Genomic DNA, 230,686 nt, shown 5'->3' on the forward strand with positions numbered 1-230,686 from the left:
TAAGATTTCTGCCAACAATACTCCTGTTCATTCTATTCAAAACCAAGAGCAAGAGCCTTTTACTGGATATGTCATTTCAGTAGATAAGAATTACTTAGTGGTTGCTGCTACGTCTACAAAAGATGAAGCACTTGCGTACCAAAATGATTGGTGGGATCTAGTTTCTCAGAATAAAATTTTACGAGTTCCTGTTTCAGATGGGAAAAATTACACATTAGGTGAAAAATTAGCCTAATAGATAATAGCATCTAATATAAAAAAACAACCGATTCCTTAATTGTATAAGGAATCGGTTGTTTTTTGTCGAAAGTGTGTCTAAACGTAGAATTTTTCTGAAATGATACGGTGAACCAATGTAGTTTTAGAGATTTAAAAAACACATTCACATATACTCTCTTCGAATCCTGGGAGTGTACACAGCCACCTAAAATCTGTTGTTATATCTGTATATTTTGTATCATTAATATATGATTGATATCATGTAATTTCTATGAATAGAAGGGGGTATAATATGTTAACTGAATTGCAAAAAAAATTTTCCTCAAAATTAAAAATTCGGCCAAAAGAAGATGTGAAATTTGAAGATTTACATGCAATTTTTTTACAAATGAGGCACTTAGAAGATGAAATGAGTAAATATTTGATTCCTAAGGCTAGGTATACATATAAGGAGTTTAATGGTGATAAACGAAATTGGTCTTTTAAGTGTGAATGGTACGGTGAGAAAGTATCTAGTAAGACTAATGAGGGTTACTATTCAGCGTATGACTGTAATTTTAAAGGTAATAGTTTTAATAGAGGTTGTTCGGAGGATTGTGCTAAGTTAATTTGGAAAGATGGTTTTAAACATTGGGCACATGAACATGGGGATAGTAAATTCTTTGAGTAAATAAGAAAATCCCCCTACCAATCAATTAAGATCAGTAGGGGAAAGCATGGATATTTATGTTTATTATCATTATTTGGGCAAAAACACCTACTTAAAGTATGATACGATTATAAAAAGAAAGGCATGAAAGCAAAAATTAGAAACGAAAGGCGGATGAAAAAAACGTGGGAGGATTTTTTAGTAAAATATGGGAAGATTTAAAAAGTGGCGAAATTTTTTATTTAGGTAGATTATTTTGTTTGGTCATATTTATTTATTACATTATGAATTCAACCTATCAATTATTATTAAAGTACAAGATTATTTTAAGTAAAACTGGATCTATCCCTCAAAATATTCTAGACATCAATAATAAATTATTAAGCTTACTACATGAATATATGCCGTTAATAATAATTCTTTCAGTCAGCTTATTTATTAGTGGCTTAACACTTAAAATAATTTCTTATACGATTTTCAATCATCATATTAAAAGCGGTTATTCAGGTCAACTAATTGCTTCTTCATTTTGGCTATTCATTACATTATTAATTCACTATGCTTATCAAGAATTGGATACGAATTTTGCATCAGAAATACTAAGTAGTCTAATATGGTTAATAATCATCATATTGATTAGAGCGTTTCTTGAAAAAAAGAATTACTATTTTGACCATTTATAAATCAGAAGATTAAATTTTTTGTTGCAGAATCCTTAATATAAGGATTCTTTTTTTGTATGAAAAATCCACAATTAAAAAGATAAAATCCGGGAACACAATCTTATCTTTAGCGTAAGGAAAAGACAATTGACAGAGACCATCTTAATTTTTATAGTATTATATCTTCTTTTTGGATTTTGACTGTACGTAAAAATTTATTTCTAGCCCCTTTTGTTGATTGAAGTTCATCAAATAACGTAAAAGCACCTTCCCAATCATCTATAGAAAAATATAACTCTACTAATAATGACTTAATGTGATTTTTTGATGAATCAATAAAACCATATTTGTTATTTTCGAGTTCATTGGATTTTAGCGTATCTAACAGTTTTCCCGTTTTTAATCGAATATCATAAAATAAAATAAGTGATCTATAGTAATTCACATCAGAACAAAGCGGTTGTAGTTCTTCTAATACTTCCGCCTTACAAAGCAACGATGACAATAATTATTCAAGAATGTGAGAGGAGAGTAAGTGAATTATGCATTTTAAAAAAGGATTGTTTATTAGAGGACAAAGAAGGAGATTATTTTTTAAAGTACTATCAATGGAAAATGAAAAAGGAGCATGTTGTTCCTATTTCAAAAGAAGTGGTTTTATTAATTAAGGTTTAAGAAAATAAAGTTTCAAAAGATTGTTCTAATAGTGAATATCTATTTCCTGGAAAAGATGGATCACGATTAAAACAAAGTACACTTAGAGCAAATAATAGGTAGCTTAAAGGATTAAGTGATTAATATGGGGAAGAAAGTGCGGAATACCGAGAAAATTGTGTGTTTGGCCAAGCTTAAGGTTACTCAAACTAGAGAGAGTGTAGACAAAGCAATCTCTAAATTATCACTTGAAGGGAGGGTTATAAATTTTAATATTGTAGCTAAAGAAGCAAATGTTTTTAAAGTGACCCAAAAAGGTTCCTGATCTGAAGAAGTATTAATTTAAACTGTAAAAATGAGAATTAAGGAAGTAGAAGAAAATACAAAATTAAAGAATCAAATTCAAAAATTATGTGGAGAGTTGTACAATAAAGAATAGTTAAATATAAATATTGTTTTTGCTAATGAGAAAGTAAGGGGGAACTGTAATGTTACAGGAAAGAATTAATGAATTGGAAAGTGGTATTTTAAATCTTGATGGAGATAGAGTTCATGTAACAGGTTTTAAAAGTGAAAAGATGTTAATGTCTTTTCTAAATAATAATAAAAAAAATTGGAGCTTTAAGGGGATGTATGATATTCATGAAATGAATTTTCATAACATTAAAAATAGCGCTTTAATTATTGTTGTGAAGGATGGAAAAGAAATAGGGAAATATCAATATATCCCAGTGTATAAAAGTTTAATTAAACACGATAACCAAGATGGGAAAAGCACTTCCATGACATTTACTATTAGAAAAAGTGTATATAGTAAGCATTATCACTTTTTAAGTGAAAAAATGTCACGAGTTTTTGAAAGTAAAGAATTGATTACAAATTTCTTAAAAGAAGAATTTGGAGCAAGTATAAATTTTTGAGTAAGGGGGATTAAATCATGGAAAATATGATTTTAGTTGATATTGAAACAGGGGGATTTGATGTAGATTCAGGAATTTTGGAAGTTGCCTTACTTGTTGTGGAGAATAGTAAAATTGTTAAGGAAGTGCATCTAGCTGAAATTGAGGATTTATCTTCTATACATTTGGGTATGGGGAAAGGATACTTGGATATTTCTGAAGATTTAACGAAAAAAGAATCCTTTATTAGTGTATTGGATCAATATAATTATCCAATTGTTGCGCATAACGTATCTTTTGACAGGAAATTTATGGTTTATTATGGGTGGTTAGACGCTGAGTATGAATGTTATGATTCAATAAGAGCTATTAAATATGCAAATCCTAATTTATTTTCTTATTCTTTGGGATACTTAGTATCGTTTTATGAATTAGATCAACCACTGAATCATATTGCTTTAGATGATGTAAAAGCGCTTTTTGAAGTTATTAAAAGAGCAAATCCTACGACTTGGATACCTCTATATAAAGTGAAACCGAAACAGTTAAATCATTTTGTTGAATCTATTGCAAAAATAGAAGGAGTAAGCACTATTTTTGAAGGGAAAACAATTGTTTTCACAGGTGCCAGCCCATTTCCCAGAGCACTTATGAAGGAAATTGCATGGAAGTGCAGGGCAAAGGTAACTGGAAGTGTATCGTCAAAAACAGATTTTTTGATTTGTGGTGAAAATCCTGGAAGTAAATTGGAGAAAGCACGGGAATTAGATATTGAAATTCGGACAGATGTCTGGTTTCTGGATGCTGTCTCGGAAGAAATTAACTTAAATACCGTTTCAATTGAAAGAAATCAAATTCCAGTTCAAAAGAGTTTTATTGAAAGTTCAAATACATCATTTCAGAAGTTGCCAGAGTTTAAAGATACAACTGTTAATATTGCATGTATGCCAGCTAGAATTCAATCTCAAGTAGAACAAATTCTTCTGAATGATATGGAAGTTAGGGGAATAAACAAAGGTGCAAATGGATACAAGGTGGATTTAATTGTTTATGCCGATGAAGGCGACTATGTACTTTTAGAAAAGGCAGAGCAGATGAATATTCAAACAATGCCACTTTCTAAATTTAATAAAATGATTTTGTAAGTTTACATAATCATTTTAAAGTGAACATTGTTAGTAATTTTGCTAACAATGGAGTTGGGGTAAAAAATTGTGTGTAATAATTATAGTTTTAGAATAAAAGTTGATTAAAACTCACTTAGAATCGTCTTATTGAAAGATGTAAATTATCACCGGTTTTTTTACAAATAAATTGTTACAAGGAGAGCGTAGGCATGTTTTGTTTAAAAATATCCTATGTAAAGAAAAAAATAGTCCCAACCTCGAACCGACTTCAGAGCAGCGATTCTTGTACACGATGGAAATTGCTCATATTTGGTTAGAAAAAGAAACTGATTTATCACAAAAAACATAATATTAAGCTATATAATGGATGTTATCCGAAAAGATTTTAAAGCCAGTGTAATAGCTACTATTTTTTATAGAGAGGAACATTTTAAAGATTATAATCGTCGAATGTTTTTTCCGATGTCCTATTACAATGAGAATGGTGAGGAGTTGAAAATTCATGATCCATCGAATAAAGAATCCATAAATATAAACCTTCAAGATGAATGTGTAATACCAATACCATGGAATCGAAAACGTATGAAAGATGCTGTGAAGGAAATATATAAAAGAGATTTTATCTTCGATTCATATAATCATGAATCTACATACTCTACTCCTATAGATGTTTGCCATATTGAAAGCGGAAACCATTCTATCGTAGCTGGAATAGGGCATATGAAAGGGGAAATATTGTCTAAAAAAGTAGACATAAGTAAAGCTTTTCTTCATATATTTTCCGATGGAGCATATTGGTATAATGTACACACAAAGGAAAAGTTATATCCTGTATTTGATTACCGCTTTGCTATTCTATTTGAATTAGCTAAATTAAAGAACACTATCAAATAGGAGCTATCTTTACTGAATTACAATGAAATAGTATTTGTTTTTAATGTTTCACTGAAAAAGGTTTGATAAAAATTGTATTATAAATACGTATTTTACAGCAAAAGAAAAGGGGATTCGTATTAAAATTTGATACTAAATATCTAATTTTAATACATGATTATATATTATTTCTAATACGCAATAATAGCCTGTATCTAGAGAAAGCTAGTCACCTTAGATACAGGCTTAGTATTTTGGGAAAAGGTTCGATAAAATTAAAAAGAGGTATTCTTATAAAACTTTTTTATGTACTTCATAGTTGTCTATATTATCTTTTATATCGTATGCTGACTGAATATTTCCCTCGACATTGTTAATAAAATCCTCCCATTTAACAGAACGAATATAAGATGTAACCTCTAAATCTTGGACGCACTTATACTATATCTCTAAAAAATGTAACCGATATGGAATAGAATAATTTATTCAAATGGAAACATCATCGATTTGATAGAGGGTGCCACCATATAAAAAAGAAAATTGTATGTTTAGATGCATTATGGTAAGTTACCTGTAATTTTCTAGGGAATTCTGTATTGTTCTGAATTAGAAAAATGTTTATAGGTTTACCTTTAATAATATTTAACAATACATATTAACTTAAAAAGTACGTTTAATACATGTGATTTTTGATACTAATATTCTGGGGATTAATAATATTACAAGGATATAGTTTTTAATTTTCAGGAAATTAGGTGGTTTATAATTTAAAAAAAACAACCAAAGGTTCAAAAAAATATTCCAGTAACAGTTGTATTAGCGGCGATGCTAATAACAGCAACAATTTCTTCTTTTGCAGTTGAAATTGATGTGCAAAATAATTGATTTCTTTTTTAAAAGTTTCTAAAAGATGCACAGGCCATCCATCCTATTGAAGAGTTAATTGCTACAAATAGAAGATTATTTTTTTACGGTCCTGATTTAGTTGGTGATGCATGGGTTAATGAATATTTTTATGAAGATATATCAAAACTGAAGGAAAAAAAGAATTTATTTGGTGTACCCAGTATACTTTTTTGGAATAAAAACGAAAGAGTGGGCATCAAAAATATTCAAAGCAAAAATCTTAGGGAATTTATACAGATAATTCGAGATAAAATAACCAGTGAATAAACAGACTCTACAATTTAATTTTTTAGTTCCTTTAAATTGTTTACATAATAATCACAACGTCTAGCGCTCCTGCACCTAATTTACCTATTTTCCTTTTTAACATACTATCATTCTCCCATTCGTATTTTTTTATAATATAAAAAATTGAGATATTATGTATTTCATAGATAGTCTAGTATCCCTTATATTCACCATCCATTAATTGGTATGGTTTTTGGGTTTGAATTATTAAAAAAATTTATATTTTGATAAATCAGGAGAATAGCCAAGAGATTTGTTGAATTAATTGTATTATTTTGTATAATAAATTCAAGCTTTTTACAATTAAGAATTGTTCGTTCTGTGAAGCAAACGCTATAAACAGGCCCTTATGTATATCTATGTAAGAGCTTGTTTGCATGTGTATCTCTCTTTTATGTACAATGAAAGAAAAACACCTTATGTGATGGGGAGAGAAAAAAACATGTCCAATCAACAATTAGTTAATTTACGCATTGATTTTGCTTTCAAACAATTATTTGGCACAAGTGGAAATGAAGATATCCTCGTTGCGTTTTTAAATGCTATGTTACAGGGTTCTTTAGAATCGCCTATTGTTTCCTTACAATTAGAGGATCCACATTTGCATCGAGAGCATGAAGAGGATAAATTATCGATTTTAGATATTTCCGCAACATTAGATACAGGAGCCAAGGTAAATGTGGAAATACAGCTAAATAATAATCATGATATGATTAAGAGGAGTTTATATTATTGGGGAAGGCTCTACACATCCCAACTTCAAAAAGGAATGCCATATAGTTCTCTCCATAAAACAATTACGATTAATTTGTTGAATTTCGTTATGTTTTCTGAATACGAGGCATTCCATACAACAGGAACTCTATGGAATCAACAACAACAGAAGGTATTAAGTGATGACATAGAAATTCATATTGTAGAGATTCCAAAACTCATGCAACAGTGGCGTAATGAACAAGTAAATCCCTGGGAAGATTCCTTTGTGCGTTGGTTATTACTACTACCAGCGAATGAAGATGAGCACTTAACCCAAACATTGGAGGATATTGCGATGAACCAAGACCCTATTTTACAAAAAGCAATGGATAAATGGGAACGTATGAGTCAAGATTCTTCTTTCCGACAAGCATATGAAGCAAGGGAGAAAACGTTGATGGATGAAGCCGCAAAGTTTGCTCATGCTCGTAATGAAGGGAAAAAAGAAGGTATTCAAGAAGGCATCCAAGAAGGGGTTCAGCAAGGCAAAATTCAAATGATTAAAGGTATGAATGAATTTGGTGTACCAATTGAAACGATTGCAAAAGCAAGTAAATTAAGTATAGAAGAAGTTGAACTTATTTTGAAAGAAAATTCATAATAAACGACTAAGAAAGTAAAAGAGCCAAAATCCCCAATGGCTGGGCTTTTGGCTCTTTCTTTTACGATGCAAGAAGAGGACACAAGAGAAAAGATCAGTGACAAGATATTACACATAGAAGAGATTTGTCACTGTTACGTTCTCTGTAAGAGTATAGTATAAAATGATTTTGATAAAGGATAGCAAAACGCAAACTTGTTGCATGATTTATAGTGAATAAATTACAAAAAACCAATTCTTGTAAGGTAGAATTGGTTTTTTGTAACAAACAAAGACCTAAAGGAGATTCGACTCTTTTTCTTATTATATCTCAAATCAAAAGGGAATTCAAAATATCCCTAATCGCAAGTGCCTGTTAAAAATATATTATATATAAATAACATGATGCTATACATAGAGAACTGTACTTATCTCTCGAAAAAGAGAGGATAGCGAAGTAATCTAAATAAGTGCTTTCCTTTTTGATATGTATATGCGACCTATAGGTTGCTCTTCAATTATAATTATATATCCATTCAATGATATTAGATTTTTAACGGAGTTAATTTGTTATTGGTGCCAATTAGTATAAAGTTTCTAATAGTAGTAAAACTCGTTGTGGTAGAAGATAAAATATTGTTTTCAAGTTAGTTGCCCATCCCCCGAAAAGAAGGACATCACAGCGTTAAATAGTTGAATATAGAATTCTAGGTATGGAATAGATGGTTTTCTAAATCCATTGAATTTCAAAATATTTGTCATGCTCCCACGCCTTGCAGTATATGTGAACCATTCATGCGGTATATAAATAAAAACGAAGTTTGTGAATATTCAATATATGAACTATTTTTAACTATGATGCCAAAATATACAAATAGGTGCAATACTTTTTTCATTATGGGTCAGAACCTATGTTGCTGTGCAAAAAATCGAACTTCCTTCCTTGTTTGCGTTTCGCAAGAACCTTTTTTAATGATTTTTAATACATTTTATATGAAATTCTATATAGGGATGGGAGGGATTTATATGATATGAAAGGCTTATAATGTTTAAGTGTCTGTCAATAGTGTTTAACACCATTGATAGAAAAACATCATTTGATGAGTATTTCATGGTTATCCAGTAATTGTACCTATAGGTATCTAAATAAGGCTAAAAAGGAATCCATGAATGAATAATAAATGGACAGCTAAAGAAAGAGGCTACGATGCCGAAAAGCAGGTTTCAGATATTGAAAGATATATTTCTGTATATACCGATAATTTTATTTATAACATTGACAACGGTGGTTATAACGGATCACTTGAGTGCCATCCAAATGTGTCAAATACATGCGGAAGTATTGGAGTACGTGAAAAATATGCTTTTTGATGGTGCATACACCGGCAAACCATTTGCACAAGTAATGAAAGCAACTCTTGATTATTCTGGTTCTGTTGAAGCCATCAAACGCTCTGAGCTTCACAAGTTTGCCGTTTTACCAAAACGCCGGGTTGTTGAACGAACATGTGCTTGAAAATAGTAGACAGAGTTGCTTATTGGTGAGTGTGGGAGATTTTATTGAAAAGATTTTAGACAGGCTCTTAGATTAATTTAAAGATAATAATGGAAAACCATCCTTAAATCATAATAGTGATTATTTTAAATGTTTAGGAGCAATTATGGTTGGAGCAAAAACGTAGATACGGTTACAACTTTTAATAGTACATCTTGTGCTTCTGCCATTATTGCTGGTGCAACGGCTTTAGTATTATAAAGTACTGCAAAAAACATATAGGATAGCGCTTTACACCAGATGACTTAAGAGCCATATTAAGTTCCGATAGAGCTTTTTACATTGGTTTTATGGGCCTGAATTAACCGGATTGCTTTAATTGAAGAAAGCCATATTTGCTTGTGTTAATGTATTAAACGAAACTCATATAAGAATCACTTTGTCCCACCACACCCAATTTTTAATAAATGAATCGAAGAAGCAAAAACGTTGCCGTAGTAGAAATATATTATTATGAGTTAGTTATTTTATTATGAGTAATAGCTGACTTAATTGGAGAGGGAAATCATAATGAAAATATTACAGAAAGTAAGTATATATGTGATTACTAGTATAATCGTAATGTGTAGTTTAAATTTAATTGTCGTACATGCAGATGCTAACAATTTACTAGGTACGGCTAAAGTATATGACTATAAAAATAATGAAATGAAAACGGGTGTGTTATATGGAATTTCACATCGGAATCGTTCTAGTTACTGGTTAACTAGCCCAACGTGTCTCAGTGAAAAACAAGTTGAAGATGATCGGTATGGTTTTTGTGGTGAACAGGGGGATCAGCCCAAAAAACCAATATATGCATGGAAATTTTATGATGATAGTTGGACAGAAGGCAAGGAGATAGATACTGAAAAAACATATTTTTTCCAGCAACACATATGGAATGACGAAAAGAAAGAATATGTACATGCTGAAAATAAGTATGCCAAACTGCAAGGAAGTTCTTCGTTATTGAATACTATTCACTATTTAGTAAGTAAGCCGTATGATAGTGCCAACCCAGGCCCCTATCGCTTTAAATTTTTAAATGCAAAAAATTCTTCTTATGTGAAAATAGCATTCAAAGGTGGGAATGTTGATTATAATCGTTTTTTTATAGCTGGGGAAACGAAAAAAAATGATAGAAATACGACGTTTAACTCGCGAGTAGAGACGGTTAAATATTATTCAGATAGTGATATTAAAAATATTTTTTACGAAGGAGAGCCTGAGCTTGGCCTTCTGAACCCACAAATACGTAAAGAAGCAGAGTGTTTTATTTTGGAACCGATAAGTATAGGGGATGAGAACTTTGATGTACGGGATAGGTAGTTCTGGTGTAAATAAAGGAACAGTTCAAAAAATAATGAGGATTTCTACCAGAAGCCTTTTTTAAGCTTTTAAACTAAATAATTGATAAATGAATTGTTTTTGATTTTGGACAGGCTGATCCCGTATATCAACCTGTTCTTTTTTATTATATGTATGGCTTCTGTTGCAAAGTTCACACACTTTGAAAGGAATCAAGGCGATTCATGCTATTTATAAACAAAGGAGAAGTTACATTCCAGAATACTCTTTTTCGACGTACAAAAAATTACAGGAGTTATTCAAAATCGTTTAAACTATAACTATATTTTGTAAATGAGTTTGTGTATTTTCAAACTTTGTAACAGAACCAAGGAAGATGATATTCTAACCAGGTTAGCACGAGAAGGTTTCTTGGAAGAATAGACTGTTTTTGGTTCTTATTCACTTAGCGCTTTTGGCTCTTTTCTAGGTTGTTGAAAATCATATGTTTGACCTGTAAGATTCATGTCCTAAATAGTCACGTATTTTTTTAGTTCGATATCTTTTCCAATCAAATAATATGCAAATTACTGTTGCATTAGGAATATTAATTGGAGCTTGCATGGCTCTAGTCCTAGTATTTGTCACCTTATCCAGTATAGCCGTTACAGCAGGTGTAAGTATTGGGGCTGTTGCATTAGTGGCAGATTGCTAGAAAGAGAAAGATAATGGTTCTCTGTTTAGAATGTCATAATAATTTACACAATGGAAAACTAGATTAACAAGTAGAAAGCCGTATACCATGAGAGTAGTACGTACGGTTTGGAGGTGGGTTCGGAAACCTATTACCGTAAGGTAATAAGGCGCTGGGTTCCTACCCTACACGTATAATGACGCACCAGCTGAGAATGAAATTGCTTATATGATACCGAAATAATAATGAGGTGTCATTCCACATTGCAGTAGACGATAAAGAAGCTGTACAAGGCTTGCCTTTAGAACGGAATGCATGGGCTTGTGGAGATGGGAATGGTTCAGGTAACAGAAAGTCGATTAGTGTGGAAATCTGTTATTCTTTAAGCGGCGGGGATAGATATTATAAAGCAGAAAATAATGCAGCCATTGTTATAGCTGGGCTCATGAAACAATACAACATTCCGATAAGTAAAGTTCGCACACACCAATCGTTGAGTGGAAAGTATTGCCCGCATCGTATGTTAGCGGAAGGGCGTTGGAATTCTTTTATAGAAAGGATGCAAAACGCATATAACGGTGGTGGTCATACGGCTCCATCTGTACAATTATTTAACAAGGGGATAGGTGTCGTTACTATTACAGCGGATGTATTACGCATTCATACGGGACCAGGGACAAATTATGAAATTGTGAAGAAGGTGTACCGTGGGTAACGATATCAATCTTGGGGCATTGAAAAGGGCTGGTACAATGTTGGTGGAGGTCAATGGGTGTTTGGGGGGAGGGGTAAAGAAAATTAGGGAAGCAAAACGCATCTTGGCGAGGAGCAAGGGAAGGGTTTTCTCTGGTAGTAGTATGATTTTCCAGATAAATTATATAGCTCTTTTTAAGGGATGTCCAAGCCAAGGTGAATGCTTTAGTATGTATTAATAGTGGTTGTGACAAACCAAGATCCTTTCATTAAAAAAATACCCTTTTAATATTAAAAGGGTATTTTTTTAGTTTGTTAGCATAAAAGTATGGCGGATAACTGTAGATTTTAAAATGATTACAAAGAAGTAAGAATCTATCAATATGCTAGTTGATATAAAAATAGTTTTGTTCATTCAGTTAATAAAATAGTGAATGGATAGAAGAGGTACTTTGTAAACTATCTTTATTATATTTAGAATAATTAGAAAAATGTCCAAGCATTATCATATTGATCATCGTAAGATGGTAGTGAGATTTATGATATTTAGTGTAAGGTAAGAAAATATGGATAGGAGGGTATTATGGCTAAGTATTATAAGTTATCTAATAGATATAAAGGAGATGTGAGATAGTGTCACAGCCTAATTTACCAAATATAACGCCGAATATCACGTTAACGCGTGATGATGCATTAAATCTTTTATTGTCTTCAATTGCATTTGAAGAGCTAGGATTAGCGCATATAATAAATGCAGAGGGAGAAAAAATTCAATTTGCATTAGGAACTTTATCGGGAGTAACAGGGCCTGGAGCTTCGTTGCAAGATGTTCTGAATATTAATAGAAGTGTTCAAGATACACTTGGTATGGCAATGAAAAAAGAAATACTTTTGGATTCAAAATTAAGCACGATTTCAGGTATTATTTCTGGAATGACAGGAGGAACTGGAATGGGGGCAACAGGACCGACCGGAGCAACAGGACCCCAGGGACCTCCTGGAACCGGAGGGACAGGCAGTGGAGCGACAGGGTCTACTGGGCCAACGGGAGCAGCAGGTCCACAAGGTCCGGCAGGCATTCAAGGACCAGTAGGTCCGCAAGGTAATGATGGACCAGTAGGCCCCCAAGGAGTGCAAGGTGTTCAAGGACCTCAAGGGATTCCTGGCCCAACAGGTCCACAAGGTCCTCCAGGGACAGGAGCAACAGGAGCAACGGGAGTAACGGGAGCAACGGGAGTAACGGGAGTAACGGGAGTAACGGGAGCAACGGGAGTAACGGGAGCAACGGGAGTAACGGGAGTAACCGGAGTCGGGATAACAGGTCCAACCGGACCTACTGGAATTACTGGATCTGCTGGGGTGGCTCCAGGGTCATTTGCCTATATAAGTCAAGTTTATCCAACGGGTACAGCAGCAGCTACTAGACAGATAAATCCTGGCAGTCTTATTCCTTTTAATATAACAGGGCCTTTATTAAATATAACTTTTAATGGTACCGACACATTAACTGTACAAAATACTGGAACATATGAAATAACTCCAAACGTAATGGGATCAAATGGAATTCCATACTACGGTTTAGAAGTAAATGGTACTATATTGCCACAAAATTCAATAGTTGGATTCAACGGAAATAATCAGAATATACCGATAATAATGACACTTAACTCAGGATCAACATTACGCTTAAGAACTATACTTGGCTCAAATGTTTTTCAATTGACACAACCACAAGATTTTGGTTATCCTGCTTTAGGAACGAATATTTCTGCATCTATTACAATAATTCAATTAATGTAGTATAAGGGGTCACCATATCAAAAAAAGAAAATTGTACGTTTAGACACAATTTGGACACAAATTAACCGATTCCCTGTACGTTAAGGAATCGGTTATTCAATTTATCATTTTTTTATAGAGTTTTTCTCTCGTAATGGTCTTAGGCTATTGAAGCTTGCTTTTTGGTTTAAATTCCAAACATAATCACCTGTCAACGTAATATGTTCCCATCCAAGTGGAGATATATGTTGTAAATATTCTTCTGGAATGTCCACGCCTTTTGCACGTAATGCATCTACTGCACGTGATATATATACCGTATTCCATAATACGATTGCTAAAATAAGAAGTTGCAAACCACTTGCTCTATGTAATTGGTCCTCATAAGACCGATCACGAATTTCTCCTAATCGATTGAAAAATACAGCTCGAGCAAGTGCGTGTTTTGCTTCACCTTTATTTAAACCAACCTGAACACGTCTTCTAAGCTCAGGACTCTGCAACCATTCTAATGTATATAAAGTTCTTTCAATCCTACCTATCTCACGCAACGTTACGGATAAGCTATTTTGCCTTGGATAGGCTGCAAGCTTTTTAAGAATAAGAGAAGCTGTGACTGTTCCATTACGAACAGAGCTAGTTAATCGTAATAAATCATCCCAATTTTCTCTTATTTTCCTTGTATGAATTGTTCCACCAATCATAAACTCTAGATGCGGTTGATTTAAGGGCTTTTCAAACGTATAAATTTTATTTTTGCTAAACGTTTTAATTCTAGGAGCAAATCGAAACCCTAACATATGACACATGGCAAAGACATGATCTACAAATCCTGCCGCATCCGTATAATGTTCTTCGATTTCCAAATCTGTTTCATGATACAATAGGCCATCAATAATATGTGGCGCTTCTTCTGATGAACTAATAACTTGTACATAAAATGGAGCGTATTGATCTGAGATATGGGTATAAAAACTTAATCCTGGATCTCTACCATGCTTTGCATTTACTTGTGCTAACGGACTAGACTGACCACCAGCTCTAAAGAATTGTCCATCAGAAGATGAAGTCGAACCATCTCCCCAATGAGAAGAGAATGGATATTTATGCTGAAAATCCGTGATTGCTCCAAGAGCTTTGGAGTAATTTTCATCCCTTATATACCAATCCGATATCCAAGCTAATTGTGTATAAGATATATTTGGACATGCATCTGCCATTTTTGAGAGACCAAGATTAATTCCATCAGCCAAAATAGCTGCGAATAATACGGATTTATCCTTTGGCTCAGTTTGGGTATGAAGATGAACAAAATGTTTGCTAAAATGGGTCCAGCTATCTACTTCTACCAATAGATCTGTTAATTTAATACGCGGTAATACACTATAAATAAGTCTAGTTAGATCTTCGACCTCATCCGGAATCATTTTCTTTAAAGATGCAATTTGTATTTTATCTGCATAGATTTCAACATCTGGCAATAATTGATTTTGAATCAAATGATTTACCTTAGAGAGTTGCTCTTCCATTAACTCAAATCGTTCCTGTAAATACTGATCTATGTTGGTTGGGATTGTTAGTGGAACTTGTTTTTTTTCCTTTAATTCTTGCCATTTTTCTTGAGGTAAAAGGTATTCCTCAAAATCCTTATATTGTCTACTTCCTACGACCCACATGTCTCCAGAACGAAGATGATTACATAATTCTGAAAAGATACCGAACTCATAGTAATGACGATCAATACCATTTTCTTTAATCACATGCTTGAACCACTTCGATTTGAAAAAATCCATCGGAGCTGTTTCAGGGATTTTTCTTTTTCCTGTTTCGTTTATTTCTTTCAACATCTCTAGGGCCTGAAATAAAGTATGGCTCGCTTTAGAGGCTTTAAATACATACGTTCTTAATAATCTAGGTGCAAACTTCCGAAAATGCCCATAATGATTATCTAGCAGATTTAAATAGTCAAATTCTGCTGGCCTGGCTAGTTCTTCAGCTTGCTCCACTGATTGTACAAATTGTTCCCATGAAATGATAGATTGTAAAGATTCAAATGGGTCTTGTTCTAATTCTTTTGCTTCAATTAACACCTTTCCAACTTTTGCGTATAAACGAACCTTTTCATTAATCGCTTTTCCGTCCTTTTGAAAATGTTCCTTATGTTTCTTTTCCCCACGATTAAACATTCTACCCATTAGTTTCTCAAGCATCTCTATTCCTTGATCTGTTAAAAAAGCATATATATGAATGAGAAAGGCCATAAGAGTTGCATGTCGTTTGAGCTCATGAAACCTGGATAAATGTTGATTGGAATAACGCGATCCTTCACGTGCCATCTGTAGCAATCGATTCTGATGCACTTCTCTGCCGTTATCTAAAGGTAAATTTAATTTTTGAATAAACTCTATTCGATCCATAATCTTGTGAAAATTTTTAACAGAAACAACACCTGAAGGTTGTCGGAGCCATGATAAATACGAAAACTTGTATCCTTTTCCTACACTTAATAACTTGTCTAGTTGCTTACATTGAGAAGGAATAAGGTTTCTTGTCAATTGTTTGAAAATCTTTCTATGTGCTCTTTCACGTACAGCCCATGCTACATGTTCAACTGCATATATGGCTGGTAGAATGATTTTTCTTTTCCTCATTTCTGTAATAAGAGCTTCTACTAAAAGATGTCCTTGATCTGTTTTCATTGCTATAGGAAGAAGCCAACGTGCTAACTCTCGATATTCTTTTAAAGTAAATGTCCGAAATCCTAATGTATTTCTGATTTTACTCAAATGTTCTCGCCTAGTCGCATCACGCCCACGTGCATAGTTCTCTATAGCTGAAGGAATAATCCTTAATTGTTTAGCAATCATATGTACAATAAAATCTGGAACTTTTTCATTTGCAGATAATGGTCTCCCAGGAAAGCGTAAGTAAGCAATTTGTATGGCAAAACCTAATCGATTGGCAGCACCGCGTTGTTTATTTATAATTTGTAATTCTTCATCAGATATTGTGTAATATCGCAGAATTTCTCTCTCGTCCATATGCTCAGGAACTCCATAAAAGTATTCCCTTTGTTCTACAGTAAGAAGCTCTCTCGTTTTCAACTTCCCATTTCCCTTCGTATAGTTGTAGTATTTATTGCAGGTGCGGTTTAATATTTCAGGAATTAAAATTATTCATATTTAAGTAGATAAAATATATATGATAGAATGTGCCTAGTTAACAGTTACATATGCAACTGTCATCGCTCTATGCTAAATTGCGTTTCTATTTCGCCCTCCTTAACATGTATTGAGGTTTTTTCATGAAATTATATGCAAACAAAAAGAAAAGCGAGCTCTTTTATCTCGCTTTTCTTATATACAAGGGATTTAATGACAGATTATTTATAGTATACAATAAATATGAATAACATATAGTCATTTTACTATTTTATCAATACCGGTTTTGATATTATTACATTATATTTATTATTATATATTTATTATGTGTTTTTTAGACTAAAAAATAGGTACTGAAATTTTTATGTTAATTAGACTACATGGTTGTAAGAAAGGATTGTTGGTAGAATGATATTTACAGATTTAGAACGCTCTTTACAACAGGGGTTTCTCACTGATATTCGAGGAATTGTTCGTACGCTTCTTCAGGATATGGACTATGTTGTTGTAGAGGAAGATAAATCTTTTATTACGGATGCGTTTGTTGAGCAAGTAATGGTCTATCTAGAAAAAACACGTTTTTTTCAGAAGTGGATAGAAGTGGATTTTTCTACTGTTGAGCTAACAGAGCTATTGCAACAGATGGAACACTCTATGCGGAGAAGAAAGTCTACCTTAAGACAGCGGAACTATTTTAACAGTTTACTATATGATTTAAGTCTGCGAGAAGATATTCCAAAGGATTATTTATGTATGAAAAAGAGACTATTGCAATTGGAGCATCTGAAGGAACAGCAGAAAAAGGAAAAACTTCAAAATTCGGTCTCTACGAAGCAAATTAAAGTATTAAAAATTTCTTGGAGGAAAACGTTTGGACGCGCATTAGAAATACCAGAGAATATAAAACAGAGTGAAGTAAATGAGTTATTTAGTAAAATACATCGGAAGCAATGTAAGATACAAAGAGGAAATAGGGAGAATTTTGAGGAATAATATAGTTATAAGAATATAGATACTTAGATGAAGCCCTTGCATATATAAAACATTGGCGGAACAAATAGATGATATTAGGATATAAAAAACGTTCATCCAAAAAGGGGAAGAGATTATGCCAAAAGCTTTCTATATGGATATTAAGTATTACGAGAGACCTGCAGATATATTGCGGATGCTTGGACATCCTATGCGTTTGATGATCGTTCGAGAATTAATTTCGAAAGGTCCATTAAATGTATCCGAGTTACAGAAGTTACTACGTGTTCCACAATCTACAATGTCACAGCAGTTAATAAAGTTAAAACAGTTTAAGGTCGTTTCCTATGAGCGAAAAGGAAATGAGGTTTATTATATAGTGAGTGACGAAAAAGTGATTGAGAGCATGAAGAGAATAGAAGGTTTGCAACAGTGGACGTAAGAAGACCTGGAGAATATTTCTACAGATTGAGATAAACTTTTTTATAGTATATATGGTTTTAAAATAATGTAAACGATTACGCGATATGTGGAATATTCTATTTGTAAAAAAGGAGGGCATGCTTATGAAAGCAACAGGTATTGTACGAAAAGTAGATAATTTGGGACGAATTGTAATACCAAAAGAAACAAGAAAAACTTTACAGGTGGAAACAAGCGATACTTTAGAATTTTTTGTAGAGGAAGATGCGATTGTTCTACAAAAATATACACCTCATGGTACGTGTCCTATCACAGGAGAAATATCTTCAAGGAATGTAAAACTAGTAGGTGGAAAGCTGACGTTGAGTCCAGAGGGTCTAAAACAACTGTTAGCTGAACTAGAACAATACAAAGTGACTGTATGAGAAGAATAGGAGGAGAACTCATTGGAAACGAAATTACAATCATTTCAAAAGGATAGAGGTAAGAACATACTCTTTTCACAGGAACACTTATTACAAGAAGCGTTTCAAAAGAAGAAGGATATCACGTTAATCCTGTTAAAAGGACTACATATAAAAGGAATAATAAGAGGATATGATACTTTTTCTATTTTAATAGAATATGAGGGGAAACAACAGCTTGTATATAAACATGCAATTTCCACGATTCGATTCTAAAGCCCATGGACAGGACGTTTACACATTTGCCGGTACCTGACCCCCTTAGAAAAATAACTAAGGGTATAACTTTTATGTTATAATTTAATAATCAGCCAATATTTATACTATACAACGACGTCTAAAATAGTAACTGAAAAACCCAGCCCTATTCTATATAGATATGGGTTTTTCTACTTCTAGTTTATTATATAAAACCCAACATGAAGCGGAGAGAATGGTACTATGTATCCTAAGTTTTTTGATAAAATGGCCTTTTCAAAAGAGCATAAAGATTTATTAATTCAGTTGTATAATAAAGAAATTACAAGAAATGAGTATAATCGTGTATTAAACAATCTATATGAGACAAAGCCTAAGGTAAATGAAAATAAGAACCAAGATAAAGTGCTGGGCTCTGCTGCCAATTTTTTTTAACAGATAAAAACTTGGTATGATTACAGTTTACTCTTTTTTCATAAATATTACTCCGATTTGAAATATGAAAGTAAGACTTCTAAAATGTTAGGTCTTAGAAGTCTTAGATTTTCCATATATGGGTCTTGCAATATTATCTTTCTTGTCCTTCTGTTTGATTCGCTTGGAATTCCATTTTCATCGCAATACTATCTCCCTGGAACATATTCTGATCCATATTATTATCTTCGAAGATAAACTTTATCCAGAACCAATCCATCTTACCCGCCTTTAATCCACCCGTCTCTGCCCATTTTGCAAGGAATACTTTATGAGACGTGACTTCCGGATTTTGTGATTTTAATTCTGCAAGAGTTGTTTCGTATACAGGACTTTTAGCTGGATCCCAATCCCAAAGAAATTGTACTTTAATATGTTTACCGAAATCATCTTCCTGATTATCTCGTTTTAAATCGTTCACGGTATAATCTACTTTCATTAGAACATCTTTAATATCTAACGTACCACTATTTTTTAAATTGAATTTCTTTAAAATTTTATCCCCAGGTTTTAAATTATCTAAATTGAGAGAAGTGGTAGGCTGCATAGCAAGATCTAATGTCCCCGCGGCTAATGTGTTATTCGTCACAACTTGATCACTAAAATACGCATATGTCCCCCCACCAATTAAAGATAAACCAAGAGCGGCTGAAACCACTCCCATACCTAATTTCTTTTTCAAAGACATGTTTTATTCCTCCCTATAGTATTTTTCCCTATTAAATCAAAAACCTTTCCTCATACAGGTGTAACATAAATTTGAATTTTTTTATTGATTATAAGATACACCTATATTGAAAAAATCACAGGAATATTCTTTATGTATTAGGATCACTTGTCCGTCGACATAAGAAACTTTATTTCCCCAATTATCAAAAAATCTTATTCTTTCTAAATAAGTTAAATAGAAAGAGCGAAGAAGTAACCGATAAAAAAGAGACTAAAAAAATATTTCGTAGTCTCCTTTTTGATTTTACTTATTGAACCATAGCAGATACGATTACAGTAAATTCAGAGGTAGCATTCTTAGGGTTAGCAATATAAAGAGATCTTTTTGATATAACACTTGTCCGATTGCCACTTAATACACCAGAGAAATGAGTAGGATCCGTTGCAGCGGACTTATCTTCCATTACATTAAAGCTAATAAAGTCCGGATCTCCGCCTCCTATAACCTCCCATTTCAAATATTTTGTTCCTGCAGGAAGATTCTCAGTACTAAAGTTTCCACTTGAACGATTTTTCTGTCCTGGTTGTGGCTCTTTACCTGATCTTACTCTTGCAATCTCTACTGTCGCTTTTGTTTCCATATCCATTCCCCATTTCATAATAATTGTATATTTTAGTTAGGTTACTACAGCAACCTAACTAAAATATACAATTTGTAGAAAAAAATGGGTATTGAGAAATATTGCGGCGTCTTTATTCATAAATTAAAGCATATATGTTTATTCCAATTAATGATGTAGCATTCCGAACATTATCAATGTAGAGTTCTTTATTTTGTACTACTTCAGTTCGATTTTCGTGTAAAACATCACTAAAAATAAGGTCATCTATGTCCCAGAATTTATCTTCCATTACGTCAAAAAGAATATCATCTAAATCACCGCTACCTGCTAATTCCCATTTCAAAAAACTCGTGCCTTCGGGTAAAGTTGCAGTACTAAATAACTGACCTGGATATATAGTTGCTACCAATTGCCTCTTTTTTATCTTCATGTTCATTAGCCCCTTTTCCAATAAGCATCATTTACTAAAATATATATTTTTTAGAGGTATTTAGGTATTGATAAAATCTACAGAATACTTATTATTGGTGAATGCGAAAACATAAAGATAGTCTAAAAAAATTACTTTATTAGGTTGAGATTTTTTAACCGTTTATAAAGGTATACCTTTATAAACGTATCGACTATATCTATGAAACGTTGAAACATCAAGTTTATAAAGGTGATTCAATTCATTTTATAAACGTTTATTTTTAATTAACACCTTTTTAAACGAAAATGGTATAATTGTGGTAACAAATGCAAGGAGAATACAAGACATGGCAAATATTTATGGATATATACGTGTAAGTACAAAAGATCAAAATGAACAACGTCAATTACATAAGATGATGGAACGAGGGGTGGAAGCTCGCCGTATTTTTGTCGATAAAGCAAGTGGCCGACATTTTGATCGTCCTCAATATCAATTATTACGAAAAATATTAAGTACAGGTGATATTGTTTATATAGATGCTTTGGATCGTATGGGGAGAAATTATGATGAAGTCATTTCAGAGTGGAAATACATAACGAGAGAATTACAAGCTGATATTGTTGTTTTAGAAAATGAAACATTGTTTGATAGCCGAAAGTTTCGTGAAATGGGGGATATGGGAAGATTAATGGAAGATCAATTCTTATCTTTGCTATCCTACGTTGCAGATCAAGAACGTAAAAAAATTCATCAGCGACAAGCGGAAGGAATTGCTGTAGCCAAATCTCAAGGAAAGCATTTAGGGCGTCCTCAGTTTAACCTTTCAACATTAAATCCAAAGCAACTACAAATAATAGAAGAAACTTATCCAAAGTGGAAAAATAGAGAAATAACAGGTGTGCAATTTATGGAGTTACTTGGACTGAAGAAAAATACTTTCTACAAAATATTGAAAGAATACGAAAAACACTTATAAATGATAGAATTCAAATTTGAAGAGTGTATATTTTATTGAAAATATACACTCTTCAAAATAATATCTGTACACTAGATAAAAATAAAAAAAGACGCTTTAAAGCGTCTTTCTTAGGTAGATAAGAAGCTGCTTGCTAATCTAATATGAAATACATAATCATTTTTTATCTTATCATGAGTTAACAATAAATTCGAATACAATAATACATATTGTTGAGTTCAATATGTATTAAACTAACTTTTGATTACTCTTCAGTTTACGCCAAAATCAATTGTGCTTTTTATGTTTACTTTCATTTAATACACCATCAGCTAAAAATTTAATACTTGCTCCTATACTTAAAGCAAACATTACTCCTCCTATTTTAGTCTGATAGAAATTAAATATAAATAATACAACAGAAAGTACAATACTTAAAATAGCAATTATATAATATTTATTCATAGACTGGCTCCTTTTATTGTAATTTCGAAAGAGTTTTATCTCGAATCTCATAGATATAATCACCTAGTTGATTTTTAAACTCTTCAATATGAGTAACAAATATTAAACTATTGCCTCTTTCAAGAAATTTAACTAAAACTTTATATATTTCTTGTTGAGAATTTTTATCAAGTGCTGTAAAAGGTTCATCTAATAATAGAAGATTAATATTACGACTAATCATAGAGATAAGAAAGAGTTTATATTTCATTCCCAACGAATAAGTATGTACTTGATCATTTAAAGATTCATGACTAAGTTCAAATAAATCACAGTACATTTTAACCTCTTGTAGGTAATTATTTTTATCTTTTATTCTCCACAACGAGCATATGTATTGAATATTTTCCCATCCTGTAAGTAAATCAAAAATTGGTGGGTTGTTAGGAATAAAAGCTGTATTTCTTTTGAACTCTAACAAATCAATTTCTTTTCGATTCTTATAAATTTTCGTTTCAGTTCCTGTCATCATATAATTTAACAACGTAGTTTTACCAGAACCATTTGCTCCAGTGATGCAGTATGATTTTCCATCTTCAATGATTAAAGAGGATTCCTGTAATATAATTTTATTTTCAAATTGTAATCTCGGTACTTGAATCTTATATGCCAATGCCTATACCCCCAAATAATTGAACCATGTTTAAACTGATAACTATAATAAATAAAATGGATAAAATAATTTTTGAAAATTTTGTACTAAACCCTACTAATTTCGTAAATCCAACATACATCGCTATACAAACCAATCCAACACTTAGTAATGAGAATACTACAAAAATAAACTGAGGTAAATCTCCTCCAAAATTTATAATGGTTAGAAAGTTTAATGCTTGTGTAATCAAAAAGATTGAAGTTCCTGATAATATTACACTATACATTCTTTTTATGGATAGATCCGGTTTATTCATTAGACCTATCAAAGACCAAAACATTGTAAAAATAAAACATAGTATGAGTATAAATGGTGTTATAATTGCTGATATTAACACCATTATAGTTAACCAATCTTTGAATTCATTAAAGGATTTGAAATTGTAAATAATTGTAGATAATAATGTATTAAAAAATAATAAAGAAACAATATTAAATACAACAACCTTTTTTTTTGTATTAAAAAATGAACTAGAATTCTTTTCGTTTTCTTTCATAGAAATTCTCCTTTTAAAATGAACTATAGTAACCTTCAATTAAAGATGCTAATCCACAACAGAGCGATGCGATTAAAATTACACTTCCTATTTCTAAATAGACTTTTTTCCAAGAAAAAGATACGGTTTTTATTTTTATTAGAATATAAATAGGTAAACAAGTAATAGAAGACATTAAAAATATGGACAGCAATTCGGGTAATGCGTGTGGTAAGAATCCAGTGAATATAGGGGACATCCCTGCACTTTTAAATATAGTATATAAAGTCTCACCAACTATTACACCGTTAAAAACTACAACAAAGAGGGAATAAACACCCCCTGTTAAAGTCCCTATAACTACAATACTGAAAAGCACTAAAATATTATTATTAAAAACTGTAGATGTATCTAACTCTTTTGGTTGTAAATTAATAATTTGATCATTTACAGAGAAGCATCCGTAAATAAACCCACTCAAAAATAATAATAATTGTAACAGGATTAAAAACTTCCAAGGAAAAATTATAAGTTTGGCTTTCATTTTTTCACAACCTTAACCATTTAGAGTCAAATTTTTTAATGTTATTGATAGCATAGTTTTTTGAAACAAATATAAATGCCCCACTTATTAAAATATAAAAGATTACATAGGTAGAAAAAATGTAAAACATCACTTGTACTGGAAGCGGCATAAATAATAAAAAATATAAAAAATATAATAATGGTAGAACTAATATTTTTCGTGGTATAGCTTGAATTTTATTAATAAGTTCCTCTTCTTCTGTGGATCCTACATCCATATAAGTAATATAGTCTGTTTTAATTAGAAATGTAGTAGCCCACATTTGAACGATAGGCACTAATATGAATGTAATACATATTATGATTATCCCGAAGATATATGTAATATCTATAAACATCATATATATAGTAACCATCAACAAACATATTGTAGGAATAATCATTAAAGTATACATTAGTGAAATTTTACTTCTATATAATGGGTATATGCCTGTTCCAGAAAAACGAAATAGTACAATTTTTTCTTTTATTGCACCTAATAAAAATAATTGAGGGTACTCTGTTCTTAATTCAAAACAATGGTTAAACATAATTAACAATACTAATGCCATAAATAGTAAATATTCTAAGGCATTATCATGTGAAGATTGAAATAAGTTCACAAAAAGTCCCATATAAAATAAAGATTCATATGTAAAGAAAATCATTTGGAAGAATTTTGGCGAAATTAAAAACCTTTCTCTTTCCAATAATTTAATTTCAAATTCTAGAATATCATCTTTAAATATTCTTCTATTAAATAATGAATAGAGTTTTGAGAAATAATACAGTAAATCTTTTTTATTTTTTAGTGAAACTATAAACCTATTTAGTAAAGGCTTACTTTTTATAGATAACACAAGTGCTATACATAGCAATAAAATGAAACTCATATACGGTGAAAAAATGACATAATCACAAATTGACTTTAATACGAATAATGTTTTATTCATACTGTCTTGCAAGGGACTAATAATAGAATCAAAAAATTCTTGTGTAACTGTCTCTGCATAATCTTCATCCGTTAAGATCTTAGACGTAATAATACGTTCACGTACTACATAAAATGGTTTTTTTAAAATATCTACTAGCTTGTAACCTAAGAAAAAAAAGAGGCATGAAAATACAGCATAAAATAAAAACCGAATTGCTCCTATTGGTTTTTGAATTTTACTAATGAAATAGGAAGCGGAAATTTTGTTAAATAAAGTGAATATTAATATTAGTAGTAATATACAATTTGCAAGTGAAAGAATTGTATATGTAAATCCTTTTAAATACAGGTTCAATATCAATAATAGAGATAGGCCACTAATATTTCCAAACAACGCCCATAGTAAAGAAGAAAACATGTTTAAATTGTAGACTTTCTCCATGGAAAACAGGCTGTATATGTATATGTCAGACTTTAATATTGCTGTTTCTTTATATGAAGTGATTGATTTTATAAAGCAAGAAATTAAGAGAAAACCAACATTTGCATATAGAATATTCCATATATATTTCTCATTAAATAAAACGGTTGAAATATAGAACATAAAAAGTCCTATGAATATTTTAAATAACATACTACAAAGAATTAAGTTTCTATTGGATATACATTTGATAAAAGAAAATCTATTTAATATTGCAGAATATTGAGTTGTAAATTTTAATTTAAAATCTATTGATAGAAGCTTTAATATATTCACAACTACCTCCATTGTTTCTTTATATTTAATGTAAGAAAGAGACTGAATAGTATTATCCAGTCTCTTTCTTAATTTAAAATAAATTAGTAAGCAATTGCAGCTTTTTTTCCTTTTTCTTTAGCTAAATCCGTAAGGTATTTTCTAACACCTTGTGCTCCAGCTGCAGCAACTAAAGATGCTCCACCTGTTCCAAGAGAACCGATTAAAGCAACAAGGGAAACACCCCAAGAGATATAGTCAAGCCATGCAAAAACTTGTGCAGCTGCTACAGTAGATAAATTGAATTCTTTTACTAAATTCATTTCAGGTAAAATTCCTAATAAGAATGCATATGAAGCCAATAAAGCACCACCTACTGCAAGTAAAGCCCCAAAGTTGATTGCTCTTCCTTTAACTGAGTATGTCATAATATCGCCTCCTTCCAAAAACAATCCTAATATATAAATTTAGATATCTCAATATCTTTTTTTGTCCATAAAATGTACAAAAAAAATCATATGAATTTTTAAAACATAAAACATATAAAAATCCCTTAATTTAGTAATAAAATCAATAAAAATTAAATATGTAGTGTATTTATATGCAAAATTCATAAAATATGAAATATTTCATACTATCTTTATATTAAAGTTGTGCTATATTAAATTGTTAATACATTTAACACCTATCATTACATTAAAAGGAGACATCGTATGCAATCAAATATTATTCCCCATCCAAAACGGAAGAAAAAATGGATTATTATCGGAGTTATTGCACTAATTGTTATTGTGGCAGCAATTAATATTTTTTTAATACAAGGAAAGAAGAAAGAAAATAAAAAAGTAGATGCTGTAAGTTTGGAGAAGGTGACAGAGCGCAAGCTTAATAATACTAAGTTAATTTCTGGTCAGGTGAAGCCAGGGAATATTGAAAGTTTCTATACGGATCCGGCCAAAGGAAAAGTGAAAGATATTGAGGTAAAAGAGGGACAAGAGGTAGAGAAAGGTACGAAGTTATTCTCTTATGATAATGAAGAGATTAATCTTCAAATGAAGCAAGCTGAGCTTGATCAGAAGATGGCAGATATGCGTTATGATCAAGGGAAAAAGAAGATTGATTCGCTCAAGAAAGAAATTAAGAAGGTGAAAGATAGCGGAGCTGGGAAAGAAGTAACAGATCCGATGGAAGAGCAAGTAAACGAGTTAGAGATAGGACAAAAAACACTTGACCTTGAGAAAGAAAAAGGAAAGTTGCAGAAAGAAGAGTTAAGTAAGAAGCAGAAAGAACTTACGATTTACAGTAATTTTGCTGGTGTTGTTCAAAAACTAGATAAAGATGCGGCACAAAGTTCATCTCAAGCGTTAGGTGGTCAAGGAAAAGCGTTTTTACAAGTAGCTTCTAAAGATCCATTCCAAGTTCACGGTACGTTAACTGAGCTTCAGAAGTCACAAATCCAAAAGGATCAAACATTCACTGTAACTGCGAAAGCAAATAATAAGAAGAAGTGGACAGGTAAGATTACAGAGGTAAGTGAGTTCCCTACGAGTGCAGAGATGGCGCAAGCTGGCGGCATGGGTGAAGCAACTCAAAATATGTCTCAGTATACATATAAAGCTAGCCTTGATAGTCAAGATGGTTTATCTCCAGGTTATCACGTTTCTCTGCAAGTAAACTTAGAGAATAAGAAGATGATTGCTGTTCCAAGTAAAAGCATTGTAGAAAAAGGCGATGATGCATTTGTTTATGTTGAGGAGAAAGGAAAGCTTCGTAAACAAAATGTGAAAAAAGGTTCTACTGATGGAGACTGGACAGAGGTTGTAGAAGGCGTAACAGTGGGGCAAAAGGTGGTTAAAAATCCTTCCGACGATGTGTATGACGGAATGGAAGTGAAAGAGAAATGATTACGTTAAATAATATTGCTAAAACGTATTATCAAGGAAAATTGGCGGTGCCGATTTTGCATGGTATTAGTTTAACGATTCAGAGCGGTGAGTTCGTTTCGATTATGGGACCGTCTGGTTCTGGTAAGTCGACGCTTATGAATATTATCGGTTGTTTAGATCGTCCAACAGAAGGCGAATATATGCTGAATGACGTGAATATCTTAACAGCAGACGAGTCAAAGCTTGCTTTAATTCGTAATGAATATATCGGTTTTGTATTTCAGCATTTTAATTTGCTGCCGCGTCTTTCGGCAGTCGAAAATGTTGAGCTTCCGCTCGTATATGGTGGCATAAAGAAAGCAGAGCGTCGCAAGCGTGCTTTAGAGACATTAGGTAAAGTTGGATTAGCAGACCGCGTGCATCATTTACCGAATGAGTTATCAGGTGGACAGAAGCAGCGTGTAGCGATTGCTAGAGCGATTGCGAATAATCCAACGTTCATTATGGCTGATGAGCCGACAGGTGCGCTTGATACGAAGTCTGGTAAGCAAGTTATGGATATTTTCACGAAGCTCAATGCAGAAGGTACGACAATTGTTATGGTTACGCATGAAGAGGAAGTAGCGGCTTATTCGTCTCGCCGCATTGTACTGCGAGACGGGAAAGTTACAGAAGATAGAAGGTGTGCCGTATGAGTTTACTAGACAGTATGAAAATTGCCTTATCGTCTATTTTAGCTCATAAACTACGCTCGGCTTTGACGATGCTTGGGATTATTATTGGTGTAGGCTCTATTATTACCGTCGTTGCGATTGGGCAAGGCGGAGAAGCTGCATTGAAATCACAATTTGTTGGATCGGGGAATCAAACAGTTCCCATTCATTATAGTCCTGATATAAATGATCCTTTTGGTATGGATATGCCTGAAGCACCGAAAATAACAGAAGAAGATATTTTTGAACTCAAGAAGATCCCAGAGATTACACATATCGTAACAACGAATTCCGGTATGGAATCTCTTGATATTGAAGATAAAAAAGACATGGTGAATATTACAGGATTAGACAATGAGTACTTCAAGGTGAATAAAGTGAAAGTACTCAAAGGACGTTCGCTGCAAGAATCAGATGTGGACCAAGGTAATAACGTTGTCATGATTAGTAAACAAATGGAAGAAAAGGTATTTATAGATACCAATCCAGTCGGTAAAATCATTGAAATACAAGGTCAACCGATGCAAATTATTGGTGTCTATCAATCAGATAATGAATTCATGGGAATGGGACCATCAGAAGCACTTGTTCCAATTTCATTATGGCCGACACTATATGGAAAAGATGAAATTCAAAATATTTCTGTTCAAGCAAAAAATGTAGATAATCTAGAAAAAGCAGGTGAAAAAGCTGCTGATGTCTTAAACAGTCGCAAACCAAGCGATGCAACTGGTAAATATGAAGTTATGAATTTAAAAGAGATTCAAGAAGGTATTTCAAAAATGACGGGTATTATGACAATGATTATTGGTGGTATTGCTGGTATTTCATTAGTCGTTGGTGGTATTGGTGTTATGAATATCATGCTCGTATCCGTAACAGAGCGTACACGTGAAATTGGGGTACGTAAAGCACTTGGTGCAACGCGTAGTAAAATTTTATTACAGTTTTTAATTGAAGCAGTTATGTTAACGCTTCTTGGTGGTTTAATTGGTATTGGTCTTGGTTATGGCGGGGCATATATCGTATCGACATTTGCGAAATGGCCACCGCTTGTTTCATGGGAAGTTGTTGTTGGAGGCGTATTATTCTCAATGACACTCGGTATTATTTTCGGATTAATTCCAGCGAATAAAGCTGCAAAATTAGACCCAATTGAAGCACTTCGTTACGAATAGTTTACTAGTGTAGTAGAGATATTTCTCTCTACTACACATACATATTGTTCTAGTGGGCGGTTCGTAGCGTCCTTTAAGAAGATGTGAACTGACCGTTAGAACGAGCTATATAAATAGAAGGAGGCACTATATATGAAAGCAAATATGAATACACTAGATGTAGGTGCAAAAAAGCCATCATTATTTGGAATGATTACATCTCCTGAATTACAGTTTGAAAGAATGAAAACAAGTAAGAAAGTTTGGGGTATGTTCTTCCTAGTAGCACTGTTACAAGGGCTACTAGGTGGTTTAAGTGCGTATGTTATGTATACTTCACCTGAGATGGTTAAAATGAAAAAAGAATTAGGTGAACTTGCTGGACAAAGTTCACTTACATCAGAAGTTATTTCTGGAATTGGATCGAGCTTTGCTAGTGCGATGATCGGAACACTTTTCATAGCAGCTATTTATAAAATATTTATGATGTTCCTTGGTAATGATACGCCTTACAAAACCTTATTGAATACTGTAGTTTATACAAACATTGTCCTTATTATTGGTGGACTTGTTAATACAATTTTAAGTCTAATCTTTGGTACTGGAATGACTCAATATACGAGTTTAGGGTTATTATTTACGGAAGGTACATTTGCATATGGAATTGGTAATACAATTGAAGTATTCTATGTATGGAATTTAGTCTTAATTTGGCTTGGATTACATATTACAGCTGGATTAAGCAAAGTGAAAGCATCGATTCCAATTATTATTCTATTCATTATTAAAGCGTTCTTCTTAGCGGCCATTATTGTATTAATAGCTAAGTTTTTACCAGGTATGCCGATGTAAATAAATTAAGTCATTATAAATAAGTTTAGTACAAGATTTGCAACATTAATAACCGGTTCCTTAACGTACAAGGTACCGGTTATTTTGTGTCTAAAATGTGTCTAAACGTACAATTTTCTTTTTTTGATATGGTGACCCCTATAAGGGGCGTGCAGCCCACTTAAATATAGAGAAACTACTAAGTCAGCCCTCTATGGGGGGCTGTTTGATTTGAATAGGGAAATATATTTATTGTAGAGACGTTTTGTTTGCTAAGTTGAGGGCGTTGAAAAACTCATAAGCATACAAAACTAAATGCATAAACAAACCCGTCATCACTGGGGATAGTTTGAGTTACTATTCCCAGTGATGACGGGTTTATTAGTATAATCGTTAATCATGATTATGAGTTACAACGGTTCTCTCCTACAAGAGTACTCAAGGTTAGATTTGATCTTTTTATAATTCTTTCGTGCGCCCTAGATAGTTAAAACTATTTTTTAATTATCTGTTGGAATATTACTTTTATATTATGAATTCCATCTATTTTTTAAGATTCGAAATAAGGACGTCAGTATTGTAAAATCCTTTGAAATTCATTATGTTTGTCAAAATCACTTTTGCTATGCACAACCTAAATCATTAAGCCTATACTTGATGTGCTACAAATGTTAATAAAATAAATCCAGATTAGAAAGGAAGTATATGTATGAAGTACAAAGATCGAAAACATGCAAAACGCAAATACAAACATGCGCTTCTTGCAACTGTTGCAACTATGACGTTAGGAGTAAGCACATTGGGAAGCACTTCTTCTGCTTTTGCCGCTGAACCAAAGGTATCCGGACAGGCAACATCGAATATCGAGGAAATTGGAAAAAATACCTCAATTCATTCAAATTATTCTGTTTCAGAAAACTCTACCAAAGACATCAAGACAGCTCTCAAGGTATCCATTATTAAAGACCCTAACTCTGATAAACAACGTGCAGTCATTAGTACCGACGGTAGCCGTATAGGTGCTAATAAAACATTAATAAACGGTTGGAGTGATAATCATGCTGCTATAAAGTGGGCATCATCGTATGATATACAAATGGAATTGCCTAATCAAAAACAAAAAGCAACATTTCATGAAATCTCTCCAAAAGATGAAATAAAGGAAAAAACAGTTACAAATTCTGTAGGATATAAAATAGGTGGGGATATACAAACTAGCCCTAGCGGATCCGTGGCTGGAGAGGTTAATTGGTCAACAAATGTATCATACAACCAAGCGGACTATATAACCCGCTTAAAAAAGAGTGACTCTCATACGGTTCAATGGAGCATTCCATTCATGAATGCGATGAATGGAACTTATGGCCCATACGATAGAGAGTCTAGTGATTCTATTTATGGAAATCAACTTTTTATGAAATCTCGAACTAATAACAATGCAGTAGATAATTTTATACCGACTGAACAAATGCCTGCTTTAAGCGCAGAAGGATTTTCACCTGGCGTGATTGCAGTTATTGAAGTACCTAAAGATTCAGAAGAATTAACGGATCTTACAGTAACATATACTAGACATTCAGATCAATATTCATTATCATGGCTGAATATTACCGGCTACTTCTCAAACTGGGTAGGTTTTAATACCCCAAATGTAAGTCACGCTGATTCGTCCCAAAAATATACAATCGATTGGAAAAATTGTAAACTAATCGAGAAAGGACATTCAGAGCATTCAGATAAACCAAACCAGATTGAAGATGGTACTTACCGAATAGTATTCTCTGATGCCCAAGGTATGGTTGTCGATGCTAATAATCCTACATCCGAAAATTTACAATTAAAGACATCTACAGAGGCCGCTCATCAACAATGGGTTTTCAACTATGATTCAGAAAAAAAAGCTTATCAAATCGTCAACAAAGAGCGTCCTGATCAAGTTTTAGCAGGTAATACCTCAAGTGGTCGTACGCATAACGTCCTTATTACAAAAAATGAGCACAAAACTGAGCATTATTGGGAAGTGGAACCAACAACGGATGGATATTTCAAACTAATAAATTCGCAAACCAGATTGGGATTAGCTGTTCATGCAGCAGCAACACACGATGGCGCGCAAATAATAGCTTCTAACTACACTGGAAATAATGAACAAAAATTTAAGTTAGTTAAACTAAACTAGATATTTCATAATAAAAATGCCCTTAGTCTGGTAATATACCGTACTAAGGGCATTTTTATATCTATAAATTACGTTTAAAAACATGGAGTACTATTTTGACATTCAATAACCCGTTTATATTACTGGAGAAGGCTATACACATCCCAATTTCAAAAAGGAATGCCATATAGTTCTCTCCATAAAACAATTACAATTAATTTGTTAAATTTCGTTATGTTTTCTGAATACGAGGCATTCCATACAACGGAAATTCTATGGAATCAACAACAGCAGAAGATATTAAGTAGTGATATTGAAGTTCACATCGTAGAGATTCCAAAACGCATGCCACAGTGGCGTAATGAACAAGTAAATCACTGGGAAGATTCGTTCGTTGGTTATTACTAATAGCATTAGAGAATATCAATGAAGCACCAAGTCTTGGCCGACGTGAAGATTTGGCTGTCATTGAAGATGTGAAATTGGTAACGTTGAACGAAAGGCATACAAAAGAAATCTTTCCACTCAAAAATGATTTTTATATATCACGTCATTGCAGTGTTGATCGCCTTGATTATTTGAATTATAAAGGGATTTCCTATCGTTTAAATACGGTATATCAAATGAAACAAGGAATTTGTACTTGGGAGACGGTTCAAACGCAGTTATTACGTAAAGGAGAAGGATTAAATCCACCAAGGTATACGGAAGATGAAGATGGTTATATTGTATTTTTCCATGCCTTATAAGTAGGCATGGATTTTTTCAAGGAGTGAAAACATGGAGGATTTCATTTATGCAAAGTGGGACCAACAAACAGGAGAATTTGAAACACTACAAAAACACACAAGACGGGTATTAGAAAATTTATATCTACTAAAACACTCGTATGAATCCCTGTTGTCAGAAGAGATTTGGCAACTTGCACATGTAGCTGCCAAATACCATGATGCGGGAAAGATTTATGAGGGATTTCAATAAATTATTAAACTTAATATGGGAATATCTCCTTTAACAAAGCAAGAAATTGAAAAAAGTATCCTAATGTTAAAATGTATGTTTTTTATATAGGTTAAATTTTATAACAAAATCTTTATTTGAATAGAAAAGGGGAGATTATATACTTTGATATTTTGGATAGTAATTGGAATAGTTGTCTATCTAACAATCGGTGTGGGGTTATTAGTCTGGGCGGTTACATCAGATCCTTGGGGCGGAATGATATTAGAATATGCACTTCCTGTAATCTTAATTTGGCCGTTATTCGTATTTCTAGCTATAAAAAATTGTTATTTGAAAGTAAATAAAAAAAAAGCACACATATAAGTGTGCTCCTAGACTAAAAGGTTTGAACGTATGGACTGTGGAGTGCCCTACACAATAATATATGCTTGTCAGATTTAAGGGTGCGAAGTTTTTTACAAATCGTTATTTTGTTAACGGAAAATAGGAGTGCTTGACCAGAGCACTCCATAACGCTAATGACAACATCTATAAGAGTATATGAGTGCTGTAACTAAATATTTTTACTTATTATTCAAGCAAAAAAGAGCACTAGGGAAAGTGCTCTTTGACCAAGAGTTTTATCGAAAAGTGAGAAGTGAAAATGTACAGCAATATATCATATGTATGTTTTGAGTGAAGGTGAAAATTTCAATTAAACAAAAAAAGAGCGCTATAACTCATTATAACAAAAGTGACAAACTCACATTATGTAAAAGGTAGTATTAAAGCATGTAAAAGTATGAAATTGGTGAACGGGTTCAAACAAAATCATTATTTGAATAAAGAGGTTAGGGAGTGAATAAAATTGTTTCAAAACTATTTTTATAATGAAACGCAAATGCGTTCTGTAGGTGGGCAGGGGCCTTCGCAAAGTACAATTCAAGCTGTACATCAGGCTATACAAGCTCAGATGCAAGTACAACAGGAGATACAAGCACAACAAAGCATACAGCCTTATTATCATTCATTGCAATATTATTATCCAATGTATATTACGCAGTATAGAATACCGTTTTCAATGTGGCCATATGAAACTATATATTATTTATAGTAAATAATCACAAAAGTAACTGTTTGATGAAATTTTATTTATTTTAATAAAAATACTATTTCATAGTAAATAAAAAAAGAGCACACATATTAAGTATGCTCCTAGACTAAAAGATTTAAACGTATGGACTGGAGTGCGCCATACAATAATATATGCTTGTCTGATTAAAAGGGGAAAGGTTTTATATAAAAACGATATTTTATTAGTACACAAATTAAAAAGAGCCTGTTGTGTGAGGGGAGGCTCTTTTTAGACAAAGCTAATGTAAAATTGCGTTGAGGTTATTTATATAATACAAAATTAAACACGCTAATTCTATATGTTAAATGTTGAAAAAAATTTTTATGTACTAAAAAATATCACTTGTATACAGTGCCATTTAAAAGGGGGGCTAAGATATAAAAGAATGTCCTGTTAATAATAATAATATATGCGTATCTATTTAAATAGTGACAAACTATTGAATAAGAAATAGCACCTTCGAACAGTGCTATTTCTCGGAGTGAATTTAAATCATATAAGCAGGCCCTATGAGGGTGTATTGAAAATTTGTTCAATACAATGTATGCCATTTTATAAAAAAGGTGATAAAAAATAAAAAAGCAGCTAGCAAAAGCTAACTGCTCGGCCCTCTATTAAAAAATGATGCTAAGTGTAAGGTTGATTCGTGACAAATAGGGCCTATGTCTATTATTAACGAAACATTGAATTTTATTCAAGGAGGAACGGATATGAAATACTTTAAGTTTAATAAGCATGAATACTATGCGTTAATTGCAGTGGATGGAGATGCAGATAAAGCGATTGAAGTATATGTAGAAAATGTTGGAGGTGATAGTGTAGAACAGGTTAAAGAAGAAGGGATTCCTTCAGAAATTACTAGAGAACAAGCTCTCGAGATATTTACAAACGCACTAAATGCAATATGTTCAACTGAGAAAAAACATACATGGGAAGAAGGATTTAATGAATATAAAGATGCGCCGATTATAATTGACGGTTCATTAATGTAAAAAAGCAGCTAGTAAAAGCCAACTGCTCCACCATCATGGAATATGGTTTACAGTATGGACGATATAAGGGGTTTTATTCAGGGAGATACTTAAAGATTTTTGTTTTAGCTTAATCTATATCCCACAAACAAAATAAGTACTAAAAACAAATATCATAAAAACTTCCAGTAATACTATTGATTTCCGATTGTTTATCTTAGAGAATCTTACCAAAATAACAAAAACGTTCCTATTGTTAAGGCTAGTAAAGTAAATAAAAGATGAAAAGATACTGTATTTATAGGTATATTTATTTTGGGTGACCATACTTCAAGGTATAAAAAGAATAAACCGATACAAATGAGTGAAAAAATAAAGTACCGTAGATTTATATTATGCTTCATAGGTTGCTTTTTTGTTATCGAAATATCTTTATTAAATTTTAATGGAAAATATAAGAAAAAACTAGTGTTTATAAATTAGAGTGGATTTTTTAACAAAGTAATCCTTTTGAGGTTAAATAGGTACAATTCACATTCAATCAGTTTTTTGAATGTAATAAGGTATTAAATTAATGAAAACACCCAAAACTGTTTTGTGCGAAGGAGTGAGAGGATTGAATAATTTAAAGAAGAAGAAATTAAAAAAAGCAATTTTTCATCACGCAAAGGCTATACCAAAATATGAGAAAGACAGATTAGATAAAGCATGGATGAATCTTTTTACAAAATAAATACAGTCCGAAAACTAGAGGACACCAATTCACTAAAACAGCAATTTAAGCTGTTTTATGAATAAGTGTCTTTTCTTACGATTAGTCAACCTATATCTTAAAATCTTTTATGAAATAAATATCGTAAAGTACAGGCATCCATTATCATGCATACCATCTATCCCCTAATAGGGATTCGTTTTTTTACTAGGGGATAGATGGTATGATGAGTGAACCTATGATATTAGGCCGATAATCGATAATCATAGTGTATATCATGTGTAATAAGGTAAAAGACAAGCTTTAATAGCTTACTTACACATGCAATGGACGCAACTTTATGACATTTGTTGTAGACTTGAAATAAAGTTGTACTATTTATAAAAAGTCGTACCGTTTTGAAGAAAGTTTAATCGTTTATAAAAAAGATGAACCGAAATATCTTATTAGAGATGAGATTTCGGTTTTTCTTATTGCACTAACGGGATTTGATATTGGGATTGTTGTTTTATAACTAAAAACAACATTGAGAACGTACGTTTGTTTGTTTGGGGTTTTCTGTTATAATTATATTGATTAGGCTTAGAAAAGAGGGAGAAAATTGAGTGAGGTAAAAAACATTATTAGTAATTTTAGTCATTATTCATCTTGGTTAAGCACTTTAGAAGAAATCAATGAAACATTATGGTCATTACCAGCCGAAAAGTTAAAAAATCCATTAACTGCAAACGGTGTAACGCATTGTCCGAATATTGGAAATACTTATTCGCTTATATATGTTGTTAAGGAATTTACAGATCACGATAACCACCACAAAAGACAAATTATACAATTCCTAAAGGAAAACAACTTGGGCTAATTGAATCACGGATTGTGATTATGAATAATTCTCAAACGTTGAAGAGTGCTTAAGAGACATATGAATCATTGAAACAATCAAACTTTTTTATAAAATTTTGTAGTATAGAATAACTAATCCCAATTATTTTGATTAATCTTTCTTCAAAATAATTGGGGTTCTTTTATGCTGAAATCAAATTTTTCAACTAGGTTTTAATTAAACTTTCTTTCAAATCTACATTTGTTATAAGGTTGCGTTTTTAATTTATCATAATACTCGACAATATGATTCTGGCTGTAACGTCGTTGTTTAATCATATTTTGGATGGTAAGAAAAAGGAGCTTTCGTAAATGTTTATTCCCATGCTCATTAATCTTATCTTCAAAAAATATTTTTCCAATAAATACCATCATAAGCGTTTAATTGTTTATAACTTGTAAAACGAGGCATACCAACAATCTCGGCCATTAAACGTACAGCTGTATTTGGTTTAATTCCAGGAAGACTCAGAATGATACCATATTCCGTACGTTGCTTAACTATATCCACCATTACATTAATACATTGTTCTTATTGTCCTAAAAGGATCTGGAAATGTTTGGTATATATTTTGAGCTGTTCGCATAACACATCATCGGAGTCTACAGCTGAATAAGAATGCTTGGAAACTTCTGGGATTTCAATAACTTTTTGTTCAGCTATGCGTGTTGATATGTTCTTTTGACTAATGGTTCGAATCCGGTGCGTAATTATGATTTTAGAAAGATTTTGAATCAAATCGGGATGTGGAAATAGCTGAACAAAGTTTAAAAATAGATCTAATTTTGTTGTGAAAATTGGTTCTAATTCTGGAAATGTGAGCTGAATTACCTTATGCAGTCTATTGTGGATGACGGATAATTCAGCATCCAATTCATTATAGAACCTTGAAAGTGATTTTAATTGGCAAAATAGGTTATTTGTGAAGGTTCGTTCCCTTCAGAAGTCGATTAATGTGGAAATCTGTTATTCTTTAAGTGGCGGGGATAGATACTATAAAGTAGAAAATAATGCAGCTATTGTGGTAGCACAACTTATGAAACAATACAACATTCCAATAAGTAAAGTTCGTACACACCAATCATGGAGTGGAAAGTACTGCCCGCATCGTATGTTAGTGGAAGGGCAGTGGAGTTTTTTATAGAAAGGGTGCAAAACGCATATAACGGTGGTGGTAATGCAGGCTCTACAAAACGATCAAAAAATGGTGTAGGTGTCGTTACGATTAATTATGAAATTGTGAGGAAGGTGTACTGAGGCGTAGGGGATTTTAAAGAGAAAAAGCGAGTCTTTCTAAACGAAGAGAGTTCGCTTTATATAGAATGATTGTTACAATAAATAAAAAGGTTGGATAATTTCGTTGTTTAGTAGCCGTTAGGAGTTGTACATACACCATTAGAATCGAAATCATATTTTTTGTCACCGATTTGTACCGCTTTTTGCTTCCGTATCATTACACCGTAGTAATCGTCGTCGATCTTAGGATTGAAGTAATACCAGTGTTTCTCGCCAGTTTTTTTATCCTCAATTTCGACCCATTTCGTTAGCATCTGTCCTCGAGTAAATAGTTCTCCGGCAGAGTTTTTAATACCTTCTTCTTCCGGACTGAGGTAATAAGATACATTAGTCCCGTTATTGTCTGTAGCGTCAATCCAACCAGTTACCATCTCTCCTTGCTTAAACAGTTCCCCGTCTTTAATACTTTCTTTCGGACTAAACAAATAACGTCTGTCCTTATTATCGGGTGTCAGAGTATCAAACCAACCAGTAACCAATTCTCCCTTAGAGTTATCGTCCTCGCTGAGGTAATACGAAGAATTTCCAATGTTCATCCATCCAGTGACCGTAAATCCGGAAATATTGGTATAATAATGCTTTCCATTTTTCTCTATCCACTTGCCTAATGTTGCTACCGTATTGAATCCGTCGTCATTAACTGTCGTATCGTTCAAATTTGATAAAAAGTTAGTTGCATTTAAAGCGGTTGTCACGGTGTCTAAGGCAGCGGTAGCGTTATTCAGTTCTTTACCATGAGCAGCCCACCCCCTGGAAATACAGTTTTATTATCTGTTATCTCGTCGACTTTATTTTGGGCTTCAGTTTTGAGTTGTTCCAATTTTTGTTTAAGGGTTGCGCGTTTGTCTTGGTCATAAAAATCTATAGCTAGAGTTAAAGAATCGGTACCGATTTCCTTTACTTTCGCTATTTTCTCGATGTTCTTGTTGCTAGCATCGTTATATGTGTCCCTAATATATTTCATATATTTATCACTAATTGCCTGAACACTCGCTCCATGATAAAAATCTTTTAAGGATTGAGAATCAAATTTATATTTAAGTCCCGTTCCATTTTGTTCCAAGTTTTTTAAAAAGCTTATATGAGCAGCGGCCACCTGAGTGTATAAAGGTAAGTCGTCGACTTTGTGTGCCTCTTGTGTAGCAAGCTTTAGAATTTCACCGAAGTCATACTCAATCATTCCAACCCAACTACGCCGCGATTCCTCTATACTCCCCTGACTACTATAGTATGTGTCAACATTCTTACCATTCACTGAGTTTTCGAGCCTGGTTAGATGGTCCTTAAGGTTATCAAAATGTGAATTAAGGTCATTTAAATGTTGTTATGCAATTTTCTTGTCTGTCTCTTTGTTAATCTGATCGTGCAGCTTTTCCAGTTGTTCTTTCAGCCCTCCTTTTTCGGGCCATATATAACCGATTACAGGGGATACAAACATGCCATATGGAACGAAATCACAGCTTGCTAGTACTATCGCCCTTAAAGCATTTTGTGCACTTTCAGGATTACCAGATTTTGCGAAATTAAGAAACGCATTCAATGAAGTTCCTGCAAATTTTTTACCATTCTTGCTATTAAATTCAGCAGTCGCTTTTTTCCAAAATGCTTTTTCTTTTTCTTCCGGGCTTGTCTGGGTCCCGATCTCGTTGAGTGTGTATGCTGAAATCATTGAAATGTTATCTTCTTCAGCAGCAAACGCAGGGGTCGTACCTCCCGCTACACTTAACCCTAACGTCATAGTTGCAACCGTTGCAAGAAGCGTTTGTTTGTATTTGCGCTTTGCATGTTTTCGATTTTTGTACTTCATTCGTAAATCTCCTTTTCTAGTTGAATTATTTTGTTAACATTTGCATCACATCAAGTAGTGGTGATGTGCTCAAGTATAGGCTTAATGATTTAGGTTGTGCATAGCAAAAATAATTTTGGCAAACATAATGAATTTCAAAGGACTGTACAATACCAACGTCCCTGTTATAAACCTAAAAAAATAAATGAAATTCATAATACAAAAGTAATATTTGTTCTGTTGTCATTGCAAGAATTTTTCCATCTTTATTTCTCTTAGCTCCCCGTAAACGAACAGCTCTATTAGTTTTACTATCTCCATATATTATTTGAACTGTTCTTCATTTTTCTCTATCCATAAATTCACGATGTATCTAACACTCTTTAAATTCCAAATTCTCATCGGATTTATGCGTGTTATAATTAAACATTACTTCTTATAATTCCGGAAACCCCAAGCCTTTTTCTCCAAACAAATATACTTAAAATCCCAAAACTCTCTAAAATGATAGATAGGCCCTTTTTGATTTTTCATTATAACTCCCCATCCCATGATTTTTTAAGCCTTATGTATATTTGTTACATGATTAACATTTATATAAGATACATTATAATGTTGACTCATAATTCTTAATTCATTACACATCATGTCGTATTAATGAATATAACCTATTTCAGAATATACTTTGTTCTGTTTTTGATATGAAATACTTACATGCTTATTTTCAGCCATTACATAACACACTATTTCATTTCTATGAGGAATTATATCAGGATTTAGTAGAAGCTAGTAAAAATTATGTTGATGTAAAGTAAGAATAAATTTGAATTTTATTGAAAAACAGGGTGAAAAAATGGTTGTCTGAGATAGCGTTGTTTATGACGAAGATGGTGTAAGGAATGAAGGTGAAATTATTGAGTTTCTGTACGATGGATTGGCTTTAACAATGAAGTTAGATGATGGAAAGTAAAGAGTATAAAAAAGGTTATTTAGAAGGGAAGTTGGATGAAGCGGAAACTGCATATCACAACTTGGCTTCAATCCTTAGCCATATTAATGAAGAACCATCAGATTTTGCTAATGAATATTTGGATGAATTAGCAAAATTTTTAACAAAACATGGTCGGTTGTAATTTAAACAAAAGCGTTAATTTAGCAAAAAGAGTAGCTAACATAAGTTAAATACTCTTTGACTTAAAATAAATTTTTAGATGTATCTCTAATTGAATAGTTCTCACTAAAATCTACAATAGCAGAAATCTTTTGTTCTTTATCGTCAGCAACGTGTCCAGATAGGTAAACTTCATGTGTTCTATAATCTTCCGGAGGCTCAATTTTTTCAATTACAATGTCAAGTTTTTTCTCTTCTTTAAAATAGCCAATTGTAACTAATTCAGCTGTATTTTTAACTGCTGGCCATTCTTCACGGTATTCTTTGGGAATGGATTGAGACGATACAAAATGTATAAAGATAATCGGAATAGTTAGAAATAATATACTTACAATTATGTAGCGTAATAAGTTCTTCCCCAAAATGTGTCACCTACTTATAATATTTCATTAACAGTTTGTATAATAAACTAACGTCAACCAAATTACTATCAATTTAGGTGACAGTAATATTACAAATTTGTAAGGAAAATAGATCGATGAAACTTAACAAAATAGTTATTTTATGATGAATTGAATAAATAAAAGAATCCGTTTGTTATAAACGGATTCTTCCCACGAGGTTTGGAAGAAATTAAAAGTAACTAGATCGGAGCACTTATTGAATTTCTTGTGATAATACTGTATGCAAAAGAATCAATAAGGTTAAAAAAATTTAAACAAAATCCTTGTTTGAAAATTAAAGAGCGCCTTGCGAGAAAGACGCTCTATGATCAAGAAGTGTATTGAAAATGATACTAAACGGCTAATAGTGAGATGCTCATGATTATTGTATGTGCGTTTCTAGTGTATGTGAAGTTTTTATTTAAATAGAAAGGTAGGTTTAAGTATGAGTGGGGGAAGTCACAACTATTTATGTTTTAAAGATGAACAAGACTCACTCGAATACGGAAGAATAGATGATCTTGAGGAAATGGCAAGTCGATTAATCGACTTGGGATATGAAGATGCAGCGAAAGAAGTACTTCATATGAAATACATTATCCAACAATCACTTGTACGAGTTGGCGTAATGAAAGTGAGACTGGATGGTGTAATCAAGGCTGTTGAATGGTACGACAATGGTGATAGCGATATTGAAGCTGTTGAGAAGGTGATAAAGAAATATAGAGGAGAAATTGAATAAAATTCTTATTTTGTTAAAAATGGCAGGTAATTGATCAAATTACCTGCCGTGTCCTTAAACAGTCCGGAGGGGGAAAGCTCCGTTTTGAAAGAGTGTAGCTGACTCGTAGATAGTATGTGTAATGTAAAAAAGATTATTCGTAAAGGAGAATGAAAAAAATACATATCAAATATGCAAACTTGAAAAAAGGAGAACCCTATGAGTGTTAGTACATCATATGTTTGTCCAGCTAAAAGGTGGAAATTTGAATCAAATCTTTATCTTGTATGGAAGTGAGGTAATGAAGTTAGTTTTATGGATAATTATCAGTATTTTGTTTGGGCACATCATTTTTATAAAGATAAGTTTACAAAACCTGAAAAAACGAATGGATAACTATAAAGAAATAATGAATATACAAAATCAAAAAATAGATGATGTTTGGGATTATGTTAAAAAACTTTAACAAGAACGCTATTTGAGTAGAAAAGAGGTGCTATAATATGTCTTACACTGAATGTTATGAAAACAAGTATGGTGATAAGTGGACGGACAATCATGCTGTTTTAATGAGTTTAATAGATGGATATGAAGTGTACTGTAACGAAAATAATATAAATCCGATATGGAACGGCTAAGGAAATCAGAATATTATATGCGAGTCCAGTTAATTGAGTGCTTCTTACAAATAAAGAGAAGCTAGCAAAAGCTAACTGCTCAATAAAGGAAAACAGAGTAAAGATAACCATGTATCTATATTATTGACGGAATATTGAGTTTTATTCAGAGAGAAATGGATTTTAACGAATTTCCCGAAAGAATTCTCCTTCCTCAAGCGTGTGAAGGGCGTAGCCAAAAGGTTTTCCTTTTTATTTTGCCTCTGATAGAATCAGTCTTATAAATTATAAAAGCTGTTATATCAATGAAATTAGATAGTAATAACTATTCAGTATTCTTGTTGTATTATCACCTTGTGTTGGTCGTGAAATACAGAAGAAATGTGTTCCATGATGATATGTCAGACTATGCAAAAGATATGTTTGTTCGACTATCTGAAAACTATAACATCTCATTAGTTGAATGGAATCATGATGTACACCATGTTCATATTTTGTTCAAGGCACACCCTAATACAGAAATGACAAAATTCATCAATGCTTATAAAAGTGCAAGTTCTCGACTTATTAAAAGAGGCTTTCCACAAGTGAGAAAGAAACTTTGGAAAGAGATGTTTTGGTCAAGAAGTTTTTGTTTGCTAACTACTGGTGGTTCGCCAATAGACGTAGTAAAAACATATATTGAAAATCAAAGTGAAAAGTGAGGTGAAATGATATGATATGACAAAGCAGAATAAAGCCTATAAATTCCGTTTGTATCCAACAGAAGGCCAAGCACATCTTATGCGTAAAACCTTCGGCTGTGTACATTTCCTGTATAACAGGATGTTAGCTGAACGGAAATATTATGTTGCTTAATGGTCATATCAAATTGCCAAAACTAAAAATGGTGCGTCTCAAACGGCATAGAGAAATACCACAAGACCATATAATCAAGTCATGTACGATTTCTATGACACCTACTGGTAAATACTATGTGTCCATTTTGATTGAATACGAAAAAGAGATCGTACAAAAAGAAGTAGAAACAGTTGTTGGATTAGACTTTGCGATGGATCAATTATACGTCAGTTCTGAGGATGAGAGAGCCAATTATCCTAAGTTATATCGTGAAATGTTAGACCGATTAGCAAACGCACAGCGAGTATTATCAAGAAGAACAAAAGGTTCTATTCGTTGGAATAAACAACGTATCCGTGTAGCTAAGCTGCATGAAAAAGTAGCAAACCAACGCAAGAACTTCCTTCATCATAAGTCTAAAGAGTTAGTTACTCATTTTGATGTTGTAGCTATTGAAGATCTAAATATGAAGGGAATATCGCAAGCACTTCATTTTGGAAAAAGCGTCGCTGATGATGCTTGGGGTATGTTCACTTCTTTTTTAGCCTATAAACTAAATAAATAAGGCAAACAGCTTGTGAAAATAGACAAATGGTTTCCTTCCACAAAAACATGTAGCAGTTGTAGAAATGTGAAAAATATGTCATTGTCTAAGCGAGTCTATTCTTGTATATGCGGTGTAAATCTCGATAGAGATTATAACGCAGCTATCAATATCAAAAATGAAACAATACACCTATTAGCGTTAGCATAGATAGCAATAAAATAACCCTTGGAACAAGGGAGTTAGCTCGGCTGTCTTAGGACGAATTCGTTAGCTACCAAAAGTAACGACTAACCGAGAAGTCCCTACTTCAAACAGTCCGTTAGGACGTTAAGTGGCGGGTAGTTCACAATTAATGGAATATCTTACTGCTATGGTGAAGGGTATGAGGGGTTAATTGTTAACGCTTCAAGAGAAGATTTAAGGATAGAGCATCATAGTAACGAAATGACGATTGTTTCTAATGATGATACGAACGAAAGTATCATTATCGAAAAAGGTACATTAAAAATAGAGATTCTAGAAAACCAAACAAAATAACCCTTTTTTAAGCATTGGTGAATAGGCACAATTCACATTTTAATTATTTTTGGATGTAATTAATGGGGTATCAAATTAGTTAAAACGCCTGAAAATGGACATTAAGGGTGTTTAAATAGAAGGGATGAAGAAAAAGAAATTAAAAAAAGCAATTGCTCGTCATACAAAGGCTGTACAAAAGGAAGAGAAAGATAGACTAGGTAAAGCTTGGCGGAATTTCTTTATACAGCCTAGCATCATGAAATAAATATAGTCCAGCTAGAAAACTAGAGGACCCCGATTTATTTATGCAAGTGGAAAAGAAACAGAAGAGAAAACGAAAAGAAAATTTTAGCCCTCGTGATATTGAAGATTTAATGGGGGTTCATGGGCCACGTTATGAGCGTAGACGTGGAGTTATAAGACGAAAGTAATGCAAAAATAAAAAGGAGTGATTTTACATGACGAAACAATTACCTTTCTTACCGAAAATAGATAGAGCAGCAACGCAAGAGAAAATAGAGGGTATTCTTGAAAGTGTACGTATATATAAGCAATTTGGAATGATGCGCAAGGAAATGAAAGTCACTCCTTCTTATGAAAAGAGAGAGTATGGTCCTATACATGCAGTTGGCAAACCGTTAGAAGGTGTAGCAATCTCTAGCTACATTTCCAAGTAAAAATGTTCACCTGGCAAATGATCATTTGCTACTCCTTTATCATAATAGCTTTGGTACAAATTATCCACATAAAAAACGCTTGAAATGTAAATGAATGTAAATAAAACGATGTTTTTATTGAGCATAATTCCCCTCCATTTATTAAGAATTCTTTCCTTTCATTTGATTTTACAATTAAAGGATAATAATTATCGAATAAGAATTTTTATAATTTGTGCCATCTCTCTAAGGGATACAGCCGAGATACGTGTAAAAATAGGTCAAAGGCTTACTTTTATTTCTAAATATGACCTATTTCTTTTATAGAGGTATTTCTTCTTCTATTGCATGAGGGACCTTTTGCAAGTCAATTACATAATCACCAAATCGTTTGATATATCTAGTTATATAAGGACTTATTCTTTCTAAATCTTGGCGTGAAAAGCGATAACCTTCATTTTTTAGTTGCCATAAAATCGTTGTGATATCTACTACATTATGAAAAATTACAGAATTGGTGATTAACTCATTGTATTTTATACGTTTTTCTTGTTCGATTGGGTCATTTTCCGTAATAATATCATCGCCACCAAAGAACAGCCATTTTGAAAATCCATTATAGGCTTCGACTTTATTTGTACTAGCTGTAATTTGTTCGCGTAGTTTCATATCCGAAATATATTGAAGAAGGAATATTGTTCGAATTACCCTTCCGAGCTCTTGAAATGTTTGATATTATGCAGCTATTTTTTGAATGATTCTGTTATTTCACTTCCTAATTATTTTCGTATCATCATGTATATGAGTAGTATGTAAAACTTCACCCAATATAGAAATAAAGTTTTCACTTATCGAGCGCTGTTTTTCTCGCAAAAGAGCTAATTCTTCTTTTCCCTTCTTATGTATCCTAGCAATCCTTTTTAAAAATATATCTATTAAATGATCTCTCGTTATAATTTGTGAACGATAAATAACTGATAGTAGGAGTGTGTATCTTTTCACCATAGTAAAATCTTTCATTTCCGATGCATCTAAAGCTAATGCATCTAATGCGAAATTTTTGACTTTAGAATTGGGAACTTCTTTTAACGATTCCTCGATGTTTGACATAAACGATGTAATAAAATCTAATTTGCTTTGTAGCTCCTTTCATGTGAGAAAATGAGGTGGGTTTTTAAATAATGGCTAAATCTAAATAATTCGCCAATAAATATAAATAGACTTATAGGATTTTAAGTTTATTTGTATTTATAATTAAGATCAAATAGTATATGCAAAAGCAATGGAAATAGAGAGCATATACTTATTGATTTCATTATTTAGTTCAAATCGTAGAATTTGAACGGTGAAAGGGGGGTGAAATGCTAAAAACATAATATTAAGAATATTAAATAATGTGTTTTGCGGATTAAAGAATTTATTTTAATACATTACAAGGAGGTTATTATGAGCATGTTAGAATCTAAAGAAAAGAAAGAAATCATTTCTGATAGTGAAGCGGCTGCTTTATTTTTATTGGAGGAAACAATGGGGTATGCCTATCCGTCTGCAATTCGCGCCGTTACTCTTCTTGGAGTTGCTGATTATCTTGTTAATGGACCGAAGACTATCAATGAATTAGCACATGCTACTAAAGCTGATGAACAAAGACTTCATCGTGTGCTTCGTTTACTAGCTAGTCGTGGAATATTCCATGAAAAAGAAAACGGACAGTATGAGTTAACTAACGCAGCTGAATATTTACGTACAGACGCACCTGTATCATTGCGTTCGGCAGTGCTAATGCTTACTGATGAAACGTTTTGGCGTCCGAGTGGTGAGATTGCTCAAGGCGTTCGTGGTATCCCTCCTTTTAAACAGATTTTTGGAACAACCTTCTGGGAATACTGGATTGAAAAAGGGCCATCTTCTGAAGATTTTCATAGTGGTATGTCATCAATGTCGCAAATTGAAAATGAGTTCCTTGTGCGCAGTTATGATTTTCCAGAAGGATCAACAGTTGTTGATATCGCCGGTGGTTTCGGTGGTTTATTACTAAAAATATTACAGAAAAACCCTACTCTTCGTGGTATCTTATTTGATCGTCCGCAGGTTTTGGAGAGACATCGACTAGGAGAGTTAGGTGATGACACACGTTGGGAGCTCCAATCAGGCGATTTTTTCAAATCATGTCCAAGTGGAGATCTCTATGTAATCAAATACATTATGCATGATTGGCCAGATGAGCAAGCAACTCGTATTTTAAGAAGTTGCCGAGAGGCAATGGCTCCAGGTGGCCGAGTACTTATTATGGACCCAGTTATCCCACCTGGGAATATCCCACATGCAGGAAAACTACTGGATTTATTAGTTATGACAATTTTTGATGGAGGACGGGAACGTACGGAAAAAGAACTTCGTCAATTATTAGCTGGGGCGGACTTAAAGTTAAATCGTGTTATCGATACTGGTAGTTATGTTTCAATTGTTGAAGCGGTGGCTATTTAAGAGTTGTTTCTATGAGATTTCTCAAAGTTCAAGAAGTGTTCATTTTTTGAATTATTTCAAAAAAATCCAAGGCAAATCCAACTATTTTGTTCAATTTGTCTTGGATTTTAATTTGAGTTGACTTTTTATATAAAAATTTGAATCCTAAACTAAGATTTTTGTCTTTTCGTAAAAGAGTAAAACGATAGTTATAGACACAGTACTGGTGAAAGCTTTTATGAAATGAGGTGTTCAATATTTATACTATAGGCATGTATTTGTTAGATAGATTACATGAATTAGGGGTTTGTCACGTCTTTGGGGTAGCGGGAGATTATAATCTTACATTTTTAGATGATGTAATTAATCACGAGGGAATGGATTGGATTGGTGCTTGCAATGAGTTAAATGCCGCTTATGCCGCTGATGGATATGCACGCATAAAGGGAATTGGGGCGGTAGTAACAACTTTTGGGGTAGGAGAATTGAGTGCAATGAATGGAATTGCTGGTGCCTATGCTGAAAAAGTTCCTGTAGTGAAAATCACTGGAGCACCACATACTGATATTATGGAAACAGATTTAGCTGTTCATCATACATTAGGGGATGGAGTTTTTGATCATTTTTCAACAATGTTTCAACAAATCACAGTGGCCCAAGCTTTTTTAACCGTTGAAAACGCAGCAGAAGAAATAGATCGTGTATTATCCTATTGTTGGTTTGAAAAGCGCCCTGTATATATAAATTTGCCAGTTAATGTGGTTAAACAATCAATAGATAAACCTAAAGCTAAGCTGTTAATGCAGGGAAAAACAAATAACATTACAGAAATTGAGAGGATTTTAGAAGGAATTTTGACAGTGGTTGAAGGAGCAAAGAACCCTATCATATTAGCCGATTATGAAGTGAATCGATATCAGGCAGAGAAGGAATTAAAGGAACTAATGACAGTAACAGGTTTTCCGGTAGCAACATTAAGTAGAGGCAAAGGAATTGTCAATGAAAGACATCCTCAATTTATTGGAATTTACAATGGAGATTTAAGTTCACCATATGTAAGAGAACGGATTGATAATTCAGATTGTATTATAAGTATAGGGGTTCAATTAACAGACTTAACTACGGGGGGATTTTCACATCAATTTTTGGATAGAAATACAATTGAAATTAATCAAGATCAGATAAAAATACAGGGAGAAAAGGGCATAAATATAAACTGTGAGTTAAAAGATATATTGCAGAGATTAATTTTGTTGTTCTATTCAAAGGTAAATTCCGTATCATTACAAATTAATTCATTTCTTTCTCAATCTATTGATATGACAGAAAAATGTAGAGGTCAAAAAAATAAATTGATTTCTCAAAGATATTTTTGGAAGCAGATTTATCATTTTCTTCAATCAGAAAACGTAATACTTGCAGATCAAGGAACAGCATTCTATGGCGCTACTATGATACCGCTACCATCAAAATGTAGGTTTATTGGACAGCCATTATGGGGAGCGATAGGGTATACTTTACCCGCTTTATTAGGAGCACAATTGGCAGATGTAAATCAAAGAAATATATTGTTTATAGGCGATGGGGCATTTCAAATGGTAAGCCAAGAATTATCTACTATAATACGGCAGCGATTGACCCCGATTATATTCTTATTAAATAATGATGGCTATACCACCGAGCGAATCATACAAGGGGAATTCCAAAAATATAATGACTTACAAATGTGGGATTATTGTCAATTTGCTAAATGTCTAACTTTAGATGAAGAGAATATTTTAATAATGAAAGTACGCGATGAAGAGGAATTGGAAGAGGCTTTATTACAAGCATCTCATACAGTAAATCATTTAATTTTTATTGAGGTAATAATGGAACGTAGTGATGTACCAGTTCTATTAGATGGGCTTGCAAAAAAATTGAAAAAATAAATTTTTTTGCAAAATTTCACCAGAAATTAAATACAAATATATACAAACAAATACTGTATGATTAGTCATTATTATAATTAATGACACAAATAAAGACGGAGTCTAGTTAAAGATTCCGTCTTTATTTGTATAGAAGAAAAGTAATTTTATTGTAAATGCATTAGATATATCAAGTTAAATTTTACAAAATCACCAGAATGTTACTGTGGAAGCAAGGATTCCTATCCATACTAAAAGTATTAAAGGGTAGATATATCAATAACGAATCGATAACGTACTTCACTATTAAGAACACGCCCATATGCTTCGCTTATTTGGTTAGCACTAATTATCTCAATTTTTGGGATAATTCCATGTTGGGCGGCAAAATTAATCATTTCTTGTGTTTCTCGAATTCCGCCAACGAGTGAACCGGCAATACTACGACGACTCATGATTAAAGAAAATGCATTGTATTGGCTTGGATCAGCTGGAGCACCAACATTTACAAGTGTTCCATCTGTGCGAAGTAGAGATAAATAGTCATCCATATTTAAATTCGCGGACACTGTGTTTAAGATGAAATCGAAATGACCGGCTAGTTTAGTAAATGTAGAAGGGTCATTAGTTGCAAAGTAATAACCTGCACCCAAGCTCAGGGCTTCTTCTTTTTTATTTAAAGATCGACTTAACATTGTTACTTCAGCACCCAATGCATGTGCAAATTGGAGTGCTAGATGACCGAGACCACCCATTCCCACGATTGCTACTTTCTTTCCAGGATTTATGTTCCAATGTTTTAATGGAGAATATGTAGTAATGCCTGCACACAATAGTGGGCTTGCTGTATCTAAGCTCAAATTTTCTGGAATATTAATAACGAAACCTTCTGTTACCACTATTTTTGTACTATATCCACCGTATGTTGGATTATTATTATAGTCCAATGAATTATATGTTTGAATAACGCCTTTTATACAATATTGCTCATCACCACGGAGACAATATTCACATTGTCCGCAAGAATCAACAAAGCAACCAACGCCAACACGATCGCCAACTTTAAATTTTTTAACTTCTGTCCCTACTTCTGTGACAATTCCAGTGATTTCATGACCAGGAACCATTGGGAAAATCCCCCCCCCCCAATCATCATGTGCACTATGAATATCAGAGTGACAAATACCACTAAATTTGATGTTTATTAAGACATCATGCGGTCTTAAGTCTCTTCGTTCAATGGTAGTTCGTTCAAATGGTGCTCTGGGTCTTGGTACACTTAGAACACGCGTTATTAGTTTTTGATGATTAATACACATAAGAGATAACACGATCCTTTCTCATTGATATTGAATAATTCAGATGTATATTAATTGAAGTTTTGATTGATAAAATGTTTTTAAAATCAGCAAGGAAAGCTATAAATAAATGGAATTTATAATTTAATTTATTATTTTCACATGATGATAACTAGCCTAAGATGTTAAAGGATTTCTCTTTTTTGAAAAGATTGCCCTGTGATTTTACTATTTTAATTCTTTTAATACCTTTATAATAAAATTTGTAGAATGAAGAGCTGCCTGATCTAAAAATTGATCAAATGAAACATTTGATTCTTTACCAGCAATATCAGAAAGAGCACGAATAATAACAAAAGGAACTTTATATTGATAGCATACTTGTGCTACAGCAGCAGCTTCCATTTCTACTGCATATAAATTTTCAAATTTATCACGAATTGCTGTAACTTGGTTTGGATTACTCATAAATGAATCTCCTGTTGCAATTATACCTTTTACAACTTGAATATTATTTTCTGCGTGTATACATTTTTCAGCTAATGCAACTAGTGCTTCATTAGCCCTAAATCCAGGTGGCATGCCTGGTACTTGACCATATTCATAGTTAAATGCTGTTACATCTACGTCATGATAACGAACTTCTGTTGAAATAACTATATCTCCAACGTTTAAGGAATGATGGAATCCACCGGCAGAACCTGTATTAATTATTTTTTTAGGCTTATATCTTTCTAATAAAATCGTTGTTGACATCGCTGCATTTACTTTACAAATACCAGACTTTAACAAGATTATTTCATGGCCTGCTAATAGTCCTTGCGTAAATTCACAACTCGCAACCGTTTCTGTTTCTGTGTGTTCTAATTTGCTATGCAAAATATGGATTTCCTCTTCCATTGCTCCAATTATAGCAATTTTCAATTTAATTTCCTCCTTTATCATTGATTAGCCCTCTATTTCTTGAAGTGTTATTAGATAAGTTTTTAAACTCCCTTCTTTGAAATAACCATAACATGAAAATTTTAAATTTATAAAATAGTCATGAATTGTTCAAATAACATAAATACCTTAATATTATTTTGGAATTTAATTAAGTTTTCTATCGTTTTTCGATAGAAAATTTTTCCTCACCTCGCCTAGAGACTTGATGGTATCAGTAAATAGGCGGAGAAATAAATATCGATTGATGCAAACTAAAAAGCTTACTATTATATATCTGTGCAGCCTATTTTTGGGGGCATATTGAAGGTAGATATAAGTTTAGATACAAAAAAATCATCTCGATATTAAAAATCAGATAATCTTTTGGGAGTAGTATTATTATTAATTTTCACTTTACTTTTTTTGTTTAAAAATAAATAATAATCATTATAAGGTTATGTAAAAAATTCCAAACGATATATCTGGAAAAATTAATTGTAATGTTATCAATGAATATAGAGATATTATTATTATGTTTATGGGGGAGTCTTCAATGTATGATAATTCTTTAAATATAGGACATATTATTAAAGAATTAAGACAAAAGCGTAATATGAGACAAGAGGAATTAGCATATGGAATATGTTCTCAGGCAAATATTAGTATGATTGAAACTGGGAAGATATATCCTAGTACTTTTATATTGCACCAAATAGCTTGCAAGCTAAGAGTACCATTAAATTATTTTTTTTTAACTAATGATGATAGTATGGATAAATATAGAAAAAATACAGTTAGACAAATAGTTCAAAAGTTTTTAAGAGATAAAGATTATGATCAAGTTCTAATCTTTATCAAAGAGGAAAAAGAAATCGGGACTTTTTCGAAAAATAAGTATGATTTGCAGTTTCTAATATGGGCAGAAACAATTTGTTTGTACTATACAAATAAATTAGACGATCCAATTGTTTCATTAAAAAAGGCACTTAGAAAAACATTTACAACTTTAAATCACATCACAGAACAGGAATTACTTATTTTGAATAGCATAGGAATCATCTTATCTGAAAAGGGGAAAAATAAGCATGCCATACGAATTTTAAGATGGATAAATACAACTTTAAATTCAAATTATTATATTTCAGATTATACTTTGCTGATAAAAAATACCTATGCATATGCACAAACTTTATCAAGACAATCGTTATATCATCAGGCGATTAATTTATGTGATAAAGCAATTAATTATTGTCTATTTATTGAATCTAGCTTTCTAGTTGGTGAATTATATTATGAAAAAGGATTAAACCTATACTATTTGAGGAATTTTCATGAAGCACAATGCCTTTTTAATTATGCGGTTCAAATTTTTGAAATAAAAAAACAGCAACAATATAGAGATTTTGTACTAGGTAAGATTGAGGGATATTTTGTAAGCCCTGTATTTCCTGTTAATTAATTATAATCTTTTATCATACAAGGATTCGATTTCAATAGATTAACTTGAGAAAATATAAATTAGGTAATGTTTATTAACTATCCTTTTCTTATCTATTAGAGAACTCCTCCTTCAAAAATATGAAATTATGGAATACCTATTTTAACGAATTTCCCGAAAGAATTCTCCTTCCTCATGCGTGTGAAGGGCGTAGCCAAAAGGTTTTCCTTTTTATTTTGCCTCTGAGTATAATCAGTCTTATAAATTGTAAATTCTGGTATATAAATGAAGTTAGATAGTAATAACCATTCAGTATTCTTGTTGTATTATCACCTTGTGTTGGTCGTGAAATACAGAAGAAATGTGTTCCATGATGATATGTCAGACTATGCAAAAGATATGTTTGTTCGACTATCTGAAAACTATAACATCTCATTAGTTGAATGGAATCATGATGTACACCATGTTCATATTTTGTCCAAGGTACACCCTAATACAGAAATGACAAAATTCATCAATGCTTATAAAAGTGCAAGTTCTCGACTTATTAAAAGCGACTTTCCACAAGTGAAAAAGAAACTTTGGAAAGAGATGTTTTGGTCAAGAAGTTTTTGCTTGCTAACTACTGGTGGTTCGCCAATAGACGTAGTAAAAACATATATTGAAAATCAAAGTGAAAAGTGAGGTGAAATGATATGACAAAGCAGAATAAAGCCTATAAATTCCGTTTGTATCCAACAGGAGACCAAGCACATCTTATACGTGAAACCTTCGGTTGTGTACGTTTCGTGTATAACAGAATGTTAGCTGAACGGAAAAAAGCGTATGAAAAACATAAAGATGATAAGGATCAACTAAAGAAACAAAAGCTTCCCACTCCTGCAAAATACAAAGCAGAATTTGAGTGGTTAAAAGAAGTGGATTCATTAGCTTTGGCAAATGCTCAACTAAACTTGCAAATTGCCTATAAAAATTTCTTTCGTGGTCAAAATGACCTCCCAACATTCAAAAGCAAAAAAGACAGAAAGTCTTATACAACGAATGTAGTGAACGGAAATATTATGTTGCTTAACGGTCATATCAAATTGCCAAAACTGAAAATGGTACGTATCAAACAGCATAGAGAAATACCACAAGGCCATATAATCAAGTCATGTACGATTTCTATGACACCTATTGGTAAATACTATGTGTCCATTTTGCCTGAATACGAAAAAGAGATCGTACAAAAAGAAGTAGAAACAGTTGTTGGATTAGACTTTGCGATGGATCAATTATACGTCAGTTCTGAGAATGAGAGAGCCAATTATCCTCAGTTCTATCGTGAAATGTTAGATCGATTAGCAAACGCACAACGAGTATTATCAAGAAGGACAAAAGGTTCTATTCGTTGGAATAAACAACGTATCCTTGTAGCTAAGCTGCATGAAAAAGTAGCAAACCAAACGCAAGAACTTCCTTCATCATAAGTCTAAAGAGTTAGTTACTCATTTTGATGTTGTAGCTATTGAAGATCTAAATATGAAGGGAATATCGCAAGCACTTCATTTTGGAAAAAGCGTCGTTGAAAATGCTTGGGGTATGTTCACTTCTTTCTTAGCTTATAAACTACATGAACAAGGCAAACAGCTTGTGAAAATAGACAAATAGTTTCCTTCCACAAAAACATGTAGCAGTTGTAGAAATGTGAAAAATATGTCATTGTCTGAGCGAGTTTATTCTTGCATATGCGGTGTAAATCTCGATAGAGATTATAACGCAGCTATCAATATCAAAAATGAAGCAATACGCCTATTGGCGTTAGCATAGATAGCAATAAAATAACCCTTGGAACAAGCTCGCTCGCTCGGCTGTCTTAGGACGAATTCGTTAGCTACCAAAAGTAACGACTAACCGAGAAGCCCCCACTTCAAACAGTCCGTTAGGACGTTAAGTGGGGGGAGTTCATAGTAGAGGATAAACCACCACAAATAAATGAAAAAATAAAGACCAGAAGTTTATAGTATGTTTCAGGATTGGCTCTTTATTAACATGATGTTTTTTACTAAATTTTGTCGGATTTTAAATGGAATTAAAATAATCTTTTGTGCGATACGTTTCCTTATAAGTGTGCAAACACGAAATAAGAAGATTATCAATTTGATAATAACAACTACTAATTGGCTGAAAGTAGGAATGAAAGCTTTCTTGTTGAGTTTAAACTAAGGTGTGATAGGAGTCGCAAGTTGTATGTAGCTAGGTGAAATCGGCTGAACAAAACCTAAGTGAGAAATCATATGGCAATGGATAGGTTGGGATGCTACAAAATACCGATAGTGAGAATGTCCAAATGGACTGACGAACTTGCGAATGTTCGGGTCTAAATTATTAATACACAAAAAATGTTTATGTCGTCAGCTACAGTAGAAAATGAAGTGACTTATATGATTCGTAATGATAATCAAGTCTCGTTTCATATTACAGTAGATGATAAAGAAGCTGTACAAGTAATTCCCTTAGCGCGTAACGCTTGGCATTGCAGTAACGTAAATTGCAAATCTATTGGGGGATTTGCTAATCTTTAAGTGGTGGGAATCGATATTATAAAGCAGAAGATAATGCGGCTATTGTTGTAGCTCAACTCATGAAATAGTACAATATTCCAATTAGTAAAGTTCGCATACATCAATCATGGAGTGGAAAATACTGTCCTTATGTTAGCAGAAGGACGTTGGAATAACTTTATTGAAAGAGTCCCAAATGCATACCATGGAAGTGGTAAAGTGACTCCTACACCTATTCCACCGTCAGCTAACGGGACAGGTATTGCGCATATTGAGGGGAATGACGTTAACCTTTGCAAAGGTCTAGATACTGGATACGGGTTTTTTCGTCAATTGGATAAAGTTGATTCCTACGAGGTATAGGGACAATCAAACGGATAGTTAAACTTTGGCGGAAATCAATGGGTGTCTGGAGAGTATGTGGGATTTGAAGGATAAAGAAGATTAAGGAAGCCTAACGAATTTTGGCGAGGAAATGATTCATGTCAACGATCTAATTCTCGAATAGTAGCGAAGTATAGGGAGATGTAGAGAAAAAAGCGAGTCACTCTAAACGAAGAAACCTCGCTTTTTATAGAATGATTATACAAGCTGAACGTGTTGAGCATACATGTTAAGTCTTGTATTTTTTTTAGCTGTGACACTAGCTAATCGATTTTTCAAATCTTTTAGCTGATTCTCTGCATCATCAGGATTGAAGGTGAAGGATTTTACTTGGTTTATTTTCCCCATATACTGGTCTTTAGTGTTGTCATATACTTCGTGTATATGCGCTACATAACTATTAATAAGTGTATTTAGTCCCTCTTTGGTATAAAGTTGTCGCAAACTATCTTGTGTAATATTCATTTTATCAGCGTGTTGTTGTACGGATTGTAGAAATTGTATATGCGTTATCGCAACTTTAGTGTATAGGGGTAAATTTGTTACTTTATGTTTAGCATCTGAAGTGTGCTCGAGAATTTTTCCAAATGCTTGCTCAATGCCAACTGCCCAACTACCCAGTTGATTTTTTGTCTTATCATCAGCGTGTTAACTATCTTTTTCATTCACTGCGTTTTCGAGAGTTTTTAAGTCATTAGTTAGTGCTTTGAATTCGCCTTGTAGATAGTTAAGCTGTTCGTTATCAATTTCGTTTATCACGTATTTTTCAAGTTGTTTTTTTAGTTTGTCTAGGGGATTTGCCTTGTTCTCTCCCCATATTAAACCAATTAGTGGAGATACATACATTCCAAAGGGCATGTAGTCTGCGCCTGTTAAAATCATCGATCTAAAGAAATTGTTTAGGTCTAGACTTGATAGACCTGATTCTGATCCCGCTGCTCTAAGGATGTCTGCCATTGAATTTGCGACAATTTTGTGAGTTGTCTTGCTATTATATTTAATAACGTAATCTTTCACAAATGATTTTTCCTTTGCTTTTTTGCTCGTCTGTGTTGCCGTTGCTTGTGCCATCGCGTCTGTTAACTTTGGATGTGTTTGACTATCGGTTGAATTTTCAGCAGCAAATGCAGAAGAAGTGCTCCCCAAGGTGCTTACTCCTAACGTCATAGTTGCGACTGTTGCAAGAAGTGCGTGTTTGTATTTGCGCTTTGCATGTTTTCGATTTTTGTACTTCATTCGTAAATCTCCTTTTCTGGTTGAATTTATATATATGTATCATATCAAAGAGGAGATGTGCTTAAGTATAGGCTTGATGTTTATGTTGTATATAACAAAAAATGCTTTTGACTAATGTAATACTTATCATTGAAAAATTATATGATGACACCATTTTCGTGAATCTAAAAAAACTAGAATTACGAACATTCAAATTTATTGGTAATGGTACCTTTATCATGAATTTTATCTGGATGATACACTATAAATCAATCGGAATATTCGGTGCGTAAAATTGTCAAATGTACAATCGTCTTGAAATCTGAGCTAATTAAAGAATGTCCTATAGACAAAAAGAATATTTGTTCTTTCGAATTAACGAAGAATATATAGGATTATTTTTGTATTCTATCCAAGTCTAGCCTTCAATCATCCACTGAAAAATGGCTGCATTAATAGCATGTTTATTCGCCTTACGTTGTACGATAATATGTATCTCTCTAAAGTTATTGATGTAATCATAGATAATCTGTTTGAATGTTCTTATAAAGTAGTTAATTGGATTTCCCATCAATTTTCCGTTATGTCCGTAATTATGTGTTGGAGGTCTTTTTAGTGATATTTACAAGACTGTGGAACAGCTCGTTACTACGTTTGGATAAAATGCAGGAGTCAAAGTTGTATGAATAAGCTGTTGGAACACGATAGTAAATAAAGTCTTTATCAACTTGATAAGATGAGCTGTTGTGTTTTTTATACAGATTCATTTGTATTAAGACTAAGCATTCTTTTCTTTAACTAAACCCTGTTTTTAAAAAATAAATATATTAGAACTTAATGTGGATACTTCATGCCTACAAGCATAAGGTATTAGAGGTTTTTTTATTCAATTTTTTGGTCAATAAAATAGTTTGAGAGGGGAAAATAGATTTTTGATTTAGATTGAAATCAGGCTGGAAACTGGGTAACTAATAAGGTTGACGACTTGTATAAATGAATTTAAAGATGTAAATGAACTCACAACAAGGCTGTAGCTAGTGTATGTGATTTTGAGACGTATAGATTAAGGGTTGGGATCTGGCGTCGCTTTGAATTTTTTGATACTTCTCCATGTGTATTTTTCTGTATGCATGGAATTTTTTTGTATATCTCGTTATGAAATACGCGGGTTTACTGACGTCTGCTTGGGGATGTCTAAATTCATGTACGCATTCTTCAAATGTTTGTGCAACTTCCCAATTTACATCTGGTGGCATACGTTTTCATAATGGTTTGTACTATCTTTTAAAACATTAATTTTCAACAATGATAGAAGCGGACGACCCAGATATAATGGATGAAGTGAAGTTAGGTAGAATCAAGTATTATAAAATGAAAGGCAAAGCTTTATTATGTTTAGCTTTCAGTGTGTGCAAAGAAATATTTAAACAAAATACGCAAGGTGAAGAGATAGAAATAGTATGAACATTATACAGCCGATTTGAGATAAAGAAATCATTCAAGAAATAAAGGCATTCTATAAAAAACAGAACGAGAGGAACTACATTCGGTTGTTTCTTGGTATTAATACAGGTTTCAGAATATCGGATATATTGCGTTTGCGTGTTTGTGATGTTGATGGATGGAATATTGTAATATATGAAAAGAAAACTAGGAAGATTAAAGATGTGAAGGTGCCTTCAAAATTGAAGAGAGCCATCAGGAAGTATACAGAAGGAAAGCCGAAGAATAAACCAATTTCTCGTGTAATGGCATATGGCATATTAAATCAAGCTGCCAAAGGGTTTGGATTGGAACGTATCGGGACTCATTCACTTAGAAAAACATAGGGATATCATCATTATCAACGATTCAAAGATGTAGTTGCTTTGAAAAAGATGTTAAATCATACAAATCAGAAAGAGATATTGAGGTTACATCGGAATGGAACAAGATACACTAAATGATTATCAAAGGACATTCAAAATCCCATGCCCTTATTTTTAGCTACTGTATTATTAGTTTTAAACGGAAAGTTTCAAATCTGTTTTTATAAAATGAGAAAGAGAATGATATATCTAAAGTTAAACCGAATAGATGGATTTAACACAATCCAGTTTATAGATAATTCATTTTTAAAGATGTAGGAGCATATTTAATCAAAACTATTCATGGGCAAGTTGCGAATGATTGACTGACACGTTTTGATTTTTGACAAAAGGACAGCTGATATATAGTTGTTTTTTGTCTGTTTAACAAGAGAATGTTTTTTTGTTTTTAACAAACTTAAAATTTGAATTTTTTTTTGGTGATTTTCTGTAATAATAATAAATAATTTCAGAGCTTCGATATTAAGATATTATTTTTATAAAAAGGGAGGTATTTCTCTTCCTCTGAGCGTACAGTAAATCAAGATCTAATAATAACAAAGTTTGTAATAGCTGTACGCTGAAAGGTGCGGAAACACCGAAAATGATAATTTTTTTCCTTTTTATTCAAATGTATGTTTTGTCTCAAAGCACAGTATTATCCTGAAATTCAGGAGGACTGTGCTTATATTTTGTCATCATCTTTTCAGAAGAATGTTTTTTTGAAGGGCACAAATATATATTGAAGTGCGGAACGGTTGGACAGTATCTTGAAATATTCATGAAAAAGCGGGCTTTTTTGTGGTACTTATTCATAGGGACGAGGCTGTATAAGGATAAATAAAGCTTACTAGATTTGATATTTAACTATGTTCTTCAGTAGAAAGGCGCACTTTTTTGGGTTTTCTTTTGTGTATTAATAAATACTTTACAAGGGGTTTAAATGACCTATAGTGCATATATTTCTGTATAAAATACAAGTAGAGAAGGTGCCAAAATGGATTCAAAGGATATAGATACAAAAAAATTGAGTAAAGAGCTGTCAAAGCGTGAAAAGGTGACTACCATTTGTGTAGAGGCTTACGAAAAGATTGAAATTGGTGGAGTAGTTGTGGATGGACCTGCAATGATTTACATTTGTAAAAAATAACAAACAATTGCAACAAAAGAGGGGATATCACTATATTTTTAAAGAGCGGCGTTCCCATACGTGGGCAAATCGTTGCAACGGATAAATTTACGTGTCATTGTTAGTTGAAACAAAAGTACAAGAACTTCCGAAAACAAATTCTTACATTGGAATAGATGTAGGACTAAAAGATTTCGCCATTTTGTCAGATGGAACACCCTATGAAAATTTGAAGTTTTTTCGATCGTTAGAAGAGAAGTTGGCAAAAGCACAGCGTGTTCTTTCTAGAAGAATGAAATGATCTTCTCGCTGGAATAAACAGCGAGTAAAGGTAGCTAGAATTCATGAATACATGGCAAATGCTAGAAAAGATTATTTGGACAAAATCTCGACTGACATCATCAAAAACCACGATGTTATTGGTATAGAGGATTTACAAGTATCGAATATGTTAAAAAATCATAAGTTAGCAAAAGCAATTAATGAGGTATCATGGTCACAGTTTCGAACTATGTTGGAATATAAGGCAAAATGGTACGGTAAATAAGCCATTGTTGTATCGAAAACATTTGCTTCAAGCCAATTATGTTTTTGTTGTGGATATCAAAACAAAGACGTTAAAAATCTGAATTTACGTAAATGGGATTGCCCTTCTTGCCGTACACACCATGATAGGGATATTAACGCAAGTATCAATCTAAAGAATGAAGCGATAAGGCTTCTAACCGCAAGGAATCCCCCTCTTCTAAACGAAGTGAAAGTGGGGGTAGTTCAATTCGGATAGATTTCTTGCGAAATATGTATCTAGAGCCGTATTTAAATTTAAATGTGATACGATAGTTATATATTCATTTAGAGGGTAAAAGGGGATGAATTTTGATGAAAAACTATATAAAAGTAAATGGAAAACTCCTTAAGATCATATTTCTAATTGGTTACGTAGGGAATACACACAGTTTGTAAGAGCGAATCATCGAAAACCTAGAAAATATGAGCATGATGAGATTCTTCATGAAGTGATAAAATACTATGTAAGCAAAATAGGAAAATGGTTTAGAAAAATAGAAAGGGAATGGGAAATACAAATAGACAACAATGAGAGGCAACAAGTATTAAAATAAAAATAGCTACAAATAAGGGGCGTATTTCATGTATAACTTACAAGAAGATATGTTTGAACAATTGAAAGGGGAAAAAGGGGATGTTACTGTATTTTTAAAGAATGGCGTTCCAGTACGTGGACAAATCGTTGCAACGGATAAATTTACCGTTCTTATGTTGGCTCGTGGCAAGCAATAACTAGTCTACAAACAAGCTATTTACACAATTTTCATGTAATTACTTTTCCTTTTTTCAAGGGAAGAGGAAAAAATATAAAAAATAGAAGATTGATTACCACTCCAATTCTTAATCAATTATAAATAAGTACATTTAAATATTCAATTCATTACGAATTTTCTTAACGTATGTGTCTTATTTTTAAAATATAATATAAATGGTTCTTATTAAATAAATGCGATGTGTGGCAAATACTATGCTCACTATGAGGGTAGAAAGATGTGATTTTCTTACAGAAAGGCCAGTGACAAGGCTTTTCTATTTTTTTGAGGGTTATTTCTTAGCAAAAAAAGAAATCCTAAGGCGTCTTCCTCCGACTTGAACTACCCCATAGTAATGTTATGCAAATGATTGTTTATAATGCTATATGCCTAGCTGATATAATGTATAAGGGGATTATTGGTTAATTTATAATGTACATATATTAGGGAGATAAATAAGCAATGCAGATACTTTGGGCATTAGTAGATATTTTTTATAGTGCATGCAATATCTTTCAACGGGAGAAAGAAGAAAACAACTAGATTAAGAAGGGGACCATAGTCTATGCTTTTTCGGTACTCGTAATCGTAGTAGTGATTCTTGTAGGTATGCTTGGGACGTAATAGATGTTCAACCAGGAAAAAAGTATTAGAGAAAGCAAAATATTGAATAATATACATAAGGACCTCACCATTTCCATAGGATGGTGAGGTCCTTATGTATAAAGTTTCATTTGGGTTTATTACATATAATGACAGTTTTGAATTGATATAAATCATACCATTTTTATCTATTACAGGTGCGTTTCCATCCTCTCTACGCGCTAAAATTTTCTGCTTCAATGTGTAGTCGCGATTATACACAGTCACTGGAATGGGTACAAAAACACTATACTATCGTTCTCTATAGAACGGATAAATGGGAACTGTATGTAGCAGTAACGAAGCTAAAGGGCAAACGTGGTGGCACGAAAAAGAAACAAATCAGCTAGGAGGCAATATGGACGGGCAAGACGTTTTAATCAACAAATTAATCGATAATCACATATACAAGCTACCGGATGGGCGCGACTTATTCGAAGGGAGTTGCGAGGAACTGGCAGGGTTATTAAAAGGAGTGGATGAAGATGATAAGAGAATAAGTTAAATGGTTTGCAGAGCACATGGAAAGTAAATTGCAGGAGAATGAACATAAAACAGGTCGGACAGATTGCTCAGAGGATTTCCCTTCATCATAAGTACGAAAGAATCTCAATGAATTAGATAGCGTGTTTCAAGAATTACTTTCAAATTACTTAGTGTTTTTTGTGAATGTTATTAGGCAGTGTAGCGACATAGCGAACTTTGCAATGATGATTGCGGATAGATAAATGCATAAATACATTTGTAAATATGATCTACCAAATAAAGGAGTAAACGATATGGAACAGGTGGAGCATGGCACTTTTGAAGTAACTCAATTACTAACGGATGTGAAGGGGAGTGAATGGCAACTAAGATCGTTGTTTATATGAAGAATAATTATGGTGATTGTGAAAAATTGAAGTGGTCGTTACGTGATATAAAATTAGATTTTAGAAATATAGATGAAAATCCTAAGTATAGGCAGGAATTTGGTGAGTATGGGTATTCATCAACGCTATTAACTATTTTCTCAAGTGGAAAAGTACTGTCTGGGTTTGATACGGGATAATTTACAGTGGAACTTGGATATTGAGGAGGAATCGTATGAGGATAGAAACTAAAGTACAGCTGGAAGGTGAGTTTAAAAGGTAGAAAGCGAGATTTACAGAAAGCAATATCATTTGAACGGATGAAATAGTGAGAAACAGAAAACAGAGCGGGCATTGGAAGAGTTGTAAATTCAGAAAGAGAAATTGAAAAGTTGCTTATAAGAGGCGGGATGGGTTGCTTGTAAATTAATTTTTAACATTTTATACAATTTAGCATCTAATAAATATTAGAGGAGGTGTTGAAGTGGAACGATTTGGAAGAATATCTGATGCTCAAAGGTTTATAGATCTTGCAACTATAGGACCGACTTTTCCACCACTTCCATCCATTACTTTTCCAACAGGTCCAACCGGAGTAACAGGTCCAACTGGAGTAACAGGTCCAACTGGAGTAACAGGTCCAACTGGAGTAACAGGTCCGACTGGAGTAACGGGTCCAACCGGAGTAACAGGTCCAACTGGAGGAATACAAGCGACAAATGTATTGTATTTTACTTTTTCAGACGGGCAAAAACTCGTCTATACAAATGCTGATGGCTTACCTCAGTATGGAACAACACAAATATTGTCATCAAGTGATGTTTCCTATATTAATTTATTTATAAACGGGATCCTTCAGCCACTGTCTTCGTACCAGGTTGTAACGGGACAGTTAATTTTGTTAGCGCCTGAAGCTCCAGTACAGGGATCTTCAATTATTTTACAATTCATTACTATTAACTAAAAAAGGACAGATTTCTTTATTAAGAAATCTGTCCAAAAGTAAAAGATGTGGATTAAGTTATGATGAATTCAACAGTAACTGGAATTCCTGGATCTAATGTATCTCCATCAGGAATTGTGATTGCGCCAGTAGCACCAGTAGTAACGGTAGAGTTTCCTCCAGGTTGAAGTACACCGTTCAGATAGAAATTGTAATAAGTGTAGGTTGGAAATGCTGTAGCTGCTGTACCAGCATCATTTAAACAAGCCGTAGCAGCAACTGCAAAAGCAGCTCCCGTACCTGTACCTGCACCTAGTGTAGAAGTAAACCTTCTGGAAACTACATACGGTGGTATAATAGCCATTTTTTATTCCTCCTAAATTTATATTAGGACAATCTGATGAAAGCTCGTCCTATATTGTATCCTATGACGTACTTAAAAGTTAGACACGGCTTATGTAATGGTATTTAAGTGCAATTTTTAATTTTTGTGTATGTAGATATATCGCGGTTATACAAAAAACAATTTTAAAACAAAGGGGAGTTGTGAAATGAAGATTAGTATGTGCCTAAACACACCAACTTTTAAGCTATCCGAGTTGGATGGGAATTATGGTAATTTCACTTATGAAACAGTATCCTATTGGGCTTATCTCACGGGAACTCAAATTCCAAAGCAGTGTTTTTAGATGACATTACATTTTATCCCATCAAGACAACCCGTTTTCTTATATATTGCAATGCTTTATTTAAAATTTTAACAAAAATACTTATCCAAAACCTAAAAAATCTAAAGATAATTTATAAATTTACTTATCAAATAGCTTTTAGCGAAGAAATGGTACAGTTACTCTTACCTTTAAATTAATAAATTTTATTAATCCTTTACATAAATAATATTTTCGCCTATAAACTAAAAATCATGTTATAATAAGTATCAAGCATATGAATAGGATAACAACTACTAGGTGTTGGCAAGTAGTAATTTATCTAATAAAAAGATCACTTGTTTCCAAGACAAGTGATCTTTTATATATATCCTTGTACTACTTTTGAGAATCAATAGATATTTCAAACCCCTGTTTAGACCTCCCATAACCTTAATCATATCACTAAGCTATCTTTATCTTATAAATCCCTAAAAAACTCCATTGCCCCTGAGCAACATAACCCTTCTTAATTTATTCCATAAAATGCAAGTGAAACCTTCATATTCACTCAGTATGTATTTAATTTTGGCGTTATGTATAATTCTGTACTTGTTGCATTATTAAGCTTTATGCAATTCGTTTAAATCTTCAAATTGTTCTTTTATTAATGAAAACGTAACCCATCGCATCATGCCTCTATTAATCATGATCTATATCCCTCCTTACTCTTTATGCTCACCTATTGTTTGTTATTCAAAGTTTTAGATAGTTTAGATAAATTTATCTGGAGATTGGATAGGAACAATGATTTGTTTAGTTATTGCATATATTTTATTAAACAATGGAGTATGCAATTTTTTCTTAGCAGGAATAGTTGCCGTTATAAAGAAACAAATAGTAATTGCAAAGATAAATCTGTTATTGATTAAGTAATAAATGCCTTTATTTATCTTCGTTATAGGAAACCAAAGATATCTTTTTACAAGTATTTTAAACTCATAGTGTCGGTCATTGTAAGTATCTAATTAAAAAATTCTGTATGTACTTGTACTACCAATGTGTATATAACTACAAGAGCTAAAAATCAGGTAATGAATAGGGTGAGTTATAAGGGAAATAAAGGGAGTGAAGAAACCATGATACATCGATATGAAATAGAATTTTCAGTAATGTATAGTGGCAAAATAACAAACTTACAATCTATAATCATCCCAGCAAGTTCTTTAGAAGAAGCAAATGAAAAATTACAGTCAGAAATAAGGCGACGATTAGGTACATGTCGTGTGAAAATTGCTACTGCAAGTTTATATAGTTCAGAAGATAGTCGATATACAATTGAACTAAAATGAAGAGAAAAGTCTTGTGATAAACAAGACTTTTTATTTTGCGTTTGAAAATTTGAACTAGAGTTTTCCGTTCATGATGTATTTGCTAATAATAGACTTTTGAAACCTCCATTCAGTAAATACAATAAATAGGAATTAGTTTGAAAAAATACGAATTGTTAAATTCTTGAAAATTATTAAAATCCTTATGTATGCTGAAAAAGAGATTGTTTGTATGTGTATCACTCTTTTATATACAATAAAGGAAAAACATCTTATGAGATGGGGAAAGGAAAACCCATGTCCAACCAACAATTAGTGAATTTACGCATTGACTTTGCTTTTAAACAATTATTTGGCACAAGTGGAAATGAAGATATTCTAATTGCCTTTTTAAATGCAATGTTACAAAATTTTTTAGAATCACCCATTGTTTCCTTACAATTTGAAGACACGCACTTGCACCGAGAACATGAGGAAGACAAATTATCAATTTTAGATATTTCAGCGACATTAGATACAGGCACAAAGGTAAATGTGGAAATACAGCTAAATAATAATCATGATATGATTAAGAGAAGTTTATATTACAGGGGAAGGCTATACACATCCCAACTTCAAAAAGGAATGCCGTATTGCTCTCTTCATAAAACAATTACGATTAATTTATTAAACTATGTGATGTTTCCAGAATATGAAGCATTCCATATAACAGGAATGCTATGGAATCAACAACAACAAAAGGTATTAAGTGATGATATAAGAGTTCACATCGTGGAGATTCCAAAATTCCTGCAACAGTGGCGGAATGAACAAGTAAATCCCTGGGAAGATTCATTTGTTCGTTGGTTGTTATTGCTTCCAGCGAATGAGGACGAACAATTAACCCAAACATTGGAGGATATTGCGATGAATAAATGGGAACGTATGAGTCAAGATTCTTCTTTCCGACAAGCATATGAAGCAAGGGAGAAAGCGCTGATGGACGAAGCCGCAAAGTTTGCCCTTGCTCGTAATGAAGGAATTCAAGAAGGGAAAGTACAAATGATTAAAGGTATGCATGAACTTGGCGTACCAATTGAAACAATTGCAAAAGCAAGTAAATTAAGTATAGAAGAAGTTGAACTTATTTTGAAAGGTAATTCATAATAAACAACTAAGATAGTAAAAGCGCCATAATTCCAGCCATTGGGGATTGTGGCGCTTTTACGATACGTGAAGAAGACACAAGAGAAAAGATCAGCGACACTTTTTCAAAAATGAAGTGCTTGCGACATTCCTTTCATACTTAGATCTTCAATAGCTACAATATCAAAATGAGTAGCTAATTCTTTAGACTTATGATGAAGGAAGTTCTTACGTTGGTTCGCTACTTTTTCATGTAATTGAGCTACACGGATACGTTGTTTATTCCAAAGAATAGAACCTATTGTTCTTCTTGATAATACTCGTTGTGCTTTTGCTAATCGGTCTAACATTTCACGGTAGAACTGAGGATAATTGGCTCTCTCATTCTCAGAACTGACGTATAATTGATCCATCGCAAAGTCTAATCCAACAACTGTTTCTACTTCTTTTTGTACGATCTCTTTTTCGTATTCAGTCAAAATGGACACATAGTATTTACCAATAGGTGTCATAGAAATCGTACATGACTTGATTATATGGCCTTGTGGTATTTCTCTATGCTGTTTGATACGTACCATTTTCAGTTTTGGCAATTTGATATGACCGTTAAGCAACATAATATTTCCGTTCACTACATTCGTTGTATAAGACTTTCTGTCTTTTTTGCTTTTGAATGTTGGGAGGTCATTTTGACCACGAAAGAAATTTTTATAGGCAATTTGCAAGTTTAGTTGAGCATTTGCCAAAGCTAATGAATCCACTTCTTTTAACCACTCAAATTCTGCTTTGTATTTTGCAGGAGTGGGAAGCTTTTGTTTCTTTAGTTGATCCTTATCATCTTTATGTTTTTCATACGCTTTTTTCCGTTCAGCTAACATTCTGTTATACACGAAACGTACACAACCGAAGGTTTCACGTATAAGATGTGCTTGGTCTCCTGTTGGATACAAACGGAATTTATAGGCTTTATTCTGCTTTGTCATATCATTTCACCTCACTTTTCACTTTGATTTTCAATATATGTTTTTACTACGTCTATTGGCGAACCACCAGTAGTTAGCAAGCAAAAACTTCTTGACCAAAACATCTCTTTCCAAAGTTTCTTTTTCACTTGTGGAAAGTCTCTTTTAATAAGTCGAGAACTTGCACTTTTATAAGCATTGATGAATTTTGTCATTTCTGTATTAGGGTGTGCCTTGAACAAAATATGAACATGGTGTACATCATGATTCCATTCAACTAATGAGATGTTATAGTTTTCAGATAGTCGAACAAACATATCTTTTGCATAGTCTGACATATCATCATGGAACACATTTCTTCTGTATTTCACGACCAACACAAGGTGATAATACAACAAGAATACTGAATGGTTATTACTATCTAATTTCATTTATATACCAGCTTTTATAATTTATAAGACTGATTCTATCAGAGGCAAAATAAATAGCAAAACCTTTTGGCTATGCCAAACTGAAATTCATTAAATTGTAATGATTTTTGCAAAAAATTCTTTTTGTTTGTTCAAAGAATATGGCTAAAAAATGAAATATGAAACAAATGCAGCAAACATTAATCCTGTAAGAATTATACGCATCCAATTTATCAAGATTAATTCTGTACCTTTAAATAATTTATTTTGAATCCAAAAGCATACAAAAAAGGTGATAATAATAACGATTCTATTGTTTTGTATACTAAATTTATCTAGTATACAGTCACCCAGACATAAGCTCTCATTGATTTTAATACTTAATAATATACGTGAATACATAATTATTACTGAAAATACAGCGAATAATAACTGTAATTTATTCGTTTTTCAGCCTTCCTTTTTTCTAATTTTTCCTCTTTACGATTTTGCTGAAAAATTAGAAATGTAGCATTTTTATTTTGGTGTCATTTTTTTCTAAGTAAATGATTTACTGCTGTTGATACTATATCCCAATTTTTCTTAAATACTTCTAATTGTTCCAAACCCTTCTTTGTTATACGATAATACTTACGTTTAGGCCCTAAATTAGAGATCTTCAAAGTTCCCTCTATTAATCTTTTTTTTTGCATACGTAACAAAAGCGGATAAATACTTCCTTCACTTACAAACGTAAAGCCATATTTATTTAATTTTGTATTTAGTTCATAGCCGTATATTTCTTCATGTGAGATGATATCCAAAATGCAGCCTTCTAATATACCTTTTATCATTTGAGCATACATAAATCCCCCCCCTTTTTTTTTTGAGTAAATTGTTATTCAAGTTAGAATGCGTTTACGTTGTAGCTTGAAAAATATTTGCTATTGCAATGTTTGTAGCAGATATTCTTATAAAGGAATAAATCTTAACATAAAATAGGAAGATGTTCGCATTAAAATAGGATATTGTCAAAAGTCTTTTTTAAAATATTTAAGAACGAATATCATTGTATGATGATATTCGTTCTTATTATTATATTGATTTTGAAAGGGAGTTATTTTATGGAAATTAAAAAAGTATTAGTAGGTACATTAGGTTTAGGAGTGGTAGGCTCAGTACTAGTGCTCGATCAATTCTCTGGTGGTCTTGCTAATTTAACACTTCAATACGACATTAGCGCAGCAAATGCAGGTCGAATTGTTAGTGCTTTAGAGTGGGCTTCTGATATGGGTGCGGTTATTGGCTTAGCGGGAGCAATTTTAGGAGCTGGAATTGGTGCTGCAGCTGTCTCAGCGGCAGTTGCTATTGCGAAGAGAAGACTTCTTAAAGAAGGTAAAAAAGCAGCAGTATTATACTGAAATTTGTGTATTAACAAAAGAGAGTTATCAAGAATATACTTGGTAACTCTTTTAATTATATTGTATTGGAGATTTATGAATGGAAAACATACAAACAGCAAGTAGTTCGAACGTAAGTGGTGTAAAGTGGTTCGATTTTTTTATTAGCCCTAAAAGATTTTTTGAAAATGTAAAAGAAAAGCCAAATGTATGGAAGCCTTTTGTTCTTGCGACCATTCCGATCATATTAATGTATATGGTTATAGTACCTAATATGATGGACATGTTTACAAGTCATTTTTCAGACTTAAATTTCGGAGTATCAGGTCGAATTAAATCTCTTATGTATATACTGGTATGCTCATTTTCAATATTTCAGACTATCATGTCTTTATTCTTAGGGGCAATAATCCTGCATCTAATGTGTATTCCAATGTTAGGGAAAGGGAGTATAAGACAAACAACTTCATTGTTTATGTTTGTTAGTATCCCAAGTGCAATTAAAGCTATAGGAATTATAATTTTTAGTTTTGTTATGGGCTCTGATTTTTCTGAATTTATTAAAGGTTTTTTGGTTGAAAAAAATATTTATTTAAGCCTCTTTGATCCATTCTCTATATGGACGACATTACTAATAATTATTGCATTAAATGTTATCCATGAAATTTCTTGGTTAAAAGCTTCCATAATATCTATCATTCTTTTAGTAATTAAAATATTATTATCCTAATTATCTTATGTAATTAAGATAGTAACATTTAATTGCTTTTATTATAAAAATTCGGTATAGAGGTGAATGCTTCATTGAGGAACATTCTTAATTACATAAGAATATTTTGGGGAATCTATCTTGTCGATTTAAAAAGACTATTTAATCGCCTTATTTCTGTAATGCCTAGTAATTTAATAAAGGGGCAACCAAAAAAATATATATTTATTGCAATTGCTGTTTTTGGAACCTTAATGTTCATTTCAGTAATTGCTTTTATTTGCCTACTATTTGAACTACTCTTTAAAGATGTACTAAATGAGAGTATAGTTCTACCTGTTATAAGTAGCATTGTTTTATTTCATTTTATTTCTGGATGTATTGGTACTATACAATCTTATGAACGTGCAATACAACCAGAAGATTTTGAAATTATAGTTCGTAGCCCTACACCTAAGTTTCTTTTTATTATTAATCGCTTTGTTTCAACCAAACTATTTAATATGGTGTTTTTAATTATTTTTATAGTTGAGCCTATATGCATAGCATCTACTTGGATATTTGGAGAAAATGTACTTGTATTATTGTTTGGACCTATAGTTACATGTCTATATTATATTTTTTATCTGGGATTCACAGGTATAGTTGGGTTTTATGGTTACAAAGTTATTCGTCAGTGGAACTTAACAACTATTCGAATAGTTAGTAATGTCATTTTTATTATTGTAATGGGATGTACGGTAGTTCTTTCTGTTTTTTGGTTATTTTTTAATAAGGAACTTACCATAGAGGTTTTATTTGATTTTGTAACAGGATTAGCAAAAAATATAATGATTCCAACTAACTGGTATGTTTATTGCTTGGAATCATTAATTAAAGGTAATCAAATTGCATTTTTAACTTGGTTCGCCATATTGATAATTTGCTCTATTTTAGTTTTTAGCTATTTTTTAAGGTTAACAAAATATGCAAATATAAAACCAATGTTTAGTCTTGTAATGGATGGAACATTGAAAAATAATTTTTGGATATATAAGTTATGTGAAAATTTAGTTGCTAAAAGTGCATCTGATCATAATTATATCTTAAATAAAGATATAAAGAGCTTAATGAGAGTAAGCGAAATGGCACGTTATCGCTTATTGAAAATGTTTTATGTGATTGCTTTTATAATTGGTGGCGTAATGGGATTAGGGGTTATTTGGCAAAAATTTAATATTGGATACTGGGGAGTTATATTCATTAGTATCTTGCTGTCTAAACTATTCTGTTCATTTTTAGGAGAAGGTTTATTACCAATAACCTCTATTGATTCAGAGAAAAACAACATCAATCTATTTCTACATAGGGGAGTACAACCACAAAAATTATTTTGGTCAAAATTAATATTACATGTGTGTTGTCTATTGGTATTTAATCTCGGATTTATCATAATTGCATTACCATTTTTCACTTTTTCTGTAAGTATGATTATTACATGTATATGTTTAATTTTTATATTTTCTATAACGTATGGATGTATTCAAGTAGGAGTAACAGCTATCTACCCTAAATTTGATTGGGAGCATTATTTTGAAATTGGAAGATCGAGACGGGCAGTGTGGCTTGGGAATATATTGTCTACGATTTATTTGATGTTGATATTACAAGGAGCTGGAGGATTCTTAGCCTTGTATCATTTTAATAGTATTTCACTTTTAATAATGCAGTGTTTATTAATAATTTGGTACTTAGTTATCGGCGGAATTATGGTATCAATTAGTCTTGCGTTAATTAATAAGAAAGGAACTAAACATTGGGAGGGAATTCGTTGAGCCTATTAATTTTGAACGAAGTTGAAAAATCTTTGAGTGAGAGAAAAATACTAAAAAAGGTTTCTTTAGAAATTAATGAAGGAGAAGTTTATGGCATTTTAGGAGCAAATGGGGCTGGGAAATCAACTTTGCTTCGTGTTATTGCAGGGTTAACAAGTATAGATGAAGGGGAAATTGAAGTGGCTGGATATTCATTAAGCAAATATCCAAGTGAATATAAAAAAATGTTAGGGTATGTGCCAGATATTCCATTTTTATATGGTTATTTATCAGGAAGGGAATATTTGAATTTTTTGGGTGATCTATGGGGAATTGAACGGGGGAAAAAAAGAGATTTAGTAGAAGAAAATCTCAAGTTAGTAGGACTACTAGAAAGTGCAGATGCAATGGTTACAACTTATTCCCATGGTATGAAGCAAAAATTAGCAATAGTGGGTGCTTTAATAACAAAACCACGTGTATTAATTTTAGATGAACCTATGACTGGATTTGATCCACCAAGTGCAAAATTTATGAAGGATTTTTTAAAAAATTATGCTAAAGAAGGAAATGCAGTAATAATTACAACACATATATTAGAATTGGCACAGCATTTTTGTAATCGAGTTGGTGTATTAAGCGATGGGAATCTTAATGTTGAGTATAATGACCTGGAGAATTTAAAAAAAGATTTTGAAACTTTAGTTGTCACATCTATGGAGGGAATAAAATGAAGACTATTTTATATAGAAATAGAGTCGTTTTTATTATCTCAATACTAATTTATTTTGTTAGTTTTACCATAGGTATATTTTATCCGGATTTCATTTCTATTTTTAGTAGTAATAAGCATGTCGAACTGGAATATAAGAATCTTGTAATGAATAACTTAAATTCTATCTTCGCAATAATTTTAGGATTTTTCTCATTCGGTTTCATAAGTGTTTTCTGGCTTATTGCTAATGGAATGATAGTGGGCATGGTAGTCTCTTCTGCTTTAATGAATAATATTTCTTGGTATGAAGTATGTCTTACTATTTTGCCCCATGGAGTTTTAGAGATACCTGCATTAGTTATTGCAGGTGCTGTTGGATTTAAAAGTTCAGATTGGTTAATTACTAAAATGTTAGGTAACTCTAGGAAGAATGTTATCAAGGATTCTTTGATATTAATCATGGTTTCAGTATTATTTATACTTATTGCGGGATTTCTTGAAGCTAATATTACACCAATCGTGACTAAAACCTAGGGAAAGGTGATTAAGAAATGTTTCAAAAAATAAAAGATAGTAGGATACGTCGTCTTCTTGTTGCCGTATTTTGTTCATTTGGGGCTACAGTGTTTGTATTATTTAGCAAATTAAAAGGGTTACTATTGTTAATTAAATGGGGGAAAATAGGCGGTACCATAATTAGTATGTTTGCATCTATGTGGGCTTACACATTATTGTATCCTTGGCAATTTGCAATTGGATTGGTCTTATTAATTTTTATTCACGAGTTGGGACATGTTGGATTTGCTAAATATAAGGGAATACCAATTACAGCCCCTACGTTTGTTCCTTTTTTAGGGGCCTTTGTTATAACTAAAAGAAAAGGATTATCGTTAGATGAAAAAGCATTTATTAGTTATGGTGGGCCATTAATTGGATCTATAGGTGGATTAATATTTTGGGGGATTGCAACTTATGTGAGACAAGAATGGATGCTAGCGGTCTTAAATTTATTTTTATTAATAAATTTAGTTAATTCTTTTCCGTTTAAGCCTTTGGATGGATATTGGATTTTAAAGATAGTTGGCTATAAGAATAGCATAATCCAGAAAACGTTATTTGGTTTATTTATTTTAATGGGTTTTGGTTTAAGTATTTATTTTAAAAACTGGACAATATTCATTATTTATGTGTTTCTTCTGATAGAAACATGGGCAAGCAAAGAAGGGGACAAAAACAATGTATATTCACAAAATAAGTTGTTAGTATCAAAATCAATATTTTCAGATAAAAATTTGATGATTCCAAGAAAAAAAAGAGAAGTATCTTTAACTTATAAACCAGAAAATAATACGGATGGGATTGATATTTATTATCCAGGCGTAGGGTTAATTGGAACAATTCAGGAGAAAAATAAGGAGATTAATATGTTTAAATTAACATCAACTGTACCACATGGAGAACAGTTGTTATTAACGATACAAGGAGAAGTTAGTAAAGATGATTTAAATAATGATGTTCCACTAAAAACTCAATATGGATATGCTGTTTCTTATATCAGTTTAATATTGGTTCAATCTGTTTTCTTATACTATATTCATGGGTAGGTAGATATCTACATAATATTTTTAAGGAGATTAATTATGTTATCAAGTAACGTTCAGGGTTCTACTAAAAAGAAAGGAAGAATTATTATTGTTGTTATTACACTATTTTCTATTATTATAGCAATTAATATTTTTTTAATACAAGGAAAGAAGAAAGAAAATAAAAAAGTAGATGCTGTAAGTTTGGAGAAGGTGACAGAGCGCAAGCTTAATAATACTAGGTTAATTTCTGGTCAGGTGAAGCCAGGGAATATTGAAAGTTTCTATGCGGATCCGACTAAAGGAAAAGTGAAAGATATTGCAGTGAAAGAAGGACAAGAGGTAGAGAAGGGAATGAAATTATTCTCTTATGATAATGAAGAAATTAATCTTCAAATGAAGCAAGCTGAGCTTGATCAGAAGATGGCTGATATGCGTTATGATCAAGGTAAAAAGAAGATTGATTCGTTGAAGAAAGAAATTAAGAAGGCAAAAGATGGCGGGGCTAGGAAAGAAGTAACAGACCCAATGGAAGAGCAAGTAAGTGAGTTAGAAATGCAGCAAAAAACAACTAATCTTGAGAAAGAAAAAGGGAAGTTGCAAAAAGAAGAGTTAAGTAAAAAACAAAAAGATCTTACGATTTATATTAATTTCACTGGTGTTGTCCAAAAGTTAGATAAAGATGCAGCACAAAGTTCATCTCAAGCGTTAGGTGGTCAAGGGAAAGCATTCTTACAAGTAGCTTCTAAAGATCCGTTCCAAGTTCAAGGGACTTTAACAGAGCTTCAAAAATCACAAATTCAAAAGGATCAAATGTTTACTGTAACTGCGAAAGCAAATAATAAGAAGAAGTGGACAGGTAAGATTACTGAAGTAAGTGAGTTCCCAACAAGTGCAGAGATGGCTCAAGGGGCTAGCTTAGGGGAAGCGAATCAAAATATGTCTCAATATACATATAAAGCAAGTCTTGATAGCCAAGATGGCTTATCTTCAGGTTATCACGTCTCTTTACAAGTAAATTTAGAGAATAAGACGATGATTGCTGTTCCAAGTAAGAGCATTGTAGAAAAAGGTGAAGATGCATTTGTTTATATCGAAGAGAAAGGAAAGCTTCGTAAACAACATGTGAAAAAAGGTGCTACTGATGGAGACTGGACAGAGATTGTTGAGGGCGCAACAGTGGGGCAAAAGGTGGTTAAAAATCCTTCCGACAACGTGTATGACGGAATGGAAGTGAAAGAGAAATGATTACGTTAAATAATATTTCTAAAACATATTATCAAGGTAAATTGGCAGTGCCAATTTTGCATGGTATTAGTTTAACAATTCAGAGCGGTGAGTTCGTTTCGATTATGGGACCGTCTGGTTCTGGTAAGTCGACGTTTATGAATATTATCGGTTGTTTAGATCGTCCAACAGAAGGTGAATATATGCTGAATGACGTGAATATCTTAACAGCAGACGAGTCAAAGCTTGCTTTAATTCGTAATGAATATATTGGCTTTATATTCCAGAATTTTAATTTACTACCTCTTCTTTCAGCAGTGGGAAATGTTGAGCTTCCGCTCGTATATGGTGGCGTGAAGAAAGCGGAGCGTCGCAAGCATGATTTGGAGGCACTAGGTAAAGTTGGATTGGCAGATTGCGTGCATCATTTACCTAACGAGTTATCAGGTGGACAGAAGCAGCGTATTCTTCCCGCCGCATTGTACTGCGAGACGGGAAAGTTACAGAAGATAGAAGGTGTGCAGTATGAGTTTACTAGATAGTATAAAAATTGCCCTGTCTTCTATTATAGCTCATAAACTGCGTTCAGCTCTTACGATGCTCGGTATTATTATCGGGGTAGGTTCGATTATTACTGTCGTTGCAATTGGGCAAGGCGGAGAAGCTACATTGAAATCGCAGTTTGTTGGGGCAGGTAATCAAACAGTTCCGATTCATTATAGTGCAGATATAAACGATCCTTTCGGTATGGGAATGGTAGAAGCACCGAAGATAACTGAAGAAGACATTTTTGAAATTAAAAAAATTCCAGAAATCGCACATGTCGTAACAATAAATTCAACCATGGAATCACTTGATATTGAAGATAAAAAAGAAATGGTGAGTATTACTGGATTAGATAGTGAGTACTTTGCAGTAAATAAAGTAAAGTTGTTAAAGGGTCGTTCTTTACAAGAATCAGATGTGGATCAAGGTAATAACGTTGTTATGATTAGTAAACAAATAGAAAAAAAGGTGTTTAAGGATGTCAATCCAGTCGGTAAAATTATTGAAATGAAAGGTCAATCGATGCAAATTATTGGTGTCTACAAATCAGATAATGAGTTTATGGGAATGGGACCATCAGAAGCACTAGTTCCAATTTCATTATGGCCGACACTGTATGGAAAATATGAAATTCAAAATATTTCTGTTCAAGCAAAAAATGTAGATAATCTAGAAAAAGCAGGTAAAAAAGCTGCAGATGTCTTAAACAGTCGTAAATCAACTGATGCAACTGGTAAATATGAAGTTATGAATTTAAAAGAAATTCAAGAAGGTATTTCGAAGATGACCGGTATTATGACAATGATCATCGGTGGTATCGCGAGTATTTCACTAGTCGTTGGTGGTATCGGTGTTATGAACATTATGCTCGTATCTGTAACGGAGCGTACGCGTGAAATTGGGGTACGTAAAGCACTTGGAGCAACACGTAGTAAAATTTTATTACAGTTTTTAATTGAAGCAGTTATGTTAACACTTCTAGGTGGTTTAATCGGAATTGGTCTTGGGTACGGCGGGGCATATATTGTTTCCACATTCGCAAAATGGCCACCACTCGTTTCATGGGAAGTTGTTGTTGGGAGCGTGTTATTCTCAATGACACTTGGTATTATTTTCGGATTAATTCCAGCGAATAAAGCTGCGAAATTAGATCCAATTGGAGCACTTCGCTATGAATAGTCTACTAGAGTAATAGAGAGAAGTATCTCTATTACTCATACAGTTTGAATCATCCTTTAAGAGGAGTATATAAATAAAAGGAGGCACTATAATGGAAGTGAATATGAATAATATAAGATGTAGGTGTGAAAAAGCCATCATTATTTGGAATGATTACATCTCCTGGATTACAGTTTGAAAGAATGAAAATATTCTTCTTAGTAGCGCTGTTACAAAGGCTGCTCGGTGGTTTAAGTGCGTATATTATACATACCTCACCTGAGATTCTTAAAATGAAAAAAGAATTGGGTGAACTTGCTGGACAAAGTTCACTTAAATCAGAAATTATTTCTGGAATTGGATCATGCTTTGCTAGTGCTATGGTTGGGAAACTTTTCATAGTAGCTATTTATAAGATGTTTATGATGTTTGTTGGGAATGATACCCCTTATAAAACCCTATTGAACATTGTAGTTTATACAAATATTTTCCTTATTATTGGTGGACTTATGAATACAGTTTTAAGTCTAATCTTTGATACTGGAATGACCTAATATACGAGTTTAAGGTTATTATTTACGAAAGGTACATTTGCGTATGGAATTGGTAATACAATTTAAGTATTCTATGTATGGAATTTAGCCTTAATTTGGTTTGGATTACATATTATAGCTGGATTAGGCAAAGTGAAAGCATCAATTCCAATTATTGGGGTAGCACCAACAAAACGCGAATTTCGTACGCTAAGCGATTTTTCATATAGAAAAAGCCGATTTTCTGTACGCTAAGGGATGAAGTGCACCCCAATTGTTAGACACAGTCTAACAATTGGAGGTGCATTTTTTATAGCTAAATTTTCTTCAAAAGAAAAAATCCAAGCGGTGAAACGATATTTAGATGGTACAGAAAGTGGAAAAATAATTGCTAAATCTATAGGAGTTAACCCTAGCGTACTTCGTGAGTGGATTAGACGATATGAGTCTTAAGGTGAAAAGGCCTTTGAAAAGTGCTATACATTCTACCCAGCCCAGTATAAACTAGATGTACTTTATTATATGAATGAACACGGGACATCTATCAGAGAAACAGCGGCACTTTTCAATATACCGTCTTATGAAACACTTCGGAAGTGGAAAATAGCTTATGAAACAGGAGGATTGGATGCCCTACAATTAAAGAAAAAGGGGCGTCCAACCATGAAAGATAAAAAAACAAAACCAGTAGATGAAAGATCAATCGAAGCCTTACAAGCGGAAAATGAGCGTTTACGTATGGAAAATGCATATTTAAAAAAGTTGAATGCCTTAGTTCAAAATAAAGAAAAATCACCAAACAAGACAAAGCGCAAGTAATCTACGAGTTAAGGCATGAATTTCCTATCAAGGAGTTACTTCAACTCGCAAACATTCCACGTAGTACGTACTATTACTGGATGAAACGTTTTAATCGTCCTGATCCAAATGCGGAGGTAAAAGAACTGATTCAAGCTATTTATAATGAACACGATGGGTGTTATGGCTATCGTCGTATTCGTGATGAACTTATGAATCGTGGACACAAAGTAAATCATAAAAAAGTGTATCGCCTTATGAAAGAATTAGGGTTAAAATGTCTGGTTCGTATGAAAAAATATCGCTCTTACAAAGGGACAGTTGGGAAAATTGCGCCAAATATTTTAAATCGCAACTTCCAAGCTGAAAAACCAAATGAAAAGTGGGTTACAGATATTACGGAGTTTAAATTATTTGGGGAGAAGTTATACCTATCACCAATGTTGGATTTATTTAATGGTGAAATTATCACGTATACAATTAGTTCCAGACCGACCTATTCCCTTGTTTCAACGATGTTGGACCAAGCCCTTTATTGTGTAACCGATCCGGATAAACTCCTCATTCACTCTGATCAAGGTTGGCACTATCAAATGAAACAATACCGCCATTCTCTTAAGAATTGTGACATAACTCAAAGTATGTCTCGCAAAGGAAACTGTTATGACAATGCCGTTATTGAAAATTTCTTCGGTATTATGAAATCGGAATTTCTGTATCGAAAAGAATTTGAAAGTATAACACATTTCAAACAAGAATTAGCAAAGTATATAGAATACTATAATCATAAAAGAATTAAGGCAAAATTAAAGGGTATGAGCCCAGTACAATACCGGGCTCATACCCTAGAGGCTGCCTAATGAAACGACCTGTCTAACTTTCGGGGGTCACTTCAGGACAATCGGCTTTTTACTGTTAATTTGTTTGTAGTGGTCGAAGAGATTCTAAAGGTGCAATTTCTTTCATATTAAATCGGTATTCTCCTAAGAAATTAATATGCTCCCATCCTAATGGGGAAATATGTTTTAATAGCTCTTCATCAAATTTTTCTTTTTTCTTTAAAGCTTTTATTGCTTCACTTAAATAAACCGTATTCCATACACTAATTGCATTAATTAGGAGGTTTAGTGCACTACTTCTTTGAAGTTGATCTTGTAGCGCCCTTTCTCGTAATTCACCATGTTTTCCAAAGAAAATAGCTCGAGCAAGTGCATTCATAGCTTCCCCTTTATTCAATCCCCGTTGAATACGTCTACGCATTGTTTTATCTGAAAGATAATCTAAGATAAAAATTGTTTTCTCAATTCTTCCTATTTCTCTTAGTGCCTTCGCCACTTTATTTTGACGGGTATAAGACCCTAATTTCCCCATAATCAATGCACCCGATACTTTACCTTCTCGGATAGAATGAGCTAACCGTAAAACATCATCATAATTATCGCAAATTAACTTCATATTAATTTGTCCCCGTATTAAGGAATCTATATTTGAGAATTCCTTAGGTGATCCAATCGTATATAATTTAGAAGTGGCTAAATCACGTAACCGAGGCGCAAAGCGAAAACCTAATAAATGAGCCAATCCAAAGACTTGATCAGTATAGCCTGCTGTATCTGTGTAATGCTCTTCAATAACCAAATCAGATTCATGATGTAATAATCCATCGATAACATGTACAGCATCCCTAGCATTTGTATTAATCACTTTTGTATAAAAAGAAGAAAATTGATCACTTACGAATCGATAGATGGTTGCTCCTTTTCCTGTCCCATAGTGTGGATTGAAACTAGCACTGAGAGAAGAGACACCAATTTGAACTCTCATTCCATCAGATGATGAAGTAGTTCCGTCTCCCCAATAAGAGGATAAAGGAATTTTATGCTGAAAGTTTACGAGTATGGATTGAGCCCGTTGAAAAGCATCATCATACATTCTCCACTGGCTAGCGTGAGCTAACTGATGATAGGAGATACCTGGAGTAGCATCTGCCATTTTAGTTAGACCAATATTAGTTCCCATCGCCATCATTGCAGCAAGAGATATAATAATTTCATCGCCTTTAGGCGGTTTATTTGTTGATGCGTGGATCAGTTGCTGTTCAAAATTTGTCCAATTCGACACTTCTAGTAATAAATCCGTTAGTTTTATACGTGGTAACATATTGTATAGCTTAGCGCTTAGTTTCTTGGCGTCTTCTGGGACATCTCTTTCTAAGCGATGAATACGCAAACTTCCTTTTTCTAAATCTACGCCTTCTAGAGAATTTACATTTTTAGAAAAAGATTGAATTCGATGCAAAAGGGTTTCAGTGCGCTCTTTTATGTATTCTTCTACTTGAATCGGGACCGCTAACCTGGTGCCGATATTTTTACTCTTTGTCCATTCTTGCTGTGGAATAAGATATTCATCAAAATCTTTATGTTGTCTACTACCTACAATAGAAATATCCCCTGAGCGTACATAATTTCGAAGTTCAGTAAATGCGGCCAATTCGTAAAAATGTCGATTAATACTCCCGTCTTCATCATATACATATCTTTCCCAACGCTTGGAAACAAAGCTTAATGGAGCACCTTCTGGAACTTTTCGTTTTCCAGCTTCATTTAACTCGTGGATAGTATCTAAAGCTAATAAAACGGGATTTGCATACTTGGTAGATTGAAATTCTAATGTTCTGAGTAGTGTTGGCGTATACTTACGTAAATAATTATAACGACTTTCTAATAAATCAAGATAATCATAATTCATAGGACGAGATAACTTTTTTGCTTCCTCTACAGAGGCTACAAATGTATCCCAAGACATCACCGTTTCTAATAATAAAAATGGATCTAAGTTTTCTTGTCTAGCTTTAATTAAAGCTGTTCCTAAATTCGCGTAATGATTGATTTTTTCATTAACTGATTTTCCATTCTGTTTTTGAATTTCTTCTTGTTGTTTTCTTCCTTTTAGTTGAAGATTCATGATTTGTTTATCATGAATTTCAAATGCTTGATCAACCAAGTCTTGCGTTAAATCTATTAAATATGCAATCATGATCGCATATTTTTTGGTACTGTGAAATCGTCGAAACGAGAAGGGTTCATACCTTGCTCCTATTCGAGATAATTGTCGTATACGATTTGGATGTAAACCTTTGGTGTCAAGCTTTAATGTCAATCTTCTTATGTAATCTAAGCGTTCAATTACTTTTAAAAATGCATCAGGAGAAAATTGGCCAGGGATTTCTCTTAGCCACGATAAATAAGTTTTTGAAGTATTAGGCATTGGATGGAGTAGTCTATCTAACTTTTCTTGTTGTGAAGAAGTCAAAGAGGCGGTTAGTACTTTAAAAATCTTTTCTTCTGTGCGCTTACGTACTTCCCATACAGCTCGTTCTATTGTTGGTATTGCAGGTAAAATGATTTTTTCTTTTCGTAGTTCTTGTAATGCAGTTTGAATCAGATACATTGTATTTCCATTTTCTAATGCATATGGTTGTAGAAATTTAGAAATCCTTCGATAATCAAGAATAGTAAAATTACGATATCCATATTCTTTACGTATTTCTTCTAAGTGCTCTCGCCTAGTAGGTTCTCGTTTTGCATATTCTTCATAGACCGTGTGGTCTACACCAATTTGTTTAGCAACAAACTTTAAGAGTCCTTCAGGAATTGCTGACATATTCGTAACAGTACATCCAGGATATCTTAAGATACAGAGCTGAACAGCAAATCCTAAGCGATTGTGATCTCTACGATGTTGATTAATGATTTCAAGGTCCTCTGTAGAAAATGTGTAATGCAGTGCTAACTCATGTTCTGTTTCAACAGAAATATGTAATAGTTCTTCCCTTTGTACAGGCGTGAGAAGTTCTTTTCCTCTCATAACATTTCCTCCATTTATAAAATTAATGAGGTTATTTGTTAATGTATCGATACAATGTTGTTTTGCTTAGACCGGTAGCCTCTGTAATTTGTTTAATCCTATATTCTTTACTTTGATACATTTTAAGAGCCATTTCAACCTTATCAGTATGTTTTTGTGGTCTTCCTCCTTTTTTTCCACGAGCTCTAGCTGCGTTTAATCCTGTTTTGGTACGTTCGCTAATAATATCTCTTTCTAATTCTGCAATACTTGCCATCATTCGAAAGAAGAATTTTCCCATAGCATTAGAGGTATCAATGTTGTCATGAATAGAAATAAAATCTACACCTAGTTCTTTGAATTTTTCACTTAACTCAATTAGGTGTTTTGTAGAGCGAGAAATTCGATCAAGTTTGTAAACAACTATCTTATCGCCTTTACGTAATACTTTTAGCAACTCTTCGAGTTGAGGGCGCTCTTTTTTTATTCCTGTCATTTTCTCCTGATATAGCCTTTCTACACCATATTGTTGCAAAGCATCTATTTGCATATCGAGATTTTGTTCTTCTGTGCTGACACGAGCATAACCAAAAATCAAATTATTTCACTCCCTCTATAAATGCTTATATATCAACGGTTATAACCGCTGTTGGGGTGTCAAAAATTTTTTTCGACACGCTAGATTAACAATAATTTATATATATGTGAAACACTTACAGAATTTAGATACGCTACGCTGTTCCCACTGGATAAAACTGGTGGGAATAAACTGTATGTGATGCACTGTGGAGCTCTACAAACTTATGATGACGTACCCTCCCATGTCTCTGAGCATCATGTGCCTACATTCCTTCGTTCGGTCTAATCATAAGGCAGAGGCTAACAAAACTCCCTAAGGGACTCAAGGTCAAATGGACGGAACTACGTCAGCTACTCCGTGTCATCGAATGAAAAGAAAGTAAACGTTATAATGCCCCTTCGAGGCTTGGGATATCGGCCATCATCCGCTGTGCATCAAATTCCACTTGTTTCGTACTAAGTGCATGTAATATTTTCAATAATTTCCCACACAATACAACGATAGATTGCTTTTTACGTAATGGGTTTTTAGACCTTGTCGTGTAATAAACATGTAGTTGGCGAAACGCTTCATTACACCGGACCATCGGCATCATAACACGGAAGAGAAGTGCACGTAAGTGCCTCCTTCCCCGTTTAGAGATGCGTTTTTGTCCTCTATGTTGACCAGAAGAATGTTCCCGCAACGTCAACCCCGCAAGCTTGATTAATTGGCGTGGGTGCTGATAATATGAAAAACTTCCAATTTCAGATAATAATTCGATAATCGTTGCGTCTCCCATACCTGGTACAGTAGATAGCCATTCATATTCCTCAGAGTTTTTTGCTAAATTGGTAAGGCGACTCATGAGCTCTTTGATTTCATTCTCAATCTCACGATAACGACGGACTAATGTGGCAATCTCTACGCGGGCCATCTCTAATCCTTCTGTTACTCCAATCGAATCTAACGCAATTTGAGTTAACCGCATCACCTTATGCTTCTGTGGTGATGTAATCCCTTCTACTTGTCGATAATCGTGTAAAAGCTCTTCTACTGTCTTTCCAACAACATCGCAAGGTAACGGTGTACATTCTAGCGCTGCCATCGCCGTTTTTCCGAAAGTAGGAAATACTTTTGAGAACTCAGGAAAATAACGATCTAACCAGCGAATGAGCTTGTTTCGTATCGCAATTTGTTCTTCTACAAACTGATTTCGCAAAGTAGTCCCTACACGAAGTTCCGCCTCCACACCAGCTAAAATACGTGGATAACTAAATCGACCATCTTTCACAAGACGAGCAATCACAAGAGCATCTTTTGCATCATGCTTCGTCTGTAAATTATCATCTAACTCTTTGGAACGCTTCACATGCATCGGATTTACCATGACTAATGGAATCCCTCGCTCCGTAAGGAAATAAGCAAGATTCAGCCAATAATGTCCAGTAGGCTCAATCCCCACAATTACATCTGTTTTTTTGTATTCTTCCATTGCTTCTAAAACACTTCGATAAAAAGTTTCAAAGCCTTCCTTTGATTGTAAAACTGGAAATGCCTTCTTTAGTGCACGTCCTCGGACATCAATGAAACTAGCGTAGTGTGTTCGTTTTGCGATATCCATTCCAATCACGAGAGTCATTTCAGTAACTTGATTAATTTTTTCATTCTGATTACAATCCATATGAAGCCTCCTTGATTATGAATTAGGGGTCAATTTCGTAATTTGACACCCCGCATCATACCAAGAGGCTCTTTCACATGCAAGCCCACCGAAAACCTTCAAACAGGAATTCTCCCTATTTAAATATATCTATTAAAATAGTACCAAAAACCTTGTTAAATTAAAATAAGGAACTTTGTTTTTGGATATGGGTTTTGGTACTCGATATGGATGGGTTTTTAACGCTGTTGTTAAAAAAACAAACAAGTACCATAAACAGTCGTTTTTAGGACAACAGAAATTTTCATTTTTATTTTCTGCAGTTTCTTTCAATGAAAAATAATTGAATTTATAAAATGCTCTATTCAGTATTCAAATGGGAAAGTGTATTTACACGAGTGGGCATGCACAATTGGGCATGCTAAATTTTAATATCTCATTTATAATGAGACGAGGTGGTGAAAATATTGTATAAGTTAAACAAACATAATGATTCTATTTATCATGTATCAGATATAATATCGGTCTCAAGAATTCCTATTATATTATGGATAATCTTGGTTTACCTAGGAGCAATGGTGTTACAGTACATCGGAAGGCCTCTTTTTATGAAAAGTATGGCTTTTACCCTTATCATATTGATGCATATTCTTTTTCATTTGTTTTCTGAATCATTTACTAAAAATCAGAAGTGGCCTTATTTCTTAATACAAGGCGTTCTCATATTTGTCTCTGCTTTCCTCATTCCTGAAGGCTCTCCTGTCGTTTTAATTGGTTTACTACCTATCTTAATAGCCCAAAGTATTACTATATTTCAAAGTAACCTTAAGGTGACTATTGTCTTTCTTATATTTTATACATTTTATTGTCTTGCCATTGGAATAAACTATGGGGCACAAAAATTACCAATATTCATTCCCATCTTATTTTTTATTTTAACGATTGTTATTATCTATTCCGTCATTTATAACAGGCAAGTTCATGCGAGATTACGTATGGAGTATTATTTGCAGGAGTTAGAATTAGCTCATCAAAAAGTTGAACAACTTACTTTATCAAATGAAAGACAGCGTATGGCAAGGGATCTGCATGATACCTTAGCACAAGGGTTAGCAGGACTTATTATGCAATTAGAGGCAGTTAATGCCCATTTGCATAATGGCAATACTATTAGATCTCAAGAAATTATTCAAAAGTCTATGCAACAAGCTAGAGAAACACTAAGTGCTGCAAGGAAAGTAATCGACGACCTTCGAACAAAAGAAGTTGAAGATATGGATTTTTATAATCTGGTAATAGAGAGGATTAGAAGATTTAAAGATGCAACGCCAATTCATGTAGAATCTAATATTGAACCAATAGCTCCTTTATCAAATTTAATAAAGGAGCATAGCTTATATATCATAAGTGAATGTTTAACCAATGTGGCGAAACACTCACAGGCCAAGAATGTAAAACTTTTAATTGAGCAGATTAATAATCATTTAATTATAGTTATAGAAGATAACGGAATTGGATTTAAAGTTAATTCAATCGATAAATATTCAGGAAAATATGGATTGCTTGGTTTAAACGAAAGAGTACGTCTAGTTGGCGGTGAAATAACAATAAATAGTACATTAGGGGTAGGGACTACAATATATATGACCGTACCAATTTAATAGAAGGGAATTAGCATAATGAAATATAGGGTATTGATAGTAGATGACCATTTGGTTGTGAGAGAAGGCTTAAAATTAATTTTAGAAACAAATAATTCGTTCCATGTAATAGGAGAAGCTGAAAACGGAGAGATAGCAATCCAGTTAATTGAAAAAGAAAAACCAGATGTTATTTTAATCGATTTAAATATGCCTGTTATGAATGGGCTTGATACAATAAAAGCGTTAAATAAACAGCAAATTTTCATTCCAATCATTATTTTAACGACTTATAACGAAGATGAATTAATGAGGAAAGGGATAGAGTTAGGCGCTAAAGGATATTTATTAAAGGATACAAGCAGAGAAGACTTATTTCGAACAATTGAATCTGCGGTGAGAGGAGACACTCTATTGCAATCATCGATTATGACCCGGTTACTCAATATAAAAGAAAAGAAACCAATTGTGATGAACCCGTTTGAAAAATCTATTCTGACAGAAAAAGAGCAATTCATTTTACAGGCTGTATCTAAAGGGTATCCAAGTAAAGAAATAGCCTTTGATATGGGAATTGCTGAACGAACAGTCAAGGCTCATTTAACAAACATTTATAACAAACTAGGTGTAAACACTAGAACAGAAGCAGTTGCAGTTGCCATAGAACGGGGGTATATCCGTTCGGGAAATTATTAAATTGCCCAATCGTACATGCCCATATGTACGATTCTTTTTTTGGGAATGTACATTAAAATACAGGATGTAACAAACTACAGGTTATATAAGAGATGTTGTACTCAGGAACAGCACTCTAGCCTTGAAAAGGAGAATTTTATGGCAAAGTACCTATATAAGTTAGGGCAGTGGACAGTAAAAAATAGAGGAAAGGTAATAGTAGGAGCAATAAGCTTGCTAATAGCAATGGTTATTTTGGCTTTAAGTATGGGACCATCTTTTAATGAAAATATGTCCATACCTAATACACCATCCGAGAAAGCAGGAAAAGTACTTGAAAAAGAGTTTCCGACACAAGGTGAGACAGGAGGTCAAGTACATTTAGTATTGAAAGCACCTAAAAATGAAACATTGGAATCTGAAAAAGTAGTTAATGTTATTACAGATACGCTTAATGACATCAAAACGGATAAGATGGTGAACTCTGTAGCAACACCTATGGAGCTTGGTAACTTAAGTGAAAATAAAAAAATCGGATATGCTGTTGTGACTTATAATGTCGCAGCAGATAAAATTACGAAATCTTCAAAACAGAACATATTAGAGAAAATAACGAAACTACGAGATGCTGGAATCCAAACTGATTTAGCGGGTAATGTCGCTTTTTCAAAAATAGAAGTTGGAGGTATCACGGAAGGAATTGGAGTATTGATTGCCTTTTTAATATTGGCAATTACCTTTACATCTTTTTTGGCTGCGGGAATGCCTATCATTACAGCTATAGTTGGGTTGGGAATTGGATTAATGACCATTTTAATAGGGACAAACTATGTAGATATTGCATCTTTTTCCCTTTCTTTATCTGCCATGTTAGGACTTGCAGTAGGAATCGATTACGCTTTATTTATTATTTCCCGATTCAGACAGGAATTGAATAAAGGATATTCAGTTAAAGATTCGGTAGCAATAGCAACTGCAACTTCTGGTAGTGCTGTAGTATTTGCAGGAGTGACGGTGATTATTGCTTTATTAGGTTTATCTGTTGCTAAAATTCCGTTTTTAACAATGATGGGGCTATCTGCGGCAATTTGTGTGTTAATTTCCATTTTTATTGCAATAATTGTAGTGCCAGCATTATTGGGGATACTTGGACAAAAAATTGCAATGTCCAGAAAAAATAAATTTTTACAAAGAATCACTCCTCGATTAGAAAAAAAACAAGAGGGCTCGAATAGATGGGGGAATTTTATAACAAAACATCCATTGAGTATTAGTATGATTGGAATCGCGCTTCTTGTGATTATCAGTTTACCTTTCTTCCATATGGAACTAGGATTACCAGATAACGGAATGAAATCGACAGATACAACAGAACGAAGAGCATATGATTTATTATCAGAGGCATATGGCCCAGGTTATCATGCACCATTAGTAATTGTGGCTAAAACTAATAAGCAAACCCAAGATGTACAAACAGTAATAACAAAGACTATAACTGAGTTAAGTAATTTATCAAATGTCAAAAGTGTAAGCCCAGCAATTCCTAGTGCTTCGGGGAATGTATATATGATTTCACTTGTTCCCAAAACGGGTCCTAATGATTCTAAGACTAAAGAGCTTGTAAATGACATTAGAACGCAAGCGCAAGCTATAGAAAAAGAAAATCATCTAGAAGTGATGGTAACAGGTTCAACAGTAGTTAATATTGATATATCCCAGAAGTTGAATGATGCATTACCAACTTTCTCTTTGTTAATCGTAGGATTTGCATTCCTCCTTTTAGTGGTTGTATTTAGGTCTATTTTCGTTCCATTAAAAGCAGTCCTAGGATTCTTACTTTCGTTAGGCGCCACTTTAGGTTTTGTTGTATTTGTTCTTCAAGACGGACATTTCATCAATCTATTCGGGGTTCCTGAAGCGGGACCAGTTTTATGTTTTTTACCTGTCATTGTAGTAGGGATATTATTTGGATTAGCAATGGATTATGAGGTATTCTTAGTAAGTAGAATGCGCGAAGAATATTCTCATACGAAGGATGCTCAAAAAGCTATTCTATCTGGGATGAGAGACAGTGGCGGAGTAGTTACAGCAGCTGGATTGATCATGGTCGCTGTGTTTGCTGGATTTATGTTAGCTCCAGACCCGATTATTAAATCGATGGGACTAGCTCTTACATTTGGTGTTCTCTTTGATGCGTTTATCGTGAGAATGACTATTGTTCCAGCCATTATGACTTTAATGGGAGAATCGGCTTGGTATTTGCCTAAATGGTTAGATAAAATATTGCCAAATATAGATATTGAGGGAGAATCAGTTATGAATAATCTAGAAAAAGGACAGAAAAAGACACTAAAAACAAAAAAAGTGGTTAAACAAAATTAAATTGTAACTGTGCTATAAAACTTCTCTCTATATGATAATTGCAGAATATAAATTTTCTAAGAGGAAAGCGATGTAATAAGAAAGATACAGCTTCTTTAGAATGCCTTTGGACAGTACAAATAAAAGCAAAAGCCGATTTTCTTAGCGTACAGAAAATCGGCTTTTGCTAAGTGAAAAATCTCTTAGCGTACGAAATTCGCGTTTTGTTGGTGCTACCCCTTATTATTCTATTCATTATTAAAGCGTTCTTTTTAGCGGAAATTATTGTATTAATGGCTAAGTTTTCACCAGATATGCCAATGTAAATAAATTAATTCATTATAAATATGTTTAGTAAAAGATTTGCAACAATATTAACCGGTTCTTTAATTTACAAGGTACCGGTTAATTTGTGTCTAACATGTGTCTGAACGTATAAATTTCTTTTTTGATATGGTGACCTCATGCCCATCAACTTAAGAAATTTTAATACTCTTAATTACTAGAAAAACGTCATCCTTTCTAAACAAGCTAGATTAGAAAAGATGACGTTTTTTTATGAATTTTTCGATTAAAGATGAACCGCAACAATTTGTAGAATAATTCCAGCGATATATCACACCTGTATTTTTAGAAGAACTGGCAAGGGAAATTGGCTTTAGAAAGCAAAAATGCAAGTTTTCTGGTTCAGACTTAGTATGCTTTTATTTTAAGAATGTTTTGATCTGATGAGCCGAAAACTTGGATTGTTCTCACTCTTAAGTTGATAGGCATGTATGACGTCCCCCTAATATAAAGGTTGCTATACCTCTGGCATTAGATGGTAATGAAAATGATGCCTACAGAAACTGATACATATTCCTCACGATGATTTCAAACGCAATAATCATAGGAAATCTTGATTTTCCCTCTTTTTCATCAGTGTATACACATAAAAAAGGTTTAGGTACAAAAATGAGCTGCAGACAAGACTTTCTCCACAGCTCATAGAAGTTTTATACATTAAATAACGGATTGTTAAAAATAAAAAGAATAATTAGAATTAAAATGTACCCTATAGAATAGACACTTGAAAAACGTCTATTCTATAGGGTATTTCTTGTATAATAAAAGGAAAATTGGGATCGGAGAATGTTGGAAATGACAAAAAAACTATTTACAGAAAGAGAAATTCAAATTCTATCAAATAACCTATACGTAAAATCTGGAAGTCAGAAAGGTATCACTTATACAAAGGAATGTAAGCATATTTTTATTAAGGAAAATGAAAAAGGAAAGCTACCTCGAAATATTTTTGAAGAATGTGGTTTTGATATAGATATGATTGGAATGAAATGAGTTATGTCATCGGGAAGTAGATGGCGTGCTGCTTATAGAAAAAATGGTGTATTGGGTTTAAGGGATACACGTATCGAAAACGCTGGAAAAACTCTTGGGAGAGAGCTTACGTTAGAAGAAAAGTATGCCCGTTTAGAAGCCGAACGAAACTTACTAAAGGCGGAAAACGAATTGCTAAAAAAATCAAACTTATGGAAGAGAGGATGAGAAGGAACTAACACTACCACCTAATCAGAAATTCATTTTGATTCGCTCTGTCATCATGAAATACAACTTAAGGAATATGGTCAGTCACTTGTGTAAAGTAGCTGGTGTATCCCGTTCGGGATACTATAATTACTTTTCAGTTTCATCTCAAGAACAACGGAAACAAAAGAGTAATCGAGATGAAATCTTGAAGGAAACTATATTAAAAGCACTTCTATTTATAAATAGAAAGGGGCTCGTCAGATAAAAATGACATTGGCGGGTCAGTTTCAAGTTGTCTACAATTTAAAGCGTATCCGTAGAATTATAAAGAAATACGAAATTGTTTGTTCGGTTCGCAAAGCGAATCCTTATAAAAGAATGCTTAAAGCTACAAAAGAACATCGAATAGTACCGAATCAATTAAATCGGGAATTTAAACAAAATACCCTAGGGAAAACATTTCTTACAGATATCACCTATTTAGTTTACGGTAAGAATCAAAGGGCCTATTTATCTACAATTTTAGACGGCTCAACTAATGAAATTTTAGCTTACCATGTTTCTGAACAGATGACATTAGAGCTCGTAACGACAACTCTCCATAAACTAAAAAGGAATCCGTGGGTTCGATTGACTGAAGGTGCTTATATTCATTCAGATCAAGGAGCCCACTACACAAGCCCTACCTATCAAAAGCTAGTCAAAAAGCTAAACCTTGGACAATCCATGTCAAGAAGAGGAAATTGTTGGGATAACGCCCCACAAGAATCGTTTTTTGGTCATTTGAAAGATGAAGCTCATATAAAACCTTGCACGTCCTTTAATGAATTGAAACAAGAGATTAAGAAATATATGACGTATTATAATCATTATAGATATCAATGGAATTAAAAAAAGATGACTCCTGTTGGATGGTCTTACCCCTGTCAAGTAGACAGTAATAGATTAGATGCCTTTTCATTAAGCAGCCTTAGTTCCAAATTCAATAGGACTAAGGTTGTTTAATCTTTTTTGAAATCTTTTGTTATTGTAATAGCTAGTAGCCTTAAAAACTTCTGCCTTTTCATGAAACGTATGTCTATAGCCTTAAAATGACTAAAAAAGCTCTCTATACATGCATTATCATAACAATTTCCCTTCCTAGACATACTTACAGTTATTTTGTTCTTTTTAAGTAATTGGTTATATTTTTTTGACGTATACTGATAACCTCGGTCGCTATGTAATACTGTTTCGTGGACTTTTCTTTTTCTCAAGGCTTTATTGACTGTATCTGTAACTAATTTTAAATTGTTGTATTCACCCATTTGATAGGCCACAACTTCGTTATTGTAAAGGTCTAGTATCACTGAAAGATATATGCGCTTAGTATTAAAGGGAAGATAGGTTATATCTGTAACCCATTTTTCATTTGGTCTTGTAGTTGAAAACTCTCTGTTTAACAGATTTTCCGACACGACGCATTGTTCTTTTAAACCAAAATGCCTCCACTTTTTCTTTCGAATCTTAGCTTGTAGCCCCATTCTCCTATTTTAGACATGATAAATTGGTCCTCTTTCATCTTTTCAGTGGAATCGTTGATTCTTTTTTCCCACTTATAATATCCACTTCTTGAAACACCTGCAATTTCACAAAGCAATACAATTGAAAAATTCTGTTTTAAGGTATGAATGACCTCATATTCTACTGATTTACTTTTTTTGACCTCATCCCCCTTTTCGTAGCTAATAGCTTTTTTAAGTATGCGTTTTCCGCCTCTAATCGTTGTATTCTAGCATCTTGACTTATTTTATTTGTTTATTTGAATCCACCACGTTTTTCTTGTAGGCCCAGAATACCCTCATTTTTATATTTTTTAATCCATCTATCTATAACTGAATATGTAACTCCTAATTCCTTTCCAATTAACTTGCTTCCAATTCCTCTATGTAAGTATAATTCAATAGCTTTCATTTTAAAATCAATTGAAAAAGTTCTTCTAATTTTCCCCATAAAAAATCCCTTCCATAATAAACAGTAAAGCAACTTTCTTTCAACTGTCTACTATAAGGGGATCATATCAGGATACAGAAATCATCTTCTTAATGTTGCCTAACTTTTTTCAAATGTCCTTTACAAAGGGTACAGATTAAATTTTATTCGTTCTTTTATTTTTTTTCTAGTTTTTCTCTTGCTTTTTTAGGTATTTCTTCTTTTTTAATTTCTTCCCACGTTTTAACACCCTTTTCTTTACTATAAAACACTCGTAGAAATGCTTCTTTTCGAAGATTTTTTTCTGCATCAAATTTTAATGTTTTTTCTTCTCCGTCTTCATTAAATCCTTTTAATTCATATTCGAATCTTTTCAATTTTTCACCTCCATCAACTTCATGTATTACCTCATTACCATTCGTATTGATTTGGACATAATATCTCTCGGTTCCTATATGTTTAATACTGCTACAACCTGTTAATAAAATCATGAAAACAACTGGAATGTTCAAAAATAATATATACTTTTTCAATTTTCTTCCTCCAATAATAATTTTATAGAAATAATTATAATGCCCTTTATATTATAAAACTATTCAAAAAGATTACAGATACCTTACAAATTTGTAATACAAATTTTTCGGGGAAGCATTTCCCTCCATTAATTCTAAAGTATGAATGGTAATAAGATATGCCCATTAACCTAAAAAAATCAACCTCAAAACGAAAAAGTGTTCTTTTTTGTTACATGCAAATTTTTAAAGAACTAACATTGGATTTTTAGAAAAAAGAAAAAATTTTAAGTGAAATTAAACTTATATAAGCTTAGTTTGGCGGTGATGGGGAGAGAACCATATTACGTCTTTTGAAATTTTAACACCCATTCCAAAAATTCATATATGCTTTCATTTTTATTCTTTTTTAAAACATTTTGTTTTAGAGTTAGCACCAAAACGCTTTATACTCACTTAGCTTTTTCTTACCTATTTAGATTCTTTTCGTTTTAAACAGATTAGAAGAAAATACATAGAATATTAATAAATTTCCCGTCATAATATGTCCTTCGAAAAATGCTGTTGAAAAGAATTAATACAGATTTTTCAATGAATTTCTTATGAGTGCTTATTCTGTTTTGATCGCTAAAACACATGTGTACGAGCGTGCAAAGAGATGGTTTATAGCTATACGACCATGTACATAAATAAATGTAAACCAAAACTTAATACGTATCTATTCGTCACTAGTCTAATAGGTACGTATTACTTTTATTCAAGAAGTTATTCTTTTAATATTTTCAAAAAATATGTTTCGCGCTTATTTTGTTATTTTATTGTATGAGTCAAAAGTAGTTTTCGTTATGTGTAACATAAATTATTTTTCTATAATTAGGTACATCACTTCTTTATTTGATGTGATACATATGTAAAAAAATCATACTACCAGAAAGGAAGTTTTTATGAATTATAAAGATCGAACACATGCAAAGCGCAAATATAAAAAAGCGCTTCTTACAACAGTCGCAACAATGACATTAGGGATAAGTACATTGGGAAGTACTTCTTCTGCATTTGCTGCTGAAAATTCAATAAGTTCACAACAAGCACCTTCGACACCAGCAACTACCAGCGATGTTTTCAAAGTGGAAAAAGACGGGACAATAAAAATTTTAAAAGACAAGTTATTCACTACAGACACTTTAAAAGCAATTGGTTCCTTAGGTGGATCGGTATTAAAACAAGCATACGCCGATGCACATACTAATAACGGGAATTTTAACAATACTTTTAGAACTTTAACAATGGGAGCCACAGCATTGATTCCATATGGTGGAGTAGTAATTTCTCCATTGATTGGATTACTTTGGCCAGAGAATGTGGATGCTCAAAAAAATCAAATCAAAAAAATGATGGAAGAGCTTGCTACCATGATGGATCAAAAAATTGAAGACTATGATCTCGGAACTCTAAAACAACAAACTAAAGCACTCATGAATGATTTACAATCATTTGAAGACTCAATAAATGGAAGACCTCTAGCCAAAAGTCCTACAGCTGGAAGTATAGAAGAAACTCGTCGTACACAAGCGCTTATCATTAATGCTAAATTCAAAGATATTATACAACTTTGCCAAAAAGAGGATCAAAAAATCGCAGAGCTTCCTATATTCACTATTATCGCGACCGCTCATTTGCAATTTTTACACTTCATGGAAAAGAACGGACAAAGCCCTAAAATACAATTTGATGATGAAAGCTTGAAGACGCAATTTACAAATGATATTCCAAAAAATGCTGAGGACTATATAAACCATGTTCAACAAACATACAAATTAGGTGAACAACAATTTAACAAAAAAATGTATGACATCGCAACAAATACTCCAAGTAATAATATAAATAACACTAGTGAAGAAGAAATTATGGGGAAAATGCAAAAATACATTTTTGATTTACATCCATTAACTAATGGTTATGGAGAAAAAATAAAAAAAATGCAAGACGCTCTTGCGAATTACAGAAAGTTAAGAGATGATAGAAATCAATATTACAAAAACACATCAAACAACAAGGCATTCCAAGTCGCAGCAATAGGTGACTGGAAACAAGAGAACAATGGATGGTATTTCATTGATACCAAAGGAAATAAGAAAACTGGTTGGATTCAACTTGGAGAGAAACACTATTATCTCAGTCCTTCAGACGGTAAAATGGTTACAGGAAGTGTAGATATTAAAACTTCAGATGGACGTACTGGAACATATCAATTTAATAGCAGTGGCGAGTGTACAAACTATGATACAGCTTCACCGAATGGAACATACAAAATAGTATATTCAAAAGCAAACAAGGTTGTCGATTTTGGGTATGATGGGAAAGAGCATCCGGTAATATGGGATTATCATGATGGGAAAAATCAACAATGGGAATTTAAATACGATGCTGAGAAACAAGCTTATCAAATCATCAACAAAGATGACGGCAGAGTCTTAGCCTATAATACTAGCGGTGCGAGCGATACAGCTCTTGTTACACGTAATGACCAGAAGCCAGAACATTATTGGACTTTAGAAGATGCTGGAGATGGCAATGTCTTGCTAGTGAATTATGCGAACAAAAAGAAAGTATTAGATGTTTACGGTGAAAAAACAGCCGGCGGTTCAAGATTATATGTTCAGGACAAACTCACAAACAGCAATGCACAAAAATTCAAATTAGTTAAACTATACTAACTCAACTAAATATTTTACAATAAAAAGGCCCTCTGTCTGATAATACACAGTATTGAGGGCCTTCTTATTGTAAGTCCGTTTACAATCTCTTCTGGTAAGTGAAAGGAATACTTCCCACAATATTGATATGTTCATGTCCTACTGGAGAAAGTCTTTGGATATCCTCTCTATCAATAATTATATCATTTTCTTTATGGTATGGTATCCAGAGAAGCTCCTATATATCGAGTATTCCATACGACAATTGTATTTACAATGCTCTCAACTGGTCTTCATGTCATTCGTGATATTTTTGATATAGAGTTCTCCTCTTTCTATCTATTCTCCAAAACCTTGGTAAGCCAATCTCTTCTATTCTTTGACTAAACTGATACTCTAAAAGAGCGAATAAACCCGATATAATGGCGCTATATCTATCCGTATCTGTTCATAATTTCCTTGGCTGGAGCTGCCATATAAGCCCGTGAATTGATTATTTGTATAATTATAATAAGTTACACCATATCCTACTCCAAAATGTTTTGAATTTGGTCCCGAATGCCCTGTTTAGTCATGTGTAACATCCAAAATAATAGTGAATCAAAGCATTATTAGCTTTTGCCTTTGTTTTGAAACACAAATAATTTTGTTCTACCAATGCTAGTCGATTATATTCGAGTGTGGGGACCCTGGTTTGTGTCAAGCGCCGTTGTATCGATACATAAGAGAAAAAGGAATGAATAATACAAAAAAATAAAGTATAGAAATTAGAATGTGGCTTACAATAGTAAATTTGTCAAAGGGAAAATCAAGGTACGGAAAGAAGTGAAGCAATGCCTTATATACTATTTTAATATGGAAGTGAATTCATTTGGTGAATATGTATTTTACGTTCCTTACAAAAATATTGGTGATTTAACAAAACAGGCTGAAGAGCAGATGGATTAAGTTTATTTATTTTTTGACAGACTCCGCCTTTTACCAAGTTTCTCTCTTTTGCCATTTCCAGTGACCTTAGTTAATATCCGTTCGGACAATTAGAAAGATTTTGATAATTCCTTTTTAAACGATGTTTTTTTATATCGTGGCTATGACTTTCTTCATTCTATGCTGCAAAAGTTTAGCCTAGTTGTTAAAATCATGCAACAAAACTTTTGCTTCCATATAAGTATCTCCCTTGAGGTTAGCTAGCATTTTAAGTGATAGATAACATCATGTTAAATTATTTTACGTAATGTATTTTTCGTTTTACAATTTTTTGTATAAATAAAAAGGAGGGATTTGGGTGAGAAAAAGTCAACTGTTAATGGGCATTTTTGCGTGTTTTACTGCAAGTATATCATGGGGAGCAATGTTTCCAGTTGCTGATCACGCATTAGAATACATGAATCCATTTTATTTTTCGTCCATCCGTTATGGAGCTATAGCAGTGGTATTATTTGTAGTATTGTTATTGAAGGAAGGGAAAAAAGCATTTTATTTAGAGGGGAAAGGAAAATCACTCGTTTTTTTGGGAACGATGGCGTTTACTATATATAACGTACTCGTATTTTTAGGTCAAATGTGGATGGGGAAATCAGGTGTGATGGTAGCTTCTATTATGGAAGCACTCATGCCCATGATTTCAATTTGTATTTTGTGGGTATATAAGCATATAAAACCGAAAAAATATATGATAAAAAGTATACTTATTGCACTTGCAGGGGCTATGCTTATTATTACGAAAGGCGATATGAGTTTCTTTCTAACAGTAAAAGATCATATATTTTCATTAGGATGTATCTTTATGGGTGTTGTTGGATGGGTAATTTATACGATGGGTGGCCAAACGTGTAGTGGTTGGTCAACATTACGCTATTCCACATTAACTTGTTTATTTGGAACAGTAGTAACTATCTTTATCACAGTAGTAATGACAGCACTTGGATATATATCAATACCGAGTATGGGAACGATTTCTATTGTGAAATATGACTTAATATTTATGATGACGTTACCTGGGATTTTAGCACTACTTGCTTGGAACTATGGTGTGAAAATTTTATCATCAATTAATGGTATTTTATTTATTAATCTTGTACCTATTACGACCTTAGTTATAATGATACTGCAAGGATATAAAATAACGACGTTTGATATTGTAGGGGTATTACTGGTAAGTACAGCACTTATTCACAATAACATTTATCAAAGAAAAGAAGAAAATATAAATAAACAAACTTTACAAAAAAAGCAAATACGTCAAGCTATTTAATGGGAGGGGATCGCATGGTAGAAAGTTTATTGTTTTTCTTTGCCGCTGCGTTTACCTGCGAACTAGCAGCCATTAATAGAAATGGGCGAAAAAACATAGAACAGCAAGCTGAATTACTACAATTGGTAAAAGAATTAATGGAAAGAAAAAATTAAAAGAGAATCATTCGATTAAAGGAAAAAATTGATAAGTGTATTTAGAAAAATATTGCGAATTATGCAGCATCTTGGACTAGGGTAGTATGAGTTAAAAAATAATAAAATAAATAACTATTCAATTAGTTATTTATTTTATAAGGAAAGTGCTCTTAATTAGTATGGTGGCCTACAGAAATCTATACGCAAAAAGAATAGTCTATTACAGATGAAGGATTAAGGGCTTTACTCCCCGTTCTTCCTGCTACTGTATTTTGTTACTTAAGTACCGTTGTCGGATTGCTTGTTTCTTAATCAACTGGGTACGTATGAAATTTGTTCAGGCCCCTTTTTAGCGCTGTGATGGGAGGAGTCAGACTCCAATGTATATAATAATTCATTTTCCATTTGAGGAAGGGAGAAATATTGCACACGCTCTTTAGTTGCAAACAGGGGCCTACTATAAAGTTGATTTATTTCATCTGTTGTTAAAATAGTTAATCGTTTTTGAGTATTCATATTTATTCGTTTTTTACATCTCCTTATATATTATATTTATAATAGGTTATAGCATGTCAAAAAGTATACTATTAAACATAAGAACCGAAATTCCTTAACGTAAGTTTTATGACGTTTGGTTGGCGACGCTTTTTATATGAATAATTAATGTCCGCTAATACTTATTGTGTGATTTGGTTCCATTGCTACCCAGACCCTAAATATCCCCCCCTTTTCTTTAATTATACAAAAAAATAGAATCACTATAATTTAATAACGGTTCTTTTAAGGCTTATAAAAATATTAAGGGAGAGAAGAGAATTGGGCAAAACACCCAATCTTGCTCAGAGATGCTGGTTTTACTCCTAAAAGGAGAGGTTGCTTTTTTCTTATTCCCCCTTTTCGGGGGGATGGGCAAAAGCACCCTGATATGGGTGATATGGGCCGATTAATGGAAGATCAATTTTTATTTGCGGATCAAGAGCGTAAAAAAATTCATCAGCGACAAGCTGAGGGGATTGCGGTAGCTAAGTCTCAAGGAAAACATTTAGGCCGTCCTCAGGTGAACCTTTCGAGCTTAAGTAAACAACAAATAAATATAATAGAGGAAACTCATTCAAAATGGCAAAGTGAAAACATAACTGCTGTTATGTTTATGGGAATGTTAGAGCTAAAGAAAAACACCTTTTATAAAATAATGAAGGAATATGAAGAAGCAAAGTAGCATCTCTCCTATATAGAGGGTTACTTTGCCCCTAGTTGTAAGAACGCTAGCACAATCTCTAAGGAGTGTCTAAAATCATAATTTCAATAGTTGTAATATTCAATTATTAATTGAGAAAATATAAAATGCACATTTATGGGAATATATGTTATAAATAGCTAGTATTTAATTTTCTAAATATACTAACAACCAGAAAAGAGGGGTTTTTCTTGAAAACTAATCAACAAAAATTTAAAAAAGTGGAAATTATTACATTGATTTCAGCTATGCTATTTGGTGGAATTCTGCCGAGTATTTTTTATGCTGAAGAAAGTGATGCAAAAAAAATTCAATCATTCTCTTTATCTAACATGACAGAAAAAGCAAAAAAATTGACTTAAATGTATCAAAAAATACTAGCAAAGAATATTTGAATGAGGAAGAAATTAGATCAATCGATCCATATCAGTTAAATTTGATTTTTAAAGAATTAAAAGATGATATAAAAAGCGGGAAATATACCCAAGATGAGTTGAATCAAATTGCTAGTGAAAAGATAAAAAATAGTCCTGCAAAATCTTTTAGTTTAAACGGCTATGACATACCTGGATTACCTGATGCAGAAATTTCTTTAGCTAAGAGACACCCTATTGAATTCGTAACTTATGGTGTGTTCATCCGTTAAAACCAACAACAAGAATTAAAGACGTACAAGGCGGACAATTAATGTGGGTACAAGATGGAACAATGATTGAGTTATTAAGTTCAAGAATTTTTAAACAAGAATTAATTACACTAGCTCAATCAATGCAGAAGTTATAAAAAGAGGGTATGTATGAAAAAACACCCTCTCGAGTGCTTTTTCATTGTAAACCATTTTACTTTTAATAATTAAGCTTTAATCATTTTTTCTATAGAATTTGATAGTAAGTACAATAAAATTTATTTAATTTTAATATGGCATATAATATTTCTTCAGGATCGTCTTTTTCGAGCATTTGTGTTATCGATAAATAATTCAATCTAGTACTTAATTGTTTTAATTTTATAGTTATTTTTAAACCTTTAAGTTCATCTAACATTAATTTATATCTTTTAGCATCTTCAGGATTACTAGGGGTGTTTTGATTAATAAGGTGCTCACAATCTAAAATCAATTTTATAAATTCAAAATCATTTTTCATGCCGTCCTCCTAGAGATGTTTCATTGTAGCCAATTGTTATTTACGTTATTAATCCAATATTGAAGTGCTCCACCTTTTCTATATTCTTGTACTATATCTGTCCCATTTAGATAATGAGTTTGGGGAGCTGTTAATCCTTTGAGTATTTTAATACCTTTTGGTACTTGAATTTTATATACCATATTAAGTGGATTCCCCCATGCTTCTAATACGGCTAACTCATTTCTAGTTTCTTCAATACTTCTTTTTTTATCTCCCCACCAATAACCAAGACCGTACTTAGACTCTAGTTCCCCAGATTTACTTCTTCTATATAGTGTAAGTGGCTGATCGGTCTCCACGATTTCTATTTTTAACTCTTTAAAAGCTAAAACATCTGAATTGGTTCCTTTGAAATCAAAATTAAAAAAACCAAAATTACGTATTATCTCTCTCTTTAATGTCGCAGATTCCATAATGTTTAGATTTAAACTATCTATTTTGTCTAAGGCGAGATTAACTTCTTTAATTGAACAGTTATTAACGTCACTATTCCTAATATAACTAATTTTCTCCTTTACATGGATATTATCATTAAAAATATTAGCAATTTGATCAATTTTATTTAAGGTTGTGTTGTTTGTCTCGGCATGTATATTAGAGAAGGGGGACAATAATCCAAATAAAATTAAAAATAGTGTAATAAAAAGATATTTTTTCATAGTATGTAATTATCTCTCCTAACAATATAATAATTAGAACCTTTAAATGTACAAAAGAAAATTTAGTTGCTATTTTTGAACTACCCCCATTTATCGATCTTACGGTCTGATTGAAGTGGGAGATTCTTGGGAACAGAGCATACTTATTGATGTGTTTCTTTACCAACAGCGGTTTCTCTTATTTACCAAGCTATCCCCGTAAGCCTTCGGCTAGAATATTTTTACGAGCATTAAAATCTCTATCATGGATATCGTGATTTTGGTGATCTCTGTACTCAACTTATTTAGAAAGTCGTCCCGTTGATTTATGACTCTTTCGTGTAATCTAGCAACGTTAAGCTTTTGCTTTTGATAGTTTTTCGCATCAAGAAGGTGGATTCCTTTATTTTTAGCGATTAATGCACGTTTTGATAATTTACGTTGCTCACGTTTTAACTTCTTCTCCATTTTGGGAACTTATTATTGTCAATCTTGTGACCATCAGAAAGGATAGCACATTCAGTAATTCCTAGGTCGATGCCCATAGCAGGATCAGCTTTTTCAAATGGTTGTATTTCAACTTCTGTAAGAATTGCCATGAAGTATTTTCCACTTGAATTTCGTTTAACAGTAGCATTGATAATACGTCCATATACCTCACAGTTTTTGGAAAATGGAACAAAACCGAGTTTTGGTAGCTTAATTTTATTACCTACGATGGCAATATTACCGTTTATATGCTTTGCTGTATAAGACTGAACGTTATTCTTTTTAGATTTGAAGCGAGGTACTCGATTTTATTTCTTGAAAAATCGACTATAGGAATCCGCAAGATTTTTTAGACGGTATTGCGATTGTTTTCGCGATCAGTATTTCTTAATCTTTATTTGGATAGATTCTGAACTTATAAGCCTTATTGACTAACAATGCTTTCACCTCAATTCATTTCTTAGTTTTCGAAGTATTATCCAACCACATTTATGGAAGTACCACTAGCAGTTAACAAACCTTCCTTTGAGCTTGATTATACTATAATGCCTGATGTGTTTAAATACGTTTGGCTAACGCCACCCACAATTCATCTCCGCCACCCACTTATCACTGGGCTACGTCCTGCATGTGTTTGAGGAGGGCGTCTTCTTACGGAAAACCGATAAAATTTGGAGCGGATCAGTACGTATTTGGAGAAGAAATACATCAAAATGGTGCTTCGACTCATCGGAGTGGATAGAAATTTAAAGATATTGGTATTTTAGTCGTATTCTGTATACTAAGCGTAAGTTTTTCTTATCTATGCCGTTAATTGTGTATGGTATCAAACAAGCTCTTATGTCAATGGATATAAGAGCTTGTTGCATATGAATCACTATTTTATGTACAATGAAAAAACCTCATATGAGGTGGAGAGAGGAAAGCACATGTCCAACCAACCATTAGCGAATTTACGTATTGATTTTTTTAAAAATAATTATTTGGTACAACTAAAAATGAGGATATTCGGATTGGTTTTTTTAATGCAATGTGACAAGTTTTTTTGAAATTCGCAAAATATTTTTGAAAGGTTCACAAACTAATGACTAGAACCCAATCAAACGAAAAAATTGATACATCCAATCGAGTTTCTTCCTATTATATATACTTACTTAAAATAGTGAATTTCCAATTTCTATTGTAGCCAAGTTATGCCGCCTTGTACGTTCTCTTAAATAACGTTCCGTCGTCATAATAGACTCATGTCCTAAATAGTCACGTATTTTCTTAAGTTCGACTCCTTTTCCCATCAAATGATTGGCAAAGAAGTGTCTGCAGGTATGGGGTGTTATTCTATCTTTTCGATAACGCAGAAATGGTAAATTAGTTTTTTCAATTTTTTCTGCTACATATTTCGATAAGTAGTCGGCTCTATAATGAGAACCGTCCGCTTTAGGTAGAAAGGCAGATGAACTAGAGGTATCTAATTCACTTGTTTGTTTTCGTAATTGACGAAGACGACAGAGATCGTTGAGTACATCTTCAAAGATACGAACTTCTCTCGTTTTATTTCCCTTTCCAACTACACGTAGGAGATAAACGTTTAAAGAAGGGTGGAATGCAAGGTCAGCCCACTTTGCATTTGCGACTTCCTCAATCCGGAGTCCAGTAGTTGTAAGAAGGAAAAACAAGGAATACATAAAGAAATTCGTTTTCTTCAGTGTATCCAGAATTTCATTCACTTCTTCTGGAAAGAGATCACGATTGACTAACTCTTCTTTTTTTACAGATACTTTTTTTAGACGGCTACTAAAGTTGTCAGAGAGTCCATTGTTATCATACACATATTTTAAAAACTGCTGAACTACTGTTTTCTTTCGACGTAATGTGGTGGCCGCATACTTCTTACTTAGTTGATAGAAGTAGATTTCCATATCATTATGGGATAATTCCTTAATGGTTCCGATTGATTCTTTTATATAACGAAGAAAATGAGAAAGATCATGCAGATAAAGTTTTTTTGTTCGGTCACTTCTTTTTTTCGTTAAAGAAGGCTCATCGTGTAAAAATAAATAAACTAATGATTCTTCGCTTAATTGGGAATAGTCAATGTTTCGAATGCCCATGCCCATGATTTTTTCGAAATGACTGCTATCAAAAAAATCTGATTTGGATTTTACAAGTTGATTATTATGTTCATAATTTATAATATTCAAATTTACACACACCTTTTATTAGAATGAAAAGATACACATATATTTTTTATAAAATTTTATAATTCTAATTATACCACAATAAATGCGATATTTATTGTGGTATAAAATGAAATGTCTAAATATATATTTTCGCCTTAAAATTTAACGTTTCTATTTAGATAATGCATAATGGAAATGTTAAATTGTTTTTTTGTACATTTCAATCCAAATGCGGTAGGAGGAGATTTTTTTTGACTAGTCTTCGTCTGAAAATTTTACAAGAAATCCACAACTTAGAAGATACCCATTATTCAATTTGCCCTCTGAACAACCTGTCAGTGAATTGTACAGATGAGCAAGAACAGGAGAAACAGAGAAACTACAAACATTGTAAAGGTTGTCCCATTTTCAATTCCATCCGAGAGAAAGGAGAGCAATTGAATTCTTTATCGAAAAAGAGTACATTTAATAAAGTACGGGAACGTTATATGGAAAATCCATTTAAGTATCTGCAGTATAAAGAGTACTCAATCACAGATGTAGTAAAAGAAACAGGTTTAACAAAGTATCAACTAAGAAAATGTAAACAACAGCTAGAATGAAAGTTTCGGATGAGGTGAGAAATGGACTATTTATCTTTAGAAGAGGTATGCGATAGGGTAAGTTTAACAAAAAATCAATTAGGCTATTTAATTAAGTATAAACACATCGAACCTATCAATATGGCCACCTGGAAAGCAGATGGCGGATATCGTTTTGAGCAAGGAGATGTAGAAAAGTTAGAGGAATTATACAAAGACTCTTTAACATTAAAAGAAGCAGCTGAATTTCTAAGTAAGTCTAAGACTTACGTTCATAATGCAGCTAAAGATGGGATATTGCCCTTTAAAGAGATTGCTAAAGGGAAATCTACTGAACGATTGTACTTAAAAAAGGATTTGGAAGTTTTCAAAGAAAAAATTGAAAACAGATCAAAAGAGGAATTGAAAGAAAAAAAGCAGCGTCTAAGTCTCTATCTTGATGAAAAGGTAGTAGAAGCAATAAAGAAAAAGGCTGCAAAGAAAGGGTATAATGCCTACAAGAAATTTGTTGAAGACATTCTATCCGCAGAAATAAAAGAAGACATAGAAAAATAGAATTTCTAACAAAAATAGACTTCGAAAATGATGGAATTGTTTTGGTGGGTCTATTTTTGTTTATAAGAAGTTTTTTTGTTTCTGAATATAATTGTATTACCTAAGATATAAAAGGGGTTTACAAGTGAATTTGAGAGGTCGTTTTTCATGTTCGCCTTTGAAAAAACATCTTAATTTACAGAAAAAGGGAAACGGAGCGTCAGATTTAGAAGATTGATCAGTAGATGATAAATGAATTTAAGGAAAGGTTATTTGGGATAAAAAATGTAAATAGAGAAATCAGAAATGATATTAAAATTGGAGGTATTAATAAAATGACACTCCCATTCTTAAAAGGGCCGGATGATTAATGTCAGTAGGATTCTTACTACGAAAGGCGAATCTTATTTTCTGGTATCACTGACGTGCAAAATTGCGGTGTGCCATCAGTATTCTCCTGTCTTAAATTCTGTAAAATAATTAATGAGTTATGATACGAAGATTATAAATCCAAAGACTTCATTTGGAATCTGGTTACATATAGCTGTAAAAAGGAATTCTCAATATAGTTGAATTTCTAGTTAAAATAGATATTTCCATTATATATACTGAAGAAAGCATTAATAACATGAGCTCATATGAATATGCTATAGAGTTTAGGCAAAGAGAAATCGCTGAATATTTAAAGCGGTAGATGAGGGGGTACATCCAAAATTACATTATCAGAAGATGGACAATGAAAATAAGATTTGATATGAGGAAATCCTAAAATAGAGTATACATATTATTATTATAGTAAACTAAAATATAATTAGGTTCCTAAACTAACAGAAATAGAGCTGCATATGTGTGAAGGTGGACATATTATTATCCTTTCCTTCCAAATGGAAAGGATAATAATATGGGATTTTTGAAAGATTCTAAATTGTAATAACAAATTTTCACAATTAATTCTTTTGTGTATTGTTTATGCCCCTTTTTTTAGGTCCATATTCCTTTAAAATACTTGTAGAAAATATATTTGGATATAAATCATTTAACATATAATAAGGGTTTGAATCCCAATATTTTTCCAATGGGATTTTTAATCCATTTTGATTTAACCATTTGTGAGTATATATTTTTAATAGCTCTTCCTTTTTAATTTGTTCTTTAACTTCAATCGTCCATTGTAATACTTTTAATGCCTTCTTTTTCGTCCAATAATTATTAGGGGATACAAGGAATTCACATTCTTTGAATTTTTCTGGGTATAAACTATTTAAATATGCATATGGACTACCTTTCCAAAATTTAATTATAGGTGTTCGTAAATTTTGTTGTTTTAACCAGTCTATGCCATATAAATTTTTTATGTCTGTTTCTGATAGTTTTTCTTTAACTTCAATTGTCCATTTGAGTGCCTCTAGACTTTTTTCTTTTGTCTAAAAATTCATAGGCACTTTTTTTAATTGCCATTCTTTGAAGTGGTTTGGATATAATTCATTCAAATATGCATAGGGGCTACCATTCCAATAGATACCACAAGGTGCGCTTAATTTATGTTTCCTTAACCATTTTTCTCCATAAACAAGATATAATTGTTCATCCGTTAACTGTTCTTTTTCTTCAATTGTCCATCTTAAAGCTTCTAAAGCGTTTTCTTTTGTCCAAAATTTCACCATTCTTTTATAAAATTAGGATAAGCATCATTCAGCATGGCGTACGGACTTGAATTATATCTAGAAAGAACGGTTGATAATTTCATTTTAATGATTAGTCGTTGGTTCCAACCTTTTCTAATAGCATCCCGATCCCATAGCAAAACGTGTTCAATTAAATATTTTGTAACACGGTTTGAAAGTTCAAAATTTATATCTTGACTCCATGTAAGCGGAGGAAAGCGTTGTCTTTTTCCGTCTAAAATGTCTTGATACATCTGTTCAATTGTAATGGATTTCATTTTTCCACCCCTCTAACATTTTGCATAAATGTATTTTTTGTGAAATTATAAGTAATTTGATATCTATTCTATATTTTATAATGATACGTCATCAACTAATAAATTATAATTTGTCTAGGAAAAAGACAAATTGACAAATAAAAAAAGATACTAGATTTCTGATTAATTTTATGTTGACTTTAATAAAGGGTTCTGTTGCAAAGTTTTTTAAATAAAACTAAACTGTAGAAAAAATGTGTTAAGGAGAACGGTACATGGGATATTTTAAAGGAAAACAATTTAAAAAGGATATTATTTTAGTAGCCGTTGGCTACTATTGTCGTTTTTCTTTAAGTTATCGTGATGTATCTGAAATTCTGAAAGAACGGGGCATTTCTGTTCACCCAACAACAATCATGCGATGGGTTCATGAATACGGCAATCTGATTTATCAAATTTGGAAGAAGAAAAATAAATCCGTACATTTCATATGGCATTTAGATGAGACTTACATCAAAGTGAAGGGGGAGTGGCGCTATCTTTATCGTGCTATTGATGGAGATGGACATACCCTGGATATTCAACTTCGTAAAACACGCAATCATCAAGTGGCTTATATGTTTATGAAGCGACTGGTTAACGATTTTGGAGAACCAACGTTTCTCACGACAGACAAGGCTCCTGCCCTACTTTGTGCGCTCAAAAAACTGAAACATAACGGTTTGTATGTGCATACGAAACATTGCACCATTAAGCATCTAAATAATCTCATCGAACAAGATCATAGACATATCAAGCACTGTTTTGTTAAATCCGCAGGATTTCAAAATCTCCGTCATGCTTCTCGTACATTGAAAGGAATCGAAACGATTCATGCGATATACAAACAAAAGAGAAGTCATTTTCCAGACTTCTCTTTTTCGACGTACAAGGAATTACAGAAGTTATTCAGAACCGCTTAAACGATAACTATATTTTGCAAACAAATTTGTATTTTTTAAATTTTGCAACAGAACCCTCTAAAAAACAGTTGACTAATCGTAAGAAAGACACCCTATACGGGTGCCCACTTATTAATAATTTCAAACCCTATCATTTTAGATCTAAGGACGCTAAAAAATCACTATTGCAAAAAAATCTTATTTATTTTTTTATTAAAGCGAATCTAAATCTATTTTACGCTAGCATCCTTTATTGTATTAATATTTTTTATATGAGTTATACAAGTAATTCCTGTCTATTAATAAGATACCTAATATCTAGATAAACAATATATTATGAATTAAATTTTATTTTTTTTAGGTACAAAATAATTCCACTCGCACAAAAATCAACATCTGGTTTAATTGTTTCGTAGAAAGGATGTTCTAATGGTAGACCGTTCTCTGTAAGATTATATTTAATTTTTTCATAAATTTTTTTAGAAATTGCATTTTTTATTTTATTAACATCCTTTTCTTTCTTCCAAGCATTTTTACCTATATCAATAAATATTTCTAACCAATAATGAAACTGTTTATATACTTCTTCTACCTCCTGTGATACCCCGTAGTGTCCAAAATAAATTTTACTTGGATTTAATTTTTTAATTTTTTCTTTTGATTCAAGCATTTTTTTGTAATCAAACTGAGGGGGAGAAGTTATTGGTAGGTATAAGCTAAAATCAATTTCGGGGAAATGTGCTCCGATTGTATCTCCAGCAAATATTCCTTTTGTTGCAGGGTCATATATACTCATATGATGGTCAGCATGTCCTGGAGTATGTAAAAATTGCAGCTCACGATTTTTAGAAATCTTTAATTTTTCACCATCAGTTACAGCGTGAATACGTGCTTCAGGAACTGGAATTATAGGATAAAAATTTTTATTAAATATATCATTCCCATATAAAGTTTTTAAACTTTTCTCTAACCTATCCGGTTCACATAAGTGTATTTTCCCAAAAGGATGTACAAACAGCTTAGCATTTGGACAACATTTCATCAAAAGGCCCGCAGCACCTGCATGATCAACATGTATATGAGTAACTATAATATTTTTAACATGAGCAAGTTCAATTTTTAATTTATTTAGGCCTGCTAAAATATATCGAAGAGACGGACTAGTACATGTAGCAATTAATGTAATAGTATCCTTTTCCGGCAAAATGTATGTGCCAGTTCTTTGTGGCCGTCCCAATTCATAATCATCAATTATATATACCTTAAAGTCACCAGAATTTATTTGCTTAACATATTCAAATTCCATACTAATCCCCTACCCTAATTGTTTATTGTAGAATTACGTAACATTTTTTAATTAATATTGTAAATAATTTATTATTTACACCTCTGCCAAACCAGTACAACTACTTCATTATTTTGGGGAAGGGTTAGAGGATCTGTTTTTAAAATTAATTTGTTTTTTTCTTTGAATTCATAGTATCGTTTAAGATAGCTACCTTTCCATTGAGGAAAAAGACTTGCCTGCACTTGATGAATAATTATTTCCTCCTTTACTTCAAACGAGCCGCCATACGAAATATGATTTACGGCTAATGCCTGCGCTTCAGCTGAGCTGTTTTTAAAATCCAGAATTACTTCATTTGGCTGATTTTCACCAGTAATAACAGCACTCATATATCCATCGTTATTGTAAATAAGTATTCCATTTGGTTTTTTTCCAAAAGGATATATTCGCGTATTATTTACTTTCTTTATATAGAATTCAACTAATATCCAAGTACCTATAAATCGTTCTCTTTGCTTCATTTTATTTCTTCACCTTTCACTTAAATTTATCAAGAAAGAGGAATTTTATTAGAAAATATTCGGTACATTTTCAAAAACATATCTAACTAACAGTTACATTTAAATAATTAGCTCTAAGTAAAGCTCCTTTTATTCGTTGATAAATATACTTCACCAAAGGTGTTGCAGCTAACATTTTCTTCTTAGAATTTTTCCAAGTTAAAATCTCTCTTAGCCATATCCCTCACCTAATTTAATGTATTTATAGTAGAACAAATTAGATGTTTAAATGTGGTTATATTTCCATTCCGGTTAGGGAAAGCTTACAAATTGTAACAGTAGATTAAGTACAACAACAATTTATCATTCTATCTATTTTCTATTGGTTTTTAATTGATTTATTTTTATTGGGAATAAGCCTATTCTTTAGCTAGTGAAAAGATATGAAAAAAATTCTTTCAGTTGAAACCATTTTTGGCTAATTGTTACTTTATTAGGTTCTGTTGTAAAATTTAAAAAATACAAATTTGTTTGCAAAATATAGTTATCGTTTAAGCGGTTCTGAATAACTTCTGTAATTCCTTGTACGTCGAAAAAGAGAAGTCTGGAAAATGACTTCTCTTTTGTTTGTATATCGCATGAATCGTTTCGATTCCTTTCAATGTACGAGAAGCATGACGGAGATTTTGAAATCCTGCGGATTTAACAAAACAGTGCTTGATATGTCTATGATCTTGTTCGATGAGATTATTTAGATGCTTAATGGTGCAATGTTTCGTATGCACATACAAAACCGTTATGTTTCAGTTTTTTGAGCGCACAAAGTAGGGCAGGAGCCTTGTCTGTCGTAAGAACCGTTGGTGCTCCAAAATCGTTAACCAGTCGCTTCATAAACATATAAGCCACTTGATGATTGCGTGTTTTACGAAGTTGAATATCCAGGGTATGTCCATCTCCATCAATAGCACGATAAAGATAGCGCCACTCCCCCTTCACTTTGATGTAAGTCTCATCTAAATGCCATATGAAATGTGCGGATTTATTTTTCTTCTTCCAAATTTGATAGATCAGATTGCCGTATTCATGAACCCATCGCATGATTGTTGTTGGGTGAACAGAAATGCCTCGTTCTTTCAGAATTTCAGATACATCACGATAACTTAAAGAAAAACGACAATAGTAGCCAACGGCTACTAAAATAATATCCTTTTTAAATTGTTTCCCTTTAAAATATCCCATGTACCGTTCTCCTTAACACATTTTTTCTACAGTTTAGTTTTATTTAAAAAACTTTGCAACAGAACCCCCACGACCTTCTCTTCACTTCTACTATATAAAAAATAGTAGTGCGAACCAATGCCTTGGTCTACACTACTAATCTTAGTATGTTTTATGTACCACTATTCGTGCCCATTTCACTCTAAGTGAAGTTTTTTTATTGAGAACACTTTCTAAATATGTATGAAGCAAGGCTAGTTCTAATATGTTTTTTAGAATAGGAATAAATCACAGGTACTGTAATACAACTGAAAAAATATAAATCTTATTTGTCTTTATAGAAGACACAAATCACCTTGTTAGTGAGAGTGGGATAAAAGAGAATTAAGCTAAAGGAAATATAATATTGTTATATTTTTAATAACATAACAAATAATAAGTTTATTAGATGAGGCATTTATTTTAGTTTATATGGATTTATTGAAAATTATATGGATTTTAAAGGTGTCAAAATTAATTTTTATATTTAATAATTGACTTTCAGTGTTAATTTAAGAAAAGAATCTTGTTTATAAACAATAAAATTGAGAATGGAAAGAGGTAAAATAAATTGAAAAAACGTCAATTATTCATAGGGACCATAACAAGCGGAATATTGCTACTTACGGCATGTGGTAACTCAGATAATATGGTTACATCTAAAGCCGGAAATATATCAAAAAATGAATTTGAAGCAGAATTAAAGAAACAAGCAGGAAAACCTATATTACAACAAATCATGCTAGGTAAACTTATACTTAATAAATATAAAGTTTCAGATACTGAAGTAACTGAAAAAATAAAAGAAATAAAGAAGCAAAGGGGTGATAGCTTCCAAGTTTATTTATCACAAAACGGTGTTAAAAATGAAGATGAATTAAAAACTAAGTTAAAACCACAAATTGCTTTTGAAAAAGCTGTCAAAAAATCGGTTACGGAGGAAGAAATAAAAAATAACTATAAACCTAAAGTAAAAGCTAGCCATATTTTACTAAAGGATGAAGAATTTGCAAAGGAAGTAAAAGAAAAATTAAATAATGGAGAAGAATTTGCGGCCTTAGCTCAACAATACTCAGAGGATTTGAATTCAAAGGAACAAGGCGGAGAGTTATCTGAATCAGCTTTTATAGAAAAAGAGCCTGAATTTAAGGAAATTACTTATAAATTAGATGCTGGGCAAATAAGTGAGCCAGTGAAATCTCCTTCGGGCTATCACATCATTAAAGTAATCCAAAAAGAAGAGTTGAAGCCGTTTAATGAAGAAAAAGAGAATATCCGAAAGGAACTAGAATTAATGCGTTTACAGAATCAAAAATGGAAGCAGAAATTCTTTGAAGAATTATTTAAGGAAGCAGATTTGAAAATACTAGATAAGGATTTAAAAGATACATTTAAAGAATTTAATTTGTAAAATAATCGGTATCCTAATAAATTTAATTATTATACTCCTAATAATTAAATTTATTAGGAGATTTACAACATTATTAACCGGTTCCTTAGAATACAAGGTACCGGTTAATTTGTGTTTAAAATGTATTTAATCGTAAAAATTTATTTAGGGAAAATCACCAGCAAATAAACATTTAATAATTAAGTTATTTAAAATAACGAAATGTTTTTTGTTTGAATAGTCGAATGAAATAATACTATTCCAAAAAGGAGAAGAGAGTATGTCAAAAGCTTTTTATATGAATAATGATTATAACAGACCTGCGGATATATTACGGATGCTTGGACATCCTATGCGTTTGATGGCAGTTCGAGAATTAATTGCTAAAGGACCATTAAATGTGTCTGAGTTACAAAATTTAATAGGTGTTCCACAATCCACAATGTCACAACAGTTAATAAAATTAAAAGCTTTTAAGATGGTTTCCTATGAGCGCAAAGGAAATGAAACTTATTATATAGTTAATGATAAAAAGGTTATTGAAATTATTGAGTTTATGCAGGAAATGGAATAGAATGTTTGTAACAGTGGACGTAAGAAGGCGTTGAGAGTATAATGAAAATCATCAGAAATGGCGATTTTTTGTTTATAGATGGTAGGGAAACAACACCCCAAGATGAAAATCCCATGTGTTTTTGACAGAAAATGAAATGTTTTTTGTTACAAATTAACGCCAAACTTTGTTCTGGGGATACTATTAAATTGTGTGAGGAGCCCTTAGATGTAGTATAGTCATTTTACTTCTAAGGGCGTTATTAAAATTACAAAAAATAATAGACTGATGAACAAAATGCAGTTGGTATTTCATGACATGGTGCAGATAGAAAAATTCCGTTAAATAATAACCTTTTTTTTATTTAATTGAGCTTCCAATGTATCATATACTGCTAATTTGTAATTAATTTTTTCTAAGTGTTTATATGTTTGTGTTATTTCGTTTTCTACTCTTTTTTTATGTTGAAGCATCATTTTTTTTCGATCATTAAGTGTGCTACTGCCTTGATAATATAATTCTATATATTTTTTAATTTCTTTTATAGGCATGCCAGTTAGCCGTAATGCTAAAAGTAAATTAATCCACTCAATATTATCTTCAGTATATAAGCGATTTCCATTATTATCACGTTTTATAACAGGTAATAATCCTTCATTTTCATAATAGCGTAGAGTAGATGCAGAAACGTTTGTTATTGTGCTTATTTCCTTAATTGTAAATGTCATTTTGGCAATTCTCCTGTTTATATATTTAATTATAGTTACTTAATGTGTAAATTTACTGTTATTTTTATTTCAACAGAAACTATGCTAAATACTCTTTAACTTAATAATAAATTAATACTAATTGAAACGACAATAGGAATAATTTCTATATGAAGAAATTATTATAAATGTAGTACAGCAAACATTTATATTTTATTCGTTAGTCCAATGTTTTGTCTAGATTCCCTTTGAAAAAATGCCGATGGTGTTGTGATAGAAAACTTCTCTGACTATTCAAAAAAATGGAGTCTTCTTATTTGTGAAGTATAACAAAAGTATTCGATGCAATTATACAAAAGATTGTACTAGTATACATTTATTACTACAATGGTGTGCGAATTCAAGAAAATTAAACAACCTCTCTCTAAAGAATATAGGGAGAGGTTGTTTAATTTTTATACCCGCTGTTGTTGAGTTTGTTCCGAACATATACCTTTAAACAATTTGCTGTTCCTTCACTATAAAACATCTAATACTTTATTGTTTTATTTATTGATGATTTGATAAGCATTCTTGTTAACATAATATCTTAATTTCTATTGGTGGTTTGTGTTCGGGGTATTCCAATTAAGATAGTAATCCCATATTACTGGTTGTTCACTAAAAGGCCCAAAATCGACAATCTTGTGTGCTTTCGAATACATTTTTTGTATGTGCCATCAGAAAAAAATGTATTTCCACTATTATTAAGCTGATATGGTTTCCTATCAATTGTTATAAATCTTTTAGCCATTATACAATTTTTAGGGCTACGGTAATAACGTTTCTCTCCAAGCTGAACCCAACGGGTTTTCTTTTCTTCTTTTGTATCAATAAAATGCCATTTATCACTTTCTTGTTATCATATTCCTATTTCCGATAATTGGAATCGATTGTTATTTGCTGTGTTTTTGTAAAATTGGTCTCTATCATTTTCTAATTTTCCACAATTGTTAAGAGCACCCCGCATCTTTCTTTTTCAGCACTATCAGATACTGGATGTAAATCAAGAATGTATTTCTGTATTTTACTCATAGTTTCTTTTTCGCTAGTGCTATTTACATTGTCACCAGGAGTATTTTTGTTGAATTTTTGTTTGTCCAGTTCATACTAACCTAAATTTAAAATTTTTATTTAATACTTCCAACATCTCTTACTTTTACATTTACTTTTATATCTATATTTGCTTTAGATAATTCATATCCCCAATTTTGTTCATGAGGGACCCAATTTTTATATTGAAATGCACGAGCATATAATCCTAATCCAATAGGGTCTATCTTCGCATGTTTAATTTTTTTGATGAGTTCTGTTATTTCCTTTGTTAATTGTTTCGAAATAGCTTTTTCTAATTCTCTACTATTCATTGGTGTATCAGAATAAGGGAATTCTTCAATGATTTCCGTCCCCATATCAACTTGTATATTAAAAGTAAAACGGTTGGTATATGATACTTTTTTATCAACTTCAATTCTTTGTGCAGAAATACTAAGGCATTGTTTATTTTTTAACTGGAATGGATTATTTATAGTAAATGGATAATCGCCTTGTACCTTCCCCTGTAATAAGGTTAATAATTTATTTTCATTTGGATTTAAATTTGATTGAAACAAATTTTGAGAATCTAAAAGCATTGTTCCTGTAATTTTCACTTTGTTATTCTCCATTTTTTTTATACTAGAAATACTCGGAGTTATCCCTTTATCCTTAACTTGTCTATACAGTTCTTTAAATGTTGTTTTAACAGTAGCATTTCTTGCATTGCCTGTTCTAATTAATTTAGTCAAATAATCTGCAAGAAAGTTATTTTTATGGGAGCGAGAGTAGATAATATCAGAAACTTTTCCTTCTACACCAATAACCTTGGCCGTCATAGTATTTTGGGGATCACGATAAAAGGGCTCTAAGTATCTTATCCAATTCTTTTTTTGAAGAAGTTTTTTTCCCAAAAGTATAATCTGTATTTTACTGCCGGAAATAATTCCTGGATCTACAGTATCAAACTTATCTCTAGCCATTCGAACCGTAGTATCTGTGCTATAATGTTTTTCCTCATTTCGTTTTTGATCTTTATTTATTAAAGGATTTACTACGTATATTTGCAGGTTATTTTGCTTATCTAAATCAATTCCTACAATTAATGTTGCAGCAACATCCTCAACATATGTTTGATCGTAGCAACCCGTAAGTAATAGTAGACATGAAAGGAGGAATATTATTTTTCGTATCATTAAGTATCACCTTTTAATTTTATTACTATAAACATGAATATAGGAAATAAATAAGCTGTGCCTAATCCTATATATGAAATTAAGTTCGTCCAACTTTGTGCTTGACTCCATGATGGATGAATCAAATAAACACTTAGAATAATTAGAGAAAAGAAAATTGAGATATGAATATTGTTTTGTGGTTGGTTAGTTAAATTACTGATGCATAGTAAACTGGCATAAATATATGGAGTCCATGAAGTAAAAACCACAAATAAATATAAAGTTATAATGATTAAGTCGAATCTTTCTAAAAAGCTAACTTCAATAATTTTTACTATACTTAATACGGGTTGGTTATATGATGTTATTTCATCTGGGCTAAAAAATATAAAACATGAAATTGTCATGAAAATATAAAAAAGCATTGTTATACTGTTAGCAAGTATCACCCCTTTAGTCGCATCCTGTTTTCTTTTTAAATATGGATACATACAGAATACTATTTCAAATCCTGTAAATGGAAAGATAGCTTGAGGAAAAGCCTTCAAAATTCCATCAATACCATTTTTAAAAAGAGGTAACATGTGTAGCGAATTCCCTTCTTTTAAGGGAATTAAAAATAACATTAAAATCCAGATTGTAAGATAAAATACAATCTCACAGTAACGTCCTAATACATATACATTTTGAGAAACGACGAGATAAGTAGGGATTAAAAATAATAATATTATGAGGAAATCCGGTGTTTTAGGAAGTAAATTCCCTTTGATGTAGAGCATTCCGTTTAGTAACACCAACCACGCATAAAATGAAAAATATGCAGTATAGATAAAGGTGAAGAATATCCTGATAAATTTATTTATTCTATTATTCAACAGCTGTCTGGAGTATCTCTGAGCTATTTGAACCCAAGCTATACTGGCTAACGTAGAAAATAAAAAACAAAGAGGCAGTACTAACCATCCATCAGTCCCCGATTTTTCTGCTAATGTACGGGGGAGAAAAAGAATTCCCGTTCCGACTTGAGCTCCATGAACAATAAATATAAATTGGCCTAAAGAAAGTGTATCCGCATTATTGATTTTAGACATTATATGTCACCTTTTGCTCTATTTTTATATTTAAGAATGAAATCTTTGAGCTTCCAAATATTTATGGGTAAAAATGAAACACCATAGGGGGTACCTATAGAACGAATACTTAACATATGTGCTAATAATGTCATAAGACCGACAATAATACCTACAACTCCAAACCAAGTGGCTAGCAGCATCATAGGAAAACGTAAGTATCGAACTGCTAAACTCATATCATAATTTGGGACAGTAAACGATGCAATAGCTGTTATAGAAACGATGATAATCATGATATTGCTTACAATCCCTGCTTGTACAGCAGCTTGTCCTATAATTATTCCTCCAACGATGCCCATGGTTTGTCCAATAGGAGCAGGTAAGCGTAAGGCCGCCTCTCTCATCATTTCTAAAGTTATTTCCATAATCATAGCTTCTACAATAGCTGAAAAGGGAACATTTTCCCTGGATTCTGCTATAGATAAAAATAATGGGACAGGTATCAGACTAAAATTAAATGAAATTAGAGCAATATATGCAGCTGGTAAAACAAGCGCCAAGAAAAATGCTACTATTCGTAACAATTGAAGAATAAAATTTATTATCCACCTAGTACTGCGGTCATCTATATTTCTAAAAAAATCAAGAAAATTAGTTGGTCCAATTAATACATTTGGAGAATGATCAACAACTATTACAAATTTCCCTTCCAATAAATGAGATACTGTCGTATCAGGTCTCTCAGTTAGTAAGAGTTGGGGGAAAGGAGAATACGGATTATCTTCAATGTGTTTAACTAATTCTCCAGTATTCACTATAGAATTAACTCTAATATTATTTAATCTTCTTTGTATCTCTTCAGTAATTTCAAAATCAATTTTTTCTATTAAAAAAAGTGCATAAATTTTTGTTTTTCCTTCTTTACCAACTTCTGTAGACTTTACATTTAGTTTAGCTGTTGGCAAATAATTTCGTATTAAAGCAATGTTTTTAGTTGCAGATTCTACAAATCCCTGATGTGTACCTTTTATAGATATTTCATTCTTAGAATCGGAGGGTTCTCGATTGGGCCCACCCTTAATTTCGAGTTTATATGCAATAGGGGATTTGTCTACAAGAAGAATTGCACTTCCCTCTAATAAACTCTCTTGAATTTGACTAAGATATTGAACCTTAGAAATATTCCCAAGAGGTATAATTAGCTCTAATTCAGCTTTAAAATCTTCCCTTAACAGAGGTTTAAGAATATTATCATTAATGTCTTTTTTATCAGTTAATTCCGATAAATAAACCAATGCTAAGGTTTGATTATTTTCTTTCTGAATTCTTCTTATTACAAAATCCGGAGCATCTCCAAATTCATATTTTATGAACTCAAGATTTTCATCCAAAGAAAAATTTATTTGGACACCAATATAATTCTTCTGATTAGGTCTAGGTTCTTTATCTGGAAATAAAAACGTTTTCATAAACAAATCCCTCATAATAAATAATTTTGTAGACTTATTATTAAGTAACTACGCACAAATTATGTACCGAATATGTCTATTTTTAAGACAAAATACCCTTATACAATAACGCTCACTTTTTCTTATAATTGGTGAGGCACACAATAGCCAGCACATTTTACAATAAAATTATAATATTTTAGAAGTTAAAACAATTATTAGTACAAAAAAATACAGATAAGCATCATCTATTAGAGTCTTTTCTCTATTACGGGATGTTTTAGTATCCTTAAGGTCCATTTTTAATGTCTATGAAATAATAATTTTTATATATAAATACCTATATGAGCTTGTGTAAATTATTGTTACGTAAAATTCATGTATAGTTAGACGTTTAACATTTCTATGTTTAACATATTCTAAGTATATATATCTAATTATGTTAAGAAACAGAGAATAAACTTATAAATAATTTCAAATACAGTTAGAACATGAACAAGGTGGAGATAATTTTGGAATTTAGAGATTTGAAAATTTTTCAAACAGTAGCTAGAATTAAAAATATTACCGCGGCTGCAAAAAGTTTGAATTATGTGCAATCCAATGTAACTGCACACATAAAACAATTAGAACAAGAACTAAATACAATTTTATTTCATCGGCATGCTAGGGGCATTTCCTTAACAGGAGATGGACAAAAATTTCTTGAAAAGGTTGATAAAATCCTTAAAGAATTTGAGGAACTAAATAATATGTTTAAGGATGAATATTCTGTTGGGCTTTTAAACATAGGAACAGTAGATACTGTACACCCTTTACCTATGATATTAGCAGGATATTATGCGAAATATCCCAATGTGGATATAACACTAAAAACCGATGTGAGTAATCAATTGATGTTAGATGTACTAAATTACAAGTTAGATGGTGCTTTTGTAACAGGACCTATAAAAAATCCCTCATTTGAGCAATATGAGGTTACCAGCAAGACGCTCACTTTGGTTACAAATCAACCTACATTTGAAATAAAAGATTTAAATCATGAAACATTTTTAGTATTTGGAAAAGGCTGCGGCTATAGAAAAATGTTAGAAAAATGGCTTGAAAACGAAGGTTTTTTCAATAATAAGTTTATGGAATTTAATATGCTGGAAATGATTTTGCACAGTGTGTCCCTCGGATTAGGCATTACACTATTGCCTGCAACAGCTGTGGGCTTATATTCTAGTATTCCCAATATCTATTGTCATGAAATCCCAAAGGAATTTCATAAAATCACAACCATTTTTATAAGAAATAAAAGCATAAACGTGGGACTTACCATGAGGAATTTTATAAAAGAAATTCAAGTATATAAATAACAAGGAAGACCTATTTGTGTATCGTATAAATTAGTGGTTAAGCCTATGTCTGAATATAGATTGAAATCAACATCCAGACATAGACTTAACTGTTCATTCAAAAAATCTATATGCATTTATTAATAAATTTCATATAAAGTAATAACCAAAATACTTATTCTGATCCATTTTATAATGATACAAACCATCAATTAAAATGATGGTTTGTATCATTTGTTTGAATTTTACACTGTATCCTCAAATAAGTAGAATGAGATAAGAATCGATTCCAGATCTTCTTATTTGAGAAACATTGTGTAAGGATAGTGATCAATATGCCAGATGAAAATAGTACTTTGATTTTAAAAAAGAAAATAAAAAGAACTAAGTTTTTAATCTTTATTTTCACAATATTATTAATAATACTTATTAGTTTAAAAATAATATATTATATTTCTACAGTTAATCAACTTTTAAATGAAGTTGTATTACCAAACACTCAAATTGAGGCAACAGATGTAGGAGGATTAAATAGAAAACAATTAGCAAATATAAATCAAAAACATATCAACTCTTTAATGGAAAAAAAGTTAACATTTATATTAGAGAAAACCAAACAAACTTATACGTATCAAGAACTTGGAATTATGTATGATTCTAATTATGTAATACAAGAAATTTTTGATCAACAAGTGGAAAATAAATGGAGTGGATGGCTCAAAAAATTAACAGCAGAGATAGGCTTTCGAAAAATAAATTATAAGTTAGAACCAAAAATTAATAATAATAAATTACAGAATTTAATCTCTAACCAATTTACTAAATTTCAAGAGAATCCCACTAATGCATCAATACAAATGAATGATACGAATTCTGGAATATATTATGTAGATGAAAAAGTAGGTAAAAAAATTAACATAACTAGGTTACAAAGGGATATAATTGAAGCGATTTACAAAGGAACAGATAGCGTAGTCGTAAAATACACAAATATTTATCCGAATATTTCCAATCGGGATATTAGGAAGATAAATATAAAAAAAACTATGTCTGAATTTAAAACAGATCTTATTGGTCGTAGTAAAAATACAAGAGAAAATATAGAAAAAGCTGCTAATAAATTGAATGGTGTAATAATACCTTCAAACAAAGAATTTAGCTTTAATGACATTGTCGGAATAACCGATCAAATCCATGGCTATAAAAATGCACCGGTTATTCTAAATAACAAGTTAATTCAGGCAGCAGGCGGCGGGGTATGTCAAGTTTCAAGTACCTTATACAATGCCGTTTTGTTAGCGAACTTGGATATATTATCTAGAATAAATCATAGTCATCAAGTAAGTTATGTACCTGCGGGGTTAGATGCGACAGTAGCTGATAATGGTCCGGATTTTAAATTTAAAAATAATACTGATACACCGATATATATCAAAACTAATTTACAAAACGACCAACTTATTGTTAGATTATTCGGAAAGATAAGTGATGATATTGTTAATATATATACCAATACTATAAAAAAAACAGACTTTATATTAAAAGTAAACACTTACCGTGAAGTGAAAAATAAAGACAATACTTTAAAAGTAAGAGAATTGATTGGTACTAGTACGTATAAAAATAAATAAAGAAGCAAGTCAAGATGGGGAACTAATTTAACGATTAGATTGCTATTTAACCGAAAATTAGTTCATTGAATTGTTGGTTGTAACCATTAAAGTCCATATTTCATCTAGCGGCTTTGCGAAAGAACAAATTTCCTCTTTCAAAAAAAGTTACTATATTAGCTGTGTTAAATAGTTGCCAATTGGAGGATTTAACATTCATAGCATTTTAATATAACGAATATAAGATGTTAAATGGAAATTCTACAATGGGCGGGACTAACGATATGAACATTATTATTCTTATTTTCCATATTTTTAGGAGGGACAATCATGAAGCGATTTTTAAAGCAAAAAGTTCACATATAAAAACGATGAGCAATCCGCGCTTACAGAAAATCAAAAAGCATTATGGCTAGCGCATCAAATTGATGAAAAAACAGGTCTATATCATGAACTATTTTCGATTCAAATTGAAGGAGTGTTAGACGTTCAACAATTAGAAAAAGCGTTACAGTATATTGTAAATAAACACGCGGCGTTACAGCTGCATGTTCGCAATTCATCAAAAGGCCCTAAACAAATCATACAAGAAGACGTACAGGTAGAAATGCCGTGTTATGATTGGTGTGCTTATAGGGAGGAAGAGAAAGTTTTGATGTTAGACAATGCATTGCAGGAGGCTCTTCATAAAGCATTTGATCGTTCAAGTTAAAACAAAATGAACACTTGCTCCACATGGTATTTCATCACATTATGTTTGACAGATGGAGCTTAGGTTTATTTTCACAAGACTTAGAAGAGGCCTTTGCTTCTAATGTAATAGATGAAGTAGAATGGCCTTCTACTATCACTTTATATCAAAAATTATTATATAAACAGCAGAATTACATTGGAACAGATTCTTATGTTACTGATGAAACATACTGGCATGAAAAATTAGAGGGGCCTTTGCCGTGGAGTGAGTTTCCTTTAAGTATCCCCAAACCTTTGAAAGGTTCGTATAAGGAAGGAGCTTATCAAACGATACTAAATTATAATCTCAATTGTGCCGTTCATGATTTCTCCAAAAAACATTATATTAGTACATATCGCGTATTACTGAATATGTAGATTGTTTTATTACATACAATGACAAACAAAACTGATTTGATAGTAGGAATGCCAATTAATACGAGAGCGCGTAATACCTAGGAACAAAACGTATTTGGCTACTTTGTAAATACAATTCCCTTGCGTGTTAAATTCTCATTAAGAAATACTTTTCTAGAACTTGTTCAAAAAATAGATGTTTTGGTACGGGAAGCGCTAGAACATAAAAAATATCCTGTTCAGCATATGATAAATCAATTAAGTGCGACAAAAAAACAAATAAATCCAAATTTGTACCCAACTGTATTTAATATGGTAAAATTCCCTTCATTTCGTATGAAGGGGTTAGAGACAAAAGTGATTACCCATCAAAAACGAGTAAGTGCATTCCATATGGTATGGCCAATGATGCAAACAGAGGGGGGATCAGTTACAGCTTGAACTGGACTATAATGCAGCATTCTATACTGAAAAAGATGTTCAAACATATGTAGAACGATTTCAACGTCTTATGCAGACGCTTATTATAAATAAAAATGTCCCTTTGCAAGATGTAGATTTGCTTTTGCCACAAGATTATGCACTTTATCAAAAGACTGATAGAAGTCTTGCAAATTATAGTGTCTCGAAAACATTAGATCAGCTTATTGATGAACAAGCAAATAAAAATCCTTCTTGTATTGCAATGACAATAGGAAAACATATTCTTACCTATCAAGAATTACGGGTACAGTCCAATCAAGTTGCACAGGCATTATTACAAAAAGGATTAAAAAAACAAGAGCGTGTAAGTATCCTCATGAATCGATGTATTGATGCCATTGTGGCCATGATAGATGTGTTAAAAGCAGGTGGTACTTATGTACCAATTAATCCAGATTTCCCGGTAGATCGTATCCATTTCATTTTGCAAGACAGTGAATCGACACATATCATTACGAATCAAAAGACGAATCTGCCATGCAATTCATCAAATACGTCTATTATTATGTATGAAACACTCTCTAAACAAATAGTAACTGAACAACTACAGAGTCAACACACCCCATATGATGCGGCATATATTATTTATACTTCTGGTTCAACAGGCACTCCAAAAGAGTGTTGGTTTCACATCAAAGTGTCCTGCAATTTATCCATTCATTACAAGGCGAGTATGGTTTTCAAGAACAACAGGTACATCTACAATTTGCTTCTTTTATATTCGATGCTCCGTATTAGAAACAACAAATGGTATGCATTTTTATTTCAAAGGCTATGACATTACAGCAAATAAAATAAAGTGGTTTTCCAATATCGGGCTACTTTGTGATTATAAATTAGGAATAAAAAACACTGCCGATCCACTTAAAATAAATGGTGAAACTCGTAGATGGTTACGAAAATCAAATGAATATGATCCATTACCAAGTTGGTTATATCCGTACAACAAGAAAAATCCGAACCTCACCAAAATGACTGAAGGTGATGGGCGAAATGATAAATTGTTTACTTATATATTAAAATTGCAATCTCAAGGAATGGCTAAAAACGATATTAAAGAGACCATTTCCATTATTAATAATTATATTTTGGAAGAGCCTGTTGAACAAAATGAATTAAATATAATTTTACGTGATGAAGCATTCATGAAGGAGTCCTTTTACATAAAGAGCGCCTTCCAACATGAAAAATTCGGGGATTTTCTAATAAATGAACATCATATCTGTAAGAGCACAAATATCCTACACATCTATAAAGACGGTGTATATTCGGACAAGCAAGAAGATATTGAAGAAGCCATGATTAAACATATTCCAGCTTTAAAAAGGATGCAACGTCAAGAAACACTGGCTTATTTACAGTTAAAAGCAAAGCATAAAAATTTTGCTTCTACCAAATATGTTGTTGTGAAGAACGGTGTATTTAATTTAGAAACGTGGCAATTAGGAGATTTTACACCTGAAATTGAGAAACAAATTAAGCAGGCAATGAATTTGTTCTTTCATCGTGATGAGAATGGATTAAGTGTAAATGATATATCTAAAATGACTCATATCCCACGCGCTACTATTTATGCGAAAGCAAAAGAAATAATGGAAAAACAATAAAACAAATGTAAAGTAGCGAAACATCGCTGCTTTTTTATTTTGGGAAAGGTGAGAGTGATGACGAAAATTAAAAGATGGTTAACCAAAGAAGGTTTATTAAAAATGGAAGGATGGGCACGTGATGGTTTTATCGATGAACAAATTGCTTATAACATGGGTGTTACTCGCGTTACGCTTCATAATTGGAGAAAGAAACATCTGATCATGGACCAAGCTGTACGTCGTGGAAAAGAAGTAGTGGATCGTGAAGTAGAGAATGCACTACTAAAACGTGCATTAGGTTATACGTATGAGGAAGTAACGGTGGAAAAACAACAAGTTAATGAAGACGATGACTTTCAAGATGTTGAAACAAAAAGAGTTAAGCGACAAGTCGCACCTGATACAACTGCCGTCATCTTTTGGTTAAAGAATAGAAAGCCTGATGCATGGCGTGACCGACGTGAGATTGACTATAGTGGGGAAATGAAACAAACGGTTGTACAAAAGGCTGATTTAAGTAAGTACACGTCAGAGGAGTTGAAACAACTTGAAAGCCTCTTTAAAAAATCTTCCGACAGTTGATAAAATTCAAAGAGAAATAGCACGTCGTGATTACTATGAGTATGTGTGTTATGTACATGAAGGTAGATATAGGGTGTTTTTGCCCACCCCCCCGAAAAGGGGGAATAAGGGAAAAGCACACTCTATTCTTTTTCAAGTGAATCTTCTCGTACCAACCTGGTTAGAATATCAACTTCATTGATGCTATTAATAATTGCGTCCAAATTTACTACAGTTGGGGATTTGCTAAATTCATACCGACCATAAAAATTGATATGTTGCCATGCAACCGGCGAAATGTATTTTAGTATGTTCATCTTGATACCTTTATCCTGAGATTTCGTTAATAAATTCGATAATATACTTGCGTTGTAATAAATAATACAATTGGTGAGTAGCCTACTACATTCGTTCCATATATGCTGATCTTGTTCAGTCTTGAAACGAAGTTTCCCAAAGTTTGCATAAGATACAGACCGACGTAATTTATGATAACTTTCCTCACGGTTTAAAGCCTTTTGAACATTTTGACGTAATGATAGTGAATCAATATATTCTAAAAAATATAGGCTTTTGATGATATTATCATACTCCCATAATGCACGTTTGGTTTGATTTTTTCGTGCATAGGAACTTAACTTTCGAACAATAACATTTTGAGTAGTCGTTTTTAAAGCAAGGGATAACATAATCCGTTGAATATTGTCCCATTCCTTAATAATCAGCTCTTTATTGATTTTCCGTAAAGGCTTGATAAGTAATTTTTTATATTGGTTTGGATGCTGAAAACCATATAAGTTTCGGGATATTGTCGCATGGATATCCTTATATCTTGGTGCAAACTGATAACCAAATAAATCTAAAATAGCAAAATTCACCTCATTTGTTCCGTGTGTATCTGTAGAATGAATATTAGGTTTAATATCAGTTGTATTATTATATAGAATATCGAATACATAGTGACTTTCATGCTCATTAGCACCAATAATTCTTGCTTGAATCGGAATATGGTTGGCCACCATTGTATAAGAGGTAATTCCCTTATTCATTCCAAAATATTTAGAGGAATGACGGGATTGTAGCGTATGAATCTGTGTTTCGAATCTTTGACCGTCGCTACTCGAATGGATGAAATCATCAATATTATAATATTGAACAATAGGAAGCTGACTTGTTGCATTACTAATGCAGTCATTTGCATCTTTTAACGTTTCTAATCGAATAAAATTAGCGGATGTGGTTGCTAATTTTGAAAAATCTATATCAGAGACTTCTCCCATTCTATATAATCCCATATTTGTTCCCCAGGCTATTAAACATGGAATGAGAATATTATAATTTGTATTTTGTTTTGCATACCGTCCCAGGATATGTTCAAAGTTATCAAGGAAATTGCATTGTTGATTTACAAAATACAGAATACTTCTCATATCAATTTGTGGTAATACATCGAAAAACGAATGATTAATAGGATCTGAAGCTCGAGTATATGGAAGTGTCCAAGAGTTACGATTTTCATGTTTTTTCAATTGAATATGTTTGTTTTTTCCTGAAATAATCTTTTTATTGATTTCGGTAATACGAGTTTCCAATCTATTTTCAAGTTCTTTTAAATGTTGTTCTACAGGTTGCTGTAGCGTAGTTAAATGTAAATCTTTAATAAGAATCCCTTTTTGTTCCCACTTATCTTCATCGATTAAATCAGCTTCTAAACTTCTATACTGTATACTATCTCTACAAAAAATATCTCCTGATTGCAAATGATGCCATAAGGAATAATAAATTAAAAATTCATATCGATCTATTAGTGAACGTTTTGAATGAGACTTATCTTTAGTGTAAAGATAACGTTTGTTGCTATTTGTTATAAAGGCTTGAGGAATATCTTCGATATCATATTTGGTTAAGGCTTTTCCTTTTGTAAAAACCTCTTTTAGGAAAGTTATTGCATCCATAAGAGAGTCATCCGTACCAGTTGTAACAAAATCAACCATCATAAAAATAGGACGAATTTGTCGTTTAAACTGTAAAGCTAATGTATCAATACGTTCCCAACGGAACGCTTTTTCATCTATTTTCGTATTATCCAGGATTTGATTTGCTAGTTCAGTTAATTTTGGACGATCTAGGATAGAAAATACACGTTCTTGAATGTCTTTAAATGCGGTATTAGCAGAAATATTTTCATCTACTATAACTTGTAAAACTTCACCTAATTTATTGAAATTCTCATGATTTTCTGTGTAATAGGTATATATCTGTTCTTTAGCAAAGGATAGTATATCATCGTTGTATTTCCTCATTTTATAAATAAAACTATTAATCAAGTTATCGTTCATTCTTTGATAACGATGAAAAATAAAGCAAAGTAAATAAATATAAATAAGGGATTCATCAAACCGTTTTAATTTATATACGGAATAATATTCTACTAAAGAAGCGTAGTATTTAATACTCTCATTAGATATTTTTAGTTTAGGCAAAATTGTATTGGCCAGTTGAAAGAGAGAATGAATACCTTTTCCACATTCAATTTCACGTTTAATTTCATTCATACTAAAATCTTTAGGTTCATGTTTTATCCGAGTAATCTCATAAAATCCAGAAGAATTATATAATAATTCTTTTAAATGTTGTTTATCGGTTTCAGATAGTTGATTTTGTATAATCATTATGAGGCGTTGTTGTTCATATGTAATAGCATTTCCTACAACCTCTTGCATAAAGCTATAACCAGGAATAACAATACGTTTGTTAGTTAAGTAGTTTATTACCTCACGAAAAATAAAAATAGGTTTACCACTTACAGTCGCAGTCCTACGGGCTTGTTCTTTTAAATCTAGTCGAGACTGTGAGTCACAAAGACGATAATTAAATCGCTTAAGAATAAGTTGTTGTTGATTAAGTCTAGTTTTTTTATCAATAGATCCAAAATCCGAGAATTCAGCACCATTAAAATGGACTTTGAGAATATATTGAATATCTTCTTCCACTTCACATAAGTCAAACTGAAAAAATAAGTGTTTTGATTTAAAATATCCAAGTTGAAGAATAAAATAAATCTTAGATTTTATTGAGCGTAATGTATATAATAATTCGTTTTCCATTTGAGAAAGAGAAAAATATTGCACGCGCTCTTTAGTTGTAAAATGGGGCCTACTATAAAGTTGATTTATTTCATCTGTTGTTAAAATAGTTAATCGTTTTTGAGTATTCATATTTATTTGTTTTCTACATCTCCTTATGGATTATATATATAATAGGTTATAGCATGTCAAAAAGTTTTACTTTTTGACACATTGAGTTTGGTATGGTTTTAATGTGTCATAATTATAACATAATTAATTTTGAAACATGTCAGGGTGACTGTATATAATTTGACACAAAAAAGGATGATTATATCCTATAAAATCATTATTTTGAGAATATAGGAGACAAAAGGAGATTGGAGAGATTAATAATGAGGAAATTCTTTTATGTTAGGGTAAGTAGTAAAGATCAATCGATTGAGCGGCAACTTGCTGCTGCATCAGAGATAGGAATTCCTGAAGAATATATTTTTATAGAAAAAGCGAGTGGAAAAGATTTTAAACGACCTGAATATCAACTTATGAAGCGTATGTTGAGGAATGGAGATGTTTTATATATTCAATCATTAGATCGTTTAGGAAGAAATAAACAAATGATCTTAGATGAATGGCAAGAACTAATTACCGAAAAAGAAATTGAGATTGTTGTGCTGGATATGCCACTTCTTAACACAATGAAATATAAAGATTTAAATGGAATTGAGACACTTATATCCGATTTAATTTTACAATTATTAAGTTACATGGCTGAAGATGAAAGAAAAAGAATACGTGAACGTCAAAAAGAAGGAATTACAATTGCTCTTCAAAAAGGGATCAAGTTTGGTCGTAGAAAAATTGAGATTGATGATAATTTTATAGCTACTTACCAAGAATGGAAAAACAATAAAATTACAGCTGTAGAAGCCATGAAAAAAGTAGGAATGAAAAGTAATACATTTTATAGACGCGTTAAGGAATATGAATATACCTTACAAAAAAGTACCAATTCTTGAAAATAGGTACTTTTCTTATGGGAGGCAGCCGAGATACGCGAAAAAACATACCATAATATGTATTTTATTTCCGTTTATTGTTTTTTATATGGGTAGCACCAATGAGAGGTTGCAGTCAAAAGTACAATGGAGATTAGGTGTAGCTTTGAAATAAAGTTTAATCAAAAACTTTTACAAACTAGGGGAGGATTTTCTAACGAAGGAAACTCATATTCTTAGGATAGTTTTTCTCTTCAGATTTTATTTTATTTAAATTAACCTTTTCCTCTTGATAAATTTTAAAATTCCAGGTAAGATGAAAAACTATAGAAATTAAAGTGAAAAATAGAGGTGAATCAGCATGTATTTGGCTCCATTATTTGAAAACGATGTACCAGTAGCACTTTTCCGCTCTTAATAGAGAGAAAGTGACTACATCTCTCCGTTAGGGGCTTTATTGACCTAAACAAAAAGCGGAGGGTACAAAAAATGAAAAATACCTTATTAGGTTCTCTATATTTAATTCTTGCTTCCAGTATTTGGGGAGGCATGTATGTTGTTGTTAAAGTTTTGGTATCGGTCATTCCACCATTGGAACTAGTATGGTTGCGATATTTAGTAGCTATTGTTGCACTTCTTATTATCGGATTTGTAACAAAACAAAAATGGCGCATTGAAAAACGTTATTTTTTAATAATCATAGCAATTGGAGTTATTGGTTATGCCATTTCGATTGTTACTCAAGAAACGGGTACAATGCTATCTTCAGCACAAATGGGTGCCATTATAACTTCTTCAACACCGGCATTTATGGTGGTGTTTGCTTGGTTGATCCTTAAAGAACGTTTGACTTTTAAAAAGGGAATATCTGTTTGTTTAGCGACTATTGGAGTAATTATCATTGTTGGAATTGGTGACTTAAATATGTCCAATATGCTTGGTGGTATTTCTCTCCTTATCGCAGCTTTAACATGGGCACTTATGTCTGTTCTTGTAAAACGTTTGCCGAGTGATTATTCACAAATTGTGGTAACCACTTATTCCACCTTGGTAGCTCTTATTGTGTTAACTCCTTTTGTTTTACCAAGGTTACATGCAATTGATGTCTCTCAACTAACTCGCCCAACTATTTGGGGTGGACTCTTATATTTAGGTATTATCTCAACAGCCGTTGCATTTTTACTTTGGAATCGAGGATTACAAATGCTTAATGCTTCAAGTGGAGGATTATTTTTCTTCTTTCAACCTGTTGTTGGAACATTACTGGGGTGGCTTATTCTTGGAGAAAAGATAGGTGTAACGTTTTGGATAGGTTCTGCCTTAATCCTGATAGGAGTTTTATTAGTTATTAGAGAGAAACAGGATTAATTAAAGATTACTTTGTTAATAAATAATTGTTTGTAGAATGATAATTTTTCAGGAGGAATAAATATGGCAACTTTTGATGATTTTCAAAAAATAGATATGCGTGTAGGAGAGATCATCCGTGCAGAAGAATTCCCGAAAGCGAGAAAACCAGCATATAAGCTTTGGGTTGATTTTGGTGATGAAATAGGAATTAAACAAAGTAGTGCGCAAATAACTGCATGTTATGAGCTATCCAATCTTATTGGTAAACAAGTACTTGGCGTAGTAAATTTCCCACCAATGAGGGTTGCTGGTTTTAGTTCGGAAGTATTAGTGATGGGTGTTTATGCAGAACAAGGTGTTGTGCTTATAGAGCCTCAACAAAAAGGAAAAAAAGGAGACCGATTGGGATAAATAGCTGTCACATTTATGTGTGGTTAATATGACGTCTCGGTAAATAGCAAACAAAATGGACAAACTCATACCTACTTGAGTTTGTCCGTTTTTATTTATCTATATTTCCAGTCCGCGACCTATATATATAGGCTAAACCCCTTATTCCCCCTTTTCGAGGGGATGGGCAAAAACACCCTATTTCCGGCCATCATCCTGATGATCCCGCAGAATTTCTGTTTACAGAGCAAGATTTTGACCGAGGACAACAAGTGGAGAATGTATATGTAGAAAGGAAATTTTTTGCCGAAAAGTTAGTGAGAGAAGAAATAAAAAAAGGTCTACAGCAACGGTATATCGTGTAGGTAGTAGGTCGTACGACAGATGGGAAATTCCAACAAAATATAGAAGGAAATGCATTTTATCGTTTAATAAAAGCTCTTCTAATATTACAAAAAGCGCCTGACATCCCAATCAAAATTGATTTGGTACCAGTCAATTTTAGCAGTGAAGCAATTGTGAGGTTAGCGTGCATAGAACAAAGCAAAGGAGAAACATTCCACATTTGTAATCCTGTTCAGCTAAAGTGGCAACAATTAATTGTACACCTGCAACAGAGTGGTTATTCGATTGAATTAATACAATGGGCAGAATTTATGAATTTATTTACAACTCATGGGTTATCTGAGGAACAAAGATATGGGCTAGAATTATTGGTACCTGTATTAGAAGAAACGGAAAAAAATTCAGAAGCTATTATAACTTTTCAGCATACACAGCAATTTATAATGACGCTAGATATAGTATGTGAGCAACCTAACCAAAAATGGATATCCAAATTAATTTCGTATGGTAAATAAATTGATTTTTTCCCGACAAAAACTTGCCACTATTAACAAAAATATATTATTTATAAGTATAATTTGTTTATTGCAAAAACAAAAACTAGCAAATAAGAAAGAGGAAATCCGAATTATTCCAAAGCATTACGATCGGACAATTAAAATTGAGAAAAAACTTGTATAAGTTCAAAAATTTAATGGTGCTTCAACTCACCATATAAAATTAAACATCTCTCAAGTTACTGAAAGGGTAAATGCTTTAAAAAATTAACAATGAAAAATATACAACCGCAAGGTAGAGACCAGGTTATGCTTTTGGAATAAAAGTTAAATTTTAAATATAATGGATATACACCCATTTCTTCACATTTGTGTTAATCGAAGAAATGGGTGCTGCTCTAATGTTTATGATGTAATAGGCGAATAGTTATATAGCAATAATCTCAAAGCCACCTTCAGGACAAGTTATCCAAAGAGCCTTTCCTTTTTGGGTCCTTGCGTAACATAGAGGAAGGTGAGGGGAATAAAAATGTAAAGCAATTAAGGATAGCAATTGAACTATAAATATAATTTGAGGAGATTAATGATAGGTATATGTTTAGGGATTTTATCGTCTTCCGACAGAAGACTCTTTCCTCAAAAATATGAAGGTGGGCAACACCAATTTTAGGTGGGAAATGAATGTTGGTTAGCATAGGCCAACATGTTTGCTATCATTTACTTGTACAGATTGCTCTTCAACGTTCTACCGTCTCACGCGTATCGAAGTTGCGAAAACCAAGCTAAAGTAGGTAGTGTGGTGAGTGGTTCAAAAATCTAGCCCTCATGAATCTGATACGTTTTTTATCGTATCGATGTAATAATTGAACTACCCCCACTTATCGATTTTACGGTCTGACTGAAGTGGGAGATTCTTGGGAACAGAGCATACTTATTGATGTATTTCTTTACCAACAGCGGTTTTTCTTATTTACTAAGCTATCCCCGTAGATTCCTACGGTTCGATGATTTTTCAAACTAAGGCTAATGTCCGTAAGCCTTCGGCTAGAATATTTTTACTAGCATTAAAATCTCTATCATAGTTTGCATGACAAATAGGACAAGTCCAGTCTCTTATTTCAAGAGATTTGTTGCCATCATGATGCCAACAATCAGAATATATTTGGCTAGATGGAAACCATCTGCTTATTTTGACGATTTTTTCGCCATACCAAGTTGCTTTATATTCTAATTTAGATACAAAAGCAACCCAAGATACATCAGAGATTGATTTAGCTAATTTATGATTACGTAACATTCCTTTTGTATTCAAGTCTTCGATACAGATGATATTGTGATTTTTGATAATCTCTGTACTCAACTTATTTAGAAAGTCATCCCGTTGATTTATGACTCTGTCGTGTAATCTATCAACTTTAAGCGTTTGCTTCTGATAATTTTTAGCGATTAATGCGCGTTTTGATAATTTACGTTGTTCACGTTTTAATTTTTTCTCCATTTTGGAAGTGAACTTATTATTGTCAATCTTGTGACCATCAGAAAGGATAGCAAATTCAGTAATTCCTAGGTCAATGCCGATAGTAGAATCAGCTTTTTCGGGTGGTTGTATTTCAACTTCTGTAAGAATTGCCACGAAGTATTTTCCGCTTGAATTTCGTCTAACAGCAAGGTTTTTTAGGGAGGATTGAATCGTAATACTGTCTCCTTCTTTTAACCAAACTAATTCCTTCTTTAGGTGCGTTAATTGAGAAGAGCAAGCGTTATAATTCAGACCTTTACCAGTTTCTTTGTATATGTCATTCCACATACCTAAGAAGTGATTAAAGACAAAATGAGAACAACCGATTATTTTTGCAATCAGTATTTCTTGATCTTTATTTGGGTAGATTCTGAACTTATAAACCTTATTGACTAACAATGCTTTCACCTCACTTCATTACTGGGTTTTCGATGTGTTTTTTAACCACATTTATGGAAGTACTAGCAGTTAACAAACCTTCCTTTGATAGGCCGAATTAGAAATCTATAAGTATACAAAAAATTCAATAGGTTAATTCATCCGGAACAATTTTAATAGCTACACTATTTATAAAAAGGATTACCACTACGATAATTTGAGAATTTCTGAAACAATAAATACATGGGAAACATCTCACATATCTAACAAGGCGAGTAAAGCAAAGGTATACATAATTTTTGAACGAATGAAAGAACGAATGAAACAAGGGGAATTAAAATAATAGCTACTTCTATTAAAATCACCGAATATACAAAAAATTATATTTTCACTTAAGTGAAAACGAAACCCCTAATTTGTCTACGGATAAGACAAATTAGGGGTTTCGTTTGGAGATTATACTCCCTCACCTTAATTATAGTGAAAAATATAATTTAAATAATCTGAATATTTACAATAATTTTTAATGAATAATAATTAGAAACAACAAGATTATAAAAAAGCCCCTTGAAGTATGTTTATAAGTGGGTTTGTAGAGAGGTAGAGTATGGAAAAAAAAATACTCCTGTGTTATGATTGGATTGTCCAAATCGAATTATAACACAGGAGGTATGATGGATGTTTAACACGGAAATATCACATATAAATCTTAACACAACTAAGCAAAATGGGCAAGTGAATATATTAAAAGATGAGACAAAGGATGGCAAAATTCGACCTTGGAAGGAAAAAAAAGAAAATAATCTTAAAATGGCTTCCTCGTATTTAGATGCATCGATAAAAAATAAAGCTGCTCGTGTTTATCAATGTGCAAAAATTCTCCAATTTAAAGTTACTCCTCAAGGAAAAAAACTCGCACACGCTTGGTTTTGTAAAGTGAGGTTATGCCCAATGTGTAATTGGCGTAGATCCATAAAAATAGCGAATCAAAATAGGGAAATTATTTTAAGGGCTAATAAAGAAGAAAAATTAAAATGGTTATTTTTAACGTTGACGACTGGTGAAACCGTTGAAGGAAAAGAGTTGAAAAAACGCATTAATCATAGCATGGAAGCTTTTAATCGTTTTATGAAGTATAAGAGAATTCAACATGTTATACGTGGTTATTTTAGAGGATTAGAGGTCACTAAGAATAAAAATAAGTATCATCCGCATTTTCACGTATTACTTGCAGTTAAGCCATCCTATTTTAATAACCTTTATATTACTCAAAGAGATTGGGCAACGCTTTGGAAAAAAGCAATGAAGAGTTCCTCTGATATTATTGTTGATGTACGAACTGTTAAGCCCAATAAAAAACATTCAATACTAACAGAGACTAAAATACAGGCTTTTGAAGGTGCTTTACAAGAAGTTTCTAAATATCCGGTAAAAGATATAGAGATATTAAAAGGAAATCGTCAAGAAAATGCGGTGACTGTATATACATTAGACAACGCTTTATCTCATAAGCGTCTTATTGGGTACGGTGGGATACTAAAAGATATTCACAAAAAATTAAAATTAGAGGATTGTGAAGAAGATAATGCAAATCTTATACATTTAGATGAAAATTGTGAAGATACTGTTGCAAGTGAAATAGAAATGATTACTGCTTATTGGCATTACGGCCTTAAAGAATATATTGTAAAGCATAATAATATACATAATAGTGAGCGTTTAGTTTGATGTAATGAAATCTCCTTTGGCTGTAAAAGAATTCACTGGGGCTCATTTGAGTTTTTCAAATGAGCCCATATTAATTTTTTGGTGTTCACCTTCGTATGTTTAATTTCATAATTTATAAAAAAGGAGAGTTCCTTTTATGAATAATATAGGCGACAATAATACGATAAACGAATATAAGAATATTGTTAGTCAATATCAAAATATAATGACAGGTTATCAGGATATACAAAATAATAATCCAGAGGATAATCCTACTCAAAATTGGTTAGTTGTATTTGGAGGGATTTTTTCTTTTTTTGTCTTGTTATTTATATTAAGCCAAATTATAAGATAGTGGATAAACGTGTTTTAATGGTGAGAGTTCTGTGATGACTTCTCTCAAAAATGTAGATTACCTCATTCTCTAATGAAAAAACTTAGTTGCTCCTTATCATTCTGAAAGCTTTTGTAAGTAGTTACGGAACTCTCACCATTTAAATAGTTAATGCTCTAAATATTTTTATTTATCTTGTTATTTTCTTTTTAAAATTTCATAATACATATAATAGAATGTAAAAATGGCTACTCTTAAAGAGTAGCCATTTTTGCAGATCAAGAGGATATTCCTAATGGAGGAAAACCATTTTTACTCCAAGAAATAACAGCGATTTTGCCCAAGAGAGGTGTAGCTCTTTTTTATGCTGTTAGAAGTTTAAGATGTTTAAGAGAGCACGGTATTAATAACAGTACTTAAGTTTAATAAACGGATTATGTATTTTAGTGTTATTTTCTTATAGGACACACAGGGGGACTAACCGTATTATAATACAACACGAAGGGGCGTGTTGGTATGCCATTATAACATTAAGAAATGTTTTTATAAGATTTAACAGTTAAAATATTTATCCATTTATTCATAACGAAAGTCTATCTATATAAACATATCGGCGGCGATATAACTCGTCTTAAACAAAACATTGACTTCTGTGTTAGTATAACCATGTATTATATAATAATGCATATAATTTTAGAGATATATTTTGAGGCTTTATTTTGAAATGTTTAAATAATGAGCTAAATCTATACAGGAGATGTCAACTTTATTTGGAGATTGTCAACGGTAAGCGGACGTAGGAGCATTAAGGAGTTGACAATTAATCTGTACCCCAAATCCTCTTGTTCCCTCAAAAATATTTTTTTGAGGGCGCTTCCAGCAGGGGACGGGGGTGCGGGGAAGGCCCCCCGCAAATGTTTTATATGGGGTCTGGGGAGAGTTTCTCCCCAGCAGGTTCGGACAGAGTCCGAGAAATTTAACTTGATAATTTTTTGAATAGCTATCTTAATAGTTTATAATATTTCTATAGCCTGGATGTTAATCAATTAGGAATCTGTTGCTTAATATGTCTATTGCAAAATAAGTATACTGGGATAAACCCGGATAAAGTCTATGTAATTACTATAATTCACCTTCCATATAAACAAGAGAGGGGTTCTCAGTAAGGTTCCACTTTTTCAATGGCAATTAGTTTTGGGAATCGCCAAGTTTCTTTGAGATTTTCATTTTTTACTGTTTATGTTCGTAAATTATAAACTATCCTTTTTACTTTTTTCTATTCATGCCTCGTTATGGATTTTTGGAACAAATATGTTACGCTCAGATTTACTGTGTCCTATTATTGATAAGTAGAATTACTGTTTCATATCAGACGCTCTCAATTAGAGAGTGAAAAGCAGTACTTTGTTCACGCTCTTTTGTTTTCGTAGTATCCCAACAGCTATAATTGAGAGTATTAATTTTCTTACCTGTAAAATCATTTTTAAATGATATGTTTACAGGTGAAGAACCTTCTACATTAAAAAATTCGAACTTGTAATTTAGCCAATTACTCTCTTTAAATGGCAGACTTACTAACTGATTAAAGGTAATAATTAGTTGGACGAGATTTGTTTTTTATAATATTTTTTATTTTGATTATCCCAAGTATAGTGAAAAAATTCATATTCTATCTAAATTGTTGGATAGAATATTCTGTTTCAGTGTATTTCTTATCCAACTACTATCATATAACTTAAATTCAGCTGTTGGCTGTTTTGACTTGCCGCTCTCATCACCACAAAACCCATAATTATCATCCAATATTTCAAACGATTTTGATATGAAATAAGGCTCTGTTTCAAAGTTTTTTAAGCTAAGGTAAATTGCAGTGCAATGGAGAAGAGGGCGGGATACTCAAAATAATAGCCTTTATGGTCATTTGAAGCATTGTATTACTGAATATCTCTATAATTTGATTGAATAGGATCATCGACATATAATGTAGTGTTCTTCCAAATTTTTCGGATTTCAAACTCTTCGCCATGTGTCTCACACCATCAAAGAAATTGAAACTATTCATGCTTTATATAAACAAGAGTTTGCAACAACCACACTTCGTTTTTTCGACGCATAATGAACTTATGGATAAATTCAAGAAGTTATTTTTGAATATTTAAATTTTTCGTATTAGAATCAGAAAAACACGTATCCCATACAATCGAAAAATAGTTTTTTTCCATAAAAAAGTTAAATGCTGAAAAAAATGTGCCTTTTTGAACGTAATATCCCAAAATTGTGTGAATATAATTTCGTAATTATATCATACTAAGCATGTAAGCATACGATTGAGCAAACATTCAATAACATGATTTGTGCTTATTCCATTTCAAAATGCATATAACGGCTATCCTTCTATTTAGCTGTCTCTAGAATATTTTACGCATTTTCAAATGAAACATTCCTAGGGCTCCTTCTTTTTGATGCTCCCCAAAATTGAATCTCTTCCCTTGTCCCCCTATTTTATTGCGAATGTCTCTCTTTAACAGGTATTCCTGAAATAGCACTCAGATTACACATAAATATATTTGGGAATATTTTCAGATTACAATACTCTCTTAGGAGAAAGTAACATAGCACGTAATGGTTTGAATCCTTTTTCTTCCCTCGCTCTGAAATATTCACGTATTCATAAATAAAAACTTACAACACGAAATAAGAAATGCGGGCAGCTTATCCATTAAGCAATAAAAGCATTTATAGTTATTAAAGGGAAATCTTTCAAAATAGACACCTCAAGGTTCTGTTGCAAAGTTTAAAATCCAGCTGATTTGACAAATCTTCATTTTTACATGTCAATGAGATTATTATGAAGTTGGATCGTGCGATGGTTGGGCGGTATATAGTCAATATCCTTTTGTAATTTTTTGAATGCACACAGCAACGCTGTAGCCTTGTCTATCGTAAGAACCAATGATTTCCCAAAATATTTTACCAATTTTTTTATAAAGGACTACACAACTTGATGATTACGTATTTTTTGAAGCTGAAAGTCCAATATATGTCCATCACTATCAATGGTACGAAATAAATAACACCATTCATTCTCCTTTGATTTTGATATACGTTGTATTCTAATCCCAAAGCGTAGAGTGCGGATTTGTTTTCTTTTTTTAATTCAATGCGATATTTTACCATATTTATACACCCAACGACTACTATAATCATGTTTTTCGGGACCAGTTTTCCTTTAAAATAGCTTATATAGCATTCTCCTCATCAGATGTTCTCTACAGTTTAGCTTCATAAAAAGCATTACAACAAAACCAATCGTTTTTGTATGTAAAAAACATCCCCTTTATTTAAAATTCGTCTTTGGACCTCTCGAAATATTTCTAATGTGCATGTACCCAACAACCTCATGTATGAGCGTTTGTTCCGAATCAAAATCCCCCTAGAGCCATTACTACACTCGAAAATCAAGAATCTCAGTCTGAAAATAGGGAGCCACGTACAAGTATTGAGAACCCTTTTTATCATACGATGTATCCATAGGTTTGGTAAAAAAGATTGCCGATACTATTCAAAGCATGCTCTAGAAATATCTTGAGACGTCCAAGTATGCTTCACAGGGCTCTCAGTATAAAGGATAACTACAATACTATACAAGGAGTGAATCATGATGTCAGCAACAGAAAAGGACATACGAGAACAAGTAAAAAAAGGACCAGAAGAAAAAAAAGCGTTTGAAAACAAATTCGAATCACCAGACGCAGCAAAAAAAGCAAAATTCGAAGCGTCCGAAACACTAATAGATAAATTGAAAAAGGGAAAAGAAGGGGCGGACTGGGATAAAACATTTGATACACTAAAAGTAGATACATTTCTGAAGACAGCTCCTGCCTTAAAAGAAGATTTGCATATTACGGTTAGAATGACAGATGCGTATAAAAAAGAGGATATAAAAAAGAATGAAACGACAGATAATAGCAAGGTTACTACGATACGTAATGAATTTTATACAACAGAAAACTTAAGTAGTGATTTGGACAATTTAGGGATGAATGAGGATCTGATCCAAATTCAAATCCCTGCTGGAGAACACGTTGGCTATTTCACAGGAGAAACGGCAGAAGATACACGCGTTGTATTACGAAAAAATGCTGAATATCAAATTGATGAAGTGGCTGGAAAAACAAACACCGTCATAAAAGGGAAGATGCGTGTCGTTTGGAAAGCGAAATTGATCAAAAGTAAGGCAGAAGATACACCTGAAAACAAACCAACAGACACACCAAAAGAAACGAATGAAACGTTTAATGCTGAAGAATATGGGAAAAAGTGGATAGAGGGATTATCTAATAAAGAATTAGAAGCCATGAAGGATTACACATCAGATGAGTATTATCGTTCTATAAATGGGTATTTACGAAATGGGGAATTACCAAAGGATTTAAAGGATGCAACGGATTCAAAGGGTATAAAGATAACCGCATCTAATGTGAAGCAAAAGATAAAATACATGGATAACGCAATCGATCTAGCCCCTCCTCTTACACAGAATATCAAAGTATATAGACGTAGCACAGAGCCTGAGTTTAAAAAGAATGGCGATTTCTTGAAGCATATGTTCGATCTCGATTTGGACTCAGTGGGATCATTCGAAACCTACACCAAAAATGCAATCGAACTGGTAAACAAAAATATAAATAAGATAAATATCGATAAAGCATATAGAAGTACCTCTTTAAATAACGAGGTTCCAAAAGATCCTTTTTTCGCCGAAAGACCTATTAGTGTAGAAATAACGATTCCAAAAGGTACTCGTGCACCTTATTTAGCTTCTATTTCTCCGTTTCCACAAGAAAAGGAAATATTGTTGAAGCATGGATCAAAATTTAAAATAACGGGGGCATCTATCGTTCAAGAAACGGGACAAGTTATGAATGATACAGGACAGTTAAAAACTAAACAATTGAATACATTGGTGATTCGGGCTACATTGGTACAATAACCCTAAGGGTCCTATTACAAACATTATAAAATACCTGTGGTTTCGTTGTATTCTTAATATCTAAACCGTCACGAAGATAAATATATTTTGTATTTTAACTAGTATGAAATAAAACAATCCAGATGTATGAGAACGGTGTGGAGTAAAATGTTGTACATCGCTAGCCAGGCTTCTAGTCTAATATGTACAAAACGTGCTGTAGAACCTTCAACGAGTGCCACAGGTATAAAAATATTGAGAATCCCCCTAGGATTCTATCAATTTGGCTCGAGAGGAAAATTGTAAGCAGGAAAGCCCGTTATATTCACTGAAAAATCCGCAGGTTATGTAGTAACACCTAAAAGGGTGCGAAATTAGCACCTATACTCTGAAAAGTAAGATGGAGAAATAGCTTGAGATGCTAAAGTATTGTTCATGGGTTTCTCATTATAAAGGATAGCTCAGTTTGAAATAAATACAGTACAAGGAGGTTGCATAATGGCAACGACTAATTCTGCTTCACAAAGTTCTTTCAATTCGGCAGACTTGGGATTATATGGAATTTTTTATCGAAAACCTATTTTTCAAGACATGATACTAGGTGTTCAAGGAGAAAATGATGGAGGGATTTTGCATTTTATGAGCCCTCAAAAATATCAATCAGATTTACATTTCACTTCTTTTGAATCAGCTAGATGGGTTGGAAGGCTGAAAATCGATACAGCAGGTCAGTATCTTTTTTCTTCATCTAGTAGTAAGCGTTCTTGTATGAAAATTTGGCAAAATGTTACATTTGATATTCAACCAGATGTACTGAAACTAATGAAATGCACAGAAGATGGGGATCAAAAAATATATACGATTCCGGAAAAAACAGACCAAGAGGCGAAAGATGCCTTTCGTGTAAAGTGTGACCAAGGCAAGTGTCAAATTTTAAAGCAAGAAAATGAAGAAGAAAATTGGGATGTAGAGATACGTGTTAAGGATAAGGTGGCACCAAGTACAACCTATAGTGGGACAATTTCATACCTGATGCAACAAGACGATATGAGTTGTCATCTGGAGACAGGCATCTATAAAATTCGAGTGGAATATATACCACTTATACCAATAGCAGAGAATGAAAACATATTGATATTATCTTGGCAAACACCTGAGCTTATAAAAAAATGGAAGGGTGCGAAGGAAGGTAATACGCCAATCCCCGCGGAACATTTAAGAGGACCCGATCTCTCAGATCAAGATTATTTCCCAGCACATATTACCGATAATTTATTTGATAGTCAACAATATGGTATTCTTGATTCAGAAGAAATACCATATTTGGAACCTGATACTCAACAACCTGGAACAGCAACCAGTGCATCATCTAGCTTTATAGCAACGGATTCGGATACAGATAATGAGTTTACAGAGGAATCTGTAGGAGGCATAGATCCCATAGATGAAATGAATATCAAAAAACAGACCGCTAAGATGTCGATAGAAAACCGTCTAAAACTGATTGGTAACAAACTGACGGCGAATGCTGATCAAATAGATCTCTGGAAGAAAGCTCGCCAGGAGGAACCATGGCTTTTCGTTTCAATGGTTATGCTAAAACAGACCGTATTTGGTGAAGAGACGAAACAACGCATTACTGCGCTAAAAGTGGCGTTGCAGAAGCTTCAGGACATACTAAAAAAAGAAGCCGCTCAAACGCAAACAAAGGAGCTAATCGAGGACATTGCGGGCTACCTAACTAAGCTACAAGAATCTGCCCCATTAAAGGAACCACTCACTTCCAATTTGGATGTTTTTTCTAACAAGGTAAAGAACAGTACGTTGTACAAGCTAGCGGAGGTACCGGACACGGTGACTGCCATTCAGAAAACGTTAGCGGACGATAAGGCATTAGATGAGCATATAACAGAGGCTAAGAAGCAAGGTAAAGACAAGTGGATAGCTCAGTATGTAGAAAATGTGGACCCTACAAAAAATTTAGACCCGGATTATGATGTGACAAATCCACATGCACTTTTTGCCGATGCGAATAACGATGGGATAACCAATTATGATTCTACGCATGGTTTTACAGTTACATCGGATGGACAAACACAGCCTTATGGAGTGAAGACGGATTTGCCAACATATTTTTGTCATTATCTTCTAAAAAGTACAACAGGTGATCCGTTTCAAGACAGGAAGAAATTAATAAGTACCGACTCTGCTGAACGAGTGTACAATATATCAGAACGGGCACGAAATCCTTTAGTAGCAGCTTATCCACATATAACTGTGAATATGGTTGGTTATCAACTTATTCCAGTGTTTACCAAGACAGAGACAAAAGGAACAACCTCTTCATTTTCTCTCAGTCATTCTCAAGCAAGGACTCAGACAAATGGAACGGTGAACACACAGGGAACGGAAGAGTCGGTGAACGGAGGAGTGACGATCTCACCAGAACCCTCAGTTGCATTCGGGGGTTCGAAGAGCTGGTCGAAGAGCGTATCAAATGAGTCAGCCGCATCAAGTACACAAGAAGTAAACAACACCCGTACACAAGAAGAGACTACTTCTTTTCAAAGTAACTATAATACAGCGGAGTTTGCGATATTTAATGGATTGGTACAATATCAAAACTCCGGAACTGCTGCCGTCAGTCAGCTAGCGCCATCTTTCAATTTTAATTACGCTGATACAAGTAAAGGGGGGCAATGGGAGCCTCTTGTTACTGTGAAGCCCGCAAAAGATACAGGACAAGTAGCCCTCTTACTTCAACCAGATGCCTCTTATCCTCCTGGTGAGCAGTCTACCCCCTTAGTTATTAAGTCCACTGATACTTTTAATGCAAATCAAGTCCATTTGTCTAAAGAACAAGCTACCAAAATAGCGTCAGGAGCGCCGGTAAATCTAAGTTTGTTACAATATGAGGGATATATACCAAACGTGGAACCAAGCATAAACACTCAATGGGGACAACATCTAAATCAAATGGAACAGCATACAGCTTATTTGACTCTGATTACACCAGACGGGAACCGGTATGATAGACGAATTGCAGCACCGAGACAGGAAGATTTAGGGTACAAAGGCATTGATCCACAGAGAATAGACCCACTGCCCTTCTCTTATCAGGATATCGATAAAGCTCATCGTTTGACAATTAGAGATGCCATAAAACTTGCATTCGGTGATACATCAAAGGAGCTTGTGATAACGAATCAGTATGGAATTAAGTATGATCTGCAGTCACAGAATGTGAACATTATTATGTCTTTGCAGACCAAACTAGATATAGAGAACCAACTGGCGTTTGTACAAAAGGAAGTAACGGACACCAAGAAGCGTTTGGAAGCGTTACAGAAGGAGTTTGTAACAACAATCAACAAAGAATTCCAAAAGTTAAATATAAAGATGTCACAACCAGATATGGATAAATGGTTAGAAAATTTACAAAACCTAGATCGTATAGGCGATGAGCTCAAAATCATTAAACAAAAGAAAACCTCTATAAAGAATCAAATAGATACAGCGATAGGAAGTCGACAAGAAGAGCTTAAACAGACACTTAAGGAACTAAACGGTAAAAGCGATCAATTAGAGGAAAAATCTGCAAACTATGATGAAAGTATAAGAACACCTCTTACAAATATAAAAATGGACGAGCAGAAAAGTGAGGCGTGGCTAAAAGACAACATAACAATCCCCCGAGAGTGGATGAAAGAGACAAAGATGAAAGGTGAGGCATATTTGCAAGAAATGACAGATACGCTACAGCGCCTTAGCAAGAAAGAGGGTCTCTACGATTATGAGCTTCGACAAGGGATGCGTCTTATTATAGAAATCCCACCAATTGTAACTGCAACATTCGAAGATATTACCACATCAGACAAACACACGTATCAAGTACTTTACCTTAAAAATCATTACCTAAAAGACAAGCTGAATTATCGGATTAAATTACTTCCGCCATCATCGCCAACAACTTCAAAGGTGCAGCCGGACCTACGTTCTTTTTCTTTCACCCCATCTCCAGAGAAGGGCGTATTTGGATATAAAGAAGGGACCCTAGGCGTACTAGATCCAAAAACGGATTCGTCAAAAAATAAAGGCCAAAGCACAGGTATACCACATCTTTCTAATGAGGATCGCATTGAAGTGTGGATTAAAAAAGAACAAGAAACAGAAAAAGATTATAAACTTCTGATGGAAAAAACTGTAGGACAGATACCAGGTTTCCGACCTAAAAAACCAGAACTAGACGCTGACAAGTTGGCAAGTCAATTCAAATTCCGTACATTTAATGCGGATTGGTTATCCCCGAAATCGTGTAATAGAATGGAACTTTTTATTCCTTCCAATGACATATTAAAAAATTTCTTATCCTTTACATTAGAGGTACAGGACCCTACTACTAAGAACAAGACTATCTATGGACCTGTACTGGCATCAGAAATAATCAAACAAAATTTATTTATAGATAACATGAGCAGCCCTAGCTGTACCTTTGATTTTTCTCTTTTCCAGAACTTTGATATGACAAAAAATTACTGGGGTTATACATTCAAACTGAAAGGGAAATTAGATGAAGCAATACCGAGCGGTTGGGAAGATCAAAAAATTAACTCAAGCGTTTGTCCAGCTAAACCTAACCGAGATAAGACAGAAAAATGTATTGATATAGTAGTACCTACATTTCATGAGCCAAGAGAAATCGAGTTATGTTCACAGGTTTTTCCAGGTAAAACATTTACGCTGGAGACATATCATAAGGCTTTTACTGGAGGAACACTTAGCGATCCTACAGCTCAGAACTCGAAAGTAAATGGGGACCATATTTCATTTGATCAAGTGTATTCGGCATTCGAACTTAACAGATTCAATAGTAAAGATCTTACAGACAACCCACTTCTGCTTGCGGGCATTAAAAAAGTCACCTGCACCTTTAAGGGAACGGAAGATACAGAAATAATAACCCCAACTGAAACCCAATTTAGCACAAAAGATAACACATTACATGTCGACTTTAATACAAAAATCGATGTCACGATAAAAGAAGAACCAAACGGTTGGACGATTATTGGAAATGTCGGTAAAGCCGCTCTATCGAATATCTTTATGCGATCTGCAATCGAAAATATTCAGCATGAATTCAACAAATCCCACACATATAATGCAGAGGTAGATGGGTTGGTCCATTCAAAGAAGAACAATAAATCAATTCAGATTCAGATTACTGTGGATAAAGATATATTGAAAGATAACGATCACGAGGATCAAACGATTACTATCTTTGAGCGAAATTTCTAATATAAGGGAATATACGTGTATTTTTAGTTCCGAAAGCATAAAAAAATTGTATCCATGGATTAGCAGGAAACAATATACCTAGGAAAGCGGCTGTATACGGGGGAATATGTAGCCGTTACCTATTTTTATACAAAGAAGGAAGCACACATTGGATGGCAGAAATGCAAGGTCTTCCTAAAAACGGCCTATTAGCTTATTATTTCGAATCTCCATATTTTCAAAATCTATTATTTTTTTCAAAAGGTACGTATACAGATACACAGGTAAAAGTAGACCCTAAATTTATTTCACCTGATCAAAAGGTACGCGCAGTGAGATGGCTAGGAAGAATCCAACCAGAACAAACAGACGACTATGCCTTTTCTACATCAGATGACGCATATGTGGTCCTACAAATTCAGGATAAATATATTGTAATTAATCGAGATGAGTATAATACCGTATCCTTAACGAAAGATCAACCGTATACGATGCGACTAGAATATGTATTGCCTTCCCCTAAACCTGTTGAGGAGATGCAATTATCTTTATAACGGTGGTACGTAAATAGAGCGAGAGACGGCCAAAACATTCCCAAAAGCAAGATCTATGTCCCTGATTTTGAAATCGGAACAGGCATTACCAATCTTTTAGAACATTTATTTGACGGAGGCGAAAATCATGACGATCAAAAAAGGTGTGAATTGTAGTTTGATGAAGGAACATCCAAGCTGTCAGCAGCCCAAAGCAAAACCTGAAACACCCCCAAAACCTGAAACACCCCCAAAACCCGAAATACCTAAAACGCCTGAAAAAGAGGATCCATTCAAAGAATGGGACAAGCTAAAAAAAGAAATATACAGCGCATTAGAGACAGATAGTGATGGAGATGGAATCCCTGATGCCCTAGAAAAGAATGGGTATACAATTTCGGAAGTATTTGATCAGGATAACGGTTATTTTCATGTCATGCCTTGGTTAGAAACCTATGATCATAATCCTGATTTTTATAAGCAGCACCCTAAATATATTTCGAATCCGTTTGACAAGAATACGGTGGGGGATCCTTATACAGATTTAGAAAAAGCAGGCCGAAGCATCTATATAGAGGGGAGCATATTACCAGAAGCCTATCATCCATTAGTAGCTGCTTGTCCAAGTGTAGCAATATTTATGGAGGGATTTATTTTAAAAGAGTGGAAAGAAGTAGAGAAAACCTACACAACGGGACATTCTTATCATACAAGTTATGGCTTTGAGGAGACGAGAACGGCCGAGAGCGGAACAGATGAAGCAAAGGGCGGAAAGCTCGAGTTCGGCGGGAAAGGCAGCGCAAAGGGAGGCCAAAAACCACAAGTTTCAGGTTCATTCCAAGGAGGTGTGCACCTTTCTACTAACTTACAACATCATATGAATGAAAAGCAGGGTGTAACAACGATTTCCACCTTGCAAGAAGCACAGCAGCAATCTACCGAAGCCTCCACAACCCTTCATTCGGCAAGTGCTGCGATCTTACAAGGCATTGTTCGGTATCGTAATATGGGGACCGCTAAGATTAATGATATGAGTCCGACACTAAATTTTTTGGTTGCAGACACGCCGTTGAGCACGTACCAAGTGCCTAAAATACCTACATTAAGTCCTGGAGACAGCTATCCCCCTTTCGGTGCAACGGGGGCAATTGTTACCCCAGGCGATTTAATTCAAGGTACTCCGTCTACCATCAGTACAGACGCGAAAAATAAGCTGGCAGCAGGAAATCAATTGAAGGTGAAGACAACTCAAATTCAAGGAACATTCACAGCTGCACCAGGTTCAGGAAAATATAAACCAGGAACATCGATAGACTGGTCTGACGTTACAGATACTATGATGAACCGCACAGCACGTTTACTTTTCGAAACACCAAATGAGACGTTAGATAGAAGAGTCGCGGCACCTTCCGCAGATGAGGTTGTCGACACCCCCGACAAAACGAAACCAGAATCGGGTATACCGCGAGTAACAGTGGAACAGGCCCTACAATTTGCTTTTGGAGCCACACAAGATAATCGCGGGAACCTCATGGTTACAACACCGCAAGGATTTACGTATAGAATCGATCGTTCGCATGTAACGTTGTATGTGGATCAACACACAGATGACTTAATTGCGAAACAGTTGCAAGCGTTTAAAGACAAAGGGGACGAAACGAAAAGTGTATATGATGTGATTCTCACGAAAGAAATGGTCATCTTAATCAAACCAATATTAGAAGTCCATGCTTTTTTATCAAATGCTTATTTGTATATAGAAAATCAATTCGACCAAAGCTTGTCTTATAGTGTATGGAAAAACACTGGAACGAGCAGTGAGCTACTGAAACAAGGGATTGTCCCATCTGCTTCTACGATAGGAACGGGGTATTTGTGTGGGAATCCAACGGAAAAATTATCGATTATGATATCCCGACAAGTCTCACAAGTGATTTTTGAGGGGAACGTTTCTGAATTAGATAAAAAATTTGAACCAAGTCCACTTGTACCAGATCCTGATCATGATAACCGGTTTGGAACATATCGTTGGGAGATTAGTAAGTCATACAAAATTAACGGTCCTAATCAAAATGGAATACCTTGTCATATCTCGGTACAGTATAATGTTAACACTCCTCCTAAGGATAAACTTACTATGGATGATCCGGTTGCTGAGAATACTATCCGCATATATATGAAAGTGCCCGACACAGTGGAGGGAAAACACTTTCAAATTTGTGTAAACGAAGATAAACTGGACTTTGATCAGATGTCGGAGAAGGACGGTTCACCTAGCCGCGGTGCATATAAGGTAAATCGCTTGCTTTCCAACAAAGGTGCGTACACAATATCATTATTATTGCCGACAAATTATAGGTTTGAAGATGGTACTAGGCAAGTACAGATAGGTAAAGAAAATTTGCTGTACGTTCGTACACTTCCCGATATGCCTATTCAAAATATAGACCCCTCAATGCTAGCGATTTATCGAGATCATGATAATCTATATATAAAAAACAAAAACAATACCCCTATTGATTGTAAAATAATGAGTCAAGAGAAAGGGATTTTCTGGGAAAAACAATTTTCTGAAGGAAGCGAACAAAGTATACCAGTGGCATCTTTATACGCGTGGTTTCCAATGGATCAAGGGCGAATTATTATCACTGCAAATGATATCCCAGTGTATGATGCAAAAATGTTGGAAATGTCTCTTAATATTCAAAATATAGATTTTAAAAAATATTATGACGTAGAATATTGGCACCTTAATGCAACTAATTCAAATCATACCTATGACCATGTAGTTTTCAAATTAGCCGACCTCCATAATATAGGATTAATTATTTCATATGAAGTTAAAGTTGGCGAAAAATCCCTAGGGATACAACCTATGCGTGTACTTGAATTAGGAAAGAAACAAATTATTAACTTCTTTGATTACACAGGAGATACAAGCCAACATCCAAAGAAAGGCGATCAAATAGAAATCATTGCTCATGATATATTTGGAAAGACACATACTGTATTTAGCGGAAAAGCCGAATTATCCAATAGCTTGTGGACAGAGCATTATAAGGTAAGTGAGTGGCATAAAAAAGAAAATGATTTTGATGCGTTATATCTTTCACCTGTACCGACAGGTTTAGCAGAAAGTGTAAAATCATATGATATACAGATTGATACAGGTAAGAGTAAGTATGAGTATAAGTCGGTTTCCTTTAAACGTCAAGATAACGGGGGATATATTCGTGATCAACGATTGAAATGGGATGTTGTTAAATATTTTACTGAACATAAAATCTCAATGGAAAAACTTCCAAAGCGAGGAGATTCCATTACTTTAATCATTCATACGGTGGAAAATCAAACTGTACCGATTGATTTAGGGAAAATAGAAGAATCTGCGCTATCCGATAGTATAAACGCCCTAGAAAAGGTACATGAAATTGTAAATTGGAAAAAAGATAAAGACTATTATACCCATGTTTTCTTTCATGAGGAATCAAAAGAGATTACAAGTTATGTATTCAAAGTAAATAATCGCTATTATGGAGAAATTCCTGTAAAACAAGAACTAGATTTGGCAAATTTAGATAAGGGTAAGAAGATACAAAAAGGGGACTATGTTGAAATTTACGCCTACAAAAAAGATGGAGAAGGGGTACTCGTTCAAAGTCGATATGCTGGAACGACAGGTTTTATAGGAGCATATCCAACAAAAGAGAAAATTCAGCAGGAATATCATGTAACAAATTGGTCTAAAGTAACGGATTCCTACACTTCATTTACACTTGGTCCATTATCAGATCCAATTGATAGTTATATTAAGAAGTATGAGGGATGTATCAACAATAGCATAATAAATCTAACTCCAAATGGGTTAACGTTTGCGTTTGATACAGGCAAAGGGCCACGTCATGGAGATACCGTACAATTGTTCGCCTATACGTATTCTGGTGAGAAGATTGAGTTATGGAAACTACCTGCAGGAGCGATTGGAACGGTGACGGATGAGGAAGTTCGCTCTATCCATCAACTAAAAGAATGGGCTGATACCAACAAAACGATTGTTTTCGATACGAGTAAATTACAGGACAAAGACCCTATCCAAGCGCATATCAAATCATATACCATTGAAGTTTGGAAAGGACAAAATACAAACTGGGAGACTTTTGGTAATCCAATTCAAATGAATGCACAGGGTCAACTGCATTTACAAGATTGTAACGCAACTCAAGCTTTGCCACAATCTCCTAACGTAGTACGAGTACTTGCTAACTTGTATAATTCTGTTGAATCAGAGGGGAGTAAACGAAGTACAGTAATAGTTATGGTTAGGAAAGTTGGAATGATAAAATCTCCCCCGACTGCACAAGAAATTAGTAAAGGGCATCAAGGTTTTACATGGGGTATTGATATTGGTAGCAACCAAGTAAAAACTATCATATTTCCCAACGTGGATAGTGAATTAGCAAGTTATATTTCGTCTTATGAAATATTGGATCATTCGGGACAAGGAAAGGTACCAGGAACCGTGGAACTCCCTACAGGGGGAAATAAGGGCGTAAAAATAACATTTCCTCCATCGGTCCTTCTCACACATGAACAAGAGACTGGTGGAAAAGACGGGGAAAAAATGAAGCAACAGGTAGATTTAAGTCTTTCCGTTTCGGTAAATTGTGTGATATTAGAAGACGAAAAAAAATCATTAAAACCGCAACAAGATGTAACATCTATTGTAGTAATTGGAACACCAGATGGTGGAAACATAAAAGGGATAACACCTACACCTGATATATCAAAAGAAGAGATAATAAAAGCCCATGAAATAGAGGGTTGGACTTACCATGATGGACATGTTACAACGTTTTATTTTAATCAAAAACTAAAATCGTATCTAAACAATATAGAGTACTATAATCTTAAATTTAATGATAATGATAAGGTATATTCACCTCAAAAAAAACCCCAAAATTTGTCATTGGAACAAGAGGTAGACTCAGATTGGAAACCAACTGGATTACAAGGAATTCCTATTAAATTTACTAATTATGGGCTGAATAATAATTCGGAATTACCTAAAACGGGGGATACGTTAGATGTAATTGCTTATTACCGAAATCAAGAAATTCCAGTGATTACGAATTACAAGATACCTCCAGAATTACCTGTTTTATCAAAAGAGGAAACCCTTAAACTAAAAGAAGCTCATAGCATTGATGGTAATTGGGTTTGGCAGGGAGACGGGTATGGTTTGTTTTATTTCAATCAAGAAGTATTAAAGTATAAAAAGCATATAGCGTATTATACAATTGTAATTACTAGAAATGGGACAGATCATACATCTCTGCCTCCACAACCACAGCCAATACACATTGAAAATATGATGGACGATGAGAAAGATAGCGAGAACCACAATTTAAGTGATCCACCAACGAAAGGAATTGCAATTCGATTTAGTAGTTTTCAGTTTCAAGGGGGGTACTTAGCACCACCTTCAGGGGATAAAGGTGATGTCGTGAAAGTAATTGTACATTTGGTGGATCCTGGAGGCACAGATCAAAATGGGAACGTAATTACGAATATCACAGTATTTAGCGGGAAGGCTGGAAGTCGTAATACAATTTAGGACAAGTATTCATTTATATTCAGATAGTCACTATTTGGTTCTGGTACAAAAATAATGGAGAGATAAAAAAGAGCGAAAGATTCTGAACTGCACCCCAATTGTTAGACACATAATCTAACAATTGGAGGTGCAGTTTTTCTATGGCTAAATTTACAGATGATAAAAAACACACATCGATGGGGTTTGTGCACATGCCCCATCGCTATCAAGCTAAGCTCATACAACGTCAATTATAGTAGAGAGTGTTTCTTTTTTCTAAAGGTTATGTGTAAGGAATTTAAAGATTTGCATACGAAATAAACCCTAACGGGTTTCATTTTTTTGAATTAAGCCGCTTGATTATCAGACATGGTACAATTGTAAACGACACCTAATATATCAAAGACTGTTTTCTTCTCATATCGATGAGATTTTCTCCCGTTTTGCTGTAGGAGGTTGAACAGGCGAATTAGAATCTTTGATAGCTCTTGGGTGTCTTTCTGTATAGCTTGGAAAAGAAGAAAGTAATCTTTAATCATATATATGGCCTTATATTCACTCAGTTCTCGTTTCTTTTTCATAAGAAGTAATTGCCGCATTTGAAACATGGTAGAAGAACAAAGTAGAATGGCAATCAGTTGCCCATACAAATGGCATTCCAATCGTTCTCGTTTTATCTTTTTACAATGATGAATATGAAAGAATGATTTCCATGTTTTAAATAAAATCTCGATTTGCCAACGTAAAGAATACCAATCATGTACTTGTCCCATCGGGACAATATCTATAGGGGTATTTGTCATATATACATTGATACCGCTAAGTCGTTTACTACGAGTAGAATACTTCATTCCTTTCTTTTTTCTCTTACCGTTTGATCGTCTAATCGTTTTTGTTGTTGTTCTTTTGTTAGTCGATGAACAATCACACGAGTTGGTACTTTATCAGTCATTCCTACATAAGCGTCGGATATTTCATACGTTTGTCCTGGCTGAAGAGTGTTCATTAAGACCTCCATATCTATCTGTATATACTCCGTACCTTTTTTGATTCTTCCATCTCGAAAATAATCAGGATTGGGATTTTTTTGATAAATACGTGTATTCGATTTGATACGAGAGATATAGTAAGCCTTTTGATCTTGTATATGTTGAAGATCTTTCAAATGAAAATACCCTAAATCTCGGATACATAGATCATTCGCTGCCACAGTTGGGACACACAAAGAACCGTAGGTTCGATCATGTTGTTTACCTGGACCTGTATGAATATGAAGGAATTGTCCACTTAATAAATCATACTCAAGCTGTATCTTTACTCCCGCTGTATGACTGCATCCTCCCGCACCAGGATAAATTGATGAAAATGTATCCGGAAGTTGAAATGCAGTTGAATCTAAAATACGAATACGCTTGAAAACAGAAGTATATGGATAAGAAATTGGCATAGATGAGGTCAGTTTTTGGTTTAGTAGTTCAGCTAATAGGTGTTGTAAAAATTGAACAGCCGCTTTATTAAATCGTTGATTCAAGCCCTCAGGGCTGATAAGTACTTCTGTTGATGCTTCTAAACAGCTAGATAACTGAGTTAAAGAAGTCATAGCTACATTTTGGCTCACCCATACACATAAAGCGACTAAATCTTTTGCTTGGTACTTACTGGTTCGTTGTACAAAGCCAACATTTCTAGCAAGATCCCGTAAAACATTTGGAGATAGGGCACTTTGAATCTCTTGAGCAAATTGTTGTAATTCGTTAGAAACAGACATAAAAAACGCCATCCTTTCCTATTGGAGTGAACCCTGAGAATGAGACGATAAAAAACACCTCTCTAAATCGTAAGTATCAGTTATGATTTTAATGGAGGTGTTTTTCGTATGGGGAAAAAGGTGCATTATCCCGCCGAAATAAAGTGGAAAGTAGTTGAAATGAAACACCAAGGATTCAAAAATAAAGAAAGTATGGATGCCTTAGGAATTAGACATGTGGCTCAAATTAAAACTTGGATGAAATGGTATCATGAAGGCGAAACCTATCGGTTTGAACAATCTATTGGAAGACAATCTGCACATGGAAAAGGCTTAAAAAGGTTAACAGAACTTGAACAAAAAGAATTAGAAATACGTTATTTAAAGGCAAAGATTATATTGCTGGAAAAGTGCCAAGAAATCTTAAGGAGGTGGGAGGAAAAGAAGAAATAATGAAAATGATAAAGGAATGGCAATCAATTTTTACGATTGCAGAACTGTGTTCCATATTTAATATTTCACGTGCTATTTATTATCGTTGGAAAAAGCAGGAGAAAACAGTAACTAACCATGAAGAAAAAACCGTAATAGAAATATGTCAACATCATAAATATCGGTATGGATATCGTCGGGTTACAGCTTGTCTACGTGATCAATTTAACATCGTAATGAATCATAAAAAAGTATTACGTATCATGAGAAAATACAACGTATTATCTCGGGTTAGAAAAAAGAAAAAGATATTTGTACTCGGTCATGAACCAGTGGTAGCTAAAAATAGAATACAACGGAGATTTAAAGCTACCAAGCCTAATGAAAAATGGTTCACTGATATCACATATTTGATGTTCGGCAATAAGACTCTTTATTTTTCATCTATTATAAATGGGTTTAACAATGAAATTGTAAGTTATAAAATAGCTGAGACACAGGATGTTTCTCTTGTATTAGATACTCTAAAAGAGGCTTTAAAAAAGCGAAATGTGATTGATACGATTTTACATTCGGATCAAGGAAAGGTGTATACATCAAAACAATTTCAAACATATGCCAAAGAAAAAGGCATTATCACAAGCATGTCTCGTACAGGAAACTGCCATGATAATGCCCTCATAGAATCCTTTCATTCTCATTTGAAATCCGAAGGATTCTATGCGCAAAATATAAAACAATCGAATAATACTAGTATAATACAAACTGTGGATGAATACATCCACTACTATAACAATGAACGGATTCAGAGAAAATTAGATAATATGTCACCTATAGCTTATAGGAAACATGTTATCTAGGTGTTTTTTCTTTGTCTCACCAAATGGGGCCAGACCACCTATGATTCTACAGAAAGAATAGCGTATTTTTTCATTTTAGGGGGATTTTATTTTGTTAGCTTGATAGCGATGTGTACATGCCCCTCAACTGAAGAGAATAAATAAAATGAAATTCCCTTCAAAAAGGTTACAAACTGTTCAACAGATTGATTATTCTTAAAAATCCACATGCTCATACTGTGACTCAGTGGTATAGGATAGCAGCAAACATAATATATATGAAGAATATGAACCAGAGGGTAGGAGGGACATATTTTCTTAGGACATTTTTGGAAAAACGATCCTAATGGTGCAGATAAACATTTTGATAAATTCTCTTCGAAGACACAGTAAAGCCCTATTTACAGTATATAGACCACTATTGTATCAGCATTAATGGAACGGACTATTGCCCAAAAAATCCAATATGGCTTGAATTAACGCCACAAGGTGGCGTGGGAGATAGGCTCCTATTGCGAATGAACGACTATGTTACTTATAACCAACGTCCACTTCCAGATGATAGTATAACTGTAATTGCACATTTGAAAGAAGACTATGCACCAGAAAATCAGAGAATCCAGAAAGGGTTCTGTTGCAAAGTTTGAAAAAACACAAACTCGTTTACAAAATATAGTTATGATCTAAGCGGTTCGGAATAATTCCTGTAATTCATTGTACGTCGAAAAAGAGAAGTCTGGAATGTGACTTCTCTTTTGTTTGTATATAGCATGAATCGTTTCGATTCCTTTAATAGTATGAGAAGCATGACGAAGAGTTTGAAATCCAGCTGATTTCACAAATCGGCGTTTGACATGTCGATGATCCTGTTCAATAAGATTATTATGATATTTGATCGTACAGTGCTTGGTATGTGTATAATAATCGTCTTTTTGTAATTTTTTAAATGCACAAGGCAAAGCAGGAGCCTTGTCTGTCATAAGAACCGATGGTTCTCCAAACTGTTTGATCAGCCTTTTCAGGAAGGAAAAAGCTGCTTGATGATTACGTGTTTTTCGAAGTTGGAAGCCTAGTGTATGTCCCTCACTATCAATGGCGCGATATAAATAACACCATTCCCCTTTGACTTTGATATACGTCTCATCCAAATGCCAAGCATGGTGTGCTGATTTGTTTTTTTCTTCCACATTTGATAGATGAGATTTCCATATTCATGCACCCAACGCATGATGGTTGTAGGATGAACGGATACACCACGTTCTTTCAAGATTTCAGATACATCCCGATAGCTTAAAGAAAAACGGCTACTAAAATAATGTCTTTCTTGAACTGTTTTCCTTTAAAGTATCGCATGTATCATTCTCCTCAACACATTTTCACTACAGTTTAGCTTCATTTAAAAAATTTTGCAACAGAACCAAATGGGGAGAGGCCCAGCTGGTGTATCGACCGTTTTTTTGATAAGGTCTTTCGATTCATTCAAAAGCTGTTGCATATACTTATAATTGGATTGAGAGGTAGAAGAGAGAGGCGAGTTCTTTTTTTGTGTGGTTTCGCTTTCAATGTGTCATTTCTCCAATAGATGATTGTATAGAGATAAGATGAATATAATTAAGGGCGATTTTCCCCCCTCATTATAAATGATTCTTGCGAACACCAATGTATCCACTTTAAGAACATAAATAGGGAAAATGGACCTTGTAGGAATCGAACCTACGACGAAACGGTTATGAGCCATTCGCTCTACCAACTGAGCTAAAGGTCCATGGAAGGTAAAGGCATTCATACCTGTGATGTCTCAGAATGGTATTAAGTATGTATATAAAAATGATATGAAGATTCCTGGAAAGCTAGAAAAAATCTGAATATTTTTTAGAGGAGTATATTTTATATTTAAAAACATTAATATATTATGGTAAAACAAAATATGAGTAGTGTGCCGTGATGTGAAATGGTGTTTTAATTCCATTATTTTTGAAGGATATGAAAATATTTTGATGAGAAGCGTTTCTATGGGGGATGGCTATTGTGTCATTCTTCTGGTATAGTATTTAACTTTTTAAGATATTTTATACGTCATATTATTTAATTTTTCAAAGTGTGCTAAAAGCTGGTTGGTATGAAGCTGAAGGGTGAGCAAATTTTTTGCAAAATACAAACCATATATTTTAAAAATCACAACAATCATCTAGTTTACATAACCTTTATTATAGGCAGTTGTAGAGTTTATTAAAAACACATCTCAAAATAACTAGTCATCTAATCTTATTGAGATGAGAATTGGAAATCGTTTCTTTTTGAATCCTATCATTCATTAGTATCGTTCCAATACAAGCTTATCTAAAAGTGTATCTTGATATTTTTAAAAATAAATCTCTATATTACATGATTAAATTTGCTCACGTATTCATAGATGCATTTAGAAAAAATTCCTGTATCTCAAAATAAAGAATATTCTTAGTTTTTGAGATACAAGAAAAAATGGTATTGATTTGTTGTGACGCCAATCTCATTTATCTAACAAAACTCATCAAACTGTTTAATCAAAAAATGTGTTTCGGAATCTGCTACATATTGTTTAACAACTTTCATGAACTCCCCTACTTAAAGTCCTAATGGACTGTTTGAAGTCGGGGATTCCTCGGTCTCAGTAATTGGATAATTGACAAGTTTGATAAATATTCCTTTTTCTTGCAATTTAGAAAGGATAATTTTGTCTATTTTACTAATTCGCTCTACCATTTTTTTCGCTTCTTGATATGCACTTGCTAAATCTCCTTTAGCGTCAAATTGAATAATGTTATGATTTAGATTTAATTTCTTGTTTAGTTCTTCCGTATATTTTTTGTTCTCATCCACTTTCTTGTAAGTATCCGTCATTTTTTCGTCGATGTTTAAATGAGGCTCTAGCCCTTTAGCTTTTAGAAATTGTTTAATTGTATCTTCTACGCTTTCACGTGGTTGATCAGACGTATTCGGTCTATCCACTATTTGTTGTAACAGTTCTTCTAGATCTCCTTTATCTGTTTGTAGGATATCCATTTGGTTAAAAATACGACTTCTTAATTTTTCAAAATAACCTTGATATGCATGAAAATCTTCTTTCGCGTTCGGTGTTTCTGTTCGCCCTTTTTTTATAATTTGATCAATTTGATATACGGCCCTAGCACCAAAAAATAGCGACACATCTATTTTGCTCTCTCCTTGCATTTCAACAAAACGACTCGCAGGGTTATAATAGGCACTTAATGTTTTTGATAATTCATTTAATGTGGATGTATCTTCGAAGAAGGATTTCGGTAAGAATTTGTTAGTCGTTTCTTTAATCGAGGCGATTTCTTGGAACAATTCTCTTTCAGTAGGAATCGTATATATTTTAGCTTGTGTTAATGGATCGATCCACTCAATTTTAGCTTTGTTGCCTCCTGCAACTTTATTATAAGAGCGATTAAAGTAATATAAAAGTCCTTTTTCTACAATGTTTTTTTGGATGAACGTTTGTAAATCCGCCCAGCTCTTTGTCAATACTGTTTCTCCATCTGGTGTGATAATAAATATTTCTTTGTCCTGTTCTGGGAATTCTGTATTATCTTGTTCAGTTCCGTGGTTTACCACTGTCCCACCAGTATATCCAGCTTCTCGAGCTGCTTTATTTAACGTATCTATCATATCTTTCTGCCAGTCAGTTAATTTTCCTTTTTCAGGATCTGCACTTCGCTCTAATCCGTATTCTCTTAACAAATTTGTAAGTGCCCCTACTTGATCCAAAACTTCTGTTTTATTTAATGCCGCCTCCAATTTTTCTTTTGGAATTTTATCTCTTATCATTTCTAAAGTTGGTGCAAGTCCAAACATATCATAATCAGCGGTTAACGGTTTCGTTTGCTGATCGACTATTTTACCCATCACTTCTAATGGTTTCCAATCTGTTATTTCATTTCCCATTATTGATTTTTTTCCATTTTGAGTCTTATATTCAACCTTTCCAGAATTTCGTTCTCTTCTAAATTCATATACATCTGCATTTTTATTTAGGTCAAATACATCGTAACGATTATCTGATTTTGTGTCTTTTATAATGTTTTCATCTTTGAGTTCCTTTATACGAGCATCAGAAATGCTAAGTTGTATTTTATCAATGACACCTGTATTCTCCGCAATAGAATGTGTATTATCATCATTTCCTTTTTTAACATCCTTTTCACTACCATGTTTCTTAGATAAGTCTGCATCGAATGGAATATATCCCGCCATTGGTCCCCAATCTGAACTCTTTCCGTGTACGTTCATCCCCTTTGTCGCAGCTCCATGTTCAATTAAGCTTGTGGATAGCCGATTCACAGGTCTAAATAAAATATAGGTCTGTTTATTTTTTGCAATTTCTTTGAATTTTTCTACATGTGACGCAACTAATCCAGAGTTTTGAACCGCATCTTTTCCCTTATCTACTGCTATTCCCTCTAGAGTTGTTTTGATTTTCTGTTCCTTTTCCGGCTTCTCCACCTCAATATCAACAAGCTCAATCGCCAACTCGCCAACAAATCAAACGGGAAATGAATGAAACTAATAAGGATGCCTTAATCGAATCATTGAAGCGAAGAATTAAAAAAGTGGAAGAAGAAAATAAACAACTTCGAGAGCAACTGAAATTCGCGTACGCAAATGTATACAAAGACATTTAGGTTATATTATTTTCGCTATTAATATTTCACAGAATTACTGAATAACCACACGCTAAAGTTCAGTGTGGAAAATAAAAAAAACGATACATATTATCTATGACTAATATGTATCGTTCCATACTCTTTATAAGTTTTTATGATTTAGGTCTTGATAACGTACAATTTTCTTTTTTTGATATGGTGACCCCTATAATCACCTGTATGAGATAAAATTTTTTGTATATGCTGTATTTCTTTTTTTGGAAAACACGTTCATTCATGATCATGCGTAGCTTTGCTAAGTAGGGTGGCCGCAAGAGCAAATAAAATTAACAATACAATGGAGCCAATAAGAGCTGGGACAAGAAAAACCCCTCCCCAAGAAGGACCAAATCCCCCCAACATTGTACTACCAAGTACAGAACCAATCAGACCAACTAGCATATGCCCAATCATTCCACCTGGTACATGTTTTCTTGTCAGCCAACCTGCCAGTGCTCCAAGTAAACCACCAATGATGAGTAATAGGATCATACGCATTTGTATATTCCTCCTTATCGTAGATATAGTCATACATTGGTTATCTTGCTAAGTTTTCAAAATAAGACTATGTTTTACATCGTCCCTTTTATATCGAATAAGTGAGAAGAGAAAGTATGTTATCTCTTCTCACTTATTCTCAGTTTACATTCACACATCGACTTAAATTAATTGCCCTTTTCATATTCTGATATAAGCTGGAAGGGTAAAATCTCAATCTATTTAATAAGCTGCTTATATATTAAGCCTTTGGTATAACATGATTAGAAACAACTTCAACCGAAACTTTAGATTTTAAATGTGCTTTTACACTTATCTTTTTACCTACGGGAACCCCTTGATTTAGCTGGTAATTTCCAAGTCTTATCGGAAGGCCTTTGGTAGGTAATGTTTTCCCAGGATTTTGTGAATCTTCCTCGTTTTCCAAGTTTTCCGACCCAAGGCTTTGATTTTTCATATAGTCTGGAGCATCATATTCTTTTTCATCAATAGAAACACTATAATATTGAATATCCTTTAAATATTGTTCAACTTTTGCATTAAAATAAAACACTGTAATATTGCACTTATTCCAGTCATAAATGAAATTCTCTATAACATGAGCCGTTTTTAAATCATCATTGGATACAGGTTTTTCTGGTTTTATTTCATGCACTACTTCAACCAGCTTATCCAGATTAATGAAAGTAACTAGAACTGTGAATTTGTCATTTACCAGTCGCTCCTCCGTATTCCCACCCCCTATGGAAATTGGACGCTTACTATTAATCTCGATCGGTTTTTCAAATGTTAGTGTTAGCCCATCCTCGCCCACTTTCCATGTGCTTTTTTCTGGTATCACATTTGTCCATCTACTTACTTGGTAATCCGAAATATAACGTGCTAGCTCACTGTCTATATGAGGGAATGTAATAGACTTTAATTTATCCTCTTCATCCTTTTCAAAATTCCATATCAAGTCTTTATGTGCGTTCTGAATCTCTGCTTCAGTCGGTGGTGCTTTTACCTTGCCCACTATTCTAATCATTACGACAACTGGTTTTCGCCCAGAGTCAAAGAAGTTAGCCTGAATTCTTACGAAGCTAGGTGGTTGAGGCATCGGTTGAGATGCTTTACAATCTTGTAAACGTAGTTGCCCCTGTGCATTCATTTGAATTGGATTTCCAAAGGTTTCCCATTTCTTTTGAGATCCGTTCCAAACGTCAATTGTATACGACTGGATATGTGTTTGGATACGATCCTTTAAGTCACTTGTATTGAAAGTAATCGTTTGGTTGGTATCTTCCCATCCTTTTAGTGTATGGATGGAGCGAACCTCCTCATCCGTCACCATTCCAATCGCCCCTGCAAGCAGTTTCCATAACTCAATTTTGTCACCAGAATACGTATAAGCGAACAATTGTACGATATCTCCATGACGCGGCCCTTTGTCTGTATCAAACGCAAACGTTAACCCATTTGGGGTTAGATTTATTATGCTATTGTTGATACATCCCTCATACTTCTTGATATAACTATCAATTGGATCTGATAATGGACCAAGTGTAAATGAAGTGTAGGAATCCGTTACTTTAGACCAATTTGTTACATGATATTCCTGCTGAATTTTCTCTTTTGTTGGATATGCTCCTATAAAACCTGTCGTTCCAGCATATCGACTTTGAACGAGTACCCCTTCTCCATCTTTTTTGTAGGCGTAAATTTCAACATAGTCCCCTTTTTGTATCTTCTTACCCTTATCTAAATTTGCCAAATCTAGTTCTGGTGTTACTTGTTTTACAGAAATGCTTCCATAATAACGATTATTTACTTTGAATCCATAACTTGTAATGTGCTCTGATCCTGTATTAAATGTGACATGATCATAATAGTCATCTTTATCTTTTTTCCAGTTTACAATTTCATGTACCTGTTCTAGGATGTTTATACTATCTGATAGCGTAGATTCTGCTATTTTTCCTAAATCAATCGTAACAGGTTGCGTTTCTTTTTCCATCGTATGAATGATTAAAGTAATGGACTCTCTTTCCTTTGGAAGTTTTTCCATTGAAATTTTATGTTCAGCAAAATATTTCACAACATCCCATTTCAATCGTTGATCACGAATATAGCCCCCATTATCCTGACGTTCAAGTAAAACCGACTCGTATATATTATTACCAATTTGAATATCATATGATTTTACACTTTCTGTTAAACCTGTCGGTACAGGTGAAAGATATAACGCATCAAAACGATGTCCTTTTTGATGCCATTCACTTACTTCATAATGTTTAATCCATAATGCCTTTGATAATTCAGCTGTTCCATTAAATATAGTGGTTGGATCTCCGAGTACATGATAAGCAATAATTTCTACTTTATCGTCCTTTTTTGGATGTCGGCTTGTATCTCCTGTGTAATCAAAAAAATTAATAATCATTTTTCCATCTACTTCAAATGGACGTGCTGGAATTTTTCCAATAGAGTTTTGATTAACTATTACTTCAAAATAACTCAGGGTGTTACGACGGGGAATGTCTTCAGCTCTTAGCTTAAAGCTTACATAATCATACGTAGGAGAACTATCAATAGTATCGACATGCCAATAATCCAAAACAAGATTTTTCAAAGGATCTATATTATATCTTTTTATCATCGCATTATTTGGAATGCCATAAAAAATTGGGATATCATCAATAGTAATAATTATTTTATCGGGCTTGAGCTTGAAGTTACCTTCCTGGAACTTTTGGATAAATGTATAGTAATCGAGGAGAAATGGAGTGTGATTGTTCGCGCTGTTCCAATTGTAATCGTGACCATTATTTGGTTCACTAATCAGTAGTTCCTCTCTTGTGAACTGTATTGTTTCGAATGGTTTTAAAGTACCTTGTTTTATCCATTCTTGATAGGAAGTTTGTATGCAATAAGAAATTTCTTTTGGTTTCAGATTAGACAAGCATACTATTTGGCCTTCATTTGTTTGATATAATAAAATATCTTTTTGCTTGTTTTTTGAAATTGAAATTGAAGGCAGTTGGTTTTTTTCTATATAAAAGTTTCTATTCGGAACTTCCAGATTCCCCTCGTCCGTAGCTATTACTTTACTGCCGTTTTTGTATTCATGCTTTACGTATATTTTAGTTATCGCTCGATCCCCAACAGGCATGGGATAATTAAAATAGCTTTTTTCAGGTGTTTCAACTGTTTCAACAACATCTACTTGTCCATTTATTGTGATAGTGCGTGTAACGTTGGTAATGCCCATCATATATGGAAGCGGATCAAACTCAAGGTAATCCTGAGCATCAGATCTTGTTTTATAGTATATATGATAGTTATGATCCTTAGGGAATTGGGATTTAAAGTATTTAAGCTCGAGAGTTCCCCGCCACCATGTGTCTTTGTACTCATAATGATAAAGGTCGGTTTTTTCAAGGTATTGTTGCGTTGGGAGCAATTTTTCAGCTTTTTCTTCTACAAACCCTGTTAACTCAGAAACGTTCCCCTCAAAAATAACTTGTGAGACTTGTCGGGATACCATAATCGATAATTTTTCCGTTGGATTCCCACACAAATACCCCGTTCCTATCGTAGAAGCAGATGGGACAATCCCTTGTTTCAGTAGCTCACTGCTCGTTCCAGTGTTTTTCCATACACTATAAGACAAGCTTTGGTCGAATTGATTTTCTATATACAAATAAGCATTTGATAAAAAAGCATGGACTTCTAATATTGGTTTGATTAAGATGACCATTTCTTTCGTGAGAATCACATCATATACACTTTTCGTTTCGTCCCCTTTGTCTTTAAACGCTTGCAACTGTTTCGCAATTAAGTCATCTGTGTGTTGATCCACATACAACGTTACATGCGAACGATCGATTCTATACGTAAATCCTTGCGGTGTTGTAACCATGAGGTTCCCGCGATTATCTTGTGTGGCTCCAAAAGCAAATTGTAGGGCCTGTTCCACTGTTACTCGCGGTATACCCGATTCTGGTTTCGTTTTGTCGGGGGTGTCGACAACCTCATCTGCGGAAGGTGCCGCGACTCTTCTATCTAACGTCTCATTTGGTGTTTCGAAAAGTAAACGTGCTGTGCGGTTCATCATAGTATCTGTAACGTCAGACCAGTCTATCGATGTTCCTGGTTTATATTTTCCTGAACCTGGTGCAGCTGTGAATGTTCCTTGAATTTGAGTTGTCTTCACCTTCAATTGATTTCCTGCTGCCAGCTTATTTTTCGCGTCTGTACTGATGGTAGACGGAGTACCTTGAATTAAATCGCCTGGGGTAACAATTGCCCCCGTTGCACCGAAAGGGGGATAGCTGTCTCCAGGACTTAATGTAGGTATTTTAGGCACTTGGTACGTGCTCAACGGCGTGTCTGCAACCAAAAAATTTAGTGTCGGACTCATATCATTAATCTTAGCGGTCCCCATATTACGATACCGAACAATGCCTTGTAAGATCGCAGCACTTGCCGAATGAAGGGTTGTGGAGGCTTCGGTAGATTGCTGCTGTGCTTCTTGCAAGGTGGAAATCGTTGTTACACCCTGCTTTTCATTCATATGATGTTGTAAGTTAGTAGAAAGGTGCACACCTCCTTGGAATGAACCTGAAACTTGTGGTTTTTGGCCTCCCTTTGCGCTGCCTTTCCCGCCGAACTCGAGCTTTCCGCCCTTTGCTTCATCTGTTCCGCTCTCGGCCGTTCTCGTCTCCTCAAAGCCATAACTTGTATGATAAGAATGTCCCGTTGTGTAGGTTTTCTCTACTTCTTTCCACTCTTTTAAAATAAATCCCTCCATAAATATTGCTACACTTGGACAAGCAGCTACTAATGGATGATAGGCTTCTGGTAATATGCTCCCCTCTATATAGATGCTTCGGCCTGCTTTTTCTAAATCTGTATAAGGATCCCCCACCGTATTCTTGTCAAACGGATTCGAAATATATTTAGGGTGCTGCTTATAAAAATCAGGATTATGATCATAGGTTTCTAACCAAGGCATGACATGAAAATAACCGTTATCCTGATCAAATACTTCCGAAATTGTATACCCATTCTTTTCTAGGGCATCAGGGATTCCATCTCCATCACTATCTGTCTCTAATGCGCTGTATATTTCTTTTTTTAGCTTGTCCCATTCTTTGAATGGATCCTCTTTTTCAGGCGTTTTAGGTATTTCGGGTTTTGGGGGTGTTTCAGGTTTTGGGGGTGTTTCAGGTTTTGCTTTGGGCTGCTGACAGCTTGGATGTTCCTTCATCAAACTACAATTCACACCTTTTTTGATCGTCATGATTTTCGCCTCCGTCAAATAAATGATCTGAAAGATTGGTAATGCCTGTTCCGATTTCAAAATCAGGGACATAGATCTTGCTTTTGGGAATGTTTTGGCCGTCTCTCGCTCTATTTACGTACCACCGTTATAAAGATAATTGCATCTCCTCAACAGGTTTAGGGGAAGGCAATACATATTCTAGTCGCATCGTATACAGTTGGTCTTTTGTTAAGGTCTGTAACCAAGGCATGACATGAAAATAACCATTATCCAGATCAAATACTTCCGAAATGGTATACACCCTTCTTTTCTAGAGCATCAGGATTGCCATTCTCATCACTATCGCCCTCTAATTTTTTTGTATGCGCTCTCCATTTCTTGAATAGATCTTTGGTTTAGGGGATGTGGATTTCTTACAGTCTGGATGATTGGGGAAGTACTTACAATTCACGCTTTTTTTGCTCGTCATGACTTTCACCTCCGTCAAATAAATGATCTGAAAGATTGGTAATGCCTGTTCCGATTTCAAAATCAGGGACATAGATCTTGTTTTTGGGAATATTTTGGCCGCCTTTCGCGTACCACCATTGTAAAGATAATTGTATCTCTTCAACAGGTTTAGGGGAAGGCAATACATATTCTAGTCGCATCGTATACGGTTGATCTTTCGTTAAGGATACGGTATTATACTCATCTCGATTAATTACAATATATTTATCCTGAATTTGTAGGACCACATATGCGTCATCTGATGTAGAAAAGGCATAGTCGTCTGTTTGTTCTGGTTGGATTCTTCCTAGCCATCTCACTGCGCGTACCTTTTGATCAGGTGAAATAAATTTAGGGTCTACTTTTACCTGTGTATCTGTATACGTACCTTTTGAAAAAAATAATAGATTTTGAAAATATGGAGATTCGAAATAATAAGCTAATAGGCCGTTTTTAGGAAGACCTTGCATTTCTGCCATACTTTTGATCAATTTCGCTTTCCAAACGAAACGAGACTCTCCTTTTATGAAGATTCGCGTCTTTCCATCCTCTGTATCAATTTGATAATCGGCATTTTTTCGTAATATAACGTGTGTATCTTCCACCGTATCTCCTGTGAAATAGCCAACGCGTTCTCCAGCAGGAATCTGAATTTGGATCAGTTCCTCCTGCGCGCTTAAATTGTCTAAATTACTACTCAAGTTTTCTATTGTATAAAATTCATTACTTATCGTAGTAACTTTGTTATTATCTGTCGTTTTATTCTTGTTTACATTTTCTTTTTTATACGAATCTGTCATTCTAACCGTAATATATAAATCTTCTTTTAAGGCAGGAGCTGTCTCCAGAAATTCATCTACTTTTAGTGCATCCCACTTATCCCAGTTACCCCCTTCTTTTCCCTTTTTCAATTTATTTATTAGTTCTTCGGACGCGTTGAATTCTGCCTTTTTGGCTGCTTCTGGAGATTCGAATTTGTTTTCAAATGCCTTTCTTTCTTCTGGTCCTTTTTTAACTTGTTTTTGTATGTCCTTTTCTGTTAGTGGCATCATGATTCACTCCTTGTATAATATTGTAGTTATCCTTTATACTGAGAGCCCTGTGAAACATACTTGGACGTCTCAAGAGATTTCTAGAGCATACTTCGAAGGGGATCGGCGATCTTTTTACCAAACCTATGGATACATCGTATGATAAAAAGGGTTCTCAATATCTGTACGTGGCTCCCTATTTTCAGAATGAGATTCTTAATTTTCAAGTGTAGTAATGGCTCTAGGGGGGATTTTGATTCAGGACAAGCGCCCATACATGAGGTTGTTGGGTATATACACATTATTCCAGTATATCACTGGGTTCGAAAATTGAAATTTATAAGGGCTGTTCCGAATCTACATCTGTTGACATTTTCTAACCGTCTATATTTCTTCAACATCGTGAAGATTAACAAGCGTTTGGAACGAAAGCATTTTCTTAAATCAAAAGAAAATCATAAACGTTACAAAAAATTATTTAGATAGGGATAAAATAGGTACGAATGATATCCTTAATCTCCCTACCTCTCTATATTTTTAGTACATTACAAGCTTCATTGATTTAATATTGAGGTGCCTATTTTGAATAGATTGACCTTTGATAACTTCAAATTCTTTTATTTCTTAATTGATATGCTACTCACCGTTCTTATTTCGTGTCATTGGTTTCTAGGATACATTTAGTTTGTTTTTATTTATGAATATTTTTCAGAGGGAGAGATTCAAATGATTATTGTGCTGTACTTATACTATGTTCTTTTTCCTTAAAAGCCCATTTAAAGTCTCCTACATATGTTATTATACATACAAAAATAGGAGACGAGTGTATGCTTTATCCAGGTGATATCACATACAATAGTTGGAACGCCTTTTTTACCAGGCTTAAAGGAATGCTCTAGTACATTTGGAAATGTATGATGTTCTTGCTTTCTTTTCTTATAATAAGTAACACTTTTTGATCTTAAACCAGCTTGACTTAAAGCTGGTCTTACTTGAGATAAGCTAACCATAGCGTATTTATAAGATAATGATACAATTTTCGATATCCCATTCTACCTTTTAAGCGTTTAAATTGCATGACAATATAAGCCAGCGCATTCCAAATACTTGATTATACTGTCTTATAAACCGAAAACGTGTTAATTTTGGGTGCTTGCAAAGAAGGTTGTCGCCTTTTTTAGAAATTCATTTTCCTTTTTTAACGCCTAAATTTCTCTTCGTAAAGAACGTAGTTCTTGCCTATTACTCTGAATTAAAAAGGCCGGAATGTATACGATTGGAGAGTGATAGAAGTATGTAGAGGGGATATCCATCGTATAGAACGCTTTTATAACATAATATAATCGAAATGTTGCTATATAGGCCATGGGATGAGCTTCTAAGTGATAGCTACTATCAATCAAAATGAAGGATGCTGACAGGATACAAAACAGGGGGAGACGCCATCCAAGGGGAGCTTACAGTCATAGTATAAACAACGCTTTTCAAAACTATGCATTAGGAAATATTGGATACATAACAGAGGAAGAAGGAAGGGGAACTTCATATAGATTCTGTTACAAATGAGCTTACGGTAGGTATGATACACCATACTTGACTACATTATACATCAAAAAAATAGAAACCACGCTGTCTACGATTTGGAAATGTACGTTCACACGTCTAAATCACAGGTTACGTTATGTACAGATACCATTCCTTTCACATACAATGATTTTCTATAAAAAAGCCATTACGTATCCATGAAGTGACCCCCGAAAGTTAGACAGGTCGTTTCATTAGGCAGCCTCTAGGGTATGAGCCTGGTATTGCACTGGGCTCATACCCTAGAGGCTGCCTTAATTCTTTTATGATTATAGTATTTTACATAATTTGCTAATTCTTGTTTGAAATGTGTTATACTTTCAAATTTTTTTCGATACAGAAATTCCGATTTCATGATACCGAAGAAATTTTCAATAACGGCATTGTCATAACAGTTTCCTTTGCGAGACATACTTTGAGTTATGCCACAATTCTTAAGAGAATGAAGGTATTGTTTCATTTGATAGTGCCAACCTTGATTAGAGTGAATGAGGAGTTTTATCCGAATCGGTTACACAATAAAGGGCTTGGTCCAACATTGGTGATAGGTATAACTTCTTCCCCAATAACTTAAACTCCGTAATATCTGTAACCCACTTTTCACTTGGTTTTTCAGCTTGGAAGTTGCGATTTAAAATATTTGGCGCAATTTTCCCAACTGTCCCTTTGTAAGAGCGATATTTTTTCATACGAACCAGACATTTTAACTCTAATTCTTTCATAAGGCGATACACTTTTTTATGATTTACTTTGTGTCCACGATTCATCAGTTCATCACGAATACGACGATAACCATAACAAACATCGTGTTCATTATAAATAGCTTGAATCAGTTCTTTTACCTCCGCATTTGGAACAGGACGATTAAAATGTTTCATCCAGTAATAGTACGTACTACGTGGAATGTTTGCGAGTTGAAGTAACTCCTTGATAGGAAATTCATGCCTTAATTCGTAGATTACTTGCGCTTTGTCTTGTTTGATGATTTTTCTTTGTTTTGAACTAAGGCATTCAACTTTTTTAAATATGCATTTTCCATACGTAAACGCTCATTTTCCGCTTGTAAGGCTTCGATTGATCCTTCATCTACTGGTTTTATTTTTTTATTTTTCATGGTTGGACGCCCCTTTTTCTTTGATTGTAGGGCATCCAATCCTCCTGTTTCATAAGCTATTTTCCATTTCCGAAGTGTTTCATAAGACGGTATATTGAAAAATGCCGCTGTTTCTCTGATAGATGTCCCGTGTTCATTCATATAATAAAATACATCTAGTTTATACTGGGCTGGGTAGAATGTATAGCACTTTTCAAAGGCCTTTTCACCTGAAGACTCATATCGTCTAATCCACTCACGAAGTACGCTAGGGTTAACTCCTATAGATTTAGCAATTGTTTTTCCACTTTCTGTACCATCTAAATATCGTTTCACCACTTCATCCGCCTTTTTTATATCACATGTTTTCAGTCCTGAAGTCTGTTTACCCGTTATAGGATGTATACATACATTTTCACATCGTGTGTATAAAATAGATTCCTCCATACATACTACATACAGAAAATCAATTCACGCAAAAACAAGGATCTTTCCAACACAAGAGAGAACCCCTTCCCCTTTTTCATAGACCTTTCGCTTAAGCTAGTAAAGCGAACGATTCAAAAACGTTTCACCGTAGGTTCGAATCTCTCAAGGTCTATTTTTCTTTCCCTCATTCACAAGGTATCAAAAAAATCTCCCCTTCTATTTGGATACCCACATTTTGTATGCCCTGCTAATCCCTATCCCACTATCCATAACATCTACTGGAGGAATGACACAATGAAAGCGAAATCACACAAAAAAAAGCGGACGCCAGACCTTCATAAAAAGAAAGAAAATCCGCCTCTTTCTTCTACTCCCCAATCCAATTATAAGTATATACAACAACACTTGAATGGATCGAAAGATCTCATCAAAAAAACGGTCGATACACCAGCTGGCCCTCTTACCATTGTATATGTAGAAACGATGATTGATCAAAAGGTACTACAAGACAAATTATTGTATCCCTTGTTGTTATTGGAAGAGGCGATGAATCTACAACAACTACAAAAAAGAATTCAATTGGATAATCGGCCTCTTTCGAATCTAACAGACGCCATACAACAGCTTTTACAAGGCTCCGCACTCGTTTTTTTTCCAAAAAGCAAACAGTGCATTTCTTTTGATATGAAGCAAACATCGACACGAAGTATCACAGAACCTACCACTGAAAAAATCATTCGTGGTTCTCATGACGGTTTTATAGAAAATCTACATACAAATATAAATATCATGCGGAATCGAATCATGAACCCAAATCTGACGGTATCTTATTTTGAGGTCGAAAAAAAATCGAAGGCTACCGTTGCGATGCTGTATCTAAAAGGGGCTGCGAATCAGGAAATCGTTCGTACCATAACAACCAAAATAAAAAGAAGCGCAAAATCAAATCCATCTCCCTCAGATTCCATCGAAAAATCTCTGGAATCCTCCTCTTTGTCTCCGTTCCCTCAAATGTTGAATACAGAAAGACCAGACCGAGTGATGAAATACTTACTCCAAGGGCATGTCGTTCTATTTGAAGATCATAATCCCAATGCTCTCATTATGCCGGTCACGTTTTTTTCTTTTTATCAATCACCTGAAGATGATCGTTCGAGAACATTAGTTGGCTTGTTTTTCCGTTTGATCCGTTTCATGAGTATATGGATTTCCTTGCTCCTTCCTTCTTTATATATCGCTATCATCGGATTTCATTTTGAATTATTGCCGAACGATTTAATCGTAACCATCAAAAGTTCTATTCAAGGAATCCCGTATCCCCCTTTGATGGAAGCACTCCTCATGGAATGTATTCTAGAATTCATTCGGGAAGCGGCTATTCGCTTACCGACTCCTATCAGTCAAACCATTGGGGTCGTAGGCGGGCTCGTAATTGGGGATGCTGTTGTCAAATCCGGGTTCGTTTCCAATGTCATGGTGGTTGTGATTGCTTTAACAGCCATTGCTTCCTTTCTTGTTCCTTCCAGTGAAATGAGTAACAGTATTCGCATCGTTCGATTTTTCTTCCTGTTCGCCGCTTCTTTACTCGGCTTACCGGGCATTATGTTTGCCCTTATGATTGTAGGAATTCATATGTGTAGCTTACGTTCCATGGGAACACCTTATCTTGCCCCTTTTGCGCTCTTCGCTTTCAAAAAAGGAAGCCACATCTTTTTCCCTAAGCGATTTCGCAAGAGAAGAAAGAAACAAATTGTAAAGAAGGAAGGGACACAGGATGAATCTTAATCAAACAAATACAATCACTTCCCGGCAGTTTTTTTATATGCTCATTCAATTCCAAATTGGAATCAGTTTATTATCACTTCCCCATACAACATATGCGGTCGCTGGAAAAAGCGCCTGGCTTTTCATTCTTTTCCTCGGTATCCTCATTCAAATCGCTACCATCCTATTTTGGCGCATCGGGCGACAATTTCCGAAGCAACATTTTTTTTCCTATCTCCCTTCCCTAACAGGAAACGTTTGTGCCAAAATCATCACATTCTTTTTTACGCTCTATTTTCTCGTTGCCGGAAGTATGATTTCCTTTTATTTTTGTCACATATTAAAGTTATGGGTTCTTCCTCACACCCCCTCTTGGTTTATCAATCTTCTTCTCGTGGGGACGGCTGTATATGCAACGACAAAGGGACTTCAAGTGATGGGATATGTGTTGATTTTGTCCTTCCCATGCATCCTTTTTTTACTTGTTTTACTCAGTTTTAGTTTTACAGACATGCCCTTTTTCGAATTCTTTCCCGTTTCATCCTTCCCCCTCTCTTCTCTCTTTCATTCTTCCACCGAATATATATTAGCTTTTACAGGGTTCGAAGCCTTTCTATTTTTGTATCCCTTTATAAAAGGGACAGAAAAACAAAAAATAAAAAGTGCCTTACTCGCAAACTTGTTTACAAATGGATGTTATGTCTATGTTGTTTTGGTTACATTGTTCCATCTTGCTCCCTCTCAAATTCGGCACATGACCGAACCTGTGTTATATGTACTAAAAACTTTACCGATTTCCGTCTTTTTCCGTGTGGATTTGGTCTTTTTATCGATTTGGATGATATGTGTTACAACATCCATGATTCTGTATGTATTTCTCGCTTCACATAGCCTGCCCTTTTTATTTTCTTCCCCAAATCCAAAAAGAAAAAAATGGATCCTGATTGGAATTGCTATCATCATGTATACACTCAGCTTACTTCCCCAAAATGAAAAGGGCGTCCATTTTTTCATCCAAACTTTCGCTACTATAAGTATCGTCTTTACGATTGCTCTGCCAGCTCTCCTTCTTCTCCTCTCATCTATCAAAAGAAAAAGGAGTGCGTAATGTGAAAATCTTGAAATGGATCAGTATCAGTTGCTTGCTTCTGTGTTGCTCAGGTTGTTGGGACCAACACATCATGAAAGATATAGCCTTGGTGACCGCTATCGCTTATGATCAACAACAAAATGAAAAGATACAAACTACATTCTTTCTTCCCCGGGTGCCAAACACCAATAATGGGATTAGTAAACCAGATACACAGATTGTATCCGTTCTTTCTAACACCCCAAGTGAAGGAAAGGCGAAGCTAGACGCAAAAATATCAGGCTTATTAGACACTGCGAAAAATAGAGTCCTCCTAATCGGAGAATCTTTTGCAAAAAAATCCCTTCCTGCTCTCCTAGATTCGTTTTATCTGGATCCAAAAAGCAACTTACGCACACCTGTCGTCGTCGTCAAGGGCAATGCAAGACAATTTATGAAACAAGTGAAAGTAAAAGATGAATTGTTCAGTGATTACATGTATCGGATTCTGCAAAGTGCAAAAACGAATGGTTTCATTGAAGAAACAAATATCCAGGGGATTCTTTCTAAAACGTCCCATCCGAAACAAGATTTTGTCTTGCCTTATATGGAAGTGGATACGAAACAAATGAAAACAAATATAACAGGGCTTGCCCTGTTTCACAACAATCGTTATACAGGACAACGATTAAAAAAAGAACAAGCGAAATTATATGTCTTATTGCAAAAGCAACAGGTGAAAAATTTGCAATTCACCCAAAAAATAAGGATTTCCTCTCACTCGCCTCACAAACAATATGTCACCATACAAATCAAAAAAAGAAACAAGTACATGGCCATCCTTCCCAAACAGAAAAAAATCCATGTGAACATTCGATGCCACCTGCAAGTAGCATTGATCGAAAAAACAGTCCCTACTTCCAAACAGTCCAAGGAAAAAATAGAAAAAGAGCTGTCCCATCTATTCACAAAACAATTACGAACAGTTTTGCAAACATTACAAAAAGAAAACTGCGATAGCCTGGGGATAACGCGAGAACTACAAGTCAAACATCCTCAGCTATTCCAAGCTACGAATGGGAAACAACAGTATGCCCAAGTGAAATTCAGTCCTTCCGTACACGTACAACTAGTAGATAAAGGACTGTTACAACTATCAGAGTGATTCACATAGGTAGCCACTCTGACAAATGAAGCGGTACACACTCTGGCGCACAAAGTATTTCATACAAGCGGTAGCTATTATTTGCTAGCCCTACAATCCTATATAGCCAAAATAATGTGACAGATGGCCCCACCATGTTGATCCTTTTTCCTCAGCTATATGCCTTATTCCTTTTTATATGCTTATCAAGAAAAGGATGCATAGCATACAGCAAAACCGGCATACTAATATAGAGGACGACTGTTTTGTTGATGTGACCTATTCGTTACTATTTTTCCTACCCCACATATAGGAACACCTCTTGGTTATTCCCTTCCTTTTTTTCTTGATTCACTTGATAAGGAGCACTATCGGTATGATGAACACGTACACACGTATTTTGGTCCTATTCCTTTTCGTTTTGTGGTATGAGAGAAGCCTCGGATTCGATGTTTTTCCCTACGCATCTCATTTCCCCTTGGTTTCTCCATCTGAAGAATCCCCACCCCATATGGATTCTATTTTAAGAGAATTGCACCTTCCTCCCCAATTAGATAATAAGCCCGCTTATCATCAACGAGAGCAAGTTCAATTCATTTAGTAGGAAACTTGTAAAAAATAGAGTCATTTTTCAATGAACAATTAGAAATAGAAAGCAGGATTTACGTATGAATGACCCATTATTTAAAAGAAAAATGGATGGACATGGACGCATTACCATTCCACAAGATCTCCGCATGCGAATGGGCATGCAGCAACACGACGAAATAGAGATATATCCCATGCACAATCACCTCATTTTGAAAAAACGTACCCCTACTTGCTTTATAACAGGAAAACCAACTCTATACCCTTTCTCCTTTTTGAAAGGAAAATTATTAATAAGCCAAGAAGGTGTGCAAATCTTACAAACGGAACTAGAACATTATCAACAAACGCACTTAAAACTAGACATAGAATCAGAAAAAATAGAATAAATTTGTGAAAAGTCCGGATTTCATAACACCCCACATATATGAAATCGAGCATATCGCAAATCTGTCGTCCTCAACTCCATAAAAAACAAAGTTTGCTTGCGGCATCTATACGTGAAATAAAAAATTGTTTTTGATGGTGGTGCGAACAGATTTCACCGGCTGTTATCTACGTATTCATTTTAATTGAAAGGAGGCTACAGCCTCATGCATATTCTACTCACACTTGTATTAGGCGGTTTCATTGGTGCAATCGCTGGATGGATTACACATAAACACATACCGGGTGGTATCATCGGAAACGTGTTAATTGGATTTGTTGGATCCGTCCTTGGTCGTGCCTTACTAGGGCCTATTGGACCTGCTTGGAAAGAATTCTTTTTCCTTCCAGCTTTATTAGGGTCTGTGATTTGTGTGTTAATCATTTCACTCCTTCATTTCATAATAAATAAATTTCACTAAACTGTCTGGAAACATGAAAAGATTTCTTTTCATATATTTGAATGTGTTTTAAAAAGGAGATTTTTGCGTATATGGATTATACACTAGAAAAACAACTCATACGATATAATACATTAAAGTCAGAATGGTTACACATTGTAAAAAAGCTAGATGTTTGTGAATTAGAAGAACAGCCTCTTTATCAAAATATCGCTTTTGAATATGCAAACTATTTTAAAGAATTTGAGTTTAAATTAAAATTGAAATATGGAATTTACTAAATGAAGTTCTGTTTCAAAGTTGCTTAACCGATAAAAAATCGAGCTATTTGTATAGGGGCTCCCACGGTTTTAAGTATTTGTTATCCACCCATTTAGGTTGCAAATTTTGGTTTCGTTTATGTCTGATGTACAATGTTTCAATTCTTTTCAACGTACATGAAGCATGATGCAGAGTTTATAATTATGCCCATTTGACCACACGTTTTTTATATGCCTTTGGTTCAGTTTTATCGTTTTCTGACATAAGCCTCCTTCCTTAAAAATATGAAGGTGTCAAACACCAATTTTAGTCGTGAGATGAATGTCGGTTGGCATAGGCCAACATGTTGCTATCATTTATTTGTGCAGATTGATCTTCGAAAACTGAAGATATGAGGTTAGTTGCTGAAAAACGTTGCAACCGTAAAATCTTCAACGTTCTATCGCTCCATGCTTTCCGAAGTTGCGAAAACCACGCTACAGTAGGGAGCGTGGTGAGTAGTTCAAGAAATTGTTACAATACTTGTTTGTACAATAAGTGGCATGTTTACGGAACGCTTGTCCTTTACCTTTTTTAGATTTTGTTAGGATCTAGCAAACGGAAAAACCACTCGAGAGATTACGCTATTGATAACCTGACGCACACTGCCGAGGACTTCGCACAAATCCACTGTGCGTGAACGCGTCGTTTTACGTGTATATTCTAAATCTTCACAAATATGTTCAAAACAATAAAAAAAACATCTTGTATGCTATATAGGGCAAAAGAACGTTTTTGAAATATTATTTATAGTGCTGTTAAATTAATTAGTACCATAGGTTATATACTGCACTCAACAATTTTTTAGTCAAAAGGAGGATTTTATGAGTACTGTCTTATTAGATTATCAAGGACATCCTGTAGAATATGGAAAACATTATTACATGAATCCATATAGCTACTCGCGTCGAGGTCTGGCTTACGAAAAATATTTATTAACATACTTTATTCTTGTGCAAAATAACGATCAATCGAATTCATTTAGTGGCCAATTAATTCAATTTAGTGATGATTTTGGAAGTTCTGCTGATAAATATGTAAAACTTAATACACCAATGTCAATTCAAGCGGTTAGTTCTCCTGAAGGAGAAGCTCAAAATTATTTCACTTATTCTGATAGCCCTTTAGCACACGGATTAAAATTAACAGGGCTACCTGGGGTTCCTCCTCTTCCCAATAACCTTCAATCTTGGACTCCTGAAAGCCCTCCAAAAGATATTCCTGGATTAGAAAATGCTTCAGATTTATTAAACTATTTCGCATTTAAAAATGATTTTTCTAAAGGCTATTTATCTATTCCGTTTGCTGAGGACAAAAAGTTATGGTTAGATGCTAGAACAAAAAACATAGCAACAGAAACTCTTTGGCGCTTAATCCCAAAACAATAATTCGCTATTTTTTTAAATCTTGATATAATAATATGAACAGAACCCTTGAAAATAAGTACCTATTCAGCAAACTCTGCAAAACGGAGGAAATGTCCAACTGGTTGAGTTTGGTACATTTGAAAGAGGCATGAAATTTGACATTCATGCCTCTTTTTCGTGAATATCAAGTGCATATCTCGTTTCCCTAAGTATTACAATCAAACCAAGGCTCTTCATTTTGGGCACAATATCTATTACTTCCATACTTGATTGTAGAACACGATAAGCAATTAAATCAATTAGTCATCCTTGAAATATGGTTTATTGAAAAAAATCCAATTCAGTAAGATTGGTTTTTATATAATATATCATATAGATTACATTTCCATCCTACATCTATAATGATTGTATAAAAATTGCCTGACACAATTTATATTGGAATTACATTTTCTCCTGAAAGAAATGGTGATACAGAAAAACGTACTGTATTTATCATTTTAGTCAAAAAGCCTCCTTCCTCAAGGAGCGTAAAGGGTCAAAGCCTAGTGAATAGGTGGGAGATGAATTGGCTTCGAACAAGGGATGGTAGGAATCCATCTTAATTGTTCGACATACATAAAATGGTACTGCACTATCTTTCGAATGTACGTTCTTTTCTAAGGGGTATGTAGAAACAGCAGTGGAAGGAATGATAATCGATAAAGTATATCAATTTTGTGTCTAGCCAAATACCAAGCATGTCAATAAGCTGATTGAACAAGATTATTGACACGTGAAATGAAATTTTTTTCAAATCTCCTGAATTTAGAGTTTTCGCCATGATTCACGCACCATCAAAGGAATCAAAATCATTCCTGCATTACAGCACTTATTCATAATGATTCAAACTATAGTAAACAAATATATGTTCTTTAGCTTTGCAACATAACCATATTAATCTTTTTACCCAGCAAATTTACGCAACATTTTTTTTTGATATGAAGTTAGTTTTGTAGGTACAACAACGCGAACGACTACATATTGATCTCCTTGACCGTATCCACGTACATTCGGAGCACCTTTTCCTTTTAAGCGGAACTCTGTTCCAGTTTGTGTTCCTGCTGGAATTTTCAGTTTTACTTTACCATGAACTGTAGGAACTTCTACTTCAGTACCAAGTGCCATTTGGACAAATGTTAATGACATTTCGTAAAAAATGTGATCTCCTTCACGCTCAAAAAATTCGTGATTTTTCACATGAACGACTACATATAAGTCTCCTGCTGGTCCGCCATTTACGCCGGCTTCACCTTTTCCAGACACACGAATTTGTTGACCATTATCGATACCCGCTGGAATTTTAACATTGATTTTTTTACGTTTACGAACTTTACCTGAACCGTGACATGTCGTACATTTTTCTTTAATAATTTGTCCAGTTCCTGAACAATGACCACAAGCTTGACGGTTTACGATACGACCAAACGGTGTGTTTTGTTCTACACTCATTTGACCAGAACCTGAACAATGTTTACATGTTTCTCTTGAAGTTCCTGGTTTTGCTCCGCTACCTTTACAAGTATCACATGGGTCTTCTACTGGAGTCTCAACATTTAACTCTTTACCAAAAATAGCTTCTTCAAAATCTAAAGTAACTTGATATTGTAAGTCAGCACCTTGACGCGAAGCATTTGGATTACGATGTCTTTCGCCACTGCCAAAAAATGAGCCAAATATATCTTCGAAACCATATCCACCAAAGCCTGGATTGTCACCAGCATGACCAAACTGATCGTACTGCGCACGCTTTTGATCATCACTTAACAATTCGTATGCTTCTTGTATTTCTTTAAACTTTTTAATTGCATTTTCTTCTTTGCTTACGTCTGGATGGTATTTTTTAGCCAAACGACGATACGCTTTTTTAATTTCATCTGTTGAAGCGCCCTTGCTAAGTCCAAGGGCCTCATAATAGTCTCGTTTACTCATAAAATTGCAACCCCCGAATCTTTCACATAAACATAATTTTAACATCGTCTGAAAGATAAAAAAGCCAAAGTCAGACTTTGACTTTTTGTCATCTTACTTATTATGTTTACAGTTGAATTACTTGTCTTCTTTTACTTCTTCAAACTCAGCGTCAACTACATTGTCTGTTTTCGCGCCAGCGTCTTGCGCACCTTCTGCTTGAGCTTGCTCGTATAATTTAACAGTTAATTGTTGTACGATTTCTTGTAAAGCATCTTTTTTCGCACGAATTTCTTCAAGCTCGTTTTTCTCAATTGCAGCTTGTAATGCTTCTTTCGCTTCTGTTGCTTTTGCGACTTCAGCTGCATCTACTTTACCTTCTAAATCTTTTACAACTTTGTCTGTTTGGAATACAAGTTGGTCAGCTTCGTTACGAAGTTCAACTTCTTCCTTACGTTTTTGGTCAGCGTCAGCATTTGCTTCCGCTTCTTGTACCATACGTTCTACTTCTTCATCAGAAAGACCTGACGAAGATTGGATTGTAATAGCTTGCTCTTTGCTTGTTCCTAAGTCTTTCGCACGTACGTTAACGATACCGTTCGCATCAATATCGAATGTTACTTCGATTTGTGGAATACCACGTGGTGCTGGTGGAAGGTCAGTTAATTGGAAACGACCTAACGTTTTGTTGTCAGCCGACATTGGACGCTCACCTTGTAATACGTGAATGTCTACTGCTGGTTGATTATCAGCAGCTGTCGAGAATACTTGTGACTTACTTGTTGGAATTGTAGTGTTACGCTCGATTAATTTCGTGAACACGCCACCCATAGTTTCAATACCTAAAGAAAGTGGAGTTACGTCTAATAATAGAACGCCTTCTACATCACCAGTAAGTACGCCACCTTGAACTGCAGCACCTAATGCTACAACTTCATCAGGGTTTACACCTTTATATGGCTCTTTACCAGTTTCACGTTTAATAGCTTCTTGTACAGCTGGGATACGAGTAGATCCACCAACAAGAATAACTTTATCTAATTCGCTTGGAGCAAAACCAGCGTCTTTTAATGCACGACGAGTTGGCTCTAATGTTCTTTCAACAAGACCTGCTGAAAGCTCTTCGAATTTCGCTCTTGTTAACGTTAATTCTAAGTGTAATGGACCAGCAGCTCCAGCACTAATGAATGGTAATGAAATTTGAGTTTGTGTTACACCAGAAAGATCTTTTTTCGCTTTTTCAGCTGCATCTTTCAAGCGTTGAAGCGCCATTTTATCTTGGCTTAAATCAATGTTATTTTCTTTTTTGAACTCAGCTACTAAGTGATCGATGATAACTTGGTCAAAGTCATCGCCACCAAGACGGTTGTCACCAGCAGTTGAAATAACTTCGAATGTGCCGTCTGCTAACTCAAGGATAGATACGTCAAATGTACCGCCACCTAAGTCATATACTAAGATTTTTTGTTCTTCGTCTTGTTTTTCTAAACCGTAAGCAAGTGCTGCTGCTGTTGGCTCGTTAATGATACGCTCAACTTCTAAACCAGCAATACGACCAGCATCTTTCGTTGCTTGACGCTCTGCATCGTTGAAGTATGCAGGTACTGTAATAACAGCTTTCGTTACTGTTTCACCTAAGTATGCTTCAGCAGAAGCTTTTAAGTTTTGTAAAATGATTGCAGAAATTTCTTGAGGTGTATAATCTTTACCTTCAACTTCTACTTTGTAGTCTGTACCCATATGACGTTTAACAGACATGATTGTATTTGGGTTTGTAATTGCTTGGCGCTTTGCAACTTCCCCAACTTGACGTTCTTCATTTTTGAAAGCTACAACAGAAGGTGTTGTACGGTTCCCTTCTGGATTTGGGATAACCTTTGGTTCTCCACCTTCCATAACAGCTACACAAGAGTTTGTTGTACCTAAGTCAATACCGATAATTTTACTCATGGCGAATCCTCCTAGTTTTATGTAAATTATTGATTTACTTTTACCATTGATGGGCGAATCACACGGTCTTTTAATTTATAACCTTTTTGGAATTCTTCCACAACCGCGTTTGATTCAAATTCACTATCTTCCACTTGCATAATAGCTTGGTGTTCATTAGGATCAAACTGTTTACCAACAGCTTCAATCACTTCCACACCTTCTTTAGTCAGCGCTTCTAACAATTGACGATGCACCATTTCCATACCTTGTAACAAGGATTTCGTTTGCTCATCAGTCGCTTCCACTTGCATTGCTCTTTCAAAATTATCAAGAGCTGGCAAGATGTCTGAAACTAGACTTTGTGCTCTATATTTTTCAGCAACCTGTTTATCCATTTGGACACGGCGCTTATAATTTTCAAAATCAGCTTGTAGACGTAATGTGCGACCTTCCGTTTCCGTTAGTTTCGCTTGTAACTCATCTACTTTTTCTTGTAAAAGAGTAGTCTCGCTTTTTTCTTCTATAGTTTCTTCCACTTTTGCTTTTTTTGCTTTTTCTACTACTTGTTTGTTACGCTCTTCCACAATTTTCACCTCCTTAATAGACATTAAGGTTTAAACCCTATAAAAAATTTTCAGAAAGAATGAAAGATACCTAAAAACATACACAAATTTACTCCATGCAATTTTTTTGAAGAAATTCATGGTTCTCAATTTTTAATATATAAAAAAATCTACATATCAAAAGAGTAAAAAAGGAATATAATAGAATGGAGATACATCCCTATTATGCAACTCCAACTTTTGAATTACCGTAGAATGAATCTACATAGCATTGGTATAGCGGAGTCTCAAAGGCAATTAGATGAACATACATCGAGAGAAGGGTGTTTTTTATTACGAACTTCCCTTCAGATATTCACCTGTTTGCTCAATTTGTTCGTCAACATTGATATATCGAAAATGAACTTTATTTAATTTTAGACATAGTACAATCAATAAGGTTAGATTGAAAACTAGACACAGGTTAATATGATAAAAAACAAATTAAATGAAGAATTTAAATGTGGAACTAGAACATTATGAAAAATAAGTCCATCGCCAAATCGTAAAATAATTTATTTAGTAAATGGAAAAGGAAGAATGAGGCATATACTGAAAAATATTTAATCCACATATCCTTTTGTTGCATAAAATTAAAACTAACATTAGAAAAATACATATGTATGTATTCGTATTACAGATAATATTTTTTATGGAGAAAATCACGAATAGATAAAGTGAAGAAAATATCTCAAATAGGTGGGGAAAAGCTAGTTACTCAACATGTAAACTAGCAAAAGAGTGGTCCTCTTTATTAATATGCCCCATTTGGTCTATGTTATGCATTATTTTTTAGCATTTGAAATACGAATTCGTCAAAAATGGGAGAGTAACATATTTTTAACCTGTATTTGTTTACACACTTTTCGTTGCAATACCAAGACTAGTCTTGCATTTAGCCATATATTAATTCTATTGCAAAAATTTTAAAGCAAAATTAAAATGGAAGAAAAATGATTTGAGCTACGCATTACTTTACGTCCTGACAGACGGTTTGGAGTGGGAGATTCCTACGAACACCGATTATTTTAGTGGGCTCTACCCGTAGTCCTTCTGGTGAAAACATAAATATCATGTACGTTGACTTATGCCAACCGACAATCATCCCCTACCTAAAATTGATGTTTCACACCTTCGTATTTTTGAGGAAGTAGCCTTTGGTCGGAAAGCGATAAAAGAGAATGGATTTGGTTTTAAATGAACAAATCTCATACATAATTTCAGTTTTAATTATCCGTAGTTTTTAATACTTTAAACACCAACAGTTGTTTGGGGATTTTGAGTTGCCCTTTTTTGTTTAGTACTTTTTGAACTCCCCCACTTTCATTTTGTTTAAAAGTGAGGGATTCCTAAAAAACATTAAAAATTAATATTAATGGAACACTATTATTTTTTCTATCTCATTACTATTAATAAAAAGGAAATTATTATTTTCAAGAAATGTGACAGCCTTATTTTTTTCATCCCACTCTAAAAAAAATAAATTCCGGCGGTTAAACGGTTCAGTTTTAATTTTTAAGGAAAGAATATAATCATTAAATTTTAATGATTGTAGAACATTAATAATATCCATATCAAACTCCCCTTGTTTTTTTATGATACTGTATAGATTGGAGAAATAAGAATGAAAAATAAAAATATTTCTTATTTCTCCATCAAATTCATTACATAAATTAGCAATTATATTATAGGCAACCTATCAATGTTTTAAAAGTACTTATTTGTTTGTAAAACAGACAAATAAGTATCCGTTCATAATATTGCATCTAACATTTTTTATTTTTTCGTAACAATATTCCGTTTTAAAAATCTAGTCAGATAACCCTCCAGCCATTATATATAATGGCTGGAGGATGGGGGGGGCCATTCACCGAACTGCAAATTGATTATAGTGATTGAACTCTATTCTAATATTTTTTTTAAAATTCATCCATTGATTTCAATAAATAACATTTAATAATATCATTTAGATTCCAATTTCATTTGAAAGCGATCTTTTATTGCGTCAATTCCCCTTAAGCATAGATAGTTGACACTCCCACGGCTAAAGCCACAAGCTGACTAATTTCAATGGGCTTATCCCTACCAATAAGAAATTTTTTTAAGGATATTAGAGGTTTACATGAAGACAGTATTCTTGTATAACCAAAATCATATATAAGTACCAAATTATTACCGTAGTATTCCTTCGAAGAAACACTACGGTAATAGGATAATGTAAAGTTTTTAATCCTTTTTTGAAGATTGTCCCATACTATAATTAAAGTCGCTGTATGTAAAATGGGGGGAGTTCAATTATTAACATAACCTTCCTTTTTAATTACATGTAAAAACTATACCTTTGTACCTACTTACATTTCTCCCGATATAAAGAACCTGTCACAAATAACAGGTTCTCTCTCTTAAATCTATGCTCTTTTTCCCGAATATTCACAAAGCGTGTTTACGATGCTGATGTGAATACTAATTGATTCCCCTATTTGTATGAAAGATGGAGTCAGAACAAATAAAGGGTAATTACGCATTTCCCCAATTGTATTTTTCTCTACCACATGCATGATATTTAAATCTGTAATGGTATTTATCTTGAAAGTTTTGGTTTTTTGATTATTTTTATACAAAGTGTATTCAGGTGTATTTTTTACTGAAATATTGAGTTTGATTCCAGAAAAAATTATATCTGTAGTTGTCATTTGCACACCAAATGGCGGATATTGTTTTGAGATGAGCTTTATCACATACGCAACCCTATTTGACATCTCTAATAATGCATATCCTTATTTTCCATAAATAGGTCATAAACTCTTTTTATATCCGTATTTAACGCTACCATGTGCTGTTTTAAATTATGAGCACGTTCAAAAAGATGTGATATTTGTCGATATCTAATTAATAACCCTTCATACGGTATCGTGTTTTCATTGTTTTGCTCACTCACTTTGAAGAAACAATGTACCAATTTACTTATATAGTAAGACTACTTATTAACTTGAAAAGTAAATATATCATCATACACACAACCATTTACCTTGATCCTATAGGCCCCAGGTTTAGTAAACTTAATATTATTTTCTTTTAATACTACTGCATTTATATCTCCAAAAATAATATCCACACTTCTACCACTTAACATATACCAAGTATGTCTATCTAGTACAACGCTCATTTCATTGTGCTTTTTTATATGTTGAGACTTCGTTTCTGCAAAGCTGGTATGATTATTTAAAAACAATAGACCACTAAAGCCAATTACTCCCGTTAAAATAATTCTTGCACATTTTCGAATCACTTTCATTTATTAGTCCTCCTTATTTTTATATAAAGGGTTTTTACCTTTTATACTTCTAACCTTATTTGATTATGAATCATGTGTAAACCTACATTATTTCCACAATTTTCTACATAAATTTAAATATTCTTATAAAAATCAATCAATTATGTATACAAAAATAAATGATTATTGTACTGCCAATGAGTTTTAAATTATTTTTATTTATTCATCATTCGCATAAATAAAAATAATTTAAAATTCGAAATTTAGTTGATAAAAATCAATAGGACTCCGATATCTTTATAAATCCGTATTTTGTATGATGGATAGATAAGATTTTGTAATTATTTTTATCTATTCACCGGCCTATCTTAGAACAAACGCTCCAGCGAAAGGATAAGATAAAAATCATTAAAAAGCGTATATTCTTAACAGAATTGGAATATCACGTTTACGGAGAATTTATTAACATTTTTTTATGTTCTTCTACTATGTTTAAAATGCACCAATTAGATTTACAGAAGAAGAAATAAGAATTAATTGGATTCAAGATCATGGGCACATTTTGTATCAATTTATACAGCAAAACGTCCCAGAAATAACAAAAATTCTAATTCGCCTGTTCAACCTCCTTTAGCCCCTTTTTTTATGGAATAAAACGAATTTTTTATAAGGGACGTTAGGCGGAGGTGTATTTTTTGTCCATTATCAAGACAAATTCGTTCATTTTTTATATAGATGCCATGTTATATTGTTTTTTGCAAGTCCCTACTTGTTTCTTTAAAAGCTGTATCTGTTCCCCTAAGCCCTGGTCCTGAACCAGGGCTTAGTCTCATTTAGTTAGGGAAATGCATTTATATATTTCTTTAATTTCATCTATACTGTTAGGTCCTTCTCGGTCTCATTATTTTCTGTTTTTTTCATCTTCCTTTGTGTTTTTATTGTGGCAAGTATGACAAAATGTTTGTAAATTAGTCAGTTTTAATCGTTTCGACCAATCCACACGAATCGAGCTATTATAAATCAGCTACAGGTCTGTACGTCTTATCGCGGTTCATTTGCATCAACTCGTATGCTTACGAATACGCTATTCCCACAGTACATTGTTTTTAAAACAGTATCTGCAGAAATATCGTACTCTTGATTTTCCTATAAAAAAGTACCTGATTCAGTGCCCAAAAAGTTCTATTATTTTTTATCATTTCTAATGCCGTCGTAAAGTTGAGAATGCCCGATTTTTTCCCCTGTAAAACTTACCTCGCTTTATCCCTAATACTGTATAAATATAATCGTCATTTTGCTCCTTTACATGCGTCAGTATGCGTTGCTCATCTTGATCTAACGTATGCTCAAAATCTTGTTGTAATTGCCTGTATTTCAGTTCATGAATATCCAACTTTCGCAACTTCGGAAATAAGGTATCCGCTCCCAACTCCCTCCGTTCTCGCTGCTTCTGGAAACATACACGTAATCCCTTATATTTCTTCAATTCATCTATCACAAAAGGGTGGATTTTTCTCATCTACATATGGAAAAAAAGATAATTGCTTTATGTGTTACCCTCCTGCACAAAAGTTCGAATTATATCCATAATACAGGTAAGCTCTTATAAGGCTGTCCCTTTTAAATCACGACTGAAAGCCGCTTAATTTAATTGAAACACACAAAGCAATTAGCTTTGTTATTTTTTTGTATAAACATTTAAAGCATACACACAGCATAAACTCTTGAGTTCATTTTTCAGCGTTCCTATTGGAACCTCACCGCAGAGGCCTATTTTTGTTTAAGTCCATACCTTACGACTTAAACGTGAATTTAACCTGTTATATGAGGGCGTTTTTCTCAAAATATCAATTTTACACCGCTACCCTATCCATTTCTGGAATAATCCCTCGTTTTGTTAACATGTCATGGAAAAAAATTTGTTTTACATTTACACATACACTAAAAATATACATATAATATTATTGTAGTTACCTTTTTTGTTATAAGTCTTGGTAATAGAGCGCCCTGGCACAGGCGCTCTATTATTTTTTTACACCTTCCTTCAGTAATTACATATGCTATAAAAGCTGGTATCTTTGGGTACATTTCAGAACTCCTATTGCTCACAAACTGAGCAGTTAGTTTTTTACTAACTACTCTTTTAGTTATTATTCACTTCCATCCATTTATCATCATCTGAAAGCTAACCTTGTTTATATGATTTCGTTAACGGTTCATGTTTTTTTCTTTAACACTTATGTAATATGGTATGACCAGATAATCAAATGAAAAAATAAAGGAGATGATTCAAGTGATGGAACAGAGCGTCGTAAATATACAGACGCAAATTAATGAGAGCGACTATCAAAAGCTGATGTCCTACCTAACAGGCTTCCAAAAAACAGTGAATGCTTATTCTGGATTTGCTAATTCACAAGGCGCAAAAATTATTAACGATAATTTCAATACACTTATAGGCCCTATCATACCATTTCGAGGAAAGTGTAGTATGTTTAGACATATTTTAAGACATAAAAAAACATTCTTCATGTAAATAACCTAAAAATTTCCACATAAAGAATGAATATACTTTATCATTTTAGCCAAGAAGACTCCTTCCTCAAGGAGCGTGAAGGAGTAGGTAAAGTCATTGTCCTATCGAAAACATTTGCTTCCAGCCAATTATGTTCTTGTTGTGGATATCAAAACAAAGACGTTAAAAATCTAAATCTACGTAAATGGGACTGCCCCCTTCTTGTCGTACACACCATGATAGGATAGTAACACAAGTATTAATCTAAAGAATGAAGCGATAAGGCTTCTAACCGCAAGAAACTCCTCACTTCTAAACGGAGTGAAAGTGGGGGTAGTTCAAAGTTTCTCCGTTTGTTAAATCTCCATTTCATTTAGTATTATCTAAATCTCATATTACACATCGAATTTTTTGTTCTTTATTAAATTAATTGTTGTATGGAGGTCATCTGAATAATTTAAATTTATTTCATCTGCTAATTCTTTTAAATCATGATGAAGGATAGAACGTTTTTTTTCATCTATTCCCTCACTAAAATCATGTACATCATTTGTAACAAAATATATTTGATCATAATCACATTGATTGTTATTGTTAAATTTATTTGAAAAATGTTCATACATACTAAAGAAAATCACAGCATCTCCCATACTGTTTTTGTATCCAAAGGGTTTTTTTTTCTGTAATCCAAATTCAATTACCATGTTCTTTAATTGTGGATTTGTTAATTTTATTGGCGTTACTTTATTTTTTATCAAGTATTCAATATCTGTAACAAGTGATACATTCTGAACACCTGAGTTTAAATGTATTTGAGATTCGATTTTGTCTAAGGATTGATGATATGAATTATCGGTAGGATCATAAAAATAATTAATAAGCAATTTAGCTTGATCCAATGTATCTTTTGTAGTTGTGAGTGTTTGCTGTAAGATACTTGTATAGTGACGATTCCATTCTAGTAGGACTTGTTTTGGAGCAAATAAAATAATTTTATTCGCAGCTATTAATTCCTCCATTTTCTGAAAAATATGGACTTCTTGTTCATTTCCATTTAAAAAATTCAACCAAATATTAGTATCTAAAATTAATGCAGTTGGCTTCTCCCATATATATTTCATGTTATTCTCCTTTTTAAAATACACTAACGCTTGTTCTCTATGAATAAGCGTTAGTGTACTTTTTGTAAATTAGCAACGGTAAACAGGACTTGTATAAAATCGTTCCTTGTTAAGGATAATAAATTAACATTAGTTTATTTTAGAATATTATAGACAGCTAGCTATGTGGAGATTTTAATGTAGTTAAAAAAGGATACATATAATCTATGATATGAATGATGAAATCAAAATAATACTCAAAACTTTTCAATGGAATTAAACTCATATTTCGTACAGAATCAGCGAAGTTACTTTGATGAAACTCACGAAGTTTTTTTAAATCCTTGAGTGAAGAGGTTTCTATTTTTTTCTCCGTAAGCATCGCTTGAAGTAGTTTTAAATTATTAAGTTGTATTAAGTCTTGTAGGTGTATCATTTTAGAAGCAATAAGCGAGTGGATATCAAAAAAATCTTGTGCCCTTGCTCGTTTGAATTTTTCCGGTGTATCCCCTATATGAGGTGAATGTGCAAGAATTCCTATCATTTTTTTACACAATAAAATAAAAGGAGAAGGAGCTTTCAATGTATAGTTATTGATTTCATATTCCTGTTTTTCTATAATTGGTCCTTCCCATTTAAAATCAATTTCAAAAACATTCTTTTTATTTGGTAACGTTATAATGTTATCTTTGCATCGAGCCTCTCTTTGTTCTTTGGTACTACCAGTGAAATTACATATTTTTTGATATTCATGTAAATCCATTAGTTGAAAAGTATATTTATAAAGAATTTCTTTAGGGTTGAATAAATTTTCAAATGAAAATTTATTATGCAAATTTAGACTTCTAATCTCTAATCTTGAGTTTAGTATTTTATACTTTTCTTTTGAAAAAATCTTATCAAAATTATAATCCAATTCAGTTTCTAGTCGCACATATTCATGAGGTAATATGGGGGATTCTAAAGATAAATCTAAATCTACAGAGACTCTATTATGAACATTGTAAACTAAGTTCAAAACACTTCCTCCAGTTAATACTGTCTTATCTGTAAAGATATCACTGGATAAAATAGCGTATAAAGATAAGTTTTGAAATTTTTGTATATCCATTTTATTTTTAATCAGGGATTCTTGGTGCTGTTCACCTTTATCTAATTTATTGAACCCATTTGTATAAATAAACATCGGGGTTTTTTGATTGCTCATTTTCAGACTCCTACTACAAATTTTCAATTCATCAATCAAGTGTTAAAAAGTTATCTTTCATGTAAGGGACTCTATTATATTGCTACATTGTTCACACTAGCCAGTGCCGCTTGAGATCCTAACGCAAGTCCCACTGGCCATGTTTTGTGTAAAATAATTTCAGAACCTTCCGTTCGAATCGTTTTTCTAGTGACAAACATATTATTTCCTACATTTTCTGGGATAATCCCATGTAAAGCGTCCATTCCTAATGATGCAAACCAAATATTTGTAGTTAATTTATCTTTTATACAGTGCGTAGGTTGAAAATCATTAATATAAATTTTCCAGCCATCAAAAGAAGATTTCCCATCTACTACTGGTGGAATTTGATCTCTATTATAATAAGCTTTTCTAATCTGCTCATACCCTGATTGATTGGTAAAAATAACGCCAGATTCACCTTCTTTCACACGGATTTGTCCTTTAGCACGATCTAAATCTTCCAAGTTTAAAATATTCCCATTTAAATCCACAACATTACTTGGTTTGATAAGTTGTGTAAATCCAAGAAAACCATTTGTTCCAGATTCCAATTGCTCACTAAATTTATATAATAGCTGACGTGTAGCTAAATGCTCTTCGAGTTTAACCAAATCATTTGTATACGAATAGATATCTTGTCCTTTATATGCAACTAAAAAACTCGTAGCTAATTCACTCATAGGAAATGTGATTGGTTCGTCTGGGATTGTTGTATTATCCGGGATTGGATCTCCGAATCCAATAATAGATGCTGGGGTCAATTCAGGTGTTCGTACATACCTTAAGCTATCTCCTTCGACATGATGAAATGGGAATACCTCTAGATGTTGCAAGCGTTTTGGGCTATTTTCTAATAACCCTTTTGTTAATTCTAAAATAGATAAAAATTGTGCTTGTGCATTTAAAGCCATATTTTATCGCTCCTTTATAAATAATAAATGTAATACTAGTTTTTACCTTATGCTAGAGAACATTAAAATATGTAAAATTTAATTGTTTCTCTAATTGATAAAGTTTTTAAATGAATGGAGTAATCAGCAAAAGGCTAGTTTCTTTTTTTATCCAAAAAATTGTATGTTTTTGGACATGTTAATATTGAACAAAAAATTATAGAATTTCTCTTTTTTCATGTTCAAATACCCTGTAAACTTATCAATACTCAGATAAATATATAGAATTAAGTTTTTGAACAAACAAAAAGAAAAAAGAATAAAGGTTGGCTATGTTTGAGTATCTACAATTGATCAAAATTTAGACTTACAAATTGATGCTTTGAAATCTTATGGATACGATAAAATATTTCAAAATATAATTATTTTTCGATAAAAAGATGATTTTTACATATATCCTTTGACAGTATTCTTGCATAACAAAAATCATGCATACGTATCAAATTATTACTTATTCCCTTCGAAGAAATACTACGGTAATAGGATAAATGTAAAGTTTATAATCCCTTTTTGAAGGTTTTTCTACATCGTAATTAAAGTGGGGGGCGTTCAATTATAAACATAACCTTCCTTTTTAGGATGAATATCTTCTTAACGAAAAATAGAATGAATTTTCGGCTTTTTAAGTGTGATAAAATAAAAAAATCCATTAATTACAATGGATTTTTCTTAGACTGACAAAGAGTAACTCTTCCTCTTCATTCGCCTAGTATATATGAGTTCTGCTTAGAATTATATGAAAAAACCATACCTGTTTACGATGCTGATGTGAATACTAACTGGCTTTCCCTATTTGTATGAAAGGTGGCGTCAGAACCGATACAGGGTAACTACGTGTTTCCCCAATTGCATTTTTTGCTACCACATGATACATATAAGATTGTTTTGGCGTGATATTTAAATCTGTAATGGTATTTGTCGTGAAAGTTTGGATTTTTTGATTGTTTTTATATAAAGCGTATTCAGTCGCATTTTTTGCTGAAATATTGAATTTGATTCCAGAATAACTTATATCGGTAGTCACCATTTGCACACCAAATGGTGGATATTGTTTTTGAATGGGCTTAATCACATACGCTACACTATTTGACATCTCTAATAATGTCTGATAATGCATATATGCATATCCTTGTTTGCCAAATTTTGTTCCCCAACTATTTCTTACAATAAACCATTTGTTTGTTTCATCATACCCCACAACAACAAGAGCATGTCCTCCTCTTGATTTCTTTTCTGTAACAGGTGGGACAATTCCTGATGTAGGAGTTACATCAAAATTTGAATATACATGTATCCCTACTAAAACAGGATCCTGATTAGCTAATGCTTGTTTTATATCAGCAATCAAATTCTCTTGACGTATAACTTGATAGGAACTAATTTTATAGGGCACTGCATTTTTTTGTTGTACAGCGGTAAGAGGTTCTTTAAATTGGTTTGTATTTTCTGGATTCAAATCATATAAACGTTCTGTTTCAGGTGGCACGCCTTGTTGCTTTAAAACTTGAAACGCGGAATTGAAATACATACCTTCTTTAGGTCCATTCGGATAATAAATATAAGAGGGAGATAAGTATGTAATGTTTGCTCCTCGTGCACCTGTATCTTTCGCAATATAGTATTCTCTTAAAGCTGTTATAGCGAATGGGACACAAGTCGCAAATTTCCCTTGACTTCGTACCTCCGGAAAATATTCACGTAAATCAATTTGACTCGGAAGAATGTTTGGATTCGGAATTCCCTGTTGTTTTTGTTTGGTTGCTTCCTGTTTTGTAAAATAAGAAGTAGAAGGTATATATTCTGGTATATCTTTACTCACTTGAGTATCCTTTAAACCAAGACCATACGTAGAAAAATCATTGGATTGAAATGGTTTTTCAGTTTCAGCATTTACAGTAGGACCAAATAAAAATCCAATAATCCCCACTAAGGTAATCATAAAAAGGGTAGACGCATTATACTTCATTGTATTCTCCTTTCCAATTTTATTACATTTGCACAAACTGAAACATTGTTTGTACACTAAACATATACCAAATTATATACACTGACTAGATTGTGTGAGTTGATAAATGTTTTCGAAGTTCGCGTTCATAAAGATATACCTTTTTAAACGATTAAATAATTTCAAATTAATAAAGTGATTTTTTAGGCTATTTTTATGTTTTCGCAGTTATCCATAATAAATATTTGTAGATTTAATCAATACCTAAATATCCCTACCCAGGTTTATTTGGTATGCCCATTTTTTAGTCTATATGAACGAAAATTCATTGTATTCCTGCTCTTAAGTCGATGGACATTAAGCACGGCAACGATTCCTTTTTTGGGGATCATTCAAAAAACAGCTAAGACTCATTGAACTGCACCCCAATTGTTAGACACAGTCTAACAATTGGAGGTGTAGTTTTTTTATGACTAAATTTACTTCAGAAGACAAAATGAATGCAGTAATACATTATCAAGATGGAAGTGAGAGTATAAAAGATATTGCGAAATCATTGGGAGCGAATCACGAAGTGGTTCGCATGTGGATAAAACAAGTTGAATATCATGGAATCCGGGCCTTTGAAAAAGGCTATACAATGTATTCTGCACAGTATAAATTAGACGTACTAAATTATATGTTCGAAAATGGGACGTCTCCAAACGAAACGGCAGTCATTTTTAATATTTCTTCACCTGGACTTATTAGAAAATGGCGTATTCAGCTACATCAAAAAGGAGTAGACGCCCTTAAATCGAAGAAAAAGGGGCGTCAATCTATGACTAAGGACAATCAAAAATCAATTAAGAAACAAACACAAACAGAAGAGTCAATAGAAGCATTACAAGCTGAATTGGAGCGTTTGCGTATGGAGAATGCTTATTTAAAAAAGTTGAATGCCTTAGTTCAAAACAAGGAAAAATCACCAAACAAGATAAGGCGCAAGTAATCTATGAACTAAGGAAAGCATTTCCGGTGCAGGCACTTTTAAAATTAGCAGAACTCCCACGAAGTACATATTATTACTGGATACAGAATTCTAATCGGCCAGATAAAGAGCTAAAGATCTTAATTCAAAACATTTACGCTGAACACCAAGGTCTCGCCGTATTCGCGATGAGTTAATGAACCAAGGACACAAAATCAACCATAAAAAAGTTCAACGAATTATGAAAGAGTTAGGTTTAAAGAGTCTAGTTCGTATGAAAAAATATCGCTCGTATAAAGGACAAGTAGGTAAGATTGCGCCAAATATTTTAGAACGTAATTTTAAAGCTGAAAAGCCGAACGAAAAATGGGTTACAGACATAACAGAATTTAAATTATGCGGCGAGAAGCTCTACTTATCACCGATGTTAGATCTATTTAATGGAGAGATAATCGCTTATACAATTGATTCAAGACCAACCTATTCACTTGTATCGAAGATGTTGGAGAAGTCTTTTCAACAATTGACAGAAGAAGACGAACTCCTTATTCACTCTGATCAAGGCTGGCATTATCAAATGAAGAAGTATCGTCACACCCTAAAGGAACGCAAGATTACGCAAAGTATGTCTCGTAAAGGGAATTGTTACGATAATGCGGTTATTGAAAGTTTCTTTGGTATTATGAAATCTGAATTTCTTTATCTAAAAAATTTTGAAAGCATAGAACACTTTAAACAAGAATTTGAAAAATATATCGATTATTATAATCACAAAAGAATTAAGGCAAAACTAAAAGGCATGAGTCCGGTACAATATCGAACTCATGCCCTAAAGGCTGCCTAATGAAACGACCTGTCTAACTTTATGGGGTCAGTTCACTTTGAATCTTAGCTGTTTTTAATCTCTGTTAATACGTATATAATTTCAAATGATTTTATTCTAACAAGCTTGAATTATAATTAGGAGCTAGTACAATGTTCGTGCATGTTCCTACACCTGAACGATACTTGCATTTATGCTTGAAACCGGATGGAAGAAAAACAGATGCAGAACTCTCGATGATTTGTACGTCTCCTTGGATTTCCACCTCACATATAAGCCCTGTTCCATCTGTGTTATTACTCCAAAACGCATAAATATTATCACAATGATGTGCGTGATAATCCACATGAACTTCCAAATTTCCGTCCATATTGTAAAGAGACTGTTTCACATTTTTTTCAACATGATTTAGATTTCATCGATTGCCATGTGCCGCAGTTAATGCGTATGGAATTACAAACTACTTTTATTCTTAAAATATTTAATGAATCTTTTAAAAATGCTAAGAACATTGCAGAGAAATGTAGTTTACTAGAGGGTTCAAATACCTTCCAAAAACTTCTTACGAATACTTCTTCTGTCCTTTTCGCTAAAGCGCATAAATAAGAGCATAACGGGAATTTGATGAAAAATCCAATTGGATATTTTACACGAACGTTGAAAAAAATGGTCTATAACTACCTCGATGGCTTTAGAGAGGTACATGTTATGGCATAACGTAAATACTCATAAAAATACTAGTAATTTAGCAAGTAATTTTATAGCATTTATTGATGGACAAATTTAAAATTAAAGCACATTTCCACCTTAATATCCAATATATTCATTATCATTTTGGTGGCATGAAAATTCCTTTAAACCTTGATTTTATATGGAATTGAATTCGATTTTACCATATAACATTTCAACTATTTCACAAAGCAAACACGTCCAACCTCTGCAATAAAAGCGTACGAGATGGAATTTTTAAATGCGCCCCTATTTCTTCTATACTAGCGTTCCCAATACATCATATAGAGTTAATTGATAATTAATCTTTTTGAAATATCCACATTTTCCTATCATCTCATCTTCTGTATGTTTTTTATGATTTGCTATGAGTTGTTTACGTTCCTGAATGGTATGATTTCCTTGATGATATAATTCTACATATTTCTTGATTTGGCTAATTGACATACCTGTTGAACGTAATACCAAGATGTATTTTATCCATTCCACATTTTCATCATTATAGAGGCGACTCCCATGACAATCGCTCTTCACGAAAGGAAATAGCCCTTCTTTTTCATAATAACGTAAGGGCGCTTTAGAAAGACCCGTTTTCACACTTATATCTCTAATTGTATACAATATGTTGACACTCCTATCTCAACATCTTTTTTATAGAATAAAACGAATGCGCCCCTATGTTGCTATTCGATTAGATGATTCAGACATTTCAAAATACAGTGCATGGTACAATTATGAATGTCTGTATTCTATAATTTTTCGCATGTATCAAGAGAGTACAAGCGTTATTGATTATCGCTTTTTAAACGTGTTTTCTCATCATTGTATGAATATATATACTATTCCATGGTGATATATTCCTCAAAATAACACGTATTACGTATCATTCTGCATATGGTTATCAATTTTGAACGTTTTTCAAAAATCCACCTATTTATATTTAAAATTATTTATGTGAGATTATTCCATTTTAAAACCAAACCTTTACAATAAACGCAATATTCTGTTTCCCCCCTTTATGAAAGTGATGCGATAAAAATCAACAAACAATTATTCTTACTATTCAAATAATTATTTCTCGAATTTATTATGACTAATCATATTTGTTTCATCTAAGAATACGATTTGTCATGTTACTACATTGTGGATATTTTTCAAATTTAATGGCATTTTTGAAAAAGCCGTATTCTTTTAATTTGTTACATGCGCAAAGTAGCACTGGAACTTTGTTCGTTGTGAGAACCATTAGTTCACACAACGTTTTACAAGTATTTTCATACAATCATAAGCAGTCTGATAATTCTCTTTTTTTGAAGTTGAATATCCAATGTGTACTCTTTTTTATCCATTGTGCAATACGGGTAACACCAATCTCCCTTAACGTTGATATACGTTTCATCTAATTTCAAAGATATATGTACATGCTTATTTTCTCTCTTTCAAATTTGATAAATCAAATTGCAATCTTCATAAACCTACTGCATGATGGTTGTAGGACATTTCCTACTTTTATCTATCTTGATTTTTCATTATCTTACTCGTTGTACAGTTCAAGTTAATATTTATATGCATTAGATTTAAAGGAATTTTCCGGAAAGTATTTATCAATCTACAACACGTAGACACTAAAGGTTTTATTCCCTAGAATATGTTATGTACAAAACAAATAAATTATAAAGGGGATGTTCATTATGTTTACAACAAAACAAAAACTTATTACTGTAGCAACTACTCTAACATTAGGATGCGGATTTACTTTTAGTTCTGCACCTGCTTTTGCAGATGTAAACGACAATTCTACGAAAACTACTTCTGCTAAGAAAGAACAAGTGCGAGTACAAATTCCTTTCACCGGATACGTGATTGCGACAGAGGACAATTATTTAATTATTGCTAATACTGATACCAAAGAAGAAGCTCTTTCTTATCAAAATGATTGGTGGGAATTAGTTTCTCAAAATAAAATTTTAAGAGTTCCTATCTCTAATAGTGATAATTATTTAGTGGGCGACAAATTAAATGTATTTTCAGCAGCATGGACATTTTCGATTCCACCAATTGCTATTATGCCTACTATTGAAAAAATAGATGTATAATATATTAGTCTGTTAATTAGTAAAAGGCTTAGCTCCCCAATAGAAGCTAAGCCTTCTTTATGTTATATCTGCCTTTAACGATATTATATGCTATTTAAAATTATGGGCACGCTTCAACCGCTAAGCATATACCAAGTATGACTTTCTAATACAACGCTCACTTCATTAAACTCTTTTACATTTTGAGACTTCGTTTCTGCAGAGCTGTAATTCACTGTCCCACATAATTCTACGTGAACGAAGCGCTAATTTGCTGCCGATCTAGCACCATATGCAATATAACGAGTATCGGATTTTGTGAGCAATTAGAAAACAGACCTGTCTGTAAAAGCTCTTATAGAAAAAATAAGGTAGATAACTTAACGAAGCGACTTGAACAGACAGAATATTATGTCGATTATCCTTGAAACATATCTCACTCCTATGATAAATAGCGTCCCTACGCTCTGCCCAGATTTCTTTATACATAAAAAAATTATAACAAGACAAGTACCGGACACTGTACTGTTAAAAGAATTGAAACAATTCAGGAGACATATAAACGGAGATGAAATCTTCAAAAAGAATCCCCCCTTTCAACATACAATGAGCTTAATTAATTACTCGCTACTCCCTAAACGTTATCGCTCATTTACCAATCTTGTTATGTTTTTTTCAAATTTGCAGCAGAATCAAACCTTCTGATATTAATGAAATCAAACGTATTAAAAGTGATACAAAGCGTTGGTATATAAACTTTTTAGATTATCTTCAAGAAGTGAAATAATCGTGTTATTTTACATTTCCGTTACCAATTTGTTACCGGATTGAACAATTAAAAACAAAAGAGCACAGCGTGTTAATAGAGTGGTGAGACACTCTATTAATCATCCGCCTAATCACACTAGGCAAACACTTGCTGCAACTCTTTATGTACCTCATTTTATCGTACATAAGGGTTCCTCCGCAACAGTTTGCTTACATTTTGTGGCATACTGTTGCTTTTTTGTTTCCAAAAAGGAGACAAACCGTTATGAAAAAGAAGATTACATTTATTTTTTGTGTGTACCATTCACCAAACCTATCTTCCTATAAAGTTCCTCATTTCTCTTATATGAGTGGAAAGAGATTAGGAGGTGATCTTCATGTTACTCACTAATTTCTTGCTCAGCACAGCAAAACGAGAGCTCAGTCCTCAACTCACTCACGTATCCACTGGAACAATTAATCATGCGGTTAAACATGTGATTGCCGAAATAGATCCTATTCTTTTTAAGCATGAAGGTCAAACCACTAAAGAATTTTTAACACCACGTCGCTATCAAGCATTAGAGGTAGTATTATCCTACCTCGTACAAGAAGGCTATTCTCAAGTAGCTCAACAACGTTTAAGTGAAAAATCAGGGATTTCCCTTCCTCTCATCAATGAAACGCTTCAATGGTTAGAAGATTTAGAGATTTGCCACCAGATCAAAACAAGACGGCATGGGAAACTTGCACCATCTGTCTATATTCTAAGCCTACATAATAATTACTTAAAAATTATTGAGTATTTCAAACATAGATGGGCGTACACAGTCAATATATTTGCTACTTTTACCGAATCTCTATCTAACAAAATCAATCGAAACACAGATAAAGAAACGAATCAAGAAGAGGACGGCCCTCCTTCTACTTGCCATGGATTCAATTTATTTACTCCTCCCGAACCTATTACAAGAGAAGATGACATGGATAGGCAAGACAATGAAGTACAAAAAGCAAACCCTTTCGACGGTGAAAAATTAAAATTACGTTTCCAAGAGATGGACGAGCATATGAGTGAAGCGCAAAAGAGAATGTATATGTATATACTCACACAAGATACAAGCATCACGGAAAAAGATGCATATACAATTGCTTTACATATGCCACCAGATGTAGATTGGGAAATTACACAGACATTTGAAGAATGCGTACGTGAATTTAGACATATACAAGCGGACATCAGTACACCCGCGTATTTTATAACAAGGCATACAAACAAACTCCATGCATATAGAAAAATACACATGGAGAAGTAGCAAAAAAAGAAAGAGTCTCGCATAAACATTAACTTTACAAAGTTCAAAGAGATGCTAGATTCTAACTCTTAATTTATACGTCTCAAAATCACATACACTCGCTACAGCCTTGTTCAAAAAAATAACACTGACAAGGATTTTTTGTCATGCTGTGATTTCATTTGTATCTTTATATCCTTTTATAAGAATCAATAAATTTAATGGTTACCCAGTTTTCAGCCTGATTTCAGTCTAAATCAACAATCTATTTTCCCTCTCAAGCTATTCTATTGAATAAATATTTGAACAAGAAATTGAATAAGAAAAAACCTCTACTACCTTGTGGCTGTAAGCATGAAGTGTCAAAACTAAGTTCTAATTTATTTAATGGCTTTAATTTTTCAAAACAGGGTTTAGTTAAAGAAAAGGCTGCTTATTCTTAATACAAATAAATCCGTATAAAAAACACAACAGCCTATCTTATCAAGTTGATAAAGACTTTATTCACTAACGTGTCCCCATATCTTATTCGTACAAATTTGACCCCTACGTTTGATTCAAACGTTAGTAACGAATTGTTCCATAATCCTGTAAATATCAGTAAAAAGACCTCCAACACTTAATTACGGGGATAACGGAAAATTGATGACCAATCCGATTGGCTACTTTACACGAACGTTTAAAAAGATAGTCTCTAACTACAGCGATAGCTTTAGAGACATATATATTATGGTACAGCGTAACATTCACAACGGCACTAGGAATTTTAAAAGTAGTTTTATGCAATTTATTGAGGGATAAATTTAATACTAAAGCACGTCAACAACTTAATATCCAATATATTCATTCTCATTTTGGCGGCATAAATATTACTTTGAGTCTTAATTTTATATGGTATTGAATTTGATTATATCATATAGCTTTTCAACTAATTTACAAAGCAAACACGCCCAACTTCTGCAATAAAAGCGTAAAAACTCTTAATTAATTAGTCTTTTCCCCCTTAATTTTCACAATTATAATTCTCCCAAAACATATTACGCCCTAAAATGAAATTAAAACTATCACGTTAGCCAAAATCAGTTTTTGTTATATGTAACATAAAGTATCTTCCTATAATTAAGCACATCACTTCTTTACTTGATGTGATGCAAATGTTGACCAAATAATACAACCGGAAAGGAAGATTTACGTATGAAGTACCAAGATCGAAAAGATGCAAAGCGTAAATACAAACAAGCGCTTCTTGCAACAGTTACAACTATGACGTTAGGAGTAAGCACATTAGGAGGTTCAACTTCTGCATTTGCTGAGGAAAATACAGCGCCGTCACAATCAAGCGCCCAGGGAAATAGTGTCGCTCCAAAAGGACGGGTAATTCAAGGATATTTATTTAAAGATGGTATTCAAACACCTGTATATACAATGGGGGGGAAAATCCAGAAATCTTCATCAACGGAGGAGGATACAGCATTCCCTCAACTTGGATCTAATCCATATGATCCTATTCCTAAAGAAGGATCTGTTCACAGTGAAACTGGAAGTATAGGTTCCACTTTATATTTTTCTAGCCTGCCGATTCCTCGAGGAGTAATCAATGGAGTTCGCACGCTTAGTTGGGACCAAAATGTATACCTAGAAAAAAATACCGATGGATTTATTGAAGTTGGGAATTATGATCCAAAAACTTTAATTAGAACTCCAAAGACTGAAACATTTGATCAAGAAACCTTAAAAGGGTTCTTTGAGGATACCACAGTTAAACGAGACACTTCATATCAACTAGTACCAACAACAGATACGGTACAACCTAGAACATCTACATGGAAGTTTAGTAAGGCTGTAAAGTCTGGATTTTCTAAAGAAGATGCAATTAATGCCGGATTAACAGTAGGAGCAAAAATGGGTGCAAAAGCGAGCGGGGGCGTCCCAGGCATAGCTAGTGCGGAATTCTCAATGGAAGTGTCTACACAAGTATCGACCAGCTTTAATCATAAATGGGTAGCCACTACTGAGGAAACAACAACAATAGAGAGGACCTTACCTGCCATTACCAATACTACTTATAAATATGATTACTATGCGCTAGCCTTATATCAATTACATTCTACCTTTACAGTTAAACCTGGTAAGAAGTTGCAGGCGTTCTTAGACGAGAACAAGGACAATTTTACGCGGATTGATGCTAAAGGTACGAAAATACCGTATGCTGCTCTTGCTCAAACTGCATTTTCATATGCTGATTCTACCACATACCTAGCAGTTACGCCTGGAGCTGCAAGTCAGTAATTTTTTTATAAAAAATAATTCTAGTGCAAACAGAATAAAATACAGGTTATCAGATTTTATTCATTGATACACCATTTCTATAATCCCTGTACGTTGAAAAAGAGAAGTCTGGAATATGACTTCTCTTTTTGTTTATATAGTATGCATCCAATGTTTTTCAACTATATATTCTTTACACCTTCTTATTTGCTGCCATCATCGTGATGTCACCTAATATTCTCGCATGGATAAAATAAGCAGAGATGGCTCTATAAAAATGATTATTTTCACATGCAGTAAAAAGCTCACAATCTACTCATCAAATCTCACATATTCCCCAGAAACCCATTGATCCCCTCCAACGTTGTACCAGCCGTTTTGAATACCCCAAGATTGATAACGTTCTCCTCGGTACACCTTTTTCGCAATATCATAATTTGTTCCTGGACCCGTACGAACGCGTAATACATCTGCTGTTATGGTAACAACACCTATACCATTGTTAGACGGTTGTGTGGATGGTGCTGTATTCTCGCTACCGTTATATGCGTTTTGCACCCTTTCTATAAAAGAATTCCATCTTCCTTCATCCAACATACGATGTGGACAATATTTTCCGCTCCAGGATTGATGTGTTCGAACTTTACTTATTGGAATGTTATATTGCCTCATTAATTGCGCTACAACAATTGCCGCATTATAATATCTACCTCCCCCACTTAAAGAGTAGCAAATTTCCACCCCGATAGATTTACGATTTCCGTTACCTCCACCATCACCGCAATGCCAAGCGTTACGCTCTAAAGGAATTCCTTGTACCGCTTCCTTATCATCTACTGCGATGTGGAATGACACCTCATTATTATTTCGCATCATATATGCAATTTCATTCTCAGCTGGCGCATCATTATACGTATTGTGGACTGTAATAAACTCTGGATTCATTGTATAGGGACACTTTGTACCATATTTACTTGGGTCAACTAATTTTTTTCTAATTTCCATTATTGAACATCTCCGCTTCCTAAGATTTTTTGTTTAATTTCAGAAACATCTTTTGATAAATCCCCAAAAGCTTCTGCTTGTTTTGTGATAACGTCCTGATTCTTTTCAATGACTTTCTGGTACTGTGCTTCACGTTGTTCATTCTTTTTTTGCGTCGTAAAAAGCATCCACACGAATAATGCTGCGAATGCTCCCTGTTGAATCATGGAATTGAAGATTTGTTCTTCCATTGGTATCATCCCCTCATCATGGCAATAGAAAAAAGAGCCCTTGTTAGGAGCTCTTTATTTATAATCTGGTCTAAAAATTGTAATTCCCTCTCGTGCAAGTGTACGCATTTCTTCATCCAAACGATCTAATTCACTTCTTTTTGCTTCTGAATCCATTTCTGTATCCGATTTTACAACATAATATTCTTTACGTAACTTAGCCATCTCTCTATCAATTCTATTAAATGCTTTCATTTTTTCGACATTTGATGCATCTTCTTCATTCTTTTTACTATCCGCTTGAATCGCTTGTTGTTCATCCATGATGTTATAGTAATCTTCCATGATTTGCCCACCACCTTGTCCATTTACAAAGAACGCTTTCGCACCTGGTGTCGATTCATTCCATTCCTGTGCAATTGGCGTAGGCGCATCTTTATTAGATATTAAAGAAATAGCGCGATCTAATCCTTTCAATGGAAACTGACCTAACCCAGCCGTGTACCCTTTGTATAGATTATCAATTTTGTATGGAGAAGCTTCAATTCCTATCTTATCTAATGCACTTGCCATTTCACGAGCTGTTAGGCTCGTATTCGGACCGTATTGCTCTTTCGGTGAATTTTTCTCATCACGCTTTGGAACAATTGGACCATCTCTAAAAAAGCTATAGTTTGCCATATTCTCGACAATTGGTTGTAACGTAGTCGGTATCCAAGGGACTTTCACCGCATCATTTACAGTCTTATCAAATCCATCAAACGCATACTGATCTCCCCCTCTATATTTATTTGCTCTTTCTACTGTATTAGCTAGTAATGAGATATCGAAAGGCTTGGGAATCCGTCCCACTTTATCAGTACCAGGAATAGCATATGACCAATACGTGTCCTTCTCTTGTTGCGGCATATTATCCATCATTTCTTTTTGTTTATCATTTGCACTTGCATAACTTGCGATGGCTAGTGCACTTGGTGGTAGGGTTGAACCTGCAATACGGGCACTTGTTCGAACTGGATGTTCCTTCATGGCACGAATTAATTTGTCTTTTCCTTGTACGTTTGCATTTAAGAACGTAAAAATTCGATTCGCAGATTGCATGGAATTCCCCATACGGTTAAAATCCATTAAATCACGCGCCTGATAAGCTGATTCTTTTGGCGTTAACCCTTTTTTCAATCCTTTATTATAAGCCCCGACTTTTGTTGCTTCTTCCGATACTTCAGAGATATTTTGTAATACTTTCAGCCAATTTTTAGGATTGACAGGAGCTGTAATAGCCTTTATCGCTTTTGGAAGTCCAGATTCTTGTTTTTCTAATCCTGATAACTGTTCTTTCAACAAGTCACGATCGGCAGATAAATATCCACCATATGCACCGCCCTGATTTACCCAATCATCATATAGTTTTGAACCTTTCCCGAACTTTTTCTTTCCAACCTCTTTTAGTCCCTTTACAAAATCGAAAGGATTATAACCTGTATCACTTACCACATAAGATGCAAACTGGTCACGTATTGGATTCCGTAATGCGAATTCAGGCGTTAACGTTGCGCCTGCTCGTAACCAATCACTTGGTTTCCCCGCGGCCAATACAAATTTATTTGTAACTTCCTTATCCATTGCTTTTACAGCACGATATAATTCAGGCGCTAATTGATATTGTTGTTTTTCCCCGTTTCGAAAAACAGTTACAATGTTCTCTTTCGCTACCGATTCTTTTCCATCACCAGCAAGCTTTTCAATCCATTTCCCTGCCCCTTCGTTTTCCGCTAAATCTGCTAGAGCTAGTCCCACTTTATTCCGTTCTATTGCTTGCATAGACTTAAAGGTATTTTTCACAATGCTTTCAAATGGATCAATGACATTTCGACTCGAACCCTCTATACGCTTAACAGGATTGGTTAAATCTACAAAGCCCTTTCCTCCACCGACCCCTTCACCCACACCCTCTTCATCAAAATAACGGTTAAATGGCATATAGTTTGGATGCTTTTCACGCATGGCAGCAACAGCATCTTTAGATAACATATTTCCTTCAACCAACATATCCAACAAAGAATCATTGTAGGCTTTAATTTTTTGATGTGCTTCTTGTACTTCAGGCTTATCAAATTTCGTAATCGTTTTTTCAATCTCTTCAGGGGTGAATCCTGTTTTAATACCTTGTTTCTCCAAATCCTGTGCATGAATGGCAGTCACATAATCCCGTATATCTGCCATATCAACCTTTGAATCTCCAAAGATATTACGGAACTCTTCTACCTTCATTTGCGCCTTTTTAGGCGTTCCCGCTGCAAGCCTTGCTTTTTTATAAGGAGAAACAGAAGCATCCGCCAATTCTCCACCAAGTATCTCTTTCTCTGCTTTAGAAATTGGATACAATCTATCTATTACATCTGTATATAACTCTTCTTTCGAATTTGGTAGTTTTTGCAGCACTTGCTTCACACGCTCAAGACCCTTAGGTTTTTCATTTACATTAATTTTTCCGCGGAAACGCGCTTCATCCCCTTGATTCGCCCAAATTTGCGCATCTTCTTGTACTTTTTTCAATCCCTTTTGTACATCTTCTGGAATGGTATTTTGAAAATGCTTCATAAATGCAGGTGCCTCTTGTTCTGCCATGGCTGGGTTGAGTAAATAACGACGCATAAATTCCGCCATACCTTCTTGACGAATTTGTTCAGGTGTATAATTTTGACCGGATGTATGGGAACCAAGTTTCATTAATTCGTCAACAAATTTTGGATCATTCAATCCAAATTTCTTATCCAAATGATGACCTGTTTCATGCGCTAACGTTTCTAAGTCCCCATAATCACGTGTACGAATGACTTCGGGACCATTTTTATAAATACCCGAAACCGCATCGTCTCCCACTCCCATGCGTCCCGTACGAAGTGTGATATCCACATTATCACGGAAACTATCCATTAACTTTTTCTGCGTAATGGTCCGCCCATCTGGCGCCATAGCGGATTGAATGACCGGTGGTGCATGGCGCATCGCTTGTACGTCATCAGAAAGTTCTCCATTTGAAGAAGCTTTCTTACCATTTAGTTCTGTATAAAACTTTTGTAATCCGATTTCTCGTTCCTGCTCGAGTGCATCAATTACTGGTTGTAACGCTTCTTGGTCGGAAGGATTTTGTTTAATTAATGCCGTTGCCTGTTCAATTTGCTCGTCAATCTTTTTAACAGACGATGGACTCCAAGAAGGAATATCAACCCCGTTTTCTTGATATCCATTGCGAACATGACTTTCTGCCAATTCACGAAGTTCCGTGTTATTTGGTTTCCTTCCATTTGCTTTATAAAATTCTTGATACCAAGATGGATTATTTGAAATACGTCCATACCGATTAACAATATCTCCTAATTCATCCCGAATAATCCCACCTGGTTCTACACCTTTTCCAGATGAATTTTTCAAATATTTATATTGCTCATTTACTGCATCGTTATATTCTTTAAAAAAAATATTGCTTTCTAATTCAGATTGAATCGGTAAAGATTCCGGTTCGTTTTTGATACGCGTATTTTGTAATGCTTGTTCTTCCACAGCTTGATTGGTTAATTCCCTTTGATGTTTTTCCTGCTGAATGACATCATCCGATACACTGTCCCGATTTACTTGATAGTTATAATCACGTGTATCTTTTTGTTTCCCATAATTAAAACGACTCAAATCGAGATTGTAATTCCGATTATCATTATTTACGGAATGATTAAATCGGCTCACATCAAGATTATAATCACGTAAGTCTTTCTCCTTTCCATAATTAAAACGATTCAGGTCTAAATTATAATTCCGATCATCATTTTTCATTTGATAGTTAAATCTATTTTTATCAAGACTATAGTTTCTACCATCATTAAAAATCGTATAATTAAAACGCTGTTGGTCTAAATCATAATTTCGATCATCATTTTTCACGGTGTGGTTGAAACGATTTATATCCAGATCATAGTTTCTATCATCATTTCGAACCGTATGATCAAACCGGTCTCGTTCTAAACCATAGTTTCGATTATCATTTTTCACTTGATGGTCAAATCGTTTATTATCGAATTGATAATCTCTCCAATCTTTGTCTTTCGTATAATCAAACTTATCACGCTCTAAATCACGATTTAACGTGTCATTTTTCTGTTGATAATCGAAGCGCTCTTTATCAAAATTATGGTTTCGCAAATCATTTTTCTGTTGATAGGCAAAGCGGTCTTGATCCATCTTCATTCCTTGTTCTCCACTCCATTCCTGAAACGCCTGTTGGCGTTCACGGAAACCAAGGTCTTGGTCACGTTCCATTAGTTGGCGAGCTAAAGAAGCAACTTTTTGTGTACGCTCTGCTTCTAAATTTCCTCTTTGTGATAAACCTGCAATCGCGATTTTATTCATCGCATCTTGTGATAAACCCGAGCCTCCCATCCCTCTTGCAGCTGCTTGTTCTGCTGCTTGCATTTGACTATGTATTTAAAGCATCAGAATAGCTCAAATCACGCTTTAAAACGGATGTATACATCATATGTATCACCTTTCCTTTTTAGGTGTAAAAAATGTTTTATTACATGATAAAAAGCACTCTTTTTAATTGAGTGCTTTATCAATAAAGAATACTTGTACACTTAACGTGCCCCTGTATAAGGTAATGATATTGAAGAAATATGAGACGGATTAATTATAAATCTTTCAATATGAACTAATTCGTTCTTTAACTTTCCTTCATCTGTTTTGATTACCCCTTCAAATTGTTCTAAACTCATTGAAACTGGATATTGTTCTCCACCATTCATATGAACTATAAGTTTATTCATAACGACCACCACCTTTCTCTCACCCTAACTTCGACAAAATAAAACATTTCCCTTTATATAACCCATTACAGTATGTGATATTTCATATAATGAATATCATTTAAAACCTAACGCATACTATTTCTCAAAGGAGTCCGGAATGAAAATTGCACAATTTTTACTTATTCTTTTTATTTTTCTAATCCTTACATGGTTATGGTTTATGTGATTTAAAAAAAGAGCAACCACGCATCCGTTGCCCTTTCGTCAAATGTCTATGCTATTACTATAAGCCATTTTTTCAATGGATAATATCGGTGTAACTTACTGTTAAAAAAGTGTAAGTTTTTCAGCAAACTTAATTCTCCTCATAATCTCAGCATGCTTTTGATAAATGTAGCTTCGACTATAATCAAATTCAATTGCAAGACACTCTAATGTTTTCCCTTCAACATACTTACCGTACATAATCTTATGCTCTAAACCTTTAAAGGTACAAATTAACTTCTTCAAATCATGTAAATCATTCATCTTATGAGCAAGTTCATATTCAATCCGTTCAATATGATCTTCTACTTTGGTACCATCTGAGTCAGGCGCTAATTTATACTTCGATAAATCACCACCCCGCCAGCGTTTTAATTCCCTTTGACTACGCTGTAGGTTAAATTCAATATACTCAATTTCCCCTTCTAATTCTTGATATACCTTTAACCAGTTAAACAAATGATGATTCACCTGCCTTTTTTAGTAAAATGCGTTACCATCTGTTACCGCCTTCAAACCCTTGATACGACTGCGTTCATCGTACTTTCACAGTCAAAAAGTAACGCATTTACCCCCTAAATTTCTTTATATAGTATATTTTTTCATCTTTTCTCTTTATATATATTTTATAAAGAAAGTGAATTTATCTGTTACCTTAGATGAAACCCTTGATATGACTGCATTTATGAGGTAACAGATATCTGTTACTGGTAACGCATTTATCTGTTATTTTGATTACAAACACATGAGAATCTGTGATTTTTGAAGATTTTTGTGACCAAAAATGGTCAAACATATTTTTAAACCTATTGATATAACTGAGTTTAAAAAACGCTTTGACCCAAAAAACGGTCACGACCCTTTGACCATGTCTTTTGGAAGCGCGAAAAAATTCTATTCATTATTGATGAAAATGCGCTTATTCTTACCGTCAACCTTTTGAACATGTGATTTATAGCCAAATAACTGAGAAATTTGCTTACTAAAATTAATATTACTAACGGACTGAAAGCCATTTTCCGCACAATACACTTTATACTGAAGATACACATCTCCTACAACCGACCGTTCTAGCTCAATATTTTCATTGTTTACGAAACTAATAATTGGATTATTTTCTTCCTGGTATTTCACAAGTTCTTCTTCAACTGCTTTCGATTTCGTGAATTTCTTTTCATCAAGCAAACGTTTCAAGCTTTTTAACGCAAGTAGCAATACATATTGCATCGATTCATCCGATAACAATTTATCTGTAATAAATGGATCATAATCTTCATCCTCAGGTGTGAACTTTGCTTTAAATGGTACAATTTGAAGTCTTCGCCCTAATCCATCAGTAAAATCATTAATACGTGGCATTTCATTTGCACTAAAAATTAATTTTGCATAGTTCGTAAAATCAAATGGATCCTTTCCCTTTCTTTCCACGTTTAATGTTTCGCCAGTAGATAGTTTTTTAAATACCGATGATTCTTTAATGTACCCTTTACTGATGTCATCGCCAATGTTTGCTAACTTCCCGAATAACTCAGCCGTTTTAAATCGCTGATCTAATTCATTTAAATCTAATGAAGATGTATTTTCTTCTCCTACTAACTGACGAATGATCTTTAAATATGATGATTTTCCATTCGAACCATTCCCAGTTAAGATGAACGTAGCCGCAAATTCATTCCGACGGAATAAAATATAACCAAGAATCTCTTCTAAAATAGAGCGAATTGTTTTATCATTTACCGCAATTTTATTTAATGTTTTATCCGTAACTTTATAGTAAGCATCTGGAATATAAGCGACTGGAATTTTATTACGTGTAATAATTTCAGGTGTAAAGTCTTCTAATTGCCACGTTTCTAAATTAAATACACCGTTCTTCACAACAACATATTTGGTAGAAGCAAAATTTTTATGCTTTGCTTTTAACTGTAAATAAGCCAGTGTTTCTTGACGTTGCATCCTTTTTAAAGCTGGAATATGTTTAATCATGGCTTCTTCAATATCTTCTTGCTTGTCCGAATATACACCGTCTTTATAGATGTGTAGGATATTTGTGCTCTTACAGATATGATGTTCATTTATTAGAAAATCCCCGAATTTTTCATGTTGGAAGGCGCTCTTTATGTAAAAGGACTCCTTCATGAATGCTTCATCACGTAAAATTATATTTAATTCATTTTGTTCAACAGGCTCTTCCAAAATATAATTATTAATAATGGAAATGGTCTCTTTAATATCGTTTTTAGCCATTCCTTGAGATTGCAATTTTAATATATAAGTAAACAATTTATCATTTCGCCCATCACCTTCAGTCATTTTGGTGAGGTTCGGATTTTTCTTGTTGTACGGATATAACCAACTTGGTAATGGATCATATTCATTTGATTTTCATAACCATCTACGAGTTTCACCATTTATTTTAAGTGGATCGGCAGTGTTTTTTATTCCTAATTTATAATCACAAAGTAGCCCGATATTGGAAAACCACTTTATTTTATTTGCTGTAATGTCATAGCCTTTGAAATAAAAATGCATACCATTTGTTGTTTCTAATACGGAGCATCGAATATTTTTATCTTCTATGATGTCTAGAAGCATTTCAGCTTCATCTATATCATCAATATCAACCATAATGTAATCGTCATCTAAAATACCTACGAAGGAGTCATGTTTTCTTGCTGTATGATACGATAATAACTTCGTGCCATCCTTAAATTTACTAGCTGCATGTTTTCCGTTGCCCTTCAGGTACCCTTTATACAAAGAAATCACCAACTTTCATAAAACGCCCTTATAATTTATTTTAATAAACTTTAAATTGTCAGATACCTACGGTATTAAAAAAGATTTAAAAAACGAATTTAACCCATTATATGAGGTCATTTTTTCTAAAAACTGTTTAAAGCTCAATATTTTGTTAATAATGTAGATACAGTTTCTGATTTTCCTTCATACCCGAGGGCTTAGTGGCTAACTTTAGTTAGCTACTCTTTTATTTTTTGTTCACTTCCACCCATTTATCATCATCTAATAGCCAACCTTGCTTATATAATTCTGTTAATGTTTCACGTCTCTTTTCTCTCACACTACAAACCGCCTCGATCATACTTCTCAAACCCTTTTGATGCTCGGTTATTCTGTTTTCATAATCCAACATATCTTTTTCATAATTCCTAACATAATCTTTATAAGCTGCAATTCTTTCTTCAGACCACTTTTCCATATTATTTACCCTCCCCTAAAAAATCATTGATTCTCTTGTTTGTTAATTCCCAATACCACCAGTAATCTAATTTACCTGGTATTTTCATACTATTAATATCATCATTTACGATGAAACATCGTTCAGGTACATAAGCAATCTTTTCAGCTACTCCATCTTTTACTTTGCATAATTGTTTATCATTTAAATCCACACTTGCAAATACACGAAATACCTTTCCATTCATCCTTCTTGTGCCGTACCTTGCATAATCATATTTGCTACTTATCTTTACAATCTTTTGAAACTTCACTAGTTCCGTACAATGAAAGATTGTTTCCTCTGGATCAATGCCTTTTACGAAATAATTAACAACCGCTTCATTTACAATTGGTAAATCATAATCAAGTGGATTCAGTTTTTTTACATAAGCACCCTTAGATTTATATTTCCCTTCCGCATCTACCAAAATATAATTATTAACATCCTTCTGAATAACTTTTACAAACTCTTCAAACTCTAATTTCATTTTTGTACGTTGTTCCCATGCGTAACAAATATCATCAATCAAATCGTAATCATTATAATGCTGCAGCTTAACTAAGACACCATCCGTATTTGATTGGATAACCTCGCAATGTGGCTCTAATTTTTCAATTAAATCCAGAAGTAATGTCATTCCACCAATACAAACATTGTTGGCCATAAGTGGATCATAAAGTCCATTGTACTTATCCTTCATCGCTCCATATGTCCCATTAATTACAATCTTCAAGGGTGCTTGTCGTTTATCTTTAACAGCTTTATATTTAATCCTGGTGTCACGAATGCCACGAAATTTACCAGGATTCTTTACGTTTCTAGATAAATAGCCATACTCAATCATCAATGCAGGATAATAACTTTCTACGTCTATATTCAGAAAGTGACCAGTACCAGCGTAATTACTTCTTGCACCGTGCAAACCACCCCATGCGAAAAGGTGCGGTACACCTGCAATATTGAGTTCTAAAACCTTATTGTAATCTTTATTTTCTTTATAAAAATCCAGGACTTCGGTGTATTTATTGATTTTCAACGTTGCTGGAAATGTAAAGTCAAATTCATCATCCCTTGGAACAGTGGGTTGCTTAGCATCTAGAATAAAGGCACTTAATTGCGCTTTTGTTTTGGATATATGTGAGTTATATCCAAAACAAATATCATTTTTATGTTGATTATAAAAATCAATCAAAGCTTGTTCATCATTCACGAAAATTTCTTCTGATTGATCGTCTGTATTTGTAATGACTACTAACCAATCATTCGTGAACACTTCAAAGTCATAGAAAAGCATGCTGTCACTTCCTGTTCATTTAACTAACTATAAATAATTTTCATTATTATTACTTTTAATTTTATCAATAACGAAATTGAATAAAGCCTTTATAGACTGACATCATAGTATTGAACAAAATTATGAAAAGGTGGTTTTAATCAATGGATACTCAACAAATAATTGTGAATTTATCTAACAAACTGAATAACAAACCTTTTGCAGATCATGAAGATGATGTAACTCGTCGTAATCGCTTAGGAATTCCTTATTGCCATGGTAACGAAAGATGGGCTGAAGGACAGACAAGTACTTCAGAAATCACTGTACACGTTGAAAATGAAAACGACCCTTGGAATCTAAAGATATCATGTCATATTAAATTACCTTACCAAGCGAAATATAGAAGAAAGATATTTCATGGTGTGGGTTGCGAATATGATACCGAACATAAAGATTGTTCAGGTTTACTAGAGTTTGATGCAATTTTAACAATGGGTGGTGGAACAATCCAAAACTTAACCAATGTAAATCCTGATCCATCCACTGCACATGATTCAACAAGAATGTGCCAGGAAGGCATTCATACTGACATATTGAATCATCTGTTTGTTCAATAATTAAAAACCTATATTCATTCAATATCTTCAAAATAAAAGGGAGCTCATCGGCTCCCCTTATTCATTTATTCAACTTCAAACACTTCTAAAATTTTAAATTGATCGTAACCTTTTTTGTCCGTTTCTTTTTCAAGTAAATATTCAAATTTATCGTCGATGTCTTCATGAATATCAAGTATTAAATCTGCATACTCTCCAAAGCTAGTAAATTTAACGTCTTCTTCTTTGCAATCCCAAAGCTTACGTAACATTTCGTTATTTTGATGAACTTGATAACCCCACGCATTATCATTTTGAGGTTGCATTACTTTGTAATAGAAAATCTTTTGACCCTCGAATTCACCATCAACGATGTTGAACCAAATCATAAGCATTGGGTCACCTTTCTTAGATTCAGTGAGTTCCATTTTTTCAACCGCTACTTCATATTGACCATCCGGAACCTTTTCAAAGTCTCCGCCACCACCGTTTTCTTCTACTTCTTGTACATCTGCTGCTAACGCTTCTAAATCTACTTTTTTATCAAATTTAGACCAGTTAAATTTTTCCTCTGCCATTATTCATCTTCTCCTTCTTCATCGTCATTAACTGAAACTGTACCATCTGGATTCACACTATATTCCACACCTTCATGTTTTTCACCAGATTCTTCATCACCTTTTGGAGATGCTTCTGCATCTTCCATAATTTCACGTGGCGTGTTATAGCTGAAAGCTAGATCAACTAAGAAGTAAGTACCATATTTATTGTGTTTTTCACTAATTTTGAATGATGTTAGATATGCATTATCCTTTGCTTCTGTCACAATTCCTTCCGCTTCTTCACGAGTATCAGCATAATGCTGTTCTTTTGTATTCAGTTCCTTTACTGCCATAATTTATCTCTCCCTTTTTATAATTATTTATTTGACCTTGATCTACGCGTACGTTTAGGTGCTTCTTCTTCAGTTGGTCCATCAGCTTCACCTGGTGGCGTATCATCTTCAACCGCTTTACGTTGACGACGTTCACGCTTTGGCTTTTCGTCCTCTACATGTGTATCTAGTTCCTCCTTACGAATACGACGACTACGTTTCGGCTTTTCTTCTACCTTTTCTTCAGGTCCATCTTCTTCTTTTTCAGCAAGCCATTGTTCATATTCTTTTTTCGTACGTTCATCAAAAATATCTGTTTCTAAGAAATCTAATGACTCACCCTTTTTAACTACAATGAAATCATCAGAACCTTCATGTTGGAAATACATAATTTTTGTGGCCACATTTTCTTCAGACGTTTCTTCCTTTTGCTTACGACCTGTGCGTTTTGGCTTTTTCTCTTTCGCCTTTCCTTCTTGTGCAGCCGTAAGCTCTTCAATGAATGCTTCCATATCAAGTGGAATTGTATCTACTTGGAAATCATAACGACCACCACCGAATACATTTTGTTTTTTCGTAAGTTGTAAAAATCGTTTATCATCCGAATCGACATAAGCACGTAATGTTAAATCAACTGTTCCCGAAAGGAAATTTGCTACTTTGTCATTGATATTTGGTTTGAATGTTGTACGCTTCGCTCCACCTTTAAGGGTGTATTCCTCAACTTTTTCCTTACTGATATAAATAATTTGGTAACCTAACGCCTTCAATCGCTTCATAGCGTTATTAAACTCAGTTGTTACTAATGACCAACCTTTGCCGTATGAACCATCTGACTCATGCTCCCAACTGTTTTTATCAAATACATATACGCGGCAATGTTCATAAAGGTCTTCAACCAGGTCAATTGCTACAGCTTCATAATCATTTTCAGCCGCTTCTAATTCAGCAACTACATCCAGGAATAAATCCCAAGCTAATTTACGACTTGTCACACGTCCTTTTTTCGTTACTTCATCTACAATTGGGATAACAGGTGCTGTCGTATTATCCGTGTTACCATCCGTATTTAAGAAAAGAACGTTTTCCACTTGATCTACGAAAGTACTCTTTCCAGTGTAACTATCTGCATATAACCAAAAGTCTGGCTTTGTATCAATTTTTCTTTCACGACGTTCATTTTTAGGTAATACCATTTCAATCTCTCCCTTTTTATTTACTATGGCTTCTAAATAGTTAGGTCTGAAACGTGGGTTACAAGCAAAGCAATTTCCACTTGTATTTCTCTTTGAAAAGCTGTTGGCTTTTTCAATCTTTTTGATGCTATTTAAGAAATACACCGTTTTCAATTCATCAAATTCAATTGGAACAAATTCAACTTGCGATTCCTCCACTGTTTGTACTAAACGTTTTCTAAACGTGTGTAAATCTTCATCTTTCTTTTGCTTAATACTTGTTTTTGGAACAAATAAATACGCTATTTTTTTTATGTCAAACCCGTCTTGCTCAAGGTAATCTTTATAAATGTGCAACTGTCCGCTGTTCATATAATTCTTGATGTTATTTGAATACTTAAAATCAATTACCATACATGTACCGTCAGGTGCTTTTAAAATGAGATCAACAAATCCAATGTAATTCGGCTTATCAATCTTGTACTCGTGAATGAACTCAAATTCCCCGAATGCTTCTTCTAAAAAGTCTTTTACTTTTGGAATCAAAATTTCTAGCTTCATGGCTTCTTCTACAATGGCATCATTCATAACTGGAAATGCATTGTAGTATTCATTCAAAGCTTTTTTTACATCATTTTCTATTCCTGTATGCAAAGCATGACCAATGATTAATGGATTTGCTGCATTTGTTAAATCCTGAATTTCAGTTAAACGTTTGTTGTACCTTAGATCAAAGTGATAGGGACAATCTTCATACAGTGAAACTCGGCTATAACTATATTGCGTCATCAAAACCACCGTTCTTTCCATGCTTCAAAATCTTTTGGCCTTAAAATATAAGCTTGTCCGCCTGAATCTTTTATTTTACGAATGCTATATAGTTGTAGCTTTGAAGGTGTACCTACATCCGTTTTCAACTCGATTCCATGAAACATTCCACCAATACATGCTAAAATGTCGGGTATTCCTTCTTTGGTATACTGACTACCAGCCCAATACTTTACGTGCCATACATCTTTTTCTTTTAAATATTTGATAACTTTTGCTTGGAATTGTGACTCTTTCATTTACTTCACCACAAATTTCACATGAGCTTGTCGAACAGATGTCTTGGGATAATCTTCTAAAAGCTCACCATATAATTTTGGTTCTTTGTCCTTTAGCTTTTTCGTATCAATTGATGTTGTCTTACTTTCATCAACTCTTGTAATTTTGATTAGATCGTTATCAATGGACTTGATACCGTGCTCATCCATTTCTTTTTCAAGCTCCGCTTTCATTTCTTTTGACTTCTCAGCGAGTGCTTTCTCCTGTTGAGTATGAATTGCAATTGCTGTCATAACCGCTAAATATTTATTTTCAAATGCTTGCACTTCATTGGGCATTTACATCTTCCTCCTTTTCAAATAAAGCATCTGTATAATCCCTACGCTCTTTCAGAACATCTAACATGCGCCATTCTATCGATCCATCTGTAAGTAAGTAATAGTAAAAACAAGGTCTTTTTTGCCCTATACGATGCGTTCGTTTTTTACTTTGTTCAAACAACTCACTTTTATCTGTTAGCGTAAAATAAACAATCTTATTAGCTTTCTGTAGGTTTAATCCCATCGCACCAGCTTGATATTGAATTAACGTGACCGAGTTATCACAGTTTTCATAGGCTGAAAGGTCCTTAATATCACCGTTTATTGTAGCAATTGGTTTTTCAATCATATCAACCAATGTCTTATATTCCTTTTTAAAGTTGTAAAAGATAATGATGCGGTCATTTGTACTTTCTATAAGGTCCTTGATGTATTGTAATTTATGTTCGTTATAACTCCCTGCGAGTTGCCTTAAGTACAATTTTTTAGCTGCTGGTGTATCACCGATCAATAATTCTTCACCAATTTTTATAATGTGATGCTTCTTAAATTCGTTGTACATCTTGGTAACAGGTATCTTCACTGGAATCTCAATGGTATTTGGTAAATCAAAGACTTCCTCTGTTTTCATAAATACAGCACCATGCTTTTTTAACTTTGCTTTTAGCCGCTCTACGTTTTTATAGCCTGTAATTTTCATTTGTTGGTTTTTATCATCCCATTCCTGGACTACGAATTGTTTTAAGAATAGTTTTCTACTAATATTCCAACCTAACAAATGCAGTTGTGACCACAATTCTTCATACTTTCCACCTGTCGGTGTACCTGATAGTAAAATGACATTTTCAGCGTTTAATCCCAAGATAAATTTACTTCGATTAGACTTTTCATTTTTAATCATGGAAGACTCGTCCAGCATAATTGTGAAACCCTTTAACTTCTTTAGTTCATCCCTACGCCATACTTTGTCATAGTTGATAATTAAAACACTTTCAGGTGGTATATGTTCTAATTGTTGCTTATCGAACACAATTACTTTGTAGTCATAATGTTGTTCAAAATGCTCTTTCCAGTCGTCTATTTTGGACTTCTGACAGATTAATAAGTTATATGGTGTATTGAGCCCCCACATCTTTTCAGAGCCTACAAAGGTCTTCCCTAGCCCCATATCAAGGTAGTACGCCACTCGATTATGCTTGTATGTATCGTTCAACACTCTATCTTGGTGTGGAAAGAGTTGCATGTACATCACCAAATTTCGTGTTATAATGTCGTTAATGTATGTTTCTGTTAAATCACCAGCCCCAACTGGTGGTTTTCTCTTTTTCTACGATTTAATAATAAAGATTTTTCCCCTGTTTCTTTATAATTAGGATTTACTTTAAAGAAGGCCTGATGCTTTATTTGGGTAATAACCGGTCTACTTTTGCCAAGTAAGGACCCAATTTCAAGATCCGTAAACCCATATGATGTGTGCATCAAAACAAACTTTTCTCTCTCATCTAACACACCCATTATTTCTTCAAATTCAATTGCCTTCATCACATCTTCTTCTACATCGATATCTGATATAGCAAAAAATTCATTTTCTGTTTCTCCTTCATGATGCAAATCAATTGATTGGAAACTGACCTTTTCAATTTCTTCAGGTGTAGCGTGACACGTAAGTTTAATTAACTTTTTCCTATTAATTTCATCACTCATTCTCCATTTCATATGAGCCATCACATAAGCATTGAAAGTTTCTTTTTTATTTGGATCGTATTTCAAACATGCTTCCCATAAGGTTATAAAGCCTACTTGAATTAAGTCATCTAGTTCAATTTGATTCATTTGTGCCATTTGCTTCGCTTTTGGAAAACTCCCAAAGTGCTGTTTAATCGCTGCAAATACTAGCTTTTTCTTTCCCTCAAATAAATCATTTGGTAACATCCTCTACTCACATCCCTTCATTATTTTTCAAACAGCTCGTCCACTGTTGTTTTGAAATATTTTGCAAGCTTCTGGGCTTCTTTTAAGGTGAAATCACGTTTACAATTTTCTTTTAGATAATAAGTTTGCTTACACATGTTTACTAACTTCCCAGCCGCTTCTTGTGTCATACGCTTCTCTTTTCGAGCGATAAATAGATTCTTATACATTGAGATCATCCTTATTTAGCAATTGTTTCTTCGTGTAATTTAGCAGTATCTACAGCATGACGCCCTAACTCACTAACGATTTCTTGCGTTTTTTCTACCTCATGTATTTCAACCAAATCCAGTACAAACTGATTAAAACCCCACAGCTTTGATGTACCTATTAGCCTTACAAGCTTTTTTTCACGATCACCGTATTCTTGGATGTTCATTTTGGTTTATCCCCCTTCAGTTATAAATTTGGAATTACACGTGTAGCAAAGGTATTTCGATGCATTAAGTGAAGTTGTCCATCTGTTTTCTTAAAGATCAACCAGTTTTCAGGATTCAACTTATACGACGCAATATGGACTTTTTCACGTTTAGATGGTTTCTTGCCGTTTTTCATTTTTTCCACCTTCCTTCAGTTAACTTGTTTTCTTACAAGATTTCATTTTTCCGCAATTCGCGGAAATGCATTCAAAAAAATTTCTTCCGAAGGAAAATCCATTTGCATAGCTAGTTTCAATACCCATTTTTCCGCATTATGCAGATAAGAAGGTAATAGAAGCCACTCTACTGGAAACTCTAAAAATGTTGCGATTTTCATAGCCAAAGATGCCACGGGTGTTCTTCTTCCACTCTCGATGTCTGCATAGTGTGTAGGGCTTATACTTAAAGCTTCCGCGATGTCTGCTTGCGTCAACTCATGCTGTTTTCTTATTTTCACAAGCCAATCTCTTTTCATGAGGTACCCCCCTTACTTCGCTTATTGCTCACTATATTATACGCATTTCACGTAAAAGTAAATAGTATTTTATACGCTATATGCGTAGATTTTATTTTTATTTTAGTGTAAGCTGTTTATACAGGTATTCAAGTTATAGTAAAACGGTTAAATTACTCTATTTTAGGGGGATTATAGATGGATATAGGCGAAAACTTAAAGTTTCTACGTAAAAGATATGGGTGGACAACAGAACATGTGGCAAATCAATTAGAAGTCTCAATTTCAACCTACAATGGTTATGAAATAAACTACAGAAAACCAAATCCCGAAATGCTATGTAAATTAGCTGATGTATTTAATTCTACAACCGACTTCATTTTGGGAAGAACTGATAATCCAAATGGCTCCAAAGATAACCTACAAGATATTTTAGAAAACGGTACACTTAATTATGGTGGAAGAGAACTTACTATCGAGGAAACTGAAAAAGTAAGAGATTTTTTCAACATTGCTATAAAACGTATGTTGAGTTAACAAAAAAAGGAATAGCATTTGGCTAGTCCTTTTTTTGTTGCAATATATTCGTGATTTCATCAAATTCCTCTTTCGTATATATTCCTGTTTTATATAACTCATTTATCACATATTCAACATCACAACTGACTGTTTTAGACTCTAAGAGTTTTCCAATCATAAATTTTGTTTGTTCTACTACCCCTACGGTTTCTAACATCAAAATTCCTCCTATTTTCTATTAGTGAAAATTAGGTGACAACTTTTTCTCGCCCCCCTATAAGATAATGTCACCCCTTAAACGCACTGAAAGCCGCTACTTAGTAGCGACTTTCTATTTTATAATTAATTATCTTTAGTTAACTTCCTCCCGGGTCTTGTACATACATCCTTAATTCTTGTTTAATTTGTGGTTGTTGTTCCATTTTCTGAGCATGTGTTATATTCTCATTAACTCCTATTATTCCTACTACTAGCAGGAATATAGACATCATCTTTTTCATATTAGCCCTACCCCTTCCCTATTAAGTATCATTTTATACATTCGCCCGTAAAAACTCAATCCCATTAATTCAAACTCCAAAAGTGCCTGCTCCATACCTTCTAAGTCATTAATACATAATGAATATGAGATACGTTGGAACGGTGAAAATCCCTTTTTCTTTAATTCATCAAATATTGATAGTCCAAATTCTCGATTACCAAAAAGACATTCATATGTCGCTCTTTCGTTTGGATGCAGTAAAGAAACGTCAATTTTATCAATGTTGATATTATTATGTATACGCACATGAGCTAAAGTTGTATGCAGCGCTATGGATTTTTGGTTCTTTTGCTTAACATTAATTTTTTTCAATGACTCTGTAGCCTGAACTAAAAGCTCTTCAGCTTTCTTTGGGTTGTCTATTTGATACCCCTCTCCAAGCCCACAAATGGCCGTACACTTAATCATAGGAACGTCTACTTCAGATTCTATAATAGTATTAAAAAGCTTCCTACTTTGTTCTACTTCAATTCTCCACAAATGCATATATGCAATCCGCTCATCCGCTAGCATACGAAGATATTCCTTTATACGTCCAGATTCTATTAATTCCAGATTTGATTCAACCTCATCTACATATTGAATAATTGTATTATTATTTGGCTTATCTGCTAAAGCTAACATATACAAAATGTTAACCATAACTTGAACATGAGGATTTGCAGAAAATTGAGTCTCTCTAATTTTTTTATAGAGAGACTGTCCTCTCAATTCATTTTTATTACGACTATTAAATAATTTATAAATTGTAAAATAAATTGATAAACTAGAATTATCTTCATTTTTTTCAATTATATGACTCATTAAATCATACTCGCCTTGCACTTGACAATAAATTAATCCCACAATTATATTATTGGGTTGATTACAGGCAGTAAAATATTCGCTTGTAATCATTCTCTTTACCTCAGGGTTATCATATAAAAAATTTGTAGCTTTAAAAAATAATTCTACATTCATTTCACTACTACAAGTAATCCCCTTGCGAAACGTCTCACGGTTATCGCCCATTTTTACAGCAAACTGCCTTCTTGACAGCCCAACTGATTCTATCCTAGATAATAATTTATTCATTACCTGCTGCAAACTTACTTCCCCCTTCGCCGAACATAAACTTCCATCCTAACAATTTTTTCAATAAGGAACATTGCGTAAATGTGATATACTAAGATGGACTCATACGAGGCAAGTGGTTCCTAAGGCTGGGTTAGGGAACGGTGTAATTGTGGTAGGACACTCTTACACGCGCTTCTATGGGTCTTTATTTATGTTCAATAATATTATTTTGTTAATTTCTTAAACTTTCGAAACTGTAAATTTTCTTCCATAATTGGATATACGCACCCAATATAACACAATTCCATTTAAAATAATTGTCTTTTTCGATTTTTTCAACAATTGTTTCTTTAAAATGACAATTATTTCCCATTCTCATATTGTTTTGCTAGTATATTTCAATTTTAGTGATACAAAACCAGCCATTATGAAAAATTCACACCCAGCCAATCATTAATTTTGATTAATTTCCCAAAAATACCCTTTTATTTTTTTATCAATATTAACAGATGCACTATATGATAATATAAAAGTATCCTTTCTGTTTTAATTAATATGATGGTTTAATAATAATTGAGTTCCCTTACTCATTTGTTATTAAAAGTAAGATGGTTTAATTTTGTAGACATCCTTATTTGGATGTCTTTTTTTGTTTTATAGGAACTGTAATAATGCAATTTTGCATAATCACCAAAAAAATACATCATGTACATAACAAAAGTAGTACAATAAAAAACGCGGATACATTCTATAAAACAGATTTTCTTATTATTAGGAGCGTAATATGTCAATCGCACTAATGACATAGCGTTTATCTCAATATTTACCTCGCTTCTTTTTTATTGTGTGTGCTAACAATCTGGATTTAAAGATGATTCTGTTTTATTGGGTGTGTTTACATCCCAATAAAAGAGGTACCTCTATTTATTTAAAGAAATATTAAGCTGAAAGAAAAGGTACTCTCATATTGATTGTGCCTTTTCTTTTTTTATACACGCTGATATAAAGGACCTTTAGCTCAGTTGGTCAGAGCAGACGGCTCATAACCGTCCGGTCATAGGTTCAAATCCTATAAGGTCCATTTTGTTTTTAAACGGCATATGTTATAATCGAATTTCCATCACAAAACGTCTTAGTTGCTTCAAACTTCTAAGACTAGAATCCGTTGCATATTGTAGCGGGTTCTTTTTATTGGACTGACTCTTTTTATTAACAAATGGCATAACATAAAATCAGCCGTTTACCAATTGTTATTTCTTCAAATTTAAATCCATTATTAAGATGTTCTTATTAGAACATCTTTTCTTTTTATAAAACACAATGCTATACTATTTTCTAAACAATAAATTTATTTATAACTCTTTACGTATACAATGAGGAGGAATTCCTTTGGTAATCTATAAAGATGAACAACGCGGGACTTATTATTTTGTCACAAGGGTTCGACAATTAGACGGTACTTTAAAACAAGTAAAACGTCGTGGATTTAAAACAAAAAAAAAAGCTCGTGAAGCCGAAGCTAAAATGTTAGTTGAAAAAGTAACAACTTCTAGTCTTACTTTTTCACAAGTTGCAGATAGCTATTTTGATTGGTACTCACAAAGGAGAAAACAATCTTCTATAGTGACGATTAGAAACGTCATATACAATCATCTAATAACCGAGTTTGGAAAATTAAAAATCGAGCAGATTACCCCCAAACATATTATGAATTATCAAAATAAGATTATTAATCAGTATTCAGCCAAACATTTAAAGAAGATCCACGCAGTCCTTTCTGCTATATTTAATTTTTCAATTAAATTCCATGGTTTAACCACTAATCCCGCAAGAATTACGGGGAATTTTGAGAAAGAATCAAATAAACGAATGAACTTTTGGGAATTTGAAGAATTTAAGCAATTTATTGCAGTTGTGGACGAGCTATTATACAAAGCATTTTTTTCAACACTTTATTATAGTGGAGCAAGGAAAGGAGAACTACTTGCTTTGACTTGGTCGGATATTAATTTTGAAGAAAAAACAATTGATATTAATAAAACCGAATTTGAAAGAAAAGTAACAAAACCAAAAACTAAAGCTTCTAACAGAATAATCATGTTACCAACACATTGTATCGATTTACTAAAAGAGTTACATTGTGAAAAATCCAAAGAATTTTCTGTCAAAAATGATTATGTTGTATTTGGAGAATTTCGTAGCAGTATTGCCGTTTCCACTCTTAGTAGGAACTACCAAAAGTATTTGAAAATGTCTGACGTTAAAAAGATTTTAATCCACGAATTTAGGCATTCCCATGCATCTTATTTAATAAATAAAGGCGTCAGTCCACTTGTAGTAGCCCAACGCCTAGGTCATTCAAATGTGTCAACTACTTTAAATACTTATAGTCATTTGTATCCTTCTAAACAGGCGGAAGTGGTTGCATTTATGGAGAACGATTTGGTATAATTGTTTCCAAAATGTTACCACGACCTCCCTAAATACTGATATTACTCACTTCAAAAAGAAGTTAACCTACTAATCCACTATATACTCCCTATGAAAAATTCATATACTACGTTTACTCTTTATTTTCATCTATTTTTAACATTTCATATACTAAAGAGTCTACTTCATTACTAATATCAAGAACCTTTTCATGTGTTAAACCATATTGTTTTACAAGTAATATTAATTCTTCTTGTTTTTGTATAATTTGATCTAATTTTTGATAAGTAAGCATAGTTAATATTCACTCCTAAATTTTTGGGCTAAATGTTCATTAGTTGCTCTAATCAAATGACACAAATATTATTATCCGTTGCAAAATCAACGATTACACGACTTACTTTGTGGTCTTGGTCTTGCGAACACTGCGAAACTTACGTTTCATAAATTTGTTTTGCTTACCGTTCCCGAAGAAACGAACTTTATCATCATCTGTGATGGCTACCGCAGGAACTTTGAGACCTAAATCTACTCCTAAAATCTTTGTTCCCGTTTTTTCGTTTGTAGGAATCGTGACAGATATTTGAGCAATCCATTTAACAGATTTTTTCGTGATACAAAGTGCACCTAACTTGTGCTTCAACCATTTCAGATACAAGGGCATTAATGACTTTTATATACTCGTGGCTACTTTGTTCCAATAGCATGATTTGTTCTTTGGTTGGAAGCAATTTAACTTTAACCGTGAAGGTTTGTGGCACAAGTTTCACCCCCTCGTTTTTTGATTTTCAACATAATGTTTTATTGTCTTACTTGATACATTTCCAGCAGTAGAAACAAAATAAGAACGCGTCCATAGGCTCGGCAAGTGTTGAAAATGAGGAAACTCTTCTCTCAAATGTTTTGATGTCACTCCTTTAATTTTTGCCATTGTATCAGCAGGACTAAGTGTTAGCGGTGTATTTAAGAACAAGTGAACGTGGTCTTTGTCGCATTCCATTGCAACAATAGAAATATCCCATTCTCCGCATGTTTCTTGAACCAGCTCTTTGAAACATTCTTCTACTGTTGTATTAAGAAAAATCTTTCTTCTATATCGCGGGCAAAACACAAAATGGTAGTTAATTAATGACACGGTTGTTTTGGTTCTTCTATAATCATTCATCATGTTCGTATTGTATCAGTCTGGTTATGAAACTGCGACACGAAAGATAAAAATAAAATATAACAATATTCGGATAAGGAGTACCACAAACTTTACGGTTTTTAGTAGCACCCCGTGTTCAACCTCACTTTCATCTCACGCCTAAAGGCGAGGTCTTTCTCGTTCGGGAAGGGCTATAATAGTAATCTATGCATTAATTCTATTAATTATATACCAACAATTTATATTCTTAGTAGCAAACTTTAAATTAGTCAAACTCCTTTATAGGGGAATACCTGTTATTTATCACTTGACTTGTTTTTTATAAACTATTGTTTATCTTATTTGATTAACATTTAGTTTTTGGTATTTAAAATTAATTTGTTTTTTTCCTTAAAGTCCTAATATCACATTCAAACACGAAGCTAGTAGTGATTATCATACACGCTCATGGACTTAAGAGTCCAAAATTAAAAAAGAACAGAATGATCTACTGAATCAATCTATTCAAAATCAAAAAAATTCATACATCAATTATTTGGATTAACAGTATAAAGAACGATTCCAATAGAAGTTTTCATTGTTCATTAGAACATATCTTTAATTTGCACTATAGAACCTCTATTTTTTTGCCTTACAAATTCATACTATTTTATAGAGTTTTTATTATTTGTTTTTTTATATTCATTACGAGATCGATATTGCTGGAGTGTTCGTGCTGGATAGCGTTTTGGAAAACTGAACATATGTATCAGTTATGTAAAAGGAATGATTATAAAAATTAGAATTTATTCATGATTTATGATGTTGTACAAACAGTTGATATATAAGCGTTTTATCAGATTTTTTAAAACGTACGTTTTAATGATTATTGGAAAGTGCGATTCAAATTAAAAAGGATATATGAAAGTAAAGAATCATTATGTACAAAACATAGACAAAACGACTATAAATGAAAATGTTTCTCAACAGCATTGATGTAGTAATTAAATATCGATTTTTATATACTAGATTTAGCTTTAAAATATAACAGAAAAGGGAGGAATTATGATGGTTAAATTCGAAAAAATCAAAAAAATACTATTAGCAAGTGTAATTGGAGGCGGTGGCCTTGGCATCATCCCTCTGCAATCGCAAGCTGCTCAAGAACCAATAAGAGGTGAAAATATACATCAGATTTCATCATATGATAGCACTATCGACCAAATAAATATCGATACACTAGCACCAAGCACAACAAAATGGAAAATGGAAGTTTATACAGATGCATTAGGTATAACTTCAAAAGTTAATGATGTACTTCAAAATACAGTATTTCAGAATATTACAAGAGAACTCACTGATTCAACATTTTCTATTGCAAATAATCAGTATAATGTAATTATGTTTACTTCGCAATCTAATTATGAATATCATTTTCAAGGTACAAAATTCCAAGCAAAAGTAAATTTTAGAGGGAACCAATATGATTTATATGTATTTGAAAATGGTAAATTTTATAAAGATAATCCAAATTCAGATAAACCGTGGTCTTGGGGTTATAAGGGATGGACGATAAACCAAAATACACCAACATCCTATATACACTTTTATTTACCTTAAAATTATATAAATGTACTAATACGGTCATTTTAAAATCTCGTATATATATTTCGTAATTTGCTACTGTCTTTTTAATTTTGAAAAAACATGAAGAAAGTAAAATTCAACTCATTTATATTTCTTCATAATTAGTACCAGATTTAATCATTCGGAAATATTTTACTATAAACCGTAAAAAATATATAACTATTAAAATTATTGTTGCGAAATATAAGTATATAAAAAGGAAATTACTCTAAACAAGGTGATTTCCTTTTTCATTTGAACATCACCAATGTTTTACGTGTAGTAGAAGATTCACTTCTTTCAACCGAATATCGATTTTTTCTTTTTAACCATATGCTTTGAAAAAGGTCCACAAGCTCATTGTATGTATGATTGCATTTTATAAGATCTCGTAATTGATAAACCTCTGACGTAAATAGGCGTATTTGCAGAAAGCCGGGAAAGATTACATGTTGAACAGAATGCATTTGAGATAGATAACATAATACCAATTTCACTGTTTATTTGTACCAAATTATGAATGGATAACATGCTTATAGAAATATAAATGCTAAAGCATTTTGATACTTCCACGGCTAAAGCCACAAGCTGACTAACGTCAGTGGGATTCTTACTACAAAAGGCGAAGTCTACTTTCTAGTGCCGCTGACGTGCAAAATTGCAGTGTGCCATCACCACTCCGTATCCAGTGCATATAACAAATGCGGCACTCATTTTATTACCAAACGAATCAGATTGTGAGTTCTCAAATATGTTTTAACGTCTTGTGTTTGACGACTCAATACATTTTACGGAGTAGAAGAATTTGTTACTCCAACCTCATCTGTATTCTGTTTTCAGAGAACAAGATTGTTTTAAACACTTTTACTTGTCTATTATGAAAATGATACCCTTTCAAATTCTTGATGTATAGAACGTACCTTCGATGTTTTATTTGTACATCGCATTTGACCTCACGCTCATCCCGCCCCTAAAGTAGGTACTATCACACCGTAGCGGGCTGTCCCGTTCGGAAAATCTGTAATAGTTATTTCAATACCTTACTCATCAGCATACTCTCGTAACTCATTTATTGCCTTGTTATGTAATACACGCTCTGTACCCTACCACTAAACCCATATTTTTAGTCAAAGCATCTCCCTATTACAAACCCTGCATCAGCAACCATGCTCTCAGGATTTACTGTTACTTCGAATCCTGGTTCTTTCCCATTTAATAGAAACAAACTTCTCTTTTCTATCGTATCCCAATACTCTGTGCCTGCTATCGTTTTCCTTGTCTCTACAATCATCCTTCATCATCCTCCGGAATAAAAAAGTACCCCTTTGGCTACTTACTCACAACTTGCCAATTTATTATATGAACCTCCTGAATCAAATGATAAATGTGATGAACAAGAATATAAATGACTGCCACTATCATAGTCTCCATAACCCGAATTACTGTTCATTGCACCGGATATGAGTGTATGATGAACCCACGTATCGTTTGTTGAGTTAGCGTTATTCCTTTTTACAATACCTTACGCTATTTCTTATTCCTTTTTTCTTTTGAAAAAGAGTATTTCTATTTTTCACCTTAAGACAGAGAAGGCATCCATTACGGATGCTTTTCAGTCATATAAAATTCATTTTCTACCTATTTTCATGCCCTTACATCCATCTTTTTCGATATTTTCAAGAATCTTATCGCAAGCGCTTTTAAACCCTCTATATCAAATTTTGGTAGTATTACCTTTATATACGTACCCGAACCCGGAATAAGTTGTAAAGATTCCATTAATATCCGAATATTAATTTCTTTAGGAGGCGCATATACAGCAACGGCTTGAACTTGATAGCTCCCTCCAGGCAAATTGAATAGGCGGAACATCCCATCACTTTGAATAAAAGCTTCTTCGCCTTTGCCACAAGTTATAAATTTCGTCTGGTATTCTCTTATTATTTTTTTGCATGCTGATCCACTACAATCACAGGAAGCTCTCCCATTGGGCTACCTTCACTATTTACCACTTGTCCATAAAAAGACCCTAAAATCTCATACTACTCACCGTATGGAATTTGTGGATATTTAATTTCTTGCACAGCTGCACTCACATTCAACAATCCATATCCATAAAAAGGATCCCATTTCTTATCTCTTGTATCTATACTATGTGCAGAACGTTGTATCGCTTGAATAACCTCTTGATTACTTGCCGCTGATTTTATTGCACGTAACATTCCAGCTACGCCACTAACAAATGGAGCAGAAAACGACGTTCCATCCGATGCATCGTAATTAGTTTTTGAAAATATAGAAACTGTATATGTTGGCGCTGTAGATACAATTGCTGTACCTGGTGCTGCTATGCCTACTTCACTGCCCTAATTCGAAAAAGGAGATAATCGATTCGTTTGATCAGTCGCACTCACCGCTAAAACAAAATTATGTGCAGCTGGATAACTAGGTTGCTCATATCCTTCATTTCCTGCAGCTGCCACTAAGATACTACCTTGCTTCCAAGCGAGTTCTAATGCTAATTGTTCCAGCTGTGAATAACTAGGGCTACCAAAACTCATATTAATTACATCTACTTCTTTTTCAAGTGCATATAAAATCCCCTTAATAATTGCAAATGTTTCTAAAGTTTTCCCCCCTACTTTAACAGGAACAATATACGCTGTATTGCCGCTTGCGCTTGCAATCCCTATCTGATTATTCGTTATGGCGGCTGCAATTCCCGCTACAAAGGTTCCATGACCTACTGTATCCATATATTCTTCTGGCTTACCAGGACCAACATTAATCGGATCTATGATTTTTTCTTTTAAATCCGGATGGTTCGGATCAATCCCAGAATCTAATACAGCAATTTTTGCTACGGGTTTCGTATTCTTCACCTCACAAAATGCCTGTTCCGGATTAATACGTTGCAATCCCCACTGATTTTGTAGACCTTCACTTGTTT

The 230,686-nt window shown here is 33.5% G+C and carries 186 protein-coding genes, 2 tRNA genes and 47 pseudogenes (2 of these 235 only partly in view); 135 read left to right on the forward strand and 100 right to left on the reverse strand.

The window, feature by feature from the left end; genetic code table 11:
* The 3 genes and pseudogenes from M1D66_RS27530 to M1D66_RS27540 form a co-directional block, all read left to right on the forward strand.
* Nucleotides 1-229, forward strand: a pseudogene (locus tag M1D66_RS27530) (DUF3221 domain-containing protein); its annotated part reaches 98 nt to the left of the window's first position; the annotation flags it as partial.
* A gap of 282 nt (nt 230-511) precedes the next feature.
* Nucleotides 512-889 (forward strand): hypothetical protein, encoded by a 378-nt coding sequence (locus M1D66_RS27535; RefSeq protein WP_479832001.1) that lies wholly within the window; start codon nt 512-514, stop codon nt 887-889.
* A gap of 164 nt (nt 890-1,053) precedes the next feature.
* Complete coding sequence (locus M1D66_RS27540) at nt 1,054-1,551, forward strand: hypothetical protein (protein ID WP_479832002.1); 498 nt, start codon at nt 1,054-1,056, stop codon at nt 1,549-1,551.
* Between the two features lie 148 nt (nt 1,552-1,699).
* Here the strand turns inward: M1D66_RS27540 and M1D66_RS27545 are convergent, their stop codons facing one another.
* The gene (locus M1D66_RS27545; protein ID WP_479832040.1) at nt 1,700-2,035 is read right to left on the reverse strand and encodes a hypothetical protein; all 336 of its coding nucleotides are present in this window, start codon (nt 2,033-2,035) and stop codon (nt 1,700-1,702) included.
* Here M1D66_RS27545 and M1D66_RS27550 point away from each other — a divergent pair.
* From M1D66_RS27550 to M1D66_RS27615, 14 genes and pseudogenes are all read left to right on the forward strand, one after another.
* Nucleotides 1,969-2,292: pseudogene (locus M1D66_RS27550) on the forward strand (tyrosine-type recombinase/integrase); the annotation flags it as partial. The gene M1D66_RS27545 and the pseudogene M1D66_RS27550 overlap by 67 nt on opposite strands.
* Nucleotides 2,293-2,329: 37 nt before the next feature.
* Nucleotides 2,330-2,482, forward strand: a pseudogene (locus M1D66_RS27555) (DUF6262 family protein); the annotation flags it as partial.
* 15 nt (nt 2,483-2,497) lie between these two features.
* Nucleotides 2,498-2,623, forward strand: a pseudogene (locus M1D66_RS27560) (DUF6262 family protein); the annotation flags it as partial.
* A gap of 49 nt (nt 2,624-2,672) precedes the next feature.
* A complete protein-coding gene (locus M1D66_RS27565) occupies nt 2,673-3,104 on the forward strand; it encodes a hypothetical protein (RefSeq protein WP_479832003.1) in 432 nt (143 codons plus the stop codon).
* 17 nt (nt 3,105-3,121) lie between these two features.
* Complete coding sequence (locus M1D66_RS27570) at nt 3,122-4,228, forward strand: 3'-5' exonuclease (protein WP_479832004.1); 1,107 nt, start codon at nt 3,122-3,124, stop codon at nt 4,226-4,228.
* A gap of 330 nt (nt 4,229-4,558) precedes the next feature.
* Entirely contained in the window at nt 4,559-5,104 is a 546-nt protein-coding gene (locus M1D66_RS27575) for a DUF6710 family protein (RefSeq protein ID WP_479832035.1), read from the forward strand.
* A 921-nt stretch (nt 5,105-6,025) separates the two neighbouring features.
* Nucleotides 6,026-6,256, forward strand: a complete 231-nt coding sequence (locus M1D66_RS27580; RefSeq protein WP_479832036.1) for a PH domain-containing protein — start codon at nt 6,026-6,028, stop codon at nt 6,254-6,256.
* Between the two features lie 463 nt (nt 6,257-6,719).
* Nucleotides 6,720-7,634, forward strand: coding sequence for an Rpn family recombination-promoting nuclease/putative transposase (locus M1D66_RS27585; protein ID WP_437263896.1), 915 nt, complete (start codon nt 6,720-6,722; stop codon nt 7,632-7,634).
* 1,149 nt (nt 7,635-8,783) lie between these two features.
* Nucleotides 8,784-8,984, forward strand: coding sequence for a hypothetical protein (locus M1D66_RS27590; RefSeq protein WP_479832005.1), 201 nt, complete (start codon nt 8,784-8,786; stop codon nt 8,982-8,984).
* On the forward strand, nt 8,965-9,129 hold the full coding sequence (locus M1D66_RS27595) for a hypothetical protein (protein WP_479832006.1): 165 nt from the start codon (nt 8,965-8,967) through the stop codon (nt 9,127-9,129). Before M1D66_RS27590 ends, M1D66_RS27595 begins: the two co-directional genes overlap by 20 nt.
* Nucleotides 9,130-9,678: 549 nt before the next feature.
* Complete coding sequence (locus M1D66_RS27600; RefSeq protein ID WP_479832007.1) at nt 9,679-10,479, forward strand: hypothetical protein; 801 nt, start codon at nt 9,679-9,681, stop codon at nt 10,477-10,479.
* A gap of 160 nt (nt 10,480-10,639) precedes the next feature.
* Nucleotides 10,640-10,771, forward strand: a pseudogene (locus M1D66_RS27605) (IS6 family transposase); the annotation flags it as partial.
* 549 nt (nt 10,772-11,320) lie between these two features.
* Nucleotides 11,321-11,933: pseudogene (locus M1D66_RS27610) on the forward strand (N-acetylmuramoyl-L-alanine amidase); the annotation flags it as partial.
* A 524-nt stretch (nt 11,934-12,457) separates the two neighbouring features.
* Nucleotides 12,458-13,624, forward strand: coding sequence for an alpha-helical endospore appendage domain-containing protein (locus M1D66_RS27615; RefSeq protein WP_479832008.1), 1,167 nt, complete (start codon nt 12,458-12,460; stop codon nt 13,622-13,624).
* A gap of 104 nt (nt 13,625-13,728) precedes the next feature.
* Here M1D66_RS27615 and M1D66_RS27620 read toward each other — a convergent pair whose 3' ends face one another.
* A complete protein-coding gene (locus M1D66_RS27620; protein WP_479832009.1) occupies nt 13,729-16,707 on the reverse strand; it encodes a Tn3 family transposase in 2,979 nt (992 codons plus the stop codon).
* Between the two features lie 465 nt (nt 16,708-17,172).
* Between M1D66_RS27620 and M1D66_RS27625 the strand changes: the two genes are divergently transcribed.
* From M1D66_RS27625 to M1D66_RS27645, 5 genes are all read left to right on the forward strand, one after another.
* Entirely contained in the window at nt 17,173-17,757 is a 585-nt protein-coding gene (locus tag M1D66_RS27625) for a hypothetical protein (RefSeq protein WP_479832010.1), read from the forward strand.
* A 115-nt stretch (nt 17,758-17,872) separates the two neighbouring features.
* Nucleotides 17,873-18,178, forward strand: a complete 306-nt coding sequence (locus M1D66_RS27630) for an ArsR/SmtB family transcription factor (RefSeq protein ID WP_479832011.1) — start codon at nt 17,873-17,875, stop codon at nt 18,176-18,178.
* Nucleotides 18,179-18,302: 124 nt separating this feature from the next.
* Nucleotides 18,303-18,584 (forward strand): AbrB/MazE/SpoVT family DNA-binding domain-containing protein, encoded by a 282-nt coding sequence (locus tag M1D66_RS27635; RefSeq protein WP_479832012.1) that lies wholly within the window; start codon nt 18,303-18,305, stop codon nt 18,582-18,584.
* A 21-nt stretch (nt 18,585-18,605) separates the two neighbouring features.
* Nucleotides 18,606-18,839: an RNA chaperone Hfq gene (gene hfq, locus M1D66_RS27640; protein ID WP_000448532.1), complete on the forward strand. Its 234-nt coding sequence runs from the start codon at nt 18,606-18,608 to the stop codon at nt 18,837-18,839.
* A 225-nt stretch (nt 18,840-19,064) separates the two neighbouring features.
* Nucleotides 19,065-19,256 carry a hypothetical protein gene (locus M1D66_RS27645; protein ID WP_427280659.1) on the forward strand — a complete coding sequence of 64 codons (192 nt, stop codon included), beginning with the start codon at nt 19,065-19,067 and terminating at the stop codon, nt 19,254-19,256.
* Nucleotides 19,257-19,389: 133 nt separating this feature from the next.
* Here M1D66_RS27645 and M1D66_RS27650 read toward each other — a convergent pair whose 3' ends face one another.
* The 3 genes from M1D66_RS27650 to M1D66_RS27660 form a co-directional block, all read right to left on the reverse strand.
* Nucleotides 19,390-19,983: a TasA family protein gene (locus M1D66_RS27650; protein WP_000053744.1), complete on the reverse strand. Its 594-nt coding sequence runs from the start codon at nt 19,981-19,983 to the stop codon at nt 19,390-19,392.
* A gap of 289 nt (nt 19,984-20,272) precedes the next feature.
* A complete protein-coding gene (locus M1D66_RS27655) occupies nt 20,273-20,605 on the reverse strand; it encodes a hypothetical protein (protein WP_000448097.1) in 333 nt (110 codons plus the stop codon).
* A gap of 112 nt (nt 20,606-20,717) precedes the next feature.
* Entirely contained in the window at nt 20,718-21,017 is a 300-nt protein-coding gene (locus tag M1D66_RS27660; RefSeq protein WP_479832013.1) for a hypothetical protein, read from the reverse strand.
* 328 nt (nt 21,018-21,345) lie between these two features.
* Here M1D66_RS27660 and M1D66_RS27665 point away from each other — a divergent pair, with 328 nt between their 5' ends.
* Nucleotides 21,346-21,978 carry a recombinase family protein gene (locus tag M1D66_RS27665; RefSeq protein WP_431076257.1) on the forward strand — a complete coding sequence of 211 codons (633 nt, stop codon included), beginning with the start codon at nt 21,346-21,348 and terminating at the stop codon, nt 21,976-21,978.
* A 267-nt stretch (nt 21,979-22,245) separates the two neighbouring features.
* Here the strand turns inward: M1D66_RS27665 and M1D66_RS27670 are convergent, their stop codons facing one another.
* Genes M1D66_RS27670 through M1D66_RS27690 form a run of 5 tightly spaced genes read right to left on the reverse strand, consistent with a single transcriptional unit; the run spans nt 22,246 to nt 25,507 of the window.
* The gene (locus tag M1D66_RS27670; protein WP_327918768.1) at nt 22,246-22,422 is read right to left on the reverse strand and encodes a hypothetical protein; all 177 of its coding nucleotides are present in this window, start codon (nt 22,420-22,422) and stop codon (nt 22,246-22,248) included.
* A gap of 13 nt (nt 22,423-22,435) precedes the next feature.
* Nucleotides 22,436-23,074, reverse strand: a complete 639-nt coding sequence (locus M1D66_RS27675) for an ATP-binding cassette domain-containing protein (RefSeq protein WP_431076256.1) — start codon at nt 23,072-23,074, stop codon at nt 22,436-22,438.
* On the reverse strand, nt 23,064-23,612 hold the full coding sequence (locus M1D66_RS27680) for a hypothetical protein (RefSeq protein WP_479832014.1): 549 nt from the start codon (nt 23,610-23,612) through the stop codon (nt 23,064-23,066). Before M1D66_RS27680 ends, M1D66_RS27675 begins: the two co-directional genes overlap by 11 nt.
* Nucleotides 23,613-23,625: 13 nt before the next feature.
* Entirely contained in the window at nt 23,626-24,135 is a 510-nt protein-coding gene (locus M1D66_RS27685) for a stage II sporulation protein M (RefSeq protein ID WP_431076254.1), read from the reverse strand.
* Between the two features lie 4 nt (nt 24,136-24,139).
* Entirely contained in the window at nt 24,140-25,507 is a 1,368-nt protein-coding gene (locus M1D66_RS27690; protein ID WP_479832015.1) for a hypothetical protein, read from the reverse strand.
* Nucleotides 25,508-25,529: 22 nt separating this feature from the next.
* Here M1D66_RS27690 and M1D66_RS27695 point away from each other — a divergent pair, with 22 nt between their 5' ends.
* Nucleotides 25,530-25,688 (forward strand): hypothetical protein, encoded by a 159-nt coding sequence (locus M1D66_RS27695; RefSeq protein WP_479832016.1) that lies wholly within the window; start codon nt 25,530-25,532, stop codon nt 25,686-25,688.
* Nucleotides 25,689-25,929: 241 nt separating this feature from the next.
* Here M1D66_RS27695 and M1D66_RS27700 read toward each other — a convergent pair whose 3' ends face one another.
* Nucleotides 25,930-26,253 (reverse strand): circular bacteriocin, circularin A/uberolysin family, encoded by a 324-nt coding sequence (locus tag M1D66_RS27700; protein WP_431076252.1) that lies wholly within the window; start codon nt 26,251-26,253, stop codon nt 25,930-25,932.
* 285 nt (nt 26,254-26,538) lie between these two features.
* On the opposite strand from M1D66_RS27700, the gene M1D66_RS27705 reads away from it, so the two are divergent.
* The 13 genes and pseudogenes from M1D66_RS27705 to M1D66_RS27765 form a co-directional block, all read left to right on the forward strand.
* On the forward strand, nt 26,539-27,729 hold the full coding sequence (locus M1D66_RS27705; protein WP_431076251.1) for an efflux RND transporter periplasmic adaptor subunit: 1,191 nt from the start codon (nt 26,539-26,541) through the stop codon (nt 27,727-27,729).
* Nucleotides 27,726-28,406: an ABC transporter ATP-binding protein gene (locus M1D66_RS27710; RefSeq protein WP_242555347.1), complete on the forward strand. Its 681-nt coding sequence runs from the start codon at nt 27,726-27,728 to the stop codon at nt 28,404-28,406. Before M1D66_RS27705 ends, M1D66_RS27710 begins: the two co-directional genes overlap by 4 nt.
* On the forward strand, nt 28,403-29,602 hold the full coding sequence (locus tag M1D66_RS27715) for an ABC transporter permease (protein WP_169509539.1): 1,200 nt from the start codon (nt 28,403-28,405) through the stop codon (nt 29,600-29,602). The genes M1D66_RS27710 and M1D66_RS27715 overlap by 4 nt, the downstream gene beginning before the upstream one ends.
* 132 nt (nt 29,603-29,734) lie before the next feature.
* Nucleotides 29,735-30,433, forward strand: a complete 699-nt coding sequence (gene yknW, locus M1D66_RS27720) for a YknW family membrane protein (RefSeq protein WP_098487630.1) — start codon at nt 29,735-29,737, stop codon at nt 30,431-30,433.
* 688 nt (nt 30,434-31,121) lie between these two features.
* Entirely contained in the window at nt 31,122-32,591 is a 1,470-nt protein-coding gene (locus M1D66_RS27725; protein WP_242555348.1) for a beta-channel forming cytolysin, read from the forward strand.
* A gap of 114 nt (nt 32,592-32,705) precedes the next feature.
* A pseudogene (locus M1D66_RS27730) lies at nt 32,706-32,966 on the forward strand (PD-(D/E)XK nuclease family transposase); the annotation flags it as partial.
* Between the two features lie 95 nt (nt 32,967-33,061).
* The gene (locus M1D66_RS27735) at nt 33,062-33,319 is read left to right on the forward strand and encodes a hypothetical protein (protein ID WP_479832017.1); all 258 of its coding nucleotides are present in this window, start codon (nt 33,062-33,064) and stop codon (nt 33,317-33,319) included.
* A gap of 31 nt (nt 33,320-33,350) precedes the next feature.
* Complete coding sequence (locus M1D66_RS27740) at nt 33,351-33,551, forward strand: HD domain-containing protein (RefSeq protein ID WP_242555349.1); 201 nt, start codon at nt 33,351-33,353, stop codon at nt 33,549-33,551.
* A gap of 144 nt (nt 33,552-33,695) precedes the next feature.
* On the forward strand, nt 33,696-33,896 hold the full coding sequence (locus M1D66_RS27745) for a hypothetical protein (protein ID WP_479832018.1): 201 nt from the start codon (nt 33,696-33,698) through the stop codon (nt 33,894-33,896).
* Between the two features lie 484 nt (nt 33,897-34,380).
* A complete protein-coding gene (locus tag M1D66_RS27750) occupies nt 34,381-34,626 on the forward strand; it encodes a DUF3947 family protein (protein ID WP_242555351.1) in 246 nt (81 codons plus the stop codon).
* 731 nt (nt 34,627-35,357) lie between these two features.
* Entirely contained in the window at nt 35,358-35,639 is a 282-nt protein-coding gene (locus tag M1D66_RS27755; RefSeq protein WP_242555352.1) for a hypothetical protein, read from the forward strand.
* Between the two features lie 595 nt (nt 35,640-36,234).
* Nucleotides 36,235-36,351 carry a DUF3983 domain-containing protein gene (locus tag M1D66_RS27760; protein WP_242555353.1) on the forward strand — a complete coding sequence of 39 codons (117 nt, stop codon included), beginning with the start codon at nt 36,235-36,237 and terminating at the stop codon, nt 36,349-36,351.
* A 676-nt stretch (nt 36,352-37,027) separates the two neighbouring features.
* A pseudogene (locus tag M1D66_RS27765) lies at nt 37,028-37,189 on the forward strand (DinB family protein); the annotation flags it as partial.
* Nucleotides 37,190-37,407: 218 nt separating this feature from the next.
* Here M1D66_RS27765 and M1D66_RS27770 read toward each other — a convergent pair.
* A pseudogene (locus M1D66_RS27770) lies at nt 37,408-38,149 on the reverse strand (transposase); the annotation flags it as partial.
* Nucleotide 38,150: 1 nt separating this feature from the next.
* Between M1D66_RS27770 and M1D66_RS27775 the strand changes: the two are divergent.
* Nucleotides 38,151-38,389 (forward strand): annotated as a pseudogene (locus M1D66_RS27775) (N-acetylmuramoyl-L-alanine amidase); the annotation flags it as partial.
* A gap of 185 nt (nt 38,390-38,574) precedes the next feature.
* Here M1D66_RS27775 and M1D66_RS27780 read toward each other — a convergent pair.
* From M1D66_RS27780 to M1D66_RS27790, 3 genes are all read right to left on the reverse strand, one after another.
* Nucleotides 38,575-39,162 (reverse strand): hypothetical protein, encoded by a 588-nt coding sequence (locus tag M1D66_RS27780; protein ID WP_479832019.1) that lies wholly within the window; start codon nt 39,160-39,162, stop codon nt 38,575-38,577.
* Between the two features lie 65 nt (nt 39,163-39,227).
* A complete protein-coding gene (locus M1D66_RS27785; RefSeq protein WP_242555356.1) occupies nt 39,228-39,686 on the reverse strand; it encodes an insecticidal delta-endotoxin Cry8Ea1 family protein in 459 nt (152 codons plus the stop codon).
* Between the two features lie 144 nt (nt 39,687-39,830).
* Complete coding sequence (locus tag M1D66_RS27790; RefSeq protein WP_242555357.1) at nt 39,831-40,313, reverse strand: hypothetical protein; 483 nt, start codon at nt 40,311-40,313, stop codon at nt 39,831-39,833.
* A gap of 935 nt (nt 40,314-41,248) precedes the next feature.
* Here M1D66_RS27790 and M1D66_RS27795 point away from each other — a divergent pair.
* Nucleotides 41,249-41,425, forward strand: coding sequence for a hypothetical protein (locus M1D66_RS27795; protein ID WP_479832020.1), 177 nt, complete (start codon nt 41,249-41,251; stop codon nt 41,423-41,425).
* 61 nt (nt 41,426-41,486) lie between these two features.
* On the opposite strand, the gene M1D66_RS27800 is transcribed toward M1D66_RS27795, so the two are convergent.
* The gene (locus tag M1D66_RS27800; protein WP_242555359.1) at nt 41,487-41,825 is read right to left on the reverse strand and encodes a phosphoglycolate phosphatase; all 339 of its coding nucleotides are present in this window, start codon (nt 41,823-41,825) and stop codon (nt 41,487-41,489) included.
* 466 nt (nt 41,826-42,291) lie between these two features.
* Between M1D66_RS27800 and M1D66_RS27805 the strand changes: the two genes are divergently transcribed.
* The 7 genes and pseudogenes from M1D66_RS27805 to M1D66_RS27835 form a co-directional block, all read left to right on the forward strand.
* The gene (locus tag M1D66_RS27805) at nt 42,292-42,588 is read left to right on the forward strand and encodes a hypothetical protein (protein WP_242555360.1); all 297 of its coding nucleotides are present in this window, start codon (nt 42,292-42,294) and stop codon (nt 42,586-42,588) included.
* 202 nt (nt 42,589-42,790) lie between these two features.
* Nucleotides 42,791-43,033, forward strand: a complete 243-nt coding sequence (locus M1D66_RS27810) for a hypothetical protein (RefSeq protein ID WP_242555376.1) — start codon at nt 42,791-42,793, stop codon at nt 43,031-43,033.
* Nucleotides 43,034-43,070: 37 nt separating this feature from the next.
* Entirely contained in the window at nt 43,071-43,205 is a 135-nt protein-coding gene (locus M1D66_RS27815; RefSeq protein WP_281976292.1) for a hypothetical protein, read from the forward strand.
* Nucleotides 43,206-43,489: 284 nt separating this feature from the next.
* Entirely contained in the window at nt 43,490-43,888 is a 399-nt protein-coding gene (gene tnpA / locus M1D66_RS27820; RefSeq protein ID WP_242555361.1) for an IS200/IS605 family transposase, read from the forward strand.
* A 16-nt stretch (nt 43,889-43,904) separates the two neighbouring features.
* A pseudogene (locus M1D66_RS27825) lies at nt 43,905-44,778 on the forward strand (RNA-guided endonuclease TnpB family protein).
* 445 nt (nt 44,779-45,223) lie between these two features.
* The gene (locus M1D66_RS27830) at nt 45,224-45,355 is read left to right on the forward strand and encodes a DUF3983 domain-containing protein (protein WP_242555372.1); all 132 of its coding nucleotides are present in this window, start codon (nt 45,224-45,226) and stop codon (nt 45,353-45,355) included.
* Nucleotides 45,356-45,548: 193 nt separating this feature from the next.
* Nucleotides 45,549-45,752: pseudogene (locus M1D66_RS27835) on the forward strand (ArpU family phage packaging/lysis transcriptional regulator); the annotation flags it as partial.
* A 315-nt stretch (nt 45,753-46,067) separates the two neighbouring features.
* On the opposite strand, the pseudogene M1D66_RS27840 reads toward M1D66_RS27835, so the two are convergent.
* Nucleotides 46,068-46,481, reverse strand: a pseudogene (locus M1D66_RS27840) (Tn3 family transposase); the annotation flags it as partial.
* A gap of 33 nt (nt 46,482-46,514) precedes the next feature.
* The gene (locus M1D66_RS27845) at nt 46,515-46,856 is read right to left on the reverse strand and encodes a hypothetical protein (protein ID WP_479832021.1); all 342 of its coding nucleotides are present in this window, start codon (nt 46,854-46,856) and stop codon (nt 46,515-46,517) included.
* Nucleotides 46,857-47,192: 336 nt separating this feature from the next.
* Between M1D66_RS27845 and M1D66_RS27850 the strand changes: the two genes are divergently transcribed.
* Nucleotides 47,193-48,233, forward strand: coding sequence for a methyltransferase (locus M1D66_RS27850; RefSeq protein ID WP_242555363.1), 1,041 nt, complete (start codon nt 47,193-47,195; stop codon nt 48,231-48,233).
* Nucleotides 48,234-48,484: 251 nt separating this feature from the next.
* A complete protein-coding gene (locus M1D66_RS27855; RefSeq protein ID WP_479832023.1) occupies nt 48,485-50,143 on the forward strand; it encodes an alpha-keto acid decarboxylase family protein in 1,659 nt (552 codons plus the stop codon).
* A gap of 239 nt (nt 50,144-50,382) precedes the next feature.
* On the opposite strand, the gene M1D66_RS27860 is transcribed toward M1D66_RS27855, so the two are convergent.
* Nucleotides 50,383-51,441 carry an NAD(P)-dependent alcohol dehydrogenase gene (locus tag M1D66_RS27860; RefSeq protein WP_479832024.1) on the reverse strand — a complete coding sequence of 353 codons (1,059 nt, stop codon included), beginning with the start codon at nt 51,439-51,441 and terminating at the stop codon, nt 50,383-50,385.
* A gap of 207 nt (nt 51,442-51,648) precedes the next feature.
* Nucleotides 51,649-52,344 carry a 5'-methylthioadenosine/S-adenosylhomocysteine nucleosidase gene (mtnN, locus tag M1D66_RS27865; protein WP_242555364.1) on the reverse strand — a complete coding sequence of 232 codons (696 nt, stop codon included), beginning with the start codon at nt 52,342-52,344 and terminating at the stop codon, nt 51,649-51,651.
* A gap of 553 nt (nt 52,345-52,897) precedes the next feature.
* On the opposite strand from mtnN, the gene M1D66_RS27870 reads away from it, so the two are divergent.
* The 4 genes and pseudogenes from M1D66_RS27870 to M1D66_RS27885 all read left to right on the forward strand — a co-directional run.
* A complete protein-coding gene (locus M1D66_RS27870) occupies nt 52,898-53,803 on the forward strand; it encodes a helix-turn-helix domain-containing protein (RefSeq protein WP_242555365.1) in 906 nt (301 codons plus the stop codon).
* A gap of 264 nt (nt 53,804-54,067) precedes the next feature.
* Nucleotides 54,068-54,466 (forward strand): IS200/IS605 family transposase, encoded by a 399-nt coding sequence (gene tnpA / locus M1D66_RS27875; RefSeq protein ID WP_242555366.1) that lies wholly within the window; start codon nt 54,068-54,070, stop codon nt 54,464-54,466.
* Nucleotides 54,467-54,477: 11 nt separating this feature from the next.
* Nucleotides 54,478-55,591, forward strand: a pseudogene (locus M1D66_RS27880) (RNA-guided endonuclease TnpB family protein).
* Nucleotides 55,592-56,163: 572 nt separating this feature from the next.
* Nucleotides 56,164-56,703 (forward strand): annotated as a pseudogene (locus M1D66_RS27885) (peptidoglycan recognition protein family protein); the annotation flags it as partial.
* A 204-nt stretch (nt 56,704-56,907) separates the two neighbouring features.
* Here M1D66_RS27885 and M1D66_RS27890 read toward each other — a convergent pair.
* Both M1D66_RS27890 and M1D66_RS27895 read right to left on the reverse strand, forming a co-directional pair.
* Nucleotides 56,908-57,330, reverse strand: coding sequence for an insecticidal delta-endotoxin Cry8Ea1 family protein (locus tag M1D66_RS27890; protein WP_425592577.1), 423 nt, complete (start codon nt 57,328-57,330; stop codon nt 56,908-56,910).
* A gap of 27 nt (nt 57,331-57,357) precedes the next feature.
* Nucleotides 57,358-57,945 (reverse strand): hypothetical protein, encoded by a 588-nt coding sequence (locus M1D66_RS27895; RefSeq protein ID WP_242555367.1) that lies wholly within the window; start codon nt 57,943-57,945, stop codon nt 57,358-57,360.
* Between the two features lie 1,299 nt (nt 57,946-59,244).
* On the opposite strand from M1D66_RS27895, the pseudogene M1D66_RS27900 reads away from it, so the two are divergent.
* The 11 genes and pseudogenes from M1D66_RS27900 to M1D66_RS27950 all read left to right on the forward strand — a co-directional run.
* A pseudogene (locus tag M1D66_RS27900) lies at nt 59,245-59,388 on the forward strand (ArpU family phage packaging/lysis transcriptional regulator); the annotation flags it as partial.
* A gap of 29 nt (nt 59,389-59,417) precedes the next feature.
* Nucleotides 59,418-59,910, forward strand: a pseudogene (locus M1D66_RS27905) (tyrosine-type recombinase/integrase).
* An 858-nt stretch (nt 59,911-60,768) separates the two neighbouring features.
* Nucleotides 60,769-60,921, forward strand: a complete 153-nt coding sequence (locus M1D66_RS27910; protein WP_242555368.1) for a BC1881 family protein — start codon at nt 60,769-60,771, stop codon at nt 60,919-60,921.
* Nucleotides 60,918-61,025: an LSm family protein gene (locus M1D66_RS27915; RefSeq protein ID WP_472965827.1), complete on the forward strand. Its 108-nt coding sequence runs from the start codon at nt 60,918-60,920 to the stop codon at nt 61,023-61,025. Before M1D66_RS27910 ends, M1D66_RS27915 begins: the two co-directional genes overlap by 4 nt.
* Nucleotides 61,010-61,684: pseudogene (locus tag M1D66_RS27920) on the forward strand (RNA-guided endonuclease TnpB family protein); the annotation flags it as partial. The gene M1D66_RS27915 and the pseudogene M1D66_RS27920, both read left to right, overlap by 16 nt.
* Before the next feature lie 95 nt (nt 61,685-61,779).
* A pseudogene (locus tag M1D66_RS27925) lies at nt 61,780-62,021 on the forward strand (transposase).
* A gap of 28 nt (nt 62,022-62,049) precedes the next feature.
* Nucleotides 62,050-62,199, forward strand: coding sequence for an RNA chaperone Hfq (locus M1D66_RS27930; protein ID WP_242555369.1), 150 nt, complete (start codon nt 62,050-62,052; stop codon nt 62,197-62,199).
* Between the two features lie 1,020 nt (nt 62,200-63,219).
* A complete protein-coding gene (locus tag M1D66_RS27935) occupies nt 63,220-63,366 on the forward strand; it encodes a Fur-regulated basic protein FbpA (protein ID WP_242555374.1) in 147 nt (48 codons plus the stop codon).
* Nucleotides 63,367-63,589: 223 nt separating this feature from the next.
* Nucleotides 63,590-63,733 carry a hypothetical protein gene (locus M1D66_RS27940; RefSeq protein ID WP_479832026.1) on the forward strand — a complete coding sequence of 48 codons (144 nt, stop codon included), beginning with the start codon at nt 63,590-63,592 and terminating at the stop codon, nt 63,731-63,733.
* Entirely contained in the window at nt 63,706-63,912 is a 207-nt protein-coding gene (locus M1D66_RS27945) for a glutaredoxin (protein ID WP_242555370.1), read from the forward strand. The genes M1D66_RS27940 and M1D66_RS27945 overlap by 28 nt, the downstream gene beginning before the upstream one ends.
* A gap of 323 nt (nt 63,913-64,235) precedes the next feature.
* Nucleotides 64,236-64,676, forward strand: coding sequence for a DUF4183 domain-containing protein (locus M1D66_RS27950; protein WP_345742487.1), 441 nt, complete (start codon nt 64,236-64,238; stop codon nt 64,674-64,676).
* A gap of 52 nt (nt 64,677-64,728) precedes the next feature.
* Here the strand turns inward: M1D66_RS27950 and M1D66_RS27955 are convergent, their stop codons facing one another.
* A complete protein-coding gene (locus tag M1D66_RS27955; protein ID WP_242555371.1) occupies nt 64,729-65,019 on the reverse strand; it encodes a DUF4183 domain-containing protein in 291 nt (96 codons plus the stop codon).
* 1,422 nt (nt 65,020-66,441) lie between these two features.
* Between M1D66_RS27955 and M1D66_RS27960 the strand changes: the two genes are divergently transcribed.
* Entirely contained in the window at nt 66,442-66,654 is a 213-nt protein-coding gene (locus tag M1D66_RS27960; protein WP_479832027.1) for a hypothetical protein, read from the forward strand.
* A gap of 276 nt (nt 66,655-66,930) precedes the next feature.
* Nucleotides 66,931-67,779: an Rpn family recombination-promoting nuclease/putative transposase gene (locus tag M1D66_RS27965; protein ID WP_479832028.1), complete on the forward strand. Its 849-nt coding sequence runs from the start codon at nt 66,931-66,933 to the stop codon at nt 67,777-67,779.
* Nucleotides 67,780-67,886: 107 nt separating this feature from the next.
* On the opposite strand, the pseudogene M1D66_RS27970 reads toward M1D66_RS27965, so the two are convergent.
* From M1D66_RS27970 to M1D66_RS27980, 3 genes and pseudogenes are all read right to left on the reverse strand, one after another.
* A pseudogene (locus M1D66_RS27970) lies at nt 67,887-68,741 on the reverse strand (RNA-guided endonuclease TnpB family protein); the annotation flags it as partial.
* A gap of 11 nt (nt 68,742-68,752) precedes the next feature.
* On the reverse strand, nt 68,753-69,151 hold the full coding sequence (gene tnpA / locus M1D66_RS27975) for an IS200/IS605 family transposase (protein WP_479832029.1): 399 nt from the start codon (nt 69,149-69,151) through the stop codon (nt 68,753-68,755).
* Nucleotides 69,152-69,657: 506 nt separating this feature from the next.
* Nucleotides 69,658-69,975, reverse strand: coding sequence for a PadR family transcriptional regulator (locus tag M1D66_RS27980; RefSeq protein WP_242555344.1), 318 nt, complete (start codon nt 69,973-69,975; stop codon nt 69,658-69,660).
* Nucleotides 69,976-70,233: 258 nt separating this feature from the next.
* Here M1D66_RS27980 and M1D66_RS27985 point away from each other — a divergent pair, with 258 nt between their 5' ends.
* The 11 genes and pseudogenes from M1D66_RS27985 to M1D66_RS28035 all read left to right on the forward strand — a co-directional run bounded on the left by M1D66_RS27985 (nt 70,234) and on the right by M1D66_RS28035 (nt 80,431).
* A complete protein-coding gene (locus M1D66_RS27985; RefSeq protein WP_242555343.1) occupies nt 70,234-70,530 on the forward strand; it encodes an uberolysin/carnocyclin family circular bacteriocin in 297 nt (98 codons plus the stop codon).
* A gap of 79 nt (nt 70,531-70,609) precedes the next feature.
* Entirely contained in the window at nt 70,610-71,239 is a 630-nt protein-coding gene (locus tag M1D66_RS27990) for a YIP1 family protein (RefSeq protein ID WP_242555342.1), read from the forward strand.
* Between the two features lie 74 nt (nt 71,240-71,313).
* Nucleotides 71,314-73,032 (forward strand): hypothetical protein, encoded by a 1,719-nt coding sequence (locus tag M1D66_RS27995; RefSeq protein ID WP_242555341.1) that lies wholly within the window; start codon nt 71,314-71,316, stop codon nt 73,030-73,032.
* Nucleotides 73,029-73,745, forward strand: a complete 717-nt coding sequence (locus M1D66_RS28000) for an ABC transporter ATP-binding protein (protein ID WP_242555340.1) — start codon at nt 73,029-73,031, stop codon at nt 73,743-73,745. Before M1D66_RS27995 ends, M1D66_RS28000 begins: the two co-directional genes overlap by 4 nt.
* A complete protein-coding gene (locus M1D66_RS28005) occupies nt 73,742-74,260 on the forward strand; it encodes a stage II sporulation protein M (RefSeq protein ID WP_242555339.1) in 519 nt (172 codons plus the stop codon). The genes M1D66_RS28000 and M1D66_RS28005 overlap by 4 nt, the downstream gene beginning before the upstream one ends.
* 17 nt (nt 74,261-74,277) lie before the next feature.
* Nucleotides 74,278-75,330 carry a site-2 protease family protein gene (locus tag M1D66_RS28010; RefSeq protein WP_242555338.1) on the forward strand — a complete coding sequence of 351 codons (1,053 nt, stop codon included), beginning with the start codon at nt 74,278-74,280 and terminating at the stop codon, nt 75,328-75,330.
* A 36-nt stretch (nt 75,331-75,366) separates the two neighbouring features.
* Nucleotides 75,367-76,557, forward strand: a complete 1,191-nt coding sequence (locus tag M1D66_RS28015; protein WP_242555337.1) for an efflux RND transporter periplasmic adaptor subunit — start codon at nt 75,367-75,369, stop codon at nt 76,555-76,557.
* A pseudogene (locus M1D66_RS28020) lies at nt 76,554-77,065 on the forward strand (ABC transporter ATP-binding protein). Before M1D66_RS28015 ends, M1D66_RS28020 begins: the two are co-directional and overlap by 4 nt.
* Entirely contained in the window at nt 77,062-78,261 is a 1,200-nt protein-coding gene (locus M1D66_RS28025) for an ABC transporter permease (protein WP_242555336.1), read from the forward strand. The pseudogene M1D66_RS28020 and the gene M1D66_RS28025 overlap by 4 nt, the downstream one beginning before the upstream one ends.
* Nucleotides 78,262-78,352: 91 nt before the next feature.
* Nucleotides 78,353-78,950: pseudogene (gene yknW, locus M1D66_RS28030) on the forward strand (YknW family membrane protein); the annotation flags it as partial.
* Nucleotides 78,951-79,085: 135 nt separating this feature from the next.
* Nucleotides 79,086-80,431: pseudogene (locus tag M1D66_RS28035) on the forward strand (IS3 family transposase).
* 55 nt (nt 80,432-80,486) lie between these two features.
* Here the strand turns inward: M1D66_RS28035 and M1D66_RS28040 are convergent.
* The 3 genes from M1D66_RS28040 to M1D66_RS28050 all read right to left on the reverse strand — a co-directional run bounded on the left by M1D66_RS28040 (nt 80,487) and on the right by M1D66_RS28050 (nt 85,660).
* Nucleotides 80,487-83,438 (reverse strand): Tn3 family transposase, encoded by a 2,952-nt coding sequence (locus tag M1D66_RS28040; RefSeq protein ID WP_242555335.1) that lies wholly within the window; start codon nt 83,436-83,438, stop codon nt 80,487-80,489.
* Nucleotides 83,439-83,469: 31 nt separating this feature from the next.
* Entirely contained in the window at nt 83,470-84,015 is a 546-nt protein-coding gene (locus tag M1D66_RS28045; RefSeq protein WP_242555334.1) for a recombinase family protein, read from the reverse strand.
* Between the two features lie 367 nt (nt 84,016-84,382).
* Nucleotides 84,383-85,660 carry an IS110 family RNA-guided transposase gene (locus M1D66_RS28050; RefSeq protein WP_242555133.1) on the reverse strand — a complete coding sequence of 426 codons (1,278 nt, stop codon included), beginning with the start codon at nt 85,658-85,660 and terminating at the stop codon, nt 84,383-84,385.
* A gap of 587 nt (nt 85,661-86,247) precedes the next feature.
* Between M1D66_RS28050 and M1D66_RS28055 the strand changes: the two genes are divergently transcribed.
* The 6 genes and pseudogenes from M1D66_RS28055 to M1D66_RS28080 all read left to right on the forward strand — a co-directional run bounded on the left by M1D66_RS28055 (nt 86,248) and on the right by M1D66_RS28080 (nt 92,733).
* Complete coding sequence (locus M1D66_RS28055; RefSeq protein WP_242555333.1) at nt 86,248-87,300, forward strand: sensor histidine kinase; 1,053 nt, start codon at nt 86,248-86,250, stop codon at nt 87,298-87,300.
* 18 nt (nt 87,301-87,318) lie between these two features.
* Nucleotides 87,319-87,975, forward strand: coding sequence for a response regulator (locus M1D66_RS28060; protein ID WP_242555332.1), 657 nt, complete (start codon nt 87,319-87,321; stop codon nt 87,973-87,975).
* A gap of 138 nt (nt 87,976-88,113) precedes the next feature.
* The gene (locus M1D66_RS28065) at nt 88,114-90,336 is read left to right on the forward strand and encodes an MMPL family transporter (protein WP_479832030.1); all 2,223 of its coding nucleotides are present in this window, start codon (nt 88,114-88,116) and stop codon (nt 90,334-90,336) included.
* A 170-nt stretch (nt 90,337-90,506) separates the two neighbouring features.
* Nucleotides 90,507-90,641: a hypothetical protein gene (locus M1D66_RS28070; RefSeq protein WP_479832031.1), complete on the forward strand. Its 135-nt coding sequence runs from the start codon at nt 90,507-90,509 to the stop codon at nt 90,639-90,641.
* Nucleotides 90,642-90,873: 232 nt separating this feature from the next.
* A pseudogene (locus tag M1D66_RS28075) lies at nt 90,874-91,023 on the forward strand (IS4 family transposase); the annotation flags it as partial.
* Between the two features lie 423 nt (nt 91,024-91,446).
* A pseudogene (locus M1D66_RS28080) lies at nt 91,447-92,733 on the forward strand (IS3 family transposase).
* A gap of 110 nt (nt 92,734-92,843) precedes the next feature.
* Here M1D66_RS28080 and M1D66_RS28085 read toward each other — a convergent pair.
* From M1D66_RS28085 to M1D66_RS28095, 3 genes and pseudogenes are all read right to left on the reverse strand, one after another.
* On the reverse strand, nt 92,844-93,365 hold the full coding sequence (locus M1D66_RS28085) for an IS3 family transposase (protein ID WP_242555259.1): 522 nt from the start codon (nt 93,363-93,365) through the stop codon (nt 92,844-92,846).
* 160 nt (nt 93,366-93,525) lie between these two features.
* Nucleotides 93,526-93,834, reverse strand: a pseudogene (locus M1D66_RS28090) (transposase).
* 155 nt (nt 93,835-93,989) lie between these two features.
* Entirely contained in the window at nt 93,990-94,346 is a 357-nt protein-coding gene (locus tag M1D66_RS28095) for a YxeA family protein (protein ID WP_242555331.1), read from the reverse strand.
* Between the two features lie 923 nt (nt 94,347-95,269).
* Here M1D66_RS28095 and M1D66_RS28100 point away from each other — a divergent pair.
* Complete coding sequence (locus tag M1D66_RS28100) at nt 95,270-97,042, forward strand: insecticidal delta-endotoxin Cry8Ea1 family protein (protein ID WP_242555330.1); 1,773 nt, start codon at nt 95,270-95,272, stop codon at nt 97,040-97,042.
* A 277-nt stretch (nt 97,043-97,319) separates the two neighbouring features.
* Here M1D66_RS28100 and M1D66_RS28105 read toward each other — a convergent pair whose 3' ends face one another.
* Nucleotides 97,320-97,445, reverse strand: a complete 126-nt coding sequence (locus tag M1D66_RS28105; protein ID WP_479832037.1) for a hypothetical protein — start codon at nt 97,443-97,445, stop codon at nt 97,320-97,322.
* A gap of 401 nt (nt 97,446-97,846) precedes the next feature.
* Between M1D66_RS28105 and M1D66_RS28110 the strand changes: the two genes are divergently transcribed.
* The 3 genes from M1D66_RS28110 (at nt 97,847) to M1D66_RS28120 (ending at nt 99,430) form a co-directional block, all read left to right on the forward strand.
* Nucleotides 97,847-97,969 (forward strand): hypothetical protein, encoded by a 123-nt coding sequence (locus tag M1D66_RS28110; RefSeq protein WP_281976290.1) that lies wholly within the window; start codon nt 97,847-97,849, stop codon nt 97,967-97,969.
* 358 nt (nt 97,970-98,327) lie between these two features.
* The gene (locus tag M1D66_RS28115; RefSeq protein ID WP_425592575.1) at nt 98,328-99,275 is read left to right on the forward strand and encodes a DMT family transporter; all 948 of its coding nucleotides are present in this window, start codon (nt 98,328-98,330) and stop codon (nt 99,273-99,275) included.
* 14 nt (nt 99,276-99,289) lie between these two features.
* On the forward strand, nt 99,290-99,430 hold the full coding sequence (locus tag M1D66_RS28120) for a YrzO family protein (protein ID WP_242555328.1): 141 nt from the start codon (nt 99,290-99,292) through the stop codon (nt 99,428-99,430).
* Between the two features lie 294 nt (nt 99,431-99,724).
* On the opposite strand, the gene M1D66_RS28125 is transcribed toward M1D66_RS28120, so the two are convergent.
* Nucleotides 99,725-99,928: a hypothetical protein gene (locus tag M1D66_RS28125; protein WP_479832041.1), complete on the reverse strand. Its 204-nt coding sequence runs from the start codon at nt 99,926-99,928 to the stop codon at nt 99,725-99,727.
* Between the two features lie 403 nt (nt 99,929-100,331).
* Here M1D66_RS28125 and M1D66_RS28130 point away from each other — a divergent pair.
* The 4 genes and pseudogenes from M1D66_RS28130 to M1D66_RS28145 all read left to right on the forward strand — a co-directional run.
* Nucleotides 100,332-100,631: pseudogene (locus M1D66_RS28130) on the forward strand (recombinase family protein); the annotation flags it as partial.
* Nucleotides 100,632-100,840: 209 nt separating this feature from the next.
* Nucleotides 100,841-101,011, forward strand: a complete 171-nt coding sequence (locus tag M1D66_RS28135; protein ID WP_242555327.1) for a hypothetical protein — start codon at nt 100,841-100,843, stop codon at nt 101,009-101,011.
* 29 nt (nt 101,012-101,040) lie between these two features.
* On the forward strand, nt 101,041-101,295 hold the full coding sequence (locus M1D66_RS28140; RefSeq protein ID WP_242555326.1) for a hypothetical protein: 255 nt from the start codon (nt 101,041-101,043) through the stop codon (nt 101,293-101,295).
* Nucleotides 101,286-101,432 (forward strand): annotated as a pseudogene (locus M1D66_RS28145) (DUF4367 domain-containing protein); the annotation flags it as partial. The gene M1D66_RS28140 and the pseudogene M1D66_RS28145, both read left to right, overlap by 10 nt.
* A gap of 89 nt (nt 101,433-101,521) precedes the next feature.
* Here the strand turns inward: M1D66_RS28145 and M1D66_RS28150 are convergent.
* The 4 genes and pseudogenes from M1D66_RS28150 to M1D66_RS28165 form a co-directional block, all read right to left on the reverse strand.
* The gene (locus M1D66_RS28150) at nt 101,522-101,794 is read right to left on the reverse strand and encodes a hypothetical protein (protein ID WP_242555325.1); all 273 of its coding nucleotides are present in this window, start codon (nt 101,792-101,794) and stop codon (nt 101,522-101,524) included.
* 20 nt (nt 101,795-101,814) lie between these two features.
* Nucleotides 101,815-102,495, reverse strand: coding sequence for an autotransporter (locus M1D66_RS28155; protein WP_242555324.1), 681 nt, complete (start codon nt 102,493-102,495; stop codon nt 101,815-101,817).
* Between the two features lie 258 nt (nt 102,496-102,753).
* Nucleotides 102,754-103,347: pseudogene (locus M1D66_RS28160) on the reverse strand (RNA-guided endonuclease TnpB family protein); the annotation flags it as partial.
* 770 nt (nt 103,348-104,117) lie between these two features.
* Nucleotides 104,118-105,161 carry a tyrosine-type recombinase/integrase gene (locus tag M1D66_RS28165; protein ID WP_242555323.1) on the reverse strand — a complete coding sequence of 348 codons (1,044 nt, stop codon included), beginning with the start codon at nt 105,159-105,161 and terminating at the stop codon, nt 104,118-104,120.
* Between the two features lie 230 nt (nt 105,162-105,391).
* Here M1D66_RS28165 and M1D66_RS28170 point away from each other — a divergent pair, with 230 nt between their 5' ends.
* Nucleotides 105,392-105,742, forward strand: a complete 351-nt coding sequence (locus M1D66_RS28170) for a transposase (protein ID WP_242555322.1) — start codon at nt 105,392-105,394, stop codon at nt 105,740-105,742.
* Nucleotides 105,743-105,763: 21 nt separating this feature from the next.
* Complete coding sequence (locus M1D66_RS28175) at nt 105,764-106,276, forward strand: helix-turn-helix domain-containing protein (RefSeq protein WP_242555321.1); 513 nt, start codon at nt 105,764-105,766, stop codon at nt 106,274-106,276.
* A gap of 926 nt (nt 106,277-107,202) precedes the next feature.
* Here M1D66_RS28175 and M1D66_RS28180 read toward each other — a convergent pair.
* Genes M1D66_RS28180 through M1D66_RS28190 form a run of 3 tightly spaced genes read right to left on the reverse strand, consistent with a single transcriptional unit; the run spans nt 107,203 to nt 108,197 of the window.
* Entirely contained in the window at nt 107,203-107,643 is a 441-nt protein-coding gene (locus tag M1D66_RS28180) for a DUF4046 domain-containing protein (RefSeq protein WP_479832038.1), read from the reverse strand.
* Nucleotides 107,644-107,679: 36 nt separating this feature from the next.
* Nucleotides 107,680-107,919: a hypothetical protein gene (locus M1D66_RS28185; RefSeq protein ID WP_479832033.1), complete on the reverse strand. Its 240-nt coding sequence runs from the start codon at nt 107,917-107,919 to the stop codon at nt 107,680-107,682.
* Entirely contained in the window at nt 107,913-108,197 is a 285-nt protein-coding gene (locus M1D66_RS28190; protein ID WP_345742481.1) for a DUF4046 domain-containing protein, read from the reverse strand. Before M1D66_RS28190 ends, M1D66_RS28185 begins: the two co-directional genes overlap by 7 nt.
* Nucleotides 108,198-108,451: 254 nt before the next feature.
* On the opposite strand from M1D66_RS28190, the gene M1D66_RS28195 reads away from it, so the two are divergent.
* Nucleotides 108,452-109,138, forward strand: coding sequence for an IS6 family transposase (locus M1D66_RS28195; protein WP_242555320.1), 687 nt, complete (start codon nt 108,452-108,454; stop codon nt 109,136-109,138).
* A gap of 313 nt (nt 109,139-109,451) precedes the next feature.
* On the opposite strand, the gene M1D66_RS28200 is transcribed toward M1D66_RS28195, so the two are convergent.
* From M1D66_RS28200 to M1D66_RS28210, 3 genes are all read right to left on the reverse strand, one after another.
* A complete protein-coding gene (locus tag M1D66_RS28200) occupies nt 109,452-110,423 on the reverse strand; it encodes an MBL fold metallo-hydrolase (protein ID WP_242555319.1) in 972 nt (323 codons plus the stop codon).
* 71 nt (nt 110,424-110,494) lie between these two features.
* Complete coding sequence (locus M1D66_RS28205) at nt 110,495-110,926, reverse strand: lipocalin-like domain-containing protein (protein WP_242555318.1); 432 nt, start codon at nt 110,924-110,926, stop codon at nt 110,495-110,497.
* Nucleotides 110,927-111,456: 530 nt separating this feature from the next.
* A protein-coding gene (locus M1D66_RS28210; protein WP_242555317.1) for an IS6 family transposase occupies nt 111,457-112,144 on the reverse strand; the annotation gives its coding sequence in 2 pieces (ribosomal slippage) (nt 111,457-111,693 and nt 111,695-112,144; 687 coding nt in all).
* 589 nt (nt 112,145-112,733) lie between these two features.
* Here M1D66_RS28210 and M1D66_RS28215 point away from each other — a divergent pair.
* Together M1D66_RS28215 and M1D66_RS28220 are read left to right on the forward strand one after the other, a co-directional pair.
* Nucleotides 112,734-113,573, forward strand: a complete 840-nt coding sequence (locus tag M1D66_RS28215) for a peptidylprolyl isomerase (protein ID WP_242555316.1) — start codon at nt 112,734-112,736, stop codon at nt 113,571-113,573.
* A 259-nt stretch (nt 113,574-113,832) separates the two neighbouring features.
* Entirely contained in the window at nt 113,833-114,126 is a 294-nt protein-coding gene (locus tag M1D66_RS28220; RefSeq protein WP_242555315.1) for an ArsR/SmtB family transcription factor, read from the forward strand.
* 320 nt (nt 114,127-114,446) lie between these two features.
* On the opposite strand, the gene M1D66_RS28225 is transcribed toward M1D66_RS28220, so the two are convergent.
* The 4 genes from M1D66_RS28225 to M1D66_RS28240 form a co-directional block, all read right to left on the reverse strand.
* Complete coding sequence (locus tag M1D66_RS28225; RefSeq protein ID WP_048536318.1) at nt 114,447-114,833, reverse strand: MerR family transcriptional regulator; 387 nt, start codon at nt 114,831-114,833, stop codon at nt 114,447-114,449.
* Nucleotides 114,834-115,981: 1,148 nt separating this feature from the next.
* Nucleotides 115,982-117,082, reverse strand: coding sequence for a Ger(x)C family spore germination protein (locus M1D66_RS28230; RefSeq protein ID WP_242555314.1), 1,101 nt, complete (start codon nt 117,080-117,082; stop codon nt 115,982-115,984).
* Entirely contained in the window at nt 117,082-118,155 is a 1,074-nt protein-coding gene (locus M1D66_RS28235; protein WP_242555313.1) for a GerAB/ArcD/ProY family transporter, read from the reverse strand. The genes M1D66_RS28230 and M1D66_RS28235 overlap by 1 nt, the downstream gene beginning before the upstream one ends.
* The gene (locus M1D66_RS28240) at nt 118,155-119,606 is read right to left on the reverse strand and encodes a spore germination protein (RefSeq protein ID WP_242555312.1); all 1,452 of its coding nucleotides are present in this window, start codon (nt 119,604-119,606) and stop codon (nt 118,155-118,157) included. The genes M1D66_RS28235 and M1D66_RS28240 overlap by 1 nt, the downstream gene beginning before the upstream one ends.
* Nucleotides 119,607-120,097: 491 nt before the next feature.
* On the opposite strand from M1D66_RS28240, the gene M1D66_RS28245 reads away from it, so the two are divergent.
* The 7 genes and pseudogenes from M1D66_RS28245 to M1D66_RS28275 all read left to right on the forward strand — a co-directional run bounded on the left by M1D66_RS28245 (nt 120,098) and on the right by M1D66_RS28275 (nt 126,278).
* Nucleotides 120,098-120,946 (forward strand): LysR family transcriptional regulator, encoded by an 849-nt coding sequence (locus tag M1D66_RS28245; protein WP_242555311.1) that lies wholly within the window; start codon nt 120,098-120,100, stop codon nt 120,944-120,946.
* 314 nt (nt 120,947-121,260) lie between these two features.
* Nucleotides 121,261-122,556, forward strand: a complete 1,296-nt coding sequence (locus M1D66_RS28250) for a VanW family protein (protein ID WP_242555310.1) — start codon at nt 121,261-121,263, stop codon at nt 122,554-122,556.
* Nucleotides 122,557-122,959: 403 nt separating this feature from the next.
* The gene (locus M1D66_RS28255) at nt 122,960-123,247 is read left to right on the forward strand and encodes a hypothetical protein (protein ID WP_281976291.1); all 288 of its coding nucleotides are present in this window, start codon (nt 122,960-122,962) and stop codon (nt 123,245-123,247) included.
* A 41-nt stretch (nt 123,248-123,288) separates the two neighbouring features.
* Nucleotides 123,289-124,065, forward strand: a pseudogene (locus M1D66_RS28260) (condensation domain-containing protein).
* A gap of 70 nt (nt 124,066-124,135) precedes the next feature.
* Nucleotides 124,136-124,885, forward strand: a complete 750-nt coding sequence (locus M1D66_RS28265) for an AMP-binding protein (protein ID WP_242555309.1) — start codon at nt 124,136-124,138, stop codon at nt 124,883-124,885.
* A gap of 688 nt (nt 124,886-125,573) precedes the next feature.
* Nucleotides 125,574-125,714: pseudogene (locus M1D66_RS28270) on the forward strand (recombinase family protein); the annotation flags it as partial.
* A 57-nt stretch (nt 125,715-125,771) separates the two neighbouring features.
* On the forward strand, nt 125,772-126,278 hold the full coding sequence (locus M1D66_RS28275) for a hypothetical protein (protein ID WP_242555307.1): 507 nt from the start codon (nt 125,772-125,774) through the stop codon (nt 126,276-126,278).
* Nucleotides 126,279-126,400: 122 nt separating this feature from the next.
* On the opposite strand, the gene M1D66_RS28280 is transcribed toward M1D66_RS28275, so the two are convergent.
* Nucleotides 126,401-129,475 (reverse strand): Tn3 family transposase, encoded by a 3,075-nt coding sequence (locus tag M1D66_RS28280; protein WP_242555306.1) that lies wholly within the window; start codon nt 129,473-129,475, stop codon nt 126,401-126,403.
* A 242-nt stretch (nt 129,476-129,717) separates the two neighbouring features.
* Here M1D66_RS28280 and M1D66_RS28285 point away from each other — a divergent pair, with 242 nt between their 5' ends.
* From M1D66_RS28285 to M1D66_RS28300, 4 genes are all read left to right on the forward strand, one after another.
* Nucleotides 129,718-130,341: a recombinase family protein gene (locus tag M1D66_RS28285; protein WP_242555305.1), complete on the forward strand. Its 624-nt coding sequence runs from the start codon at nt 129,718-129,720 to the stop codon at nt 130,339-130,341.
* Nucleotides 130,342-130,809: 468 nt separating this feature from the next.
* A complete protein-coding gene (locus M1D66_RS28290) occupies nt 130,810-131,688 on the forward strand; it encodes a DMT family transporter (RefSeq protein WP_242555304.1) in 879 nt (292 codons plus the stop codon).
* A 63-nt stretch (nt 131,689-131,751) separates the two neighbouring features.
* Nucleotides 131,752-132,081: a tRNA-binding protein gene (locus M1D66_RS28295; protein ID WP_242555303.1), complete on the forward strand. Its 330-nt coding sequence runs from the start codon at nt 131,752-131,754 to the stop codon at nt 132,079-132,081.
* Nucleotides 132,082-132,578: 497 nt separating this feature from the next.
* Complete coding sequence (locus M1D66_RS28300; protein WP_242555302.1) at nt 132,579-132,920, forward strand: hypothetical protein; 342 nt, start codon at nt 132,579-132,581, stop codon at nt 132,918-132,920.
* A gap of 994 nt (nt 132,921-133,914) precedes the next feature.
* Here the strand turns inward: M1D66_RS28300 and M1D66_RS28305 are convergent.
* Complete coding sequence (locus tag M1D66_RS28305; protein WP_242555301.1) at nt 133,915-134,820, reverse strand: transposase; 906 nt, start codon at nt 134,818-134,820, stop codon at nt 133,915-133,917.
* Between the two features lie 657 nt (nt 134,821-135,477).
* Between M1D66_RS28305 and M1D66_RS28310 the strand changes: the two genes are divergently transcribed.
* From M1D66_RS28310 to M1D66_RS28335, 6 genes are all read left to right on the forward strand, one after another.
* Nucleotides 135,478-136,527, forward strand: coding sequence for a protein rep (locus M1D66_RS28310; RefSeq protein WP_479831946.1), 1,050 nt, complete (start codon nt 135,478-135,480; stop codon nt 136,525-136,527).
* 136 nt (nt 136,528-136,663) lie between these two features.
* A complete protein-coding gene (locus tag M1D66_RS28315) occupies nt 136,664-136,861 on the forward strand; it encodes a hypothetical protein (RefSeq protein ID WP_242555210.1) in 198 nt (65 codons plus the stop codon).
* 3,637 nt (nt 136,862-140,498) lie between these two features.
* Complete coding sequence (locus M1D66_RS28320) at nt 140,499-141,833, forward strand: ADP-ribosyltransferase (RefSeq protein ID WP_479831947.1); 1,335 nt, start codon at nt 140,499-140,501, stop codon at nt 141,831-141,833.
* Between the two features lie 477 nt (nt 141,834-142,310).
* Entirely contained in the window at nt 142,311-147,107 is a 4,797-nt protein-coding gene (locus M1D66_RS28325) for a binary toxin-like calcium binding domain-containing protein (RefSeq protein WP_479831948.1), read from the forward strand.
* 152 nt (nt 147,108-147,259) lie between these two features.
* Nucleotides 147,260-147,640 (forward strand): PA14 domain-containing protein, encoded by a 381-nt coding sequence (locus tag M1D66_RS28330; protein ID WP_479831949.1) that lies wholly within the window; start codon nt 147,260-147,262, stop codon nt 147,638-147,640.
* A 127-nt stretch (nt 147,641-147,767) separates the two neighbouring features.
* Nucleotides 147,768-153,233: a binary toxin-like calcium binding domain-containing protein gene (locus M1D66_RS28335; RefSeq protein ID WP_479831950.1), complete on the forward strand. Its 5,466-nt coding sequence runs from the start codon at nt 147,768-147,770 to the stop codon at nt 153,231-153,233.
* A gap of 326 nt (nt 153,234-153,559) precedes the next feature.
* Here the strand turns inward: M1D66_RS28335 and M1D66_RS28340 are convergent.
* A pseudogene (locus tag M1D66_RS28340) lies at nt 153,560-154,980 on the reverse strand (IS4 family transposase).
* A 108-nt stretch (nt 154,981-155,088) separates the two neighbouring features.
* Here M1D66_RS28340 and M1D66_RS28345 point away from each other — a divergent pair.
* Nucleotides 155,089-156,251, forward strand: a protein-coding gene (locus M1D66_RS28345) for an IS3 family transposase (protein WP_479831951.1) whose coding sequence is annotated in 2 segments (ribosomal slippage) — nt 155,089-155,356 and nt 155,356-156,251 — 1,164 coding nt in all. Because the reading frame shifts where the segments join, the coding sequence is not laid out codon by codon here.
* A gap of 473 nt (nt 156,252-156,724) precedes the next feature.
* Nucleotides 156,725-156,877, forward strand: a complete 153-nt coding sequence (locus M1D66_RS28350; protein WP_479831953.1) for a hypothetical protein — start codon at nt 156,725-156,727, stop codon at nt 156,875-156,877.
* A gap of 36 nt (nt 156,878-156,913) precedes the next feature.
* Here M1D66_RS28350 and M1D66_RS28355 read toward each other — a convergent pair.
* From M1D66_RS28355 to M1D66_RS28365, 3 genes and pseudogenes are all read right to left on the reverse strand, one after another.
* Nucleotides 156,914-157,583, reverse strand: a pseudogene (locus M1D66_RS28355) (IS6 family transposase).
* A 339-nt stretch (nt 157,584-157,922) separates the two neighbouring features.
* Nucleotides 157,923-157,995 (reverse strand) — tRNA-Ile (locus tag M1D66_RS28360).
* Between the two features lie 839 nt (nt 157,996-158,834).
* Complete coding sequence (locus M1D66_RS28365; protein WP_479832039.1) at nt 158,835-160,733, reverse strand: anthrax toxin-like adenylyl cyclase domain-containing protein; 1,899 nt, start codon at nt 160,731-160,733, stop codon at nt 158,835-158,837.
* A gap of 8 nt (nt 160,734-160,741) precedes the next feature.
* Between M1D66_RS28365 and M1D66_RS28370 the strand changes: the two are divergent.
* Nucleotides 160,742-160,912, forward strand: a pseudogene (locus M1D66_RS28370) (DUF6262 family protein); the annotation flags it as partial.
* 252 nt (nt 160,913-161,164) lie between these two features.
* Here M1D66_RS28370 and M1D66_RS28375 read toward each other — a convergent pair.
* The 4 genes and pseudogenes from M1D66_RS28375 to M1D66_RS28390 all read right to left on the reverse strand — a co-directional run bounded on the left by M1D66_RS28375 (nt 161,165) and on the right by M1D66_RS28390 (nt 171,233).
* Nucleotides 161,165-161,431 (reverse strand): GlsB/YeaQ/YmgE family stress response membrane protein, encoded by a 267-nt coding sequence (locus M1D66_RS28375; protein WP_479831954.1) that lies wholly within the window; start codon nt 161,429-161,431, stop codon nt 161,165-161,167.
* 241 nt (nt 161,432-161,672) lie between these two features.
* Nucleotides 161,673-166,715 (reverse strand): binary toxin-like calcium binding domain-containing protein, encoded by a 5,043-nt coding sequence (locus M1D66_RS28380; protein ID WP_479831955.1) that lies wholly within the window; start codon nt 166,713-166,715, stop codon nt 161,673-161,675.
* 422 nt (nt 166,716-167,137) lie between these two features.
* The gene (locus tag M1D66_RS28385) at nt 167,138-168,238 is read right to left on the reverse strand and encodes a PA14 domain-containing protein (RefSeq protein WP_479831957.1); all 1,101 of its coding nucleotides are present in this window, start codon (nt 168,236-168,238) and stop codon (nt 167,138-167,140) included.
* Nucleotides 168,239-169,995: 1,757 nt separating this feature from the next.
* A pseudogene (locus tag M1D66_RS28390) lies at nt 169,996-171,233 on the reverse strand (IS3 family transposase).
* 384 nt (nt 171,234-171,617) lie between these two features.
* On the opposite strand from M1D66_RS28390, the gene M1D66_RS28395 reads away from it, so the two are divergent.
* The 7 genes from M1D66_RS28395 to M1D66_RS28425 all read left to right on the forward strand — a co-directional run bounded on the left by M1D66_RS28395 (nt 171,618) and on the right by M1D66_RS28425 (nt 178,403).
* Nucleotides 171,618-173,108: a spore germination protein gene (locus M1D66_RS28395; protein ID WP_479831958.1), complete on the forward strand. Its 1,491-nt coding sequence runs from the start codon at nt 171,618-171,620 to the stop codon at nt 173,106-173,108.
* Nucleotides 173,098-174,195: a GerAB/ArcD/ProY family transporter gene (locus M1D66_RS28400; protein ID WP_479831959.1), complete on the forward strand. Its 1,098-nt coding sequence runs from the start codon at nt 173,098-173,100 to the stop codon at nt 174,193-174,195. The genes M1D66_RS28395 and M1D66_RS28400 overlap by 11 nt, the downstream gene beginning before the upstream one ends.
* Before the next feature lies 1 nt (nt 174,196).
* Nucleotides 174,197-175,321, forward strand: coding sequence for a Ger(x)C family spore germination protein (locus tag M1D66_RS28405; RefSeq protein ID WP_479831960.1), 1,125 nt, complete (start codon nt 174,197-174,199; stop codon nt 175,319-175,321).
* A 647-nt stretch (nt 175,322-175,968) separates the two neighbouring features.
* Complete coding sequence (locus M1D66_RS28410) at nt 175,969-176,277, forward strand: AbrB/MazE/SpoVT family DNA-binding domain-containing protein (protein ID WP_479831961.1); 309 nt, start codon at nt 175,969-175,971, stop codon at nt 176,275-176,277.
* Nucleotides 176,278-176,481: 204 nt separating this feature from the next.
* The gene (locus tag M1D66_RS28415) at nt 176,482-176,736 is read left to right on the forward strand and encodes a GlsB/YeaQ/YmgE family stress response membrane protein (RefSeq protein WP_327879801.1); all 255 of its coding nucleotides are present in this window, start codon (nt 176,482-176,484) and stop codon (nt 176,734-176,736) included.
* Between the two features lie 71 nt (nt 176,737-176,807).
* Nucleotides 176,808-176,996 (forward strand): hypothetical protein, encoded by a 189-nt coding sequence (locus tag M1D66_RS28420; protein WP_437263851.1) that lies wholly within the window; start codon nt 176,808-176,810, stop codon nt 176,994-176,996.
* An 843-nt stretch (nt 176,997-177,839) separates the two neighbouring features.
* Nucleotides 177,840-178,403: a hypothetical protein gene (locus M1D66_RS28425; protein ID WP_479831962.1), complete on the forward strand. Its 564-nt coding sequence runs from the start codon at nt 177,840-177,842 to the stop codon at nt 178,401-178,403.
* Between the two features lie 921 nt (nt 178,404-179,324).
* Here M1D66_RS28425 and dnaJ read toward each other — a convergent pair.
* From dnaJ to M1D66_RS28455, 6 genes are all read right to left on the reverse strand, one after another.
* A complete protein-coding gene (dnaJ, locus tag M1D66_RS28430; RefSeq protein ID WP_479831963.1) occupies nt 179,325-180,350 on the reverse strand; it encodes a molecular chaperone DnaJ in 1,026 nt (341 codons plus the stop codon).
* 117 nt (nt 180,351-180,467) lie between these two features.
* Nucleotides 180,468-182,279 carry a chaperone protein DnaK gene (gene dnaK / locus M1D66_RS28435; protein ID WP_479831964.1) on the reverse strand — a complete coding sequence of 604 codons (1,812 nt, stop codon included), beginning with the start codon at nt 182,277-182,279 and terminating at the stop codon, nt 180,468-180,470.
* 26 nt (nt 182,280-182,305) lie between these two features.
* Nucleotides 182,306-182,845 carry a nucleotide exchange factor GrpE gene (grpE, locus tag M1D66_RS28440; RefSeq protein WP_479831965.1) on the reverse strand — a complete coding sequence of 180 codons (540 nt, stop codon included), beginning with the start codon at nt 182,843-182,845 and terminating at the stop codon, nt 182,306-182,308.
* Nucleotides 182,846-184,235: 1,390 nt separating this feature from the next.
* Complete coding sequence (locus tag M1D66_RS28445; RefSeq protein ID WP_479831966.1) at nt 184,236-184,436, reverse strand: hypothetical protein; 201 nt, start codon at nt 184,434-184,436, stop codon at nt 184,236-184,238.
* Nucleotides 184,437-185,271: 835 nt separating this feature from the next.
* Entirely contained in the window at nt 185,272-185,556 is a 285-nt protein-coding gene (locus M1D66_RS28450) for a hypothetical protein (RefSeq protein WP_479831967.1), read from the reverse strand.
* A gap of 284 nt (nt 185,557-185,840) precedes the next feature.
* Nucleotides 185,841-186,158, reverse strand: coding sequence for a hypothetical protein (locus M1D66_RS28455; RefSeq protein WP_479831969.1), 318 nt, complete (start codon nt 186,156-186,158; stop codon nt 185,841-185,843).
* Between the two features lie 413 nt (nt 186,159-186,571).
* On the opposite strand from M1D66_RS28455, the pseudogene M1D66_RS28460 reads away from it, so the two are divergent.
* Nucleotides 186,572-186,768 (forward strand): annotated as a pseudogene (locus M1D66_RS28460) (IS4 family transposase); the annotation flags it as partial.
* Nucleotides 186,769-187,338: 570 nt separating this feature from the next.
* Here the strand turns inward: M1D66_RS28460 and M1D66_RS28465 are convergent.
* The gene (locus M1D66_RS28465; RefSeq protein ID WP_479831970.1) at nt 187,339-187,623 is read right to left on the reverse strand and encodes an ArpU family transcriptional regulator; all 285 of its coding nucleotides are present in this window, start codon (nt 187,621-187,623) and stop codon (nt 187,339-187,341) included.
* A gap of 807 nt (nt 187,624-188,430) precedes the next feature.
* Here M1D66_RS28465 and M1D66_RS28470 point away from each other — a divergent pair.
* Nucleotides 188,431-188,673 (forward strand): hypothetical protein, encoded by a 243-nt coding sequence (locus tag M1D66_RS28470; RefSeq protein ID WP_479831971.1) that lies wholly within the window; start codon nt 188,431-188,433, stop codon nt 188,671-188,673.
* A gap of 89 nt (nt 188,674-188,762) precedes the next feature.
* Nucleotides 188,763-189,012, forward strand: a pseudogene (locus tag M1D66_RS28475) (zinc ribbon domain-containing protein); the annotation flags it as partial.
* 35 nt (nt 189,013-189,047) lie between these two features.
* On the opposite strand, the gene M1D66_RS28480 reads toward M1D66_RS28475, so the two are convergent.
* The 4 genes from M1D66_RS28480 to M1D66_RS28495 all read right to left on the reverse strand — a co-directional run bounded on the left by M1D66_RS28480 (nt 189,048) and on the right by M1D66_RS28495 (nt 193,899).
* Nucleotides 189,048-189,773, reverse strand: coding sequence for a PIN domain-containing protein (locus M1D66_RS28480; RefSeq protein WP_479831972.1), 726 nt, complete (start codon nt 189,771-189,773; stop codon nt 189,048-189,050).
* A gap of 157 nt (nt 189,774-189,930) precedes the next feature.
* Nucleotides 189,931-190,959 (reverse strand): nucleotidyl transferase AbiEii/AbiGii toxin family protein, encoded by a 1,029-nt coding sequence (locus M1D66_RS28485; protein WP_242555207.1) that lies wholly within the window; start codon nt 190,957-190,959, stop codon nt 189,931-189,933.
* Nucleotides 190,960-191,033: 74 nt separating this feature from the next.
* A complete protein-coding gene (locus M1D66_RS28490) occupies nt 191,034-191,894 on the reverse strand; it encodes a hypothetical protein (protein ID WP_242555206.1) in 861 nt (286 codons plus the stop codon).
* Nucleotides 191,895-192,708: 814 nt separating this feature from the next.
* The gene (locus M1D66_RS28495) at nt 192,709-193,899 is read right to left on the reverse strand and encodes a C1 family peptidase (RefSeq protein WP_242555205.1); all 1,191 of its coding nucleotides are present in this window, start codon (nt 193,897-193,899) and stop codon (nt 192,709-192,711) included.
* Between the two features lie 448 nt (nt 193,900-194,347).
* Between M1D66_RS28495 and M1D66_RS28500 the strand changes: the two are divergent.
* Nucleotides 194,348-195,692: pseudogene (locus M1D66_RS28500) on the forward strand (IS3 family transposase).
* 91 nt (nt 195,693-195,783) lie between these two features.
* Here M1D66_RS28500 and M1D66_RS28505 read toward each other — a convergent pair.
* The 3 genes and pseudogenes from M1D66_RS28505 to M1D66_RS28515 form a co-directional block, all read right to left on the reverse strand.
* Nucleotides 195,784-196,044 (reverse strand): annotated as a pseudogene (locus M1D66_RS28505) (2-isopropylmalate synthase); the annotation flags it as partial.
* A gap of 614 nt (nt 196,045-196,658) precedes the next feature.
* Nucleotides 196,659-197,021, reverse strand: a complete 363-nt coding sequence (locus M1D66_RS28510; protein ID WP_242555204.1) for a MerR family transcriptional regulator — start codon at nt 197,019-197,021, stop codon at nt 196,659-196,661.
* A 550-nt stretch (nt 197,022-197,571) separates the two neighbouring features.
* Nucleotides 197,572-197,896, reverse strand: a pseudogene (locus M1D66_RS28515) (DDE-type integrase/transposase/recombinase); the annotation flags it as partial.
* A gap of 195 nt (nt 197,897-198,091) precedes the next feature.
* On the opposite strand from M1D66_RS28515, the gene M1D66_RS28520 reads away from it, so the two are divergent.
* The 3 genes and pseudogenes from M1D66_RS28520 to M1D66_RS28530 all read left to right on the forward strand — a co-directional run bounded on the left by M1D66_RS28520 (nt 198,092) and on the right by M1D66_RS28530 (nt 202,806).
* Complete coding sequence (locus tag M1D66_RS28520; protein ID WP_242555203.1) at nt 198,092-198,496, forward strand: DUF3221 domain-containing protein; 405 nt, start codon at nt 198,092-198,094, stop codon at nt 198,494-198,496.
* Between the two features lie 1,124 nt (nt 198,497-199,620).
* A pseudogene (locus M1D66_RS28525) lies at nt 199,621-200,610 on the forward strand (Replicase RepFR55).
* 1,101 nt (nt 200,611-201,711) lie between these two features.
* Entirely contained in the window at nt 201,712-202,806 is a 1,095-nt protein-coding gene (locus M1D66_RS28530; RefSeq protein ID WP_242555202.1) for a hypothetical protein, read from the forward strand.
* Nucleotides 202,807-203,097: 291 nt separating this feature from the next.
* Here the strand turns inward: M1D66_RS28530 and M1D66_RS28535 are convergent, their stop codons facing one another.
* From M1D66_RS28535 to M1D66_RS28570, 8 genes and pseudogenes are all read right to left on the reverse strand, one after another.
* A complete protein-coding gene (locus tag M1D66_RS28535; RefSeq protein WP_242555201.1) occupies nt 203,098-203,790 on the reverse strand; it encodes an N-acetylmuramoyl-L-alanine amidase in 693 nt (230 codons plus the stop codon).
* Entirely contained in the window at nt 203,790-204,020 is a 231-nt protein-coding gene (locus tag M1D66_RS28540; RefSeq protein ID WP_242555200.1) for a BhlA/UviB family holin-like peptide, read from the reverse strand. The genes M1D66_RS28535 and M1D66_RS28540 overlap by 1 nt, the downstream gene beginning before the upstream one ends.
* A gap of 54 nt (nt 204,021-204,074) precedes the next feature.
* Complete coding sequence (locus tag M1D66_RS28545) at nt 204,075-208,466, reverse strand: LPD38 domain-containing protein (RefSeq protein ID WP_479831973.1); 4,392 nt, start codon at nt 208,464-208,466, stop codon at nt 204,075-204,077.
* Nucleotides 208,467-208,630: 164 nt separating this feature from the next.
* A complete protein-coding gene (locus tag M1D66_RS28550; RefSeq protein ID WP_242555299.1) occupies nt 208,631-208,819 on the reverse strand; it encodes a hypothetical protein in 189 nt (62 codons plus the stop codon).
* 309 nt (nt 208,820-209,128) lie between these two features.
* A complete protein-coding gene (locus M1D66_RS28555) occupies nt 209,129-209,524 on the reverse strand; it encodes a hypothetical protein (protein ID WP_242555298.1) in 396 nt (131 codons plus the stop codon).
* Between the two features lie 435 nt (nt 209,525-209,959).
* Nucleotides 209,960-211,825: pseudogene (locus M1D66_RS28560) on the reverse strand (DNA primase family protein).
* 229 nt (nt 211,826-212,054) lie between these two features.
* Entirely contained in the window at nt 212,055-212,285 is a 231-nt protein-coding gene (locus M1D66_RS28565; RefSeq protein ID WP_141544940.1) for a hypothetical protein, read from the reverse strand.
* 1 nt (nt 212,286) lies between these two features.
* Nucleotides 212,287-213,600 carry a hypothetical protein gene (locus M1D66_RS28570; RefSeq protein WP_242555297.1) on the reverse strand — a complete coding sequence of 438 codons (1,314 nt, stop codon included), beginning with the start codon at nt 213,598-213,600 and terminating at the stop codon, nt 212,287-212,289.
* A 143-nt stretch (nt 213,601-213,743) separates the two neighbouring features.
* Between M1D66_RS28570 and M1D66_RS28575 the strand changes: the two genes are divergently transcribed.
* Nucleotides 213,744-214,199 (forward strand): hypothetical protein, encoded by a 456-nt coding sequence (locus M1D66_RS28575; protein ID WP_090977279.1) that lies wholly within the window; start codon nt 213,744-213,746, stop codon nt 214,197-214,199.
* A 65-nt stretch (nt 214,200-214,264) separates the two neighbouring features.
* Here M1D66_RS28575 and M1D66_RS28580 read toward each other — a convergent pair whose 3' ends face one another.
* The 11 genes from M1D66_RS28580 to M1D66_RS28630 are packed head-to-tail and all read right to left on the reverse strand — an operon-like array spanning nt 214,265 to nt 220,459.
* Nucleotides 214,265-214,756 carry a DUF669 domain-containing protein gene (locus tag M1D66_RS28580; RefSeq protein WP_242555296.1) on the reverse strand — a complete coding sequence of 164 codons (492 nt, stop codon included), beginning with the start codon at nt 214,754-214,756 and terminating at the stop codon, nt 214,265-214,267.
* Nucleotides 214,756-215,073, reverse strand: a complete 318-nt coding sequence (locus M1D66_RS28585) for a hypothetical protein (RefSeq protein WP_000268681.1) — start codon at nt 215,071-215,073, stop codon at nt 214,756-214,758. Before M1D66_RS28585 ends, M1D66_RS28580 begins: the two co-directional genes overlap by 1 nt.
* Nucleotides 215,074-215,096: 23 nt before the next feature.
* Nucleotides 215,097-217,016, reverse strand: a complete 1,920-nt coding sequence (locus tag M1D66_RS28590) for an AAA family ATPase (RefSeq protein WP_242555295.1) — start codon at nt 217,014-217,016, stop codon at nt 215,097-215,099.
* Nucleotides 217,016-217,294: a VRR-NUC domain-containing protein gene (locus tag M1D66_RS28595; RefSeq protein ID WP_242555294.1), complete on the reverse strand. Its 279-nt coding sequence runs from the start codon at nt 217,292-217,294 to the stop codon at nt 217,016-217,018. The genes M1D66_RS28590 and M1D66_RS28595 overlap by 1 nt, the downstream gene beginning before the upstream one ends.
* Nucleotides 217,295-217,612, reverse strand: a complete 318-nt coding sequence (locus M1D66_RS28600; protein ID WP_242555293.1) for a hypothetical protein — start codon at nt 217,610-217,612, stop codon at nt 217,295-217,297.
* Nucleotides 217,602-218,837 (reverse strand): SNF2-related protein, encoded by a 1,236-nt coding sequence (locus M1D66_RS28605; protein WP_242555292.1) that lies wholly within the window; start codon nt 218,835-218,837, stop codon nt 217,602-217,604. Before M1D66_RS28605 ends, M1D66_RS28600 begins: the two co-directional genes overlap by 11 nt.
* Before the next feature lie 47 nt (nt 218,838-218,884).
* A complete protein-coding gene (locus M1D66_RS28610) occupies nt 218,885-219,526 on the reverse strand; it encodes a sigma-70 family RNA polymerase sigma factor (protein WP_242555291.1) in 642 nt (213 codons plus the stop codon).
* A gap of 20 nt (nt 219,527-219,546) precedes the next feature.
* Nucleotides 219,547-219,735, reverse strand: coding sequence for a helix-turn-helix transcriptional regulator (locus M1D66_RS28615; RefSeq protein WP_000277639.1), 189 nt, complete (start codon nt 219,733-219,735; stop codon nt 219,547-219,549).
* Nucleotides 219,736-219,746: 11 nt separating this feature from the next.
* Nucleotides 219,747-219,944 carry a hypothetical protein gene (locus M1D66_RS28620; protein ID WP_242555290.1) on the reverse strand — a complete coding sequence of 66 codons (198 nt, stop codon included), beginning with the start codon at nt 219,942-219,944 and terminating at the stop codon, nt 219,747-219,749.
* A 20-nt stretch (nt 219,945-219,964) separates the two neighbouring features.
* A complete protein-coding gene (locus M1D66_RS28625) occupies nt 219,965-220,120 on the reverse strand; it encodes a DUF6906 family protein (protein ID WP_242555289.1) in 156 nt (51 codons plus the stop codon).
* A 42-nt stretch (nt 220,121-220,162) separates the two neighbouring features.
* Nucleotides 220,163-220,459: a helix-turn-helix transcriptional regulator gene (locus tag M1D66_RS28630; protein WP_242555288.1), complete on the reverse strand. Its 297-nt coding sequence runs from the start codon at nt 220,457-220,459 to the stop codon at nt 220,163-220,165.
* A gap of 177 nt (nt 220,460-220,636) precedes the next feature.
* Here M1D66_RS28630 and M1D66_RS28635 point away from each other — a divergent pair, with 177 nt between their 5' ends.
* Nucleotides 220,637-220,975 (forward strand): helix-turn-helix domain-containing protein, encoded by a 339-nt coding sequence (locus M1D66_RS28635; protein ID WP_242555287.1) that lies wholly within the window; start codon nt 220,637-220,639, stop codon nt 220,973-220,975.
* Between the two features lie 22 nt (nt 220,976-220,997).
* Here M1D66_RS28635 and M1D66_RS28640 read toward each other — a convergent pair whose 3' ends face one another.
* The 4 genes and pseudogenes from M1D66_RS28640 to M1D66_RS28655 form a co-directional block, all read right to left on the reverse strand.
* Nucleotides 220,998-221,174 (reverse strand): hypothetical protein, encoded by a 177-nt coding sequence (locus tag M1D66_RS28640; RefSeq protein WP_242555286.1) that lies wholly within the window; start codon nt 221,172-221,174, stop codon nt 220,998-221,000.
* A 139-nt stretch (nt 221,175-221,313) separates the two neighbouring features.
* Complete coding sequence (locus tag M1D66_RS28645) at nt 221,314-221,457, reverse strand: hypothetical protein (protein WP_242555285.1); 144 nt, start codon at nt 221,455-221,457, stop codon at nt 221,314-221,316.
* On the reverse strand, nt 221,454-222,584 hold the full coding sequence (locus M1D66_RS28650) for an AimR family lysis-lysogeny pheromone receptor (protein WP_242555284.1): 1,131 nt from the start codon (nt 222,582-222,584) through the stop codon (nt 221,454-221,456). The genes M1D66_RS28645 and M1D66_RS28650 overlap by 4 nt, the downstream gene beginning before the upstream one ends.
* 210 nt (nt 222,585-222,794) lie before the next feature.
* Nucleotides 222,795-222,980, reverse strand: a pseudogene (locus M1D66_RS28655) (hypothetical protein).
* Between the two features lie 581 nt (nt 222,981-223,561).
* Here M1D66_RS28655 and M1D66_RS28660 point away from each other — a divergent pair.
* Together M1D66_RS28660 and M1D66_RS28665 are read left to right on the forward strand one after the other, a co-directional pair.
* Nucleotides 223,562-223,635, forward strand: a tRNA-Ile gene (locus tag M1D66_RS28660).
* 308 nt (nt 223,636-223,943) lie between these two features.
* Nucleotides 223,944-225,005 (forward strand): tyrosine-type recombinase/integrase, encoded by a 1,062-nt coding sequence (locus tag M1D66_RS28665; RefSeq protein ID WP_242555283.1) that lies wholly within the window; start codon nt 223,944-223,946, stop codon nt 225,003-225,005.
* Nucleotides 225,006-225,117: 112 nt separating this feature from the next.
* On the opposite strand, the gene M1D66_RS28670 is transcribed toward M1D66_RS28665, so the two are convergent.
* The 3 genes and pseudogenes from M1D66_RS28670 to tnpA (M1D66_RS28680) all read right to left on the reverse strand — a co-directional run bounded on the left by M1D66_RS28670 (nt 225,118) and on the right by tnpA (M1D66_RS28680) (nt 226,152).
* Nucleotides 225,118-225,279: a Spo0E family sporulation regulatory protein-aspartic acid phosphatase gene (locus M1D66_RS28670; protein ID WP_242555282.1), complete on the reverse strand. Its 162-nt coding sequence runs from the start codon at nt 225,277-225,279 to the stop codon at nt 225,118-225,120.
* Nucleotides 225,280-225,334: 55 nt separating this feature from the next.
* Nucleotides 225,335-225,745, reverse strand: a pseudogene (locus M1D66_RS28675) (hypothetical protein); the annotation flags it as partial.
* 5 nt (nt 225,746-225,750) lie between these two features.
* Nucleotides 225,751-226,152, reverse strand: coding sequence for an IS200/IS605 family transposase (gene tnpA / locus M1D66_RS28680; RefSeq protein ID WP_242555281.1), 402 nt, complete (start codon nt 226,150-226,152; stop codon nt 225,751-225,753).
* Nucleotides 226,153-226,597: 445 nt separating this feature from the next.
* Between tnpA (M1D66_RS28680) and M1D66_RS28685 the strand changes: the two are divergent.
* Together M1D66_RS28685 and M1D66_RS28690 are read left to right on the forward strand one after the other, a co-directional pair.
* Nucleotides 226,598-226,683, forward strand: a pseudogene (locus M1D66_RS28685) (IS6 family transposase); the annotation flags it as partial.
* Between the two features lie 495 nt (nt 226,684-227,178).
* Complete coding sequence (locus M1D66_RS28690) at nt 227,179-227,730, forward strand: hypothetical protein (protein WP_242555280.1); 552 nt, start codon at nt 227,179-227,181, stop codon at nt 227,728-227,730.
* A 1,046-nt stretch (nt 227,731-228,776) separates the two neighbouring features.
* Here the strand turns inward: M1D66_RS28690 and M1D66_RS28695 are convergent.
* Together M1D66_RS28695 and M1D66_RS28700 are read right to left on the reverse strand one after the other, a co-directional pair.
* Nucleotides 228,777-229,027: pseudogene (locus M1D66_RS28695) on the reverse strand (hypothetical protein).
* Nucleotides 229,028-229,778: 751 nt separating this feature from the next.
* Nucleotides 229,779-230,686: pseudogene (locus tag M1D66_RS28700) on the reverse strand (S8 family peptidase); it runs 316 nt beyond the window's last position.

The organism is Bacillus sp. PK6-16 (assembly GCF_056530295.1).

What these genes read in the sequence shown, in the direction of transcription:
- M1D66_RS27535 (WP_479832001.1), top strand. Translation starts at nt 512, where the DNA reads ATGTTAACTGAATTGCAAAAAAAATTTTCCTCAAAATTAAAAATTCGG.
- M1D66_RS27565 (WP_479832003.1), top strand. Translation starts at nt 2,673, where the DNA reads ATGTTACAGGAAAGAATTAATGAATTGGAAAGTGGTATTTTAAATCTT.
- M1D66_RS27570 (WP_479832004.1), top strand. Translation starts at nt 3,122, where the DNA reads ATGGAAAATATGATTTTAGTTGATATTGAAACAGGGGGATTTGATGTA.
- M1D66_RS27585 (WP_437263896.1), top strand. Translation starts at nt 6,720, where the DNA reads ATGTCCAATCAACAATTAGTTAATTTACGCATTGATTTTGCTTTCAAA.
- M1D66_RS27590 (WP_479832005.1), top strand. Translation starts at nt 8,784, where the DNA reads ATGAATAATAAATGGACAGCTAAAGAAAGAGGCTACGATGCCGAAAAG.
- M1D66_RS27600 (WP_479832007.1), top strand. Translation starts at nt 9,679, where the DNA reads ATGAAAATATTACAGAAAGTAAGTATATATGTGATTACTAGTATAATC.
- M1D66_RS27625 (WP_479832010.1), top strand. Translation starts at nt 17,173, where the DNA reads ATGATATTTACAGATTTAGAACGCTCTTTACAACAGGGGTTTCTCACT.
- M1D66_RS27630 (WP_479832011.1), top strand. Translation starts at nt 17,873, where the DNA reads ATGCCAAAAGCTTTCTATATGGATATTAAGTATTACGAGAGACCTGCA.
- M1D66_RS27635 (WP_479832012.1), top strand. Translation starts at nt 18,303, where the DNA reads ATGAAAGCAACAGGTATTGTACGAAAAGTAGATAATTTGGGACGAATT.
- M1D66_RS27645 (WP_427280659.1), top strand. Translation starts at nt 19,065, where the DNA reads ATGTATCCTAAGTTTTTTGATAAAATGGCCTTTTCAAAAGAGCATAAA.
- M1D66_RS27650 (WP_000053744.1), bottom strand. Translation starts at nt 19,983, where the DNA reads ATGTCTTTGAAAAAGAAATTAGGTATGGGAGTGGTTTCAGCCGCTCTT.
- M1D66_RS27655 (WP_000448097.1), bottom strand. Translation starts at nt 20,605, where the DNA reads ATGGAAACAAAAGCGACAGTAGAGATTGCAAGAGTAAGATCAGGTAAA.
- M1D66_RS27660 (WP_479832013.1), bottom strand. Translation starts at nt 21,017, where the DNA reads ATGAAGATAAAAAAGAGGCAATTGGTAGCAACTATATATCCAGGTCAG.
- M1D66_RS27665 (WP_431076257.1), top strand. Translation starts at nt 21,346, where the DNA reads ATGGCAAATATTTATGGATATATACGTGTAAGTACAAAAGATCAAAAT.
- M1D66_RS27670 (WP_327918768.1), bottom strand. Translation starts at nt 22,422, where the DNA reads ATGAATAAATATTATATAATTGCTATTTTAAGTATTGTACTTTCTGTT.
- M1D66_RS27680 (WP_479832014.1), bottom strand. Translation starts at nt 23,612, where the DNA reads ATGAAAGAAAACGAAAAGAATTCTAGTTCATTTTTTAATACAAAAAAA.
- M1D66_RS27685 (WP_431076254.1), bottom strand. Translation starts at nt 24,135, where the DNA reads ATGAAAGCCAAACTTATAATTTTTCCTTGGAAGTTTTTAATCCTGTTA.
- M1D66_RS27690 (WP_479832015.1), bottom strand. Translation starts at nt 25,507, where the DNA reads ATGTTTTCTTCTTTACTATGGGCGTTGTTTGGAAATATTAGTGGCCTA.
- M1D66_RS27695 (WP_479832016.1), top strand. Translation starts at nt 25,530, where the DNA reads ATGGAAAACAGGCTGTATATGTATATGTCAGACTTTAATATTGCTGTT.
- M1D66_RS27700 (WP_431076252.1), bottom strand. Translation starts at nt 26,253, where the DNA reads ATGACATACTCAGTTAAAGGAAGAGCAATCAACTTTGGGGCTTTACTT.
- M1D66_RS27705 (WP_431076251.1), top strand. Translation starts at nt 26,539, where the DNA reads ATGCAATCAAATATTATTCCCCATCCAAAACGGAAGAAAAAATGGATT.
- M1D66_RS27710 (WP_242555347.1), top strand. Translation starts at nt 27,726, where the DNA reads ATGATTACGTTAAATAATATTGCTAAAACGTATTATCAAGGAAAATTG.
- M1D66_RS27715 (WP_169509539.1), top strand. Translation starts at nt 28,403, where the DNA reads ATGAGTTTACTAGACAGTATGAAAATTGCCTTATCGTCTATTTTAGCT.
- yknW (WP_098487630.1), top strand. Translation starts at nt 29,735, where the DNA reads ATGAAAGCAAATATGAATACACTAGATGTAGGTGCAAAAAAGCCATCA.
- M1D66_RS27725 (WP_242555348.1), top strand. Translation starts at nt 31,122, where the DNA reads ATGAAGTACAAAGATCGAAAACATGCAAAACGCAAATACAAACATGCG.
- M1D66_RS27740 (WP_242555349.1), top strand. Translation starts at nt 33,351, where the DNA reads ATGGAGGATTTCATTTATGCAAAGTGGGACCAACAAACAGGAGAATTT.
- M1D66_RS27755 (WP_242555352.1), top strand. Translation starts at nt 35,358, where the DNA reads ATGAAATACTTTAAGTTTAATAAGCATGAATACTATGCGTTAATTGCA.
- M1D66_RS27785 (WP_242555356.1), bottom strand. Translation starts at nt 39,686, where the DNA reads ATGATTGAGTATGACTTCGGTGAAATTCTAAAGCTTGCTACACAAGAG.
- M1D66_RS27790 (WP_242555357.1), bottom strand. Translation starts at nt 40,313, where the DNA reads ATGAAGTACAAAAATCGAAAACATGCAAAGCGCAAATACAAACAAACG.
- M1D66_RS27795 (WP_479832020.1), top strand. Translation starts at nt 41,249, where the DNA reads ATGATGGAAAGTAAAGAGTATAAAAAAGGTTATTTAGAAGGGAAGTTG.
- M1D66_RS27805 (WP_242555360.1), top strand. Translation starts at nt 42,292, where the DNA reads ATGAGTGGGGGAAGTCACAACTATTTATGTTTTAAAGATGAACAAGAC.
- M1D66_RS27815 (WP_281976292.1), top strand. Translation starts at nt 43,071, where the DNA reads ATGTCTTACACTGAATGTTATGAAAACAAGTATGGTGATAAGTGGACG.
- tnpA (WP_242555361.1), top strand. Translation starts at nt 43,490, where the DNA reads ATGAAATTAGATAGTAATAACTATTCAGTATTCTTGTTGTATTATCAC.
- M1D66_RS27845 (WP_479832021.1), bottom strand. Translation starts at nt 46,856, where the DNA reads ATGTCAAACATCGAGGAATCGTTAAAAGAAGTTCCCAATTCTAAAGTC.
- M1D66_RS27850 (WP_242555363.1), top strand. Translation starts at nt 47,193, where the DNA reads ATGAGCATGTTAGAATCTAAAGAAAAGAAAGAAATCATTTCTGATAGT.
- M1D66_RS27855 (WP_479832023.1), top strand. Translation starts at nt 48,485, where the DNA reads ATGTATTTGTTAGATAGATTACATGAATTAGGGGTTTGTCACGTCTTT.
- M1D66_RS27860 (WP_479832024.1), bottom strand. Translation starts at nt 51,441, where the DNA reads ATGTGTATTAATCATCAAAAACTAATAACGCGTGTTCTAAGTGTACCA.
- M1D66_RS27870 (WP_242555365.1), top strand. Translation starts at nt 52,898, where the DNA reads ATGTATGATAATTCTTTAAATATAGGACATATTATTAAAGAATTAAGA.
- tnpA (WP_242555366.1), top strand. Translation starts at nt 54,068, where the DNA reads ATGAAGTTAGATAGTAATAACCATTCAGTATTCTTGTTGTATTATCAC.
- M1D66_RS27895 (WP_242555367.1), bottom strand. Translation starts at nt 57,945, where the DNA reads ATGAAGTACAAAAATCGAAAACATGCAAAGCGCAAATACAAACACGCA.
- M1D66_RS27910 (WP_242555368.1), top strand. Translation starts at nt 60,769, where the DNA reads ATGGATTCAAAGGATATAGATACAAAAAAATTGAGTAAAGAGCTGTCA.
- M1D66_RS27930 (WP_242555369.1), top strand. Translation starts at nt 62,050, where the DNA reads ATGTATAACTTACAAGAAGATATGTTTGAACAATTGAAAGGGGAAAAA.
- M1D66_RS27935 (WP_242555374.1), top strand. Translation starts at nt 63,220, where the DNA reads ATGGACGGGCAAGACGTTTTAATCAACAAATTAATCGATAATCACATA.
- M1D66_RS27940 (WP_479832026.1), top strand. Translation starts at nt 63,590, where the DNA reads ATGCATAAATACATTTGTAAATATGATCTACCAAATAAAGGAGTAAAC.
- M1D66_RS27945 (WP_242555370.1), top strand. Translation starts at nt 63,706, where the DNA reads ATGGCAACTAAGATCGTTGTTTATATGAAGAATAATTATGGTGATTGT.
- M1D66_RS27955 (WP_242555371.1), bottom strand. Translation starts at nt 65,019, where the DNA reads ATGGCTATTATACCACCGTATGTAGTTTCCAGAAGGTTTACTTCTACA.
- M1D66_RS27960 (WP_479832027.1), top strand. Translation starts at nt 66,442, where the DNA reads ATGATACATCGATATGAAATAGAATTTTCAGTAATGTATAGTGGCAAA.
- M1D66_RS27965 (WP_479832028.1), top strand. Translation starts at nt 66,931, where the DNA reads ATGTCCAACCAACAATTAGTGAATTTACGCATTGACTTTGCTTTTAAA.
- tnpA (WP_479832029.1), bottom strand. Translation starts at nt 69,151, where the DNA reads ATGAAATTAGATAGTAATAACCATTCAGTATTCTTGTTGTATTATCAC.
- M1D66_RS27980 (WP_242555344.1), bottom strand. Translation starts at nt 69,975, where the DNA reads ATGTATGCTCAAATGATAAAAGGTATATTAGAAGGCTGCATTTTGGAT.
- M1D66_RS27985 (WP_242555343.1), top strand. Translation starts at nt 70,234, where the DNA reads ATGGAAATTAAAAAAGTATTAGTAGGTACATTAGGTTTAGGAGTGGTA.
- M1D66_RS27990 (WP_242555342.1), top strand. Translation starts at nt 70,610, where the DNA reads ATGGAAAACATACAAACAGCAAGTAGTTCGAACGTAAGTGGTGTAAAG.
- M1D66_RS28005 (WP_242555339.1), top strand. Translation starts at nt 73,742, where the DNA reads ATGAAGACTATTTTATATAGAAATAGAGTCGTTTTTATTATCTCAATA.
- M1D66_RS28010 (WP_242555338.1), top strand. Translation starts at nt 74,278, where the DNA reads ATGTTTCAAAAAATAAAAGATAGTAGGATACGTCGTCTTCTTGTTGCC.
- M1D66_RS28015 (WP_242555337.1), top strand. Translation starts at nt 75,367, where the DNA reads ATGTTATCAAGTAACGTTCAGGGTTCTACTAAAAAGAAAGGAAGAATT.
- M1D66_RS28025 (WP_242555336.1), top strand. Translation starts at nt 77,062, where the DNA reads ATGAGTTTACTAGATAGTATAAAAATTGCCCTGTCTTCTATTATAGCT.
- M1D66_RS28040 (WP_242555335.1), bottom strand. Translation starts at nt 83,438, where the DNA reads ATGAGAGGAAAAGAACTTCTCACGCCTGTACAAAGGGAAGAACTATTA.
- M1D66_RS28050 (WP_242555133.1), bottom strand. Translation starts at nt 85,660, where the DNA reads ATGGATTGTAATCAGAATGAAAAAATTAATCAAGTTACTGAAATGACT.
- M1D66_RS28055 (WP_242555333.1), top strand. Translation starts at nt 86,248, where the DNA reads ATGAAAAGTATGGCTTTTACCCTTATCATATTGATGCATATTCTTTTT.
- M1D66_RS28060 (WP_242555332.1), top strand. Translation starts at nt 87,319, where the DNA reads ATGAAATATAGGGTATTGATAGTAGATGACCATTTGGTTGTGAGAGAA.
- M1D66_RS28065 (WP_479832030.1), top strand. Translation starts at nt 88,114, where the DNA reads ATGGCAAAGTACCTATATAAGTTAGGGCAGTGGACAGTAAAAAATAGA.
- M1D66_RS28085 (WP_242555259.1), bottom strand. Translation starts at nt 93,365, where the DNA reads ATGGGGCTACAAGCTAAGATTCGAAAGAAAAAGTGGAGGCATTTTGGT.
- M1D66_RS28100 (WP_242555330.1), top strand. Translation starts at nt 95,270, where the DNA reads ATGAATTATAAAGATCGAACACATGCAAAGCGCAAATATAAAAAAGCG.
- M1D66_RS28115 (WP_425592575.1), top strand. Translation starts at nt 98,328, where the DNA reads ATGGGCATTTTTGCGTGTTTTACTGCAAGTATATCATGGGGAGCAATG.
- M1D66_RS28120 (WP_242555328.1), top strand. Translation starts at nt 99,290, where the DNA reads ATGGTAGAAAGTTTATTGTTTTTCTTTGCCGCTGCGTTTACCTGCGAA.
- M1D66_RS28125 (WP_479832041.1), bottom strand. Translation starts at nt 99,928, where the DNA reads ATGAATACTCAAAAACGATTAACTATTTTAACAACAGATGAAATAAAT.
- M1D66_RS28150 (WP_242555325.1), bottom strand. Translation starts at nt 101,794, where the DNA reads ATGAAAAATGATTTTGAATTTATAAAATTGATTTTAGATTGTGAGCAC.
- M1D66_RS28155 (WP_242555324.1), bottom strand. Translation starts at nt 102,495, where the DNA reads ATGAAAAAATATCTTTTTATTACACTATTTTTAATTTTATTTGGATTA.
- M1D66_RS28175 (WP_242555321.1), top strand. Translation starts at nt 105,764, where the DNA reads ATGGACTATTTATCTTTAGAAGAGGTATGCGATAGGGTAAGTTTAACA.
- M1D66_RS28185 (WP_479832033.1), bottom strand. Translation starts at nt 107,919, where the DNA reads ATGGTGAAATTTTGGACAAAAGAAAACGCTTTAGAAGCTTTAAGATGG.
- M1D66_RS28190 (WP_345742481.1), bottom strand. Translation starts at nt 108,197, where the DNA reads ATGAAATCCATTACAATTGAACAGATGTATCAAGACATTTTAGACGGA.
- M1D66_RS28195 (WP_242555320.1), top strand. Translation starts at nt 108,452, where the DNA reads ATGGGATATTTTAAAGGAAAACAATTTAAAAAGGATATTATTTTAGTA.
- M1D66_RS28200 (WP_242555319.1), bottom strand. Translation starts at nt 110,423, where the DNA reads ATGGAATTTGAATATGTTAAGCAAATAAATTCTGGTGACTTTAAGGTA.
- M1D66_RS28205 (WP_242555318.1), bottom strand. Translation starts at nt 110,926, where the DNA reads ATGAAGCAAAGAGAACGATTTATAGGTACTTGGATATTAGTTGAATTC.
- M1D66_RS28220 (WP_242555315.1), top strand. Translation starts at nt 113,833, where the DNA reads ATGTCAAAAGCTTTTTATATGAATAATGATTATAACAGACCTGCGGAT.
- M1D66_RS28225 (WP_048536318.1), bottom strand. Translation starts at nt 114,833, where the DNA reads ATGACATTTACAATTAAGGAAATAAGCACAATAACAAACGTTTCTGCA.
- M1D66_RS28230 (WP_242555314.1), bottom strand. Translation starts at nt 117,082, where the DNA reads ATGATACGAAAAATAATATTCCTCCTTTCATGTCTACTATTACTTACG.
- M1D66_RS28235 (WP_242555313.1), bottom strand. Translation starts at nt 118,155, where the DNA reads ATGTCTAAAATCAATAATGCGGATACACTTTCTTTAGGCCAATTTATA.
- M1D66_RS28240 (WP_242555312.1), bottom strand. Translation starts at nt 119,606, where the DNA reads ATGAAAACGTTTTTATTTCCAGATAAAGAACCTAGACCTAATCAGAAG.
- M1D66_RS28250 (WP_242555310.1), top strand. Translation starts at nt 121,261, where the DNA reads ATGCCAGATGAAAATAGTACTTTGATTTTAAAAAAGAAAATAAAAAGA.
- M1D66_RS28265 (WP_242555309.1), top strand. Translation starts at nt 124,136, where the DNA reads ATGCAGACGCTTATTATAAATAAAAATGTCCCTTTGCAAGATGTAGAT.
- M1D66_RS28275 (WP_242555307.1), top strand. Translation starts at nt 125,772, where the DNA reads ATGACGAAAATTAAAAGATGGTTAACCAAAGAAGGTTTATTAAAAATG.
- M1D66_RS28280 (WP_242555306.1), bottom strand. Translation starts at nt 129,475, where the DNA reads ATGAATACTCAAAAACGATTAACTATTTTAACAACAGATGAAATAAAT.
- M1D66_RS28285 (WP_242555305.1), top strand. Translation starts at nt 129,718, where the DNA reads ATGAGGAAATTCTTTTATGTTAGGGTAAGTAGTAAAGATCAATCGATT.
- M1D66_RS28290 (WP_242555304.1), top strand. Translation starts at nt 130,810, where the DNA reads ATGAAAAATACCTTATTAGGTTCTCTATATTTAATTCTTGCTTCCAGT.
- M1D66_RS28295 (WP_242555303.1), top strand. Translation starts at nt 131,752, where the DNA reads ATGGCAACTTTTGATGATTTTCAAAAAATAGATATGCGTGTAGGAGAG.
- M1D66_RS28310 (WP_479831946.1), top strand. Translation starts at nt 135,478, where the DNA reads ATGTTTAACACGGAAATATCACATATAAATCTTAACACAACTAAGCAA.
- M1D66_RS28315 (WP_242555210.1), top strand. Translation starts at nt 136,664, where the DNA reads ATGAATAATATAGGCGACAATAATACGATAAACGAATATAAGAATATT.
- M1D66_RS28320 (WP_479831947.1), top strand. Translation starts at nt 140,499, where the DNA reads ATGATGTCAGCAACAGAAAAGGACATACGAGAACAAGTAAAAAAAGGA.
- M1D66_RS28325 (WP_479831948.1), top strand. Translation starts at nt 142,311, where the DNA reads ATGGCAACGACTAATTCTGCTTCACAAAGTTCTTTCAATTCGGCAGAC.
- M1D66_RS28330 (WP_479831949.1), top strand. Translation starts at nt 147,260, where the DNA reads ATGGCAGAAATGCAAGGTCTTCCTAAAAACGGCCTATTAGCTTATTAT.
- M1D66_RS28335 (WP_479831950.1), top strand. Translation starts at nt 147,768, where the DNA reads ATGACGATCAAAAAAGGTGTGAATTGTAGTTTGATGAAGGAACATCCA.
- M1D66_RS28375 (WP_479831954.1), bottom strand. Translation starts at nt 161,431, where the DNA reads ATGCGTATGATCCTATTACTCATCATTGGTGGTTTACTTGGAGCACTG.
- M1D66_RS28380 (WP_479831955.1), bottom strand. Translation starts at nt 166,715, where the DNA reads ATGACGATCAAAAAAGGTGTGAATTGTAGTTTGATGAAGGAACATCCA.
- M1D66_RS28385 (WP_479831957.1), bottom strand. Translation starts at nt 168,238, where the DNA reads ATGATGCCACTAACAGAAAAGGACATACAAAAACAAGTTAAAAAAGGA.
- M1D66_RS28395 (WP_479831958.1), top strand. Translation starts at nt 171,618, where the DNA reads ATGAAAGCGAAATCACACAAAAAAAAGCGGACGCCAGACCTTCATAAA.
- M1D66_RS28400 (WP_479831959.1), top strand. Translation starts at nt 173,098, where the DNA reads ATGAATCTTAATCAAACAAATACAATCACTTCCCGGCAGTTTTTTTAT.
- M1D66_RS28410 (WP_479831961.1), top strand. Translation starts at nt 175,969, where the DNA reads ATGAATGACCCATTATTTAAAAGAAAAATGGATGGACATGGACGCATT.
- M1D66_RS28415 (WP_327879801.1), top strand. Translation starts at nt 176,482, where the DNA reads ATGCATATTCTACTCACACTTGTATTAGGCGGTTTCATTGGTGCAATC.
- M1D66_RS28420 (WP_437263851.1), top strand. Translation starts at nt 176,808, where the DNA reads ATGGATTATACACTAGAAAAACAACTCATACGATATAATACATTAAAG.
- M1D66_RS28425 (WP_479831962.1), top strand. Translation starts at nt 177,840, where the DNA reads ATGAGTACTGTCTTATTAGATTATCAAGGACATCCTGTAGAATATGGA.
- dnaJ (WP_479831963.1), bottom strand. Translation starts at nt 180,350, where the DNA reads ATGAGTAAACGAGACTATTATGAGGCCCTTGGACTTAGCAAGGGCGCT.
- dnaK (WP_479831964.1), bottom strand. Translation starts at nt 182,279, where the DNA reads ATGAGTAAAATTATCGGTATTGACTTAGGTACAACAAACTCTTGTGTA.
- M1D66_RS28445 (WP_479831966.1), bottom strand. Translation starts at nt 184,436, where the DNA reads ATGGATATTATTAATGTTCTACAATCATTAAAATTTAATGATTATATT.
- M1D66_RS28450 (WP_479831967.1), bottom strand. Translation starts at nt 185,556, where the DNA reads ATGACAACTACAGATATAATTTTTTCTGGAATCAAACTCAATATTTCA.
- M1D66_RS28455 (WP_479831969.1), bottom strand. Translation starts at nt 186,158, where the DNA reads ATGAAAGTGATTCGAAAATGTGCAAGAATTATTTTAACGGGAGTAATT.
- M1D66_RS28480 (WP_479831972.1), bottom strand. Translation starts at nt 189,773, where the DNA reads ATGAAATATATATGGGAGAAGCCAACTGCATTAATTTTAGATACTAAT.
- M1D66_RS28485 (WP_242555207.1), bottom strand. Translation starts at nt 190,959, where the DNA reads ATGAGCAATCAAAAAACCCCGATGTTTATTTATACAAATGGGTTCAAT.
- M1D66_RS28490 (WP_242555206.1), bottom strand. Translation starts at nt 191,894, where the DNA reads ATGGCTTTAAATGCACAAGCACAATTTTTATCTATTTTAGAATTAACA.
- M1D66_RS28495 (WP_242555205.1), bottom strand. Translation starts at nt 193,899, where the DNA reads ATGAAGTATAATGCGTCTACCCTTTTTATGATTACCTTAGTGGGGATT.
- M1D66_RS28520 (WP_242555203.1), top strand. Translation starts at nt 198,092, where the DNA reads ATGTTTACAACAAAACAAAAACTTATTACTGTAGCAACTACTCTAACA.
- M1D66_RS28530 (WP_242555202.1), top strand. Translation starts at nt 201,712, where the DNA reads ATGAAGTACCAAGATCGAAAAGATGCAAAGCGTAAATACAAACAAGCG.
- M1D66_RS28535 (WP_242555201.1), bottom strand. Translation starts at nt 203,790, where the DNA reads ATGGAAATTAGAAAAAAATTAGTTGACCCAAGTAAATATGGTACAAAG.
- M1D66_RS28540 (WP_242555200.1), bottom strand. Translation starts at nt 204,020, where the DNA reads ATGGAAGAACAAATCTTCAATTCCATGATTCAACAGGGAGCATTCGCA.
- M1D66_RS28545 (WP_479831973.1), bottom strand. Translation starts at nt 208,466, where the DNA reads ATGCAAGCAGCAGAACAAGCAGCTGCAAGAGGGATGGGAGGCTCGGGT.
- M1D66_RS28550 (WP_242555299.1), bottom strand. Translation starts at nt 208,819, where the DNA reads ATGAATAAACTTATAGTTCATATGAATGGTGGAGAACAATATCCAGTT.
- M1D66_RS28565 (WP_141544940.1), bottom strand. Translation starts at nt 212,285, where the DNA reads ATGGAAAAGTGGTCTGAAGAAAGAATTGCAGCTTATAAAGATTATGTT.
- M1D66_RS28570 (WP_242555297.1), bottom strand. Translation starts at nt 213,600, where the DNA reads ATGCTTTTCTATGACTTTGAAGTGTTCACGAATGATTGGTTAGTAGTC.
- M1D66_RS28575 (WP_090977279.1), top strand. Translation starts at nt 213,744, where the DNA reads ATGGATACTCAACAAATAATTGTGAATTTATCTAACAAACTGAATAAC.
- M1D66_RS28580 (WP_242555296.1), bottom strand. Translation starts at nt 214,756, where the DNA reads ATGGCAGAGGAAAAATTTAACTGGTCTAAATTTGATAAAAAAGTAGAT.
- M1D66_RS28585 (WP_000268681.1), bottom strand. Translation starts at nt 215,073, where the DNA reads ATGGCAGTAAAGGAACTGAATACAAAAGAACAGCATTATGCTGATACT.
- M1D66_RS28590 (WP_242555295.1), bottom strand. Translation starts at nt 217,016, where the DNA reads ATGACGCAATATAGTTATAGCCGAGTTTCACTGTATGAAGATTGTCCC.
- M1D66_RS28595 (WP_242555294.1), bottom strand. Translation starts at nt 217,294, where the DNA reads ATGAAAGAGTCACAATTCCAAGCAAAAGTTATCAAATATTTAAAAGAA.
- M1D66_RS28600 (WP_242555293.1), bottom strand. Translation starts at nt 217,612, where the DNA reads ATGCCCAATGAAGTGCAAGCATTTGAAAATAAATATTTAGCGGTTATG.
- M1D66_RS28605 (WP_242555292.1), bottom strand. Translation starts at nt 218,837, where the DNA reads ATGCAACTCTTTCCACACCAAGATAGAGTGTTGAACGATACATACAAG.
- M1D66_RS28610 (WP_242555291.1), bottom strand. Translation starts at nt 219,526, where the DNA reads ATGTTACCAAATGATTTATTTGAGGGAAAGAAAAAGCTAGTATTTGCA.
- M1D66_RS28615 (WP_000277639.1), bottom strand. Translation starts at nt 219,735, where the DNA reads ATGTATAAGAATCTATTTATCGCTCGAAAAGAGAAGCGTATGACACAA.
- M1D66_RS28620 (WP_242555290.1), bottom strand. Translation starts at nt 219,944, where the DNA reads ATGAACATCCAAGAATACGGTGATCGTGAAAAAAAGCTTGTAAGGCTA.
- M1D66_RS28625 (WP_242555289.1), bottom strand. Translation starts at nt 220,120, where the DNA reads ATGAAAAACGGCAAGAAACCATCTAAACGTGAAAAAGTCCATATTGCG.
- M1D66_RS28630 (WP_242555288.1), bottom strand. Translation starts at nt 220,459, where the DNA reads ATGAAAAGAGATTGGCTTGTGAAAATAAGAAAACAGCATGAGTTGACG.
- M1D66_RS28635 (WP_242555287.1), top strand. Translation starts at nt 220,637, where the DNA reads ATGGATATAGGCGAAAACTTAAAGTTTCTACGTAAAAGATATGGGTGG.
- M1D66_RS28640 (WP_242555286.1), bottom strand. Translation starts at nt 221,174, where the DNA reads ATGTTAGAAACCGTAGGGGTAGTAGAACAAACAAAATTTATGATTGGA.
- M1D66_RS28645 (WP_242555285.1), bottom strand. Translation starts at nt 221,457, where the DNA reads ATGAAAAAGATGATGTCTATATTCCTGCTAGTAGTAGGAATAATAGGA.
- M1D66_RS28670 (WP_242555282.1), bottom strand. Translation starts at nt 225,279, where the DNA reads ATGCTTACTTATCAAAAATTAGATCAAATTATACAAAAACAAGAAGAA.
- tnpA (WP_242555281.1), bottom strand. Translation starts at nt 226,152, where the DNA reads ATGATGAATGATTATAGAAGAACCAAAACAACCGTGTCATTAATTAAC.
- M1D66_RS28690 (WP_242555280.1), top strand. Translation starts at nt 227,179, where the DNA reads ATGGTTAAATTCGAAAAAATCAAAAAAATACTATTAGCAAGTGTAATT.